At 36.1% G+C, this 227139-nt stretch carries 163 protein-coding genes and 1 tRNA gene (1 of these 164 cut by a window edge); 112 read left to right on the forward strand and 52 right to left on the reverse strand.

All coding sequences use genetic code 11. From position 1 onward, the window contains the following. Both mutS and ACFSAH_RS00205 read left to right on the forward strand, forming a co-directional pair. Nucleotides 1-914, forward strand: partial view of a DNA mismatch repair protein MutS gene (gene mutS / locus ACFSAH_RS00200; RefSeq protein ID WP_379660821.1) — the final stretch only. The gene continues 1660 nt to the left of window position 1, outside the view; 914 of the gene's 2574 nt are visible here — the last part of the coding sequence; the start codon falls outside the window, past its left edge; the stop codon is at nt 912-914. A 27-nt stretch (nt 915-941) separates the two neighbouring features. Continuing rightward, entirely contained in the window at nt 942-1994 is a 1053-nt protein-coding gene (locus ACFSAH_RS00205; RefSeq protein WP_379660660.1) for a Gfo/Idh/MocA family protein, read from the forward strand. A gap of 3 nt (nt 1995-1997) precedes the next feature. Here ACFSAH_RS00205 and ACFSAH_RS00210 read toward each other — a convergent pair whose 3' ends face one another. Next, entirely contained in the window at nt 1998-2396 is a 399-nt protein-coding gene (locus tag ACFSAH_RS00210; RefSeq protein ID WP_379660661.1) for a winged helix-turn-helix transcriptional regulator, read from the reverse strand. 192 nt (nt 2397-2588) lie between these two features. Between ACFSAH_RS00210 and ACFSAH_RS00215 the strand changes: the two genes are divergently transcribed. Continuing rightward, the gene (locus ACFSAH_RS00215; RefSeq protein WP_379660662.1) at nt 2589-3386 is read left to right on the forward strand and encodes a DNA alkylation repair protein; all 798 of its coding nucleotides are present in this window, start codon (nt 2589-2591) and stop codon (nt 3384-3386) included. A gap of 412 nt (nt 3387-3798) precedes the next feature. Beyond that, a complete protein-coding gene (locus tag ACFSAH_RS00220) occupies nt 3799-5484 on the forward strand; it encodes an RluA family pseudouridine synthase (protein ID WP_379660663.1) in 1686 nt (561 codons plus the stop codon). Here ACFSAH_RS00220 and ACFSAH_RS00225 read toward each other — a convergent pair. Beyond that, complete coding sequence (locus ACFSAH_RS00225) at nt 5481-9935, reverse strand: translocation/assembly module TamB domain-containing protein (protein ID WP_379660664.1); 4455 nt, start codon at nt 9933-9935, stop codon at nt 5481-5483. The genes ACFSAH_RS00220 and ACFSAH_RS00225 overlap by 4 nt on opposite strands. Before the next feature lie 55 nt (nt 9936-9990). Between ACFSAH_RS00225 and tsaD the strand changes: the two genes are divergently transcribed. Continuing rightward, a complete protein-coding gene (tsaD, locus tag ACFSAH_RS00230) occupies nt 9991-11013 on the forward strand; it encodes a tRNA (adenosine(37)-N6)-threonylcarbamoyltransferase complex transferase subunit TsaD (protein WP_379660665.1) in 1023 nt (340 codons plus the stop codon). A gap of 166 nt (nt 11014-11179) precedes the next feature. Further along, nucleotides 11180-11755, forward strand: coding sequence for an aminoacyl-tRNA hydrolase (gene pth / locus ACFSAH_RS00235; protein ID WP_379660822.1), 576 nt, complete (start codon nt 11180-11182; stop codon nt 11753-11755). Between the two features lie 105 nt (nt 11756-11860). Here pth and hemN read toward each other — a convergent pair whose 3' ends face one another. The 4 genes from hemN to ACFSAH_RS00255 form a co-directional block, all read right to left on the reverse strand. Beyond that, a complete protein-coding gene (gene hemN / locus ACFSAH_RS00240; RefSeq protein WP_379660666.1) occupies nt 11861-13225 on the reverse strand; it encodes an oxygen-independent coproporphyrinogen III oxidase in 1365 nt (454 codons plus the stop codon). Between the two features lie 5 nt (nt 13226-13230). After that, nucleotides 13231-14235 carry a 2-hydroxyacid dehydrogenase gene (locus ACFSAH_RS00245; RefSeq protein WP_379660667.1) on the reverse strand — a complete coding sequence of 335 codons (1005 nt, stop codon included), beginning with the start codon at nt 14233-14235 and terminating at the stop codon, nt 13231-13233. Nucleotides 14236-14345: 110 nt separating this feature from the next. Beyond that, the gene (locus ACFSAH_RS00250; RefSeq protein WP_379660668.1) at nt 14346-15395 is read right to left on the reverse strand and encodes a response regulator; all 1050 of its coding nucleotides are present in this window, start codon (nt 15393-15395) and stop codon (nt 14346-14348) included. Next, nucleotides 15392-16588: a PAS domain-containing sensor histidine kinase gene (locus ACFSAH_RS00255; protein WP_379660669.1), complete on the reverse strand. Its 1197-nt coding sequence runs from the start codon at nt 16586-16588 to the stop codon at nt 15392-15394. The genes ACFSAH_RS00250 and ACFSAH_RS00255 overlap by 4 nt, the downstream gene beginning before the upstream one ends. Nucleotides 16589-16714: 126 nt before the next feature. On the opposite strand from ACFSAH_RS00255, the gene ACFSAH_RS00260 reads away from it, so the two are divergent. Then, on the forward strand, nt 16715-18490 hold the full coding sequence (locus tag ACFSAH_RS00260) for a hypothetical protein (RefSeq protein ID WP_379660670.1): 1776 nt from the start codon (nt 16715-16717) through the stop codon (nt 18488-18490). 118 nt (nt 18491-18608) lie between these two features. On the opposite strand, the gene ACFSAH_RS00265 is transcribed toward ACFSAH_RS00260, so the two are convergent. Together ACFSAH_RS00265 and ACFSAH_RS00270 are read right to left on the reverse strand one after the other, a co-directional pair. After that, the gene (locus ACFSAH_RS00265; protein ID WP_379660671.1) at nt 18609-19217 is read right to left on the reverse strand and encodes an alpha-ketoglutarate-dependent dioxygenase AlkB family protein; all 609 of its coding nucleotides are present in this window, start codon (nt 19215-19217) and stop codon (nt 18609-18611) included. Next, nucleotides 19214-20062 carry a methylated-DNA--[protein]-cysteine S-methyltransferase gene (locus tag ACFSAH_RS00270; protein WP_379660672.1) on the reverse strand — a complete coding sequence of 283 codons (849 nt, stop codon included), beginning with the start codon at nt 20060-20062 and terminating at the stop codon, nt 19214-19216. The genes ACFSAH_RS00265 and ACFSAH_RS00270 overlap by 4 nt, the downstream gene beginning before the upstream one ends. 279 nt (nt 20063-20341) lie before the next feature. On the opposite strand from ACFSAH_RS00270, the gene ACFSAH_RS00275 reads away from it, so the two are divergent. Beyond that, nucleotides 20342-22075 carry a thiamine pyrophosphate-dependent enzyme gene (locus ACFSAH_RS00275; protein ID WP_379660673.1) on the forward strand — a complete coding sequence of 578 codons (1734 nt, stop codon included), beginning with the start codon at nt 20342-20344 and terminating at the stop codon, nt 22073-22075. 112 nt (nt 22076-22187) lie between these two features. Here the strand turns inward: ACFSAH_RS00275 and ACFSAH_RS00280 are convergent, their stop codons facing one another. Beyond that, nucleotides 22188-24581, reverse strand: a complete 2394-nt coding sequence (locus ACFSAH_RS00280; RefSeq protein WP_379660674.1) for a TonB-dependent siderophore receptor — start codon at nt 24579-24581, stop codon at nt 22188-22190. A 146-nt stretch (nt 24582-24727) separates the two neighbouring features. Between ACFSAH_RS00280 and ACFSAH_RS00285 the strand changes: the two genes are divergently transcribed. From ACFSAH_RS00285 to ACFSAH_RS00300, 4 genes are all read left to right on the forward strand, one after another. After that, a complete protein-coding gene (locus ACFSAH_RS00285; protein WP_379660675.1) occupies nt 24728-25612 on the forward strand; it encodes a helix-turn-helix transcriptional regulator in 885 nt (294 codons plus the stop codon). Between the two features lie 220 nt (nt 25613-25832). Then, complete coding sequence (locus ACFSAH_RS00290) at nt 25833-26597, forward strand: hypothetical protein (RefSeq protein WP_379660676.1); 765 nt, start codon at nt 25833-25835, stop codon at nt 26595-26597. Nucleotides 26598-26661: 64 nt separating this feature from the next. Next, the gene (gene lgt, locus ACFSAH_RS00295) at nt 26662-27498 is read left to right on the forward strand and encodes a prolipoprotein diacylglyceryl transferase (protein WP_379660677.1); all 837 of its coding nucleotides are present in this window, start codon (nt 26662-26664) and stop codon (nt 27496-27498) included. A 907-nt stretch (nt 27499-28405) separates the two neighbouring features. Further along, the gene (locus tag ACFSAH_RS00300) at nt 28406-29227 is read left to right on the forward strand and encodes a hypothetical protein (protein ID WP_379660678.1); all 822 of its coding nucleotides are present in this window, start codon (nt 28406-28408) and stop codon (nt 29225-29227) included. Between the two features lie 528 nt (nt 29228-29755). On the opposite strand, the gene ACFSAH_RS00305 is transcribed toward ACFSAH_RS00300, so the two are convergent. Next, nucleotides 29756-30793: an LLM class flavin-dependent oxidoreductase gene (locus ACFSAH_RS00305; protein WP_379660679.1), complete on the reverse strand. Its 1038-nt coding sequence runs from the start codon at nt 30791-30793 to the stop codon at nt 29756-29758. A 662-nt stretch (nt 30794-31455) separates the two neighbouring features. Here ACFSAH_RS00305 and ACFSAH_RS00310 point away from each other — a divergent pair. Beyond that, a complete protein-coding gene (locus ACFSAH_RS00310; protein ID WP_379660680.1) occupies nt 31456-31764 on the forward strand; it encodes a hypothetical protein in 309 nt (102 codons plus the stop codon). A 181-nt stretch (nt 31765-31945) separates the two neighbouring features. Here the strand turns inward: ACFSAH_RS00310 and ACFSAH_RS00315 are convergent, their stop codons facing one another. Together ACFSAH_RS00315 and ACFSAH_RS00320 are read right to left on the reverse strand one after the other, a co-directional pair. Further along, nucleotides 31946-32407, reverse strand: coding sequence for a c-type cytochrome (locus ACFSAH_RS00315; RefSeq protein ID WP_379660681.1), 462 nt, complete (start codon nt 32405-32407; stop codon nt 31946-31948). Then, a complete protein-coding gene (locus ACFSAH_RS00320; protein ID WP_379660682.1) occupies nt 32397-33668 on the reverse strand; it encodes a PQQ-dependent sugar dehydrogenase in 1272 nt (423 codons plus the stop codon). Before ACFSAH_RS00320 ends, ACFSAH_RS00315 begins: the two co-directional genes overlap by 11 nt. 354 nt (nt 33669-34022) lie before the next feature. Here ACFSAH_RS00320 and ACFSAH_RS00325 point away from each other — a divergent pair, with 354 nt between their 5' ends. The 54 genes from ACFSAH_RS00325 to ACFSAH_RS00590 all read left to right on the forward strand — a co-directional run bounded on the left by ACFSAH_RS00325 (nt 34023) and on the right by ACFSAH_RS00590 (nt 120411). Beyond that, nucleotides 34023-34994, forward strand: coding sequence for a heparin lyase I family protein (locus ACFSAH_RS00325; RefSeq protein WP_379660683.1), 972 nt, complete (start codon nt 34023-34025; stop codon nt 34992-34994). A gap of 268 nt (nt 34995-35262) precedes the next feature. Beyond that, a complete protein-coding gene (locus tag ACFSAH_RS00330) occupies nt 35263-37728 on the forward strand; it encodes a glycoside hydrolase family 95 protein (protein ID WP_379660684.1) in 2466 nt (821 codons plus the stop codon). Between the two features lie 297 nt (nt 37729-38025). After that, complete coding sequence (locus tag ACFSAH_RS00335) at nt 38026-40638, forward strand: glycoside hydrolase family 95 protein (protein ID WP_379660685.1); 2613 nt, start codon at nt 38026-38028, stop codon at nt 40636-40638. A 598-nt stretch (nt 40639-41236) separates the two neighbouring features. After that, on the forward strand, nt 41237-42259 hold the full coding sequence (locus ACFSAH_RS00340; RefSeq protein WP_379660686.1) for a methionine ABC transporter ATP-binding protein: 1023 nt from the start codon (nt 41237-41239) through the stop codon (nt 42257-42259). Then, entirely contained in the window at nt 42252-42908 is a 657-nt protein-coding gene (gene metI, locus ACFSAH_RS00345) for a methionine ABC transporter permease MetI (protein WP_379660687.1), read from the forward strand. The genes ACFSAH_RS00340 and metI overlap by 8 nt, the downstream gene beginning before the upstream one ends. A gap of 133 nt (nt 42909-43041) precedes the next feature. Continuing rightward, a complete protein-coding gene (metQ, locus tag ACFSAH_RS00350; protein WP_379660688.1) occupies nt 43042-43854 on the forward strand; it encodes a methionine ABC transporter substrate-binding lipoprotein MetQ in 813 nt (270 codons plus the stop codon). 139 nt (nt 43855-43993) lie between these two features. After that, a complete protein-coding gene (locus tag ACFSAH_RS00355; protein ID WP_379660689.1) occupies nt 43994-45010 on the forward strand; it encodes a phosphatase PAP2 family protein in 1017 nt (338 codons plus the stop codon). Nucleotides 45011-45204: 194 nt separating this feature from the next. Further along, entirely contained in the window at nt 45205-45861 is a 657-nt protein-coding gene (locus tag ACFSAH_RS00360) for a formylglycine-generating enzyme family protein (RefSeq protein ID WP_379660690.1), read from the forward strand. A 69-nt stretch (nt 45862-45930) separates the two neighbouring features. Continuing rightward, on the forward strand, nt 45931-46320 hold the full coding sequence (locus ACFSAH_RS00365) for a RidA family protein (protein WP_379660691.1): 390 nt from the start codon (nt 45931-45933) through the stop codon (nt 46318-46320). A 251-nt stretch (nt 46321-46571) separates the two neighbouring features. Then, nucleotides 46572-47693, forward strand: a complete 1122-nt coding sequence (locus ACFSAH_RS00370) for a glycoside hydrolase family 88/105 protein (protein WP_379660692.1) — start codon at nt 46572-46574, stop codon at nt 47691-47693. An 85-nt stretch (nt 47694-47778) separates the two neighbouring features. Continuing rightward, nucleotides 47779-49809: a glucosidase family protein gene (locus ACFSAH_RS00375; RefSeq protein ID WP_379660693.1), complete on the forward strand. Its 2031-nt coding sequence runs from the start codon at nt 47779-47781 to the stop codon at nt 49807-49809. Nucleotides 49810-49833: 24 nt separating this feature from the next. After that, nucleotides 49834-51987, forward strand: coding sequence for an alpha-galactosidase (locus tag ACFSAH_RS00380; protein WP_379660694.1), 2154 nt, complete (start codon nt 49834-49836; stop codon nt 51985-51987). Between the two features lie 426 nt (nt 51988-52413). After that, nucleotides 52414-53001: an RNA polymerase sigma factor gene (locus ACFSAH_RS00385; protein WP_379660695.1), complete on the forward strand. Its 588-nt coding sequence runs from the start codon at nt 52414-52416 to the stop codon at nt 52999-53001. Nucleotides 53002-53178: 177 nt separating this feature from the next. Beyond that, nucleotides 53179-54375 (forward strand): FecR family protein, encoded by a 1197-nt coding sequence (locus ACFSAH_RS00390; RefSeq protein WP_379660696.1) that lies wholly within the window; start codon nt 53179-53181, stop codon nt 54373-54375. A gap of 205 nt (nt 54376-54580) precedes the next feature. Beyond that, nucleotides 54581-57973 (forward strand): TonB-dependent receptor, encoded by a 3393-nt coding sequence (locus ACFSAH_RS00395; protein WP_379660697.1) that lies wholly within the window; start codon nt 54581-54583, stop codon nt 57971-57973. Between the two features lie 18 nt (nt 57974-57991). Continuing rightward, complete coding sequence (locus ACFSAH_RS00400) at nt 57992-59833, forward strand: RagB/SusD family nutrient uptake outer membrane protein (protein WP_379660698.1); 1842 nt, start codon at nt 57992-57994, stop codon at nt 59831-59833. 50 nt (nt 59834-59883) lie between these two features. Further along, a complete protein-coding gene (locus ACFSAH_RS00405; RefSeq protein ID WP_379660699.1) occupies nt 59884-61926 on the forward strand; it encodes a hypothetical protein in 2043 nt (680 codons plus the stop codon). A 31-nt stretch (nt 61927-61957) separates the two neighbouring features. Further along, nucleotides 61958-64009: an SBBP repeat-containing protein gene (locus ACFSAH_RS00410; protein WP_379660700.1), complete on the forward strand. Its 2052-nt coding sequence runs from the start codon at nt 61958-61960 to the stop codon at nt 64007-64009. A gap of 137 nt (nt 64010-64146) precedes the next feature. After that, nucleotides 64147-66153, forward strand: coding sequence for an SBBP repeat-containing protein (locus ACFSAH_RS00415; protein ID WP_379660701.1), 2007 nt, complete (start codon nt 64147-64149; stop codon nt 66151-66153). Nucleotides 66154-66169: 16 nt separating this feature from the next. Beyond that, a complete protein-coding gene (locus ACFSAH_RS00420; RefSeq protein ID WP_379660702.1) occupies nt 66170-66502 on the forward strand; it encodes a hypothetical protein in 333 nt (110 codons plus the stop codon). A gap of 66 nt (nt 66503-66568) precedes the next feature. Continuing rightward, nucleotides 66569-67489: a GDSL-type esterase/lipase family protein gene (locus tag ACFSAH_RS00425; RefSeq protein ID WP_379660703.1), complete on the forward strand. Its 921-nt coding sequence runs from the start codon at nt 66569-66571 to the stop codon at nt 67487-67489. 100 nt (nt 67490-67589) lie between these two features. Beyond that, nucleotides 67590-68549, forward strand: a complete 960-nt coding sequence (locus ACFSAH_RS00430; protein ID WP_379660704.1) for a GDSL-type esterase/lipase family protein — start codon at nt 67590-67592, stop codon at nt 68547-68549. Between the two features lie 125 nt (nt 68550-68674). Then, the gene (locus ACFSAH_RS00435; RefSeq protein ID WP_379660705.1) at nt 68675-69925 is read left to right on the forward strand and encodes an acetylxylan esterase; all 1251 of its coding nucleotides are present in this window, start codon (nt 68675-68677) and stop codon (nt 69923-69925) included. 1 nt (nt 69926) lies between these two features. After that, the gene (locus tag ACFSAH_RS00440; protein ID WP_379660706.1) at nt 69927-72191 is read left to right on the forward strand and encodes a heparinase II/III domain-containing protein; all 2265 of its coding nucleotides are present in this window, start codon (nt 69927-69929) and stop codon (nt 72189-72191) included. 2 nt (nt 72192-72193) lie between these two features. Next, on the forward strand, nt 72194-73351 hold the full coding sequence (locus ACFSAH_RS00445) for an alpha/beta hydrolase family protein (RefSeq protein ID WP_379660707.1): 1158 nt from the start codon (nt 72194-72196) through the stop codon (nt 73349-73351). A 130-nt stretch (nt 73352-73481) separates the two neighbouring features. Beyond that, complete coding sequence (locus tag ACFSAH_RS00450) at nt 73482-74846, forward strand: acetylxylan esterase (RefSeq protein ID WP_379660708.1); 1365 nt, start codon at nt 73482-73484, stop codon at nt 74844-74846. 142 nt (nt 74847-74988) lie between these two features. Next, entirely contained in the window at nt 74989-76470 is a 1482-nt protein-coding gene (locus ACFSAH_RS00455) for a PQQ-dependent sugar dehydrogenase (RefSeq protein WP_379660709.1), read from the forward strand. A 2-nt stretch (nt 76471-76472) separates the two neighbouring features. Next, nucleotides 76473-77681, forward strand: coding sequence for an Nramp family divalent metal transporter (locus tag ACFSAH_RS00460; RefSeq protein WP_379660710.1), 1209 nt, complete (start codon nt 76473-76475; stop codon nt 77679-77681). 16 nt (nt 77682-77697) lie between these two features. Beyond that, nucleotides 77698-78714, forward strand: coding sequence for an NAD-dependent epimerase/dehydratase family protein (locus ACFSAH_RS00465; RefSeq protein WP_379660711.1), 1017 nt, complete (start codon nt 77698-77700; stop codon nt 78712-78714). After that, the gene (locus ACFSAH_RS00470; protein ID WP_379660712.1) at nt 78714-79772 is read left to right on the forward strand and encodes a dihydrodipicolinate synthase family protein; all 1059 of its coding nucleotides are present in this window, start codon (nt 78714-78716) and stop codon (nt 79770-79772) included. Before ACFSAH_RS00465 ends, ACFSAH_RS00470 begins: the two co-directional genes overlap by 1 nt. A gap of 276 nt (nt 79773-80048) precedes the next feature. Beyond that, the gene (locus ACFSAH_RS00475) at nt 80049-80612 is read left to right on the forward strand and encodes an RNA polymerase sigma-70 factor (protein WP_379660713.1); all 564 of its coding nucleotides are present in this window, start codon (nt 80049-80051) and stop codon (nt 80610-80612) included. 810 nt (nt 80613-81422) lie between these two features. Beyond that, nucleotides 81423-82613 (forward strand): FecR family protein, encoded by a 1191-nt coding sequence (locus ACFSAH_RS00480; protein ID WP_379660714.1) that lies wholly within the window; start codon nt 81423-81425, stop codon nt 82611-82613. A gap of 228 nt (nt 82614-82841) precedes the next feature. Continuing rightward, nucleotides 82842-86258 (forward strand): SusC/RagA family TonB-linked outer membrane protein, encoded by a 3417-nt coding sequence (locus tag ACFSAH_RS00485; protein ID WP_379660715.1) that lies wholly within the window; start codon nt 82842-82844, stop codon nt 86256-86258. 11 nt (nt 86259-86269) lie between these two features. Next, nucleotides 86270-87874, forward strand: coding sequence for a RagB/SusD family nutrient uptake outer membrane protein (locus tag ACFSAH_RS00490; RefSeq protein WP_379660716.1), 1605 nt, complete (start codon nt 86270-86272; stop codon nt 87872-87874). Nucleotides 87875-87890: 16 nt separating this feature from the next. Continuing rightward, nucleotides 87891-88826 (forward strand): DUF5017 domain-containing protein, encoded by a 936-nt coding sequence (locus tag ACFSAH_RS00495; RefSeq protein ID WP_379660717.1) that lies wholly within the window; start codon nt 87891-87893, stop codon nt 88824-88826. Nucleotides 88827-88836: 10 nt separating this feature from the next. Then, the gene (locus ACFSAH_RS00500; RefSeq protein WP_379660718.1) at nt 88837-90339 is read left to right on the forward strand and encodes a T9SS type A sorting domain-containing protein; all 1503 of its coding nucleotides are present in this window, start codon (nt 88837-88839) and stop codon (nt 90337-90339) included. Between the two features lie 63 nt (nt 90340-90402). Next, on the forward strand, nt 90403-93048 hold the full coding sequence (locus ACFSAH_RS00505; RefSeq protein ID WP_379660719.1) for a hypothetical protein: 2646 nt from the start codon (nt 90403-90405) through the stop codon (nt 93046-93048). A 30-nt stretch (nt 93049-93078) separates the two neighbouring features. Next, on the forward strand, nt 93079-93639 hold the full coding sequence (locus tag ACFSAH_RS00510) for a DUF5017 domain-containing protein (protein WP_379660720.1): 561 nt from the start codon (nt 93079-93081) through the stop codon (nt 93637-93639). Between the two features lie 13 nt (nt 93640-93652). After that, nucleotides 93653-95326 carry a DUF5017 domain-containing protein gene (locus ACFSAH_RS00515; protein WP_379660721.1) on the forward strand — a complete coding sequence of 558 codons (1674 nt, stop codon included), beginning with the start codon at nt 93653-93655 and terminating at the stop codon, nt 95324-95326. A 79-nt stretch (nt 95327-95405) separates the two neighbouring features. Then, the gene (locus ACFSAH_RS00520) at nt 95406-98027 is read left to right on the forward strand and encodes a T9SS type A sorting domain-containing protein (RefSeq protein WP_379660722.1); all 2622 of its coding nucleotides are present in this window, start codon (nt 95406-95408) and stop codon (nt 98025-98027) included. Between the two features lie 16 nt (nt 98028-98043). Continuing rightward, nucleotides 98044-98853 carry a sialate O-acetylesterase gene (locus ACFSAH_RS00525; protein WP_379660723.1) on the forward strand — a complete coding sequence of 270 codons (810 nt, stop codon included), beginning with the start codon at nt 98044-98046 and terminating at the stop codon, nt 98851-98853. Nucleotides 98854-99076: 223 nt separating this feature from the next. Next, nucleotides 99077-99670 carry an RNA polymerase sigma factor gene (locus tag ACFSAH_RS00530; RefSeq protein ID WP_379660724.1) on the forward strand — a complete coding sequence of 198 codons (594 nt, stop codon included), beginning with the start codon at nt 99077-99079 and terminating at the stop codon, nt 99668-99670. A 66-nt stretch (nt 99671-99736) separates the two neighbouring features. Further along, nucleotides 99737-100879, forward strand: a complete 1143-nt coding sequence (locus ACFSAH_RS00535) for a FecR family protein (RefSeq protein ID WP_379660725.1) — start codon at nt 99737-99739, stop codon at nt 100877-100879. A 132-nt stretch (nt 100880-101011) separates the two neighbouring features. Beyond that, complete coding sequence (locus ACFSAH_RS00540; protein ID WP_379660726.1) at nt 101012-104458, forward strand: TonB-dependent receptor; 3447 nt, start codon at nt 101012-101014, stop codon at nt 104456-104458. A 41-nt stretch (nt 104459-104499) separates the two neighbouring features. Then, on the forward strand, nt 104500-106374 hold the full coding sequence (locus ACFSAH_RS00545) for a RagB/SusD family nutrient uptake outer membrane protein (RefSeq protein WP_379660727.1): 1875 nt from the start codon (nt 104500-104502) through the stop codon (nt 106372-106374). Between the two features lie 23 nt (nt 106375-106397). After that, nucleotides 106398-107348 carry a DUF5017 domain-containing protein gene (locus ACFSAH_RS00550; RefSeq protein ID WP_379660728.1) on the forward strand — a complete coding sequence of 317 codons (951 nt, stop codon included), beginning with the start codon at nt 106398-106400 and terminating at the stop codon, nt 107346-107348. Nucleotides 107349-107476: 128 nt separating this feature from the next. Further along, entirely contained in the window at nt 107477-109852 is a 2376-nt protein-coding gene (locus ACFSAH_RS00555; protein WP_379660729.1) for a beta propeller repeat protein, read from the forward strand. An 11-nt stretch (nt 109853-109863) separates the two neighbouring features. Continuing rightward, complete coding sequence (locus ACFSAH_RS00560; RefSeq protein WP_379660730.1) at nt 109864-110535, forward strand: hypothetical protein; 672 nt, start codon at nt 109864-109866, stop codon at nt 110533-110535. 22 nt (nt 110536-110557) lie between these two features. Then, on the forward strand, nt 110558-111793 hold the full coding sequence (locus tag ACFSAH_RS00565; RefSeq protein WP_379660731.1) for a hypothetical protein: 1236 nt from the start codon (nt 110558-110560) through the stop codon (nt 111791-111793). Nucleotides 111794-111914: 121 nt separating this feature from the next. After that, nucleotides 111915-112958 carry a hypothetical protein gene (locus ACFSAH_RS00570; RefSeq protein ID WP_379660732.1) on the forward strand — a complete coding sequence of 348 codons (1044 nt, stop codon included), beginning with the start codon at nt 111915-111917 and terminating at the stop codon, nt 112956-112958. Between the two features lie 20 nt (nt 112959-112978). Beyond that, nucleotides 112979-114886: an FAD-dependent oxidoreductase gene (locus tag ACFSAH_RS00575; protein ID WP_379660733.1), complete on the forward strand. Its 1908-nt coding sequence runs from the start codon at nt 112979-112981 to the stop codon at nt 114884-114886. Nucleotides 114887-114964: 78 nt separating this feature from the next. Then, entirely contained in the window at nt 114965-117358 is a 2394-nt protein-coding gene (locus tag ACFSAH_RS00580) for a stalk domain-containing protein (RefSeq protein WP_379660734.1), read from the forward strand. Between the two features lie 34 nt (nt 117359-117392). Continuing rightward, a complete protein-coding gene (locus ACFSAH_RS00585) occupies nt 117393-118556 on the forward strand; it encodes a sialidase family protein (protein ID WP_379660735.1) in 1164 nt (387 codons plus the stop codon). A 7-nt stretch (nt 118557-118563) separates the two neighbouring features. Continuing rightward, nucleotides 118564-120411 carry a beta-N-acetylhexosaminidase gene (locus ACFSAH_RS00590; RefSeq protein ID WP_379660736.1) on the forward strand — a complete coding sequence of 616 codons (1848 nt, stop codon included), beginning with the start codon at nt 118564-118566 and terminating at the stop codon, nt 120409-120411. Between the two features lie 110 nt (nt 120412-120521). Here the strand turns inward: ACFSAH_RS00590 and ACFSAH_RS00595 are convergent, their stop codons facing one another. The 5 genes from ACFSAH_RS00595 to ACFSAH_RS00615 form a co-directional block, all read right to left on the reverse strand. Beyond that, the gene (locus tag ACFSAH_RS00595) at nt 120522-121703 is read right to left on the reverse strand and encodes an ATP-binding protein (protein ID WP_379660737.1); all 1182 of its coding nucleotides are present in this window, start codon (nt 121701-121703) and stop codon (nt 120522-120524) included. Nucleotides 121704-121958: 255 nt separating this feature from the next. Next, the gene (aroC, locus tag ACFSAH_RS00600; protein ID WP_379660738.1) at nt 121959-123047 is read right to left on the reverse strand and encodes a chorismate synthase; all 1089 of its coding nucleotides are present in this window, start codon (nt 123045-123047) and stop codon (nt 121959-121961) included. A 68-nt stretch (nt 123048-123115) separates the two neighbouring features. After that, a complete protein-coding gene (locus ACFSAH_RS00605; protein ID WP_379660739.1) occupies nt 123116-124354 on the reverse strand; it encodes a 3-phosphoshikimate 1-carboxyvinyltransferase in 1239 nt (412 codons plus the stop codon). After that, nucleotides 124354-125460 (reverse strand): chorismate mutase, encoded by a 1107-nt coding sequence (locus ACFSAH_RS00610; protein ID WP_379660740.1) that lies wholly within the window; start codon nt 125458-125460, stop codon nt 124354-124356. Before ACFSAH_RS00610 ends, ACFSAH_RS00605 begins: the two co-directional genes overlap by 1 nt. A gap of 88 nt (nt 125461-125548) precedes the next feature. After that, the gene (locus tag ACFSAH_RS00615; protein ID WP_379660741.1) at nt 125549-126379 is read right to left on the reverse strand and encodes a prephenate dehydratase; all 831 of its coding nucleotides are present in this window, start codon (nt 126377-126379) and stop codon (nt 125549-125551) included. Between the two features lie 498 nt (nt 126380-126877). On the opposite strand from ACFSAH_RS00615, the gene ACFSAH_RS00620 reads away from it, so the two are divergent. From ACFSAH_RS00620 to ACFSAH_RS00635, 4 genes are all read left to right on the forward strand, one after another. Then, entirely contained in the window at nt 126878-127729 is an 852-nt protein-coding gene (locus tag ACFSAH_RS00620; protein WP_379660742.1) for a sugar phosphate isomerase/epimerase family protein, read from the forward strand. A gap of 307 nt (nt 127730-128036) precedes the next feature. Further along, entirely contained in the window at nt 128037-129392 is a 1356-nt protein-coding gene (locus ACFSAH_RS00625; protein ID WP_379660743.1) for a 3-keto-disaccharide hydrolase, read from the forward strand. A gap of 18 nt (nt 129393-129410) precedes the next feature. Continuing rightward, nucleotides 129411-130769 (forward strand): Gfo/Idh/MocA family protein, encoded by a 1359-nt coding sequence (locus ACFSAH_RS00630; RefSeq protein WP_379660744.1) that lies wholly within the window; start codon nt 129411-129413, stop codon nt 130767-130769. Between the two features lie 153 nt (nt 130770-130922). After that, nucleotides 130923-132116, forward strand: a complete 1194-nt coding sequence (locus ACFSAH_RS00635; protein WP_379660745.1) for a Gfo/Idh/MocA family protein — start codon at nt 130923-130925, stop codon at nt 132114-132116. 122 nt (nt 132117-132238) lie between these two features. Here the strand turns inward: ACFSAH_RS00635 and ACFSAH_RS00640 are convergent, their stop codons facing one another. The 7 genes from ACFSAH_RS00640 to rpmB form a co-directional block, all read right to left on the reverse strand. Continuing rightward, nucleotides 132239-133321 (reverse strand): Ldh family oxidoreductase, encoded by a 1083-nt coding sequence (locus ACFSAH_RS00640; protein WP_379660746.1) that lies wholly within the window; start codon nt 133319-133321, stop codon nt 132239-132241. Next, nucleotides 133321-134901 carry a bacillithiol biosynthesis cysteine-adding enzyme BshC gene (bshC, locus tag ACFSAH_RS00645; protein WP_379660747.1) on the reverse strand — a complete coding sequence of 527 codons (1581 nt, stop codon included), beginning with the start codon at nt 134899-134901 and terminating at the stop codon, nt 133321-133323. The genes ACFSAH_RS00640 and bshC overlap by 1 nt, the downstream gene beginning before the upstream one ends. A 49-nt stretch (nt 134902-134950) precedes the next feature. Beyond that, nucleotides 134951-136285: a 30S ribosomal protein S12 methylthiotransferase RimO gene (rimO, locus tag ACFSAH_RS00650; protein ID WP_379660748.1), complete on the reverse strand. Its 1335-nt coding sequence runs from the start codon at nt 136283-136285 to the stop codon at nt 134951-134953. 344 nt (nt 136286-136629) lie between these two features. Then, the gene (ftsY, locus tag ACFSAH_RS00655) at nt 136630-137598 is read right to left on the reverse strand and encodes a signal recognition particle-docking protein FtsY (RefSeq protein ID WP_379660749.1); all 969 of its coding nucleotides are present in this window, start codon (nt 137596-137598) and stop codon (nt 136630-136632) included. 69 nt (nt 137599-137667) lie between these two features. Beyond that, nucleotides 137668-137838, reverse strand: coding sequence for a DUF4295 domain-containing protein (locus ACFSAH_RS00660; protein WP_379660750.1), 171 nt, complete (start codon nt 137836-137838; stop codon nt 137668-137670). A 37-nt stretch (nt 137839-137875) separates the two neighbouring features. Further along, nucleotides 137876-138064, reverse strand: coding sequence for a 50S ribosomal protein L33 (gene rpmG / locus ACFSAH_RS00665; RefSeq protein WP_379660751.1), 189 nt, complete (start codon nt 138062-138064; stop codon nt 137876-137878). Nucleotides 138065-138091: 27 nt separating this feature from the next. Then, nucleotides 138092-138325, reverse strand: a complete 234-nt coding sequence (gene rpmB / locus ACFSAH_RS00670; RefSeq protein WP_379660752.1) for a 50S ribosomal protein L28 — start codon at nt 138323-138325, stop codon at nt 138092-138094. 737 nt (nt 138326-139062) lie between these two features. Between rpmB and ACFSAH_RS00675 the strand changes: the two genes are divergently transcribed. The 16 genes from ACFSAH_RS00675 (at nt 139063) to ACFSAH_RS00750 (ending at nt 161901) form a co-directional block, all read left to right on the forward strand. Continuing rightward, a complete protein-coding gene (locus ACFSAH_RS00675; RefSeq protein ID WP_379660753.1) occupies nt 139063-140904 on the forward strand; it encodes a carbon starvation CstA family protein in 1842 nt (613 codons plus the stop codon). 200 nt (nt 140905-141104) lie between these two features. Continuing rightward, nucleotides 141105-141533, forward strand: coding sequence for an IS1/IS1595 family N-terminal zinc-binding domain-containing protein (locus ACFSAH_RS00680; protein WP_379660754.1), 429 nt, complete (start codon nt 141105-141107; stop codon nt 141531-141533). A 127-nt stretch (nt 141534-141660) separates the two neighbouring features. Beyond that, the gene (locus ACFSAH_RS00685) at nt 141661-143220 is read left to right on the forward strand and encodes an MFS transporter (protein WP_379660755.1); all 1560 of its coding nucleotides are present in this window, start codon (nt 141661-141663) and stop codon (nt 143218-143220) included. Nucleotides 143221-143248: 28 nt separating this feature from the next. Beyond that, a complete protein-coding gene (locus tag ACFSAH_RS00690) occupies nt 143249-143467 on the forward strand; it encodes a DUF6814 family protein (protein ID WP_379660756.1) in 219 nt (72 codons plus the stop codon). A gap of 203 nt (nt 143468-143670) precedes the next feature. Further along, nucleotides 143671-146373 carry an ATP-binding protein gene (locus ACFSAH_RS00695; protein ID WP_379660757.1) on the forward strand — a complete coding sequence of 901 codons (2703 nt, stop codon included), beginning with the start codon at nt 143671-143673 and terminating at the stop codon, nt 146371-146373. A gap of 1 nt (nt 146374) precedes the next feature. Further along, nucleotides 146375-146761, forward strand: coding sequence for a response regulator (locus ACFSAH_RS00700; protein WP_379660758.1), 387 nt, complete (start codon nt 146375-146377; stop codon nt 146759-146761). Between the two features lie 24 nt (nt 146762-146785). Continuing rightward, complete coding sequence (gene acs, locus ACFSAH_RS00705; protein WP_379660759.1) at nt 146786-148693, forward strand: acetate--CoA ligase; 1908 nt, start codon at nt 146786-146788, stop codon at nt 148691-148693. A 260-nt stretch (nt 148694-148953) separates the two neighbouring features. Continuing rightward, complete coding sequence (gene surE, locus ACFSAH_RS00710) at nt 148954-149727, forward strand: 5'/3'-nucleotidase SurE (protein WP_379660760.1); 774 nt, start codon at nt 148954-148956, stop codon at nt 149725-149727. Then, entirely contained in the window at nt 149720-149983 is a 264-nt protein-coding gene (locus ACFSAH_RS00715; protein ID WP_379660761.1) for a stationary phase survival protein SurE, read from the forward strand. Before surE ends, ACFSAH_RS00715 begins: the two co-directional genes overlap by 8 nt. A gap of 9 nt (nt 149984-149992) precedes the next feature. Continuing rightward, a complete protein-coding gene (gene lpxB / locus ACFSAH_RS00720; RefSeq protein WP_379660762.1) occupies nt 149993-151099 on the forward strand; it encodes a lipid-A-disaccharide synthase in 1107 nt (368 codons plus the stop codon). Between the two features lie 52 nt (nt 151100-151151). Further along, nucleotides 151152-151225, forward strand: a tRNA-Ala gene (locus ACFSAH_RS00725). Nucleotides 151226-151865: 640 nt separating this feature from the next. Continuing rightward, nucleotides 151866-155063, forward strand: coding sequence for a SusC/RagA family TonB-linked outer membrane protein (locus ACFSAH_RS00730; protein ID WP_379660763.1), 3198 nt, complete (start codon nt 151866-151868; stop codon nt 155061-155063). 11 nt (nt 155064-155074) lie between these two features. Continuing rightward, nucleotides 155075-156667, forward strand: a complete 1593-nt coding sequence (locus tag ACFSAH_RS00735; protein WP_379660764.1) for a RagB/SusD family nutrient uptake outer membrane protein — start codon at nt 155075-155077, stop codon at nt 156665-156667. 31 nt (nt 156668-156698) lie between these two features. Next, entirely contained in the window at nt 156699-158024 is a 1326-nt protein-coding gene (locus ACFSAH_RS00740) for a hypothetical protein (protein WP_379660765.1), read from the forward strand. Nucleotides 158025-158202: 178 nt separating this feature from the next. Next, a complete protein-coding gene (locus ACFSAH_RS00745; RefSeq protein ID WP_379660766.1) occupies nt 158203-160533 on the forward strand; it encodes a chondroitinase-B domain-containing protein in 2331 nt (776 codons plus the stop codon). A 12-nt stretch (nt 160534-160545) separates the two neighbouring features. Next, nucleotides 160546-161901, forward strand: coding sequence for a polysaccharide lyase 6 family protein (locus ACFSAH_RS00750; protein WP_379660767.1), 1356 nt, complete (start codon nt 160546-160548; stop codon nt 161899-161901). 852 nt (nt 161902-162753) lie between these two features. Here the strand turns inward: ACFSAH_RS00750 and ACFSAH_RS00755 are convergent. After that, the gene (locus ACFSAH_RS00755; RefSeq protein ID WP_379660768.1) at nt 162754-163257 is read right to left on the reverse strand and encodes a DinB family protein; all 504 of its coding nucleotides are present in this window, start codon (nt 163255-163257) and stop codon (nt 162754-162756) included. A 247-nt stretch (nt 163258-163504) separates the two neighbouring features. Here ACFSAH_RS00755 and ggt point away from each other — a divergent pair, with 247 nt between their 5' ends. Then, nucleotides 163505-165160: a gamma-glutamyltransferase gene (ggt, locus tag ACFSAH_RS00760; RefSeq protein ID WP_379660769.1), complete on the forward strand. Its 1656-nt coding sequence runs from the start codon at nt 163505-163507 to the stop codon at nt 165158-165160. 147 nt (nt 165161-165307) lie between these two features. Continuing rightward, nucleotides 165308-166489, forward strand: coding sequence for a CynX/NimT family MFS transporter (locus tag ACFSAH_RS00765; protein WP_379660770.1), 1182 nt, complete (start codon nt 165308-165310; stop codon nt 166487-166489). Nucleotides 166490-166545: 56 nt separating this feature from the next. Here ACFSAH_RS00765 and ACFSAH_RS00770 read toward each other — a convergent pair whose 3' ends face one another. After that, nucleotides 166546-167148 (reverse strand): ankyrin repeat domain-containing protein, encoded by a 603-nt coding sequence (locus tag ACFSAH_RS00770; RefSeq protein WP_379660771.1) that lies wholly within the window; start codon nt 167146-167148, stop codon nt 166546-166548. 167 nt (nt 167149-167315) lie between these two features. On the opposite strand from ACFSAH_RS00770, the gene ACFSAH_RS00775 reads away from it, so the two are divergent. Further along, on the forward strand, nt 167316-169184 hold the full coding sequence (locus tag ACFSAH_RS00775) for a CocE/NonD family hydrolase (RefSeq protein WP_379660772.1): 1869 nt from the start codon (nt 167316-167318) through the stop codon (nt 169182-169184). Between the two features lie 100 nt (nt 169185-169284). Here the strand turns inward: ACFSAH_RS00775 and ACFSAH_RS00780 are convergent, their stop codons facing one another. The 4 genes from ACFSAH_RS00780 to ACFSAH_RS00795 form a co-directional block, all read right to left on the reverse strand. Continuing rightward, nucleotides 169285-169803 carry a hypothetical protein gene (locus tag ACFSAH_RS00780; RefSeq protein WP_379660773.1) on the reverse strand — a complete coding sequence of 173 codons (519 nt, stop codon included), beginning with the start codon at nt 169801-169803 and terminating at the stop codon, nt 169285-169287. A 101-nt stretch (nt 169804-169904) separates the two neighbouring features. Next, complete coding sequence (locus ACFSAH_RS00785) at nt 169905-170639, reverse strand: SDR family NAD(P)-dependent oxidoreductase (RefSeq protein ID WP_379660774.1); 735 nt, start codon at nt 170637-170639, stop codon at nt 169905-169907. A 79-nt stretch (nt 170640-170718) separates the two neighbouring features. Then, nucleotides 170719-171801, reverse strand: coding sequence for a putative type IX sorting system protein PorV2 (locus tag ACFSAH_RS00790; RefSeq protein WP_379660775.1), 1083 nt, complete (start codon nt 171799-171801; stop codon nt 170719-170721). Further along, complete coding sequence (locus ACFSAH_RS00795) at nt 171794-172474, reverse strand: hypothetical protein (protein WP_379660776.1); 681 nt, start codon at nt 172472-172474, stop codon at nt 171794-171796. Before ACFSAH_RS00795 ends, ACFSAH_RS00790 begins: the two co-directional genes overlap by 8 nt. Before the next feature lie 85 nt (nt 172475-172559). Here ACFSAH_RS00795 and tyrS point away from each other — a divergent pair, with 85 nt between their 5' ends. The 3 genes from tyrS (at nt 172560) to ACFSAH_RS00810 (ending at nt 174968) form a co-directional block, all read left to right on the forward strand. Next, complete coding sequence (gene tyrS / locus ACFSAH_RS00800; protein ID WP_379660777.1) at nt 172560-173843, forward strand: tyrosine--tRNA ligase; 1284 nt, start codon at nt 172560-172562, stop codon at nt 173841-173843. Between the two features lie 183 nt (nt 173844-174026). Further along, the gene (gene parS / locus ACFSAH_RS00805; RefSeq protein WP_379660778.1) at nt 174027-174506 is read left to right on the forward strand and encodes a type II RES/Xre toxin-antitoxin system antitoxin; all 480 of its coding nucleotides are present in this window, start codon (nt 174027-174029) and stop codon (nt 174504-174506) included. A gap of 6 nt (nt 174507-174512) precedes the next feature. Beyond that, entirely contained in the window at nt 174513-174968 is a 456-nt protein-coding gene (locus ACFSAH_RS00810; protein ID WP_379660779.1) for an RES family NAD+ phosphorylase, read from the forward strand. 26 nt (nt 174969-174994) lie between these two features. On the opposite strand, the gene ACFSAH_RS00815 is transcribed toward ACFSAH_RS00810, so the two are convergent. From ACFSAH_RS00815 to dnaE, 3 genes are all read right to left on the reverse strand, one after another. Further along, on the reverse strand, nt 174995-175972 hold the full coding sequence (locus ACFSAH_RS00815; protein ID WP_379660780.1) for a LuxE/PaaK family acyltransferase: 978 nt from the start codon (nt 175970-175972) through the stop codon (nt 174995-174997). 210 nt (nt 175973-176182) lie between these two features. Continuing rightward, nucleotides 176183-177178 carry an aldo/keto reductase gene (locus tag ACFSAH_RS00820; protein ID WP_379660781.1) on the reverse strand — a complete coding sequence of 332 codons (996 nt, stop codon included), beginning with the start codon at nt 177176-177178 and terminating at the stop codon, nt 176183-176185. Between the two features lie 3 nt (nt 177179-177181). Further along, the gene (gene dnaE, locus ACFSAH_RS00825) at nt 177182-181546 is read right to left on the reverse strand and encodes a DNA polymerase III subunit alpha (RefSeq protein ID WP_379660782.1); all 4365 of its coding nucleotides are present in this window, start codon (nt 181544-181546) and stop codon (nt 177182-177184) included. 272 nt (nt 181547-181818) lie between these two features. Between dnaE and mdh the strand changes: the two genes are divergently transcribed. The 3 genes from mdh to ACFSAH_RS00840 all read left to right on the forward strand — a co-directional run bounded on the left by mdh (nt 181819) and on the right by ACFSAH_RS00840 (nt 183674). Beyond that, a complete protein-coding gene (gene mdh / locus ACFSAH_RS00830; RefSeq protein ID WP_379660783.1) occupies nt 181819-182757 on the forward strand; it encodes a malate dehydrogenase in 939 nt (312 codons plus the stop codon). Continuing rightward, complete coding sequence (locus ACFSAH_RS00835; RefSeq protein ID WP_379660784.1) at nt 182757-183191, forward strand: aspartyl protease family protein; 435 nt, start codon at nt 182757-182759, stop codon at nt 183189-183191. The genes mdh and ACFSAH_RS00835 overlap by 1 nt, the downstream gene beginning before the upstream one ends. A 69-nt stretch (nt 183192-183260) precedes the next feature. Continuing rightward, nucleotides 183261-183674, forward strand: a complete 414-nt coding sequence (locus tag ACFSAH_RS00840; RefSeq protein WP_379660785.1) for a group III truncated hemoglobin — start codon at nt 183261-183263, stop codon at nt 183672-183674. Nucleotides 183675-183719: 45 nt separating this feature from the next. On the opposite strand, the gene ACFSAH_RS00845 is transcribed toward ACFSAH_RS00840, so the two are convergent. The 7 genes from ACFSAH_RS00845 to fucP all read right to left on the reverse strand — a co-directional run bounded on the left by ACFSAH_RS00845 (nt 183720) and on the right by fucP (nt 191261). Beyond that, entirely contained in the window at nt 183720-184730 is a 1011-nt protein-coding gene (locus tag ACFSAH_RS00845; protein ID WP_379660786.1) for a zinc-binding alcohol dehydrogenase family protein, read from the reverse strand. A gap of 4 nt (nt 184731-184734) precedes the next feature. Beyond that, the gene (locus tag ACFSAH_RS00850) at nt 184735-185745 is read right to left on the reverse strand and encodes an aldo/keto reductase (protein WP_379660787.1); all 1011 of its coding nucleotides are present in this window, start codon (nt 185743-185745) and stop codon (nt 184735-184737) included. A 17-nt stretch (nt 185746-185762) separates the two neighbouring features. Further along, nucleotides 185763-186587, reverse strand: a complete 825-nt coding sequence (locus ACFSAH_RS00855) for an amidohydrolase family protein (protein ID WP_379660788.1) — start codon at nt 186585-186587, stop codon at nt 185763-185765. 80 nt (nt 186588-186667) lie between these two features. Then, a complete protein-coding gene (locus ACFSAH_RS00860; protein ID WP_379660789.1) occupies nt 186668-187525 on the reverse strand; it encodes a fumarylacetoacetate hydrolase family protein in 858 nt (285 codons plus the stop codon). A gap of 18 nt (nt 187526-187543) precedes the next feature. Further along, nucleotides 187544-188308 (reverse strand): SDR family NAD(P)-dependent oxidoreductase, encoded by a 765-nt coding sequence (locus ACFSAH_RS00865; protein ID WP_379660790.1) that lies wholly within the window; start codon nt 188306-188308, stop codon nt 187544-187546. A 31-nt stretch (nt 188309-188339) separates the two neighbouring features. After that, entirely contained in the window at nt 188340-189992 is a 1653-nt protein-coding gene (locus ACFSAH_RS00870; protein ID WP_379660791.1) for a UxaA family hydrolase, read from the reverse strand. A gap of 18 nt (nt 189993-190010) precedes the next feature. After that, nucleotides 190011-191261, reverse strand: a complete 1251-nt coding sequence (gene fucP / locus ACFSAH_RS00875) for an L-fucose:H+ symporter permease (RefSeq protein ID WP_379660792.1) — start codon at nt 191259-191261, stop codon at nt 190011-190013. A 122-nt stretch (nt 191262-191383) separates the two neighbouring features. Here fucP and ACFSAH_RS00880 point away from each other — a divergent pair, with 122 nt between their 5' ends. From ACFSAH_RS00880 to ACFSAH_RS00895, 4 genes are all read left to right on the forward strand, one after another. Next, entirely contained in the window at nt 191384-192112 is a 729-nt protein-coding gene (locus tag ACFSAH_RS00880) for an IclR family transcriptional regulator (RefSeq protein WP_379660793.1), read from the forward strand. Nucleotides 192113-192281: 169 nt separating this feature from the next. Beyond that, entirely contained in the window at nt 192282-193157 is an 876-nt protein-coding gene (locus ACFSAH_RS00885; RefSeq protein WP_379660794.1) for a mechanosensitive ion channel family protein, read from the forward strand. A 51-nt stretch (nt 193158-193208) separates the two neighbouring features. Then, nucleotides 193209-194288: a lipase family protein gene (locus ACFSAH_RS00890; RefSeq protein ID WP_379660795.1), complete on the forward strand. Its 1080-nt coding sequence runs from the start codon at nt 193209-193211 to the stop codon at nt 194286-194288. 55 nt (nt 194289-194343) lie between these two features. Continuing rightward, nucleotides 194344-194805 (forward strand): DUF4268 domain-containing protein, encoded by a 462-nt coding sequence (locus ACFSAH_RS00895; RefSeq protein WP_379660796.1) that lies wholly within the window; start codon nt 194344-194346, stop codon nt 194803-194805. A 55-nt stretch (nt 194806-194860) separates the two neighbouring features. On the opposite strand, the gene ACFSAH_RS00900 is transcribed toward ACFSAH_RS00895, so the two are convergent. Both ACFSAH_RS00900 and ACFSAH_RS00905 read right to left on the reverse strand, forming a co-directional pair. Further along, entirely contained in the window at nt 194861-195178 is a 318-nt protein-coding gene (locus tag ACFSAH_RS00900; protein WP_379660797.1) for an ArsR/SmtB family transcription factor, read from the reverse strand. Between the two features lie 7 nt (nt 195179-195185). Then, nucleotides 195186-195617 (reverse strand): SRPBCC family protein, encoded by a 432-nt coding sequence (locus ACFSAH_RS00905; RefSeq protein ID WP_379660798.1) that lies wholly within the window; start codon nt 195615-195617, stop codon nt 195186-195188. 139 nt (nt 195618-195756) lie between these two features. On the opposite strand from ACFSAH_RS00905, the gene ACFSAH_RS00910 reads away from it, so the two are divergent. Further along, nucleotides 195757-196350, forward strand: coding sequence for a NanQ anomerase/TabA/YiaL family protein (locus ACFSAH_RS00910; RefSeq protein ID WP_379660799.1), 594 nt, complete (start codon nt 195757-195759; stop codon nt 196348-196350). Between the two features lie 186 nt (nt 196351-196536). Here ACFSAH_RS00910 and rluF read toward each other — a convergent pair whose 3' ends face one another. Next, nucleotides 196537-197400 carry a 23S rRNA pseudouridine(2604) synthase RluF gene (gene rluF / locus ACFSAH_RS00915; protein ID WP_379660800.1) on the reverse strand — a complete coding sequence of 288 codons (864 nt, stop codon included), beginning with the start codon at nt 197398-197400 and terminating at the stop codon, nt 196537-196539. A gap of 143 nt (nt 197401-197543) precedes the next feature. Between rluF and ACFSAH_RS00920 the strand changes: the two genes are divergently transcribed. Then, nucleotides 197544-198026 (forward strand): DUF2147 domain-containing protein, encoded by a 483-nt coding sequence (locus tag ACFSAH_RS00920; protein WP_379660801.1) that lies wholly within the window; start codon nt 197544-197546, stop codon nt 198024-198026. On the opposite strand, the gene ACFSAH_RS00925 is transcribed toward ACFSAH_RS00920, so the two are convergent. Further along, nucleotides 198023-198877, reverse strand: coding sequence for a DMT family transporter (locus ACFSAH_RS00925; protein WP_379660802.1), 855 nt, complete (start codon nt 198875-198877; stop codon nt 198023-198025). The genes ACFSAH_RS00920 and ACFSAH_RS00925 overlap by 4 nt on opposite strands. Nucleotides 198878-198979: 102 nt before the next feature. On the opposite strand from ACFSAH_RS00925, the gene ACFSAH_RS00930 reads away from it, so the two are divergent. From ACFSAH_RS00930 to ACFSAH_RS00940, 3 genes are all read left to right on the forward strand, one after another. Then, the gene (locus ACFSAH_RS00930) at nt 198980-199936 is read left to right on the forward strand and encodes a Smr/MutS family protein (protein ID WP_379660803.1); all 957 of its coding nucleotides are present in this window, start codon (nt 198980-198982) and stop codon (nt 199934-199936) included. Between the two features lie 41 nt (nt 199937-199977). Then, entirely contained in the window at nt 199978-201405 is a 1428-nt protein-coding gene (locus ACFSAH_RS00935; protein ID WP_379660804.1) for an L-serine ammonia-lyase, read from the forward strand. A gap of 197 nt (nt 201406-201602) precedes the next feature. Further along, nucleotides 201603-202166 carry a Maf family protein gene (locus tag ACFSAH_RS00940; protein ID WP_379660805.1) on the forward strand — a complete coding sequence of 188 codons (564 nt, stop codon included), beginning with the start codon at nt 201603-201605 and terminating at the stop codon, nt 202164-202166. A gap of 283 nt (nt 202167-202449) precedes the next feature. Here the strand turns inward: ACFSAH_RS00940 and ACFSAH_RS00945 are convergent, their stop codons facing one another. From ACFSAH_RS00945 to ACFSAH_RS00980, 8 genes are all read right to left on the reverse strand, one after another. Further along, a complete protein-coding gene (locus ACFSAH_RS00945) occupies nt 202450-203004 on the reverse strand; it encodes a DUF3347 domain-containing protein (protein ID WP_379660806.1) in 555 nt (184 codons plus the stop codon). A 20-nt stretch (nt 203005-203024) separates the two neighbouring features. Beyond that, nucleotides 203025-204218 carry an efflux RND transporter periplasmic adaptor subunit gene (locus ACFSAH_RS00950; protein ID WP_379660807.1) on the reverse strand — a complete coding sequence of 398 codons (1194 nt, stop codon included), beginning with the start codon at nt 204216-204218 and terminating at the stop codon, nt 203025-203027. Nucleotides 204219-204286: 68 nt separating this feature from the next. Next, entirely contained in the window at nt 204287-205468 is a 1182-nt protein-coding gene (locus ACFSAH_RS00955) for a heavy metal-binding domain-containing protein (protein WP_379660808.1), read from the reverse strand. Then, the gene (locus ACFSAH_RS00960; protein WP_379660809.1) at nt 205446-206672 is read right to left on the reverse strand and encodes a TolC family protein; all 1227 of its coding nucleotides are present in this window, start codon (nt 206670-206672) and stop codon (nt 205446-205448) included. The genes ACFSAH_RS00955 and ACFSAH_RS00960 overlap by 23 nt, the downstream gene beginning before the upstream one ends. A 28-nt stretch (nt 206673-206700) precedes the next feature. Next, nucleotides 206701-208644, reverse strand: coding sequence for an efflux RND transporter permease subunit (locus tag ACFSAH_RS00965; protein ID WP_379660810.1), 1944 nt, complete (start codon nt 208642-208644; stop codon nt 206701-206703). A gap of 11 nt (nt 208645-208655) precedes the next feature. Beyond that, nucleotides 208656-209954, reverse strand: a complete 1299-nt coding sequence (locus ACFSAH_RS00970; protein WP_379660811.1) for an efflux RND transporter permease subunit — start codon at nt 209952-209954, stop codon at nt 208656-208658. 131 nt (nt 209955-210085) lie between these two features. Then, entirely contained in the window at nt 210086-210544 is a 459-nt protein-coding gene (locus ACFSAH_RS00975) for an HYC_CC_PP family protein (RefSeq protein WP_379660812.1), read from the reverse strand. Nucleotides 210545-210692: 148 nt separating this feature from the next. After that, complete coding sequence (locus tag ACFSAH_RS00980; RefSeq protein WP_379660813.1) at nt 210693-213407, reverse strand: carboxypeptidase regulatory-like domain-containing protein; 2715 nt, start codon at nt 213405-213407, stop codon at nt 210693-210695. Nucleotides 213408-213687: 280 nt separating this feature from the next. Here ACFSAH_RS00980 and ACFSAH_RS00985 point away from each other — a divergent pair, with 280 nt between their 5' ends. The 7 genes from ACFSAH_RS00985 (at nt 213688) to ACFSAH_RS01015 (ending at nt 226744) form a co-directional block, all read left to right on the forward strand. Next, complete coding sequence (locus ACFSAH_RS00985) at nt 213688-214263, forward strand: RNA polymerase sigma factor (protein WP_379660814.1); 576 nt, start codon at nt 213688-213690, stop codon at nt 214261-214263. A gap of 59 nt (nt 214264-214322) precedes the next feature. Then, complete coding sequence (locus ACFSAH_RS00990) at nt 214323-215420, forward strand: FecR family protein (protein ID WP_379660815.1); 1098 nt, start codon at nt 214323-214325, stop codon at nt 215418-215420. 116 nt (nt 215421-215536) lie between these two features. Next, complete coding sequence (locus ACFSAH_RS00995) at nt 215537-218983, forward strand: TonB-dependent receptor (RefSeq protein ID WP_379660816.1); 3447 nt, start codon at nt 215537-215539, stop codon at nt 218981-218983. A gap of 11 nt (nt 218984-218994) precedes the next feature. Next, nucleotides 218995-220563, forward strand: a complete 1569-nt coding sequence (locus ACFSAH_RS01000) for a RagB/SusD family nutrient uptake outer membrane protein (RefSeq protein WP_379660817.1) — start codon at nt 218995-218997, stop codon at nt 220561-220563. An 11-nt stretch (nt 220564-220574) separates the two neighbouring features. Then, complete coding sequence (locus tag ACFSAH_RS01005; protein WP_379660818.1) at nt 220575-221468, forward strand: DUF5017 domain-containing protein; 894 nt, start codon at nt 220575-220577, stop codon at nt 221466-221468. Nucleotides 221469-221631: 163 nt separating this feature from the next. Continuing rightward, nucleotides 221632-225111, forward strand: a complete 3480-nt coding sequence (locus ACFSAH_RS01010; RefSeq protein WP_379660819.1) for a carbohydrate binding domain-containing protein — start codon at nt 221632-221634, stop codon at nt 225109-225111. A 40-nt stretch (nt 225112-225151) separates the two neighbouring features. Then, the gene (locus ACFSAH_RS01015; RefSeq protein ID WP_379660820.1) at nt 225152-226744 is read left to right on the forward strand and encodes a beta-N-acetylhexosaminidase; all 1593 of its coding nucleotides are present in this window, start codon (nt 225152-225154) and stop codon (nt 226742-226744) included. Nucleotides 226745-227139 lie beyond the last annotated feature (395 nt).

The raw sequence follows: 227139 nt of genomic DNA on the forward strand, positions 1-227139 counted from the left end.
AAAACTATTATGTACGTCCGGTAATAAGCGATGATAAAGTATTGGATATTAAAGGAGGCCGCCATCCGGTGATAGAAAAGCATCTTCCTTTGGGAGAAGAGTATATTACCAATAGTGTTTACCTGGATGATGAGACGCAGCAAATTATTATCATTACCGGTCCAAATATGGCGGGTAAGTCGGCCTTGTTAAGACAAACCGGACTTATAGTGCTAATGGCTCAAATGGGCTGTTTTGTGCCTGCTAAAGAAGTGCAGGTAGGTATTGTAGATAAGATTTTTACCCGTGTGGGTGCTTCGGATAACCTGTCTTCAGGTGAGTCTACTTTTATGGTGGAGATGAATGAGACCGCCAGCATTTTGAACAATCTGTCTGACAGAAGTCTGATTCTATTAGACGAAATTGGCCGGGGAACATCAACTTATGACGGTATTTCCATAGCCTGGGCAATTGTAGAATACCTGCATAATAACTCTAAAGCTAAAACGTTGTTTGCAACGCATTATCATGAGCTTAACGAGCTGTCTAATTCTTTTCCACGTATCAAAAACTTTAATGTCACAGTTAAGGAAGTGGGGAATAAAGTTATTTTCCTGAGAAAGTTAGTACCCGGAGGCAGTGAACATAGTTTTGGTATACACGTAGCTAAAATGGCCGGTATGCCTCCTAAAGTACTTAACAGGGCCAACGAAATATTAAAGCGTCTGGAAAACGAACGTACAGGTGGTGAGCATGTTAAGGCCAGCTTAATGAAAATGCAAAAACAGGCTGTACAGCTACAGATGTTTTCTTTGGAAGATCCTGTTCTGATAAAAATCAGGGATGTACTGAATAATTTGGATGTTAATACTTTAACCCCTGTAGATGCGTTGATGAAATTGGACGAAATACAAAGGGTGCTTAAAAATTCATAGATTATACCAAACTTTAATGAGCAGTTTATGAACACGAATAAGATTTATGGTTTTGGAATTTTAGGAGCAGGAGCTATTGCGGATATACATGCGGATGCTATTTCGAAGATTGCTAATGCCAAACTGATTGGTGTTTATAACCGTAATTTTGATAAAGCGCAATCTTTTTCCGAAAGACAGGCCTGTGAAGCCTTTGAAGAGCTCGACGCTCTGTTAGAAAGAGAAGATCTTGATATTATTTGTGTTTGCACTCCGTCTGGTTTGCATGAAGAGCTCGCACTAAAAGCCATCCAAAAAGGAAAACATTGTTTGATAGAAAAGCCTCTGGAAATTAATACGCAACGTTGCGATCGGTTAATTGCAGAAGCCAACAAACAGGGAGTACAATTAGGTGTGATTTTCCAAAGCAGGTTTTATCCGGAAAGTAAACTGATTAAGCAAGCTATAGACAAGCAATGGTTTGGTAAGCTGGCCATAGGCAGTGCCTATGTGAAATGGAGTAGAAGTGAGGCTTACTACCAACAGAATGCATGGCGTGGCACCTGGGCTTTTGATGGAGGAGGAGTTTTAATGAATCAGGGAATTCATGCAGTGGATGTGTTGCAATGGTATATGGGAGAGGTAGAAAGTGTGCAGGCTATGACAGGCAATTTCAGACATCAGCAAATAGAAGTAGAAGATACAGTGGTAGCTATACTTCGTTTTAAAAGTGGGGCATTAGGTACTATCGAGTGTTCTACGGCGCTGCATCCCGGTTTTTTAAAACGTATTGAAATCACAGGAACGGAAGGTTCTGTAATTATGGAAGATGCCGATATTACTCATTGGGAGTTTTCCAATATAGAAGCAAATACTTCTTATATCGTTAAAACCAAAGACGAGGCTAAAGGGGCAAACGGAGGAGTTTCTAATCCAATGGCAATAAGCTCTCTAGGGCACCAATTGCAAATGGAGGATTTTATACAGGCATTAATTACTTCAGGACAACCATTTATTGATGGCGAAGAAGGCAAGAAATCTGTGAAGATTATTGAAGCAATTTATGAGAGTGCCAAGACTGGAAAAGCAGTTGAATTGTAGCTTTTAAGTCTTAGGAGAAATATCGTTAGCATTCTTATTACTTTCAAGCAGGAGTTTGCCCCAATCGTTCAGTTGCCATAAAACTTTAACCAATTCTTTGCCAAGAGACGTTAACGAATATTCTACCCGTGGCGGAAGTTCAGGAAAAGAAATCTTGGTTAAAATACCACTTTGTTCCATTTCCTTTAATTGTTGATTGAGTACCCGTCTATCCACTTTGCCAATACCTTTCAGAAACTCGCTCGGACGTTTTTTACCTTCGTTTATTTGCCAGACTATAGGGATTTTCCATTTGCCGCTAATGGTATTTACAGCAAACTCCAATGGGCAAACTTTTTCTTCAATTTTTGCTTCTTTTGTTGTTAGTTGTGATTCGCTCATTATTTTTAGTGGATTTTTCATCGCTGAATGTCTCATTTAATAAAGTTGACTTTTTTATCCCATAGGGATAAAATTATGCGGTATTGTCTATTTCAAAAACGTTATAAATATTTGTGTAAAATTAAGCAAAATTAATATGGTGAATTTAGCAGAGCAAACAGAAGGAAGGCTAGACCTAATAATTTTGATAATAAACTTATGAAATAGCTGTAAATGACAAAAAGAAAAGGAGCACGCTCCACTAAAGATATCCCGAAAAGTATTTTAGAACAACTTAATTCAGGGGAAATTGAGACTGCAAATCTTGTAGAATGGCTGGCTGTAGATCAAAGGCTTTTGTTGGGAAATTTGCTTGAACAAAATGGACGAACTGATTATTTAAAACCTGTTCTGGCAAAAATAGACGAGCTTAAGAAGCAAACTGTAAACACGATAAATGAAGCTATTGGGACTGGGATTTTTGAATTAATTACACAACATAGCGATGAAGGTTTTTTGATTATCATGTCAAAGCATAGTGCAGATCTTGTTCGTTGTTGGGTAACTTATACTATAGGGAAAAACGAAAGTTTGAATATAACGGAAACATTAGAGAATATTAAACCCTTTTCTGCAGATAAACACTTTGGAGTAAGAGAAATTTGTTGGATGGCTGTAAGGCCAAAGATTGTACAAAACCTTACAAAAAGTATTGAAATCCTTTCTGCGTGGACTACAAATGAAGACGAAAACATCCGAAGATTTGTAACCGAAGCTACAAGACCACGAGGAGTTTGGTGTGAACATATTGAAGAATTAAAACGTAATCCCCAATTGGCTTTACCCATTTTAGAACCTTTAAAATCAGATCAATCTAAATATGTGCAGGATAGCGTGGGGAATTGGCTGAATGATGCGAGTAAAACTCAACCCGGATTTGTAAGAGAACTTTGTAAACGATGGGAAATTGAAAGCAATACGAAAGAAACAAAATACATTATCAAAAAAGCTTTAAGAACGCTCAATAAATAAATTCTTGATAGTTATTATTTGAGATGTAAAATTTGATAGAGAGCTTAGTTTGGGCTAAATATATATTGAATTTTATTTATTGGTCTTAAAAAAATGTTTAAGCTCCAAACGGGGAGAATGGAGCCTAAACTAACCAATTATAAACCTGACTCAAAGGTAAGGCGAAAAGGTGAATAAGCCAAGCCTGTTAACATTATTTAACAGAATGATAACATAGATAGCGATTATCTAGCAAAGGTTTTTTAGCTACGACAGTTAAACCAACCTTTGAATCAGTTGTTTATTGAAAAGAGTTGTCTTTTAGTTGTTGATATAGTCATGTTATGGTCTATAAAAGAAAGAGGGGCTGAACAAAGGAGGAGATTAACTATATAAAAAATATTAAATTTGCCATCGTTTTTGTATAGTGTATATGCCCTTATTACCTTCTTGTTTTACCAGATTTTTGACGCCGATAGATACTATTGCGTTGCCCGAAAAGTTTAATTACCCATTCTATTACGAGCCTCATCCTTTATGTATTGTAGCGGCTAAAGAATTACAAGAGTATCTTCAAACACAACAGGATTGGATTCATAATTTTGGTTTGGATAATACCCAAACAGGGTTGGTTATAGGTAAAATGTTTGGGGTGTTGGTTGTACAGCATCAATCGGGAGAATTGGGGTATCTGGCTGCTTTCTCCGGTAAATTAGCAGGTAGCAATCATCATAAAGGATTTGTTCCGCCTGTTTTTGACGTACTGGAAGAAGGAGGATTTTTCCTGGAAGGGGAAAAAGAATTAAATCAGATAAACCGGACTATAGAACAGCTAGAGCAGGACGAGTCATTTCAACAACTGCAAAAAAATACGGAGATTAAACTGGCCGAAATAATCCATCAAATAGAAGAAGAAAAACGGAAGCTCAGAGAAGGGAAAAAAGACCGTAAAATAAGGCGGGAAACAGCTAAAGAAGAATTGAGCGAAGGGGAATATCTGGAACTATGTGAATTGTTGAAAGAGGAAAGCTTAAAGCAGCAATATTTTGCCAAAAAAGATTTGCAGGTTTTACAAACCAAGCAGGAAGAGCTCTCCGGGGAGTTAGAAACCTATACCAATCGCATTCATCATTTAAAAGAATCCAGAAAAGGAAAATCATCAGCTTTACAGCAGCGTATTTTTGAGCAGTATGCTTTTCTGAATTATAATGCAGAAAGTAAAAACCTGGCAGATATATTTAATTATGAGCTGAAAATAGCGCCCCCGGCAGGAGCGGGTGAGTGTGCAGCTCCAAAGCTATTGCAATATGCTTTTCAGCATCATCTGAAACCCATTTCTATAGCAGAGTTTTGGTGGGGGCAATCTCCGGCATCTGAAATCAGAAAACATAAAGATTTTTACCCGGCCTGCAGAGGAAAGTGCGAACCTATACTAAAGCATATGCTTAAGGGACTGGAAGTTGACGAAAATCCTATGCTGGTAAATCCTGCCGAAGGTAAAAGTGTGAGTATGGTGTATGAAGATGATTTTATGTGCGTGATTAATAAACCTGCCGAATTTCTTTCTGTAGCAGGAATACATATTAAAGATTCTGTTTACGAAAGAATGCGGGCAAAATTTCCGGATGCTACAGGTCCTTTGGTGGTGCATCGTTTAGATATGTCAACTTCGGGGTTAATGCTGATTGCTAAAAACGAAGAGATTTATAAGAAATTACAAAGCCAGTTTATAAAACGTACGGTAGAAAAACGTTATGTGGCTTTACTTGACGGAGAGATAGTTGACGATGAAGGAATGATAGATTTACCGTTAAGGGTAGATTTAGATGACAGGCCCCGGCAGTTGGTATGTTATGAATACGGAAAGCCTGCGCGAACGAAATGGAGAGTAATTACTAGAAAAGAAGGGAAAACCAAAGTTAATTTCTGGCCTATAACTGGCAGAACACATCAGTTAAGGGTGCATGCAGCACATGTTCTGGGATTAGGAACCCCTATTGTAGGTGACGATATTTACGGAACTAAGTCTCAGCGACTTCATTTACATGCCGAATGGATTAAATTTAAACACCCTGTCTCTGGAAAAGAAATTAGTTTTTGTGTAGAAGCAGATTTCTAATCATCGTCTTCTGTACGGATAGGGGTGGCAGCAGGACGAGTATTTTGCTTTTTCTCTTTGTTTTGATTTGGGATAGTAGCAGCAGCGCGTCTTCTTGCAAAGATATTTCTTATAAACTCGGTAAAAGTGTCGTATTCCTGTGTAAATACCAAACCCATACCGTTAATATAAATATCAGTATTGAGGTTGAAGAAATCTCTGTTGCTGGGGCGCTGGAATACCTTGGCAACAAAACTACCATCTTTGTTGATGTTGTAGGTCATTTCCAGATCGCGGGTTAAATCGGTAAAACTACTGTTCAGGATATTGTTGTCCAGCATGTTTTCCATATTGTATTTATTATTTACAAAGTTTCCACTAATCTTCAATCGGTTATCCAGAAAACTATAGCTACCCCCAATTTCGTTCTGAGACCTTACATTAATATCCAGGTTCTTAATGTTTAACGATTGCGAAATGATGGTGTTAATTTTGCTAAAAGCAAGTTCCAGACCAGACCCAATTAAATCACTGTTAGAAAAACCTAATCCAGAACCAGAGCTTCCATTGAAATTATTTCTTACCACTAAGTTAACCACTTGCTGTGCCTCGTTATCCTGATTGTCCAGATAGCCTTGCAATTCGGTTTTGATACCCGAATTATTAGGGAATTGCAAAGCGAAATTAATATTAGGATTCATTAGTGGACCGTTTAACATCATGGCAGCTTCAGCTAAAACCCTTTCTGTTTTTCGGTCATCGGGTAAAGTCCTTCCGGCAGCCTGATAAAGCGGTAATAAACTTGTTCTGGTAGAGTAAACCGCATTCAGGTTAATATTGGCATCTACGGGGTTACCTGTCCATCGAATGGTTCCGCCTTTCTTAATCTCGAAGGTTTTGTTGATGACGTTATTTGCGGTAAAATCAAATTTTCCATCTTCGATAATATAATCACCATACATCTCAAAATCACCCAAAGAGGTTATTTTTAGTCTCAAAAGTCCATCTCCACGGCCATAAATATTACCTACCTCAGTTATCAGGTTAGCAATAGAAGCATGGTCTACCGTTAACTCAAAATCCATGGTTAAACCTTTAAAGAAACTTTCTTTTTCGGTAACCTGGGCAGTTGTATCTTTAGCTACGTAAGTAATAAAATCATTTTCGCCAATAGTAGAAGCCGCATTAAACGGAATGGTAAATACGGTGCCTTCTTCTGTTTTTGCTTTTATACTAATGTTCATGGCATCTGTAGGCCCCACAAAGGTGAAGTTTCCGGTAGCAAAGGCACTTCCATAATACAAAGAGTTGTCTTTAGCTGTGGTATTTAAAGCCAGAAACCTGGAAGCTTTTACACTTACCCGGATGTCCGGGTTGGATGGGTTTTTAAAATCAACCGTACCATTGGCTACCGCAGTATTATTGTATTTATCGGATACAATAAGATTGGTAAGTTTTACCATACTGTTTTCAATCTCTACATTATCGTTAATAATATAAGGCGTTTTGAGGTAGTTTACGGTAAATCCGGCATTAATCAGTTGAACGGTACCATTGATCTGCGGATTGTTAAATTTACCATTTACCGTTAGGTCAGAAGATATGTTTCCTTTCAGATCCGAAACAAGTTCATCTATAAAAGGGGCAAATATTATTGACTCAGCTTTGTCCAGCTTAACAATCAGATTCAGGTTTTCTGCATCTTTTTTAAAGTCTACCACACCGGCTATATCCGCTGTTTTTTTGCCTCGTTTAAATATGGTTGATTTTACATCGATATTGTTCTCTTTGTTATCAAACTCGGAATTGACTACCAATTTCCCTATTTCTGTTTTGTTGTAATGTAAAGAATCTATGACGAGGTCCGAGTGAATATCCGGTTCGCCCAATATCGCCGATAAATGTGCCGATCCATTAAGAATACCATTTACATCTATGCCCATGCCCTGGGTAAGCTGACTTAGTGATGAAAGCCTGAAGTTTTCGGCAACAACTTCCAATAAATCGTTTTTGGAAGAAGATATAGCCCCATTTATAGCCAATACTTGATTTTTGTTGGAAAGTTCAAAATTGTCTATGATAGTCCTTTTTTCCTCAAACCTGAATTTTACCTTGTCTTTTATTTTCCAGACATCGTTTTCTATGACCAGATCAGAAGGAAGTAAACTCAGTTTGGCAATGGTATCTGTGCCAAATTCGACCAAACCGTATAAATCCAGCTGATTCACCGCATCTTTATCCGATAACTTGACGTTGAACGAAAGACTATCCTGTTTTAGCGTGTTTTGTAATACAATATTTTTAACAAACATGCTGTTATTGGCAATCTCGATCTTGTCCAGTGTAATAATGGCTTCAAAAGTCTTATCGTTGGTGTTTTGGTCTATAATGAGATTGCTAAATATTACATTCTTATATTTTACCGTTTTGGCGTAAGCATTGAGGCTTACTAAATTTTTTTCTGAATCAAACTTACCGTTGAAAACACCCCGTTCGGGAACTTTAAGTTCCGGAAAGAAAATGCTGGATAAATAATCAAAATTCTTGAGGTCTATTCTAAAATCAAAGTTCTGCTCTTTAGGAGGTACTATTTTCATCCTCAGCTTGGGAACGTAGCGTTTAATTACAGTTTTAAAAGCAGAAGGAAGTGTCGCTAAATCGTACTGTCCTTTGATGCTGGCATCGCCAATATCAGAAGTTAAAGCTAATAGCTTGTCTTTGCCAACACCTTCAGCCTTCAGGTAAATAGAATCGACTACAAATGAGGTGTCTGGAGTAGTTGCTGTAATGTCTTTAAGCAGCAGGTTCCCCTGAACCTTATCCAAGGTATAACCAGTAAGGTTACTTTCTAAAGTAGCATCTATAATAAGAGAATCTCTAGTAATATTTAGTTTTCTTAAATCTGCAGATTGGATGTCTGCATTGAAATTGAAAACAGGTAACTCTGGGTTAAAGTCAGCAATACCTTTAAAGTCCATTTTCAGGTTCTTATCATTTACTTTGATAATACCATTAAAAAGAAGCTTGTTTAAATCACCTTTAACATCAATATTAGAATATTTGTAACCGTTAAAATCAAAATATTTTACTTTGGCCGTAAAGTCTTCCGCCAGTTTTTCCGTCTCAAAATTTTTGCCTTTGATGTTTGCAGTAAAGGAAGTTCTTTTAATACTTTCCTCTTCTATCAGCTCACCAATGTTAAAATCGTAACCCTCAATCTTTCCGGTATAACTAGCCTCGCCATTAGTGGCTATTTTCATGTTTACGTCGGATTTTACCAGTCCCAGTTTAGTTTTAAACTCACCAAAAGCAATAAAGTCGTTATGGAATCCAGAATATTGTCCCTTGAAATTAATATTACCAAACTTTTCTATTATCTCCGGTAAGTTTTTGATTTCGTTAAAGCTTAGCTTACGTAAAATAATTTCGGCATCCTGTTTATTAGTCGCAATCTGGTCAAAGCGTAAATCCATAAAAGTATTGCGCCAGTCAGGTAAACCTTTGATGTCAAAATCTCCTTTAATATAGGTAGACTTTCCGGCTTTTATTACCAGGTTTTTAGCTTTAAGGTTATTGACTATTCCTTTTACCAAACCATCTGCCTCTATATAAGCGTTCATGCCTTTAATATCCGGGGCAAAAAAAGCAATGTCTTCAGACCAGATCCTGGTGTCTTTGAAATGTCCTTCGACCTGAATTTTTTTAGTGAAATGTTTAAAATCTCTGAAGCTTTTAAACTTCATGCTGTAAAAATCCCTTAAAAGGGTATTAGGCGTTTCCAGCAATAGGTTGGTAAGTGTAATGTGGTTGGTATCCACTACCAGATCTCCAGTCAGGTTTTTTAAATAAAAACCGCTCTTCTCTCTAAAAGTCAGGTTTTTTAGCTTTGCCGCAATTAAACTTGTTTTGGTATTTAGTCCGCTTATTTTAGCACTGAAATTCCTCAGATGAACATTGTCGTAATTAACGCCACCATTATAAACATCTTTAGAATAATAGTTGATGTATTTTAAATCCAGATTTTCCAGATCTATCCTGTCAAAATTAAGATCAAAAGGCTTTCCCGGTTCTTTTTTTACAGTATCTGTTACGCCAGAACTAAAATAATCAATAATAAAATCAACGTTATTTGTAGAGTCCGTGTATTCTTTAAAAAACAGTTTTCCGTTTGTAAGAGAAATAAAATCAATATCTATCTTCCGTTTAGCAATGGGAGAGAAGTAACTGATATTGGCCATTAAGGAAGGTGCCTGAAACAGAGTGTCTTTTTCCAGGTCTTCAATTAATAATCCTTCAATAATTAATGATTTGAACGGACGCAGGTATAAAGATTCTATTTCTACTCTGGTGTGCAATTCTTCCGAAAGGTAATTAGCTGCTTTTTTTGCCAGCCAGCTTTGTACGGGTTTAAATTGTAAGGAAAATAGGGCTGCACCTGTCAGTATAATGACAGTAATTAGTAGATACAGCAATATTTTGAATACTTTTTTAATAGCTTTGTGCTTTGTTTTATTTAAACTTTTAAAAGTGGCAATTGTTCTGGGTATTGAATCTTCTTGTGACGAAACTTCAGCATCTGTATGTATAGACGGTGAAATCGTATCAAATATTATAGCCAACCAAACAATTCATGAACAATATGGTGGCGTAGTTCCGGAATTGGCTTCCAGAGTACATCAACAAAATATTATTCCTGCGGTGCACCAGGCAATTGCGCAGGCAAAAATAAATAAAAAAGACATAGATGCAGTAGCTTTTACACGCGGACCTGGTTTATTAGGATCTTTATTGGTTGGAACCTCTTTTGCTAAGGCTTTTGCATTGGCTAATGAGATCCCTTTAATAGAGGTAAATCACATGCAGGCGCATATTCTGGCGCATTTTATTCCTAATCAGCATGAAGGAAATCCCAATAAAAAACCAGAATTTCCGTTCCTGTGTTTAACAGTTTCCGGTGGACATACGCAAATAGTTCTGGTCAAAGACTATTTTGATATGGAAGTGGTAGGCGAAACATTGGATGATGCTGCCGGAGAAGCTTTTGATAAAACTGCGAAAATATTAAATCTTCCTTACCCGGGTGGGCCTTTGATAGATAAATATGCCAGAGAGGGAAATCCTGATAAATATAAATTTCCTGAACCTCAGATTTCCGATTTGAATTTTAGTTTCAGTGGTTTAAAAACATCTATTCTTTATTTTATTCGTGACCACGTAAAAGAAAATCCCAATTTTGTTGAAGAGAATATGGCCGATATATGCGCTTCCATTCAACAACGTATTGTTTCTATACTGCTCAACAAATTTAAAAAAGCAGCCAAGCTATATAACGTAAAAGATGTGGCTATTGCAGGAGGAGTGTCTGCTAACAGTGGTTTAAGAAACGCTTTGACCGAGCTTGCCCAAAAACAGGGATGGAATGTGTTTATTCCAAAGTTTGAGTTTTGTACAGATAATGCCGGCATGATAGCTATTGCCGGATACCATAAATATTTAAAACAGGATTTTGTTGGACAGGATGTAGCGCCGCTTGCCCGGATGGGAATGTAGTTTTTTAATGTTGAATTGTAAATGTTGAATTATTAATAAACTTCAATTTGCAACTTATAATCCATAACTAATAACTTACAAATTATAACCGCAGATGTTTAGCTTTTTTAGAAAGATTTTTGGAACTGATAAATTGTCATCTGCGGAAGACAATAGTAATAACGAAATGAAATATTTAATTGTTGGATTGGGAAATATTGGTCCTGAATATGCTGACAATCGTCATAATATAGGTTTTATGATTGTAGATGAGCTGGCAAAACAAGAAGGCGTAAAATTCTCTATGTCCAGACATGCCTATCATACAGAGTTTTCTCATAGAGGGAGAAATATTCATTTAATTAAACCTACCACTTTTATGAACCTGAGTGGTAAAGCTTTAGCTCATTGGATGCGCGAACTAAAAGTTCCGGTAGAAAATGTATTGGTATTGGTTGATGATCTGGCTATCCCGTTTGGGTCTGTTAAGATAAAACCTAAAGGCAGCGCTGCCGGCCATAACGGACTTAAGCATATAGAGCAATCTTTGGGACATAATAATTATGCCCGTCTGCGTTTTGGCGTAAGCGATAATTTTCCGAAAGGCAGGCAGGTTGATTATGTGCTTAGTGGCTTTGATGGCGATGAGCTTCCTTATTTACCTGAACTGATTGATAGATCAATTGCCATGATTAAATCTTTCTGTACCATTGGGGTTGAGCTAACCATGACAAAGTTTAACAATCTAAAGGTGGATCAATAATATCCTGTTTTGAAATAAAAAGATACAAAAACTTAGCGCTACTTTGTAAAGTATTTAAAGCCCTTCATGGTTTTTCAATTCAAAACAAAGCAGTGCTAGGTTTTACTAACCCATACTAAACAATTGCCTGTCAGGCTGGTTTCTCCATAACCTGATGTCAAAAGCAGCACATATATTTCTAAGGAATCTGGTACCTTCCGGAGTTACTTTAAGGTAGTTGTCGCCACGTACAATTAAACCGTCATTTAATACCTCGTTAATATTGTCTAAAGCAATTCTGAAACTTTCATCTGCAAGGTCCTCCGATGTCCATGAAGTTTCGCCATTGCACATAATAGCTAGTATATGTTTACGCATTAAAAGATCTTCTTCAGTTAAGATATGACCTTTAAATACCGGGATTTCATTTTGGTTAACAACGTTGAGATATTCTTCAACTGTTTTTACGTTTTGTGCAAAAGCATTCCATGTATCGCTGATAGAAGACACGCCCAAACCCACCATTAATCTGGTATATTGATGCGTGTATCCCATAAAATTACGGTGCAGGTGTTTTTCCTTTTGTGCAATATACAGGCTGTCCTCTTTTAATGAAAAATGATCCATTCCAACTTCTTCATAACCAGCTTCTAAAAGCATATTACGTCCCGTTTCGTAAAGCTGTTGTTTGGCTTCTCTATCCGGTAAATCAAGTTCCGTAAACTTTCTTTGTCCCGGTTTTATCCAGGGAACATGGGCGTAACTGTAAAAAGCAATCCTGTCTGGTCTTAATGTTTTAACCTTTTCTATGGTGTCTGTTAAGCCGGGGAGTGTTTGCAGCGGTAACCCGTAAATAAGATCGTAATTGATAGACGTATAACCTATTTCTCTAGCTTTATCTGTAACCAGTGCAACCTGCTCATAGCTTTGCATTCGGTTAATTATTTTTTGTACCTGAATATCAAAATCCTGAATACCTAAGCTTAATCTTTTAAAACCCAGGTTGTATAAAGTTTGTAAATGTTCTGCGGTGGTATTGGCAGGATGCGCTTCAAAACTAAATTCTGCATCGGGATGTAATATTGCTTTATCCGTAATAGCGCTGATGAGTAGCTCTAAATTTTCAGGAGCAAAAAATGTTGGTGTACCACCCCCTAAATGCAACTCTTTAATTTGCGGTTTGCTGTCAAATAATTCCAGATAAAGATTCCATTCTTTAATAACAGCATGTATATAAGGGATTTCTACAGCGTGGTTTTTTGTAATTCGGGTATTGCAACCGCAGTAAGTACATAAACTTTCGCAATAAGGTAAATGGATATACAAGCTAATCCCCTCAGTCTGGTTACTGAGAGAAAAAGACTTCCTTACAGCCAATTTCCATTGTGCTGTATCAAAAGAATTGATGTCCCAATAAGGTACCGTTGGGTAACTTGTGTACCGGGGAACAGGAACATTGTATTTTTTTACAAGGTCTGTAGTAATATCCATGTAGTTTAGTGTTTTGTTGCACAGTCGTTGGCACAGGCACAAGCCTTGCCAACACATTTACCAGCCTGCCAGTTGTCGAGATTTTTGATGGTTTGCCGGGCAATCTCTTCCAAAGACTCTTTTGTTAGCGAAGCCAGATGTGGCGTAATAATTACGTTTGGAAGTTGTAGTAATTCTTGTAAAATGGGATCGCGGAAAGAGCTACCAGGATCGTTTTCGAAAAGCAAACCCGACTCGTTTTCATAAACGTCTGCGCCCAAATAGCCCAATTTCCCGCTTTTTAAAGCTTCTAAAACAGAAGACGTATCTAACAAACCGCCCCGACTGGTATTGATTAGCATAACGCCGTTTTTCATTTTAGAGATGCTCTCCCTGTTGATTATGTAGTTAATGTTATTTTTGAAAGGAAGATGTAATGATATAATATCCGACTCCTGGTACAAAGTATCCAGATCTACTAATTGAGCACCCTGGGGGTCAGCTTTAAGAGATTCATCCGTAACCAATACCCGACAACCCAGATTGTTAAATATTTTTGCCGTATACTCTCCCACACAGTCATAGCCAATTAAACCTATAGTTTTACCATGCAGGTTAAAACCGGTAAGCCCATCCAGGTTAAAATCAAAATCTGATGATCTTTTTACTGCCTTTACCAATTTTCTGTTCAAGGCTAAAACTAAGGTGAGTACATGTTCTGCAACGGCTTCAGGAGAGGAGGGGACACGGGCAATTTTCATCCCGTATTTAGCAGCAGCTCTTCTGTTAATATTCTCTACATAAGCGCCGCGGGTAGAAATGTATTTTATTCCGTATTTGGCTAAGCGATCTATAACCGGAGCCGATAAATCGTCGTTTGAAAGCACAACAACAGCATCTTTTCCTTCGGCATAAGAAACAGTCTGGATATTTAACGGATTTGAAATTAACGTAATATCGTGTTTCTTAAGGTTGGCTTTTGCCAGAAGCTCTTTTTCGAAGGTTTTTGTGCTATAAACGATTGCTTTCATTCTCTTTACTTAGTACTCATACAAAGCTATTTATGAAAGCACTCTGTTTTAATGAGAGCAGTCAGTACGAAAAGTGATAAATATCAAAAAAATAATAAAATAACCTGTTGTTAATTTTTCAGGTTCTTCATTTTTTCAATATTTATAAGGTGGATTTCCGAACCCTTTTTCTCAATCATCTTTTCTTCTTTGAAATCACTCAATGTACGGCTTACCGTTTCAGTAGCCATACCCGCCATACCCGCTAAATCGTCACGAGATATTTTGAAAACGTTTTTATACTGGTGTATTTCGTTAATCCTCAGTAAAGTATCGGCTAGTCTTTTTCTGACAGAATGATAGGCTAGTTGCACCAGTTGGATGTCTTTTTGCTTAATGTCGGCAGAAAGGATGTTAATAAACTGCATAGCCATAGAAGGGTATTTATTAATCATCTCATTCACCTGATCTTTGTTTAACAAGCAGATAGAGCAATTTTCCAGAGCCTCTGCTGTTTCAGAATGGTTTGCTCCGGTTAGTGCGTCATAAATACCAAAATACTCATCAGTATGGTGTATAGCCGTTAATAGCTCTCTACCATCTTTGCTTAATTTTACAATTTTAACACTGCCTTCTAAAATCAGGTAAATCCCCTGAGAAGGATCCCCTTCGTAATAGATAATCTGCCCTTTTTTGATGTTTCTGATTTTCTTATGCGTAATCAGGTCTTTAAGTTCACCTGGCTGGTTAGGTTTGCTGGCAAAATCTTCTAATTTTTGCAGGCCCTTGCTATAAAAATGCTCCTGTTGTTTTTTTTTGTTCAACCGGCTTTCAATAGCGTTTAACAATTCAATATCATCAAAAGGTTTGGTCAGGTAATCATCTGCGCCCATATCCATTCCTTTTCTAAGATCAGATCTTTCTGCTTTTGCCGTAAGAAAAATAAAAGGTATAGCTGCAGTTTCCGGTTTTTTACCCAAAAGATAAAGTACACCATAACCGTCCAGTTCGGGCATCATAATGTCGCAGATAATCAAACTAGGGAGGTGGTTTTGCGCAATTTCTACCCCTGCTTTACCATTGTCAGCAGTCAACACTTCGTAGCCTGCAAGCTCAAGAATTTCTGCAGTTCCCTCTCTAATGTCTAAATTGTCCTCAATAATCAATATCTTATTTTTCATGTCTGATGCTGGTTTAAGCTAATAGAAAATGTTGTACCCTTGTTTTCTGCACTTTCAAAAATAATATTTCCTTTCATTAACTTCACATATCTGTCTACGATATTTAATCCTAAACCTGTGCCCGGTATGCTACCTGTGTTGTGCGCTCTAAAAAAAGGCTCAAATAAGTGCTTTTGTTCGTTAACCGGAATGCCAATACCATTATCCTTAACAGTAATTATACATCTGTTATTGGATATCTCGGTGTTAAACTCTATGAAAGTATTTTCGCCCGAATATTTAATAGCATTGGCAACTAAATTGATGATACAGTTTTTAAGCAAATTGGCATCAGTAGATATCTTACTCTCGGTACCCGTATGCTGATAAATGATGTTCTGGTTTTGCTTGGCAACTATCTGTATTTCCTCAATAATTTCTTCCGAAAATTTGACAATATCAAAAGTGGAAAGCTGCATTTCTACATGACCAGCTTCCAGTCTTTCCAAAGAAAGAAAATCGTTAAGGATATTGGTAAGGTTACCTACAGCTGATTTAATTTTGCTAACATGCTTGGTAATGCTACCATTGGCATACTGCACATTGTATTTCTCAATTAACGAAGCCGATAACTGTATAGAGCTAAGCGGAGTTCTGAATTCGTGAGAAGCCATAGACACAAACCTGCTCTTAAGCTGGTTAAGCTCTTTCTCCTTTTCCAGAGAGTGGCTTACCTCTTCCTTTGCACTTTCCAATTGCTTAATTAAAGACAGTAAAGTAATGGTTCTTTCCTCTACCAGATATTCCAGTTTATTGGTATACGTTTTTAACTGTTCTTCCGCATGTTTTTCGCGGGTAAGGTCATGTATAAAACCAGTATAAATAATCCGTCCGTCCAACTGCACCTCGCTAACCGCCAATCTGAACGGGAATTTTGAACCGTTCTTTTTTAAGCCCTTTACTTCGCGACCGACTCCAATAATATGTGCTTCGCCTGTTTTTTGGTAACGCTCAATATAGCCATCATGTCGTCCACGATCAGGTTCGGGCATAAGCATGCTAATATTATTGCCTACCACTTCTTCTGGCAGATAGCCAAACAAGCTACACGCAGATGGATTAATGGATTCAACGATTCCTTTATTGTCAATGGTAATTATTCCGTCTATGGCAGTATCTATGATTGCATTTAACAAAGAAACCTGGTCTGTCATATTGTTTTAATGTAAGTGAAAGTGGTGCAAATATCCTGAATATTTACCAATATTACATAGTTATGTGATCTGCATCATATTTTATTAGCTATAAGATGGGGTAATTTTGTGGCATAAAACTAAACTATGATCCATTCATTCCATATCCCGGTATTGGGATTGTCTTTTTCTGTAGATACACCCTTAAAGGTAGCTTGCTATGGTATTTCGTCTGTGGCATCCATAGTGGATGATATTTTATTAGAACGTATGCGCAAATTTCATTTAGAGAAGTTAGGTAAGACATACATTGAGATACCCGAAAGTGAATCCGACTCAAGATCTAAAAGAATAGCAGCCTATTTGAATATGATGGATGATCTTGTGGATGAAAAATTCCAACATATAAAAAATGAGGATTTTGAGACAGGAAAAGAAATCAATAAATATTTTAGATTACTGCCCGATACATCTCCATTAAAACAGCTATATGCAGATATGCTGGAAGAGAAAGATCTCGTGTTAAAGTTTAGAATGCAGGTTAGCCTGAAAGAGCAAATGCAGAAAGGAGCCATAGATGTAAATATTATGGCCAAAGTTGATAAGCTTAATTTCAATAAAGAGGGAGAGGAAATTACTTCTGATGCTTTAGAAGCTTTACGTGGTTTTGCCATGAGCAAGCTGGATTCTTCTGTGGTTATTTCTGCAGGAATGAACCAAAGGCTCTATGCTTTTATGGAAAACTTTAAAGATTTTTACCCGAATGAGGCAGGAGAGCTTCAGAAGAAAATTATTTTAAAAGTAAGCGATTACCGGTCTGCGCTGGTACAGGGGAAAATGCTGGCTAAAAAAGGATTGTGGGTTTCAGAATTCAGGATAGAATCAGGACTTAACTGCGGAGGCCATGCTTTTGCTACAGAAGGATACCTGCTGGGGCCTATTTTGGAAGAGTTTAAACAAAAAAGAGAGGTAATGATTGAGGAGCTGAAAGCAATATACAGTAAATCAATCACCGATAAAGGTTTGGAAGTAGCTCAATACCCTCAAACAAAAATTAGTGTACAGGGCGGCATAGGCACTACCCAGGAAGATAGTTTCTTGTTAGACTATTATCAGTTAGATGCTACAGGATGGGGAAGTCCGTTTTTGTTAGTTCCAGAAGCCACTAATGTAGACAACAATACATTAGATGATTTAATAAAAGCAGATAAACAGGATTTTTATATCAGCAACTCCTCTCCATTAGGAGTTCCGTTCAATAACTTTAGGTTTAGCTCTATGGAGAAATTACGTTTAGAGCGACTAGAAAAGGGAAGACCGGGAAGTCCATGTACCAAAAAATACCTGGTTTCTAATACAGAATTTACGAAAGAACCTATCTGTACAGCATCAAGAAAATACCAGAATCTTAAGTTGAAGGCACTAAAAGCCGAAAACTTATCAGAAACAGAATATGAGGCAGAAAAAGGGAAAATAACAGAAAAAGTTTGTCTTTGCGAAGGATTGGTTACCTCAGCATATATTAAAAACGGGATGTTGAAACCCAAAGAATCAACAGCGGTAGCTATATGTCCGGGACCCAATATCGCTTATTTCTCAGGTGAGTTTACACTGGAAGAAATGATTGGACATATTTATGGGAAAATAGACTTGTTGAAAGGTAAAGAGCGGTCTAACGTATTTATTAACGAATTAAGGTTATACCTGGAGTACCTGAAAAAAGATATAGGAAACAGTCTTAAAGACCTTAATGATAAAAAACTTAAATATTTCTCTAAATTTCAGCAACAACTGCAAAATGGAGTAGAATATTATAAGAATTTAATCCCGATGATTAATAATCAAACAGAAATGTATCGTCAAAAAATGATGGATGAACTGTTAGAACTTGAATCAAAAATCAGAGGGTTAAACTTTACCTGATTACCTTAAAAATATCATTCACTACAGCTTTTGATGTGTTTTGCTGTATAAATAAACTAGACTAATATTTAGTATGGTATTTTAGATGGCGCTTTCTAAGGAGAGCGCCATTATTATTTTACTGATGATCTATAAATCTGAAAGTCAAATTTACCCTTGCCGTGTATACCCGTTTTGTAGGTGGCAATCTGTGCAACCAGTGTGTTTGCGTAGTACCTTTCATAACCAATAAACTACCATGTTCCAGCATTACAGAAACCGTATCTTTATTAACCTTATGTTTGAAGGAAAACTTTCTGACCGCCCCAAAACTCAAAGAAGCAATAGCACCATTTTTTTTGAGGTCTTTTTCCGCATCACTATGCCAGGCCATACCCTCATTACCGTCATGATAAAGATTTAATAAACAAGAGTTATAAACCTCTCCGGTTTTTTCTTCCACTATCTTTTTTAAAAGAAGTAGCTCAGGAGTCCAAAGCAGGGCAGTTTTAGTAATATTAGAATAAGTGTAACTGAAAGAAGTATCACCGTACCAGGCTACTTTTCTTTTAGTAGTAACCAGTTTTCCAAAAATAATTGCTTCATCATTTCTCCATTCAATAGCAGATAATAACCTTTCCAGATAATAACTAGCCTGTTCCTTAGAAAAAATAGTACCATAATAAATTACAACACCATCATAAGGCAATACATTAACTTCCGTATCTAACAAATCAAATAAACTCATATAGCATCTATCTGTGCACTTTCCCAACCAATAATAGCCGTTTTTCTGGTGTTGCCCCACATGTAACCACCAAACAAACCTGTATTCTGGATTACACGATGACATGGAATTAAAAAAGCAATAGGATTTTTACCAATAGCACTACCAACAGCTCTGGAAGCTTTAGGGCTTCCAATCATATCTGCAATATGTCCATAAGTCACCAATTTACCCATAGGAATTTTTAATAGCGTTTCCCATACCTTTAGCTGGAAATCAGTTCCCTTCAAATGCAGTTTAATCTGCTGAAGCTGAGACCAGTCATTTTTAAAAATAGCCAGAGACTGCTCCTGTAAATCACTCTGTGAAGCAACAAAACGGGCATTAGGAAACCTGCTCTTCAAAGCCAGTACAGATGATTCTTCGTCAGCATCAGCAAAAGCCATATAACAAATTCCCTTATGGGTAGATGCCGTAAGAATACGTCCAAATACACTATTGCCAAAACTATAACCAATTTCCAGATCCCGACATCCATTTTTATACTCTGCAGGAGTCATCCCTTCTATAGAAACAAAAAGATCATGTAGTCGACTGGTGCCGGATAAACCAATTTCATGGGCAACATCAAACAAAGTAGGGTTATTATCAGAAAGTAGTCTCTTAGCATGTTCAACACTAATAAACTGCAAAAACTTTTTAGGAGTGGTGCCCGCCCATTCGGTAAACAAACGTTGAAAATGATAAGGACTCAAATGGCTGACCTCAGCTATTTCATCTAAGCTGGGTTGTTCTTTGAAATTCTCTTTAATATAATCGATAGCTCTGGCAATCCTATTATAATTGATAATGTCCTGTTCTTTCATGACTATAATTTCTTTTACTGAAACAAATATCAACAGTTTGAGCGAGACATAAAATCCGAAAATTGCTAAATACTAAACGCCGCCATGTTCTTGTTTTTTTTATAACCGACAGTTTGCAATGTAATAACCTTTGGATATAAAGAAATCAAAATCCTGATTAGAGTGCTCTTAAATTAGCTTTGTCATAAAAATGTTAAAAAATAATGTTTCGTTAAGAAACAAAAAATTGAAGCTACTGTTTATGTTGTAATCTGTCAATAACTTATTAGAGAACTAATTATGGCTAAAAATGTAGCAGAACAACTAGTAGACATGCTTGTGGAGATTGGTGTGAAGCGAGTATATGCGGTTACAGGCGATAGTTTAAACTTTTTCAATGATGCAGTAAGAAGAAACGGTAAAATCCAATGGATTCATGTCAGGCATGAAGAAGTAGGAGCCTATGCTGCAGCTGCAGAGGCAGAATTAGATGGTATAGCCTGTTGTGCCGGAAGCTGCGGGCCAGGGCATGTACATTTAATCAATGGATTATACGATGCCAACAAATCTCATGTACCTGTAATAGCCATAGCATCTACCATTAATACCAATGAAATGGGGATGGACTATTTTCAGGAAACCAACACTTTTAAGTTATTTGATGATTGTAGTGTTTACAACCAGTTAGTAACCACAGCCGAACAGTTTCCCCGTATTTTTATAACAGCGGTACAACATGCTATTTCTAAAAAAGGAGTCTCTGTTATTGGTTTACCCGGAGATGTCAGTCAGCAGGAAGCTGTAGAATCAGACGTATCTAATCAGATTTTTAGATGTAAACCCATTATAAGGCCATCAGATGCAGAACTTAACAAACTAGCCAGCTATATTAACGAAGCAGAAAAAATAACCATTTACTGTGGAGTAGGAGCAGTAGATGCCCATCCCGAGATCTTACAATTGGCAGCAACCATAAAAGCACCGATAGGGTATTCTTTCAGAGGGAAAATGGGGATACAACATAACAATCCCTACGAGATTGGGATGACAGGCCTTTTGGGCCAACCCTCTGCATATTACAGTATGCATGAATCTGATTTGGTATTGCTGTTAGGTACAGACTTTCCTTATCAGAAGTTTATGCCGGCGAATAATAAAATTATCCAGATAGATGAAACAGCAGAAAGATTAGGAAGAAGAGCAAAATTAGAATTAGGCTTATGTGGAGATGTTAAAGAAACCCTGAAAGCACTATTGCCATTATTGAAATCACGTACAGATGACCATTTTCTAAATGCCCAGCTTAAATTCTACGAAAAGGTAAAAGAAAACATGAAAACCTATGTAGAAGAAAGAGGAGAAAAAAACAGTATACAGCCCGAGTTTCTGGCTCATATTATAGATCAACAAGCAGATAACGATGCCATATTTACCGTTGACACGGGAATGACCTGTGTATGGGGAGCCCGGTTTATTAACGGAACGGGAACCCGAAAAATGCTGGGGTCTTTTAACCATGGCTCTATGGCCAATGCCATGCCCATGGCAATAGGAGCAGCGTTGGCACATCCAGAACGTCAGGTGATAGCCATGTGCGGCGATGGAGGTATTTCTATGCTGTTAGGTGATTTGGCAACCATTAAGCAATACAATTTACCCGTTAAGATTATTGTATTCAATAATAGAGCGTTAGGTATGGTAAAGTTAGAAATGGAAGTAGCCGGTTTACCCGATAATGAAACCAATATGGAAAACCCTGATTTTGCTATGGTAGCAAAAGCAATGGGAATAGTAGGTGTAAATGTAGATCACCCAGATCAAGTAGAAGCTGCCATTCAACAAGCATTTACTTATGACGGCCCCTATTTACTAAATGTTTTTACCAATCCAAATGCCCTGGCAATGCCCCCTAAAATCGAATGGGAGCAAATTAAGGGAATGACCAAGTCTATGACCAAACTTATGTTAGGTGGTAAAATGGATGAAGTATGGGATACCATCAAAAGTAACTTTAAACATCTTAAAGAAATATAAAAGCAACTATCGTGTTTTAGTCTTGTAATCAGGAAATACCATGTATAAAAAAAGGCTTGCACCGATGATATCGGGCAAGCCTAATTCAACTAATATTAACTTATTATAAGGATTAAAATCTATAAGAAACAGATGCAGAGAAATTTCTTGGATCTATCTGATTGATATAACCACCTCTGTAGTAAGAATTATAACCAATAGCATCTGCAATATTGTTCAAATAAAAACGAGCAGTATATTGTTTTATCTTATAACCCACTTGTGCATTTAAAGTAGTGTAAGCAGGCATATCAAAAGGCTTTACACCTGTTGGTGTTCCGTGTCCGTCAGGAGATAAACTGAATTCGTTTACAGGTCTTTCACCTACATAATAAACTCCAAAACCTAAAGAAAGACCATTTAAAGTAGCATCGTTAAAAGCATAGTTAATCCAGCCATTAGCAGTGTGTTTTGGTGCGTTCATAGGCGCAGAACCATTTACATAAGAAGGGCTGTTTTGATATTGCGCATCAAGATAAGCGTAGCCCAACATTACCTGAAGGTTTTCCAGAATACGGCCATTCAATTCAGCCTCAATACCTTTACGTTTTAAATCACCAGCTTTGAAATAAAATCCTGTTGTAAGGTCAGAATTTGGTTGATATTCTGTATTAGACAGGTTTTTAGTGATAATATCAAAGTAAGTAAAGTTAAATCTTAATCTGTTATTTAACCAGTCAGATTTAATTCCCACTTCAACCTGATCTGTAGTTGATGGACCAATCTCATCACCATTGCTCATTAAGTTGGCAGCAGAACGAAGACTGGTACTGTTGGTAAAAGATCCAAATACATTGATATTGCTGATAGGAGTAACCATAACACCCACACTTGGGTTCCACGCATGTCTGCTTGGAGTAGTTACACCAGTCAGTGTCTTTGTTCCCGTAATCTCAGAATATCTTAAACCAACAATAGCTTTTACGTACCTGTTAAAAGTAACTACATCCTGAGCCATTAAACCATAAGTATTGTAAGCCGATAATACTTCCGGTTGAGCTGCAAAAACTACTTTTTTATCAGTAGAATTAGGGATATCCGTAAATACATCTATTACATCTATAGCTACAGAACCTAAATTTGTAGTAGAGGCATCAGCACCTCTGAAGTCAAAACCAGCCTGAAAAGTGTGATTTATACTTCCTGTTTTAACATTTTCGCCCACAAGGTCTAATTGAAAAGTGCTGTTTTTATCATTTCTCAAATTTCTACCCTGTGTTCTTTGTCTTTTATTCCATTCAACATTGGTTTTAGTTAAAGTACTTAATGACGTAGAAGTATTATCTACATTGTATTTAGACGTCATGTAAGCTGCTCTCAAGCTCAATTTATCAGTCAGTTTTCTATTTAATCTGGCAGAGAAAGAAGATGTAATCGTATTGTTTACATCCGTATTTAAACCTAAGAATTTATTATGCGGAAGATTATATAATTTGTTCTCATCAATATTCCCCAGGTTTATAGTACTGTTTACAGGAGTCCTTTTATCATTCATATAATCCCCTTCAATAGTAATGGTAGTTTTATCAGTAGGTCTCCACTCCAAAGAAGGATTAATATAAACACGGTTAGAGTTAACAACAGGCCTGTAATTATCAGCCCTTTCAAAAGAACCATTTAATCTAACAGCTAAAGTTCTGTTTTTATCCAAAACATTTTGCACATCAAAAGCAGGTCTTAATTGTCCCCAGCTTCCGGCGCGTAAGCTAACCTCACCAGAATTAGTGAATTGAGGTGTTTTAGTTACTATGTTAACCACACCACCAGCATTTCCAATATCAGTAATAACACCTTGCGTAATAGCCGCAGAACCCTTTAAAACCTGAATAGACTCAACACCCTGCATATCCGTAGCAATAGATGCTGTTTGGAATTGAGAATCCATACGTACACCATTTTTTAATACCGGTATACCACGAAAACCTCTTGAAGACAAACTCTCTTTTACACCACCATAAGAACCAAACAGGGTAACACCCGGAACGTTTCTTACCGCATCAGTAATAGTTAAAGCCCCTTGCTCTTCAATTACAACATTAGAAATTATAGAAATACTTTGAATCTGATCAGAAGGTTTAATAGGCATTCTGGTAATAGCCTCTAATCCCTTAGGAGCTACATAGCGTTCGCCAAAAACCTCAACCTGTGCTAACTCTTTATCCAAAGATTTTAAGGAAATGCTGTTAATATTAGCCTCACCATGTTTAAAAGAGATGCTAACTCTCTCAGTAGAATGGCCAACTAAGCTGTACAAAATATTGTATTTACCAGGTAAAATACCTTTTAAGATATATTCCCCGTTTTCATCTGTTTTGCCGGCAATATTAGCCTCCTCTACATAAATAGAAACAGACGGAAGAGCGTTGCCATTAGTATCATTTACCCTACCTTTTAAGATTGCCCTGTGTTGTGCAAAGGCTTGAGTAGTAAGGGTTACAAGTAAAAATAAAATAAATCTTTTAACCATTTTATTTGGATTAAGTCTAAATAATTATATTTGCGGCAAATCTAAGAACTTTGTTTATTTAAAAACGACGAAAAAGGAAAGAAAAACGACGGAAAAGGTAATATTCTTATAAAAAGGATATAGAGAAGGAGCTAAAAAATATTAAAATGATGGATAAAATAACTTTAGCAGAACTTTTAGGCAACAAATGTTTACAGTGGCAAACACCGTTTGTTGATTATTGCTATGCCGATTTTGTATTAAACAAAGAGTTGAAGTTTTATCTGGATAACCCTAATCAAAAAAATATTTACGTATTATATCTGTTAAGAGGCCATAAAATACAGATAGATACAGACCCAAGCAACAGCTTACAGCTTAATCAAAAGCAATTTGCTTTAATTTATTGTACTAAAAACCAATCTCAGATAAACTTAACCTGTTTGCCGTCAGAACGAATAGAATTGCTGGTTATAGGCGTATCAGCAGCATGGTTTCAGGAATTAGAAACTTTGAGAGAAGTTTTTGAACAAGAAAAAATAATTCCGGCAAACAAAACACTAAATAAAGTAGTCAATATGTCTGTAGAATTGGCAGACTGTATTTCCGGTACCAACCATTTAGACCGCTTTGCAGGAAAAATAAAAGATTGTTATCTGGAATTAAAAGTACAGGAGATATTGCTGCTATCTGTAGAAGCCTATAAGAATAGTCTGAAAGAACACGAAGAAATAGATACAGGAGCCTTAGAAAAAATGACCTTAATACATGATTTGTTAACCAATAATCCAGATAAAGAGCATAGTCTTAAAAACCTGGCAGAAACTATTTGTAGTAACACCACGTTTGTAAAACTAAACTTTAAAAAGATTTATGGAAAAACAGTATTTGAGTATTTGCAACAAATACGCATGGAAAAATCATTACAATTATTAAAACAAAAAACACACTCTGTTACAGAAATTGCCAGTCAGGTAGGCTATAAACACGCTACACACTTTACTGCGGCATTTAAAAAATATTATGGGGTTTCTCCTAAAAAAATTAAGTAATTAAACTAAAAATAATTAATATTTGTTTTAGAGAACATCACAAAAATTAAAAAAGCACAAGAACAAACCCTCTGAAAAAGAATAAAAAACCATTCCAGATTATAAAAAACAAAGCCTGTTTGAATAGGTAATTTCCAATTTATCCTAAATTTTATTGTTAAAACCGTATCCAGACTCTATCTTCGCTGCATATTCTTTAAAAGAGAAAAAACTCAGGCTAATGAATAATGAAATCGAACGGCTAATAGCAAAGCATTATCCCAATGCAAAAAAAGGAGAAGAAATAACAGATACCTATTTAAGCTTTCTGAGAGACGAATATCAATCAGACCTTAGTAAAATGTTATTTGCAACCTCCTTATGCTCAGACGATATAAATGTTTCCACAAACTTTCGTAAAGTATTAACCAGACCCTTTACTTTAGGCGGAATGGGCGGATTACCCTATGCCGGTCTGACCGGAATGATAGCTTTTGCCCATCATGTACCTGATGGTGGAGACGCATTTATATTCTATGGCCCCCATATTGGAATTACAGATGAAGGTGAGTTGGGTAAAATGAGAAGGCCGGGACAAAAGCACCTTACCAATAGCTGCGGAGCATTAATGCTGGCTTTAGAACGTATAAAAAGGATAGAAGATGTCTATATTCCCGTAAATATGGAAATAGACTATCAGCAAACTTTGCTAGAAAGAAGTGTAATGCCTTTTAAGCAAAGGATTTTAGAAGCAGAACAGCCCGAAAAAGAAATTACAGAAGTTACCTATAATAACATTAATTACAGAGTACACGAACTTGTAAAAATATGCAAAACAGAATTTAATTGTGAAAGGGTGTTTCTGCTGGGCGGAGTAATAATCAATACCAGTCCCGAATTCTCGGACTATGTAGACGTAAGAACTTTTGAAGTTTTAGATTTGAAAAACATTGAACAGCAAGATCTGATCTCTATTTTACAAAGCGATGCTTTTAAAAATTTGTAGACATACAATGGTATTGAAGTAAAAATATTATACATTTAAATAATCAATCGCTGAAATAAAGAATATGCTTTTAAACTATATTACCTGGAATCCGTCAGAAAGCCTTATAGATTTAGGCTTTATCTCAATAAAATTCTATTCGTTATGTTTTCTGCTGGCTTTTTTGTTCAGTTACATTGTAGTGAAGAAACAATTCGAGAAAAAAAATATAAGCATAGAAGTACTGGATAAACTGACCATTTATGTTTTTTTAGGAACATTAATAGGTGCCAGATTAGGGCATTGTTTGTTTTACGATTTTGCTTATTACTCTAAACATCCATTAGAAATTATCTTACCATTTACCTTTAATCCGTTTAGGTTTACCGGTTTTCAGGGTTTGGCAAGTCATGGAGGAGGAATAGGAATTCTGGTAAGTTTGTACCTGTTTTCCAGAAAATATAAAATGAACCTTTGGTATTTAGTAGATACCGTAGCTATGGTTGTACCTTTGGCCGGTGGTTTTATCCGTTTAGGAAACCTGATGAACTCAGAAATTATAGGAAAAGTAACAGATGTAAGCTGGGCATTTATTTTTGTAAAAGAAGATATGCAACCCAGACATCCGGCACAATTATACGAAGCTATATGTTACTTCTTGTTGTTCTTTTTACTTTATAGAATAAATAAAGAACGCAAGAAAGCCGTAGGATTTAATTTCGGGTTTGTAATTACAGGAATCTTTATTGTAAGGTTTTTAGTAGAATTTATTAAAGAAAACCAGTCAGCATTTGAGAATGGAATGTTCTTAAATATGGGGCAAATACTAAGTATACCATTTATACTGTTGGGCTTATATCTCTTGTTTATTAAAAAGAAACAGCCCGAGACAGTTGCCTCTGCCCAAAGAAATAAGAAATAGCTTAATCCGGTTCCGGGATAATAAAACATTTAGACAAGCCAAGCCCCGATGGGGGCACATTGAGCTTGTCTAAATGTTTTGCGTGGGGTTAATTAAAGATTGAATATAATGAACGGAGTTCCCAGTGTCAGAACCACGGATTCAAAAGATTAAAGGATTACACTGATGGAGTTGTATTATGCAAATCAAATCCGTGATATCCAATAATCCTGTATAACGATTTCTGGATAATAAAATTGATAGACAAGCCAAGTCCCAACGGGGTCACATTGAGCTTGTCTAAATGTATTGCGTGGGGTTAATAAAGTCCGAATTTGATGAACGGAGTTCCCAGTGTCAGAACCACGGATTCAAAAGATTAAAGGATTACACTGATGGAGTTGTATTATGCAAATCAAATCCGTGACAACCAATAATCCTGTATAATCCGTGATTCAAACTAACAGAAAGAAACAATGAAAAGCAAAGTCTAATAGTCGATAGTGCGTCATTAAGGATAGTTTTTTTGCTGAACTTTTGTACGTATAGTATTCCTTTCTGGATATCAGAGCAAATTCCCGTTAGGTTTTTCATTTTTACAGGCTACCTACAAGCCAATTACCAGCAACCTACCTAATAAAGGTATAGTATACCCTTTTATTAGGTGTTGTTTACACTTTATTAACCTTTTTACCCAGCAATAACAAAGCCCATAGCCTATAAAAAGTATACAAATGGTATAGTAAAGGTATAGCAATAGTATAGTAAGTGTATAGTAATTATATTGTAAGTATATAGTAAATAGGGATTAGAGTGGGACTTAAGTGGGAGTTATATGGGACTAGAGTGGGACTTATAAACTGAGAAATGCTTGGTTTTAACCTTTTATTTGGTTATTTTAGAGTATACCTAATATAAGCAAAATATTATGGCAGAACAAGAACATTCTTTGCCTTATTCTGGAAAAACGGGTAATAGAGTAGGCTACCGAAGAGGTAAAAAATACTTTGAACGACAGCAAACCAAATCGTACCAACCCCCTGCAGAAAGTCTTAAAAGTGCCAATGAATTTGGTACAGCCAGCAAAGCCTCGGTTTTATTAAGAAATGCATTTAAAGAGGTATTGTTAAGTTCTTTTAAAACCGATTTACATAGCAGGTTATCTAAGCGTTTTGGAGAAGTATTACGTAGCGGACCAATTGAAAAGAAAGGAACCAGAAACGTATTTGATGGCGATCCTGAGGTTTTGAGAGGTTTTGAATTTAATAAAGACCGGAGTTTTGATGGTTTAACGCTGCTTAGGTTAACTGTAAATGTGCATGATAAAGAAGTATGGGTACAACTACCTTCGTTTAAAAGAGAAATTTATACAAGTATGCCTCCAAAGGCCGAGAGATTATGGGTTGAAGTATCCTATGCATGGATTGATTTTACCAATGCTGTACATTTTACTTCTAAGGCACCTCCGGTAGTATTCAATGGGGCTGAAGATTTTAAAGGAGGAAGGTTTAAAATAGCTATTCGTGAAGAAAAACAATGGGCTTTGGTAGTGATGATTACAATATGTTTTGATTATAATTCATCCGGACCTTTGGGGATTATAGGCAATAAAATGTATCAGGCGGGACGTATAGAGAAGGTATTGTATTTCTCGGATGGTAAATTGTTGCAGTACCAAAATAATCAGGTCAAAAGCAGAAAAGAGCCCGAAAAAGTTGCTGGTCCTGACGTTTTTTGGGAAGAACTTTAGCTGTGTAACTGTTTATAAAGAAAGCAGATGTTGTGGTGAGGTTAAGAGGCTGTTTAAATTTCATTCAATAATTATTATAGTTGTTGAGATTGCTTCATTCCGTTAGCAATGACAAAAATAGGAGCGTCACTGCGAGGAACGAAGCAGTCTCTTTTACCCCTGTATTTTATTTATCTCATTTTTAAACAGGTTTTATTTAATCGATTGGAACTAAACTTGCTTCATCATCATCTTGCGAATTAAAAGGTTAAGAGCTTGTTTAAATTTCATTCAATAATTATTATAGTTGTTGAGATTGCTTCACTCCGTTCGCAATGACAAAAACAGGAGCGTCTTCCGAATTTACTTCGAAACTAAAACATGAAATAATGTCCAAATCACTCAAAAACAATGAAATATTAATCGAACTTAGGTTTATAAGTTTTAGGCCACAGCATTAATATTCTATGGAAAAAAAGAACACGCATCATTTCCAAAGAGATGATGCGTATAAAATAGTATAGGATGCTAAAAAGATAAAACCCTGATTTATCCTTTAGGTAATGCTTTTCTAATTTCAGGGGCTACTTTTGTACCAAATAGCTCTATAGCTTTCATTACATCTTTATGTTCGGGACCGCCAACATCAATATGGGCAATAAATCTCGTCAGTCCAAAAAGTTCATGCATATACAATATTTTATCGGTAACCTCGGCAGCATCGCCAATAAATAAAGCTCCTTGTTTTTGTCTGCCGGCTTCAAATTGTTCTTTTCTAAAAGGTGGCCAACCACGTTCTTTTCCTATTCTGTCCATCTGATCGGCATAATAAGGAAAGTAATTGTCAGCAGTTTCCTGCCCGTTATTACCTAAAAATGTATGCGAATGTATGGCAATCTGCATTTTAGATACATCATGACCATGTTTTGCGTATTCTTCTTTGTATAGTTTTACCAGAGGCTGAAACTGGTACGGATAGCCACCTATAATTGCTATAATTAAAGGAAGCCCTAGTTTGGCTGCCCTAAGGACTGATTCTGGTGTTCCGCCTACGGCAATCCATATAGGTATTTGGGGATTAAGTGCTCTGGGGTAAATACGCTGATTGGTTAAAGGGGCTCTTACAGTTCCCTTCCAGTTAATCACCTGGTTTTTATTAATGTTAAGCAGTAAATCCAGTTTCTCTTCAAAAAGAATATTGTAATCACTTAAATGATAGCCATACAAGGGGAAAGATTCAATAAAACTACCTCTGCCTACCATAATTTCGGCCCGGCCACCGGATAGTAAATCCAGCATGGCAAAATCTTCGTAAACTTTTACGGGATCTGAAGAGCTTAAAACGGTTACTGCACTGGCCAATTTAATATTTGTAGTTACTGTTGCTGCTGCGGCTAAAATCATTTCTGGGCTAGAAACGGCATAATCTTCTCTATGGTGCTCGCCCATGCCAAAGACATCCAGTCCAACTTCATCTGCCAGTTTAATTTCTTTGATGATTTCCTGTATTCTTTGATGTGCAGAAATCTGTTTTCCGATGGCTGGATTCTGAGCTACATCTCCAAACATTCCAATTCCTAATTCCATATATTAATTCTCCTTATAATTTACTCCTAAATCAAATATAAATATAAGCGTCTGGTAAAAACTCATCTAATAATTTTTTTACCATTCTTTTTGATTATGATTTTGTTGTGTTTTTTGAGGTAGAAATCTAACTTGCTCTTCAAAAACAGGACTTGGCCCACTCAAAATAGCCCATGAAAAAAATCACAATATAAATTTAAACAGGCTTTAATGCCAATTTTGAAAAGACATGAAATAACAATTGATAGTACCGGAAAATCTACAGTTGATTTAATTAGTGACCTAGAAAAAAAAACGTAATTAAATCATGAAAAATTCCGTAGTAACCTGAGTTCGACTATAAAAAGGCTATGAGAGTAATGCCAAAAGAGATTGCTTCACTCCGTTCGCAATGACAAAAATAGGAGTGTCACTGCGAGGAACGAAGCAGTCTCTTTTACTTCTGTATTTTATTTATCTCATTTTTAAACAGGCTGTAACAATCATACTTCTTCATTTTTAACAAAACTTATCATTATATATGGCCTGTCAATAATTTACCTTTTTGAGGAAAAAGGAAAAACTATAGGTTGTACATCAATTGAATACAAAATGGTTAATTTACCTACTTTTAGGTTAAAGTAACACTTTTACATCAATTGCTTAATTGTCATATTTAAAATATGAATGAAAACTATTTTAGAAAAGGGTTCTCGCAACCTATTATTTCATCAAACGGGATAATGACATTTACATTGCTGTTTGAAACAGATATCAACGGATCAATTAATGCATATGATTCTAGTTTAAAGGTAAGTATTAATAGTATTTGGAATCTTTCTAACGATGAAGCAGGCAATACAATTATAACTATTCCTAATTTCAAAATAAGAAAAGGTACCTGGATTAGTTTAGGAGTTTGTTGTAATATAATCCATTTGGAAGATAACTTAAAGAGCTTTGATTCTGCTTATGATATTGTTGGAGAGTAACTAAAGACATAAAGTTCATAACTTAGGTAAGTTTGTAAATATGTTATATGTAATTTCAAATGGACTTCATGGGAGTTTTTACAGTGTTTTTACCGGTAAATTAACCTGAAGGATTTCTTGTTTGCTTATCCTATGAATACTACTAGTTTGGAATAGTTGTTTTTCAGAGGTTTGTCTCTGTCTATTTTTTCTGAGCTCTTACATTTTTTACTTCTGCACTGGTTATCATCCCAGATTTATTCTCAAAAGAATTACGGATATAGGTTAGTATGTCTGCAATCTGTTGGTCGTTTAGCTGATTAAATGGCGGCATAGGGTTGGAATAATATTCGCCATTAATTTCTATTTCTTCATCTAAACCTTTAAGCAGGATATTAATAAGTCTTGTTTTATCTCCGTTTACGTAAGTGGTTTTTCTTATCGGTGGATTTAGATTAGGCACCCCGTTTCCGTCCGCCTGATGGCAAACCATGCATTGCTGTGTATAGAGTGCACTCCCTCTGTCGTAAGATTTTTTGAAGTCTGCATTAACCATGTTGCTGGATGGGGCTGCTTTTTTTACTGTGTTTTTTTGTTGAGCATAGCCTGCCAACCCCATAACCATGCATAATCCTAATGCGGCATAAAATTTATTATTTACCATTATAGCTAATCTTAAAGATAGTTCCTTTTTTATCGTCTGTAACATAAATAGATCCGTCTGGTCCCTGGGCTAACCCGCATGGCCTGTATACGGCTTGAGAGGCTGATGTTATGTTGTCAGATCCAGCAAATCCGTTAGCAAAAATTTCCCATTCACCAGCAGGTTTACCGTCTTTAAATGGTACAAAAGCTACATAAAAACCTTCTTGTTTTTCAGGAGTTCTGTTCCACGAGCCATGAAATGCTATAAATGCACCGTTTTTGTATTTGGCAGGAAACTGATTACCTGTATAGAATAACAATCCGTTGGGGGCAAGGTGAGCCGGAAAAGCTACTGTAGGGTTAATAAATGCTGTGCTTGCCGGTTTTTTTCCATCTCCACCATATTCAGGAGCTTGTATGTTCTTTTTTTGAAAGGGATCGTAATAAGCAAATGGCCAACCTGCATTATCTCCTTTTTTTAATTCATATAAACATTCGGCAGGAAGTTCTGCGTTTGCTTTTGCATCGTATAGTTCCGGAAATAAGGTGTTTAATTGATCGCGTCCGTGTTGCATCACAAATAAGCTGTTTGTAATATGGTTCCAGTCTAAGCCAACTACGTTTCTTAAACCTGTGGCATAACGAACACCCTGACCGTAGGTTTGGTTTAGTTTAGTTGTTTTAAACTGCCAGATACCGCCTGCAGAGTCTAATAATGGACAGCCGGGTATGCCTTTAGACCCTGTTTTTCTATCTTGTTCCTGACAGGAGTTTGAATAAGCACCTACGTTTACGTAAATGTTATCATTATTGTCTATCACAATGGATTTGGTTTCGTGCTGTCGTCCCATCTTCAAGCCGGTAACAATGGTTTCCGGGCTTTGGGTATCTATCACTTCGTTTTTATTGTTCAGTTTATACCTGAATACTTCCTGATTGGATGACGCGTATAAATAACCATTTTTTATGAAAATACCTGTACCACCATAATTTCCAAAGCCATTAACTACTTTGTATTTGCCATTGGACTCTTTCAGGTAAAGGACTCCCTTACCATCTACCGGTCTGGCTAATTTTACATACATACTTCCATCGTTATTGATACTCAGGTGTCTGGGTTTACCCAGGTTTTCGGCAACAATATTTGTGGTAAAACCTTTCGGCAAAGTTATCTTTACACCATCGGCAACGGTAATATTTGTTTCGCCCTGAGCAAATGTGTAGGAGGTCATAGTTAGTCCGGCTATGGCGAGACCACCTATCAATAATACTTTTTTCATCTTAGTTTGGTTGGTATAAATCAAAGTTATTATGCAATATACGTATTCCGATTGGCAATATCTTCTGTTGAAATCTCAGCCTGTTTTGTCTTACAAATTCAATGTTAGTTTATTTTTACAGGCTGATTGTGCTTTTTCGACTGAAGATAACCAGATCATTTATTTTTCAAAAATACAGGGTTGCCTGTTTTTTTATTGAGCTGATTTGGCAAAATATAATGTTTAATTGGCTTCTTTCGCCAAGATAACTTACAAAAATGCCAAAAAGAAAGGTTTTTTAAAGAGAAACTATGAGATATTTGAATGTAGCTTTTAGTGTACTGAATTTATTTTAAAAACCAATTTTAACTGGATATGAACAAATTGACTTTATTAAGCAATAAATATGTGCTGGCTTTAAGTTTGTCTTTGGCTATTTTGTTGGCTTGTACATCTTCAAAAGAAGAAACAACAATAAAAAAAGAGGAAGAAACTGTTGGTCCGATAACAGGGCCTGATAATGATAAAGATGATCCCTCGAAAGAAGAACCGCCTGCGGGTAACCCCAATGCGGGAAATCCTGTTGTAAATGGAGCTGTTACTTTAAGTGCAACGGCTAGCTCTGGGAGTGCTTATCCTCTTTTTACTGGGGCTTTTGCCCATGAAAATCCAGATTGTGTACATAGTCCATTTGGGCCACATGTTACACAGGCGTTTGATTCGGATTTAAATAAAAATGTATTTGTTTTCCATAGTCATATCATTGATGATAATGACAGATGTACCAATTTTGACAGGGTAAGAATGGAAATTAAGGGAAGTAATAGTAAAACGGAACATAAGGAAAATGAAATGGGATATTACAGATGGAAGTTTAAATTACCTGCTGATTTTGTAGGGTCTAATACTTTTTGCCATATTTTCCAGATTAAAGCAAAAAGTGGAGATGCCGGTGCTCCATTGATTACTATCACGCCAAGAGCTTCTGTGCTGGAAGTTATTCATGATGCGGGAGCGAGCAGTGCAAATAGTTTAGGTAAAGTTGTTTCGGTACCATTAGCTCCGTTTAAAGGAACGTGGGTAGAGGCTTATGTGAAGTATAAAAGTAGTGATAATGGCTCGTTTGAAATTGTATTAACAAGGGTAAGCGATGGTGTTACTTTGCTTAGTTATAATAAAACAAGTGGTATAGATATGTGGCGTACGGGCGACAATCAGGTGAATCGGGGGAAATGGGGCGTGTATAGATCTAAAGGCGATGGGAAAACTGCGTTAAAGGATGAACAGGTGAGATTTGCTGATTTTTGCGTATCGGAGACAAGTGAGGCGGAGTGTCCGGGCGGGTAAGTAGTAGATGATAAGTTGTATGTGGTAAGTTGTGTAGTAGCAGATATTGAAGTAATCTGTTAGAAGGTTTTGCCAATACGGTTTATGAATAGGCCAATTAGTTTGATTGGTTTGATGGATAAAATGTGCTAATTGCGCATTTGATTTTCCTGTTTTTTAGAATATTGATATTGTCAGCTGTCTGAATATAGCTTGGGTGTAAAATGCCATTTCCTATTCAGGCAGTTTCTTTTTGAATAGGATGTATATTAGATAGTATTACCCAGATATGCGAAAACTTTATTTTTTAGCTCTAAGCTCTTTTTTAGCTGTTGCAAATGCCGATGCTCAGCAGTACGATAAAACTTTAAAATTGTGGTACGATGCACCGTCCAGAAACTGGAATGAGGCTTTGCCTATTGGTAATGGTCGTTTAGGGGCTATGGTGTTTGGCAATCCCGACAGGGAGAAAATCCAGTTAAACGAGGAAACTGTTTGGTCTGGTGGTCCTAATACCAATATTACTTCAGAATCGGGGGCTGCTATTCCGAAGCTGAGACAGCTGATTTTTGAGGAGAAGTTTTTGGAAGCACAGGCTTTGGCTGATGTAGATATGTTTCCGAAGAAAAACAGCGGGATGATCTATCAGCCTGTAGGTGATTTATTAATTAACTTTCCGGGACATGCACAGGTTGAAAAATATTATAGGGACCTTAATATTGAAAAAGCAGTAACGACCGTTAGCTATCGTTTAAATGGTGTTAATTATAAAAGGGAGACTTTCGCTTCTTTCCCAGATCAGGTTATTATTGTTCGTTTAACTGCTGATAAGCCAAATAAAATAACTTTTAATGCTTCTTTAACTTCGCCGCAGAATAGTGCACAGAAGATAGAAAACGGTAGATTGATTTTAACAGGGCTAACTGCGGATCATGAAGGAGAGAAGGGGCAGATCAAATTTGAGACTCAGGTTAAAACCAAAGTAAAAGGAGGAAAGGCGGAGCTGACAGGTAATTTATGGAAGGTTACAAATGCCAATGAGGCGATTATTTATATTTCTATGGCTACCAATTTTGTCAAGTACAATGATATTTCCGGTAACCAACATGTAAAGGCGTCAAATTATTTAGATAAAGCATTTGTTAAGAATTATGACGATGCTCTAAAACAACATATTGCATTCTATCAGCAATTTTTTAACCGGGTAAAGTTTGATGTGGGCGTCAATGCTTCGGTGAATAAACCTACTGACAGAAGGATTTATGAATTCGCAAAAAGCTTTGATCCACATTTAGCAGCTTTATATTTTCAGTTTGGAAGGTATCTTTTGATTTGTAGCTCGCAACCGGGTAACCAACCGCCAACTTTACAGGGAATTTGGAATGATAGAATGGATGCGCCATGGGATAGTAAGTACACGATCAATATCAATACGGAAATGAACTATTGGCCAGCGGAAGTAACGAATTTATCTGAATTGCATCAACCTTTGTTTAATATGCTGGAAGATCTGGCTGTAACAGGACAAGCCACTGCTCAATCGATGTATGGTGCTAAAGGCTGGGTAACACACCATAATACCGATTTGTGGCGGATTACCGGTCCTGTTGACAGACCTTATGCTGGACTTTGGCCAATGGGAGGGAATTGGCTAAGCCAGCATTTGTGGGATCATTACCAGTTTACCGGTAATAAAGACTTTTTGAAGAAATATTATCCTGTTTTAAAGGGTGCAAGTGATTTTTATCTGGATATTTTACAGGAGGAACCTAAGCACAAATGGTTAGTGGTTTCTCCATCAAATTCCCCTGAAAACACTTATGTAGAAGGTAAGAGAGTATCTATTGCCGCAGGAACAACGATGGACAATCAGTTGCTTTTTGATCTGTTTAGTAAAACTGCCAAAGCTGCTGAGATTTTAGGTATAGATAAAGATTACAGTACGCTATTGAAACAAAAGATCAACAGGCTTGCACCTATGCAAATTGGTAAATACAGCCAGTTACAGGAATGGATGTACGATTGGGACAGACCGGATGACAAACACCGCCATGTTTCTCACCTATATGGCTTATATCCCAGCAATCAAATATCTCCATATAGTACTCCTGAGCTGTTTGATGCAGCCAGAACTTCGTTGATTTACAGAGGTGATCCGGCTACTGGTTGGTCTATGGGATGGAAAGTCAATTTATGGGCCCGTTTTCTGGATGGAAATCATGCCTATAAATTAATTACCGATCAATTGAAGTTGGTTGGCGGAAGTATAGATAGTGTGAACGTAAAAGGCGGTGGAACTTATCCGAATATGTTTGACGCTCATCCTCCTTTTCAAATTGATGGAAACTTTGGTTGTACTGCAGGAATAGCGGAGATGATTTTGCAATCACATGACGGTGCTATCCATATTTTACCTGCTTTGCCTGATATCTGGCCAACCGGTAAAATGACAGGTTTGGTAGCCAGAGGTGGTTTTGTGGTAGATGTTGTTTGGGAGAAATCTAAATTAAAGGAGCTGAAAGTTACTTCTCGTTTGGGAGGAAATTGCAGGTTGAGAATTAATGAGGATTTATTAGCTTCTACAGCTAATCTTAAAGCTGCATCGGGAAACAATGCTAATGCTTTTTATGAGGTTCCTACGGTTAAGAAGCCAATAATTTCTCCTGAAGCTAAGTTAAAACCGGTAGGTATTAAAGCCAGTAAGGAGTTTGATCTTTCTACCGAAGCCGGAAAGGAGTATGTTTTTAAGTTTTAGGTAGTTGGGGGCGAGTGAAGAAGATCCGAGGTATTGAAATATACTGTTGATATGAAATTGCTTCGATTTCTCGCAATGAGGTTCCTAATTTTTGTAATTGCGATGAGGAACGACGAAGCAATCTTATTCAGGACTATGCAAATCACGAAATAATAATTGAACTCCGATTTATAAGGAGGATTCGAAACTTATATGATGAGATGCTGAAACGAGTTCAGCATGACAGTATAGGGGAGAATCCGCTTTGATCAATATTTTAGTACAAAATAGAGCTATTATTTAAGAGCCTAACTTTTAATGATGATGAATAGATATATATACTTGTTGACACTTTTTGTGATAGCAAATCTTGCAGGATTTGCGCAAAGCAAATCAGATCCTAATTTAGTTTTATGGTATAAGGAACCTTCTAAGATTTGGGAAGAGGCTTTACCTATAGGTAATGGTTTTCAAGGAGCCATGGTCTTTGGTGGCGTTGGCAAAGAACGTTTTCAACTGAATAACGGAACTTTATGGTCTGGATTCCCTAATCCGGGAAATAATCCAAAAGGTCCAGCGGCTTTGCCTCAGGTAAGAAAAGCCATTGACGATGGGGATTATGCTAAAGCCGCTGAAATCTGGAAGAAGAATAATCAAGGGCCTTATTCTGCTAGATATTTAACCATGGCTGATCTTTATCTTGATTTTAATCATAAAGATAGCGATGTACAGGCTTATAAAAGATCTTTAGATTTAAATAGTGCTGTACACACGGTAACTTACAAAGTAGGCGGAGTAACTTATAAAAGGGAAACTTTAATGAGTAACCCAGACAAGGTGATGGCTATTAGGCTAACTGCCGATAAGAAAAATGCCTTAAGTTTTACTACAGATTTAATCAGTAAGCTGAAATACAAAACCAATGCTGTAGGGCAAAATGCACTGATTTTGAAAGGAAAAGCTCCTAAACATGTGGCACATAGACCAACAGAGCCAGAGCAAATTATTTACGATGAGAACGGAGAAGGGATGACTTTTGAAGTTCATTTAAAAGTTTTGAACGAAGGTGGAACTGTTAAAACATTAGGAAATAAAATTACTGTGCAAAACGCCAATGCAGTAACCATTTATTTATCCAGTGGAACAAGTTTTAACGGTTTTGACAAATCGCCAACTATTGCAGGTAAAAATCCGTCAATTGAGGCTTCGGCTAATCTGACTGCTGCAGTTGGAAAAAAATATGATGTAATGAAGCAAGCCCATATTGCTGATTATAGTAAACTGTTTAACAGGGTGGTTTTGAAGTTAGGAAATCGTCCTGATTTGGCTAATCTTCCAACCAATATCCGTTTGTCCAGACAGGGACAGAAAGGAAATGATCAGGGATTGCAGGTGTTGTATTTTCAGTTTGGTCGTTATTTAATGATATCCAGTTCAAGACCGGGTTCTCAGGCAACAAACTTACAGGGTTTGTGGAATGATCATGTGCAACCACCTTGGGGCAGTAATTATACCGTAAATATCAATACGGAAATGAACTATTGGTTGGCGGAGAATACTAATTTGTCTGAACTGCATTATCCATTATTTGATTTTCTGGAAAGGCTTGCCGTGAATGGAAAGGAAACAGCGAAAATCAACTATAATATTAACAAGGGATGGGTATTGCATCATAATACCGATATCTGGGCAAAAACTTCACCAACGGGTGGTTATGACTGGGATCCGAAAGGTTCACCACGCTGGTCGGCATGGCCAATGGGCGGTGCCTGGTTAAGTACGCATTTGTACGATCATTACCTGTTTACGGGGGATAAAAAATTCCTAAAAGAGAAAGCATATCCTTTGATGAAGGGTGCGGCCGAGTTTTTATTGGCTTGGTTGATACCCGATCAGAGCGGATATCTGATTACCAATCCGTCAACTTCTCCGGAAAATACTTTTACCATCAATAAGAAACAATATGAGATCAGTAAGGGTACAACTATGGATTTGGGGATTATGCTGGAGTTGTTTAATGCTTGTATTCAATCTGCTAAGGCTTTAGATACTGATGCTAATTTTGTAAAACAGTTGGAAGCTGCTAAGGCCAAGCTGTACCCATATCAAATCGGCAAATACGGACAATTGCAGGAGTGGTTTTTTGATTTGGATGATCCAAAGGACACACATAGACATATCTCGCATTTGTATGGTTTATACCCGGGAAACCAAATTACGTTGGAGACCACACCAGAACTGGCTGCCGCTGCTAAGCAATCCCTTATTCATAGGGGTGATGTAAGTACAGGTTGGTCTATGGCCTGGAAAATCAATTGGTGGGCGAGGTTGCAAGATGGAAACCATGCTTTAAAGATCTTAAAAGATGGCCTGACATTGATTGACCCTGCTAAAACAGCAGAAGGCGATGGTAAACATTCGGCAGGAGTAAACCAGCAACTGACTAATGTACAAATGAGTGGCGGCGGTACCTACCCGAATTTATTGGATGCCCATCCACCTTTCCAAATTGACGGAAATTTTGGTGCTACGGCAGGGATCATAGAAATGTTGTTGCAAAGCCATAATGGTTCATTGCATTTGCTTCCTGCTCTTCCTGATGAGTGGAGAGAGGGAATTGTGAAAGGTATTAAGGGGAGAGGTAATTTTACTGTTGATATGGAATGGAAGCAGAACAAACTGGTGAAGTCTGTCATTCTTGCCAACCAGGGTGGTGTTTGTCGCGTGAAATCTTTTCAGCCTATTCAGGTAGTTGGAGTTAGTGATCCAGAGCGGAAAGGGGAAGGTATTAATCCATTATTGCCTCGTGTACAGGAATTAAAGTTTACTAATGTAACAAACGTTAAGCTTTTGGATTTGAAAGTGGATAAAACCTATGAAATAGAATTTATGACGGAAAAGGGTAAGACTTATACAGTTGTTCCGCTATAAGATTTTTCTCAATAATTTGGTTTGAACCTTAGTGTGTGGTGGGCTGTATCAAAAGTAAAAAAGTTGTCATTTCGATGAGTGCAGCGAAGAGAAATCTCTTCCCTAAGTACTTCTGAAAGAGATCCCTCGACTGCGATCGGGATGATAAGGTACTTTTGATACAACCCCTTTTTGTTTATAAAGACAGGTTGGTATATCTGCAGATGTTTTTTGGGGATGTCTTTTCGTACCGGCTTAATACCAGCTATACATAAGGAACACACCAGGTGATACTAGAATAGTTAAACACGCCAACTAAAATTCATGAAAATGGGTTTAAACCTGTTTTGGAGAAGGGACTGTCTCTTTTAAAAGTTTAAACAGGACACAAAAGTGTCAATTTGTAACTGACTATTGTTTTGTGTAATAATTTTTGTAGTGAATTTTTGATTGAAGCGTAATGTTGTTTTTGAAAAAGGTGTTGTGAGGGGTGAGTTTTAATGGTATAGGAGAGCTCCCGGAATGTAAAAAACTACTATCCTTATAGACTATTTGTGTATAAAAGCATTATTTTCGTGAACAAAAATCTTGAAAAAAGAAAAATAACAAAAATAATACGATGATTGAGCTGAAACAGGTATCAAAGACTTTTCGTCAGGGCAGGCAGTCATTTAAAGCTTTGGATAATATTAACCTTAGGGTTGAACAAGGTGATATTTTAGGGATAATAGGTTTTTCGGGGGCGGGAAAAAGTACATTAATCAGATGTGTAAACCTGCTGGAACGACCTGATACGGGAGCGGTAATTGTTAATGGTAAGGATTTAATGCCTCTGAAGGTTGCTGAACTGGCGGCTGAACGGAAGAAAATAGGCATGATTTTTCAGCACTTTAACTTGTTGTCGTCCAGAACAGTATTTGGTAATGTGGCTTTGCCTTTGGAATTGGATGGTATGGATAAAGCGGTTATCAAAGAAAAAGTAAACAGGTTGTTGCAAATTGTTGGCTTAGCGGATAAGGCTCATGATTATCCTAAAAATCTTTCGGGGGGACAAAAACAAAGGGTAGCTATAGCAAGGGCTTTAGCCAATGATCCGCATTTGCTGTTATGTGATGAGGCTACGAGTGCGCTGGACCCTTTGACTACACGGTCTATTCTGCAGTTATTAAAGGATATTAACAGAGAACTAAGGATTACCATTTTATTGATTACTCATGAGATGGAAGTGGTAAAAGCTATCTGCAATCATGTAGCTGTTATAGATCATGGTCAGTTATTGGTAAAGGGGACATTGAATCAGCTTTTTGAAGAAAAAAATCACCCTATAGTTGAACAATTAATTATGGGTAAGGAGCTGGAAGTGCCTCAGACATTGAAAGATACTTTACAGGATGCACCTGGAAATGGACTATGCCCTTTACTGGAAATTGAGTTGAATGAAACAACTTCAACGGAACAATTGCTGGATTTTATCCATGATAAAAAACTAGGGTATAAATTATATGCTGTTGAAACTCCGCAATACGGATTTAACTATGGCAGGTTGCAGGTTTATCTGAAAGATAGTGAGGCTAATCAGGTAGTGTTTCTGGATTATCTGAAGGGGCAAAAAGTTCAATATTTAATAAGAGGGTATGCTTGATAGTATGACAATGGCATTATTGCTAAAAGGATTATGGGAAACTGTTTTTATGACCTTTGTGGCTGGTTTCTTTGGTTTTGTACTGGGGCTGCCTACAGGTGTATTACTGTTTCTTACCAAGGAAGGCCAATTGTTGGAAAACAGCTTTTACAATCGTATCCTTTCGTTTTTTGTAAATGTATTCCGTTCTATCCCTTTTATTATTCTTATTGTGTGGATGATTCCATTTACCCGAACGCTTATAGGTACATCTATTGGGGTAAATGCAGCATTGGTTCCTCTAAGTATCGGAGCAGCGCCTTTTATAGCTCGTTTGGTTGAGAATAGCTTGTTGGAAGTTCCGGCAGGTCTTATTGAAACTGCGAGGGCATTGGGTGCAAGTACCATGCAAATTATTAGAAAAGTATTATTGCCGGAAGCTCTTCCTTCTTTAATCAATAATGTATCTATTACTTTGATTACTTTGGTTGGTTACTCTGCTATGGGGGGAGCTGTGGGAGCCGGGGGATTGGGACAGATAGGTTATCAGTACGGGTATATCGGGTATGATGGTGTAATTATGAATACTGTACTTGTGTTATTGGTAGCATTGGTGTTTATAATACAGTTTGTGGGGGATAGGTTATCTAAAAGGTTTGATCATAGGTAGGGAGTAAGTTGTAAGTATTAAGTTATAGGTTGTAAGTGTTAGGTGTTAAGTTGTATGTATTAAGTTATAGGTGTTAGGTATAAAATATAAGTGGGCTTGGATAATTTTTAGATTAAATAAAATTCAGAATAAGATGAAGTCAATCAATAGATTATTTATAATTGTTGCAGCGGCATTTTTGATGCAGGCTTGTGGTGGAGCGTCTAAAACAGATAATCCTAATTTTATAAAAGTGGGTGTTACATCAGGGCCCGAACGGGAATTGGCAGAAGCAGCTAAAAAGGTGGCTGCAGAAAAATATAACCTGGATGTTGAACTGATTATATTTAATGATTATGTGGTGCCAAATGAGGCTTTGAGCAATGGGGATATAGATGTTAATATATTTCAGCATGAACCTTATTTAAATGAGCAGTCGTCTAAAAGGGGGTATAAGCTGGCGGTAGTAGGTAAAACATTTGTGTTTCCTATTATTGGATATTCTAAAAAAATAAAAAATATCAATGAGCTTGGGGATGGAAATACAGTGGCTATTCCTAATGATCCTACCAATGGAGGACGTTCTTTGTTATTACTTCAAAGATATGGTTTGTTGAAGTTAAAATCGGGCATAGGTCTTTTGCCTCGTGTTACAGACATTATAGAGAATCCTAAAAATCTTAAAATACTGGAAATAGAAGCTCCGCAATTGAGTAGGGTATTGGATGATAAGGAGGTTACCATGGCTATTATCAACAATAATTTTGCTGTTCAGGCAGGATTAGATGCGAATGAATATGGCATTATGAAAGAAGATAAGGAGTCTCCTTATGTGAATGTTATTGTTAGCAGAGAAGATAATAAAGAACAGGAAAAAGTGAAAAACTTTGTAAAGGCTTATCAATCTGAAGAGGTTCTTCGGGCAGCAGAGAAAGCTTTTAAAGGAGGAGCGGTGCAGGGGTGGTAAATGTTTAACTATGAATGATGAATGATGAACGATGAGCTATGAACTATGAATGATGAACTATGAATGTTGAACTTTTTAGTTATAAATTATAAACTATGAATTGGGTGGTAGCCGTTACTGATTTTTTGATTTCTTAAAAATGAAAATAAGAAGCGTATTATTAGCTGTTTTTTTGCTGTTAGGACGAGGAGGTATAGCTCAGGAAATAGAAAAAACAGATCAGCAGCTTAGTCAGGTTGCAGTAGCAGACAGTTGTAACAGGGAGATAGAACAACGCTACAAAATAAACGAAAATGAAACATATATTTATGATCGTCCGCGTTTACAGGATTTGGTAAATAAAATCCCTAAAAATATAATTAACTCGGCAAAGGATATTGTGTCTGCGCCGTATTATCCTTATTCTATAGCGGCTGTGGGAGCGACAGCTGCTTTAATACCGGCTGATCCCTGGGTTATAAAGCAAAGTCGTAATATAGGTGAGGAGTTGGGGCTGTCAGAAGATCATTACTACAAAAAGCTGGGCTTTTTGAAAATAATTCCGGGCAATGTAAATTCTGCATTTTATTTTCTGGGTAACGGAACTACAGTTATTTTGATTGGTGGCGGACTTGCTACTTATGGGTTGCTTAATAATGATTACAGGTCTTTGAGTACCTCTTTACAGCTAATGGAGAGTTTAGTGGTTACAGGTTTGTTTGTACAGCCTCTGAAACGACTTAGTGGAAGAGAGAGTCCTTTTGTAACTGAAGCTGAAGGGAGAGCGCATAGTCACTGGACTTTTGCTCCGAGCTTTAAAGAATACGGACAAAATACATCAAGATATGATGCTATGCCGTCTGGACACCTTACCACCGCAATGTCTGCATTGGTGGTTATTGCAGAAAACTATCCCGAAAAAGTATGGATAAAACCAGTAGGATATAGTCTTTTAGGGCTACTCACCTTTGAAATGATGCAAAGTAAAGTACATTGGGTTTCGGATTATCCCATAGCATTGCTATTGGGATATGTGACAGGTAAGAATATTGCAAAACAAAGAATTATAAAGGAGGGGAATGGTTTAGCAAAAAAGAAAAATATTCTTGATAGGGTACAGTTTACAGCTTCTTCTGTTTATGACGTACAGACTATTGGAATGAAACTAAAACTATAAAATAATAGAGATGCTTTGAATTAGTGTCATTCGGTGGGTTTTGTTTTAACTGTTTTTTGATGTTTTATCTTTAGGTATACTTTTGGTTTGTTTATGGTTAATAAATAAACCTGATGATACCTTTACGAAGAACTTTTTTTTGTTTTGTTTATCTGTTTGTAATCATAACGCAAGTTTTTGCTTATAAACCACGAATGGTTTATGTAGAAGGTGGGGATTTTTTTGTGGGGAGTATTGGGAAGCAAAATTCTCAGACTGTGAAAATAAATAACTACTTTATTTCTGCTTTTGAGGTTACAGTCAGTGAATATCAGTTGTTTGTGAAAGAAACAGATCGTTCCATGCCACCTGAACCTAAATGGGGATGGAAAAAAGATCATCCGATTGTGAATGTTACTTATGAGGAAGCGTTAGCTTATTGTGAATGGTTAAGCAAAAAAAATAATTCGACATTTAGGCTACCTACCGAGGTAGAGTGGGAGTATGCAGCGCGGGGTGGTAAAAAAAGTAAAAACTATAAATTTAGTGGTTCTAATAATCCCAGCAGGGTTGCATGGTTTAGGGTGAACAGTGGAAACAAAACTTATGCGGTGGGTAAGAAAAAGGCAAATGAATTGGGGTTGTACGACATGAGTGGCAACGCATGGGAATGGTGCATGGATTGGTATAAGGAATATACTGCTGATAAAGGTGATGAAATAATAGATCTGGAAAAAGCATCGGGTAAAATTGTTAGAGGAGGTGCGGCAAACAGATTATCTCCTTATTGTAAACTAACTAAACGTTTAGCTAGTTATTCGGACTGTCGAAGTGCGTTTAATGGATTTAGGGTGGTCGAGATTTCAGAATAAATTTTATCAATTACAGCTTCGTACAAATTTATATTTTTGTTTATCTCTATTAGAAAGAGATATCATGATATGAATACAAGAAAAAACTTCACAACTGGTTCTCCCTGGGAGGACATTATTGGATATTGTAGAGCGGTAAAAGTGGGAAATACAATAGAAATATCCGGAACCACCGCTGCAAAAGATGAAAATGGCAATGCTATAGAGGGATTGTATAATCAGACTAAGGCAATTATAGAGAAACTTTCGGGAGTTTTAAATGAAGCAGGAGCTTCTGTACAGGACGTTGTCAGAACCCGGATGTTTTTAACAGATATAGCACAATGGGAGGAGGCAGCAAAAGCACATGGAGAAGTTTTTAGAGATATTAAACCTGTAACTACCATAGTAGAAGTGTCTAAACTGATAGATCCGGAAATATTGATAGAGATAGAAGTTACTGCTATACTGAGTCATTAGTAAAGAGGCTTAATGTACTACTTTCCCATAAAACAACTTGTGCTTATGGGAAATGTAAAAACAGGTGTCGTTTTTATTTTCTGTGTACTTTTTGTCAAGGTGATAAGGAGATCCTATTGTCTTCCTTTAAAAAGGGGTAAGACTTTGATAAAATGTTAATTTAGTTTAATCAGAAGCCAATAAGGTTGAATAAGTAATCGTGATATTTTACGTACTTGCGAAAACAAAATATTCGCTAACCAATTGGGAAAATGAACAGGTACACATCTTTGATATTAGGTTTCCTATTAACCGGAAGTCATATTTATGCACAGTCCTCAGATTTAAAAAACTGGCCTAAAGGGGCTTCTCCAAAAGAAGTAGGACTTAAAATTGCAGAGAAATTTGTAGTTACACCACATACAAACTTTAACAGACCCACACCTCCAAGAGTCATTTCATATCCTGAAACATGTACATGGTACGGTGCTTTAACCTTTGCCCGTGTAACTGGAAATAAAGATTTAACCAAAAAACTGGCAAATAGATTTGAACCACTTTTCCACGAAGAAGCGAAGATGATTCCAGTTCCGGACCATGTGGATTACAGCGTTTTTGGATCGGTACCTTTGGAGCTATATAAACAAACCAAGGAACAAAAATATTATGATTTAGGTATGGGGATAGCAGATAAACAATGGGGGCCACCAGAAGGACCTCGTGTTGTGCCTGCATCTCATATATATTACGCACAAGGCTTGACCTGGCAAACCCGTATGTGGATTGATGATATGTATATGATTAATGCTTTGCAAACCCAAGCATACAGAGTAACAAAAGACCCTAAATATATTGACAGAGCAGCTAAAGAGATGGTGGTTTATCTGGATTCTTTACAAAAAGATAACGGTTTATTTTATCATGCGCCAGATGTTCCTTATTTCTGGGGTAGGGGAAACGGGTGGATGGCTGCCGGAATGACAGAGATTTTAAGTTCTTTGCCAGAAAATAACCCTAACAGACCGAGAATATTAGAAGGTTATCATAAAATGATGGCTTCTTTATTAAAATATCAGGCATCATCTGGGGCATGGCGTCAATTAATAGATGAACCTTCTTCGTGGGAAGAAAGTTCAGGAACCGGAATGTTTGCCTATGCTATGGTAACTGGAGTGAAAAAAGGATGGTTAGATAAATCTAAGTATGCTCCGGCCGCCAGAAAAGCCTGGTTAGCACTGGTGAATTTTATAGATGAGAATAATAATGTTCGTGAAGTTTGTGAAGGGACGAATAAAAAGAATAGTAAGCAGTATTATTTCGATCGGCAGCGTATTACAGGTGATTTACATGGCCAAGCTCCGGTTCTTTGGACAGCCGCCGCACTTTTAGAATAGTTTTATAGCAGTTTTTCGTTAAAAAGTGGATTTAGGTCCACTTTTTTGTTGTTTAAGATAATATCTGTAAACCAAACCAATAATCATGATAAAAAAATATTTGTTAATAGGCTTTATGGCATTAGCGGTATATACAGCAGAAGCATTTAGTCAGAACAGATGGGATATCCAGAGTGATGGTAGTATTGTGTGGAAAACAAACGGGGTGTTACCTCATAAAGATCATATAGAAATGAGTGGCGAGAAGATTTCATTATGGGTAGAATATGGATTAGATGAAAACCATAGAGCGAAGTTTACTCGTACAATGGTTTTTCCAACGTTTAGAGTGCTGCCGGATAATACCAGGAGTCATATTTCTCATACTTTTCAGGATACGGATTTACCGCGCATCTACATCAATAATAGAATGATCGATTATAATACTATAAAAGCAGGTCGGTCAGGTAATATCAATTATGATGTTAATGAAATTACCCATAGAGGGATTATGCGGGTAAATGCAACGGTATCTTCGCCGGTACTGGTTAATATGAAAAGAACATTTTTTCCTTCAATAGATAAACCTTTAGCTATTGAAAAGTTCGACATCACCAACACCAGCAGTCAGGAAGTGACTGTTGCCTGCGAGTATGTGAAAAAAGAAATAAGGACCAATGCAGAGCGTAGTAAGGTAGCTCCACATTCTATTTTAATGGGAACTGTTGGAGATGGTTATAAAATATTGAAACCGGGGGAAACTACTTCTTTTTCTGTTTATTATTTAGCTACAGATACTCCTCAACATGTTTTTGCGATCAATCCGGAGCAAGAGGAAAGAAACAGAGAGGACAGGGTAAAAGAAATTACTTCAAAATTGGTTTTAGAAACTCCTGATAAAACTTTGAATACCGCTTTTGATTTTGCAAAAATAAGAGGTACAGAAAGTATTTATTTAACCAAAGGAGGTTACATGCATGGTCCGGGCGGTTTGTCTTACTATGCTGCACTTTGGGCTAATGATCAGGCAGAATATATCAATCCATTCTTTGCGTTTTTGGGAGACAGAATAGGAAATAAATCAGCAATGAATTCCTACCGGTGGTTTGCTAAATTTATGAATCCGGAATATAAACCTATTCCAAGTTCGATAGTTGCCGAAGGAGATGGTGTTTGGAAAGGTGCAGGCGATAGAGGAGATGGAGCCATGATTGCTTATGGAGCGTCCAGGTATGCTTTAGCTTATGGAAATATAGACTCTGCAAGGGTGCTATGGCCATTAATAGAATGGACATTAGAATACTGTAACAAAAAAATGAATGCAGATGGCGTAGTAACGTCTGATAGTGATGAATTAGAAAATAGATTTCCGGCCGGAAAAGCCAATCTGTCAACCAATAGTTTGTATTATGATGCCTTGAAATCTTCTGTTTATCTCGCTAAATTATTAGGGAAATCTAAAGCTGAGGTAGATAAATATCAAAAACAAGCTGATGCTTTAAAAGTCAATATTGAAAAATATTTTGGAGGTAAAGTGGAAGGTTTTGATACCTATAAATATTACGAAACAAATGATATTTTAAGAGCATGGATATGTTTGCCTTTAACTGTTGGTATTTACGATAGAAAAGAAGGAACTATTAACGCTTTGTTTTCTCCGCGTTTGTGGACTCCGGATGGCTTAGCTACACAGGCGGGAAAAGAAACTTTTTGGGATAGATCTACTTTGTATGCTTTACGAGGTGTTTTTGAAGCAGGTGAAACTGAAAAAGCGATGAATTATCTGAAATACTATTCTAACCGGAGACTATTAGGAGAACACGTACCTTATCCGGTAGAAGCTTATCCGGAGGGAAATCAGCGGCATCTTTCTGCGGAAAGCGGTTTGTATTGTAGAATTTATACCGAAGGTGTTTTCGGAATGAGACCTGTTGGATTTAGCAGTTTCAATTGTACACCCAGAATACCTAAAGAATGGAATAAAATGGCGTTAAAGAATATCCACTCTTTCGGGAAAGTGTTTGATCTGACTATTGAGAGAGCTGGAGGAAATAAATTGAATATCAGTGTAAGAGAAGGAACGAATACTAAAAAGTATACCATTAAAGATGGTGCTACACAATTAATTAATTTATAAAATCAGTGAAAGTGAATCAATAAAATGAAGAAGATATTTATTGCATTTCTAAGTTTTACTGCAACTCTGGTGGTTCATGCACAAAACAAAGAGATTGTTTTAGAAACCAAGAATTCGGCATTAGTTTATGTCATGAAAGATAATCAAAAAGTTTATCAGGCTTATTTAGGTCAAAAGCTTAATCAAAGCTCGGAATATTTAAAAGCAGGAGGACCACAGAAAGAAGCGTATATCGGCGCAGGAATGGAAGATTTCTTCGAACCTGCAATCAGAGTGGTTCATGCAGACGGAAATCCATCTTTGGATCTTAGAGTATCAGATCAGAAAATTAATAAAGAAGGTAATATAACAACGGCAAGTATTACGCTGAAAGATCCTCAATATCCTACACAGGTTGTGTTACATTTTAAAAGTTTCTTTAATGAAGATGTAATTAAAACCTGGACAGAGATCAGGAACGGAGAAAAGGGAACTATTACCTTATATAATTATGCTTCTTCTATGTTGCATTTTAGTGCGCCAAATTATTGGTTAAGCCAATTTGATGGTGATTATATGACCGAGATGCGAATGAAAGAATCTAAACTAACTACAGGAATTAAAACACTGGATAGTAAGTTGGGCTCCAGAGCACATATGTATCGTACGCCAGTTTTCTATCTGTCTTTAGGAAATTTATCTACAGAAAAAAACGGAGAGCTGATTGCAGGTACTTTAGGGTGGTCGGGCAATTTTCAATCTTCTTTTGAGATTGACCAATCTAATAATCTTAGGGTAATCAATGGGGTTAATCCTTACGCTTCTGACTATAAACTGGCTGCGGGACAAACTTTTGTAACGCCAGAATTTATTTTCACCCATACTTTAAATGGTAAGGGACAGGCTACCAGAAATTTGCATGACTGGGCAAGAAATTACGGTGTGTTGGATGGAATGAAGCCACGAATGACTTTATTGAATAACTGGGAAGCTACCCATATGGATTTTAACCAGGATATTCTGGTGGAACTGTTTGATGGGGCTAAGAAATTGGGTGTAGATTTGTTTTTGTTGGATGACGGTTGGTTTGGAAACAAATATCCAAGAGATGCAGACAAAACCGCTTTAGGCGATTGGCAAACGGATCAGAAGAAATTACCAAGCGGAATTGGTTATCTGGTAAAACAAGCTGAAACTAAAGGACTAAAGTTTGGGATCTGGTTAGAACCAGAAATGATTAGCCCTAAAAGCGAGCTTTATGAAAAGCATCCGGACTGGATATTAAAACTACCTAATAGAGACGAAAGCTTGTCCAGACATCAATTAGTCTTGGATCTGGTAAATCCTAAAGTGCAGGATTTTGTATTTAAAGTTGTAGATGATTTGATGAAAGAAAATCCGAACATTGCTTTTATAAAATGGGATTGCAACAGACCAATGACCAATACTTACTCTCCATATTTAAAAGCCAATCAGTCTAATACTTACGTAGATTATACCAGAAGTTTATATAAAGTATTGGAAAGACTAAGAGCAAAATACCCGCATTTGCCGATTATGCTTTGTGCTGGTGGTGGAGGAAGAACAGACTATGGAGCGTTAAAATATTTTACTGAATTTTGGCCAAGTGATAATACCGATGGTTTCGAACGTGTTTTTATCCAATGGGGATATCTGAATTTCTTTCCGGCTTTAACAGTGTCCAGTCATATCACATCAATGGGGAAACAGTCTATAAAGTTTAGAACAGATGTTGCCATGATGGGTAAAATGGGCTATGATATCAAGGTAAATAAAATGACCAACGAGGAGATTGAATTCAGTAATCAGGCGGTTAAAACCTATAAAAAATTAAGTGACGTTATCTGGTTTGGAGATTTGTACCGTTTGATTTCGCCGTATGAAGAACCAAGAGCAGTATTAATGTATGCCGATAAAAATAAAAACAGAGCTGTAGTATTTAACTATATTCTGAACTACCGAAGAAAAGAATATTTAGGTAAGGTGAAGTTAGATGGGTTAGATGCGAATAAACAATATAAAATTGAAGAAGTAAACTTAATGCCGGGAACCAAATCTGCATTAGCAGAAAATGGAAAAGTTTACAGCGGAGATTTCCTGATGAAAGTTGGTTTAAATCTGGCTCCGGGAAAAGTACAGGCAGTATCTAGTTCTGTTATAGAACTAATTGCTCAATAAAGTACTAGCAGGATAGAAAAGTCCTGCTGGTATTTTTAGTATCTAAATCAGTTTTTTTGATGAAGATCTGTATCAAAAAAGCTTTGTCGTTTCCAAATAATCTGAGCAAGCTCTGAAGCGAGTTCGGAATGATAAATTCATCGCTTTTAACACAACTCCTTGGCTTCAATTTCTATTCCGAAAGTTGAATAATTGATTGTTCCTTATTTCCTTCATTGATTTTCTAACTCTCACTTCACCTCTTCTTCATATTGTGCAATGCTGCTTTTGTTTGAAAATATTTTCTGATAATAGTTGGTAATTAAAAAAGAATTGTAACTTGGATTGCTAAGAGGGGTATTTTTTATAAAACCTGGAGATATTTGTAGATTATAACCAGTAGTTTTATATTTAGGGCCTCGTATCTCTTTTATTTATAACACCGAATTGCAAACTGTTACTAATTTTATATCTATAGAGAATCTCCGTAAGGGAGATCAGCAGGCATTTGAGCATGTGTACAAGAACTATGGTGCACAGGTCTATCGTTTGGCTTTCAGATTTTTGAAAGATAAGGCTCAAAGTGAGGAAATAGTACAGGAGACTTTTATTAAGCTCTGGTTAAACAGAGAGAAGTTGGATATAAACGGAAATCTATGGCTGTATCTTTATGTTATCGCTAAAAGGCTATCTTTAAATGAGCTTCGCAAAATCAGTCAATCAGAAGAGTTATCCGCTCAGTTATTACTGAATATTACGGATGCTCATAATGGAACCGAAGAAGAGGTTCTTGCTGCTGATATGGAAAAGTTTACCGAATCTGTCCTTAATAAACTACCTAACCAGCAACAAACAATTTTCAGATTAAGTCGGGTAGAGGGCTTAACACATCAGCAAATTGCAGAGAAGTTGGGAATTTCTCCTAATACGGTGAAAAATCATATGGTGGAAGCACTAAAGAATATTAAAAACCAACTTAAAGATACCGAATTGGTTTATTTTATTACTCTACTTTTTCTTTTTGACCAGTTGTAAATTCAATAAACACATCTTTTTATTACTCTTTAATAATGTTTTTTTAAAATAAATTGTCTGATTATCAGTTTGTTGTTTTGTTTTTAAAGAAAAGATGAAAAACTGACTAGTCCTACCAGTCGTTTGTGGTGTTCTCTATTTATAAACCGTTCCTAAAAGGGAACAAAAAAATTAAACGTGTCCGAAGAAAGATTATATCAATTACTAAAAGAATACTTCAATAACACTATATCGTCTGAGGATTGTATAGGATTGCTGAAATTTCTTGCTGATGCTAAAGACGAGCAAACTTTATTGTTAATTGATGAGGTGCTGAGTGAGTTTAAAAAAGGAGTGGTATTTTCTCCGAAACAATCGGAAGAAGTTTACAAGCGTATTTTAGAAGATGTAAGGTTTAAGCAAATGCGTAAAGCTAAATTTACATTTACCATTAATTATCAATGGTTGAGGTATGCAGCAATCTTTTTAATATTTATGGCTGCGGGTATCTATTTTATTAACAGTTATAGGTTAAAGCTAGCTGTTGAGCAGGATGAAAATATAGCGGTTATTAAATTGCCCATAGCAGATACTAGTAATGTGAGGTTAACAACTAGTGATGGTGCTTCCATTATGCTGGATAGTGTAAGTGTAGGTAATTCTTTAAAAGATCTTAATGGAGGTGCGGAGGTGAATAAAACGGGCGAAAAAATGCTTGCCTATGAAGAGAGAGGGAAAAACTGGATAGTAAAAACACCTGTATTGCACACCTTGTCTGTTCCAAGAGGAATAACCTATCGGGTTCAATTACCAGACGGAACCAATGTTTGGTTAAATGCGGCTTCGTCATTAACCTATCCTTCTGAATTTTTAGGTAAACAACGTAAAGTAGTATTGTCTGGCGAAGCTTATTTTGAAGTGGCAAAAGATAAAAATAAACCATTTATAGTTGAGTCTAATGGCAATAGTGTGGAAGTATTGGGTACTCATTTTAATGTTTTGGCTTATAAAGATGATAACCTGATAAAAACCACTCTGTTAGAGGGATCTGTAAAGATGTTTAATCAGAGCTCTTCTGTTGTCCTTGTTCCGGGTAAACAGGCGGTGGTTAAGAAAAACGAATCTGCTATAGAGGTGAAAGCAGCGAAGATAGAAGAGGTGATGGCATGGAAAAATGGATACTTTGTATTTGAAGATGCAGATATCGAGTCTATTATGAAGGAGTTGGCAAGATGGTATAATATAGATGTGGAATATAAAGGAATAAATGTAAAACAGCGTTTTGGAGGTACTTTTTCCAAAAATAAAAACCTGAAAGACTTATTAGAATACCTGGAAACTTTGGGAGATGTGCAATTTGTACAAGAGGGAAGGAGGGTAATTGTTATGCGGTAACGAATACAACAACATAATGATTATCAAAAAAACTAAGAGCGTTGGCCCGCTCTCAGTTTCCGGCCTTGAGAAAGCCGATCCGGATAATCAAATTTAATTGCAGAGAACAATCATAATTAATTAAACCAGACAAAATCAAATGTATAAAAAAATTACTGCATTAGTATGCACTAAATGTAGCTATATCCCTATTAGATTTTTGCTCATGATGAAACTTGTTTTTATAATGTTACTCTCGACATTTATGCAGGTGAGCGCATCAAGTTTTGCGCAGAAAGTAAGTATTTCGGTAAGAAATGCTCATTTAAAAGACGTATTTAGTTTATTAAGAAAACAAACAGGTTACGATTTTTTATATAATTCTGCGGATCTGAACAATAGTTCAAAAGTAAGCATTACGGCAAGTAACGAGGACTTAAAAGATGTATTGGATAAATGTTTGAACGACCAGTCTTTGACTTATACTATTAATAAATCTACAGTGCTTGTTAAAAGGAAAGTCTTAACTACTTCGGCTTTACAGTTAAATAGTATTACGGGGAAAGTAACGGACGAAAAAGATGAGCCCTTACCAGGGGTAAGTGTACGTGTAAAGGGAGTACAAAGTAGTACAGTTACAGATGCAAATGGTAATTATAAGATTAATGTTCAAAAAGGGCTTAATGTCGTATTAATATTTAGCTATTTAGGATTTGCTACACAGGAAGTTGATTTGGGGAATAAACTTACTGCTAATATTAAATTAAAATCGAGTAATGTTAATCTTGATGAAACTGTGGTTGTTGCTTATGGGACGGTAAATAGGTCAGATTTAACAGGGTCTGTGACTGCAGTAAATATGGAGGATATATCAAAGGCTCCTGTTCAGAATTATACTGAAGCATTAGCAGGGAGGATAGCTGGCGTACAAATTACTTCTGTAGAAGGACAACCTGGGAAAGAACAAAGTATTGTGATTCGAGGACCAGGGACCTTGACTCAGGATGCTACTCCTTTATATGTAATTGACGGATATCCAATGGAAAACTATGATGCTTCTGCAATTAATACAAACGATATAGAGAGTATTAGTGTTTTGAAAGATGCTTCTGCTACGGCTTTATATGGAGCCAGAGCTGCTAATGGAGTAATTGTAATTGAAACTAAAAAAGGAAAAGCGGGTAAATCAGAAGTGACCTTCTCTTCTACGAATGGGTTCAATAAGATTAGAAAGAATATAGAGGTAATGAATCCTTATGAATTTGTAAAATATCAGGATGAGTTTAATCATGCAGTAGCTAAAGTTAGATATTTTAATGGAAAAGATCTTTCTAGTTATGAGAGCATTGCTGGAGTGAATTGGCAGGATAGGTTATTTGTTGCTGCTCCTTTAAATATTTATAATCTTTCGATTAGAGGAGGTAATTTGGATACTAGATATTCTATATCGGGAGCTATCAACCAATCAGAAGGTATAATTTTAAATACAGGAGCTAAGAGATATCAGGGAAGGGTATCAATAGATCATAATCTTTCTAAAAATATTAAAGTAGGTGTAAATAGTAGCTATACTAATAACAATATATACGGTGTTCAGGCATCAGCTGCAGCTTCAAACTCGGCAACTAGTTATTTGTTTTACAGTACCTGGGGATATAGACCTGTTTCAGGAAGAGACGATATAGACTTGAATGATATGGATTTGGATGATACTCCAAATGAAAACGATCAGAACACAAGAAGGGTGAATCCGTATCAAACAGCTATAAATACTTATAATAATTCTGTGGCAAAGTCTTTGTATACAAATGCTTACATTAGTTTAAGTCTTACAAAGGAATTAATTTTTAAGTCAACGGGTAATATTAGTTCAATACAAAGAAATGTTGATAATTTTTATAATTCCAGAACGGCAAGGGGGCTCCCTATACCCCAAAATACAATGGGAGTTCAGGCAAGTACTTTGTCTTTGGAAACTAATGGGTGGTCTAATGAAAATACACTTTCTTATTCAAAAAGACTAAATAAGTTTCATAGATTAAATGCTCTAATTGGTTTCTCATCCCAGTCCGGAAACAGTCAGTCAAGAGGGGTTAGCATTCGAAATATACCTAATGAGGAACTAGGAATGTCAGGTTATAATGAAGGTACTCCATATGAAACTATTTCTAAGAGTGATGGGTTTAAAATGGCTTCTTTTTTTGGAAGAGTAAATTATAATTATGATTCTAAATATTTGTTTACTGCAACTTTCAGAGCTGACGGAAGCTCTAAGTTTCCAAAGCATAATATGTGGGGGTATTTTCCATCGGCGGCATTTGCATGGAATATGTCCCGAGAGGATTTTTTGAAATACAATTCAGTCATTTCTAACTCGAAAATTAGATTAAGTTATGGGGAGACTGGTAACAATAGAGTAACAGCTCAGGTTTTTCGTCCTCGTTTGGCTTTCCCGGCAAATAGTTCCTATTCATTTAACAATCAAGAACCGGATAAAGCTGCAATTCAGGAAGGTATAGGAAATCAAAAGTTGAAATGGGAGGTGACTCGACAATTTGATATAGGGTATGATTTGGGATTGTTTAAAAACCGGATAGAGTTGGTGGTTGACTTATATAGAAAAACTACTTCTGATCTTTTACTCAATGCACAGTTACCTTTATCTACAGGTTATTCTACGGTATATCAAAATATAGGTAAAGTAAAGAATGAAGGGCTTGAGATTGCTGTGAACAGTGTAAACTATAATAAAAAATTATTTAAGTGGTCGTCAAGTTTCAATATAGCTTTTAATAGAAATAAGATATTGGCATTAGTTCGTGATCAAAATGAAATGCTTAAAAATAATTCTTTTCATTTTAATTATTCATCAGCATTTAATATTTCTCGAGTAGGTGAATCGGCAGGACAATTTTACGGATATGAATGGATAGGAAATTATCAATACGAAGATTTTGATGAAGTTTCCCCAGGAGTTTATAAACTGAAAGCACATATTTCTGATAATGGAGATGATAGAGATAAAATTCAACCAGGTGATATCAAGTATAGAGATATTAATGAGGATGGAAAGATAACAGAATCAGATAAAGTAATTATTGGAAGAGCTTTACCTAAACATGTAGGTGGTATTGGTAATAATATAAGTTATAAGCAGTTTGATTTAAATGTATTTTTTCAATGGGTTTATGGAAACGATATTTATAATGCTAATAGGCTTGTTTTTGAAGGGAATAGTTTGAAATTAACTGATTTAAATCAATATGCTTCATATCAGAATCGTTGGACCCCAGAAAACCAAAACAACGAATATTTTAGGACAGGAGGTAGCGGTCCTACAGGTATGCACTCATCAAGAGTTGTGGAGGATGGTTCGTTCTTGAGATTGAAGACTCTTGCTTTGGGATATACATTGGCTCAGAATATATCTAAGAAAATCTATTTAAAGAACCTCCGATTCAATGTTTCGGCTCAAAACTTATTTACCTGGACCAAATATACAGGATTAGATCCCGAAGTTTCAGTCAGAAACTCTGTGCTAACTCCAGGATTAGATTATTCTGCTTACCCTCAAACGAGAACATTTGTTTTTGGAATTAGTGCCACTTTAAATAATTAAATCTAAAAAGAGATTCAAATGAAACGCATCTTAGTATTTGCTTTATGTACCATGGTAATGACTTCATGTGAAAAATTCTTAGAAGTAGAACCAACAGATTTTTTAGCACCATCTACATATTATAGAACTCCTCAACATTTAGAATATGCGCTAAATGGTGTTTATGACATGTTGGGGTCAACAAAACTATATGGAGCTCAGCTTCACTCCAGACATAATATGCAGGCAGAAGAAGGATTTTATTACTCTACAGCCACAGCTAACATGACAGAAACATATGATTTTGAGGCTACAAATGGAGAGGTAGAAAAACTGTGGGAATATCTTTATATAGGTGTTTCAAGAGCCAATATTGTATTAGCTAATGTTGATAATAATAAAGCTATAGATGAAGATATAAGGAAAAGAATTAAGGGAGAAGCATTGTTTTTAAGAGCCTATTACTATTTTCTATTGGTTCAAACCTATGGACCAGTGCCATTAAGGTTGGAGCCTACCAATAGTCCGGATGATGTTGATATGGCAGCAAGTAGTGAGCAAGATATTTACGAACAAATAATTGCTGATATGGAAGAGGCAGAAGGATTGGTACTACCAATTTCTCAAATAGGGTTTGGAGGGAGAGTAAGTAAATCTGCAGTTAGAGGAATATTAGCCAGAGTTTGTCTTAATATGGCAGGTCATCCTGTTCAAGATCAATCTAAGTACCAAAAGGCAAACTATTGGTTGGAAAAAATAATTCTGGATGTTGATAATGTTCATACTCTGAACCCTTCTTATAGTGATGTTTTTATAAAATATGCTGCAGATGAGTACGATATAAAAGAAAGTATTTGGGAAGTAGAATTTTTTGGTAATTCCTCGGGGGCAATACAGGAATCTGGTTATGTTGGCTCTTGGATTGGTGTCAGAAATACGGCTACATCTAATGATATTGGTTATTCATTCGGACGAATAAGAGCTACAGCTAAACATTATAAGCTATACGAAGATGGTGATGTAAGAAGGGACTGGAATATTGCTCCCTTTACTTATGCGGCAAATGGTTCAAAAACTGCTCTTAACTTATCTCAACCTGCACATTACTATGTTAGGTATGCCGGAAAATACAGAAGAGAATTTGAAAAAGTTTTTCCTAAATCAACCCAGTTAACGCCAATAAATTTTCCGCTGCTTCGCTATTCAGATGTTTTGCTAATGTATGCCGAGGTTCAGAATGAACTTTATGGACAGCCTACATCGGAAGCTATAGATGCAATAACTGCAGTAAGAAAAAGGGCTTGGTCTTCTGGTATTAAGTCTGTTAGTATTACAAATGGCGGAACAGGTTATACGACAACAAATTTACCTACTGTAGAATTTGTTGGAGGAGGAGGAAGTGGCGCTGTAGCTAAGGTAACTGTAGCAAGCGGAAAAATATCTGCCATTACCTTTGATAGAGATAGCGAAACATTTTTATTGAAGAATGGAAAAAATTATAGCGCTATACCAGTAATTACTATTAGTGGTGGAAGCGGAAGTGGGGCAACTGCTACCGCCCAGATTTATAACACTAGCGATTATGAATTAACTCCTTTACAAAAAACAAATACGAAGGAATTCAGAAAGTTGATTATAGATGAAAGAACTAGAGAGTTATGTTTTGAAGCACTAAGAAGACCAGATTTAATAAGGTGGGGGATTTTTTATACAACAATGAAAGATAACCTGGCAATAATGGAGACCGATTTAGGTTCTGCTACTACGATTTGGGAAACGTCTACATATAGAAATGTATTGCCAAAACATGTGATATACCCAATACCTAGTAAGGAATTAGAAGTAAATAGGAAACTAGTTCAACATTATTTGTGGAGATAAGCCGATAAACAAAATATCATTTTTTTAAAATAATTCAAATTCATCATCCAATGAATAAGAGACTTTTTTATTCTTTTTTTAAGATATTGGCCTGTACTTTATTAGTAATAAAGGGTGCAACGTATAGCTACGCTAGGGAGTTTTTACCTTCAGTAGTTAAGGAGAACCAAACTACAGTAAACCTTAGTTCTGGCTCGTTAAATAACCTGGGCCCACAAGTAGTAGAAAGATCTATTAATGGCAGCGCTTTTGTAAAAGAGCAAAATGGCAACCAGTGGCTGTATACCGTAGAGAGAGGCTCACCAGCAAGATTGTTAGGTTATCGTTTAAACGCAACTACTCCCGAGATTAATTTACCATTAGCAGGGGCAAGCGGTTCTTGGTCTATTGTGGCATCAAGCGATGGGATATTATATGTTTCCTCGGATGCGAACGCTTTGTTATATAGCCATATTCCTGGCAGCCAGCAAATAAAAAACTTGGGTTTAGTTTTGCCAGGAGAAAGCTATTTATGGGAGTTAACTCCGGGCAAAAATGGAGAGATTTTTGGAGCAACTTATCCAGGAGCGAAAGTTTTTCATTATCATCCAGCAACAGGATTTAAGGAAGTTAGTAATGGAGCGGTAAAATCGGGAGAAAACTATGCCCGCAGTATTGTTTATCATCCAGCAACAGATAAATTATATGTAGGAGTTGGCTCTCATACCAGTTTAATTAAGCTTGACCCGAGAACGGGACAAAAAACAGAGCTTTTGCCACCAATGTATCAGGGACATTCGGGCTTTGTTTATTATATGGGAGTGGTAGAAGGGATAAGTTCTGGAGATAAGCTTTTAGTAACCATCACAGGAACCACCAGTCATAATAAAACTTTAGTTTATAATATAAACACGGGGGCTTTCGAAAATGAAATGGGAGTATTTGTATCTAAAACAGTTATAAAATCTCCTGTAAATCAGAAAATATATTATACCAATGCTTCTGCATTATATAGCATTGATTTTGGAGAAGAATGTGCTAAACAGGTTCTTCTTCACAGAAATAGCAGCGCTTTGGCTACAACATGGTTAAATAATAATGAATTATGTTATTTAACAGGGCAAGGCAAAGTGGTTGTGTATAATGTTTTAAAAAAGCAGGCATCAGAAATACAATTAGAAATACCGCCAGAGCCAATAACCATTAATACACTTGCTTATGGCCCTGATGGCAGAATTTGGATGAGTGGTTACCCTGTGGGTAGTAATGCGGCATATAATCCGCAAACTCAAAAAACAGAAATGTATTATGGCCTTTCTCAGAGCGAAAGTATTAGTGTATTTGGTAATGATTTGTATTTCGGAGTTTATGCAGGTGCCAAGTTTTATAAATATACAACAGGCAAACCCTGGTTATTAAATATAAACCCTAAGTATTTAGGAAGTGCAGCGGGGCAGGATAGACCTTTTGCTTATGCAGCAATACCTTCTTTAAATAAAATGTTTTTTGGTACTGTTCCAGGTTACGGCAGGTTAGGTGGAGCTATTGTTGAATACGATGTGCAGGAAGATAAATTAAACAGCACTGCGGATATTATTGCGAGTCAATCTATTGTATCTCTATTATATAGTGGGACAGAGTTGTATGGCGGTACTTCGGTTTGGGGAGGTCTTGGTATAGAGCCTACAACTACTGAAGCCAAATTGTTTCTGTTAGATCCTCTTACAAAGACGAAAGTATTTGACATGGTGCCAGTAGCAGGTGCTAAAGCAATTACTTGCCTAATAGATGGACCCGATGGTAATTTATGGGGCATGGCCGATGGTACTTTATTTGTCTTTAATAAACAAAACAAAACTGTGGTATCAAGACATGTTTTGTTCACTGTTTCTGAAGATACTAAATCTAAGCATGTTTGGAAGAATGCAGCATTGGTATTGCACCCTAGTGGAAGAATTTTTGGGGTTTGTTATGGCGATTTTTTTGAGTTAAATCCGCAAACAAAGGTGAAAACTACTATTAGTACCGATGCTTCTCATTCCTTAACAATGGATAAAAATACAGGCTATTTATATTATCAGAAGGTATTAAACCTATGGCAATATATACCTTAAATCAATATAAACCATAATTAAAAGAAGTAATATGAAACAAACGCTACAAAAAATGAAATTATCTTTTTTTCTGATAATTTGGCTATTGGCTCCTGTGTTTATAAATGCACAGACCAATCAATTTGGATGGGTTCAGCAATTAGGCTCTACAGGGGCAGAAACTGTGGCTGGTATAGCCCATGATGCTGATGGGAATGTTTACGTTACAGGCTCTATTTCGGCAGATGTAACAGTAACTTTAGTAGATAATACCATTGTTAATTTGGTAAATAACGGAAGCACAGATATTTTTATTGCAAAAATAAATTCCAGTGGAAAATATGTTTGGATAAAAAATATTGGTGGTACAGGAGCTGATGTAGGACAAAAAATTAAAGTGGATTTTGAGGGAAATTTGATCATATCTGGCCAGTTTACAGGTTCAAATATTAATTTTAATCCAGAAGGTCCTGCCCAGCAAGTAAGTTCAGCAGGTAGTGTAGATGCTTTTATTCTTAAATTAAAGAGTAACGGAGAGTTTATTTGGGTTAAAAGAATTGGCTCTACCGGTGCAGATTATGCTTATGCACTGGATGTAGATGCTAATGGAAATGTTTATACCGGAGGCCGGTTTCAATATACCGTAGATTTTGATCCGGGGTCTGGTGAATATAAATTAATTGCCAATTCAGAGGTGGCATCAACTGCGTTTGATGCTTATGTATTAAAATTAGATAAGAACGGAGATTTTATTTGGGCCAAAAGTTTTGGAGGTAAGGGTTGGGATGTAGTAAATGGCTTAGCAGTAGATATAGCACAAAATGTTTATTTAACAGGAAGGTTTGAGCAAGAAGCTAATTTTAACCCCGATCCACTAGCTGTAGCCCATAAAGTAACTGCGGTATATCAGGACGCATTTATTTTAAAATTGGATATGAATGGGGCCTTTGTTTGGAACAGGACCATATTTAGTAATACTGCAACAAACGATGTATGGGGGAATGATCTAACTGTTGATAAAAAAGGCAATGTTTTAGCAACCGGTTTTTTTACAGGAACAGCAAAGTTTAGTTCTGCAACAACAGAGCTTGTGTCAAAAGGGAATAGAGATATTTATGTGGTAAAAGTTAGTCCACTTGGAGATTTAACCTGGTTTAAAGGAATTGGAGGTACTTCTGATGATAGAGGGGAAGGTATTTTTACCGATGCTAATGGAGAGGTGTACTTTACAGGTAGATTTGCTCAGAATAATGTTGATTTTGGTAATGGGGTAGAGCTTTCTGCAGGCGGTCAATTTGATGTTTTTGTAATAAAAATTAACACAGATGGGACAGCACAATGGGCAGAAAGATTTGGCGGAACAGTTGCCGAACTAGGTGGAACAGGAAATGTTGCCGGAACAGATATTGGTTATGCAATTAGTGTAGATCTTAGTGGTAATGTATATACCGCAGGAGTTTTCGCAGGTTCGGCAATTTTTGATTTCCCTGCTAAGACGGCCAAACTTACAACTTTGGGTGGTAATGATGTGTTTATCAGTAAAATTGCTCAGGTTGGTTTTGTGCTGCCGGTTAGTTTTATTAAGTTTTATCTAGAAGAGAGCCCTGCAGGTAATAAACTGCTTTGGCAAACCGCCACTGAAACAACTAATAGCCATTTTGATTTAGAAAGAAGCTCAGATGGATTAACATTTCATGCCATAAAAACAATAGCAGGTAATGGAACAAGTCAGTCTATTAATTATTATCATTATTTAGATCGGGATATTAATCTAAATGAAAACTACTATTATAGGTTAAAACAAGTAGACTTTAATGGTAATATCAGCTATTCTACTTTGGTAAGTTCTAAAAAAGGCAAAGCACAAGGTTTTGAATTAAGCGTGTATCCTAATCCAGTTATCGAAAATTTAACTATTGGGTCTAACCAAAGCTTAATTGGCGCTAAGCTTATAATCATCAATAGTTTAGGTGAAACTGTTTATACAAAGACAAATCTTAATGGAAAACAAGTGCAGGTAGATATGTCTAGTTTTCCTCATGGTATTTATGTTTTGCAGTTGCAACATAATGATGAGTTTGTGAGCTATAAGATTGTAAAGTAAACCGGTATAATCAATAAAATTAAAGCTATAGACCCAAAGGAACTAAGTTAGGAGATTTTGGGTCTATAATCTCTTAGGTAATTAAGTGCTAAGTTTTAGCATCAGCTTAAGGCTTAGCCTGTTAAAGCCATTAAGGTATGTACAATTTCTATAAAAAATATTTTAGGCAATATATTTATAGCTTAATACTGTGTTTAGCTACTTTGGGAACTGCTTATGCACAGGATATAAGCTGGGTAAATAGATATGGAGCAGCTGGAGAAGATATTATTTATGCCTCTGCTGTAGATTTTGAAAACAATATTTATACAACAGGTACATTTAATGGAAGTATAGATTTTAATGAGGGCAAGGGAGCTGCGGTTCAATTAAGTTCGCAAGGCGGGGTAGATATTTTTATTACCAAAACAGCTGTAGATGGGGTATTATTATGGGCAAAAAGAGTTGGTGGTACAGGTGGGGATTATGCCTTGGCATTAGCTGTTGATGATAAAGGAGCAATATATATTACTGGTCGTTTTACAGGAACTGTAGACTTTGACCCTGGTTCTGGCGTATTTAATTTGGCGGCAACATCTGGTAGCTACGATGTGTTTGTCTTAAAATTAAATGCTTCTGGAGATTTTGTATGGGCAAAGAAAATGGGCGGAGCAGGATGGGATGTTGCCAATGCCATTGCAGTAGATAAAGACAAAAATGTTGTGGTTACAGGTCGTTTTGATGGAACAGCAAATTTTAATAGCAATGGTTCGGCATCCGCTATCAACCTAACGGCAATAGGACAAGATATATTTGTTGTTAAGCTAAATTCAGAAGGGAATACACTTTGGGCAAAAAGATATGGTGGAAGTCAAGATGATTGGGGCCAAGGAGTAGATGTTGATGCTAATGGATCAATATATGTAACTGGTTTTTTTAGAGACGAAGTACTTTTTGGCGGTCTTGCTGATCAAAAATTAATTTCTACTGGTGCTACAAGAGATGTTTTTATTCTGAAAATAGAAAGCCAGGGAGAGCTTAGCTGGGTTAAGAAAATAGGAGGCACTTCTGATGATAGAGGCGAGGCGCTGAAGGTAGATTTAGAAGGCAATATTTTAATAACAGGAAGAATAGCAGGTACAAATATTCTTTTTGGAGACGATTTTTCTTTATCACCAGGTGGTAATTTCGATGCTTTTATCGCTAAGCTAAATCAAGATGGAGATTATATCTGGGTAAAAAGTTTAGAAGGCAGTGGCGATTCTTTTGGATTGGGGCTAGCTACCGATAATTATCATTCGGTTTATATAGCCGGGTATTTTAAAGGTATTATTGATTTAAACCCCGGTTCCTGTGATTTAGAATTTGTTTCCGCAGGAGATGCAGATGTTTTTATTGTGAAGTTAGATGCAGATGGTTATTTTGTTTGGGGAAGGCAAATGGGAGGCATTAATGAGGACCGAGGAAATACCATTTCTGTAGATCAAAATGCGAATGTTTATACGGCGGGGTATTTTACCGGAGAAGCTAATTTTAATGCCAATCTTGGTGCACATTATATTGTTTCCAAAGGAGATAAAGATGCTTTTTTACATAAAATTGCTGAAAAAGCAGAATCCGATGAAGATAATGAGCCTTTGCCGCTTTATATTGTGAATTTGACAGGGAATGTTGATGAAAATTTTAACAGCTTAAAATGGACACTACTTAACCAAAAAACTAACCTGTCTTTTGATATAGAACGATCTAACGGAACAGATGCTTTTAGCGCTATTTCAAGCCTAAAAAGTGCTAATCAAACTCATTTTTTTTATATCGATAATTCACCTTTTGATGAGCATAATTATTACCGAATAAAACAAATAGATGAAAGTGGGGAGGTTTTTTATTCGGAAACTCTTTTACTTAAGCGGGTAAAATTTGCAAAAAATCCATTGCATGTTTATCCCAATCCCATCTTAAATAATCTATTAACAATAAGCAGAACCGATGGGAGGATTTTAGGGAATATTATAATTAACGATTCCTTAGGAAGGCTTGTTTTTTCTGCCAAAGAAATACTTGTAGATAAGCTTAGTATTAATACAACAGGTTGGTTAAAGGGGCTTTATTTGATTAAAGTTCAAGATAAAACGGGATCAAATCATTTTAAAATAATTAAATAAAATAAATAATAAAATCATGAAAAAACTATCATTATTAACATTGCTAGTGGGCTTATTCTTTTTTGCGAATGCTCAAAATAAACCATCATTCAGCTATTATTCTTTAGAAACGTTAGAAGCTATAGGAACAAGTAAAGAACAGCAAACGCAAATTTTTGAAATTAGAAAAAATTCAGAAGAACGTGTAAGAGCGGTAAAAAAAGATGCTTCACTTAACGAAGAGGAGAAAAAAGCTAAATATAAAGAAATTTATGGTGAAGGTGGAGCGCTTTATAAAAAGGTGTTAACATCTGAGCAGAATGAGAAATTAAAAATATTGTTTAAAGAATTTCAGGAGAATAATAAATAATTAAGTTAAGAGATGCATTGGAGATTTTTAAGAGAGTTAATTTGTTTTTTTTGCTTGTTTTTTTGTGTGCTAAAAACCAAGGGACAAACTAGCGAAGCTTTTAGTTATTATTCAGAAAAAACCTTAAGTGCTATTGAGGCAAGTGCAGAGCAAAGAGCGCAAATTTTGGCTATTAGAGAATTTACCAATGAGCAGGTTAAGCTTATTAAAGCCAATGAGAAATTAACCGAACAGCAGAAGAAGGATAGTTATAAAGAGGTCTATAGCAAGAGTAGTAAAGATTATTATTCGGTAATATCAGATAAACAGAAGGCAATTATTAAACAATTGTTAAAGGATATACAAGATCAAAAACAAAGAGATGGAGTTATCCCTGTTACTGATAGTTCAAGTTATTATAATCAATACTATCAACAAAGAATGAGTCTTTTTAATTCTTTTCCTCTTGTTAAAAATACGGTTATGTTTTTAGGAAGTAGCAGTGCTGAACGGGGTGCTTGGAGCGAACTTTTTCCTAATTCGATTATCTCTAATAGAGGGATTGGCGGCGATAATACTTTAGGGGTATTAGCTAGGTTAGATCAGGCTATTGCTATGCAACCTTCAAAGGTATTTCTATTCATAGGAACTAATGATTTGGGTAGTAGAGCTTGGCCAGTAAATTTTGTATATGATAAATATGTGCAAATAGTAGATAGGCTTAAAGAAGGATCTCCGAAAACTAAAATATATATCGTATCGCTACCTATTAACGAGCAGGTAGTTACAATAGAAAGGTTTAAAGGTAAGTCTGTTTATTTTAAACAATTTAATGAAAAATTAGGCGCCTTAGCGAAAGAGAAAAATCTTGTTTTTGTAAACTTCTTTAATCAAGTTCTTGGGAAAAATGGCGAGCTGATTTCAGACTATACTACCGATGGTATTCATTTAACTCCGCAGGGGTATAAATTAATGGCCGAATATTTTAGAAAGCATAAATTTTTATAGTTGTTTTTTTTAATGGTGATTTTAATTAGGACTCATTGAAATCACCATTATTTAGGTGTTAAATAAATAATATTCAGAAGGATTAAATTTGAAATATAATATGATCAGAATAATTTTTACCGCATTGCTATTGATACACTGTAGCTGGGCTTCATTATCAGCACAAGTTCGTAAATCTCTAAGTTATTATTCAGAGGAGACGCTAGATTTAATTGAGGCAACAGCAGCACAAAAAGCGAAAATTAAGCAAATAAAGAGCAATACAGACGAAAAGTTAAAGCAGGCTAAAAATGATGCTAATTTGGTTGAGAGCGAAAAACAATTAAAATACAAGGAAATATATGCTGAAGGAACTAAGCTTTATAATGAAGTGATTAGTGAACAGCAAAAAGAGGTTTTAAAGCAGCTGCATAAGAAAATTCAGGATGAAAATACGAAAATAGGATTTGCACCAATCATAGACAGTACTTTTAAAAGCAAGCATTTTGATCAAAGGATGGAATTGTTTGCCTCTTTTCCAATAGCGAATAAAGCCATCGTTTTTTTAGGTAATAGCATTACCGAGCGTGGCGTATGGAATGAGCTAATTCCAGGCAAACTGATCTCTAACCGAGGAATTGGGGGAGATAATACTTTTGGTGTTTTAGCAAGGTTAGATGGTGTTTTAACAGCTAAGCCAGAAAAAATATTTTTAATGATTGGAGTAAACGATTTAGCTGGTAGAGGCTGGCCGCTGGAACTGGTTTTAAAGAATTATACCAGAATTGTTAATCAGATTTTAAAGCAAAGCCCTAAAACCAAATTGTATATTCAATCGGTTTTGCCAATAGATGAGGATATGATACCTAGATTTAAAGGGAAATCAATTGTTATCAGCAAATTTAATGAAGAATTAAAAGTTTTAGCTGCTAATAAAAAAACTGTTTATGTTAATCTTCACGACCAATTTAAAGACGAGCAAGGTAAAATTAAACCAGAGCTTACCAATGATGGCATCCATTTAACACCATTAGCCTATAGTCAGTGGGTTAATTATTTAAAAGCTAGCGGTTTCTTGTAGTTCTCTACTTAGGTTTTTGGAAAAATAAGTAGAATAATTTTTAGATAAGAAAACACTTGAAAAAAATATCAAGAATATATTTATTGAAAAAAACAGGCTTAAGGTTGTTTTTAACCTTATTATTAATGGCTGTTTTTTTAGCTTCCAAAGCGGCTGAAATTAGCATCAAAATACATGCTAATAAAGAAAGTCGGGTTTATAATATTGGAGAAGAGGTTTCTTTTGCTGTTGTAGTAGAAAAGGATGGAAACTTAATCGATGGGTTAAAAGTTGAATATTTATTAGGCCGGGAAGGCATTAATCATTACCAAAAGGGGGAAAGAAAACTGGTAAACGGCAAAACGCTAATTGTTGCAAAGCCCTTAACCATACCTGGTTTTTTAAAATGTGAGCTTAATATAGAATATGAAGGGAAAATATATAGAGAGATAGCTGTAGTTGGGTTTTCTCCGGATAAAATTCTTAGCACCAGTGTAGAGCCTAAAGATTTTATGGCTTTTTGGAAAAAGGAATTGAATGGTTTGGAGAAAATACCGCTTAATCCGAAATTAGAATTATTAAAAGACCGGAGTACTGCAAGTGTTAATGTCTACCATGTTAATTTTCAGAATGAGGCCATGGGTTCTAAAATCTATGGTATTTTATGCCTACCAAAAAAGGAAGGGAAATATCCTGCGGTAGTTCGTTTTCCGGGAGCAGGAATTAGGCCTCACTGGGGTAATATTGAGCTGGCAGAAAAGGGAGTAATAACATTGGCTATCGGTATTCATGGTATTCCGGTAAATATGGATAGCGTGGTGTATAGTGATTTATATAAAGGAGCTCTACGTAAATATCCCGAGTTTAAACTGGAAAGCAAAGACGATTATTATTTTAAACGCGTATACCTGGGGAGTAAAAGAGCTTTAGATTTTATATATACCTTAGCCCAGTTTGATGGCCATACTTTGGCGGTAACTGGTGTTAGCCAAGGAGGTGCTTTATCAATAGTTACAGCAGCTTTAGATCCTAGGGTTAAGTTTGTTTTGGCTTATTGCCCTGCACTAGCAGAACTTACTGGTTTTATTCATAACCGGGCAGCAGGCTGGCCTCATTTATTTAATCATGCTAATCAGCATTTAGCTGCTAGTAAAGATTATATTAAAACGGCAGCTTATTATGATGTGGTAAATTTTGCCAAATACGTTCGGGCTTCGGGTTATTATTCTTGGGGTTTTAATGATGAAATAACTCCGGCTACTTCTATTTATTCTATGTATAATATTATTCAGGGACCTAAAAAAATATTCATAGACCCCGAAGTTTCGCATACCGTAAGTGCTTTACAGGCAAAAAACGGAAATACCTGGTTAGAAGAAATGTTAAAAATTAGATAGTATGTATACAATGAAGATATTTTATAAAAAGATGCTTAAAACAGTGCCTTTGTTTTGTTTACTTATATTAAGTGCTTTGACTTTGCCGGCTCAGCAGTTTGATTTGCTGGGAAACGGAGCATGGCTTTCCAAAATAAGTAAGGAGCATCCACGAATTTTTATTAATAAGAAAACATTAATCGATATCAAGGCCAAGGTAAAGCAAGATTTATGTTCGGAATATGAAAAACTTAAAAAAGAAGTTGATGAACTTCCTTTTGATGCACCCATTGTGATGAATACCGATTTGTATATACAAAATGCAGATGGAAGTATTAAAACTCATAAAGTTGCAGAGCAAGGTCAAAAACTTTTTAAATACAATGGCGGCGACCAGGCGGTTAAAATTGCATTGGTTTATTTAATTAGTGAAGATCCTAAGCTGGCAGCAAAGGCGGTTAATTATATTAAACTGGCTAATTATGTTTTCCAGTGGACGGCCAGTAAAAATATTTGGGTCGATTTAACAGGTAATGTACGTATTAATGCCCTTACTGCTTATGATTGGGTATGTTCAACATTAAGCACAGCACAGCGAAAAGATTTGCTGATGCCCATGCTGAATTATATTGAAAAATCGCAACCTGAAGGAGAATACACCTTTAGAAGAACAATAGGAGGAGCTATTGATGGAAATTATGGAGAGACAGCACTTCAATGGTTTGCTGGCCTTGCCGGATATGGAGATGGTGTAGACGATGTCCGTTCAGAAAAAATGTTAAAAGCAGGAGGGGAATTATTTGTCGATATGATGAACCATAGAGAGCGGATATCTGCAGGTTCGGGCTTGCTATCTTCCTCTACAGTTTCTTATTCTTTTTTTAATTATCCTTATTCTTCTTTCAATTTTTTCCATACTTGGAATTCTGCTTTTGGAGAGGACTTAACCGATAAATGGAAGCAAATGCTTGATTTTCCAAATTGGTTTGATTGGGCAGCCATTAAGTTGTCTAGTACAGGCAGGATGTTGTTTCATGGAATTGGAGATATTGGACATTCAGACAATCAGCTTAGAATGGATGATTTATATACCCACATGGCGCAGGTAGCCCATTTTTATGGGGCAAAATATCCAGATAAAATTGGTAAAGCTTATTCTTTACAGGCTAATTTACCTGCCGATAAAAGAAAGGTATTGGATAATTTATTTCCTTTTTTACCTTTTATTCTTACCGATTTTAATAGCAATAAAGTGAGAAAAATGGATGCCTTAGATTATGGCAGGTATTTCTATAACTCTAGTTTTGGTCTTTTGCTTATGCGTTCCGGAAAAGGCGATAAAGATACTTATGCCAGTTTTAGATTTGGAGCAGATCAAATCAATCATCAGCACTATGATGATCTTAGTTTTGTTATTTATAAAGAGAATTTTTTGGCTTTAGATGCAGGTAGCAGAACAGAAACCGATCACCACCATAATTTTGCACCTCAAAGCGTGGCTCATAATACCATTCTCATTCATGAACCTCATGAGCCAATGCCCGATTTTTGGAAAGCATGGAGTTATGTGCCTGATGGGAAAACTTATTATAACCACGGGGGGCAAAATTATAAGGATAAATCGCTGCCTTTAGCATTGCAAAGTACCGAAGATTTTATTTATGCTGCTGCTGATGCTACAAAAAATTATGCTGCCCTTAAAAGTAGGGAGGTGGTGCGTCAATTTGTGTTTTTAAAACCCAATGTATTTGTTATTTATGACCGGGTAGCTTCGGTTAAGCAATCTCAGAAAAAAGAGTTTTTACTGCATTTTCAAGAAAAACCGGTTGTTATTAGTACTAATCAATGGAAGGCTAGCCATGGAGGGAATTTATGGGTAACTACCCTGCTTCCAGAAGTCCCAAATTACAATCTTGTAGGCGGCCCAGGTAGAGAGTTTGAAGCCTCTGGTAGAAACTGGGAGTTAGCTGGCGGTGCAGATTGGGATAAAACAATGAAGCTTACGGGGAAATGGCGGTTAGAAATTAGCGATGCTAAGGAAGCAGATAGAAGTGTTTTTTTACATGTATTACAAGCCTCAGCAGCTAACGATAGCCAACAAATAAGTCAGTCGGTTAGAAAAAGTGGCGATTTAGATATTGTATCAATTAGCGATGAGCAGGGAAATAAATGGGAATTATCCTTTAATAGGACGGCTTCTGTGGGGCTTCATCTTAAAATGACCGATAAATTGGGTAAGCTGAAATACAATAAAACTTTAGAAAATGTAATTGAAAAAAATAATTAATCATGAAACATTATAGAACAATCATGAAATCACATTTTGGTTTTTGGGCTATTATTTTTGGGCTGTTTTTTATTTTTCATACAAGAGGATATGCTCAAGATTATAAATCCTTAATCTCGGTAGACGATGAAAAAAAGCGATTAGATAGCTATGAATTGGAGCTAGAGGCCTATTTAAAACATTACCTTATTGATGAATACCCAGCCAGAGCGCAGCAATTATGGAATAGAGATTATTCCAGTATTCCGGCTTATATAAGAAGTGTGCAGCCTAATGTATTGCGATGGAAGGATGTGGTAATTAAACCCCCGATGTTAAGAAAATCTGGCGAAATTAAGCGTACAGCATATAATTTTGAAGGATTAGCTGGAGAATGGATAGAACTTCCCTTAGGAAATATATCGGCCAAAGGAATATTGGTTATGCCTAAAAATGCATCAAAAAACAAACCTGTGCCATTAGTTATCGTACAGCATGGTGCTGGCAGTAGCCCCGAACGCCCTTTTACTGCCGACGGGAAGAGTTATTATGCTTATGCTAAAACATTGGTAGAGGCTGGTTTTGCGGTACTATCTCCCCTAAATTTAAGAGATATTTCTAAAAGGAATAATATAGAGCGTTATACCCGCTTGGCTAATATTTCTTTACCCGGAATAGAATTTTCTCGAACCCAAAATTTATTGGATGAAGTGCTTAAAGATGATAGAATAGATGGAGAGAGAATAGGCATGTGGGGCGTTTCATTGGGAGGAATGGCAACAATGTTTTGGATGTCTTTAGATAGTAGAATTAAAGCTGGAGTTGTTTCTGCTTGGTTTAATAATCGAATAAATAAGATGGCTATTGAGGATGATAAGTGGAGTAATTTTGCAAAATATGGAGAAGAATATGCTTATTTAACTGGTTGGTTAACTGAGTTTTCGGAGAATGATCTGGTTTCTATGGTTTGTCCAAGACCCATGCAAATTCAGCATGGTAAAAAAGACAATATTGCTTATTGGCCAGATATTATAAAAGAGTTTAAAGCTTCTAAAGTTCATTACGATAAGTTAGGGCTAGCCAATGGGATGGAACTTGTATTACACGAGGGAGGCCATGAAGCCAAAGTAGCAGAAGGGCTTAGTTTTTTAAAAAAACATTTAGGCAAGAGTTCTAATTAATTTTTTACTAAAAAATAGGAATATGAGCTGTTTTAAAGCTTAATAATTTATTTAGTTAAACCCAGTATAATTTATAGCGACGCACTTAGAAATTCTAGGATATAGAAATTCTAATTATCGATTTTCAAGCATGAAATATATAAAAATTTTATTTGTGATAGGGATAAGTATGCTTACTTCTTCCATCAAAGCGCAATATAGCACAGCGGGTATAGATATAGAAGAACCTAAGTCTGGGCAAGTAAGTAGCCTGCAGTTTTCTATCGCATTAGATAAGCAAGATTGGCTTTATAAACTTGGCGAACAGCCTCGTTTTAGGTTGAAATTAGTAGAGAATAATATTCCTTTAGATAATGTAGAAATCAGCTATGCTATTGGACCTGAAAAAATGAAAGCCACGCAAAGAGCTAAGCTTAAAGTAAGCCAAGGTTATGCCGAGCTTATAGGAGAAAGCATGACCGAGCCGGGTTTTTTACGTTGCGATGCGCAAGTTGTTATCGGAGGAAAAAGCTATCGAGCTACAGCTACTGCAGGCTTTGAGCCCGAAAAAATAAAACCAACAACGGCCAGGCCAAAGGATTTTGATGCATACTGGTCTAAAGCGATTAAGCAAGCTAAAAGTATTCCGCTTAATACTAAACTAACTTCCATTCAGAATAAGAGTCATGAGGATGTTTCGGTCTATCAGGTTGAATACGAGTTTTATAATGATGGTGTAAAAAAGTTTTATGGGGTGTTAAGCATGCCTAAAAAGGAAGGTAAATATCCTGCTATTATACGCTTTCCTGGTGCTGGTTGGTTGCCTTTAAGCGGCGATCAGCAAACTGCAAGCAAAGGGTTTGTCACCTTAGACCTTTATATACATGGACATCCTGTGACGTATGAAAAATCCTATTATGTTAATCTTCAGCAAAATGAACTGAAAGCCTATCAATATAAAGGAATAGAAGATAAGGATTCTTTTTATTTCAAAAATGTTATTCTGGGCTGTGTAAGATCAGTAGATTTAATATATTCTCTACCTCAGTTTGATGGTAAAAGCATTGGAAGTTGGGGATCCAGTCAGGGGGGAGCTCTCTCTACCATTACATCAGCGTTGGAAAGTAGAATTAATTATATGGTGGCTTTATGCCCAGCCATGTGTGATTTTACTGGTTATATTAATAATAGAGCTGGCGGATGGCCACATTTGTTTACCAAACCTGAGCTGTATGAGGATAAAAAAGAGCAGGTTATTAAAACATTAGCTTATTACGATGTTGTAAACTTTGTTAAAAAGCTAAAAATTCCGAGCTTTTTCTCCTGGGGATTTAATGATACGGTTACTCCACCAACTTCTATATATGCCGCTTATAATGTAATTGAATCTCCAAAAGAGCTGTATTTGATACCAGAAGGAGTGCATAAAATTTATCCAGAGCAAAGAGAAAAAACTTACGATTGGTTATTGAAAAATGTATTAGTTATCGGAAAAAATAAGCTGTTGTTTAAGTAAAATAGGAAGCTAATTAAATCGAAGGTATTGGCCAGTATATATGATTATTTACTCGAAAATATCTTTTTTATAAACCTATTAGGATATAATATAGATGTTAAATACGATTTATTTTTTTAAGATTAATTATTTATTTTTTTGTTTGACTTTGCTGTTAGTAAGCTGTTTTGGAGATAAGTCTAAGACTGTTTTTAGCCCTAAAGTAGAGGATTATGTGGCATTATCTAAAACGATACTGTCAGTATCTGTTATAGCCGATAGTTTAGATGTTCCTTGGGATGTTCAGTATAACCATTACGATAGCAGTTTGTATTTTACCGAAATTAAGGGAGCTATCTCTCGATTAGATTTAGCTACGGGAAAGCGTAAGCAATTATTTGTTATACCAGAAGTTTACCATCATCGTACTTTGGGCTTGTTGGGTATGGCATTGCATCCCGATTTTAAGGCTTATCCTTATGTTTATGTAAGCTATACAACTAAGTATCAAGATTCGATTTATTCAAGGTTAGAGCGATTTACCTACAAAAAAGATACATTGACCAATCCCAAAGTACTGCTGGAGATCGAAGGGAGTACAGGGCATAACGGAGCCCGTCTGGCTTTTTCCAAGAACGGGAAACTGTTATGGGCGACGGGGGATGTAGACAGCCCGACCCATGCCCAGGACAGTACTACGCTGAACGGCAAGATCCTCCGCATAGAATGGGACGGTTCCGTCCCCATAGACAATCCGATCCAAGGGAGCTATGTTTATGCCTGGGGTTTTAGGAACATGCAGGGGCTTACCGTTTCCGATCGGGGCTACGTGTACACCTCCGAACATGGTGATGCCATAGAAGATGAAGTAAATATTATCGAGCCCTTAAGGAACTATGGCTGGCCGGTAATAGAAGGGAAGCATGATTTGCCGGCCGAAATTGCTTATGCCAAACAAAAAAACACAAAAGAGCCGATGCGTTCCTGGACCCCCGTAATAGCCCCGGCCGGGCTGGCTTATTATAACTCCGATCAAATACCCGAATGGAAAAACGCTTTGCTGCTTACGACCTTAAAAAGCCAGAGCCTAAGGGTGTTAAAGCTAGATGAATCCGGGAAGAAGATAATATCTGAAGAGATTTTTTTTGAAAATCATTACGGCAGGCTGCGTACGCTTACTGTTTCTCCCTCTGGCGATATTTACCTGGCGACCAGCAATAGGGATTGGAATCCGCAAGCGGGTTTTCCTAAAACAGGAGACGATAAAATATTAAGAATCAACAGGGTTGCTAAAGCGCTAAAAACGCCCTTGAAAGGCAGGCTTGTTACAGGTACTAAAGAAGCTGTTAAAACAGGTACAGCATTATATAATGCCTATTGTGTTTCTTGCCATAAGGGAGATGGGGCAGGCTTGGGGCAGGTGTTTCCGGCATTAAAAAATTCAACCAAGGTCAACGGAGATAAAGCAGGTCTTATCAATCTGTTTTTAAATGGCTCGGTTAAGCCCGGCAAGACGGAGCAGATGCCCGCATTCAATTTTTTAAGCGATGAAGATGCCGCCTCGATCTTAAGCTATATTAGAAAATCATGGGGAAATCATTCATTAGCAATAACACCAGCAGACATTAAAAAATATAGAAAATAGTCATGAAGGAGCAATCAAAACCAATTACAAATTTTTTCAAATCCTTAATACCGGGCATTATATTGGCAGCGGTGGTATTTGGCCCCAGCAAGATGACAATCACCACCAAATTGGGGGCAGAATACGGTTATGCACTAGAATGGATAGTGCTTGTTGCGGTGTTCTTTATGGCCATATTTACGGGCATGGGGAGCAGAATTGGCTCATCAAGCACCAAATCTTTATTAAGCTTAATTAAAGAGAAGTTTGGCAAATTTTTTTCGGTTACTATAGGTGTAGGGATATTTTTAGTTGCAGCATCCTTTCAGGCGGGTAATTCTATTGGCGTGGGCATATCTATTGCAGAATCTACCGGTACCAGTCCCAAATTATGGGTTATTGTATTTACCCTGCTGGGGATTTTATTACTTTCCTTCCGCTCCTTTTATAAAACTTTAGAAAAACTGATGCTAATACTGGTAGGGCTTATGCTTTTGTCCTTTGTGGCTACTTTTTTTCTAGCCAGGCCAGATTTTAACCAGATTATCGGCGGCTTTAAACCAAGTTTACCTGTCGGCTCAACAGGATTGGTTATAGCTTTTATGGCTTCGTGTTTTTCAATAGTGGGGGCATTTTATCAATCCTATCTGGTAAGAGAGCGGGCAAAAATTAACGGCAGTAATAGTAAAGACAATAGCTTAACAGGAGTGATGCTACTAGGTGTTATGAGTTTGGTGGTTATGATTTGTGGAGCTGCAATATTAAAACCTAAAGGTATCGAAGTGAAAAGTGCATTAGATATGGCAGGAGCCTTGGAGCCACTTTTTGGTAGCTATGCTTCGGTTATGTTTTTAACAGGACTTTTTGGAGCTTCCTTTTCATCTGTGGTGGGTAATGCAACCCTCGGCGGCACATTATTAGGCGACGGTTTAGGTTATGGTAGCGATTTAAGCAGCAAAACCATCAGAATATTTATTGCTTTGGTCATGGTTATTGGAGCAATTGTAGCCATTGTTTTTGGAAAACTTCCCTTGGAGCTGATCGTGATGGCGCAAAGCGTAACCATTTTTTTAGTGCCTTTTATAGGCTTTGCCATGTATGCGATTGCAAACGATGAAAAAATTATGGGCAATAAGAAAAACAGCCCTTTTGTTAAAATAAGTGGCGGTATTGGACTTATCCTTGTTGTTTTTTTAGCAATCAGTAATGCATACGATATTTTTATAAAATAAGAACATAATAATTTAAATGAAAGAATTAAGAGCGTTAGAAGATCAGCTTACACAGCCATCATCAGTATTGATTGCAGACATCCAAAAGATAGAAGGCGATATCATGCTTCTAGGTATAGGGGGCAAGATGGGAGTCAGCATGGGTAAGCTGGCCGTCGCAGCTATAAAAGCAGCAGGTATTCATAAAAGAGTAATCGGTGTTTCCCGTTTTTCGGATGCCAGGGCAAGGCAGGAATTGGAAGATTCAGGAATTGAAACCATATCCTGTGATTTATTAGAAGATGATCAGTTGCAACAACTTCCTGATGTAAAAAATATTATTTATTTGGCAGGTTTTAAATTTGGTTCGGTAGGCAATGAAGGCTTTACCTGGGCGATGAATGCTTATTTACCAGGTAGGGTTGCCGATAAATTCAAGAACTCCAATATCGTAGCTTTCTCATCAGGTAACGTATTGCCCTTTGTCAAAGTTACTTCAGGCGGGGTTTCCGAAGAAACCACACCTGAGCCAATTGGTGAATATGCACAATCTACCTTAGGCAGAGAAAGAATATTCGAATATTTTGCCAAAAAGAATAATACGCCAACCTTAATTTACCGTTTAAATTATGCAGTAGATTTCCGTTATGGAGTCATGATGGAAATCGCCAAGAGTGTATTACAAGAAAAAGAGATTGATCTTAGAACAGAAAACGTAAACGTAATTTGGCAGGGCGACGCCAATGAAGTAGCCATCAGGTCTTTATTGCATTGCCAATCCCCTGCAAAAATGTTAAACGTTACAGGCCCGGAAACATTATCTATCAAATGGATAGCAGCGCAATTTGGAGAAAAGTTTAATAAATCCCCTAAGTTTATTTATGAAGCAGAAGGTACAGCCTTATTAAACAATGCATCAGAATGCCATCGCTTATTCGGTTATCCAAGGGTAACCGTAAGAGAAATTATAGACATTACAGCTACCTGGTTAATGCAAGGTGGCGAAGAATTCGGAAAAGAGACACACTTTCAGGAAAGAAGAGGTAAATTCTAATGAAAAGACTAAGCAAAGAACTCAAGCAACTATTAGAATCAGGGACCGTATTGCCGGCCCACCCCCTGGCGTTAAATTCAGCCAGGGAACTAGATGAAGCAAGGCAGCGACAGTTGACACGGTATTATATGGCCAGTGGAGCAGGCGGCGTGGCCGTAGGCGTACATTCCACGCAGTTTGAGATCAGGGATCCCGAAGTGAACCTGTTCGAGAAAGTATTGGCACTGGCCTCCGAAGAAATAGAAAAAGCTAATTTAAATAGACCGTTTTTAAAGATAGCAGGAATATGCGGTCCAACAGGACAAGCAGTATCCGAGGCCGAAATAGCATTAAAATACGGATACGATATTGGCCTGTTAAGCATGGGCGGTTTGCAGGGCTGGAGCGAAGATGCGATTTTAGATCGGGTAAGGGCAGTAGCTGCAGTTATGCCTGTATTTGGTTTTTACCTGCAACCTTCGGTAGGAGGAAGAATATTCAGCTATGCTTTTTGGCAGCAATTTGCAGAGATAGACAATGTTGAGGCTATTAAATGTGCTTCTTTTAACCGTTATCAGACATTGGACGTGATGCGTGCGGTAGCAAGCTCCAGCCGACGTGAAAAAATATCGATGTATACAGGTAACGATGACAACATTATGGCCGACTTATTAACAACCTTTAAATTTAATATTAAAGGTGAAGAAGTAGCAGTAGGTTTCAAGGGAGGTTTATTGGGGCACTGGGCTGTTTGGACAAACAATGTGGTGCAGCTGATGGAAAGGGTACAAGCTTATCGGAAAAACAAAAGGGTTGAAGAATTGGAAGCTTTATTGGCATTGGGTGTCCAAATTACGGACGTTAATGCAGCCTTGTTTGATCCGGCGAATGCTTTCCACGGCTGTATTCCGGGTATCCACGAAGTATTGAGAAGACAAGGACTATTAGAAGGAAGATGGTGCCTTAACCCGGAGGAAGAACTATCGGAAGGTCAGATGGAGGAGATAGACAGGGTGTATGCTGCTTACCCGGATCTGAATGATGATGGATTTGTGAGAATGTTTTTGGGAGGAAAATAAGGAAACCAGATGATGTTGTTCACGAAGATGAATCTCAAGATATAAGTACAGAAGTTTATAAATATGCGAATGCTCATTTAAAGATTATGAAAAAACTGTAAGAGCCGAGTATTAATAAATCCATCAGTAATAAATACTCTTATAAGTAAACACCCGTAAAGTAAAAGTACGATAGCGTTATTTTTACTTTACGGGTGTTTTTTATTGACCAATATCGTTTTTTATTATTTAGGATTGCATGATGNTTTTTAGAAATAACCTATTAAACGCTCTTTTTTGCATAAAATAAATACAGATAACGAATTGTTAAACCTGTTAAAGTCAGGTCATAAATCTGCTTTAGATGAAATCTACAACAGATATTATGCTATTCTGTATAGTCATGCTTATAGCAAGTTGCCAGATAGAGAAGAAGTAAGGGATATAGTACAAGAGGTGTTTGTTTCCCTTTGGAACAATAGAGAAAAAATAGTTATAACCTCTAGTTTATCTGCTTATTTGTATACATCTACAAGAAGCAGAGTATTAGATATATATCGTCGTCAAAAGGTAAGAAATGCTTACACACAGTCTTTACAAGCTTTTATAGATTCGGGAGAGAATATTACAGAAGAAAAGTTTAGAGAAAAAGAACTGATTAGGTTAGTAGAAAAAGAAGTAGCTTCTCTTCCTGCACAAATGCGACGTATATTCGAAATGAGTCGTTTTAAAGATATGACTCATCAGCAAATTGCAGATGAACTTCAAATAAGTCCGCAAACTGTTCGTACTCAAGTAAAAAATGCACTCAGGGTACTAAGAGTGAAATTGGGTGCTCATATTTTTACAATCTTTTTTTAGAGAAAAATAAGATCCAGTTCTTAGAAAATATTATCCAGTTATTTTTTTAGTTGTTGTTAGTTACATAATGTAAAGTATCTTCTTGTGATTGATATGACCTGAAAAGAAGGAATTTGTTAGCATTTCCAATCTCTTTTTGAGATTGCTTTAGAGTAAAATAATATCCCTGTTTATATATTATGAGAGTAGTTTTTCTCAAATCGTTCATCATGTTCTGCAGGGTATGGCGAACTGATAAATAAAGCAGATTCTCATAAAAATATAAAGTCTTATCGAGCTATTGCCATTTTAGGATGTACCCTTTTAAACAGATGATTAAACTTCCTATTTAATATACATGACTTGCTTAAACCTGGCATATATTAAGGAAAACAGAATGTTAGTCATTCCAAACTCTTTTATGACTTTTACACTATTCTCCGGTAATACATGGGAAGCAACTGTTTGTTGAATATGTTTACTCTCCCTTTTTATATCAGTAAAATTTTAGCTAAATTGGTTGTTCTAATAAAGATAGTCCTATTTCTTTATAGCCTTCTTTAGACAATCTCATCAAAAGTCTACAAAACTCAACTAAAGTCCACAAAACCCCACTACTGTTGTGCTATAGGTTCGGCTTTGTTCCTACTACGGTATACTCACGCTGTATCCAATATTTAATAAAAAGTAATCTTATTCAGGGCTATGCAAATCACGAAATAATAATCGAAATCAGGTTGAAATATAAAATTTTTCAATTCGTTCTACCCCCTGTACAAATCTTATACGTCTTATAGTAAAAGGACCACAACTTAAATTAATTTCAAGCAAATGAAAAAAGCAGATGAGCTGTTAGATAGATACCATTCAGGTGAAGCAACGCCAGAAGAAAAGGCTATTGTGGAGAGCTGGTATCTGAAATCTAAAAAGGGAGCGTCAGATCTGAAACATGAAGTTCTGCTTGAAGATTATGAAAAAGGTCGTAAACGGTTGCATCAGCAAATTGGATATCAGGAAAAAAGAATTATAAAATTATGGCCTCGTGTAGCGATAGCCGCTTCTTTGTTGATGGGTTTAACAATAGGTTTCTATTTCTTTAATTCAAAGTCGAACACAGAGCCTGCTCAGGAGTTTGTGTCAGGTACGTCTGTAAAAGAAAGCAGTGAAGTGATTCTTACTCTGGCGAATGGAAAAAGGATTAACCTGAATGATGATAATGTTGGACAGGTGGCCGAAGAGGAGGGGTTAAATATTAAACAGACTTCAGATGGACAGTTGATATATACTGTGATTGATGGTGGTAAGGGGGATAATCAAAGTAATTATAATATTATTGAAACTCCAGTAGGTATGCAATACACTGTTATATTGCCAGATGGTAGTAAGATATGGTTAAGCTCTGCATCTAAATTACGTTATCCGACACATTTTTCAGGAAAAGAACGAAAAGTCGAACTTTCTGGTGAAGCCTATTTTGAAGTGAAATCTGTATATGCATCTGCCGGAAAAAATGCTTCCACTAAAAAGGTTCCTTTTATTGTAACGTCGGGTAATCAAACAGTAGAAGTTTTGGGGACCCAATTTAATATTAGCGCCTATAAGGACGATGCAGTAATAAAGACAGCACTTTTGGAGGGGGCAGTAAAAGTATCTTTAAAAGATAAGAAAAATATCAGTTCGGAAGTGTTCTTAAAACCAGGACAAATGGCTTTAAATAAACTCAATAATTCTGCATTAGAAATTAATAACGTAGATGTAGAGGATGTATTAGCTTGGCGAGAAGGATATTTTATTTTCAACAACGAGAACATCAGGGATATTATGAAAAAAGTTTCCAGATGGTACGGGTTTGAGGTAGAATATCAGGGAGATATGTCTGATGTAGAGTTTCAAGGGAATTATTTAAGAACTAGAAACTTATCAAACCTTTTGGAAATGTTAGAAATGACCAATAAAGTTAAATTTAAAATACTACAGAAAAACAGCTTGGAAAGGAGGGTACTTGTAATAAGAAAAAATTAACCAAACAACAAGATCCTAAAAACAGGAGTGTTACCAGCACTCCCGTTTAAATAAAGCATAATGTTTAGGCTTTATTTAGGATAATTAGTAACTGATCATAATAGTCAAAAATTAAACCTAAATCAAATGTATAAAAACTCCATCGCATTGCGATGTGGCATACCTTATTGTTTTTCGAAATACCTCATTATCATGAAGCTTAGTTTTGTTTTCATAATAATAGCCTGTATGCAGGTTAGTGCGACCACATTTGCTCAGAAAGTGAACGTAAAAGTTGTGAATGCCCCCATAAAGCAAGTTTTTTATCAGCTGACTAAACAAACTGGTTTTAATTTCATGGCCGATGCTAATCTGACCAAGAAGATAAGGCCCATAACTTTCGATTTAAAGAATGCCAGTATGGAAGAAGTACTGAATAAATGTTTTGGCGGGGTGGATATAGATATTGTAGTGAATAACGAATACAAAACGGTATTTATTAAAGAAACTGAGCGAAAAATATCTGCTGTAAAACAAGTTTTGATAATTAGCGGTAACGTCAACGATGAGAATAATGAGCCTTTACCTGGGGTAAGTATAAGATTAAAGAATACTCAAACCAGTACTGTCTCTGATGTTAATGGTAAATTTACTATTAATGTTCCAAACGAAGAAGCTATTTTAATTTTTAGCTTTTTAGGATTTGCTACACAAGAAAAAAAAGTTGGCACTAGTAAAGTATTGAATGTTAGGCTTCTTCCTAAAGTTTCTAAACTTAATGAAGTTGTAATCATAGGTTATGGAGCAACTGTTGCCAGAGAAGATTTAACAGGAGCGGTAGGTACCCCAGATTTGGAAGATATGAGGATTGCTCCAGTAGTTGCTTTTGATCAGGCTTTGGCAGGGCGTATTGCTGGTGTTCAAATACTTTCCAATGATGGGCAACCAGGATCAGAAGGAATTAATATTGCCATTCGCGGACAGAATTCTTTAACTCAGGATAACTCCCCTTTGTTTGTCGTGGACGGCTTCCCTATGGAAGATTTTGATGCTACTTCCCTTTCTATGGATGATATAGAGTCTATTGATGTTCTAAAGGACGCATCAGCATCAGCAATTTATGGTGCCCGAGGAGCTAATGGAGTAATTGTTATCCAAACAAAAAAAGGGAAAATAGGAGAGCCCGTTATCAGTTATTCAGCAACGGTTGGTTTTCAGGAAATAACAAAAAGGATGGAATTGCTGAGTCCTTATGAGTTTGTGAAATATCAAATAGAAAGGAACCCTGCAAATATTGCAAAATATACTCCTGCAGACCTGGCGCCTAGTAATTCTGGTTATGATGCTAATGGAAATACATTAGAGTCTTATAGAAATTATAGAGGGATTGACTGGCAGGATAAGCTTTATAGACTAGGAAATACGCAAATACATAATTTAGCAATAAGAGGTGGAACTCAACAAACTAAATATTCTATATCTGGGTCTGTTTATGATCAGCGTGGAGTAATTTTAAACACGGGGTTGAGCCGTTATCAGGGAAGGCTTTCTTTAGATCAGCAATTAACTAAAAAGCTTAATGCTAGTTTAAGAGTTAATTTTAACCGAAATAACTCTTTTGGTCAGTTGGCATCTGAAGATCCTATTAGTGGACAGGCAACTAGTAATTTACTTTTCGGTGCATGGGGTTATAGACCGGTAACAGGAAGGGAAACAGAAGGGAATGATGTTGATGAAGACTTTATTGACGATTTTAGAGATGAAGAAACAACCTTTATTTATGATTACAGAGTAAACCCTATCATTTCTGCTGAAAACACCTACAGGAAAAGTAAAGTAAATAATGTAAACTTTAATGGAAATATTGATTATAAGATTTTAAAAGATTTAAATCTTAAAGTTACATTAGGCTTTGATAAGAGGCAAACTAATACCGAAAATTTTTATAACTCTCAAACAGCAAGAGGCTCTTCCAAACTTCCAAATAATACGCGAGGTGTTCAAGGAAATATATCTATTTTTGATAGAGAAATCTGGACAAACTCGTCTATACTCAGCTACAGAAAAAGATTCAACAAAAGAAATAGTTTAGATGCGTTATTTGGATACGAGTTACAAGGAATTGACAATTCCCGAATAGGTCTTGCTAATGAACAAATACCCAATGAATTTTTAGGAATAAGTGGTATGGATGAAGGTGTAACCTTACCTAATACTGTTACTTATTCTAATTCTGTTTTAGGGTCATTGATAAGTAGGGTGAATTATAACTATCTTTCTAAATATCTCTTTACAGCAACATTTAGGACTGATGTATCTTCTAAATTTGCACCTGGTAACCGCACCGCATATTTTCCTTCAGGGGCATTTGCCTGGAGAATGGGACAGGAAAAATTTATTAAGCGTAGTCAGTTTATTTACGATGCAAAGCTTAGGGTTAGTTATGGAACAACAGGGAATAATAGGGTAACCGATTTTGCTTATTTATCTCCTATTATAGGAACAGATGTTTCTGAATCATATTCTCAAAATAATGGAGAGCCAAGCCGAGGAATGTTTCCTGGATCTTTAGGTAATAAAGATTTAAAATGGGAAACAACATCTCAGGTAGATTTAGGTTACGATATAGCTTTCCTTAAAAACAAAGTTGCTTTAACTATAGATGCTTACAGAAAAACAACAGATAATTTATTGTTAAATGCTAATGTACCTTATAGTTTCGGATATCAAAGGGCATTTAAAAACATAGGGAAAATAAGAAATGAAGGGTTAGAGTTTTCTGTAAATACGACCAATATTAAAAATAAAAATTTTGATTGGAGAAGTAGTATTAATATTTCGTTCAATAAAAATAAAATCCTGGCTCTGTCAGAAGATGAGCAAAAGATGTTTAGTAAAATCAGTTGGGCAACCAATTATAATGCTACTTTTTTGTATGCTGCCGAAGTTGGAGGACCTGCAGCGATGTTTATTGGGCAGGTGTTTGATGGAGTTTATCAGTATGCCGATTTTGAAGAAGTGTCTCCCGGAAAATATTATCTAAAACCAGGAATCCCATACACCGGTACAGATAGAGATGCTATTAAGCCTGGTGATATTAAATACAAGGATCTGAACGGAGATGGGGTTATAAATGAATATGATATAACCATTATAGGCAATCCTCAGCCAAAACATAGTGGAGGCTTTGTGAACAATTTCAAGTATAAAAACTTTGGTTTAAATGTGTTTTTTCAATGGGTTTATGGAAATGATGTATTTAATGGAAACAGAATATATTTTGAAGGAAATCCATCTAATGTGCCAAACTTAAATCAATATGCTTCTTATGCTGATAGATGGACACCTGAAAATCAAAGCAACACCATGTTTAGATCTGGTGGTTATGGGCCCGCATATTATTCGTCAAGAGTTATTGAAGATGGTTCTTTTTTGAGGTTAAAGACAGTGTCCTTGAGCTATGAAGTCCCTAAGAAGATATTAAGCAAAGTGAAAATATCTAATATGAATTTGTCTTTGGTAGCACAAAATTTATACACCTGGACAAAGTATTCGGGAATGGACCCAGAGGTATCAGCTAGGCATTCAACTTTAACTCCGGGGTTTGATTTTTCGGCTTATCCCAGAGCCAGAACAATTGCATTTTCTTTAAGGACAACTTTTTAAATGTTGATAATATGAGACGTTTTATTAAATATTTTTTAATTATATGTATTCCCATCTCCTTTGCCGGATGTAAAAAGCTTTTTGATACCAATCCACAAGATTTTGTTGATCAGGAACAATTTTATCAGACTGAACAACAATTGAATAGTGCTTTAATGGCTGTTTATAGTCCGTTGGGGAAAGGAGAGTTATATGGAGCAAGAATGATTGGCCGATTAGGTATGGATGCCGATGAAGCTTTCTATAATTCAAGCATTTTTACAGGAGTTTTAAATAATAGCATCCTGCCTACCGATTCGTATATCACTAGTTTTTGGAGAGTATGTTATGAAGCTATTAATAGAGCAAACTTACTTTTGAAATACATTGATCGTCCTAAAATGGACGAAAAGAATAGAAATATAATCAAAGGGGAAGCTTTATTTCTAAGAGGGTATTATTATTTATTACTAACCAGTAATTTTGGAGATGTTCCACTAATTCTTGAACCGAGCTTATCTGCATCTCAATCAACCAAAATTCCTCAGGCAAAAAGTAAAAAGGTTTACGAACAAATTATTGCAGATTTAACAGAAGCTCAGGGTATTGTGCTTACTGCTTCTGAGATAGGTTATGGGGGAAGGGTTAATCGTTCTGCTGTACAGGGTATTTTGGCTAGAGTTTGTTTATACATGGCAGGCAATCCAATAAATGACTTTACTAAATATGAGGTTGCCAGGGCTTGGGCAGATAGTGTAATTACTTCAAAGGAACATACGCTTAACCCCGATTATACGAATGTATTTAAAAATTATGCTGCAGATATTTACGATATTAAAGAAAGTATATTGGAAGTAGAGTTTTACGGAAATTCTCAGGGAGTATATAAGAAAGGTGGAACGGTGGGAAATGCCAATGGAATAAGATATACTGCAAATCCTGCAGATCCTCGTTACGGACGCTCAGATGGTTTTTTGAATATTACTCCAACTCTTTGGAAACTCTATCCAGATGCTGGTAGCTTAACTTCTTCTGATTTAAGGAGAGATTGGTCTATAGCACCTTTTTCTTTATCGGGTAACCCTGCTGTAGAAAAAGCCTGGACAGCTTCACAAGTTATTGATAGATACCCTGGAAAGTTTCGTCGTTTTTATGAAACGGTGTCACCAAAAACTAGTAGTACTCCTCAAAATTTCCCTTTATTAAGGTATTCCGATGTCCTTTTAATGTATGCTGAAGCAGATAATTACATAAATCAGGGACCTACACCTGAAGCATTGGAAAGTATAAATCAAGTGAGAAGAAGAGCGTATGGATTACCTGTAAAACTTGGTTCAAGTGGAATGCCAAGTCCGGTAGATCTAGATATGAGTATCTCTTATAGTGATTTTCTTAAAGAAATAAAAGATGAAAGGTCTAGGGAGCTCAGTTTTGAATGTTTACGCAAAAGAGATCTAGTAAGATGGGGAGATTTTTTGAACAATATGAAAGAGGTATACAATCAAGTAATCAATATAAATCCTAACTCAAGAGCTATACCAGTTTATAAAAATGTGACTAAACGTGATGAATTATGGCCTATACCGGCTTATGAGATGGGAGTGAATTCGGAGTTAGTACAAAATGTGGGATGGTAATCAAAAATGAAAAATTATGAAATGGATTAGAATATTAATAATACCAGTTTTTATTTCTTCATGTAGTAAAGTCGACTTTAAAACGGCAGAATTAGAAGTGTACGTTGAAAATATCGAATACAAAGTAGGTGATCCTATATTTTTTGATATTAAAAGTAATGCGGATAATATCGTTTTTTATCCAGGAGTAGCATATGGCGATACTTTAAGTGAATATAAGTATAAAGATGGCAGGCAGATACCCGTAGAGGATTTGAAAATGTCTTTTAATACCAAGTTGGGTACTGCTGGTACTCAGGTTAACCAGTTACAGGTATTGGTTTCTAATGATTTTAATGGAGTGTATTCTGCTCAAAATGTTGAAAACGCAAATTGGGTAGATATTAGCTCAAAATTCAACTTAGCAACATCAACATCAGTAATTAATAGTGGAGAATATAGTTTAAATCAGTATACAGAACCAGGGAAGCCATTATATATATGCTTTAAATATATTGTAAGACCCAAAATAGCATATAAAACCTCTAGAGATGTAACCATTAGTGAGTTTCTTATAACCAATGAGGGCAGTTTGGGTAAGCATGATGTAACTACTTTTATCCGATCTGGTTTTGCTGCTGAAACTGCTGTATTAAAAGGGAATTTTACTCCTGCTGAAGGACGAAGTGTTTTCTCAAACACATCAATCCAGTTAAGAGGTAATAATGCTGCGGGTACAACAGAAGAATATACCGAAACCTGGGTTATTTCTAAACCTATAAACACAGATTTTCTGGTATTAGGTCCTGATAAATCTATTCCCTTAAAAGGCTATAAAGATTTACGGCAAGAAGCCCTTTATTATACCTACTACAGACCAGGGAGTTATACTGTGACTTTTGTCGCTTTTAACCTGAATGAAGGCAGTGAAAACTCTGTCACCAAACAATTAAATATAACTGTGAAACCTTAAATTTTATATTATGAAAAAGTTAATACTTACAGCTATGATTACCGCAAGTACTATTATGTTGTATGCGCAAAGCTCATGGGAGCTGGAAAATGAGACCGTAAATTACAATATGATGGGTACTGCACAGGGAACTCTGACCCGTACTGGGGCAAATCTAAATTTAATTTCTACTACTACTGATCCGGCTTATTTACCTTGTCCTACAGATGGGATAGTACATGTGTTAACTAGTTCTGCTTATTCTGGCCCCGGCTTTAATCCTCCTTTTCCTGGAAATATATTTACTTTAAATCAAGAGAATGGGACTTTAACTTTTAACGCTACTAATTCATATACTGTATCGAATAGGTTTTCCATGTACGATCTTCAAAATGCTTCTCCGCTGACAAAGCTGTCTTTTAGTCTTTCATTTAATGAAAATACTTCACCCAATTCAATCTGGCAATTTGTAATTGGACGTAAACATGCGGATCCTGATGATGGGATATTTACAAAGACAGCTATTGTTGGCAACGGGGCACTTACTGATGTTTTTAGTGGCTTCAGATGGGTAATAACCAACGATAATGAGGGACGGAAGATTCAATTCCAATACAGAAGAAAAAATTCGCCTACAGCGACAGGTACAAACACAGATATATCTTCAACCTTATTTGAAGCAGGTACAACATATGATGTACAGATAATCTGTAACAATACAAACCAACCTCAGCAGTTTATGCTTGCTGGTAATCAAACAACAATCAATTCAATGCGGACAATGGTTATTGTTGATAACGCTATTGTCGCTATTGCAAATGCAACAGATGGAGCAAGTAATAATCAGGTCCATTCAAACATTATGCCGGTTAATACAACAATTAATAGCTTTGCTTTTTCAGGAAATAGACCTCAAACTGAATCAACTACAGATTCAGAGATTACCCTAAGCAATATCAGCTGGAACTATGTTAAGCCTTCTGTATTACCTGTTAGTTTTATCTCTTTTACAGGTAAGAGTATTAACGAAGGCATTCAATTAAACTGGCAGACAGGCAGTGAGGAAAAAAACTCTCGTTTTGAAATTTATAGATCGGCTGATGGTCAAGCATTTTCTAAAATAGGTTCTCTGTCCGGTAACCTAAATTCTAATCAAATTAATAGTTATTCATTTATAGACGATTCTCCTTTTCTGGGAGATAATTATTATCAGCTTAGACAAATTGACGTAGATGGGAAATCCAGTACATATGATAAAATTATTTTTATAGCAAACGGTTTTGGAAAAGAGGAGTTTAATGCTTTTGTTTCTCAGGATAAGCAGGTTAATATTAAAGTTTTTTTGGCTAAAAGCGAAAGAGTTTTAGTACGACTTACAGATATTACTGGCAGAGTAATTTATCAGTCGGGAACAACTTTAAGGCAAAATGAAAATCACATTCAGCTACCAATAATTCCTCTAGCTTCCGGTATTTACGTTGTTAGTATGGTTAACGAAGATAATAAGGTAAGAACAGCGAAGATAATATTATAGACAATACTTAAATTACAGTTTAAAATGTACGATAAAAAGTTTTTTTTCAAAACCTTTATTTTATTGATAATCTGCTTTTTTATAAAAGAGGTTGTTTATGCCCAAAGTAAAGACAAGGTGCTAATTCTGGGAGATAGTGGTAAACTCTCTGGCCTTGTAAATAAACTGAAGTCAGATTTTGATGTTGCTTTTGTTAATGCAGCAACAGATATAGAGGCTAATAACTTTAAATTGCTTATTCTGGCTTCAGAAAATACAGTTGATGAAGCTTATAGATTTCCTGTACATCAGTTTTTACAGAAAGGTGGAAATGTTATATTTATAGGGAAAGAAACCTTTAATTACGACCCCGATTTTTATAATGGTAGTTTACTAACTGATCTAAAAAAAGATTTTGAAGTTGTATGGCCTAAAAGGGACTTTACAATAGCATCTGTAGATAAACCCGAAATAAAAACTTATGAATGTGCAACTTGTAAGACAATAAGTTTTGAAACCAAAAACAGGGGGATGAGAGATGTTTTGTTAGGGTTGAAAATTAAAAACAAGACATCTAAACTAAAAAATACCTTAAATTTTAGAGCCAAAGGAAGTCATTTTATGGACTTATTAGCTTTGGAAATAAAAGATACAAAAGGGAAAAAATGGTATTCTTTTCTACCTGTAACTCCTGAATGGGAAACATATTCTGTATCGCTGGCAAATTTCATTCCTGAAAACTGGAATAACACCAATCAGGCTTATCCTTTGCTAAATCCTACTACGGCCGACTCTTTATATATAGGCCTCAATTCCTCCACTGTATGGAAAGAAAAAGCTATGGGTTTTACTTTAGGGGATATTAAAATAGGGGAAAACAAGAAAAATATTTATCAGCCATCTTCTTTATTACAAACATTAAGGTATCCTTTTCAGGCAATAGGAATAAAATATCCTGAGTGGATTATCGACCCGTTTTTTAATTCTAAAAAACTGCATCAGGTTAACCTTGTAACAAAAGGAAACTTTATCTCCCCGGTGTCTATTCCAAGTCCATTTACAGAAGTTTATGCATTGCCAGAGTTTTTTTATGAACATCCGGTTTCAACATCTGGTACCGATACTAAAAAAGCTTATGACAATAAAGAAAATAGAGTTTCCAGAAGAGAGCAACTATTGGTAGATAAGACTTCGGGAATGGTAGTGGCAGAGTTTATACAGTTTGCCAATGGCCCGTATAAGTTGGCATCTATCAGTTCTTTAGGTGTGAATATTTCCGATATTCAGGTTAAAGCGGGAATAAGTGATTTAATCGTAAATCTGAGTAAAGAAGTTGTAGGCAAGCCTCGTATTATCAATGTAGCGGTAAATACAACGGAGAAAAAAGATAATAATTCGATTTATCCGTTATTTAAAGTAAATATCCAAAATGTAAAGAACCAAATTGTTAAGGGGAAAATAGAATTATTTATAAACAATCAAGTAACCAATGCTTTGGATGTTGCGCTGGTCCCAAATGTAAATAAACAGTATAGCCTGGAACTAAAATCGTTACCGACGGATTTTTCTTTAAAAACCTTTGTCTGGAAAGTAAGATTTACAACAACCAATAGTGTAGATGAATTAACAGATACTGTTGATGTTGAAAAGGCTATGCTGGCATCGTTTAAATTTCTGACAGATGCTCAGAAATTTTACCCGGATGGCAGGTTCTCTAATCATTATTTCGGAGATGCCTATGGAGTAAGGGCTATGTTTGCTTATCTGGACTACCTTAAACAAAATCCGCAGACAAAATCCAAGTATTCCGATATGTGGACGAATTTTACTGAAAGTGATATAAAAAATAGTGCAGAAAGCTTCTATGATATGTTAGTTAATAGACAAACATCATTTGGAGCCTATCCTATGGGATATTCTGAACACGCTGGTGGGTATAATGTAGCTGATGGCGGTCAAATGGCTTTATCTATGATGCAATCTTCCGGCTATATTTCTGATGTTAATAGAAAAAACAATTATATCAATTCTGTAGTGAAATTTGGTAATTGGGCAGAGGAATATTATATAACTCCTGAATTATCAGCTCAGCTTAAAATATCTCATCCAGAAGAATATAAAAAAGGGCAAACACTAGCCGGGCTTTATGGATTAGGATTAGCAGGGAAAAGAAAACAACAAACTGGTCCATCCTGGGTATTGGCAGATATTATTGCCGCTCAGATATTACTGTCAAAACAGGCAAATACAATAGCCGCTAAAAACACGTTTAAAGTTATTGCCGAAAGAAATTCCCGTTTTTATGTAGAAAGTAATTATGATGCTGTAGGATATTATCAGGCAGAAGCTTTATTCTGGATATACTTAACTACTAAAGAGCAGGACTTAAAAAAAATGATAGCAAATAATTTAAAAGAAACATTTGTACAGCCCCTTTTAAAAGGGGTAGAAAACGATATGTTTTTATTAGGAGGCAGAGCTACATTAAAGGCGCTGCCATTAATGTATTATCAAAGATATATTGAGGATAATGAAGATATAAGAGCTGTATTGTTTAAATATGTTTGGAATTTTGCAGCAGAACACGGTTCAAACTCAATTTTTAATTCTGCAAAATGTTTTCCAAAAGCAGTCCATGGAGAATCTTTAACAGCATCTAAATATGCTGCTTTAAGTAGCTTGTGGGCAATGGAACTTATAAATCCCGGAAGTAGCTTAATCTCATTTTAATCAAATTAAATAGACTATAAAAGAATTATTATGAACAGTTTAATTAAAAAAAATATTTTACTTGTATTCCTGTTGGTTACAATAATTGCGAGTGTAAAAGCACAATTTAAAAAAGGTGACGATGTATTGATTTCTTTTCAGAATAGCGTTTATTATGGTTCCCAAACCAATGATCTGTCAGTTTTACTTTCAACAGATTTTAATGGTAAATCTGATTTTGCATCCTTGAAATCTGCAAAATGGGAAGATCTTACCTCATTGTTTGAGTATACCGATTCGAAAGAAATTAAACATTCTGGAGAAAAGAGTCTTTCTAAATATCTGCAGGAAGGCAAACCCTTATTTATTGCTTTTAAATATACTGGAAAAGAGTCCGCTAAACCATCTCAAAGAATGTGGATTATAAAATCTTTTATGGTAAAAAAAGGAGGGAAAAAATTACAGACATCTGATGTAATGTTTATAAATAATCCTGAGAATGATGAAAATGTGGGATGGGAGCTATGGGGGCAAGGGAGCACCTTTAGGTTTAGGTCCAATATGACAAAGAAAGCTTCTGAAAGCTGGGCTGTTTTAGAAATCAAACCTTAAAATGTTTAAAATAATGATTTTATATAAAAGAGATCCTTTTCTGATCTTAAGACAAGTTTCTAAAAGTTGCCTTACGTTACAGTTAATGCTGTTGTTAATGGGGCAGGCAGTTTTAGCCCAGTTTACGGAGAAGGATAAAATATCTCTGTCTTTTGAAAACTGTGTGTATTATGGCTCTCAGAAAAATGACTTATCTGTACATTTATCAACAGATTATAGTGGAAAAACTGATTTTTTATCCGTCAAGTCTGCAAAATGGGAAGATATTACTTCGCTGTTTGAATATAGCGATTCTAAAGAGTATAAATCTTCTGGGACAAAAGATATTTCAAAGTATATTCAGAAAGGGAAACCTTTGTTTATTGCCTTTAAATACACGGGTAAACCTTCTGCAAATTCGTCTCAAAGAATGTGGATTATAAGAAACCTGTTGACTAAACGCTCAGGAACGAATCTGGAAACATCAGATTTGATATTTGTAAACAATCCTGATAATGACCAGAATGTAAGTTGGGAAATGTTTGGAAAAGCATTCAGGTATCGTAGCCAGTTAACTAAAAAAGCTGCGGAAAGTTGGGCAATAATAGAAGTTTTTCCAGATAAAAAAACGGCAGAAGCTAAGAAAGCAAATAATTCTGGAGATACAGTAAGTGCGGTAACAGAAAAGACAGTATCTAACCTAGTTTCTCAAGAAGAAATCAGGATTGCAATGGAAAGTTTGTATCTGGGAAAAGGACCAGATTTCACAAAATATGCCCATCCAAAAATAGAGATTACCAAGAAGTTTAAGGAAACTGGACATGAGCGATGGCATATAAAATATTTGGTAGATGAAAATGAATATGCTTATGCCTATATTCTAATTCCTGCAGGCATTACTAAAGGGCAAAAATTACCTGCAGTATTGGCTCCGCACCCAACTGCTAACACGGGAAAAGATAGAGTAGTAGGAATATATCCTGAACCACCTAAAAACGAGAAAGACCAGGTAGAAAGAGAGAACAGAAGATATGCCACCGATTTAGTAGAAAGAGGCTTTGTCGTTTTTGCTCCAGACAGAGCAGCATATGGTGAAAGAAGGTTAGAAAATGGTACTTATAAAACAGAAATGCCCGCTTTTCAAAAATATTTAAGCGCAAAACACCCTGGTTTTTCCTTAGTGGGTAAGAATGTGTATGATTTGAGAATAGCGTTAAATGTTTTAATAGGTCTAGATTTCGTTGATGCTGAAAATATAGGCGTGATTGGACACTCTTTAGGTGCATGGGATGCGATTATGCTTGTTGCATTTGAACCACGTATTAAAGCTGCCGTGGTAAATTCGGGCGGTATGGTTGCTTTTGATTCTAAGTTGTGGGATCCCAATTCCGAAGATTTAAAGGAATATTTGAAAAATCCTAAAAAGAGCGACCTGGGGAAAAATACCAATCTTTTTATCATGATGGCAGCTCCAAGAGCAATATTGTATCAGTATTCTTTATTTGATTCATTTAATAAAGGTAATCCTAATATTTTGGAGGCCCATAGACACATTACTGAGTATTATCAATCAATACTCAAAAAGAAGCGAGTCGATTTTAACTTTTATATGCATAACGCAGGACATGATTTTACAAGAGAATCAAGAATGCTTTCATATGCGTGGTTAGAGGCCAGACTTAAAAAGAGGAGTGATATAATCAATTAGCAGGTTTTTATCTAGATATGATTCTCTCAGCCATAAGAGAATGGGCGTACATACCTGTTTTTACTATTAAATCCCAGATATGATGATTAGAAATTTACTTTTGATTTTTGTATTATTTATAAATGTTCGTGTTTTCTCTCAGGTTACACGGTTTGTAGGCCCAGAAAGTGTCGGTTCCGGAGATGGAATGACAGCAGCAAATGCAGCAGATTTTTTAAATACTAATTTTTGGACAGACATTCAGCTATTACTGCAAACGCAACCTGTAACGGTAAAATTTATCGCCGGTATTTATTCCAGGGCATATACCGAAAAACGTCTGTATTTAAACCAAAAAGGACATGCTAAAAATCAGTTGGTATTAGAAGGAGATTTAAATAATACAATTTTCACAGCGCCTACTGGTTACCAGGAATCTGCCATTATGATATGGATTTATAATTCCAGAAATATTATAATAAAGAATTTTAGTTTTACTGGGAATGGTAAAGTTAATTATGTGTTGAGAATGACTTCTGGTCAAGGAGGTGTAACCAAGGATATCTTAGTAGAAAATTGCCATTGGTATGATATGAAAGGAGTTGAATATGGAGCCACTGGTGTAGGACAGCCTACAACCTCTTACGTTACCTATAAAAATTGTAGTTTTAAAAGAATAGGTTCTGGTAGTGGAGCACATATGATATATAATGCTTATGGTTCACACCATATAAGTATTATTGATTCTCATTTTGAAGATTGTACAGGAGATTATGTGAGGTTTAGGGATAATTTGGATTATGGAACTGTTAGCGGTTCAACTTTTATAAGAACTTCGGGATACTCTAATCGTCCTTTTATCTCCGTACCTTTATTTAATGATATTGATCCTGGAGATGAAGTTTTTGCTACAAACTATTCTTTTACCAATAATGTTTTTACCAATGCAACGGAAGCTATAAAATTTTATAGTAGTGGTTATGATCCTATAGGAAGAAATCATTTATTAACAGCTTCAGAGGGGGGGATCTTAAGTGGAGGTACTGCTCAGCAAAAGAAAAATTTATTACTAAATAATTTTAATATTAATACCGATTTAATAAGGCTAGATGATAACACTTTCAATATCATAACCAGAGAGGTAACCATGGAAAGTGTAACCAATTATGGATCTCAGTCAAGAGGTTGGACTGGGGCAGTAGATATTTCGGAGTTATTTACTAATACTGCTAATTTGCTGCCGTGGGAAGAAAACTATTATAATCTTCGGGCTGGTGTATGGAATAATGAAAGTAGAACACTTTATTATAATTTGGGTGCAGGTACTGGTGGTGAAGATAAAATATTTACAGGCATACAGCCTGTTAAAGTTGGTGGTAGTTCTATATCAACAGAAAGTATACCGGGTTTTTTGCCCTATATTCCTGAAACAGATGGAGGAGGTTTTGCCAGAGTAGCTTATCCTAGCTCTAATGCAGCTTTTACTTTACAGGATATGAGTTCAGACGAGTCAACTTTGAAAATAAGTTCTTCGGGAAGTGGTTATCCGGCAAAATTTTCGTTATATAATATTCTAAAGACATCCCCTGTATCAAGTTTGTTTTTTACAATATCTTTTAAGGATAGTACCTATACACAAGTTCTATGGACATGTTCAATGGGAAATCATACTGGTATAGATAATCTTTTTTCAGACGGATCTTTTTTGTCCGCAAGTTCTGCAACATCAAATCCAGAGGTATTTAATGCTTTTAGGTGGCGTATAGCCAGGACTAACCCTAATGTTATAGATTTTCAATATAGAAATAAGACTTTAGAATCAGAAAATGCATCCTACACCACTGTTAATATACCCTATTTTTACAGAGGAGGTGAATTTGCCATTGAAGTATATGCCAATAATGATGAAGATCCTAAAAGTTATACGCGTGGAGGAATCATATACGAAATACCGTCTAGGGCCTATCATATATGGAGCAATGGAGAGCGTATTTTAAAAGAAATCGACAATTATGCTTTTCCTGCAAATCAGCTTGCCGTAGGTTTGCCTATAAACTCTTTTATGATACATGGGACAAATAGCTCGTCTACACCAAATCCGGATGTTATTGTTGGTGATAATTCCGCGGAACTAACGATAGGGAAAATCAGGATGGATTTTGCCAGCATCGTTACGCTGCCGGTAACATTAACTTCTTTTGATGTGAAGCAACAACAGGGGAATGTATTGTTAAATTGGGCAACAAACTCAGAAGTTGATAATGCTTACTTTGAGATCTTGCGCTCTACGGATGGTAAAGGATTTAGTGAGATAGGTAATGTAAAAGGAACCGGAAATTCGAGGTCGGTCAATAGCTATACCTTTACGGACAAATATCCTCTCGAAGGATTGAATTATTACAGGTTGAGACAGGTAGATTATGATGGAGTAGGTAAATACTCAGAAGTTAAAACCGTCAATATTGGCTTTATTGAATCGGAAACTTTAAAAGTTTTAATCCCAGCAAATATAAAGGAGATACATTTCTCGTATACTTCGCAAGATACTGGAGAGTCTGTGCTACAAGTTCTTGATGTACAAGGCAGGAAATACACGGAGGAAAAAATACAATTGAAAAAAGGCGAGAATTACTTTTTTATTGAATCCAGTTTGCCCTCCGGCGTGTACATAGCGCTGTTAAGGTTAAAAGATCAGGCTATAATTGCAAAATTTATTAAATAAACAAATTAAATTAGATATGAAATCAATTACTTATAAATTTCTACAGTTAAGGAAACAAATTATTCAGATACCTTTTCTGGCATTATTGGTAATGTTATTATTACTTACAGGATGTCTTTCAAAAAAGAATTCTCAAACAAATAAATCAGGTTATGATTTATATTTACTGGTAGGACAGTCAAATATGGTAGGTGTTGGAAAGATAGAGGCTGAAGATACATCAGAACATCCAAGAGTATTCGTTTTAGATGAAACAGATGAATTCGTGTTAGCTAAAGATCCTTTACCTTTTAAAAGAAAGACTAAGGGAGTAGGGCCAGGGTTAACATTTGGGAAAATAATGGCTGAGGCGAATCCTAAAGTTAAAATAGGTCTTATACCAGGGGCTGTAGGAGGTACAAAAATATCTTATTGGACACCGGATAATCCAAGAGGCCTATATCAGGAAGCAATACGTAAGGCAAAAGTAGCTATGCAAAAGGGAGAATTAAAAGGAATTATATGGCAACAGGGGGAATCTGATTCGAATATGAAAGACGCTCCTTTATATAAAGAACGTTTGCTTAAATTGTTAACTACTTTCCGCAAAGATTTGGGTGATGATAAGCTTCCTATTGTTATAGGTGGTGTAGGTGATTTTTTAAAATCATCTCAATATAAAGTGGTTAATAAAGCTATGCAAGAGGTGGCTGATGAAATAGGGAATGCCCGGTTTTCTGAAGCTAGTACCCTCGGAGATATTGGAGATAAATTACATTTTAATTCAGCAGCCCAAAGAGAAAACGGAAAGAATATGGCAACAGCTATGCTGAAAATAAAAAAATAATAACTAAAGTATTTTGACTTTTTAAAGATAACAATTAAGACATACTGAAATTATATCTTAAAAAGATCCAATAAAACTTCAAGTCTATTTAATAGAACTATATTGTATAATTTCAATTATACAATATAGTTCTACCTCATATTTGCTTTTTAGAGAAGAATAATAGCATACCCTTTGCATTTCTGATATTTATATCAATATATTTGTTAGGTAAACCTGGCAAATGATATCGTATATCAAATATACTGACGAAGAACTTACTGATCTGTTGCGTACAGGAGATGAATTGGCTTACCAAGAGCTATACAACCGCTATTGGGATGTTTTGTTGGATACCGCTTTTAAAAGAATAAGTTCTATAGAACTTGCCGAGGAAATTGTCCAGGATATTTTTGTAAATCTGTTTATCAGGAGGGAGAGTCTAACCATTAAATCTTCTTTTGAAGGCTATCTGAAAAATGCACTTAAATATAAAGTGTTTGATGTTTTCCGGTCTCAGACTACTCATGATAAATATATCAATGAAGTTCTTAAAAACGTAAATAATCGTAGTATCACTCCGGAAGAAGCTTTGCAAGTAAAAGAATTGAAAGAAAAAATAGACAGGACGACACAAAAAATGCCCGAAAAATGCAGAGAGGTATTTATCCTGAGTAGAGTAGAGAACTTATCTAATAAGCTTATTGCAGAAAGAATGGGGATTTCTGTTAGTACTGTAGAAAAACATATCAGCAAAGCTATGAATATTATTAAAGCAGATTTTCGGGAATATCATCTTGAAGTTATGCTGTTAATTACAGTTCTTTTAAAAAAATAAAAAAAAATACTTTTTCGAATAGCGGTTTTTCTTTTGTTGTGCGACTTATAGATAATTACACAGGTAATGGAGAAAAACCGATTATTATATCTAATTGAACGTTCACAAAAAGGAACTGCAACCCCGGCCGAAATATTGGAGTTGGAAGATTTTTATGAGCGATTTGAAAATAAACCGGGCTATCTGGTAAAATTAGATGATACACAAAAAAAAGCTTATAAAGAGCTAATTTTTAGTCGTATACAAGCTAAAACACATAAGCAGCCATTAAAGCTTTATAAGAACAGATTATTGAAAGGGCTTCGTATGGCTGCATCTGTATTTATTGTTTGCGGTATTGCCTATTATACCTATCAATTAAATAAAAATATAAGTACCAATGAGAAAACATTAATTGTTAAACAAGATTCATCGGCCAGGAATAAAGCTATTTTAACTTTAGCAAATGGACAAAAGATAGTTCTTACTGATGCGAAAATTGGTGTATTGTCTGATGAGGCGGGGGTAGCTATTAGTAAGACTTCTGAAGGTGAGATAGTTTATACTTATAAAAATAGTGCCGACCAGCAATATGCTGTTAACAAGATAGAGACACCAAGAGGAGAAAAATATCAAATACGATTACCAGACGGTACAAAGGTGTGGTTAAATGCAGCTTCTTCACTTCGTTATCCGTCTGCTTTTACAGGAAAAGAAAGAAAAGTGAAGTTAAGCGGAGAAGCTTACTTCGAAGTGGCGGTGAATAAGACTAAACCCTTTAAGGTAGAAACCACTAACCAAACTATAGAGGTATTAGGTACACATTTTAACATCAATAGCTATTCTGACGAAAGCTGGACGAAAACGACCTTGCTGGAAGGTAGTGTAAAAGTAAGTCGTAACGAAAGATCGGTTACTCTAAAACCGGGACAACAAGCATTTACAGATGCCAATACAGTAGATATTCAGACATCTGTAGTTGATACGGAAGAAATACTGGCCTGGAAAAATGGATACTTTTTATTCGAAAATGCGGACATCAGATATATTATGAAAAACCTTTCAAGATGGTACAATATTGAAGTCCAATACGAAGGAGATATTACAAAACAAAAATTTGGGGGGGCATTTCAGCAATCCGCTTCTTTGGAAGAATTGTTGAAATATCTGGAGTCTTACGGAGACGTACATTTCAAAGTACAGGGAAGGAGGGTGACGGTTATGAAATAAATTTGTGACGTTACCAAAAAACCGGAAGCGTTTGCGGCGCCCCCGGGGAGCGTATCGGCTTGACAGAGCCAATACAAGGTAATAAATCAATACAGTCAGTTCAATAACTAATTCATTTAAAACCTAATTCAAATGTATAAAAAAATTACTGCATTTGCATGCAGTGCCGTACCTTATACTTCATTAAAATTTCTGTTAAAGATGAAGATAATTGTAGCCTTATTGGTTTTGTGTTTCCAACTGCAGGTAAGGGCAAGTGCACAATCTGTTACCCTTAACTTAGAAAATACAAGTTTGAAGGAAGTCTTCAGACAGTTGCGAAAACAAACCGGATATGGCTTTCTATATAAAGAATCAGATTTAATAGGAACAAAACCTGTGAGTGTCTCACTTACCAATAAGGCATTGAAAGAAGCTCTGGATAAATGTTTCGCTAATCAGCCTTTAACCTATAATATCGAAAAGAATTTTGTCATTATAAAAAGAAAGAGTGTCGAAATTAATGCCTCAGTTAAACAGGTCATAAACGTTACAGGTAAAGTTACCGATGAAAAAAATGAACCTTTGGTAGGCGTAAGTATAAGGGTTAAAAATGCGCAATCCAGCACAATATCTGATGTAAATGGTAATTATAAGATAAATGTTCCCGGAAAGGAATCGGTATTGATTTTTACCTATCTGGGGTTTGCAACACAGGAAAGGAAGCTTGGAGAAAACAAAGTAATTAATGTAAAGCTAATTCAGGAAGCATCAAAACTAGATGAAATTGTAGTGGTAGGTTATGGAGAAGTAAAGCGTGGAGATTTAACCGGAGCAGTAGGGGAGGTGAAGATGGAAGATATGCAAAAAGCTCCTGTTGCTACGATTGAACATGCTTTGGCGGGAAGAATAGCTGGTGTTCAGGTAAGTTCTAATGATGGGCAGCCGGGAGAAAGTTTAAATATTGTTATTCGTGGGGGAAATTCTTTGACGCAAAGCAGTTCTCCCTTATATGTAATCGATGGGTTTCCAGTAGAAGAGGCTATTAGTGCCATATTAAATCCCAAAGACATAGAATCGATTACGGTTTTAAAAGATGCTTCTGCAACAGCAATTTATGGTTCCCGGGGTGCAAACGGGGTTATCGTAGTTGAAACAAAAAAAGGAAAAATAGGAACTCCGGTATTAACTTATGATGGATCTTTAGGTTTTCAGACTGTAACAAAAAAAATGGACTTGTTAAGTTCTTATGAATTTGTTAAGTACCAGTTAGAAATTAACGAAGCCATAGCTACATCATCTTATCTTACGGCTCCCGGAAGATCATTAGACGATTATAAATCGATAGATCCTATAGACTGGCAAGGTAAAATGTTCGAGACAGCTCCTTTACATATCCATAATCTTTCATTAAATGGTGGTACCGCTCAAACAAAGTATTCCGTGTCGGGATCTGTATTTGATCAAACCGGAGTAATTGTAAATTCTGGATATAGTCGTTATCAGGGAAGATTGCTGTTAGATCAAAAGATCAATAATCAATTGAAACTTTTTGCTAATGTGAATGCAAGTAAAGAGATGAGTTTTGGACAGCCGGTATCCTCATCCCGATCAACAAGTGGACAGGCCTATTCAACATATCTGATGTACCAGGTTTGGGGATATAGTCCTATAGAAAGAGAAGGAATAAATCTGGAAGAAGATCCAATAGATGATATGGCAACAGATTCACGTTTCAATCCTTATCTGTCTGCAAAAAACGAACTCAACAAAAGAACAACAAGCACCCTTTTTGCTAATGCCAGATTAAACTATACGTTTGCTAAACATTTTGATCTTGCCATTAGAGGAGGAGTTAATAATAGGACCATATTACAAGAATCATTTTATAATGAGCTTACCTCAAGGGGCTATCCCTTTCCGGATAATACCAGAGGAATTAATGGTTCACTATATAATACCTATTTAAATACATGGGTGAACGAGAATTTGTTAACCTATAGAAATCAGATAAACAAAGACAATAATATTAATGTAATTGCAGGAGCCACCTTTCAGTCTAATGAGATGAAACGGAATGGTTACGCTGCGCAACGTGTGCCAAACCCAGAACTGGCAGTAAGTGGATTAGACCAGGGCGAATTGTCTTCACTGGCATCCTCTATTTCGAGGAATACCTTGGTTTCCTTTCTATCCAGAGTAAATTATAATTATAAGTCTAAGTATTTGTTTACGGCATCTTTCAGAGCTGATGCTTCTTCGAAATTTGCTAAAGGAAATAAATGGGGTTATTTCCCGTCTGCAGCCATTGCCTGGAGCATGGGGAAAGAAAATTTTATAAAACAGCTGAATTATGTTTCTGATGCTAAACTCAGAATAAGTTATGGACATACGGGAAATAATCGCGTAAGTGATTTTCCTTATTTGTCTTCTCTGACAATGCCCTACAGCTACTACTATTCTTACAATAATCAAATTCCTTCAAATGGAATTTATCCGAGCACTTATGGTAATGAAGATTTGAAATGGGAAACAACAGAACAAATAGATATAGGTTATGATCTTTCCTTATTTAAAGAAAGAATAAACTTAACTGTAGATCTGTATCGTAAGAACACCCGTGATCTCTTGCTGAATGCTGTAGTTCCCTACAGTACCGGATATGCTAACATATTTAAAAATATCGGAAAAGTAAGAAACGAAGGTATAGAGATAGCGTTAAGCACTGTTAATTATAAAAACCGGAATTTTGAATGGTCTACTGATTTTAACATTGCGTTTAACCGCAATAAAATACTGGCGCTGGCAGAAGGACAGGAAAAATTGATATCTACAGTTTCTTTCCCTGCAACTTATACGCAGGCCCAGCTCTATCTGGCAAAAGTGGGACAACCGGCAGCAACGTTTTTCGGATATCAATGGTTAGGAAATTATCAGATCGAGGATTTTGATATACAGCCGGACGGGAGTTATAAACTGAAAACCAATGTGCCTACTAACGGTGGTACCAATATACAGCCGGGTGATATAAAATATAAGGATTTTAACGGTGATGGAATCGTAAATGATAAAGACCGTGTTTATATAGGCAGAGCTATCCCTATTCATGTGGGCGGCTTTAATAACAACTTTGCTTATAAGAACTTTTCTTTAAATGTATTTTTTCAATGGTCTTATGGAAACGATGTTTTTAATGCCAACAGAGATATGTTTGAAGGGAATCTGTACAGCAGAAGCAACCTGAATCAGTATGCAACTTATGCAAACAGGTGGACACCGGAGAATCCGAACAATGAATACTTCAGATCGGGAGGGCAGGGACCAACAGGAATGTTTTCTTCGAGAGTGATAGAAGACGGTTCTTATTTGCGTCTGAAAACAGTAGCGTTCTCCTACAGACTGTCAGATAATATATGTAAGAGGCTGAAAGTTAAAAGTATAGATGTTTATACTTCTGCTCAGAATCTTTATACATGGACAAATTATTCAGGTATGGACCCTGAAGTATCGGTGCAGAATTCGATTCTGACGCCGGGTTTTGATTATTCAGCCTATCCGAGAGAGAAAGCCATCACTGTCGGACTAAAAGTATCATTATAAAGACTAAGAGTAATAAGGTATTTACTAAAAAGATATTTAATATGAAAATAAGATATTTTATAACTTCTTTGTTTCTGGCTATAGGGATGTTATTAAGTTCTTGTGAGAAATTTTTAGACACTACTCCAGAAGATTTTCTGACTCCCAAGAATTATTACGAAACAGAAACACAGTTACAATATGCCCTCAATGGCGTTTATGCCACTTTAAAAAGTTCAAGTCTATACGGTAATTACATGTTGGGGAGAATGGGGTTAGAAGCAGATGAAGGATTCAGCTCTTTTCCTAATGAACTGGCCACGGTTGGTGGTTATAATGTATCAACCAACGACATTAAAGTAGAGGCTTTCTGGAAAGAACTTTATATAGGTATTAATAAGGCGAACTTGTTATTAGAGAATATTGGTAAGCCAACCATGGACGATACTAAAAGAAAGATCATAGAAGGTCAGGCACTATTTCTAAGAGCATATTTCTACTTTATGCTGGTCAGGAATTTTGGGGATGTTCCATTAGTTTTAAAAACTCCGGTTTCGGCATCAATAGAAAGTATCCATTTACCGAGAACTCCCGCAAAAGAAGTATATGAGCAAATATTGCTGGATATGGAAAAAGCTGCCGATATGGTAGAAGATATTCAAACCATAGGACATGGCGGTAAGATTAGCAAATCTGCAGTTTGGGGAATCATGGCCAGGGTATGTTTGCATATGGCAGGCAGTCCGGTTAATGAAACTTCAAAATATGCCGATGCAAAAAAATGGGCAGAAAAAGTAATCAGCCTGGGGGTGCATCAGCTGAATATATCTTATGAAGATGTATTTATCAATTATATACAGGATAAGTATGATTATAAAGAAAGCATTTGGGAGGTAGAATTCTGGGGTAATAATAGCTCAGGCGCATATACCAGTGGTGGTATGGTTGGAAGAGGTAACGGTATAAGATATGGCTCGGGTTTAGACCCTGCGATAGGTTATGCCGTTGGGTACACGCATCCAAGTATTTATTTGTACAATCTATACGATTCATCAGACAAACTCTACTCTTATGATCAGCGAAGAGACTGGGCAATAGCACCATTTAAATACAATAATGTTAATCCGGCAACAAAAACCTATCATACAACTACAGAAATTAGCCAGAGGAACGTAGGCAAATTCAGAAGAGAGTATGAAATTTTAACACCTAAAGTTGATGGTTATACACCAATTAATTTCCCTCTGTTAAGATATTCTGATGTATTGTTAATGTATGCGGAGGCTGATGTAATGGCTAATCCCGGAGTAGAACCCGGTACACTGGCAAAAGAATATATAAATGAGGTGAGAAGAAGAGGATATGGGAAATACCTGAATGGTGTAGGAAATATTTCAGAAAGTGTAAAAGCAATTCAGATTACAAGTGGGGGAACAGGTTATACAGGCACTCCAACTGTGGCCATAACCGGCGGTGGCGGTTCTGGTGCAACAGCTGTCGCAGTGGTTTCTGGTGGAGCAATTACGGCAATTAATATTACAAATCCCGGAATAAAATTTACATCTGCACCTGTAATTACTATAACAGGAGGCGGGGGGACAGGAGCATCAGCTACGGCTGTGCTGACGACACTCACCGATGCTGATGCTCCGGCAAATGACATGATTGATGACAGGGCTTTTATGGATTTGATTCAGAAAGAACGAGCCAGAGAATTATCATTTGAGTTATTAAGAAAAGGGGATTTGGTAAGATGGGGAATTTTTGTAGATCAGATGAGCTACTGTAAAATTCTGACATTGGCTGCTCCAGCCTATTCCGATAGGAACAACGCGTTAACTTATTACACAAATGCCAGTGCAAGAGATGTAGTATGGCCTATACCTGCCAACGATATGGGAGTTAACCCAAAACTTGAACAAAATACAGGATGGTAGAACATTGCTAAATTAAAAAGAAGATGAAAAAGATTTATTTACTTTCTGTGGCATGTTTGATATTCATGTCCTGTCAGAAAGAACAAACTATAGAGTTGCCCGATTTTGAAGTGCAGACAACATCTGCGGAAGTAAAATTAGGCGAAAAGGTTAATTTTAGCTTTTCGGGCAATCCAGATTTTATCAATTTTTATTCAGGGGAGCGAGGAAATGACTACAATTTTAGAGAGGGCCGGATAGAAGAATCAGAGGTGTTCCTATCGTTTGAATCTCAGATAGTTGATAATAGAACGCCTGCAAGTACGCAAGGCAACCAGATTTCGGTACTGATTTCCAATAACTTTAATGGAAACCAAACTATAGCAGATGTTGAACAAGCGGACTGGACTGATATTACCAGTCAGTTCAGGATGGCGCAGCTGTCTGAAAACAATATGAATATACCTTCAGGAAAGGTGAATATTTCTCCATATCTGGAAGAAGGGAAAGCTACTTATATTGCTTTTAAATATACTACCAAACCAAGATCAACTTATGGAGTAGCACCTAACTTTAACAGAATTAGAAGCTTTTTGTTAGAATCGATAAGTAACGGACAAGCGTCTACTTTGGCAACACATGCTACAGCAGGTATCACCTTCCCAAAAGGTTTAATACGGTCAGCCACCTATCAGGCAGGAAGAGGGACTTTAGAATCGACTTATATTAACTTTTATGGAAACGTTTCGCCAAGTCAGGATGATGTTTTAACTACTGCCTGGGTAACTACCAATGCCTTCAATATAGGCAAAAAGGTTGATTTAGGCATAGATAAAGCCGTGTCGATTAAAACGGTGGCAGACGTCATGGTAAAGACCTATTCACATATTTATAAAAATCCAGGGAAATATCGGGTGGTGTTTGTTGCAAAGAATGCCAATGTATATGACGAGAAAACTGTTCTTAAACAAATTGATATTACAGTATTGCCTTAAGTAGAAAATAAATAAACCATACAACTATGGGGGATATCTTGTTTATGATAGCAATATCCCCGATGTACGTGTTCTCACAACGTAAAAAACACGGCAACGGGGGGATTATTTTGCCTTTAAAAAAGCAAATGGTCAGAAAAAAAATGCTGATATGGTACTTGTTGCTATTCTGCTTGCCAGTAAAAGCGCAGTATAATTTTCCCGGGAAAGTTGTATCATCTGCGTCTGAAGGAGAGAGCCTTGGCTCAGCGTCTATAACCATTTTGCCGGATGATACTTATCTGGTTAGTCATAGTTGGTCGGGAAATGTAGCTAAAACAACGCTATTGCAATCGACAGATAAAGGAGAGACCTGGGAGGAAAGGACGAATCTTACCGGGATAAAAGGAGGCACACTTTTCCTTCATCAAAATATGCTTTATATGATGGGAGTGTCTGCCAATGATGGAAATATAATCATCATGCGATCAGCAGATTCTGGCTACAGCTGGACCATTCCTTCAAATGCTGCTAACGGATTGCTGTTTACCGGAGAATATAATACAAATGCTGTTCCCTTCGCTATATATAACGGCAGAATATGGAGAAGTTATGATGCTGTAAATATGGGGATTACCATCATTTCAGCATCTGTAACTTCAGACTTGTTAAATGCATCCAGTTGGGAAAAAAGCAACGAAATTTCTTTTAATCAATCCTGGGTAAATGCGTACAATCCTCTCTGGTCTAACGGAAACGTTCTGGTGAATAAGGAAAATAACCTGATTGTCTTAGCTGGCGTCAGTACTATACAGGGGCAGAGTGATAGTCTTGAGTTTCAAGGAGGAGCTTTAGGAATTCCAAGACATGAGCTTTCGGCCATAATTAATGTATCAAATAACAACACGGAACTTAATTTTGATCCCTGTACCAGTTTCATACATTTTCCGGGAGCTCACGCTAAGTCTACTATACGTTATGACCAGGTAACAGGGAAATATTGGAGTATCGTCAACAAGATAACAGAGATATATTCAGAAACAAATTTCGATTATTCTCCCATTCATCAGCGTAATGTACTCATGCTGGTCTCTTCTCATGATCTGATTCACTGGACAGAAAAGGCAGTTATTGTAAGTTGGAACAGAGGAGAGCGGTTAACATCGCAGGACAGATTTGCATTTCAGGATGTCGACTGGCAGTTTGATGGTAATGATATAATAGCAGTGAGCCGTACGGCATGGTATAGCAGTACCAGTTACAAAGATGCTAATTACATTACATTTCATAGGATAAAAGATTATGGTAGTAAGGAAATGTATCCCCTGCCAGAAGATCTGGCAATTTCAGAAATAGATGAGAGTATGTTTTCGGAATCAGCGATGCTACTTGGCTGGTCTATGAATGCACCTGACACACAGGGGAATGAAACAGAACTCGGTGCGAAAATAGTTGATACGAATATTCAACCATCTATATTGATAAGAGGAGATGGGCTAAATCCGGATAATTTTACCAGAAGTTTCTTTTCCAGATTTAAGTATATAGGTAGCTCTGTAAATACAAAAGAGTATGCTTTAAATAACAATTCCTATTTCCAGTTTACAGTAAACGCTAAAGAAAATGTAATTGCAGCACTCGATACCTTGAAATTTAAACTACGTAGCGGAAGTAATGGTCCGTATTTCTATCGGTGGTTTTACAGTGTAAATAATGGTTTTACGTTTAAGGAGTTAGGTACAGCAGATGGTAATATTAATTACGCGGCAGCATTGCCTGGTGGAATTGTACAGCAGCCACTGGTTCTTACGGGAGAAAATAAACTAAAATACGTTCCTTACGGAATTCCGGTTATTTTCAGGCTGTATGTATGGGGAGCAACCAACCAGAATACAAGCACTATTAGTATCGGTCGGTCTGATGCAGGGACAACACCTTCTGTTGTACTTTCACTTATAGGGCGTACACAAGTACAAACTACTTTACCTGTCAATAATGTTATTTCTTTTAAGGGAGAGAAAGCTTTATCGGGGGTGAAATTGATCTGGCAGACATCATCTGCAAAAGCAGATACCAGATTTGAAGTCTTCCATTCTATAGATAATGGAAAATATAATCTGATAACTTCAGTAAGCAACGGTATAAGCTCAACCTATCATTATACAGATCAAAATGCAGTTTCAGGTATTAACTATTACAAATTAAGTCAGATAGATATTAGTGGCAGAGCCATAGAGTATGGCCCGGTGATTATACCGTTCAATATTCGTGATGAATTTTTAATGAGTGCATATTCATCTGCAACAAATGAAGGAATATCCCTGGCTATTTATTCACCATTCGTAGAAATCGGCAGGCTTACAATTTCAGATATAACAGGCCGAATACTTTTTAATCAGGCTTTAAAAACCGAGAAGGGATATGCTCAGCTTCAGCTGACGGGGAACTTTAGCAAAGGAAAGCTATATGTAGTATCCTTCAGATCAAACAAGATTTTTAATTCAATAAAATTTATTAACCAATAACGCGAATAAAAATGAGAAAGAGAAATGAATTAAGTTTATTATTAGCAATTGTATTGACATTTGCCGTAAATGTAAGCAACGCCCAAATTTTAGGATGGAACTTTTCAAATCCCGACACAAAAGGGAATGAAGAATCTGTTTCGGCAAAAATTAAAGATCCTAATCTTAAAAGTGCTGAACTTATTAGAGGCGGAGCTCTCATTAATCCTAATTCTTTTACCAGAAGTTTCGTGTCTAAGCTTTCGTTGGTAGGCACTTCAGATAATACCAAAGAAAAAGCATTTTCTAAAGGAGCATATTATCAGTTTACCATACAACCTAATAAAGGTTATGCCGTGTCATTATCTGCTTTAAATGCCAAATTAAGACCTGGTGCTGGTGGACCTTATTATTACAGATGGGCGTACAGCTTAGATGGAAAGAAATTTAAAGAGTTGGGAGATAAAGATATGAGTATCAGTTACGACTATGGAAAGCCAAATGGTTTATTGCAACCGACTTTAGCTTTATCTGATGTGCCTGATTTACAAAAAATAGGAGACAAAAAAGGAGTTGTGTTCCGTTTGTACATATGGGGAGGTACGAACCCGAATACAGCTACATTTTCTATAGGACGGTCTGAAGCAGGAGATAGCAAAGATTATGTTTTATCACTTGATGGAGAAGTGAAATCAGTAAAATAATTATAAACCAAAATAGAACAACATGAGAAAAGTTTATTTTTTTAAAAAGAGAGTATTTGCATTTGTACTGTTAATGTTTGCAGGCAATCTGAATGCTCAGGAACTGTTGGGCTGGTATTTTAATGCGGCTGATGGTAATACAGCTACAACCGGGCAGGAATCTTCTATAGCAGCTCGTATTGTGGACCCGAATATAGTGGCATCAACATTAATCAGAGGAGAAGGATTGAACATCAATGCAACTTCATATTCCAGAAGTTTTATGAGTTTGTTCCCTCAAAATGCCGCTACAACCAGAACAGCATCCATTACAGCAAATACTTATGTGCAGTTTACACTTCAACCTAAAACAGGATATAAGGCCTCTTTAACCACATTGACAAGCAAACTTCGGACAGGATCAACATCTATAAGTTTTGGTTACCAATGGGCATACAGTACAGATGGTTTTGTAACTGCTCCAAAATGGTTGGGAGCAAATTTAATAGTGAAAGAAACCATCGAGTCCGGTAATCTGGGAGTGTTTGTCCCAGATGTAGATCTTTCTACTGTGGCTGATTTGCAGAATATTTCGCCAGATAAAATCATAACATTTAGGTTATATATATGGGGAACTCAAACAGCAGACAGAACCTTTACAATAGGGCAATCTGCCAATATCACTACTCCTGATGTTGTATTATCCGTTTCAGGAGCAACAACAACATTACCTGTTACTATGCTTTCATTTACCGGAGACCATACTCTTCAGGGAAACCAGATAAATTGGGAAACTGCATCAGAAAAGAATAGTGATTATTTTGAAATATTCAGATCTGCAGAAAATAATGCTTTTGTTTCTATAGGGACAAAAAAGGCGCAAGGCAATGCCAGTACAAGGTCTGTATATACTTTTACAGACAGAAATGCACCAGAAAGAACAATCTATTACAAGCTGAAACAGGTTGATATTGATGGCAATTCTGTAGAATATGGCCCTATCGCTATAAACTCAGCTATCCAATCGGGAAAAGATATAACAGTATCTTTTAATGAAGCTACCAACGAGTTGCTTATATCTGTAGCTAACGAAAACCAGAAAGATAATGGTGTATTAATGGTTTCCGATATATATGGCAGAAAGCTGCAAAACCAAAGGATAACATCAGATAATGGTCAATATCAGGCTAAGCTAACATGTAATCTGGATGAGGGGAAAATTTACCTTATCGCTTTAAAAACCGGGAAACATCATTCCTTAATAAAGTTTGCGAGATAGTATTAACAATTAATAATTACTTCTGGTGATTAGGAAAGCAGTCTTCTTATGTATAAGCTTTAATAAACAGAAGAGAAAAATGACAAAATGTGATCAATATAAGAGGATGATTTTTTTAAGGATGATCATTGTATTCCTCCTGTTGTTAACGGATGATATGCTTAATGCGCAGGAAGCAAATCGGTATACCAACTTCAGCAAAGAAGAAGTATTTGATTTTATTTCTGAAAATGAAAGCGTAAAAGTTTATTTACTGACTAATAACGAAGGATTAAAGGAATATTATACGGCTAATCTTACTGGAAATGTTTGTTTAGACGGGTTGTGTAAACCAATTAATATCGATCTCTATTGGGATTTGTTGGGAAACTTTAAAGATTACACAACTACTAAAAGAAACACCTTAACAAAATTCGATCACATTGAATTTACACCAGAAGACCATATCAAATTAAAGGAAATACTGGCAGATACCGGATCCCTGTTAAAAGATTATGGCATGGAAGATTTGGTAGACACTACTGTAAAAGTAGTTTCGCTGATAAAGGTTGATGCGGTCACCAGCGCAACCAATAAAACTTTTGAAGGAGCCATTGTCCCGGGAGCAGTTTACACTGTCTATAAGCTATGGCATTTTGTGAATAGCGATATCAGACAGAAAGTTTTAGCGTATTCGCAAAAAAATCTATTTACAGATGCCGAGGTAAAAAGACTATTGCTTTCCGGAAACAGAGATTATCAATACTTTCTGATTGAAAATATACCAGATTCCAAGGTTGAAATATTTAAAGAACAATTGATTCAATTGTTAGATGACAAAGATGATTTTGTTCCATTGTACGCACTGTCTAAACTACCGGATGGTGTATGGACCGATGGAGAGCTGCAAGCAAAAGTATTTAAACAAATGCCAGATTTTAAAAATCCGGTAAGGATTTATATTCTCGAGAAATTATCACATTCAGCTATATCGGTAAAGAATCTGAGGCTATTGATTGGTGCTATACCGTCTTTATCCGGAAAGCAGTTGGATTTGGCATTCGATATATTGAAAACAAACAAAACGGTTTTGAAAAAACAGTTGCAGAAAGAGCTTAAATCGCTTCTTTCTGGTAAGCAGGAGCGCATAGAGGAATATACACAAGATTTATTAAAACAACTATAAAGAAAGTCAAAACGAGTAATATGAAAGATAACAGGCGTAATTTTTTGAAGACGATTGGTCTAGGGTCAGGAGTGTTCTTTATTAATCCGGCAATGGCTTATAACGGAGATATAGAGCAAAAAAAGCTGGTTGACGTTATAGACAACGAAGCAACTTATGTTAAGCGTAAAATAGAGACAGACGTTATTGTTGCAGGTGGAGGAATGTCTGGAGTTTGTGCAGCCATAGCTGCGGCTCGGAACGGAGCAAAAGTGATACTCATACATAACAGGTCCAGATTAGGAGGAAATGCGAGTAGCGAAGTCCGGATGCATATTTCGGGAGCGAGTGTGCTGCGTCAGGTATGGAGAGAAACAGGATTACTGGAAGAGCTAATGTTGGAAGAAGCAGTAGTTAACCAACAAAAATCTTATGAAATTTTTGATTATGTGCTGTATGACAAAGTAGTTACAGAACCAAATATCACTCTTTTGTTTGACGCAAGCGTGTACGATGCAGAAGTAAAGGGACGAAAAATAACAAATGTAAAAGCTTACTGCTCGCAAACAGAAGAGTTGTATGATGTTAATGCTAAATATTTTATTGATTGTACAGGAGATGGGACCCTGGCTGCATTGGCTGGAGCTGAGTTCATGACCGGGAGAGAGGCAAAATCAAAATGGGGCGAGTCATTAGGACATGAAAAACCTGATGATATCACGATGGGAAACAGCTTGTTATTTATGGCTGAGCAACACGATAAACCAATGCCATTTAAAGCGCCATCATGGGCAAGAAAGTATACTTTAAAAGATTTTCAGCACCGAAAAATTGTGTCATACGAATATGGTTACTGGTGGTTAGAATTAGGAGGTGTAGAAGATATTATTAAAGACGGACAAAAAATAAGACACGATTTAATGGCTGTGCTATTTGGAGTTTGGGATTATATTAAAAACTCGGGTAATCATCCCGATTCAGAAAACTGGGCCCTGTCCTGGTTTGGAGCTATTCCGGGGAAACGTGAAAGCAGGAGAATAACGGGAGATTATATCATGACTCAAAAAGATATTCAGACCCCTGAAAAGCTATATGATGGGGTGGCTTATGGCGGTTGGGCATTAGATGACCATTTACCGCTAGGCATGGACGATACTGCTGCAAAGCCATTTAGAGCAGTACCTTTGAAAGGGCCGTATCCTATACCAATGAGGTCTTTATACAGCAAAAGTTTTGATAATCTATTGATGGCGGGAAGAAATATGAGCGGTTCACATATCGCGCTTTCTTCAACCCGGGTAATGGCCACTTGTGCAGCTATGGGACAGGCAGTAGGTACAGCAGCAAGTTATTGTATCCGTAAAAATATTACCTCGTCCATATTGTGCTCAGATCAAAAAAACATGGCCGGTTTACAACAAATATTGCTTCGTCAGGATCAGCCGATTCTGAATGTAATAAACAGCGATGAAAATGATTTAGCCAGAAAAGCAGTTATAAAAGCATCTTCAGAGACTGCGGAAGGAAAAGCATCTAAAGTAACCGATGGAATTAACCGAGATATTAAAGATGGACAAATACACCAGTGGCAGGCCGAAATAAACGGTTCGGCTCCATGGATTGAGTTAGATTGGAAACAAACCGTTTCGCTGAAACAGATAGAATTTACGTTTGATACGGGGTTACATCGTTTCTTGAGAATATCAGGAGAAAAAGTGGTGTTGAAAGATCAGGTTAGAGGGCCACAGCCAGAAACAGTATCCGATTTTTTGATAGAGGTACTTAATAAAGGGAAATCAGTTTATAAGACCCTGGTAAAGGGTAATTATCAGCGAAAATTTGTTCATCACTTACCAGAGAAAATGACTGCGGATAAGGTACGCATCACTGTGCAAAAAACACATGGCGATAAACTAGCGAGAATATTCGAAATCCGCTGTTATTCCTGAGTAAAAGAATAACAATAAAAAGATGCGCTGGGTTCGGGGAATTTTTGAATCCAGTGCGATAATCCAAATAAAACAAAGATGAAATTAAAACATATAATTGCCGTTTTTTTTGTTGCTGTGCAAATGTTACAAATGTCTTATGCGCAGCAGTCCGTTAATTTACAAGATGGCCTGGTGGGGTATTGGGCTATAAATGAAGGAAGTGGTAACTCAGCTAAAGATAGCACTTCGACGAATGCCGATGGAACTTTGGTAGCTGCTTCATGGGCAGAAGGATATTATGGGCAGGCAGTCAATTTTATATCCGCTTCCAATGGTTATATAGATATGGGGAAGAAGCTTTATAGTAAGCTAAATAATGCCAGTCAGATTACATTGTCCTGTTGGATTAAAAATACAGATCATCCTGATTTACGTTACGATATATTCAATACATTTAACGCTTCAGGCTCTGGATTTTGTGTGTATTTAGCACCAAAAGGAGAATTGAGAATCGGTGGACGAAGCACTGCAACAGAAGTATTTAAATCCAATGGCTTTAACTATACTTTTTCGGGAACCTGGGTACATGTTCTGGCAACTGTTGATTATGCAAACAAAGAGTTTATTCTATATCTGAATGCTACTAAGATACCAGTCAAGGTAGGTGCTTTACCAAATTTTAGCAGCAATAAATATCAGGTGTCAAGCCAGAATGTAAACGATTTTATAGGAGGCTTTAAAGGGCGGAATTATACTTTTAATGGGGGAATTGATGACGTAAGGTTATATAACAGAAAACTAAATGAGGATGAAATTTATGCGTTAGCCCGTCCTGATCTGAATCCGAATTTAGTAAGCGCCCAGGATAAAGAACGTGAAAAAGTTAACGGACTGAGTGCGTTAATGCAAAATAATGTCGCTTTATATGCCGATAAAAATCACGCTATAGTTGGAAATAAAAGATATTTTATCGACGGAAATAACGCTGCTATAATGCCATTTATTGAGTGTGGATATTTATACATCCCCGTATCATTTGTAGCGAAAAAATTTAATGCAAATGTCAATTGGGATAAAGAAAATGGCTTAATGACAATTATTGATGGGACCAGAACGGTAGAAATTAAAAACGGGACTGATTTTATCAAAGTAAATAATCAGAAAGTACAGATAAAAGGCGCTGTACTTGTTAAAAATGAGACTTTATTTGTCCCTTCAGAGACGGTTGCAACAGCACTCAATAAACAGATATACCAAGGTTTGTTGGGGAAACTAGCAGTTTACGGAAATAACATCAACGCTTTTAAAGACGAGGCTTCAAAAGAGATAGTAGCCGTTATGCCCGGATATTTTTTACCAGAAAAATATTCGGCCCCGAAAAGAGATGTGAGAGATACCCGACAGGAATTGCTATATCTGGATCCTGCACAAAAGAAATATGTGGCAAATCCGAGTATAGAGAAATTGCCTGATGGTACGTTTATAGCAAGCTGTACAAATAGCGGTACCGGTTTGGTCACTTATATATTTCGCTCGACAGATGGTGCCAAATCATGGAGCTTAGTGACAACACTTTCAGATATCATGTGGGCAACACTCTTTCACCATAATGGCGCTCTTTATCTGATAGGAACAAAGAATAGCTTGGGGGATATTGTTATACGCAAGAGCATGGATAAAGGGACAACGTGGACAACTGCTACCAACAGTCAGACAGGAGTTTTGTTTAAGGGAGGGACTAACCCATACGATAATCCTCCTAATCACCATACAGCACCTACACCTGTATTAAAAGCAAACGGGAGAATTTACAGAGCCTTTGAGGATAATGATCCTCACGAGTTCCCAAAGATGAAAGCGTTTCTAATTTCCGCCCCGGAAAATAGTGATCTGCTGGACGCGTCAAACTGGACGGCTACTGATAAAACTTCCTACGATTATCAAAATTGGAAAGAGCCGTATAACTTTTTGGCTCCAGGTTGGTTAGAAGGCAATGCCGTTCAGGCTCCTGATGGAAAAGTGTGGAATTTCATAAGGTTTAATTCAAGACCATATGCAGATAAAGCAGCAGTATTACGTCTTTCTTCAGATGGTCAGCAATTACTATTTAATTATCCGCAGGATATCATAGATTTTCCCGGAGGAACTACAAAATTCTCTATTAAATATGATACCAAGACACATAAATATTACTCTCTTGTAAACAATAGCGTAGATACCACTTTTGCAGGACATAGATGTGTGCTTTCTCTCGTAGTATCAGATGATTTGATTAACTGGAAGATAGTTGAAACGGTTCTTTATGATGATAACCTGCATATCTGGGAAGACTCTATGTTATTGGTTGGATATCAATATGTAGACTTTGTATTCGATGGAGATAACATTGTGTTTGCGGTAAGGGAGTCGTGGGGTGGAGCTGCTAACTATCATGATGCAAACAGATTTACTACCTATATACTGAAAGATTATGCGAAATATGTTGAATAAGAGATTTTACAAGATAAAACTTGCTTGTCTGTTGTTGATATCGTTCACTGTATGTCAATCGGGTTACAGTCAGGTAAACAAGTATAAAAAGCCTCCCGGTAGTGTAGTTGATTACAGCCCTGCGTCTAGTGGAAAATACATAGGTTCGCCATCAATATGTATCAGAAGCAATGGAGATTATATTGCTTCACATGATTTCTTTGGCCCAAAAGCAGTAGAAAGAAAGCTTGGTGTAACCACTGTTTTTAAATCTGAAAATAAAGGAAAAACATGGAAACAAATCAGCCTGATACAAGGGCAATTCTGGTCTAATCTTTTTGAACATAAAGGAGAGCTGTATTTATTGGGAACAGATCGGGAATACGGAAATTTTATTATCAGAAAGTCCACGGATGGCGGCTATACATGGTCCGAGCCTAAAGATGAGAATACAGGTCTGTTATTGGCAGGTCAATATCATACAGCACCGATGCCGCTACTTATACACAATGGACGTTTATGGCGGGCTATAGAAGAAATTGACCCACGTGAAAAGGCATGGGGTAAGATGTTTATGAGCAGCATGGTCTCTGCAGATATAAATGGCGGTTTGTTGAAAGCATCAAACTGGAAAAAAGCAAGTAGTCTTCCCTATAACCCAACCTATTTAAACGGGCAATTTGCAGCCTGGTTAGAAGGAAACGCAGTATTAGATAAACAAGATAAAGTTGTGAATGTGCTAAGAGTAAGCACAAGTGTTGAAGGTATAGAGAAAGCGGCAATAGTTAAGGTTGCTGATGATGGTTCGACAGTTACATTTGACGAGAGTAAAGATTTTATAGATTTTCCGGGAGGGTCTAAAAAGTTTACCATTCGATATGACAGCACAACAAACTTATACTGGACACTTTCTAATGTTATAGCTCCTGATCTGATGAAAATAAAAGATACCGGAAAGATCAGGAACACCATTGCGCTATGCTCATCAGACGATCTGCGAAGCTGGAAGATACACAGGTATATCCTTCATCACGAAGATATGAATAAGCATGGTTTTCAATACGTAGACTGGCAATTTGAAGGCAGGAAGAATATAATCTTCGTTTCCCGAACGGCTTTTGACGATGCTTACGGAGGCGTACACAGGCAACACGATGCCAATTACCTAACCTTTCACAGGATAAAGAATTTTAGAAAATATAAAGACCATATTAAATAATCAGATTATGAGGATAGTAACCGCAGTATTTGTACTGCTTGTATTTTTAACGAAAAACGGTGTTTGTAATGTTGACACCCTAAATACGATCATACCTAAACCTTTACATTATACAAGCTTAACAGGCAATTTTGAAATTAATCAACAGACCATAATATATGTAGAGCCAGGGAAAGAGGATTTAAAACAGATAGGAGAACAGTTGTCTGACAAAATTTTTACTCTTATAGGCTTGAAACTTCAGGTGATACAAAAGAATGTAAACGCTAAAAACAATTATATCAGTTTAACCACAAAAAATGCGGTAGATTCTTTAGGAAATGAAGGTTACAAATTAATATCGGGACAACAGGGCGTTGTTATTTCTGGTAAAAATGTCCACGGCGTATTTTATGGAATGCAATCTCTTGTGCAGCTGATTGGTAATAGTCGCGTTAAAGCAAAAATCGCTTCAGTAGAAATTTATGATAAACCTCAGTTTGTGTGGCGAGGTCTTATGCTCGATGTAGGACGATATTTCTATTCGGTAGAGTTCATCAAAAAAACGATAGATAACATGGCCAGGTATAAAATGAATACCTTTCATTGGCACCTAACAGAAGATCAAGGTTGGCGGATAGAAATAAAAAAATATCCTGAATTAACAACGAAAGGAGCATGGCGTTCCGAAACACAAATGTATAGAAGTCCCAGAGGCATAGATAAGAATCCCCATGGTGGATTTTATACGCAGGAACAAGTAAAAGAAGTGGTGAAGTATGCACAATCTAAATTTATAACCGTTGTACCCGAAATAGAAATGCCAGGGCATTCATTAGCTGCGCTATCAGTTTTTCCTGAATTGTCATGTACGGGAGGACCTTTCGAAATTCCAGGTCAATGGCGGGTAGAAAAAGATGTTTATTGTGCTGGAAACGAGAAAACATTTAAATTTCTGGAAGATGTTTTAACAGAAGTAGTAGCATTATTTCCCGGCAATATTATCCATATAGGAGGTGATGAATGTCCTAAAGATCGTTGGAAAGCATGTCCTAAGTGTCAGGCCAGGATTAAAAAAGAAGGCTTAAAAGATGAACACGAACTTCAAAGTTATTTTATAAAAAGAATAGAGCAATTTTTGCTTACAAAAAATAAGAATATAATAGGCTGGGATGAAATTCTGGAAGGTGGATTGGCTCCAAATGCGATGGTTATGTCCTGGAGAGGAACAAAAGGCGGGATAGAAGCAGCCAGGCAAAAGCATGACGTCGTAATGAGCCCCAGCGAATTCATGTATCTTGATTTCTATCAGGGAGAACCTCATTTAGAGCCTTATTCTTACAGCAGTAGAATTCTGCCAATACAAAAGGTATATTCCTATGAGCCTATACCTGACGAATTAAACGCTTCTGAAAGAAAGTATATAAAAGGAGTTCAGTCAAACGTATGGACAGAGCATATTCATTCTGAGGATGCGGTACAATATATGATGTATCCAAGAGTAGCGGCAGTTGCCGAAGTGGCGTGGACATCTCCGCGACTAAAAAACTGGGAAGATTTTTCAAGTAGGGTAGAATATGAGTTTGCCAATTATGAAAAATCGGGAACCAATTATGCAAAGAGTATTTACAATGTTTGGTGCGAAGCTAAAATAGACAGCACTTCAGCTACAGCAAAAATTTCTTTAAAAACCTACGGTTATAAAACTGAGATTCGTTATACATTGGACGGAACGGAGCCTACAGTCAGTTCCAAAAAATATATAGAACCTTTTGATATAAAATTACCACAGAATATAAAAGCAGCAACTTTTAAAAATGGTAAAAGGATAAGTAAAGTGAATATGAGAACGTTTGCAATTATAAGTTCAAAGTAGATTCATGTCACTTTAGGTTATAAGATAGAGGTAGAAGAGTATAGTGTTATTAACTCTTCTGCCTTTTTTGCTTATTGATAAATTTTATTTTTCAAGTCATGATCTCATACCTAAGGTAAGCTTAAAATCATCGAGAGTTCCTTCATCATTTCTTTTAGAGGAATAGCTGTGACTTCTTTTGATAAAGGAAAACGTTCGTAACCGGGATAAACGAAATACCGATGAGTAGCTCTTATATCCTCGCAGCCAATGGTAAAACCTTTGCTTATAGAAGGGGCTAGTGACCGTTTGATTTCTATAGCAATTCTTTTCTTGTTTCCGGCGTCGATGATCAGGTCTATTTCTGCACCTGCAGATGTACGATAGAAATAAGGTAAAGCCCAGGATGGTAAATCTGCAATCAGCATTTCAATAATAAAACCCTCCCAGCTTCCGCCAATGATAGGATTACCTGATAATTCTTCCAGATTTTTAATCCTGAGGAGCGCATGTGTTAACCCGCTGTCCCGAATGTAGACTTTTGGTGATTTAACCAATCTTTTGCCCGCATTGGAAGCCCAGGGTTGCAATTTTCTGATCAGGAATAAATCGTTCAATAGATCGAGATAACGGCTAATCGTGGGAACACTGTTTCCTAACCCTTTGGCAAGTGTGCTTAGGTTTAAGATTCCACCCTGTATATGGGCTAACATAGTCCAAAACTGACGTAATGAAGATGCCGGAATACGAATGCCAAACTGGGGTATGTCCCTTTCCAGGTAAGTAGCGATAAAGTTCTGACGCCAGTTGAAGCTGCTATTATCATCTTTTGCGAGATAACTGTCTGGAAAACCTCCCCGTAGCCATAACCTATTATTGTTGTCATTTTCGAGCTCAGTAGGCTTTAAACCAGATAATGTTTTGTAGGCTATTCTTCCTGCAAGACTTTCAGAAGATTGCTTTAACAATTCCAGTGAAGCAGAACCCAGAATAAGAAACTGGCCGCTTTTTTTTCCTTCACGTTTTCTTTTATCAATGATACTCCTCAAAGGAGCAAATAGTTCGGGTACTCGCTGTATTTCGTCCAAAATAATTACACGATTGCTATGTTCGTTGAAATACAATTCGGGCTCTGTTAATTTGGCAAGATCAGAGGGAGATTCCAAATCCAGATAAATAGGTTCAGGAGAGATGGATTCTGCTATTTGTAATGCCAGGGTGGTTTTACCAATCTGACGTGGTCCAAGGATACCCACAGCCGGGAATTGGTCAAATAATTCCTTTATTTCTGCTTCTGCTTCTCTAAATATCATCCTTACAAAATTAAGTATAATATTTAAATTTGCAAGGTTGTTATGTTGTTAACCTTGCAAATTTAAATATAGACTTTAAATTTGCAAGGTTAATGTTCGGGGATTTTATGTGATTTTAGCCTTTTTATGTTTTTTAGAGACATAAAAATATGGAACGTAATCATATATCCTATAGAAGGAAAGCATACAAAAAAACTCCGTCATTTCTTATGAACGGAGTTTTTATCTTTTTAGTTCTTATGTGTCTCTGAATTATTACAAATAAACTTTATTCCTCAAATAATGATCCAGCACCACTAAAGCAGCCATAGCTTCTACAATAGCAACGGCTCTTGGAACCACACAAGGATCATGGCGGCCCTTACCTTTGATTTCATCAATCTGTCCATCTTTATTGATGGTTTGTTGATTGGTCATAATGGTAGCAACTGGTTTGAAAGCCACTCTGAAATTGATATCCATTCCGTTAGAAATACCGCCTTGGATACCGCCTGAAAAATTAGTTCTGGTAATTACCTTTCCATTGGAATCTACATCAAAGATATCATTATGTTCAGAACCTCTCATGGAAGAACCATCGAAACCTGAACCATAATCAAAACCATGTACAGCATTGATGCTTAGCATTGCTTTGCCTAAATCTGCATGTAATTTATCAAACACAGGCTCACCTAATCCAACGGGGCAATTTTTAATAGTACAGGAAACTTTGCCACCTATGGTATCACCAGCTTTTCTTACCGAATCAATTAAAGTAATCATTTCGTTTGCAGTAGCCGGATCGGCACATCTTGTAATATTACTTTCTCTTAAAGCTTCAAATTCTGAAACTGAAGAAATATCAACATGTGGGGCATCTATTGTTCCAACAGAGGAAACGTGAGCCGCTATTTCGATGCCTAGCTGTTTCAATGCCAGTTTAGCAATAGCTCCGGCGGCGACACGTGCTGCGGTTTCTCTTGCAGAAGAGCGGCCACCACCACGATGGTCTCTTATTCCGTATTTTTGTTGGTAAACGTAATCGGCATGTGAAGGCCTGAAAACGTCTTTATTATGATCGTAATCTTTGGATTTCTGATCTTCGTTAGGAATTACAATTGCAATAGGAGTACCTGTCGTTTTTCCTTCAAAAACACCAGACAAAATCTGACAAGTGTCGGATTCTTTTCTTTGCGTAGTGATTTTTGATTGACCAGGTTTACGTTTATCCAATTCGTTTTGGATAAAATCTTCATCAACAGTAACATTTGGCGGACATCCATCAATAATAACCCCAATAGCTTTACCGTGAGACTCTCCAAAAGTCGTAATTCTAAAAACTTCTCCGAATGAATTTCCTGCCATTTTTTAGTATCTAGTAGTTAGTACTTAGTATCTATTTTTAGGAGCATTAAGCTTTCAGCCTTCGGCTTTTAGCTTAATGTGAACCCTATTTTTCTAACGTCATCCCAATAGTGAGGATAAGACTTGTCTACCACTCTTTCTTCCTCAACCTCAACCTCTTTTACAAATAATGCCAGCGGCGCAAAAGCCATGGCCATTCTGTGGTCTTCGTAGGTGTTGATAAAGATTTTATCAGGAAAATGTAAACCACTACAGTCAAGTGTGTAATTTAAATCTTTCTCTATCAGTTTTACTCCAATTTTAGCCAATTGTTCCTGTAAAGCTTTTACGCGATCAGTTTCTTTAATTTTTAAAGTTTCTAAGCCCGTAAAAGTTGCTTCGTGACCTAATACAGCACTGACAACAATAACTGTTTGTGCTAAATCAGGGCAGTTTTTAAGATCGAAAAATTTACTGTCAAGCAGTGTATTTACTTTTTCTAACACTAATCCTGTTTCTGTAAAAGTAGTTTTTACACCAAAATGAGACATGATTTCTACGATAGCATTATCACCTTGTAGACTGTTTTGTCTTAAATAAGGCAATGTAATTGTAGCCGATTCTGCTAAAGCCGCAAAAGCATACCAATAAGAAGCAGCGCTCCAATCTGGTTCTACAACTAATTTGCTTTCTTTTAATTCTTGATGAGGAATAGCAATTTTATTATCAGTCCAGGTATACTGAATGCCACATTGTTCTAAAAAACCTAAGGTCATTTCTACATACGGACGAGAAGTTAACTCTCCCTCAATCTCTAAAGTTAAACCTTGAGGTAAATAAGCGGCTACCAGTAGGAGAGAAGTGATATACTGAGAAGAAATATCACCTTTGATACTTACGGAATTGTTTTTTTGAACAAAAATCGAAGGTATCTGCAGTGGAGGAAAACCTTCATTCTCTACATAAGTAATATCACCACCTATATGCTTTAAAGCGTCAACCAGAATACCTATTGGTCGTTGCTTCATTCTTTCTGTTCCGGTAAGTATGGTGTTAACCCCTTTTACAGTCAGATAAGAAGCCAGAAAGCGCATAGCGGTACCTGCCGGGCCAACATTTGCTTCAGCAATATTTCCAGCAGCGGCGTTTTTAAGAATATTGTCCAGAGTAACTGTATCGGCGGCAGAAGAAAGGTTCTCTATCTGAACCTTTCCATTGCTTAATGCCTGTATAATTAAAGCTCTGTTGCTCTCGCTTTTAGAACCTGTTAACTCTATTGTTTGGTTAATATTCTTATTGCTATTGCTGATGAGAATATTCTTTCCCATTAGTTTACCTCACTTTTTGAAGTGTTCATGATTTCCGTTTGTTTACGGATAGACTCATTATGGATCATTTCTAAGAATTTTTCTACAAAATCCTTGTCTAATTTTAAAGCATTAGCCAAAGTCATTCTTTTTTCAAGAATCTCTTCCCAACGGTTTACCTGTAAGATGGTAACATCGTTATCTCTTTTGTATTCGCCAATCTTTTGTACCAGAGCCATTCTTTCGCCAATTTTCTGAAGAATCAAATCGTCAACTCTGTCGATGGAATTTCTTAGGTTCGCTAATTTATCTGTGAATTCTGAGTTGTCAGAATCGCTGTGTCTTAAAGTTAAGTTATCAATAATCTCAGCTAATTTAGCCGGAGTAACTTGCTGTTTAGCATCAGTCCAGGCTACAGAAGGATCTCTGTGTGCTTCAATCATTAAGCCTTGCATATCTAAATCGATTGCTGTTTGAGCGATATGAGGGATTAATTCTCTGGCACCACAAATGTGAGAAGGATCGTTGAATATAGGCAGTTCAGGAGCCAAAGTTTTCAATTGGATAGCTAAATCCCACATTGGTTCATTTCTGTATGCAGATTTTTCGAAAGAAGAGAAACCTCTATGAATAGCAGCTAATTTAGTAATTCCTGCTCTGTTAATTCTTTCCAAAGCACCAATCCATAAAGAAAGGTCTGGGTTGATAGGGTTTTTAACCAATACAGGAACATCAACACCTTGTAAAGCGTCAGCAATTTCCTGAACAGTAAAAGGATTTACCGTAGAACGAGCACCAATCCACAAGATATCTACGCCAGCAGCTAAAGCTTCTTCCACGTGTTTTGCAGTAGCAACCTCAACAGCTGTAGGTAGGCCTGTTTCTTTTTTTGCTTTATCTAACCAAACTAATCCTTCTACGCCAATACCTTCAAATTCTCCCGGACGGGTTCTTGGTTTCCAGATACCAGCTCTTAAGATGTTAACTTTGCCCGTTTCTTTTACTAAACGAGCAGTTTCTAATAATTGTTCTTCTGTTTCTGCACTACAAGGTCCAGAGATAATGATAGGCTTTCCGCCATTATCGAACCAGCTTTCTAGTGGTTGTATATTTAAGTTCAGTTTCATATCTTATTTTAGTTATTCGTTGTTTGTTACTAGTTGTTAGTAGTGCCTGGGTATCATTAAAAATCAAACATTCAGCACTAAAAATTATTTAAACTTTGTCGTTCTTTCTGTATTCGCCCATAATGTTGAAATTGTTTGTCAGTCTCAACAATTTTCTGATAGCAGAATCGTAGTTGCCATTAATTTTCCATTCCAGATCAATATAGAAAGTAAACTCATTTCGCTTTCCTATTACAGGCATAGATTGAATCTTGCTCATGTTAATTTCGTGTTCAACTAATACATTTAAGATTCTTGATAGGATTCCCATCTCGTCTTTAACCTGGAAGGATACAGAAGCTTTGTTCGGATTTTTAATTTCTTCCTCGTGATCAGCTAAAATCAAGAAACGAGTGTAATTTTTCTTGTTCGTCTCTATTCTTTTTTCTAAAATCTCTAATCCGTACATTTCTGCTGCTAATGAATTAGCAATAGCAGCCGTATCTTTCAGTTGCTCATCTTTAATTCTTTTAGCACAGGCAGCAGTATCACTACTTTCTGTTACTTTCAATTGTGGATAATCATCTAAAAATTCTCCGCATTGGCGAATAGCGATAGGATGCGAGGTTACATTTTTAATGTCTTCAAATTTAACGCCCGGCAACCCCATCAAATGTAATTGTATATGTAAATAAACCTCCCCGATAACGGGGTAGTTGTATTCCTTTAATAAAGAGTAGTTTGGTAATAAACTACCAGCGATACTGTTTTCTATTGCCATAACAATGTAGTCCGCCTCACCAGCTTTCATTTTCTGAAAGGTTTCTTTAAAGGAATTGCATTCAATAGTTTCGATATCCGTTCCGAAAAATTTAAATGCAGCCTCTTCATGAAATGAAGCTTTGATACCTTGTATAGCAACTCTTTTTTTAGTTTCCATTTTTAAAATTCTTCTTAACAAAAAAGGCCCGGACAATTTTGAACGGGCCTTTTAATATTTTAGATTTTCATTCTTGCATATTATATCCCGCTCTTATTGTGAAAAATAAAAGTAGAAGTAATAATATGTGTTAAATGATTTCATGTATATCTCTTTGTTCAGAACAAATGTATGAATTAATTTTTAATCTCCAAAAATATCTAAAAAAAATATGATTTTGTAAATAAAAACTATAGTTATTATTTGTTTTTTTTATGATGTTTTTTTGTGGTTATTTTGATGATTTTTTGTGATATTATTTTGTAATACTTCTTTTAATGGTGTTTTAATGATGTTTTTTTGTTTTTATATAGATGAAATAGATGTGTTTTTATTGGTGTTTTTTATGTAAAAATTATTGGTTTTTTTGTGTGTTTATATAGGGTTTTAGTGGTGTGAAATGATGTTTGATTTAAATTGTTTTAATATCTATTTTAGGAGTAATCAATATAAAACGATATGAAAGTATATACAATGAATTTGATCGCATTGGTTTTATTAAGTAATGTATATGCTCAAAAAATACCTGAAATTGGAATAGCAACACAGATTAGCAATGACAGTATTGTTTATCAGGCAGGATATAAGTTTATTGGAGAAGGTGTGGCCAGAATGATTTCTCCAAGACTTTCTGAGATCGACTTTCAGAAGAATAAAAAGAAAGTACAGGATGCAAAATGTGGTGTATATATGTGTAATGTGTTTTTTCCTTCAGATATAAAAATAGCAGGAAAAGATGTTGATGAAGCTAAAGTGCTCTCTTATTCTGAAGGAGTTTTTAAAAGAGCTAGTATGTTGGGAGTGGAAGCTGTTGTTTTGGGAAGTGGAGGGGCTAGGAAAATTGAAGAAGACGTGGATAGAGAAAATGCAATAGCTGACTTTATATCTCTGGGAAGGAAAATGGCTGTGTTGGCACAAAAAAACAATGTTAAAATATTTCTGGAAAATCTAAATAGTACAGAGACTAATTTTATGACTACTCTGACTGATGCTGCAGAAGTAGTGAGGGCAATTGATCATCCAAATTTCAGATTGAATGTCGATATATATCACATGTTAAAAGAAAACGAATCTCCAAATAGTATTTTGAATGCAGGAGATGTGATAGCGTATGTGGAAGTGGCAGAAAAAGAAGGACGTACAAGACCGGGTGTTAATAATGAAAATTTTATTCCGTATTTTAAAGCGTTAAAGCAAATCGGCTATCAGGGGAAAATTTTCATAGAAAGTAGATGGACAGATTTAGCAACAGAGGCATCTATAGCGAAAAATTATTTGGAAATACAGTTGAAGAAGGCATACGCCGATTAAGTTTAAAAAAGCGCTAAAGTAATCTCGTAGAAGCTTTTTTTCTTTCTTTAGGCGTAATCGATTACGTAAAAATAAAATGGATAAAAGGCAATTTAAAAGTCAATTTTGACTTAATTAGAGTACATAAAGACCAGAAAATCTAAATAGTTTAAGTAAAAGTAGTGCTTTGTTAAGTGTGATTAGGGGGGAGAGGGAAAAATAACTTGTTTAAGTTTTCTTATGATTTACGAATGATAAGAGGAACACGTTATGAGTTTCTTAGTAAACCTTTAAGAATAGAAATAAAAAGTAACATAAATAAGAATACATGAAAATTCGGACAGTTTTTGGTGCGTTAATGATGTGTACAATCGTTTGTATGGCACAGACCAATAAAGACGGGTGGGAACCTCTTTTTAACGGAAAAGATTTTAAGGGCTTTAAGCAGCTCAATGGTAAAGCTAAATATGAAGCAAAGAACGGAGAAATGGTAGGAACCACCGTCAGCAATGAGCCCAATTCCTTTATGGCTACAGAAAAAACCTATAAAGATTTTATTCTGGAGCTGGAACTTTTTGTAGACCCATCTATGAATTCTGGCGTTCAGATCAGGAGCCTGAGCAAAGCAGATTATCAGAATGGCCGGGTACATGGCTATCAGGTAGAGATCGATCCATCAGAAAGAGCATGGAGCGGCGGGATTTATGATGAAGGAAGAAGAGGCTGGTTGTACACCATGGATGTAAATCCCAAAGGAAAAACAGCCTTTAAGAACAACCAGTGGAATAAATATAGAGTAGAGTGTATAGGCAATACCATTAGGACATGGGTTAATGGAATACCCACAGCAAATGTTGTAGATGATATGACATCCGAAGGGTTTATAGCCTTTCAGGTACACTCCATTCCCAAAAGTGAAACCCCGGGAAAGCAGATCCGTTGGAGAAATATCCGTATCAAGACAACCAATCTGAAACCCTCTCCATTAGATGATATCTATGTAGTCAATCTTATTCCAAACAATCTGTCTGCACAAGAAAAAAAAGAAGGATTCTATATGCTTTGGGACGGTGTATCCACTAAAGGATGGCGGGGCGCCTACAAGCCTGCATTCCCTGCCAAAGGATGGGAGATTAAAGATGGTGTGCTGAGCGTGGTGAAATCAGATGGTGCAGAATCTACCAATGGAGGAGATATTGTAACCGAAAAAGAATATAGCGCTTTTGAACTGAAATTCGATTTCAAACTGACAGAAGGAGCCAATAGTGGCGTAAAATACTTTGTAACGGAGAAAGAAGGAAACAAAGGATCAGCAATAGGGCTGGAATACCAGATCCTGGATGATGAAAGACATCCTGATGCGAAGCTGGGAAGGGACGGCAACAGAACATTGGCCTCATTATACGATCTAAAAACATCTAACAAGCAAGCTCGATTCCTTAAGAAAATAGGAGAGTGGAACCAGGGAATTATCAAAGTATCTCCGGATAATAAAGTAGAGTACTGGTTAAATGGCGTAAAAGTATTAGAATACGTAAGAGGCTCCAAAGAATTCAATGATTTGGTAGCCATCAGCAAATACAAGAACTGGGAAAACTTTGGCATGGCGCCAAAAGGGCGAATCCTGTTGCAGGACCATGGCGACAACGTATCATTCAGAAGCATAAAAATAAGAGAACTGTAAACCACCAGAACCTATAAAATGGAAAATTCAAGAAGAAAATTCATCAAACAATCAGCCATAGCCTCAGCAGGCGTTTATTTAGGCACTATGGGCATGAGTGCCAAAAGTTATGGTAAAATCATAGGAGCAAACGATAGAGTAAGGTTAGGAGTTGTAGGTTTTTCAGACCGTTTCAGAAGTTCGTTGTTCCCTTCATTTCTTAACCATTATAAAGAGCTCAATTTTGAGATCGTAGCAGTCTCCGATCTTTGGAAGCTCAGAAGAGAAGAAGGGAAAGGCTTTTTAGAGCAGAAATTAGGGAGTAAGGTTCAGGCATTCAGAAACAATGACGAGCTGTATGGAATGAAAGACCTGAATGGCGTCATTATCAGTACAGCCGATTTCCAGCATGCGTTGCATACTATCGAAGCCGTGAAAGCAGGATGTGATGCCTATGTAGAAAAGCCATTTGCCGAGACCATGGAAGACGCAAGGGCAGCATTAAAAGCAGTTAGAGCAACAGATAAAATAGTACAGATAGGATCGCAAAGAAGAAGCGGGCTGAACTATAAAGCAGCAGAGAAATTTATCAAAGAAGGTAAATTTGGAGATATAACCATGGTAGAGCTAACCTGGAATGTAAACCAACCAGGCAGGTGGAGAAGACCGGATTTAGTAGCAAAATGTAAAGAAGAAGATACCGATTGGAAACGCTTCCTGATGAACAGGCCTTTCGAAGCGTGGGATCCACGAAAATACCTGGAATATCGTCTTTTTTGGCCCTATTCCTCAGGAATGCCCGGTCAGTGGATGTCTCACCAGATAGATACCGTTCACTGGTTTACGGATTTAAAACATCCAAGAAGCGTGGTTGCCAATGGAGGTATTTATCAATGGAAAGACGGTAGGAGAAACTGGGATACCACAACAGCCGTATTTGACTATGGTCCGGAAAACGACCAGACCAAAGGTTTTCAGGTAACCTTCAATTCCAGGATGCATAATGGAGATGAACGACCATCAGAAATTTATTATGCCAATGGAGGCGAGCTGAACCTGATCACGAATAAAGTATCCCCAAAAGGAGGACTAACAGAAAAAGCAGCTTCAGCAATGGGCATGAAACCCAATCTTTTACCAGAAGTTAACCTAACGGAGAAAGTAGAACGAGTGGCAGCATCAGCCAATACAGGAGCAGATGTACTGACCTCAGCCCATATGAGGAATTGGATGGAATGTATTAGGAGCAGAAAGCAGCCAAACGCTCCGGTAGAAGCGGGCTATTATCATTCTATCGCCAATATTATGACCACTGCGGCATCTCATACAGGATCTAAAGCAACGTTTGATAGCAAAACACAGGAAGTAATGGCGGGGGGAAAGGTCTTTAAATTATAATCTGATTTTTCACTTTCCCGGAAACGTTCTATCAGTAAATTATACTTTATGGAGACGTTTCCGGGAAAGAAATCATAATTTCCTATATTTATATAAAGACTGGCATACCATATCTTTAATCTTTATATAATTGTCTTTTTGATTTTATAATATATGAGCAGAAGAAAGTTTTTAGAACAATCAGGATTACTTGCAGGAGGAATGTTATTAACCAATCCGCTGTTGGCAAACGTTTATCAACCGAAGAAAAAACTGGGAGTAGGCATTATAGGTTTAGGAGATAGGGGAAGAGGAATAAAATCTGTAATGGATACCTTGCCCGAGTGTTATGATGTTGTAGGGGTGTGCGATGTTTTAGATTTCAGATTGGCAGGAGCTAAAAATATCAATGCGAAAACATATAAAGTAAAAGATTACAGGAAGATTTTAGAAGATAAAAAAATAGATGTAGTCGTAATAGCAACCCCTTTAAGCGAACATTACCAGATAGCCAAAGATGCTTTGTCTGCAGGTAAGCATGTTTACCTTGAGAAAACCATGACTTATTCGTCTGAGCAGGCATTAGACTTGGTGAAAATAGCTAAAGGCTTACCTAATCAAGTCTTACAGGTAGGACACCAATATCGCTCATCTCCACTTTATTACAAGGTAAAAGAGATGATAGAAAAAGGATATTTAGGGAAAGTAACCCATATAGATTGTCGTTGGGATAGAAACTGGAACTGGAGAAGAGCAGTCCCTGACCCGTCTTTAGAAAGAAAGGTAAATTGGCGGATGTACAAAGAATATTCCGGAGGTTTGGCAGCCGAACTATTGTCACATCAGATAGATTTTATAAACTGGACTTTTAATACCAATCCGCAAGAGATATTTGCAACCGGAGGTGTAGATTATTATAAAGACGGGAGAGAAACATTTGACAATTTGCAAGCTGTGTTGCGCTATAAAGATGCCGAAATGATAGGAACTTTTGGAGCAACCTGTGCCAATAAAAAAGATGGGTATTTATTTAAGATAAAAGGATCTAAAGGTGCTATATCTTTATTGGTCAATGAAGGGGTGTTTTATCCCGAAAAAGAAACTATGGAAGCCTTACAGACAGTGGATGGGGTTACAGGAGCAACCAAGATTACATGGAACAAAGACGGAGGAATTCCTATTCTGGAAGAACCAACTAAAGATGGAACCTGGTATGCACTTAAAGATTTTTATACCAATGTTGTGGAAAGAAAAATGCCAGATTCTAATGTAGTTACCGGTGCAAAAGTCGCTTTTTGTGTGGAAATGATTAATCAATCGTCTTATACCGATACGCTAAAATACTGGAAACCCGAATTTAATATCTGATAAATAAAAATATTGTATTCGTGTTTTTGAAATAGAAAGTCTGAAAAACCGATTCTTGTCCAAAGTTTATTTCCGGATAGTTATCGGTTTTTAGATGATTTCTATTATAATGTTCTCCCGAATTACAATCTGTCGATACCGAATTTATCAGCAACTTCATTTAAATCCCGTACTACTGCATCAATTAATGGTATTCCAGTAACTTTTCTTTCTATTTCAGCCTCCAGTTCAGGTTCACCGGGAATAATTACTTTTTGCTCTGGCGAAATTGGTGTGGCATTTTTAAAACGCTCAATCCAATTATCCATGTGTAATTTAAACTCTTCTACAGGTCTGAATCCATCAACACGCATAGCGCCTAAAAAATGACCTAAACCTTCTCCTGGTTGATTTGGGAGTGGATCCATGAAAGCTACAAAAGGAGGAGCCCAGGGGCCATAGCTTGCCCCGGATAAAACGGCAGAAAGAATATCTACGGTTGCACTTAATCCAAAGCCTTTATGGCTACCGTGTTCCCTGTCAGAACCCAGCGGAAGTAAAGCGCCCCCTTCTTTTAGTCCATGAGAATTTGTAGTAGAATTTCCATCTTTATCCTGTATCCAGCCTGTAGGTACTTCAGTTCCTTTCCGCTGAGCAATCTCCAGTTTTCCATTGGCGGCAGTAGAAGTAGCCATATCTGTAATAAATGGAGGGTATTTTCCTGTCGGAAAAGCGTAGCAAATAGGATTGGTACCCAACATCCTTTCCTTAGAGAAAGTAGGAGTAACCAACGGACTGGCATTAGTTACAGCAAAACCAATCATATCCTGTTCTACAGCCATTAATGCATGATAGCCAGCAATACCAAAATGATTAGAGTTTTTGATAGCGACCCATCCCGAACCTACGTTTTTTGATTTTTCTATCGCAACTTTCATTGCAAAAGGCGCTACAACCAAACCCAGACCCGCATCACCATCTATAGTTGCGGTAGACGGAGTTTCGTGTACTATTTTGATATTAGGTTTTGCATTTATACGCCCTTTTTCCCATAACCGAACATATCCGGTTAGTCGGGCAACACCATGAGAGTCAATACCTCTCAAATCAGCTTTTAAAAGAACGTCAGCAGCAAGAACAGCATGCTCTTCAGAACATCCCATTTTTTTGAAAACAGATTCCGTAAAGCCTCTTAAAGTGCTTTCTTCAAATTTATGATATTCCATCAGGTAAGTATGGTAAATTTAAAATCTAAAGGATGTAAATGTTTGATAAGATCAGCTATAAATTCCTGACCATATTTTACATAGAACATTCCAAAGTTTTCTTTTCTCTCTTGTAATCCGCCATAAGGAAACAGAGCCTCTTTTATGGTTTTTATGTTATGGATAGCCTCAGCATGATTTTTTTTCTCAGCTTTCAATAGCTTTTTCTCCAGGTTTGACATGGCTTTTTCCAGCCTGACTTTAATCGCTTCTGTACTTGGAGATAACGTAGGATCTATTTTGTGAGCTCTTAGTTTCAGTTTTTCAAAAATACAATCTATTTCCCGCCATTCATCTTCTATTCCCAGTTGATGCTCGCTTGATTTCCGAACCCATTCATCTGTCAAAATCTTTTCAGACTTAAAAACATCTTTATAACACAGTCCTAAACGAGATAACTTCTGTTTAATACGTGAGTTTGCTATCATAGCAGAGTTTCGGAGAATAAGTATCGGAAAATCTATATGGTAAAAATCAAAATTAGATTTTAATTGCAGCCAATAAACCAGTTCTGCTCCGCCACCAATATAAGCAAGATTTGGTAAGATGTATTCCTGATATAAGGGGCGCATAACCACGTTTGGGCTAAATCTGTCCGGATGTTCAGTAATCTCTGTTTTTAGTTGTTCCTGCGTAAACGAAATCGAAGTATTCAAAACCTTATACAGATTATCTTCAAATACAATACGTTCTCTTAGATGATCGGTTAAATAGAAAAAGTTGATTTCACGAGGATTAACCTGAGGGGCTACTCCAACTTCTTCCAGTCTTTTGTTGGTTGCTGTGATATTGTTGTAACTGTTTTGTGAGATAATATCCTGATAGATGATATCCGAAAACTGATCCTTTAAACGTTTGTCATCTGCATCCAGAATAACTAAGCCATATAGTCCAAATAGTTCGTTTACCAAAAAACGAGTAGCATCAGCCAGGGAATTTTGTTGATAAGCCGCACTTATTATTTTAGCCAGTTCCTGCGCATTCTCAGAAAACCCCAAAATACCTGTATATTCATTTAAGGTATTGGTTATATCCTCTGTACTTAGTCTTCCCGTAGCTCCAGAAGCTTCCTTATTCCATGATATTTTTTCGGATTGCACATAGGTGTGATTAATTTCCGCAAAATCATGATCTTCTGATGCCATCCAGTAAACAGGAACAAAGTCTTTTTCGGGAAACTTAATCTTAAGTTCCTTAGCCAGATTAATAGACGATACAATTTTAAACAGAAAATATAAAGGACCGGTAAAAATATTAAGTTGATGCCCCGTAGTTACGGTATAAGTATTTTTGTTTAAAAGATTGTTTATATTGGTTGTAACCGCAGAAGAGACAGCCAGTTTACTGTATTGTTCTTTAAGTATAGCAACCAGAGTTTCTCTGTTACAGGTAACCTTTTTATTTTTCAGAAGTTCCTCAAAGCCATGTAAATTGGCCTTCTGATTATAGAAAGGTTTTAGAGAAGCATCATCTTCCAGATATCTGATTACTGCCGAAGAAAAGGAATGTGTTTCTTTATAATCGATGTATTGTGCTTCCATAAAAAAACTAATGTATAGAAATTACAAATAAACTCACAGATGAGTGAGTTTATTTTACAATTGATCCATAAAGATCAAAATCTTCAGCTCTTTCTATTTTTACGTTGACAAAAGAACCTACAGTAGCATAATCTTTGCTGGCATCCAATAAAACCTCGTTGTCTACTTCAGGAGAATCAAACTCTGTTCTTCCGATAAAATAATCACCCTCTTTTTTATCAATTAATACCTTATAGGTTTTGCCAACTTTCTGTTGGTTAAGGTCGTATGAAATACCCTGTTGAATATCCATAATTTCCTCAACCCTTTGTTCTTTTATCTCGGCCGGGATATTGTCTTCCAGGTCATAAGCTTTTGTTTTTTCCTCATGCGAATAAGTGAAACAGCCCAATCTGTCAAAACGTGTTTCCTCAACCCATTCCTTCATCTCCTCAAAATCTTTTTCCGTTTCTCCCGGATAGCCACAAATTAATGTCGTACGCATAGCTATATTAGGAACTTTATCCCTGATCTGGTTGACAAGGTCTATCGTTTTTTGTTTGGTAGTACCTCTGCGCATAGATTGTAACATATTGTCCGTGATATGCTGCAAAGGCATATCCAGATAATTACAAATATTAGAACGCTCGTTCATTACATCTAATATTTCCATAGGGAAACCAGAAGGGTAGGCGTATTGCAGTCTGATCCATTCTATACCATCAACATCTGAAAGATTTCTTAATAAGTCTGCTAATTTTCTTTCATTATATAAATCCAGCCCGTAATAAGTTAAATCCTGAGCAATAAGAACAAGCTCTTTGGTTCCATTCTTAGCCAGGTTTTTTGCGCTTTTTACCAATTCCTCAATCGGAAAAGACAGGTGCTTGCCCCTCATCAACGGAATAGCACAAAAAGAACAAGGACGATTACAGCCCTCTGCAATTTTAAAATAAGCGAAATGAGAGGGTGTAGTTAGTAAACGTTCGCCTAAAAGCTCGTATTTATAGTTGGCACCTACCGAGTGTAAAAGGTTTTGCAAATCATTTGTTCCAAACCAGGCATCCACGTTTTGAATTTCGGCAGAAAGTTCAGGCGTGTATCTTTGAGATAGACAGCCGGTGACAATAACTTTACCTATTTTTCCCTGTTCTTTAAGATCACTGTATTGGAGGATGGTATCTATAGATTCTTGTTTGGCATTATCTATAAAGCCACAGGTATTGATCACTACGATGTCATTTTCGCGAACGTTGTTGGCTTCGTGAACAACATCGATATGATTACCTTTTAACTGGCCCATTAATATCTCAGAATCATAGGTGTTTTTAGAGCAACCTAGCGTTACCACATTTACCCTTGCAGGTTCTGAACTTTGTTTTGTTAATCTTTCTTTTACTTTCATCTTGTGTGCCGATTAGATTTACGGGAAAAATTTGTAAATCTTTTTTCTATGTAAAGGTAGTATCTAAACAGCATTAACGTTGTTATGCTGAGCTTGTCGAAATGTTCTTGCAATGGATATAAAAGGTTTCGAGAGTCTCAGTCTGTTGTAGGAATTTCTCTTTTTAGACGGAATTTTTTACCTTCTGAATAACCGTTGTTTTTATAACGAATGCAAGTCCGATATCTTCTTTGTCTCATTCTGACAAAATCTCACTTTAGAATTACTATTTTAATAGCTATTGCTTTCAATAGCTTAAGCTTCTCTTTGTTGTATGGATATATTAATGTGCTTTCTGCAATTTGTTAATTAGCCTTGAAAAGGCTGTCCACAAACTCCCTTTTGTTAAAAAGCTGTAGATCCGTCATTTTTTCGCCTACACCAATATATTTAACAGGTATTTTAAATTGATCTGATATTCCTATCACAACACCACCTTTGGCTGTTCCATCAAGCTTAGTGAGTGCAAGGGCATTCACATCCGTAGCTTGCGTAAATTGCTTGCACTGTTCTATGGCGTTTTGTCCGGTCGAAGCATCCAAAACCAATAATATTTCATGAGGAGCTCCGGGAACCACCTTATTCATTACATTTTTAATTTTAGAAAGCTCGTTCATTAAACCAACTTTATTGTGTAGTCGGCCGGCAGTATCAATAATGGCAATATCTTCATTATTGGCTACGGCAGACTGTAGGGTGTCAAACGCAACAGAAGCCGGATCCGCATTCATACCCTGGGAAACCACTCTCACATCAACCCGTTCGCCCCAAAGTTTTATCTGGTCAACAGCAGCAGCTCTAAAAGTGTCAGCAGCACCAAGTACCACCTTATTACCTGCTTCTTTCAGTTGATGGGCCAGTTTTCCTATGGTAGTAGTTTTTCCAACACCGTTAACCCCCACAACCATAATGACATAAGGTTTTTTGCCAGAATAGTTAAACTGCTCAAAGTCCGAAGAATTATTCTCTTCCAATAAAGCCTGGATTTCCTCCTTTAAGATTTGGTTAAGTTCAGAGGCATTAAGGTATTTATCTTTAGCAACCCTGTTCTCTATTCTTTCGATGATTTTAAGGGTAGTACTAACCCCTACGTCAGAAGTAACCAAAATTTCTTCCAGTTCATCAAGTACCTCTTCATCTACTGTAGATTTTCCCAATACAGCCTTTCCAATTTTGGAGAAAAAGCTATCCTTGGTTTTCTCAAGGCCTTTATCCAAAGCCTCTTGTTCTTCAACCGTTTTATCTTTCTTTTTAAAGAAATCAAATAATCCCATAGTGAAACAAAATTAAACAAAAAAAGCCATTCCAAAGGTCGGAACGGCTCTAATATCGGTAATATTTAATTACAATGCACCCTTTTGTGCTTCTGCAATTGTTTCTTTGATGTTATCGTTATGAGCGATTGATTCTTTAAAAGAGTAAGCTCCGGTTTTTTGTGATTTTACCATTGTAATCACTTTAGAGAACTCTTTTCCAGTTCCTTTTTTCAAGGTAGCAACAACTTTCTTTGCCATGTTAATTTATATTTTATTGCTAATAGGTAGCAGTTAATTACTTAATTTCTTTATGTAAAGTTACTTTTCTCAAGACAGCGTTGAATTTTTTCATCTCTAGTCTTTCTGGAGTATTTTTACGGTTTTTAGTAGTGATATATCTGGAAGTTCCAGGCATACCGCTTTCTTTATGTTCAGTACATTCTAAGATAACTTGAACTCTGTTTCCTTTACCTTTCTTAGCCATTTCTATTCGGTGTTAAAAGTCTTAAAATTAAATAGATCCTTTTTTAATGAATCTGTTGATAGCCTCGGTGATACCGATTTTATTAATTGTTTTAATCGCTGAAGTAGAAACTCTTAAAGTAATCCAACGATCCTCTTCAGGAATATAAAATTTCTTTAATTGAAGGTTAGGATAAAACTTGCGGAGCGTTTTCACGTTTGAGTGAGAAACGTGATGACCTTTCATTGCTGCTTTTCCTGTTAAATCACAAATTCTTGACATGACTATAATCGTGTTTTTTCTATTAAAACTCAGTTGCCTCTTTACAAAGAGTCCGCAAATATCGGAAATAAAAAATTAATGAGCAATAGAAGTTTGAAAATATTTTAAAGTATTTTTTCTATAGCTTCAAACCTCAGGATAATAGCTTGTATTACATTAAAATAGCTGTAACAAATATAAAAATAAATGTTTGTTGGTTGCAGTTTTTATTTTTGGTATATAGGTGTAAAAGGAGATCTGCTGTTAAAAAAAATATTCATCTCAGCTTTCTGGTGCTGTACAGAGGTGGTGCAAGTCAGGGGAATTGGTTTATACCAAAGACAGAGCTTGTTCTGCGTTTTATCTGCGTTTTTCTTACTGTTTTCCTACAGGGCGTAAGACAAACGTAAGAGGAACGTAAGCCATACGTAAGAGAAACGTAGGAAAGACGTAAGAGGATCGTAAGACAAACGTAAGAGCAACTAAGGAGATGGTAGGGAAGAGTGTGAGAGTATTAAGGGAAAAACGTAGAAGAGATGTAAGATGATAGTTGTAAATAATGAATTCTTGAAAACTTTAATGGTTTTATTATAGGGCTTTATCGGTAGAGATATCGATGTATTAATTTAAAGTATTTTATTTATATTAGGCATGTTTTTAAAATATTTTAATAATAAGCGGAATTTGCTTTACCTTTATAGGTGGTTAGTTTTAGCTAAGTTGTATTCGAGTTATTGTAAACTATTTTAATTGAAAAAATGGAATTTTTAAACGGGGTTAATGCCCTTACGTTGGTTTTTGTATCACTACTTATTTTTGCTATAGCCTACCGGTTTTATGGGATATTTATCGCGAATAAGGTACTCAGGCTAAATGCCGGAAATGTTACCCCCGCATTGGAATTTGCAGATGGTAAAGATTATGTAGCAACCAATAAAAATGTGCTTTTTGGACATCACTTTGCTGCTATAGCTGCTGCAGGTCCATTAGTAGGTCCAGTGTTAGCGGCTCAATTTGGTTATCTTCCCGGAACCTTGTGGATACTGATAGGTTGTGTGCTTGCCGGAGGTGTACATGATATGGTGGTGTTGTTTGCGTCTGTAAGACATAAAGGTGAAAGTCTTGCTACCATCGCAGGAAAGGAAATAGGTAAGGGGACAGGACTGATAGCCGGTTTTGCTATTCTGTTTATCTTGATTTTAACTCTGGCCGGACTATCGCTGGCTTGTATCAGTGCCATGCATGAAGCATCGTGGTCTCTGTTTACAGTGATTGCGACCATGCCCATTGCCATTATCATGGGACTGATCATGCGCTACCGGAAAGACAGCGTAACCTTAGCCAGTATCCTGGGCGGTATCCTGCTGATCGCAGCCATCATCGGTGGACACGAGCTGATGCAGCTCAAAGAAATTAGCAGCCTGTTCCACTGGCGGATAGAAACCATATCTATAGCTATTACAGTATATGGATTTTTGGCTTCAGTATTGCCAGTATGGTTTCTGTTGGTTCCCAGAGATTATTTGTCGACTTATCTAAAAATTGGAACTATACTGATGCTGGCAATAGGGGTTGTTTTTGTACATCCTACCTTGCAAATGCCGGCAATTACACAATTTGTCAGCGGGGGAGGCCCGATAATAGGAGGCCCTGTTATGCCATTTATTTTTATTGTAATAGCTTGTGGAGCTATTTCGGGTTTCCATGCAGTAATAGCAACCGGAACCACACCTAAAATGCTGACCAACGAAAAGGAAATTCTTTTTGTGGGATACGGAGCCATGTTGGTAGAAGGCTTTGTGGCTTTGATGGCTTTAATTGCAGCCTGTACATTGGTTCCGGGAGATTACTTTGCCATTAATACCCCCAAAGAATTATACGAAACTTTTATAGCCCAGAACCCTGATTTACAAGCAGTGGAGCTTGCTCATTTTAGCGAAAAGATTGGAGTGGACCTTCAGGGTAGGACCGGAGGTGCGGTATCGCTTGCTGTCGGCATGGCTCATATTTTCAATAAAATACCTTTTATGGATGAAGTGATGGCCTATTGGTATAATTTTGCTATTATGTTCGAAGCGGTATTTATCCTGACGGCGATAGATGCAGGAACGCGGGTAGGCAGGTTCTTTTTACAGGAAATGCTGGGCAGTGTAGTTCCAAAGTTTAACGACAAAAACTGGATGCCGGGCATTATTATCAGCAGTTTATTGTTTACTTTTTCGTGGGGATATTTGGTTTATACCGGAAATGTAAGCAGTATATGGCCATTGTTCGGTATCAGTAATCAGTTGCTGGCAGCCTGCGGATTGATCGTTTGTACTACGATGTTGATCCGGATGAACAGGAAGAAATATGCCTTATGCGCAGCTATACCGGGAGTTTTTATGGCTTTGATAACCTTTTGGGCAGGTTACGAACAGGTAGTAAATGTTTATTTTCCTAAAGCACAGTATCTGTTGGCTTCTCTGGCCATATTGGCTATGATCTTAATGCTGGTGGTATTTGTAAATACCTTTAAAAAATGGTATCAATTATTAAATCTTAAAGCAGATAAAGTTGATTATTACGGAGACACTGTTAAAGAGCTGGTGGAGCGGTAGGTATATAACGTTTGTTTGATGGTTGATAAGTTTTTTAAGTTAGTGGTTTTGTAAGGTCTTTATGCTAATTTATTAGTTGTTAAAAGATATCTGACATACTTCTTTACATCATATCTTGTTTAAAGTCAAATATATTGTGTGTAGTAATATTTGTTTATTGCTAAATTAATATATATTTGGTTAAATAATATATATATCATATGAGTTTGTCCAATAAATCAGGTAATTGTCCCAGATGTGCTTCTGAAGAAATTGTTAAAAGTGGATTTGTAAACGATAACCAGCGATTTAAATGTAAAACTTGTAATTACTTTTTTACCGTAGATAAATTAGGTAAAAAAATAGATAACTACTATGTAATTAAGTGTTTGCAATTGTATTTGGAAGGTGTTTCTTATCGGGAAATAGAAAGGATACTAGGTATTAGCCATGTTACGGCAATGAATATTGTTAAAAAGCATATTGTCTGTAAGCCAGAACAGAATAAATATAAACCTACTTACAAAATTCTTAAATATCAGGAACTTTTAGATTATTATGCCCAGGAAGATAATATAAAAGGCAAGGGGATGATAGTGACTGAGTTGGGTGACAAATATATGTTAATAAGCTGGGAACGCTTTAAATAATTTTTTTTGTATATATTGTTAACAGATGTATATACTGTTTTTGCATTTCTGTATACTTATTTTAAAATTTAATAAAATTTAGAATCACCAATTATTCTGAATTTTCAACTAAACCTAAATTTGAGTTATGGAAAAAACACTTTCTAAAGAAAAGGAGAGTAACAGAAACCTTTGGAAAATTATCGGCGTATCCTCCGCAGGAACGTTAATCGAATGGTATGATTTTTACATCTTCGGTAGTTTGGCGGTTATCATCGCTACAAAATTCTTTCCGCAAGACAATCCTACAGCGGCTTTTCTTTCAACATTGGCAACATTTGCCGCAGGCTTTGTAGTGCGTCCGTTTGGCGCCCTATTTTTTGGTCGTTTGGGCGATATCATTGGAAGAAAATACACCTTTATGGTAACGTTGTTATTAATGGGGCTTTCTACTTTTGCTATTGGTTTAATTCCGGGATACGATACCATCGGTTTCGCAGCTCCTATTCTTGTATTAATATTAAGGTTATTACAAGGCTTGGCATTGGGAGGCGAGTACGGAGGGGCAGCAACTTATGTAGCTGAACATTCTGAACCTAATAAAAGAGGGTTACGTACTTCATGGATACAGACAACAGCTACCATTGGTCTTTTTATCTCTCTATTTGTTATTCTGATTACCAGAAACTCTATGGACAAGGCTTCTTTTGAAGATTGGGGATGGCGTGTGCCATTTTTACTGTCTATTGTTATGGTGGTAGTTTCTTATTTTATCAGAAGAAATATGGATGAATCGCCTTTATTTAAAAAGGCTAAAGCTGAAGGAAAAACCGTAGCAAATCCATTGAAAGAATCTTTTGGTAAAAAATATAATTTCAAATTTGTATTGCTTGCCCTTTTTGGTGCGGCTATGGGGCAGGGCGTAATATGGTATACCGGACAGTTTTATGCGTTGTCTTTTTTACAAACCGTATGCCACGTAGAGTTTGATCAAACCAATTATATTATTGCTACGGCATTAATGATGGGAACCGGTTTTTTTGTGTTTTTTGGTTGGTTATCAGATAAGATTGGCAGGAAACCTATTATGCTGGGTGGAATGTTAATTGCTATTATTACGTACCGTCCTATTTATGATAAAATTTACAAAACGGCAGATGTAGCCAATAAAATAGAGTTAAAAGATCAATCCGTTACAGATGTAACATACTCAATGGCTCATGAAAGTACAGACTCTTTGAAAGTGACTACACTTACCAAATATTATGAGGGTGGAACAACTTATCAGGAAATTACTACCGAAAATATGAGTAATAACCATGCGACTTTAAAAAAGGTAACAAATCTTGATCAAGGTTCTTTCTGGGTTATAGTGTTACTGGTTTTTGTACAGGTTATTTATGTAGCCATGGTGTATGGTCCAATTGCAGCATTCCTGGTGGAAATGTTTCCAACGAATATTCGCTATACTTCTATGTCTTTGCCTTATCACATAGGTAATGGTGTTTTTGGAGGTTTGTTACCTGCAATAGCTACTTATTTAGCAACCAAGGCTCAGTCAGCGAATGAGATAGCTGCGGCAGCAGGAAACGAACTGCCATTTGATAGACCATATCTGGAAGGGTTATGGTATCCGATTATTATTGCGGGAATTTCCTTCATTATCGGGTTACTCTACATCAATAACAATCAAAAAGTTAGAGAATAGGTTTTTGAACATATAAAATAAGAAAGACATGAATTCAATTAGAAGAATATTAGGGATAGTTTGGATAATAGTTGGTTTAGTGGCAGGGTATTACCTGTTGGTAAGTCAGGCTTTGCCAAAATTTGCCGCAGGAACGACAGAAGATCTGGTGCCTGCAGTTATTTATACATTTATATTGATGCCAATCATATCCGGAGGAATGTTTGTGTTTGGCTTGTACTGTCTGCAGGGGGAGTACGATTTTTAAAGGAAGTGAAAGAACGGTTGAAGAAAGAACGTATAGTATTACTGACTTTACTTTTTGTAGTATTGATGGGGTATCCTATGCTTTCAATTTTCAACCGTTTAATTTTTATAAAGGACATTCCTTTATTGTATATCTATCTTTTTGGAGGGTGGATATTGATGATTCTGGTTTTGTACATACTTTCTAAACGCAAATTCTGATAGATGGACGCCGGGTTGTTAATTATAGGATCGTTTGCGTATTTGCTATTGCTGTTTTGGGTAGCTTACAGGGCAGAGAAAAATCTTTTCTCTGTAAAACTGCAACCTTATATCTATGCTTTTTCTATTGCGGTTTATTGTTCGGCCTGGGCATTTTATGGTAGTATAGGTAAAGCAAATGATGATGGGTTAGATTTTTTGGCAGTTTACATAGGTCCTACTATTACTGCTCCAATCTGGGTGTTACTCCTCAGGCGTATTATCCGGATATGCAAACAATACAGAATAACTTCCTTAGCTGATTTTATATCTGCCAGATATGGTAAAAGTGCTATACTAGGTACGGTAATTACCATTGTATGCGTATTAGGTTTAGTGCCTTATATTGCATTGCAAATTAAAGCAATAGCCGTAACGTTTGATTACCTGACTCAAAATATAGATTCAGGATATTATACCTCATTAATCCATCAGAATATTTTCAGGAATAGCCCCTTGTGGATAACTGTTATTTTAGCAGTATTTATTATTGTTTTTAGTACCAGAAAAATAGATTCTACAGAAAAACATAAGGGAATGGTTGCCGCAGTGGCTTTGGAATCTATAGTCAAATTGGTGTGTTTTCTTATAGGTGGTGTTTTTATTGTTTATTTCCTTAATAATGGCGTTGCTGATGTTTTTAGAAAAGCTACTGAAAAGGGAATTTATGAAAATTCATTTTTACTGAACGGCGAAACAGGTTATACTGATTGGATAGTGATATGTTTATTGTCGTCTTTGGCTATGTTGCTTTTGCCAAGGCAGTTTCAGGTAGCTGTTGTTGAAAATACAGACGAAAAGCATATTAAAAAAGCAATGTGGATTTTGCCATTGTATATGCTGCTGATTAATTTTTTTGTATTACCTATAGCCTTGTCAGGCAATATGATTTTTACGAAAGGAAGTATAGAAGCAGATTATGCTATTTTGTCGTTACCTTTTAGGGAAGGACAATCTTTATTGTCTTTTTTAGTGTATTTAGGTGGTTTTTCTGCGGCTACTGGGATGATTATAGTAGAAACTATAGCCTTGAGTACCATGTTTAGCAATAACTTGCTGTGGCCAATAATTTTGAGGATAGGTGGTTTGCGCAAAACTTTTTTGCCGCAGGCAGAGCGTTCAATCAAAACCATCAGGCGTTTTTCCATTGTGTTAATCCTGATCCTATCCTATGCGTATTTTACAAAAGTAGCGGAAAGTTATTCCCTGGTATCAACCGGGCTGATATCTTTTGCTGCAATGGCACAATTTGCTCCGGCAGTTTTAGGAGGTGTTTTTTGGGAGTCGGGAAATAAAAAAGGAGCTTTATTGGGTGTTACAGCCGGGGTAGTGGTTTGGTTTTATACATTAATTGTTCCTGCTATCGCAGGAGTGGGTTTTATTCCTGATGCAATTATGCAAGAAGGATTATTTGGGTGGGAGCTTTTAAAACCACAGGCATTGTTTGGTATGACGGCATTATCTCCGCTAAGTCATTCTTTTTTTTGGAGCATGTTCGTTAACGTTTCCTTTTATGTTTTAGGATCGGTTTATTTTAGAACTAAGCAAGTTGAAAAAGTGCAGGCAAAGCTTTTTGTGAATAATTCTAAATACCATACGCCTTACGAAATAGCAGTTAAAAGAAGTGGTCAGGTAAGTTATGGACAAATGCAGGCTTTTTTACAACAGTTTTTGGGCGAAGAGAAGCTAATGCAGATGATTAAGGAGTTTGAAAAAAATTATGGAGTTAATATCCGGTTGGCTGATGATAATATTGACCAACGTTTTTTAAGTTATTCAGAAAAAGTATTATCAGGAGTAATAGGCACCGCTTCTTCTAAATTATTAATAGAATCTATACTGAAAGAAGAGGAAGTGACGCTTAATGAAGTGGTGGAGCTGATTAAAGAATCGCAGCAATTGATAGCGCTGAATAAAGAATTGGAAGAAAAAACGATGGCTTTAAAACAGGCTTCTGAATCTTTAGCTTCCATCAATCAGCAAATGAAAGAGGCGGAAATTCTTAAAGACGAATTTCTGTATACGATTACTCATGAGCTGAGAACTCCATTGACATCTATCAGGGCCTTTTCTGAGATTTTATATGATAATCCGGATATTGATGAGGATCAGAAACAGCATTTTTTAGCTGTAATGATAAAGGAAATAGAGCGGTTAAGCAGATTGATTACCCGTGTCTTGGATTTGGAAAAACTAGAATCGGGAAGTCAGCAATTACAATTTGGACCGGTAGATGTACAACAGGTTATAACCGATGCTATTGAAGCATTTTCTAAGCTGTTAGAAGAACATAAAATTAAATTAGAGGTATCTCTGCTATCGGACAATATGGTTATAAATGCGGATCAGGAATTGCTGACCAGATTGACACAAAACATATTGGCAAATGCTATAAAATATGCCGATAAAGAGGCAGGGCAGATTAAGGTAAGTGTAAAAGATGTGAATGATAAGTTGTTAATTAGTATAAAAGATAACGGAAAAGGTATAGAGGAGAAACATAGACCGCATATTTTTAATAAATTCTACCAGATACATAACTCTAATCAGGGTAGTGGGTTGGGTTTGGCTATATGCAAAAGAATAGTGGAGTTACATCAGGGTGAGATCTGGGTGGAGCAGGAATATACAGAAGGAGCAGGTATTTCTTTTACCTTAAATAAATAGGATGGTGGAGACAGTATTAAAAAATAAAAAGATTTTAATAGTGGATGATGATCCTGCGATAGTGATGTCGCTGGAATTTTTGTTCAGAAAGGCGGAAGCTACGGTATTTATTGCAGTAAATGGGGAGGAGGCTATCGAAAAAATAAAAGCCGAAGAACCGGACGTTGTGTTGCTGGATATTATGATGCCTGGGATAGATGGCTATGGAGTTGCAGATTTTATTAAAAAAAATTGGAATGACCGGGAAGTAAAGGTTATTTTTATATCAGCCAAAAGTCGTGATGAAGATATCAAACTCGCATATTCAAAGGGTGCCGATCTTTTCGTTATTAAGCCTTTTTCTACAAGAAGGCTGATAGAGAAGATCATCAAATTGTTAAACAAATAAACTATATATTATAAAACTAAAAAAATGGATTTAAGGATTAGATCATTTGAAGAGTATCAGAAAGCTTATCAGTACAGTGTAGAGCAACCCGAAGATTTTTGGGGAGACATCGCTGGGAATTTCGTATGGAAGAAGAAATGGGACAAAGTACTGGATTGGAATTTTAAGGAGCCGAAGATCAAATGGTTTGAAGGTGGAAAATTAAACATTACGGAAAATTGTTTGGACAGACATTTAGAAGAAAGAGGCGACGAGCCTGCTATTATATGGGAGTCCAATGATCCTGATGAGCATCATCGTGTATTAACTTATAAAAACCTTCACCAAAAAGTATGTTTGTTTGCCAACGTACTTAAAAATAATGGTGCAAAAAAAGGTGATAGAATATGTATTTATATGCCAATGATTCCAGAGTTGGCTATTGCAGTATTGGCATGTGCCAGAATTGGAGCTATACACTCTGTTATTTTTGGAGGTTTTTCTGCACAATCTATTGCGGACAGAATTCAGGATGCCCAATGTAATATTGTGGTAACCGCAGACGGATCGTTCCGTGGAACTAAGGAAGTTGGACTTAAAAATGTTATGGATGATGCTTTGGTACAATGTCCTTCTGTACAAAAAGTAATTGTTTTAACAAGAAGCCGCACTCCTGTTTCTATGATTAAAGGTCGTGATGTGTGGTGGATTGATGAGATTCATAAAGCGGAAACACTGGGACAGGTAGATTGTCCGGCAGAAGAAATGGATGCCGAAGATCCTTTGTTTATACTATATACTTCCGGGTCTACAGGTAAGCCTAAAGGCGTAGTGCATACTTGTGGTGGTTATATGGTATATACCGGATATACTTTCCAAAATGTGTTCCAGTACAACTCTGGCGATGTTTATTTCTGTACAGCAGATATTGGATGGATTACAGGACACTCTTATATTGTTTATGGACCACTATCTCAGGGAGCCGCAACATTGATGTTTGAAGGTATACCAACCTGGCCGGATGCGGGTAGATTCTGGGATATTGTAGATAAGTTTAAAGTAAATATTCTATACACTGCGCCAACAGCCATCAGATCATTAATGCAGCATGGTCTTAGCTTTGTTGAGGGAAAAGACCTGAGCTCTTTAAGAGTATTGGGATCTGTAGGAGAGCCTATTAATGAGGAAGCATGGCATTGGTTTAATGAGCAAATAGGAAAGAAAAAATGTCCGATAGTGGATACCTGGTGGCAAACAGAGAATGGCGGTATCCTGATTTCTCCGTTGGCAGGTATTACACCTACTAAACCTTGTTATGCTACTTTACCTTTACCGGGTGTACAGCCTGTCTTGGTAGACGAAAAAGGTGAAATATTGGAAGGTAATAATGTAACAGGTAATCTGTGCATCAAATTCCCATGGCCTGGAATGCTGAGAACAACTTACGGAGATCATGAGCGTTGCCGTACAACCTATTTTGCAACTTACGAAAATATGTACTTTACAGGAGATGGTTGTTTAAGAGATGAGGATGGTTATTATAGAATTACGGGAAGGGTAGATGATGTGATTAACGTGTCGGGACACCGGATTGGTACTGCAGAAGTAGAAAACGCCATCAATATGTTTACAGATGTTATCGAATCGGCTGTAGTGGGTTATCCTCATGATATTAAAGGTCAGGGCTTATACGCTTATGTGGTATTGTCTAAAGAGGCGAGAGATGTGGAATTAACGAAAAAAGATATTGCTGCTACGGTAAGCCGTTTGATAGGACCTATTGCAAGGCCAGATAAAATACAATTTGTTTATGGTTTGCCTAAAACAAGATCTGGTAAAATTATGAGAAGGATTTTGAGGAAAATTGCAGAGGGAGAAATCAACAATCTGGGGGATACTTCTACATTATTAGACCCGGCAGTAGTAGATGAAATTAAAAACAATCGTCTTTAATTTTAGATAAACTACATCTATAGCTCATCACTAAGAAAAAGAGTTATTTGCTTTTTAGATAAAAAGGGAGCGGTTTTTTAATCGCTCCCTTTTTTTGGCACAGTACTTGATATATTCTAAACGTAAGATTTTAGACAGTCTTATTCATACGTTTAGGTTTAGGTTTAGTAAAGAAAAAGGAAGCACCCCATGCTTCCTTTTCTTTTTTAGGTTTAATTGTTTGAAACCATATAGCTGTTTTTCTTTTCTATATTTGCTTAATGAAGAAGAACAAGCCTACTATTTTAGTTGTCAATGATGACGGTATTATTGCACCTGGAATTAAAGCCTTAATAGAAGTAGTTAAAGAGATTGGCGATGTGGTTGTGGTGGCTCCGGATAGTCCGCAATCGGGAACAGGACATGCCATTACCATTAGCAAGCCTTTGCGTTTTGATAAGGTGGATATGTATGAGGGTATAGAAATGTACAAATGTTCTGGTACACCGGTAGATTGTGTGAAATTAGCTGTCAATAAAGTATTTAAGGGCAAGAAACCAGATATCTGTGTTTCGGGAGTCAATCACGGATTAAATAGTTCCATCAACGTAATTTATTCAGGAACAATGTCTGCTGCGGTGGAAGGTGCCATTGAAGGTATTCCGTCAGTCGGGTTTTCGTTAGATGATTTCTCATGGAATGCAAATTTTGAACATTGCAAAAAATACGTACATAAACTAGTTCTTCAGATTTTAGAGCATGGTTTACCTCAAGGAGTTCTGTTAAATGTTAATTTTCCATCAGGTGAACATATTAAAGGGCTAAAGATCTGTCGTCAGGCTAATGCTAAATGGAAAGAAGAATTTGATGAAAGAACAGATCCTTATCATAGAAATTATTACTGGTTAACCGGGGTTTTTCAGAATTTGGATAAAGGAGAAGATTCTGATGTTTGGGCATTGGAAAATGGTTATGCATCGGTAGTGCCTGTTCAGTTTGATTTAACAGCACATCATGCTATTTCACTTCTAAATAGCTGGAACCTGGATGTTTAAAAAAGATTCTTTAGTTCTTGGTGTTTTATACGGGTTAGCCTTGCCGTCACTTGCTTTTTTGGTAGTCGACTTTATAATGAGCCATGTAGAAGTATTGAAAAAAGCTGATTTACTTTATATTGGATGTGTGGCTTTAAACTTTTTTAGTTTTAATAAAGCATCAAAAAAGTATCAGGAACAAACGGCCAGAGGTATAATTTTAGCTACGTTTATATGTTCGGCAATCTTTGCATATTATAAGCTTAACCAACATTAATACAATCCCATGAAATATTACATTATAGCAGGAGAGGCATCAGGAGATTTACACGGAGCCAATTTGATGAAGGCCTTAAAAGAAGTAGATGATTCTGCCGAGTTCAGGTTTTTTGGTGGAGATTTAATGCAGGCACAGGGAGGCGATCTGATTAAGCATTATAAAGACATGGCATTTATGGGCTTTGTAGAAGTTGTTTTAAACCTCAGAACGGTGCTTAAAAATATATCTTTTTGTCAGAAAGATGTTTTGCAGCATAAACCAGATGTTCTTATTTTAATAGATTTTCCTGGCTTTAATCTTAAGATTGCAGATTTTGCTAAAAAAAACAATATAAAAGTCTTCTATTATATTTCACCAAAAGTATGGGCGTGGAATCAGAAAAGAGTGCTTAAGATTAAGAAAGTGGTTGATAAGATGTTTTGCATTTTTCCATTTGAAGTAGACTTTTACAAAAAATGGGGAATGGAAGTAGATTACGTTGGAAACCCTTTATTGGATGCCATAGCTGCTTTTGAACCTCATCCTGAATTTAAAGAAGAAAATAAACTATCAGAAAAAGAAATCATAGCATTACTGCCCGGTAGTCGCAGGCAAGAGCTTAGATATTTATTACCTTCTATGGTATCTTTGGTTTCTCATTTTCCAGAATATCAGTTTGTAATAGCTGGAGCGCCGAATTTTACAGTTTCAGACTATCAGGAATATACCGGAGGACATACACTTCCTGTAGTGTTTTCGCAAACTTATGATCTGTTGTCTCATGCAAAAGCCGCAGTTGTAACCTCAGGAACGGCAACTTTAGAGACAGCCTTATTTTGGGTTCCGGAAGTGGTGGTATACAGAGGTAATCCTATTTCTATTGGTATAGCAAAATTATTAGTGAAGATAGGATTCATTTCACTGGTTAATCTGGTGGTAGATAGAGAAATTGTAAAAGAGCTGATTCAGGAAGACTGTAATGAAAATAAGCTGAAACAGGAAGTAGAGAAAATTCTGTCTGTAAATGGAAGGGGTCAAATGATGGAAGATTATAACGAATTGCATAACAGAATGGGAGAGCCCGGTGCATCTAAAAGAGCAGCCACATTGATGTACAACTACTTAAAAAAATGAATATAAATTATTCCCTAATACGGATTTATTTTATCATATTTGCACTGCTTTTGGGGAATTAGCTCATTTGGCTAGAGCGCTTGCCTGGCAGGCAAGAGGCGACCGGTTCGAATCCGGTATTCTCCACTTCTTTAAAGTATGTAAACGGTGTTTTTGAAAAATTACACCGTTTTTTATTTTTCAACACCCTACTTTTTTTGTGAATTAAATAGTCTGTTTTACAGATATGGCAGCATTTAGAATTACTGTATAATAAATAATAGTGTCTTTCTCTTTTGGCATTGATGCCGGTATTACCTGTTGGTTTTTAATAAGCTGTGAATTTCTTTCAAAACCATTTCTCAAGATACCAGAGGAGGTTAGAAGTGTTAAGTGGTAAAAGATATAATTATTATATAGCTCGTCATTCTTTTATGTTTTACTGACCAAGCAACTTTAAATAAATTTGAAAAAGAAGATAATCTTCGCCTACATTTTGATAAAAAAGCTAATAAAGTTTATTAAAATGCTTTTTTGGATGAATATAAATAAGATTTTACACCTATACTTTAAGGAATTCTCCCCTCATAAAGTCAAACCCTACATAATTTCGTTATTACCGATTAGGCGAAATATTAAATAAAAAATCAAAAGAACAGACGTAAAAGATTTTTTATCATCAAATAAATTTATATATTTGGTAAACCAATTTTTGGTAAACCAATTTTTGGAGTGCCAAAAATAACGAAAGGATAAAGATCCAATTAATTAATAACCTATTAAAATTATGAAGTTCAAAATTTACGTGGGCGGTTATTTGTGCTTGTTAGCAAGTTTACTTTTTAGTCAGCTTACCTTAGCACAAACCAAAGTTAAAGTTCAAGGAGTAGTGAAATCCACTACGGGCGAAACCCTTCCCGGAGTTTCGGTAGCCATTAAAGATACCAAACAAGGAACATTGACAGGGCCTAATGGTGAGTATACCATTTCTGTAGAAACCGGAAAAATGTTAGTGTTTAGTTATCTGGGGTTTAAAACGCAGGCAATTGGTGTATCAAAGGCGGGGGTGGTTAATGTGAGTATGGAGGAGATGATTAATGCAATGAACGAAGTAGTGGTGGTGGGTTATGGTAGTCTCAAAAAATCAGCCATTACATCTGCAGTAAGCAAATTGGAGAATAAGAACTTGGATGAAATTCCAACTTCTCGTCTGGACAATGCCCTTATTGGTAAAATTGCAGGAGTTACCGTTCAGAATGTTAGTTCTGAAGTTGGTGCTGAACCTGTTGTACGTGTAAGAGGTTTTAACTCTATCAGTGCAGATTCATCTCCTTTGGTTGTAGTAGATGGTTATCCTGTTCCTGACGGTCTTTCGTTTGTGAATCCACAAGACGTAGAATCTATTGAAGTGTTAAAGGACGCTGCATCAGCCTCTATTTACGGCTCCAGAGCGGCTAATGGCGTTATCTTGATTACCACTAAGTCTGGTACACCAGATAAGCCCAGAATATCTGTAAAAAGCTATTATGGCTTTAAAAACCCATATAAGCTGCATGATATTCTGACGATGACCGAATATGTTAATAAATTATATGCAGAAGCGGCGTTAAGAGAAAATGACCAATCTGTTGCAGCAAATAGAAAAAACCTGATTTTAGATACAGAGAGAGCTGCTTATATCATAGAGAACCAGATTACCGGTTATGCTACAGATTGGCAGGATATGGCATTAAATGATAATGCCGGTATTTACAACGTTCAGCTGGGCGTTTCAGGAGGTAAAAAAGATTTGAAGTACTATGTTTCCGGGAGTATGCAAAAGGATGAGGGGATTATGAAATTTAGTCAAAATGACAGAACCACGTTTAAAGCTAAAATTGATGGTAACCTCACCAAGAAATTAAAATTCAGCTTAAACTTTAACCCTTCATATATCAAAACAACCAAACCTTCTGCAAATTATACAGATTATTACAGATGGTATAGCTTTGTGCCTGATTATCATAATGAGTTTACAGCGGCTTATGTAAGGCAGAATGCACAATGGGCAGGTATTATGCCAGGGGACTATGCGCAAGCCCGTCATTTTAATGGTTTATCTTATGCAGGTTATATGCCTGATGGTTCTTTTTGGCAAAGTACAGGAACTGTAGATCCATGGAATACAGCAAATAATACTCCATTGTCTATTTCAAATAGGGAGTCTATAGCCAGAACATCTTACAGACTTATCTCTTCCGGAGATTTATCTTATGAAATTATTCCTAAACTAATATTCAAAACTTCGTTGGGAGGATATTATACTTCGGAGGAAAGTACCACATTTACTCAAAGTAATGCTAAACAGGATGGTGCTATTAACCAGGCACTACTGGTTGGCAGAACTTATAAAGATTTACTTTGGGAAAATACTTTAAACTACGCTTACTCAAAAAGGAAGCACAACTTTACAGGATTATTAGGTTATACAGTTCAGCAAACCTGGATAGATAATTCCAGTATGGCAGGAATGGGGTTTCCAACAGAAGACTTCCAGACTTTAAACCAGGCGGCCCAAATAGATAAAAGCAGAACGTTTACTTTAAAAGACAGACTGGGTTTAATATCTTATTTAGGTAGGTTAACATATGATTACAATAGTAAATATATGTTAACGGCAAGTTTTAGAACAGATGCGAGTTCTAATTTTGCATCTGGCAGAAGGTATGGCTTTTTCCCATCTGTATCAGCAGGTTGGAATGTTACCAGTGAACCTTTCATGAAAGATGTAACCTGGTTAACAACCATGAAACTGAGAACCAGTTATGGTGCAACAGGAAATAATAAAATAAATAGTTTCTCTTTTGAAAACCTATTGTATCCGGCTCATTATAGCTTTGGTGCAGGCAATGGAGAAATTAATTCTGGTTTAGCTCCAAATTCATCAGTAATAGCCAACCCATTAATTACCTGGGAGCGTACTTTCGAGTCTAATACAGGTTTAGATTTGGCTTTCTTACAAAACAGATTCAATCTTTCGCTGGAGTATTACAGATCCGTTACCGATAAATTATTGTTTAACCAGGCAGCCATGGGCTTTATTGGTTCAGATGAGTTTATCAATAATATCGGAAAAGTAAGAAATAACGGTATTGAGGTTGAGTTTAGTTCAAGCAATTTTAAAAACAAGAATTTTGAGTGGACTTCATCTATCAATTTTGCCAGAAACAAAAATAAGTTGTTAGAGTTAGGCGGAGAGCCTTTCCAGTATAATTATGGCGAAAGAAACGAAATTTACGCCGCAATAGTAGGCCAACCTTCTATCCAGTTTTTTGGATATAAAACGCAAGGAGTATGGAAGTCTGCAGATGAAATTACCGCATCAGGAATCACTTCTGCTATTACCAGCTTTGCTACTCCAGGTGGTTTGAGATATGCAGATACCAATGGAGATAACATTGTAAACACAGATGATAGGGTTGTTTTAGGAACTCCTTTTCCTGACTTTACATGGGGTTTTTCTAATGCATTTAAATACAAAAGCTTCGATTTGAATGTGCTGGTACAAGGTTCGCAGGGAGGAAAGGTCATTAATGGTGATGCTTATTATAACGAAACCAAAAGATTCAATAAAAAATTCAATAGCAATGATCGCTGGTTAAGCGCTATGTACCCAGGTGATGGTAACACACCATATTTTACTACCGGAGCAGATTGGATGGTTTCTGACTATGTTTTAGAAGATGCAAGTTATATATCGCTAAGAAATGTTATTCTGGGGTATACCTTACCCAAAAAATCATTAAAAAAATATGGATTAAATGCTGTTAGGGTTTATGCATCAGCAGATAATCTGGCTTATTTCATGGGTAAAGGTTATAGAGGCATCAACCCGGAAGCAAGGGTAACTTCAAATGCTTATAGTTCTCCTTTAGTAACAGGATACCAGAGAGGTGCTTTCCCTTTAATGCAGACATTTACATTTGGTTTAGACCTTAACTTCTAATTGAAATCAAGATGAAAACGATATTAAAACACAATAAAACTAAGATAGCGGCATTTTTGATGGCAGTAGGTTTAGCCTCTTGTCAAAAATCAATAGATATTCAACCCATATCAAACGTACCTGTAGATAATTATTACAGAAATTATAAAGAGGTTAATAATGCCTTAACAGGATGCTATAACGGTATGCAAGGTCCATTATATTCAGAATGGATGTTTACAGAGTTACGAAGCGATAACTCTAAGCAAGGCGTTCCTAATAGTACCAACGTGGTAAATGCAGAATTAAATGCATTGGATATGTTTACCTTAAACCCTTTTCACGAAAGAGTTTATGATTATTGGTTAGCCACCTATAATAATATCAGGTCTGTTAATTATGTCTTGAGAAGCTTAGGGGTAACTTATGAAAATAAGCAGATTGTAATAGGTAATGGAAGTGCTCAAATGACCCAGGCAGAAGCCAATAAAGTTGTTGGTGAAGCCTTGTTTTTAAGAGCCTATCATAACTTTAATTTAGTGCGCTTGTTTGGAGGAACTTTCCTGATGGATAAGCCATTTACACCACAGGAAGCAAAATTGAAAGACAAAAGTTCGGTACAGGACTTATATGATTTTATTATTGCAGATTTAAAAAAGGCAAACGAAGTATTTCCAAATATAGCTTTTACAGCTACTTCGGTGGCAGACCTGGGAAGAGCCAATATCTGGGCTTCAAAATCATTACTGGCAAAAGTTTACCTGACATTAGGCGGGACATATAAAAGCGATGCGCTTACTTTATTAAACGATGTCATAGATCATAGTGGTTATGGACTGTTAACAAGCTATGCAGATGTTTTCTCTATAACTAACGAAATGAATAAGGAAATTATTTTTGCAGTAAGGTATAAGGCCGGAGGTTTGGGTATAGGTTCTCCTTTTGCTAATTTATTTGCCCCTACAGGAAGCGGTAATGCGGTGGTGAATAATGATGGTAACGGATATAATTTTCCTACAGAGGAAATGAAAACCATTTATAAAGTTGGAGACAAACGAAAAGAGGCAACTATTGCTCAATATACATCAACCAAGCCCTACGTTAAAAAATTCCTTTCTCAGGTTTCTTTAAGATACGATGCGGAGAACGATTTTCCTGTAATCCGTTTTTCAGACGTTCTATTAATGAAGGCAGAAGCCATTGGTTTTGATGGTGTAAATGGAGAGGCAGTGGGTTTAATCAATAAAGTAAGGGAAAGAGCAGGTGCTGCAGACTATGGTTCCAATACAGACTTTACCTCTAAGTTTTATAAATATCCGGCTAGTGGAGCAGCAGCTTTGTCAGATGCAGAATCTTTTAGAAAAGCTTTGCTAAACGAGAGACGTATAGAGCTGGCTTTTGAAAACCAAAGATATTTTGATATTCTACGTCAGCCAGATGCTACCCAAATCATTAAAGACCATTTTGCGCTGGAATTTGCAACACATTATAGTAAAATAACGCCACCCATAACTTTGGTCGCATTACAGGCTAATGTTACTCAGGATAGATTGTTGTTACCTATTCCGCAAAAAGAAATTGATAAAAACGATCAGTTGAAAATTGGTCAAAATGCTGGTTATTAACATGAGTTCAGTAAAAGTAATACTAAAAGATATGAAAAGAATTAATAAAATACTTGTATTTCTTCTGGTGAGCATGGTAGTAATGTCTTGTAAGAAAGAGGATAAAAAAGCAACTGCTAATGTAAGTGTACAAGCAGATGAGTATATTTTTAATATGGGGAATAAGAAATTATCTCCAAATAGTGACGTAGAAGTAAATGTTAAGTCTGATGTAGGTGTACAGTCTATATACAGTTACTTAATCAGAGGCAATAAACCCGATTCCTTACTTGGAATATTTTTTCCGGAAGAAGAAGATAACATAAAAGACTTAAGTATAGTTTTTCCTCAAAATCTTTTTCAAAAACCAGATATGTCGCAAGTAAAAGGTATAAAAATGATGGTTAAAAGCTTAAATAATGCGGCTACAGAAGGCTTTGTAAAAATAGATGCTTATTTTCCTCATTTACCTAAATTATCAGGTTTTCCAACCAACGAAAAGTTAGATGATAATGATCAGATTGTTATTCAGGGAAAAGCCGAATCTGAAAATGGAATCACTAAAATTGAAATTCTTGATGATTCTACAGGGCCTTTTACTTTAGTTCATTCTATTGACAATTTAAACAATGCTAAAAGCTATGATGTAAATTACACTTATACTTATAGACCGGGAGCAAATAATGTTCAAATTGTACTTTATGATAAAGAAGACTTTTCTACAAATCATATTATAAAAATTGGAACAACACCTTACATCCTTAGAGAAGATATAGTTATGAACGCGCAGGGAGATAACGTAGCTAACTCTGTGGCAAGTTGGGTAAATGATTTAACCTGGACAACCTTTGGAAACTGTGATTTGCATGAGTTATCTAAAAACAGCTCAGATCCATTAAAAGACTATCAAAGAGTAGCGTTCCTTTTTTATGGAACAAGCAGCAATGCTACATTTTATCAGCCAGCAAATGCTAAATCTATTGCTAAAAACTTTTATTGTGGTAAAAATGCATGGGGAATACCAGAAAGTGATATTTCTACATTAAAAACCAGCAAGTTTAGGGCAATAATAAAAAATCAGAATGCGGCTACAGAAGCAGTTTATGCAAATATCGAATCCGGGAATATTTCAACTTTAGACGATACTTTTTTTATAGGTATTACTGCCCCTAGCTCAAGTCAGGCTAAATATGTGGAGAATCCGGCAGATGGAAATGCAGCAGACTTTAATGCTACTACGAGAAACCTGATTTGGATTAAAGTTCCCAAAGAAAATGGAGGAGAACTGAATGTAATATTAAAAGTAAAGGAAGTTGATTATGTTACTACTAATAACAAATTTGCTACCATTAAATTTGATATGTACGTCCAAAAATAAGTTTTATTGGCTATGAGGCTGTCTCAGATTAGTGAAATTTGTCATTCTGAACTCGTTTCAGAATCTAAAATATAGTTATTTAGCTCTGTGATAATAGATTTCCTAATATAGAGATAGGATCTGAGATAAACTCAGAATGACGAATTTTTTTGAGACAGCCTTATTTAATTAACCGTAAATGCTGAAACATATTATATTATTATCGATTCCGCTATTATTAGGAAAAGAAACCTTACAAGCCAAAAACATCACCGTTTCTTCTCCTGCCGAGCTTAAGCAAGCAGTTCAGAAAGCAATACCCGGTGATACTGTTTTTCTGGAAAATAAAGAATGGAAGGATGCAAAGTTGGTTGTAGAAGGGAAGGGTACAGCCACAAAACCTATCGTTATTGTACCCAGAAGTATAGGGAAAGTCATCATTACAGGGCAATCCTATTTAAAAATAGCCGGAGAGTATTTAGTCATCAAAGGACTTCATTTTAAAGATGGTTACACGCCGGAAAAGGACTTGATTGTTTTTAGAGTAAACAACGATAGGTTGGCAAACAATTGTCGTTTAACAGAATGTGTGATTGATGAATTTAACAATCCCGAACGCTTTAGAAACGAAAACTGGATAGTTTTATGGGGAAAGAATAATAGAGTAGATCATAACACATTTATTAATAAATTAACCGCAAGTCCGGTTTTAATTGCCGAACTGAATGATGAACGCAGTCAGGATAACAACCATAGCGTAGACCATAATTACTTTAAAGGTCGTCAGCGTTTTGGATCTAACGGAGGAGAAACGATAAGAATAGGTGTTTCCAGATATTCACTAACCCCATCAAGAACCCAGATTGTAGATAATTACTTTGAGCATTGTAATGGCGAGGTAGAGATTGTTTCTATTAAATCAGGAGAAAACAATATCAGTAGAAATACTTTTTTTGAATGCGAAGGGGGCTTGGTTTTAAGACATGGATTGGGTAATGTGGTGAATGGAAACTTGTTTATAGGAAACAACAAACCATTTACAGGTGGAGTAAGGATTGTTAATCCCGGGCATCGGGTAACCAATAACGTCTTTTTGGAGCTAAAAGGAACCGCATTCAGATCCCCGCTTTCTATTATGAACGGTGTACCAAACTCACTAATCAACAGGTATTATCAGGTAGTAGATGCCAAAATAGAAAACAATACATTTGTTAACTGTACTCCGCTTACTTTTGGAGCAGGTAAAGATGCCGAGAGGACCTTATCGCCACAAAGGGTAACATTCCAGAAAAACTTATTTGTAAATGCCAGTGATCCCGTTTATCAGGACGACAACAATGATGGTGGTGTAATTGTATCCAATAATGCCATAGATAAAAGTGCCGTTAGCAGAGAAGGATTTACTCAGGTAAAAATTACCAATACCGTAAAAAACGGAATTACAGTACCACAGGCTAAAAATTATGGAGCAGATCTTAAACAACTTGCGTTTATTACAGTAAATCAGGCAGGAGCCAAATGGTACAATACCAATCAGCAAATAGCTAAAAATAAAAATACCACAACATACATAAAAGCATCGGACACTAAAAAAATTCAGGAATTAATTAATAAAACCCATGCAGGCGATACCATTATCTTAGCAGAAGATGGTTTCTATAAGTTAGAAGAAGGGCTCATCATCAATAAACCTTTAGTTATAATGGCTGCCAAACATCTGAATAAGAAACCAGTGTTTGTAAATGCATCCTTCAAAACCATTCCGGCATTTATTACTATAGAAAACGGAGGATCATTAGAAATAAAAAATATTGCCTTTCAGGGTGCTTTTGAGAGCTATGGAAACGTACAGGCAGGAATCAGGTCAACCGATAAAGCAATGAACAGGCATTACAACCTGACGGTAGATGGCTGTGAGTTTTATGATTATAACGAAAGCTCCTTTGCAGGTATCAAAGCATCAAAAAATACTTTGGCAGATAGTTTGGTTATTAAAAATTCCTTATTCAGAAATATTTCAGGGACGGCGGTAAACGTAGCAGAGGAAAAAGATGATAGAGGAGCCTACGGAGCCGAATACACTATTATTACCAATACCGTTTTTACCAATGTAATGGGGAGTGCAGTAAATGTGTATCGTGGTGGAAACGATGAAAGCACACTGGGGCCTTTTGTAACCATAGACCATTGTACCTTTAATGAAATTGAAAATCGGGAACAAGGAACCGTGGTAAGACTAGTAGGGGTACAGTATGCTGCCATTACAAATAGTAATTTTGCCTATAGTGGACAAGGTGGCCGTGCCATAGAATTTAGAGAATTTAGATGGGACGAAATTCTGGTAGATTATTGTAACTTCTATAATGCAGGCAGGGTAGAATCTTTTTATAACAAAGTTTTGGGTAAAAACATTTATGAAATAGACCCTAAATTTTCTGATGTAACTCAATTAAACTTTAAGCCTCAGAATGAGTCTTTTTTGAAATTAAAATCAGCAGACGGAAAAACAATAGGCGCAACAATCCATTAACAATATATCACCATGAATTATAGACAGCTAACCTTCTCTTTTCTGTTATCTATAGCTCTGGCTTCTACAGCTTGTGCTTCCGGAAAAAATGCAGAAGAAATAAGTATCAATCAAAGTACAAAAAACGAAGGGAATACCTATACTGTGGCTTCAATTGCTGAATTTAATGCACTGAAACTTAATCCTGGAGATAAAGTTATCTTCAAAAAAGGGATATGGAAAGACCAGCAAATTAACATTAAAGCCAACGGAACCCAAGAGAAACCAATAGTTGTAACCGTAGAAAAAGCAGGAGAAACCTTTTTTACGGGACACTCCAATTTAAAAATAGATGGTAACTGGCTAACGGTTGATGGTTTTGTGTTTAAAGAAGGCTATTCAGAAAAAGCGGATGTGATTCTATTTACAAAAAATGCATCGAATAGCAGAATCACCAATTCGGCAATAATAAATTATAACCACCCAGACAAAACCTTTGATTATAAATGGCTATCCCTAAATGGCGAAAATAATAGGGTAGACCATTGTGAATTTACGGGTAAAACGCATCAGGGAACAACGTTGGTGGTTTGGCTGGCAGAGAAACCAAACTATCATCAGATAGATCATAACTACTTTGGTCCGCGACCAGCTTTAGGTGTAAACGGAGGAGAAACCATCAGGATAGGAACCAGTACCTGGTCTATGCATGATTCCTATACGTTGGTAGAAAACAATATTTTTGATAAATGTGATGGCGAAATGGAAATTATCTCCATAAAATCGGGACATAACACCATTAACAATAACCTGTTTTATGAATGCGATGGAACGGTAACTTTCAGACACGGAAATAACAATACCGTTTCTAATAACTACATCTTGGGGAATGGTAAGAAAAATACAGGCGGAATCAGGGTTATTGGTGAGAATCATAAGGTTTTTGGAAATTATTTACAAGGTTTAGATGGTAGTGGACTAAGAGCAGGTATCTCCCTGATGAATGCTTTAGAACAGCCTCAATTACATGAATATTGGCGAGTAATTAATCCCGAAATTACCAATAATATTATTGTAGACTCTAAAGAAGCCATCAATATAGGTTCGGGAAAAAATACTACCAGAGTATTGCCACCTAAGGGAGGCTTTTTACAGCATAATGATATAGTAAATACCCGTACGGTGATAAAAATAGAAGATCAACCAGAGGGAACAATTATAGATAATAACCGGACAGATGCAGCGTCTTTACCTACAGGTTTTGTGAAATTAGGAACTGATCTGGTAAAGTCAGATGGTATCTGGCAAAGGAAAAACGAAGTGAAAACTCCGTTTTGGAAAAAAGAAAAGATAGGACCAGTATGGGATACGGCTAAAAAGGATTTTTAACAGAGCTGGGTTTAAACTCAACTTTATTGTTTAGTAGCACCCTGATTGAAGGGTTAAAAAAACGGCGCTAAAATCATTGGTGAAACAGAGAAAGGACTTTGTTTGGTAAGCGATAATATCAATAAAAAATGGTATTTTTCTTATTAAGGACAGAGTCCTTGGTTTTTAAAAAGAGAGATGGATTTTATAGATAATCTTCTGTTTTTCTTTAACACAATAAGCTTATTTTTAGCCTTTATGCTATTTTGAGATATCAAATAAGAAATAGTAGTTTTTTGCTTTTTAATCTTTCATTTTAGTGTATTATTGGTTAAATTGGTTTTTCTAATCAATCTAAAGAGATTATTTCTCTAAAAAACAACATCTCCTAAAGTCCGCAAAACTCCGTTTATGCTGTATACTTGGCTCGTCCCTGCGCCGTAATTGGTTCGCCCTTGACTCTATACTTGTTCGATAGTTCTTCGAGAAATGCTTCTTAAAATGGCTTTTTTGCCGAAGGTTTCCCGAACAAGACTCGAAGAGTACTCGAAGAAAGATGCTGTAAGTGTTGGAACTGTCTCGGATCTGTCTCCTATCTGTCTTAGTGTTTACCTCTTAGTTGAATGTAGCGGATTTTGAAATCTACTTTTATTGAGAAGTATGGGGGAGAGCCCTTTGAAATATTCCAAACTGCCCTTCATTTTGTTTAAGAGTTTGCTTTTTAGTGGTTTATTTAATCAGCTCATGAAAACAGAGGGCTTTATCAGGTAGGAGGAAGTTTTTGGTTTTTAAGAACTCTGTCTCTTGATATAACTACTTTTATGAGAGCAACCCGTAGAATTAAAAATAAACCCTACGGGTGGTTCCTTTATTTTATAAACTTTTGTTGTTTTCATCTGCAGAAGGGCCATACATTCCTGGAATAGGTACATCCAGTAAACGCAGATAAACTGAAAGCTGACCTCTGTGATGATAAATATGGTTATTTACGATAAATCTATTGGCGGCAACTTTGGGTAAACTTGCTATCACGTGATCTCCGGCAGTCAGATCCCAGTTTTCCATCCATTTGTTGTCATCAAAGTTTTCAAGTGCATGTTTGCACTGAGTCTGGTATTGGTCTAATAAATCCAGTAACTCAGCGGCTGTTGTTGCTGTAAGGGGAGTATAATCTGTATGGAAGTTAAGCTTGTCTTTCCCGGTAATATTTACTGTCCATGCGGTAAGTTCAGTAATATGTTTAGCCAATTCTCCCAGACTCATAGATTTTTCATGAGGTTTCCAATCCCATTTATCATTAGGTATGCAGGCTATTATTCTTTTGGTGCTTGCAATTTCCTTTTCAAATTCTGTTAAAAAGCTTTGTTTAATACCCATATTGTTTTAATCTAGTTTAAAACAAAGATAAGATTCTGATTGATCTTGTGTTGTAAAATATAAGTTGTCAGAAGAAGAGGTATGCTGTCAATAGTATATGGCTCTGATGAAAAATCGTAACATAAAATTAAAAATATATTGTAATTAACTCTTAGTTTAGTGATGAAGTTAGATAGTAAATAGAATCGATTATATTAAATATAACATGCGAAAAACAGTGAAGATATTTCTTAATATATTATTAATTATGGCAATAAGTTGTCAAACATCATTGTATGCACAGTCACCAGACAAAGGGCCTTACTACAAAAATGGTGTAGTGGTATCTGCGCATCCAGAGGCTTCGAAAGTTGGTCTTCAAATATTAAAAAAGGGAGGTAATGCTATGGATGCTGCGGTTGCTGTACAATTTGCTTTGGCTGTGGTTTACCCTAATGCAGGAAATATTGGAGGTGGAGGTTTTTTGGTATACAGAGATAGTAAAGGAAATATAAATGCATTGGATTATAGGGAGAAAGCTCCTTTAGCTGCACATAAAGATATGTATCTGGATGCTTCAGGCAATCCGATAAAAGATAAAAGCTTGTATGGACATTTAGCACCAGGTGTTCCGGGGACGGTAGATGGGATGGTGAAAGCTCATGCAAAATATGGAAAACTGAGTTGGAAGGAACTGGTACAACCTTCTGTTGATCTGGCAAAAAGTGGGTTTCCTATTACGGAACAGCAGGCAGGCGAATTAAACGAATTGAAAGTTTCTCTAAAACAATATAATCCTTTAGGTACAGCTTTGGTGAAGGATGCAATCTGGAAAAGAGGAGATTTACTGATTCAGACAGAGCTGGCTCATACTTTTGAACAAATCAGGGATAAAGGCAGAGCAGGTTTTTACGAAGGGGAAGTTGCAGAACATATTGTGGCAGAGATGAAAAGAGGGAATGGACTGATTACTAAAAAAGATCTTGCTGCATACAAATCGGCATGGAGGGAACCGATTACGGGAATGTACAAAGGGTATAAGATTATAACTATGCCTCCACCATCAAGCGGCGGAATAGCGCTGATGCAGTTGTTCAATTCAGTTGCTCCTTACCCTGTTTCAAAATGGGGACACAATCAGGACTCAACCGTAAGGCTGATTGTAGAAGCGGAGAGAAGGGTTTATGCAGATCGTTCTGAGTATTTGGGCGATCCTGATTTTTATACGGTTCCGAAAAAAGCTTTGTTGGATTATGGATATCAGCAGCAAAGAATGAAAACCTTTTCGTGGAACTATGCTACCGCAAGTTCAGCAGTAAAACCGGGGAAACTAACCGGAAAAGAAAGTGAAGAAACTACCCATTATTCTATAGTGGATAAAGAGGGGAATTCTGTATCTGTAACCACTACTATAAATCTGGCTTACGGTTCAAAAGTAGTTGTAAAAGGGGCCGGTTTTTTATTGAACAACGAAATGGATGATTTTTCTGTTAAGCCCGGTAGTCCTAATGCTTTTGGTGTAACAGGAGGTGCGGCAAATGCTATAGCACCAGGTAAAAGAATGTTAAGTTCTATGACACCAACTATTATAGAGAAAGATAAGGAATTATATATGGTTGTAGGAACGCCCGGTGGTTCAACTATTATTACTTCTGTGTTTCAGACCATATTGAATGTGTTGGAATTTGGGCAGGATATGCAGCAGGCTGTTAGTTCTAAACGTTTCCATCATCAATGGTTACCTGATGAAGTGTTTATGGAAAAACAAGTATTTGATACAGTAACAGAAACTAAATTGAAAGAAAAAGGGTATAAGCTAACACCTCGTGGTGGTATCGGTCGTGTAGATGCTATCTTAAAAACCAAAAAAGGATATCAGGGAGGAGCAGATCCACGTGGAGATGATACTGTAGCTGGATATTAGTAGGTTAATTCTCTCTATTTCATAAGTCTATATCTGTAGCTTTAATGTTAAGCGGTAGTTTTATTTAACCAATCCAATATTACAATACATTAACAAATCAAAGGTTAAATTTGCGTTCACTAAAAAAGGTGTTTAAACATACAAGAAATGCGAAATAGAATAAATTGGGCTGTGGTTGTTGGTGTAATGGGTGTGTTTTTTATTTCGGCAAATTTACGAGCAGCTATAACATCTGTTGGACCAGTTATTTCCGAAATAAGTGCTCAGTTAAACATGAGTAAATTTCAATCGGGTTTGGTGACTACTATACCTTTACTTGCCTTTGGATTTTTGTCTGTTTTAGCTCCTAAACTGGCGTCAAAATTAGGTGTAGGGAAAGTGCTTGGTTTTGCTATGCTGCTTTTAACGGCCGGTTTACTGATAAGAATACAGGGAAGTATTGGTTTTTTATTTTTAGGTGCAGCTTTGATAGGGACAGCTATTGCTATGGGAAATGTGCTGATGCCTGCATTTATAAAAGATAGGTTTGTGGGGAATTTAGGTTTGGTTACGGGAATTTTTACTGTTTCTATGAATCTGGTAGGCGCCCTGGCTGCAGGATATAGTATAAAAATAGGACAGCTTACGGGCTGGGGGTGGAAAGGTTCTATTGGGATCTGGTTTATTTTGTCTTTAATAGCATTTTTGGTTTGGATTCCACAATTCAGCCAAAAAAATAAAACAGTGCAAAAGCTGGAAAATGAATCTAAAGAAACTTTTGGGAGCTTATTGAAATCCCCTTTAGCATGGTGCATTACTTTGTTTATGGGATTACAGTCTTGTCTGTTTTATATGCTGGTAGCGTGGTTGCCAGTTATCTTGCAAGATTGGGGGATGAGCAAAGAGCAGTCGGGCTGGACCTTTTCTTATGTGCAACTAGCTCAATTACCCATTACTTTTATAGGTCCCATTCTGGCAGTAAGGATGAGAAATCAGGCACCTTTGGTGTGGTTAACAGCAATAAGCTTATTGTTGGGTACTATTGGTATTGTATTTTATAAAACAACCTATATTGTTCCGTCTGTATTGGCTATAGGTTTTTCGGGAGGTTTGGCTTTTAGCTTAGTGATGATGTTTTTTGTATTGCGTACAAAGTCATCCATCAGGGCAGCACAGCTTTCGGGAATGGCGCAATCTTTTGGGTATTTAATTGCAGCTTGTTCGCCGCCACTTTTTGGTTTAATTTATGACTTAACTTTAGACTGGACCTATCCGCTTTTATTATACTTCTTGCTCGCTTTTTCCTTATTGGTTTTGGGTCTGATAGCATCTAAAAACAGGTACGTTTAAATCTTATTTTATCATTGTCAATGTTGACGTGATAGCTAAAACGTACGTTTTATAAATTATCTGTTTTTACTTTTTTTTAGTACCTCAGCGATATTTTTATAACCAGCAGATTGTGCATGCTGTAAGGCGGTAACCCCGTTTTTATCCGGAATGTTGATGTCACTACCCGCATCAATCAGTATACGGACAATTTCTACATATTTCTGACTCCCGTCGCCTAAAATAACGGCTTCAAGCAAACCTGTCCATCCTAATCTGTTCACATGATCTATAGGAAAGCCTTTGGTATTAGCTAGTAATCTTACCGTTTCAATATGACCGCGTTCGCATGCAGGAATAAGCGCACTGCCGTTATAGCGGTTAAAAACATCAAACCTGGTACCATGTTGCAGGAATAATTCAAGAAAATTAGTTAAGCCGGCTGCACCAGCATATAAAAAGGGGCTATCCAGTATATTGTCCTGTAAATTGACATCGGCACCGTTTTTAACTAACAATTCTGCCATTTGGTAGTTTTGCTGTTTGGTGGCAATTAACAAAAGAGATTGTTGGTTTTTATCTTGTGTATTAACATTTAGGCCAGCCTTTAATTCTTGCTCTACCTTGTCTATTTGATTTTTTCTTACAGACTCTATAATGTCAGTTTGTTGATGTGTCATAGCTGTCCCTGTTTTATTTTGACAATTATTGAATAGGATGATAAGGTATGCGAATATTATAACTTTCATGGTTTTATTCTCTGATATATCAATTGATAGAATAACTTACACAAACTTTTAAAGTTTTTGAAATGAAATAAAAACAAACAAATATCTTTATTTTATTAATGAGTATTATGAGAAAATTGTTGATAACCGTACTTACGCTTTTGTTTATAGTTGAAATAACTAGTGCGCAAACAGATTCGGCTTATGTTAGAGATAATTACACAAAACTAGAGCAATATATAAGTATGAGGGATGGAGTAAAACTGTTTACTTCAATTTATATTCCTAAAGATAAGTCTAAAAAACATCCTATTTTATTGAACAGGACACCCTATACTGTAGCGCCTTACGGAGCAAATGAATATAAGAAGAGTCTGGGGAATTTTCCTGCTATGATGTATGACGGGTTTATTTTTGTTTACCAGGATGTAAGGGGGAAATGGATGAGTGAAGGGGATTTTGAAGACTTGAGACCGCAGGTACTTCATAAAGGTAAAAAACACATAGATGAAAGTACGGATGCCTATGATACCATTGACTGGTTGGTCAAGAACATCAAAAATAATAATGGAAAGGTGGGAATGTACGGAATTTCGTATCCTGGTTTTTATGCTGTTGCGGGATTGGTTGATTCGCATCCGGCACTAAAAGCAGTTTCGCCACAGGCACCGGCTATAGACTGGTATATTGGCGATGATTTTCATCGAAACGGAGCACTTTTTGTGATGGATGCCTTCAGGTTTATGAGTACTTTTGGTGTAAACAGACCTCAGCCTATTTTGCCTGCTCAAGGCCCTAAAGGATTAAAGCAACCTATAAAAGACAGTTATCAGTTTTATCTAAATAACACAGTAAGAGAATTAAAAGAGAATTATTTTGGAGATAATATCAGGTTTTGGAATAATCTTTTTAAACATCCAAACAGGGATACTTTTTGGCAAGCAAGAGTAATATTACCTTATTTGCAAAAGGTAAAACCTGCTGTTTTAGTGGTAGGTGGCTTTTTTGATGCTGAAGATGTTTATGGAACTTTTGCTACTTATAAAGCTCTTAAGCATCAAAATAAAGGAATGAATAGTTTTCTGGTTGCAGGACCGTGGTATCATGGAGGTTGGGTGCGAACAGAAGGGGATACTTTTGGGGATTTAAGTTTTAACAGTAAAACGGCTTTAGATTATCAGCAAAGATTTGAATTGCCTTTTTTTAAATACTACCTCAAGGGAGAAGGGAAAATGGCGCCGGGCGAAGCTAATATATTCTTTTCGGGAAGTAATAACTGGCATCAGTTTAATACCTGGCCTCCTCAGAATATTCATCAAAGAAAGTTATATCTTGCTGATAATGGAAGGTTGAGTTTTGATGTACCCTCTGTGAAAGAGGGGGTTGATGAGTTTATTGCTGACCCTCGTAAACCTGTACCTTTTCAGGAAGGGATTATAGAAAATAGAAAACGGGAATATATGGTTGCTGATCAGCGATTTGTAGCTAACAGGCCTGATGTGTTGGTTTACCAAACTGATATATTAAAAGAAGATATGACGTTGGCTGGTCCTGTTTTGGCTAATTTAAAAGTGTCTACTACCGGAACGGATGCTGATTTTGTTGTTAAGCTAATAGATGTTTTGCCGGAAAATGAACCCAGGCCATCTCATGTAGCTAAATCTACGGTTATGGGAGGTTATCAGATGTTAATCAGGGGAGATATTTTTAGAGGAAAATATAGAGATGGTTTTGAGTATCCTAAGGCATTTGTACCGGATCAGGTGAGTGAAGTGAAATTTGAATTGGTTGATGTGGGGCATACTTTTAAAAAGGGACACCGGATAATGGTACATATTCAAAGTAGTTGGTTCCCTCTGGCCGACAGCAATCCTCAAAAGTTTATGAATATTTATGATGCAGTTAAAGAGGATTTTAAGAAAGAAACCCACAAATTATTTAGGGAAGGGGAACATCATTCTTATATTGAGTTACCTGTTTTGGAATAAGAGGTATCAGCTGCAAATGATAGAAATTTTAGAGATAGTATGAGTAGCAGAGTTTATCGGTCTGCATTTTTTTTCAAATCTGTGCAGACCGATAAAGTTTTTATCTATTATTTTGGGGCATAGAAAAGTCGAAGCTTGTTCTGGTATAGGGACCGGGAGTGGCGTGGTCTCCTACTGTAAAATCAAAATACACAACATTTACATGAGGAAGTTCTGTTAAAGAGTATGTGCTTTCTGCTAAAAATATTCTGGCTCCTGTAGAACCACTGGATTGTGTCAGATAGTCGGAGTTTTCTATTTTAACATAAGCGGTGTCGTTTTTTAAGCCTTCCCAAACTAATTTGTTTTCCGGATATTTTCTATTGATAGATTCTATGACGTTATCTTTTGTTAATATTTCGGAGCTATATATTGGACTGCGTTTCATAGTATATTTTTCTGAAACGGAATCCATCTCAGCAGTCCAAGGAATATCACTTAAGACATCGATGTTATTTTGTGTGGTGTCTAGGATGGCTTTTACGCTATCAGTACTGTCTGTGGCTTGTTTACGGTCGTTTGTACAAGCTGCGATAAATACGGCGACACAACCAGTAAATAATAGTTTTATAATTTTCATGGATGTGAGATGAAGTTGAATGTAAATAATACTTTATAGCTATAATAACAATAATTATAGAGTATGAGTACTACAAAATTCTTGCCATGTTCGGTTAGGCTCTAGGGCGTAGAAACTGCTACGGGTATTATTTTTCCATTAAAAAACTTATGCCCTGTAAGTGCAAAATCAGCAATATATTTACCCATTTCAAAAGCTTGTACAGGCGATTGATATCCCGGGAAAGCTTTTTCGAGCATTTCGGTTTGTGCTGATCCTAATGCCAGGCAATTTACTTTTATCCCTTCTTCAATCAGTTCCTGTGCCAGGCATTCGGTGAAATTATGTAAAGCCGCTTTGCTTGCTGAATAAGCTACTAAGCCGGGGAATTTAGAACTCCCCATATAACCACCCATTGAACCAATATTTAATATGTGGGAGGGGGTATCTAACAAATGCAATAATTCTTGTGTAATGCGGAAATGACCTAATACATTTGCCTGAAACATTTCTGCCATATCCAACTCGGTAGTTTCTTTAAAGGGCTTGTTTATAAGCGTACCTGCGTTGTTTATCAGTATATTAAATTTTCCCCATCTCTGCTGTATAAATTGAGTAAGTCCTGCATATTCATCGTTGACAATATCAAAAACAATAGGGAAGAATTTGGCTTCAGGATTTAAGCTATGTACTATTTGATGCAAATTAGATAGTTTTTCTTCAGATCTGGCTAAAGCAATAACTTCGTGGCCTTTTATAGCTAATTCAATAGCTGCCTCAAAGCCAATTCCACTGCTTGCACCGGTAATAATTATTTTTTGTAAGGGTTGTTCGTCTGTTAAAGAAGTTGTTTGCATAGTATTATTAAATGTTATTACCTGATAATTACTGGTTTTTTAGAATAATCGGATGAATATCAAACGGAAGTATTATATTCTATTTCTTTTTTTCGAAGTCTAAGCGAACAGAAAAAACATTGCTGTATATAGCATCGCTTTGATTACCTATGTTGGTAAGTGCATAATCAATAGAGAAATTTTTTAATCTGATACCTAATCCCATGTTGGGTTGAAAAGTGTAGCTCTCTTTTCCATCAAAATCTTTAGTTTGCTGAATGTTGCCAATACCGCCTCTTAGGTAGATTACTTTTTTGTAATTAGCCTCTAATCCAACAACAGGGTCAATACTTACCGGATCTGCCGCTACGAGTACATTTCGTCTACCGTCTGTAGTAAAACTGAAATTAGCTTCGGTGGTAACACCAAAATCTTCGCTGACTTTGGCATAATAGGAGGCACCTAAAATAAGGCGTGGTAGGGTAATCTCTGTTGAGTTTTTAGGAATGGTTTGCCCGGTGTATTCATATACTGTTTCAAATTTATCGGGATTGTAGGACCACGCATTAAATGTAGTGGTAATATCCCGACCTACAGCGGAAAAAACGAATCTTTTATATTTATACTGAGCACCTACATCGATTCCAAACCCCCAGGACTTCCCAAACTCTCCAACTTTTCTATGGACAATTTTGATGTTTCCGCCATAATTTAAACCGGAATCTTTTTTGTTTTTGTTTTGATGTTTTCTGGCGTAGCTAAACAGAAATGCATAGTCAGAAGCGGAAAAGGATTTTACCCTGTCGTAATTAATGTTTCCGTCGGCGTCAATTAATTCAGAAGTATCTGGAATATCATCAACACCAAATCTGATAATAGAAGCGCCAATTACCGCAGTATTGTCTTGTACAAAAGTAGCCATGCCTGCATAATCATATTTTGCAATTCCAGAAAAATAAGGTGAATGCATTAAACTGGCTTGGGTAGGAGTTCGCATGTTCATTAAGCCAGCCGGATTCCAATAGCTGGCTGTTACATCGTCTACAGACGAAATTACTGCACCAGACATACCAAAGGACCTTGAGCCTACTCCTAATTGTAAAAATTCATTAGAGTATTTTCTGGCCTGACCAAATGCTAAAGCCGGGCATAAAAACAAAGCAAAGAGAAGAGGTCTAGCCATCAATTAATTGTGAATCTATCTTGTCAAAGATAATCATAAAATTTTCCTCCAATTTAGAAATATAGTTTTTTATTGCAAACGTTAATTCATCTTCTTGGGTGTGTGATATCGTATCAGGCCATATTCTCATGCAAATTCGTTTAATAGAGTAGCTTATACTGCCTAGTTTAATGTAAGTTTTTAAATATTGTTCGGAAATAAAGCTATTGTAATATTTTAGAAACTTAGTGTGATCGTCAATTTTGTTTAAACTTAGAAAGTTGCATAGGATGTTTTTATCTATTTGATTCAGTTGACTATAAAACAGGTTAATATCAATAAGTTGATGTTTTAATAATAAGTGATCTAAGCAAAGTTCCAAACCGACATGACCAATAAAAAAAGGTTTTATAGCTGTTCCATGAAAAACCGGGGCAATCTCTTTTTTGAGCTGATGCTGGTGGTAAAGGAAAAAATCAGCATTGTGAAAAATACGGTCAACTTCTATGTGTTTTTTCCAGCCTTGTTGTATAGATTGTAATTCCCGAGAGTTTAAGTTGGAGGTTGGTATTTTCTCTGGAAAAATTTTCCAGTCTTTATCTGCATTCCTGATCAGATCGGGCAGAACAGACCCCAATATCTGATAAGAATCGTTATTGTTTTTATCAAAGTAATAATGTGAAATAAAGTTCATGCAATGTTTTTAAATCGGCCGAAACAATAATTATAGTATTCTTATATTTGCCGAATTACAATATAATAAATAAACGATTAAAGAGATGAATTTCGTAGAAGATTTACGTTGGAGAGGGCTGATCCAAGATATTATGCCCGGAACAGAAGAAGAACTTTCTAAAGGAATGGTTTCTGGATATATTGGCTTCGACCCAACAGCCGAATCTTTACATGTGGGTAGTCTTTCTCAGATTTTTACATTGGTAAGGTTTCAAAAAGCGGGGCATAAACCTCTGGCTTTGGTAGGAGGGGCAACCGGAATGATCGGTGATCCTACAGGGAAATCACAAGAACGAAACTTACTTTCTGAAGATGAATTAGCTAAAAACCTGAAAGGTATTCAAAAACAATTAGAACAGTTTTTAGATTTCGATTGTGGGGCAAATAGTGCCGAAATAGTTAATAACTACGATTGGTTTAAAACCTATAGTTTTTTAGATTTTATCAGAGATGCAGGGAAGCATATTACGGTAAATTATATGATGGCTAAAGATTCTGTGAAGAAGCGTTTGGAAAGTGAGGTGGGGATGTCTTTTACGGAGTTTACTTACCAGTTAATCCAGGGGTTTGACTTTTACCACCTTTGGAAAGAAAAAAATGTAAAGCTGCAAATGGGCGGTTCTGATCAATGGGGTAATATTGTAACCGGAACAGAATTTATCAGAAGAAAGGCACAAGGGCAAGCTTTTGCATTAACATCTCCTTTAATTAAAAAGGCGGATGGTACTAAGTTTGGTAAAACCGAGGGAGGAAATATCTGGTTGGATCCGAAACGTACAAGTCCTTATCAATTTTACCAATTTTGGTTAAATGCAACTGATGAGGATGTGAAAAACTATATTAAAATATTCACTTTCCTGACAAAAGAAGAAGTAGATGCTTTAATAGACGAACATGATAAAGCACCACATCTACGTGTTTTACAAAAGGCTTTAGCAGAAGATATTACCAGAAGATTGCATGGCGAGAAAGCTTTGCAAACAGCCTTGAAAACAACAGATTTTCTGTTTGGGAATGGTTCGTTGGAGTTTTTAACAACATTATCTGACGAAGAAGTAATTGGTGTGTTTGAAGGTATTGCTCAGTTTAAAGTAGAAAAATCAGCTATTGATTCCGGAGTGGATATAGTAAGTTTATTGGCAGAGCAAACGCAGATTTTCCCGTCTAAAGGCGAAGCTAAGAAAATGATTCAGGGTGGAGGTGTTTCTATTAACAGAGAAAAAGTAGCTGGGGTAGAAACCGTGATTACTACTGAAAACCTGGTGAATAACAAGTTTATTGTAGCGCAAAAAGGTAAAAAGAATTACTTTTTGATTATTGTAGAATAAAAAGTAAACTGACAGCAATAAAAGTAGGCTGTATCAAAAAAAAGATGTTATTTCGGGAACTTTGCCTGGAACGACAAATTACTTTTGATGCGGCCTTTTTTTCTGAAAGTTATTATTGATTTTTTTGGGTAGACTTTGTTATTTAGACAAAAATACATATATTAGTGTATAAATGTCTTGAAAATGGCAAAGCAACAATTAGAAGAACCCCTTGCAGATTATATAGCAGCCATAGATTTAGCTAATAATGCATTTATAGGGATTTTAGGAGGCGTTGGTCTTGGTAGCATAAAATCTGATTTTGATGTGATGGAGCTCACTAGGAAAGGACTTCCTAAAAAAGCTATAATGGCTTTGGCCAAAAAGATATCTTTTCCTATTCAGGAGCTTGCCAGAGTAATGCATATTTCTGAAAGAACTTTTCAACGTTTTGATGAAAAAGAGCTTGTAAAGCCAGAATATTCTGAAAAAGCCATTGAGTTAGCAAGGCTTTATCTAAAAGGTGAAGAAGTTTTTGGTTCTCTGGAGCGTTTTAAAACCTGGATGAAAACCCCATCTGTATTTTTTAGGAATGAAACTCCTGTTTCTCTTTTAGATACTTCTATTGGTTTTAGTTTGGTAAAAGAAGAGCTTGGCCGTATAGAACACGGTATTTTTGCTTAGATAGGTATGCTATTATTTAGATTAACTCGCAAAAGATATGCAGATGATTTAAGTGGTACTGGAGCAAGATTAAACGGAGGGAGATGGAATAGTATTGGAACGCCTATGGTTTATTTAGCCTCATCAAAATCTTTGGCGGTATTAGAAGTATTGGTTCATTTGCCATTTGAATTAATTCCAGAGGATTTTTATATGGCAACATATCATGTGCCTCAGCAAGAAATTCTAGAAACAGAGACGGAAAAGTTACCTGCAAACTGGAAAGATATTCCTCATCAAAATAGTACCAAAAATTTGGGAGATATGTTTATTAAAGATTCTAAATATTTTTTATACAAGGTGCCCTCTATTATCGTAAATGACGAATATAATTTCCTTCTTAACCCTCATCATCCATTAGTGAAAGAAGTAAAACTGGAAAAATTGGAGAGCTTTATATTTGATACAAGATTAAAAGGCTAATTGTATAATAGAGGGATTTGGGTTAGTTACCCCACTAATAAGTTACAACCTCTGATATCACTATTGTCAAACCGTCCTAATACTTCAAATGTATTGTGAGATAATACTTTTCCTAAATCTTGAGTAGCAATAAAAGAACAAGAGTAAATATTTGCTAAATCAATAACATTGATTCCGCCTGTTTTGTTATTAGTAAGTGTTGTTAGGGGATCATTAATATCACGGATGAGAATTTTCATCCAGTTAGGGCTTTTGAATACGCCTTTACCAAATGAATAGGCTTGAGAGAGTAATTCTGTCATTCCATATTCAGAATGGATATTTTCGACGCCAAACCCGTTACATAAAGCTTGGTGCAGTTCTTCTCTAACCATTTCTTTTCTTTTACCTTTCATTCCTCCAGTTTCCATAACAATTAGTTCCGGAAAATTGAGTTGGTGTTTTTCGATAAAATCCAATAAAGCATAAGTAACGCCTACCAAAATGGTTTTCTGCCCTGATTTTTTTAATCTGTTTAGTTTCTCAAAAAGTATATCGTGTTCGTAAAGAAGAAAGCCACTATCAGGATGTTTGCTTTGTTGAATAAGGTCGTCTATCATATAGATTAGAGAAGACCCGTCTCTTTCCAGATAATTGGGTAAAAGAGCAATCATGCAAATGTCTGCTATATCACCATAAAAATGAGCGAAAGCTTTTCTATAGCTTTTTATATACCAATCTACGTTTTGCACAAAGTGCTTACTGGTCTGAGTTCCGGTGGTCCCGGAGCTGCTAAAAATAATATCGGGGTTTGTGGCAGGTTTAATAATCTGATGCGATTTAAAAAACTGTATAGGTAAGAATGGGATTTGGCTATAATGTTTAATTTTGTTGATTTTTAGGTTGTTAACAAAATCACCGTAAACTGGGATATTGTGTTTCTGGAATTCGTAAACCTCAATTGCAACTTTATTAAATTCTTGTTCTGAATTGATGTTAAAAACAGTATTAAAATCTATAGCCATGATTTACAAAAATAGGAGATTTTTAGTTTTAAGCACAAACCGTTAAAAAATCATATAAAGAATGAGAAGTCCAATTAGTAAGAGCAATTAGAGAATAGAGCTGTTTGAAAAAACTATTTTTTAGCCTAATTGATTTAGGGATTTTGTTAGCTTATTTATGATATCCTTTTGGATATCTTCTAATCACAATTTTTATGGATTGAATTGATATTACCTGTTTAAAATTTCCTCGATCAATTGTAATTCTTCCTGACTGAACTCAATGTTCTCGGTACTTTTTAATGAATCTGTTAATTGTTCGGGTGAACTGGCACCTACTAAAACGCTGGATACCCGCTTATCTTTAAGTAGCCATGCTATTGCCATTTGCGCCAGAGATTGTTCTCTTTTTAAAGCAATTTCATTTAGTTTTCTGGCTTTTTCTATTTTCTCTGGTGTGGCATAGGCCTCGGTAAGAAAGCCATGAGGTTTTGCCAATCTTGAGTTTTCGGGAATTCCTTTAAGGTATTTATTGGTTAGTAAACCCTGAGCTAATGGCGAAAAAGGGATACAGCCTACCTGTTCGTTTTCTAAGGTATTTAATAAACTATCTTCTACCCAACGCTCAAACATTGAATATTTGGGTTGATGAATAATACATGGTGTACCTAATTTCTTTAAAATGTTTACTGCCTTTATAAAATCTGGAGTGTCGTAATTACTTAATCCTACATATAAGGCTTTTCCCTGTCTAACAATAAGATCTAATGTAGACATTGTTTCTTCTAAAGGCGTTGCCGGATCTGGTCTGTGGTGGTAAAAAATATCTACATAATCTAGTTGTAATCTTTTTAGGCTTTGGTCTAAACTGCTTACCAGGTATTTTTTTGAACCCCAATCGCCATAGGGACCATCCCACATGGTGTAACCGGCTTTTGATGAAATAAGCATTTCATCTCTGTAACCTGAAAAATCCGCCTTTAGGATTTTACCAAAATTGGTCTCTGCAGATCCCGGAGGTGGACCATAATTATTAGCAAGGTCGAAATGGGTAATACCCGCGTCAAATGCTGTTTGAATAGTTTTTTTGGCTGTTTCGAAATTATCTATATCTCCGAAATTGTGCCATAATCCTAAAGATATTTCAGGAAGCTTTATGCCACTATTTCCACAACGACGATATTTCATCGTATTATATCTGTTTTCCAAGGGATGATAACTATTCATGGTTTAGTTCAGTTTATACTCCAATTCTAAATTGTCTAGTTTAGCAAGTAATTCGTTGCAGATGTTTACTTTTTGCGAACGACTTTTCATATTCAACAGGATTCTTTCCCGCATATCTAATATGGTGAAATTTAACTTTTTTGTTCCTGAATAAGTGTTGAAAATACTTTCTAATTCTTTAGTTAGTTCAGCAGAAAGATGATCTATGTTCAATCGTATGTCTAAACTGTTAGACTGTTTTTCAAGTACGTCTCTTAAATCAGTAAAATCAGAAAAAGAAATTCTTGGTTTTTTGGAACCGTCTGCATTAGTATAATAAGAGACACTACCTTTAATTTGTAAATAATTGTTGGGTACCAAATGGTGTTTATGTTTGAGGTAATCGTCTCTGTAGATAGCAAATTCGTATCCATCATCGTATCCTTCTAGCTTAAAAAATGCCCAACCACGACCATCTTTAGTCACCATGTGTCTTACTGATGAAACAATACCACCTATTCTATACTGGAAATCTAAACCTTTATCAATATCATTGAATATGGATATATTGCCTTGTGAGCAGTATTTGTCGAGTACCAATTTATAATCATCTAAGGGGTGTCCTGAGATATAAATACCCACTACATCTTTTTCTTTGGCTAGTTTCTCCATGGTTCCCCATTCTTCACAAGCAGGAAGTGTTGGTTCCGGAATTTCGACTTCACTACCTCCTCCAAATAAACTTGCCTGTGATGAATTTTCGTTTTCTTTGTGTTTTGCGCCGTATTTGATGGCTTTTTCCATAAGTGTAGAGCCATCACCATCGTCATAAAAGTATTGTCCACGATGTGTACCTTCAAAACAATCGAAACCACCAGCATAAATGAGATTTTCGAAAGCTTTTTTATTGGCTGCTCTTAGATCTATCCGCTTGGCCAGGTCAAAAATAGATTTGTAATTTCCGGTTTTCCGGTTTTCTATAATAGTTTCTACAGCACCGGCTCCAACACCTTTTATAGCTCCCATACCAAAACGAATGGCATATTGGTCGTTTACTGTGAATTTGTAAAAAGATTCGTTTACATCAGGACTTAAAACGCTAAGTCCCATTCTTTTACATTCTTCCATAAAGAAAGATACCTGTTTGATATCATTCATGTTGTTTGAAAGTACCGCTGCCATATATTCGGCAGGGTAGTGGGCTTTCAGGTAAGCGGTTTGGTAAGCAACCCAGGCGTAGCAAGTAGAGTGTGATTTGTTGAATGCATAACTGGCAAATGCCTCCCAGTCTTTCCAGATTTTTTCCAGTGTCTTTTCATCATGTCCATGCTCTGCTGCCTGTTTAATAAACTTAGGCTTCATTTTATCCAGAACGTCTTTTTGCTTTTTACCCATTGCTTTACGTAAAACGTCGGCTTCACCTTTGGTAAAGTTTGCCAGTTTCTGGGATAAAAGCATCACCTGCTCCTGGTATACGGTAATTCCGTAAGTTTCTTGTAGATATTCTTCACAAGCATCTAAGTCGTAGGTAATGGGTTCTTCGCCATTTTTTCTTCGAATAAATGAAGGAATGTATTCCAGAGGTCCCGGACGATAAAGAGCATTCATCGCAATTAAGTCGCCAAATACGGTAGGTTTAAGCTCCTTCATGTATTTCTGCATTCCGGGCGACTCATATTGGAAAATACCAACGGTTTCTCCTCTTTGGAAAAGTTCATAAGTTTTAGGATCGTCTATCGGAAATTTGTCAGGATCCAGTTCGATACCGGTTCTATATCTTACTAATTTTACAGTGTCTTTGATTAGGGTTAACGTTTTTAACCCCAAAAAGTCCATCTTCAGAAGTCCGGCACTTTCAACAACGGAGTTGTCAAATTGGGTAACGTATAAATCGGAGTCTTTGGCAATGGATACCGGAACAAAGTTAGTAATGTCATCAGGAGTAATGATAACTCCACAAGCGTGTATTCCGGTATTTCTAACAGAACCTTCTAATACTTTAGCCTGTTGGATGGTTTCTGCGCTTAAATCACTTCCTAGTGCTAAATCTTTTAATTGCTGAACAGCCTCCATTTCTTCGGAACGTAAGACACTTTTTAATGCCTGATCGTCCATGTTGAAAATCTTGTTCAGCTTTAAGTTAGGGATGAGTTTCGCTATTTTATCGGCTTCAAACAAAGGTAAATCCAATACACGGGCGGTGTCGCGGATAGATGATTTTGCCGCCATGGTACCGTAGGTGATAATTTGCGCTACCTGACTTGAACCGTATTTGTCAATTACGTATTTCATTACATCTCCACGACCTTCATCATCGAAGTCAATATCGATATCGGGCATGGATACACGATCCGGATTTAGGAAACGCTCAAAAAGGAGATCGTAAGCAATGGGATCTAGATTTGTGATTCCTAAGCAATAAGCTACAGCAGAACCTGCTGCAGAACCACGGCCAGGACCCACGGAAACGCCCATGTCTCTGGCTGCCCGGATAAAGTCCTGAACGATTAGAAAGTAACCCGGATATCCTGTACGTTCAATGGTTGCCAGCTCAAAGTCAAGTCGTTCTTCAATGTCGGGCGTGATGACAGGATATCTTCTTTTGGCTCCTTCATAGGTAAGGTATCGTAAATATTTGTTTTCTCCACGTTTTCCACCATCCGTTTCATCTTCGGCAACCTGAAACTCTTCTGGTATATCAAATTTAGGTAGTAAAACGTCTCTGTGAAGTTTGTATACTTCTACTTTATCAACAATTTCCTGTATGTTAACAATAGCTTCAGGTAAATCCTGGAATGCTTTTTTCATTTCGTCCTGCGATTTGAAATAGTATTCCTGGTTAGGCATACCAAACCTAAAACCACGTCCACGTCCAATTGGAGTGTTTATTTTTTCGCCGTCTTTTACACATAATAAAATATCATGGGCATGGGCGTCTTTTTTATTGATATAATAGGTATTGTTGGTGGCAATTAGCTTTACCTGATGTTTTCTGGCCAGTTTAATCAAACTTTGGTTGACACGGTTTTCGTCTTCCTGTCCGTGACGCATTACCTCAACATAGAAGTCATCTTTAAAGGTTTCTTTCCACCATATTAAAGCTTCTTCTGCCTGAGCTTCCCCTATGTTTAATATTTTATTAGGGATTTCTCCGTAAAGGTTTCCTGATAGTACAATAATGTCTTCTTTGTACTGCTCTATAACTTTTTTATCAATCCGAGGTACATAATAGAATCCATTTGTGTAAGCCTTGGAAGACATTTTAGCCAGATTATGATAGCCATTTTTATTTTTAGCAATCAAGACTATCTGGTAACCATTGTCTTTTCTGCTTTTATCAGTATGGTTTTCACAAACAAAAAATTCGCAACCAATAATGGGTTTTATTATTTGTTCTGTAGGAGTTTCTCCTTTTTCTTCAGCTTCAGCATTTTTTGCCTGGGCAGATTTATTATGATTTAAAACATTGTTGACAAAATGGAAAGCTCCCATCATATTGGCATGATCAGTAATTGCTACTGCTGACATTTTGTGTTTTGCAGCGGCTTTTACTAAATCGCCAATAGAAGTGGTAGACTGAAGGATGGAAAACTGTGTGTGATTATGTAGATGTACAAAATCAACATCTGTTAAGTCCTGTAAAACAGTATCACCGCCATATTGTTGTTTTTCTTCATCCTGTATTCTTTTGCGTATGGCATCTGAAGCTTCTTTGAGGTTAACATGTTTCAGGCCTACAGGTTGTATAATTCCTGCATTATGCTCCTGGAATTTCAGGAAATAAGTTGTATCTACCTGAAGTTCCTCAATCGTAAAAACTTCTCTTTTGATTAGTTCCAGAAAACAACGGGTAGTGGCTTCAACATCGGCAGTAGCGTTGTGTGCCTCAGCAAAGGGAACATTAAATAAATACTGGTGAAGTTCGGTTAAGGTAGGGAGTTTGTAACGACCACCTCTACCTCCGGGTAATTGGAGTATATTGGCCGTAACTTCGGTACAGGTATCTAATACGGGCATTTTTGATAAAGGAGAATCTACTCCATACCGATAAAACTCGGCCCCCATAATATTGATATCGAAACCTATATTTTGACCAACTATAAATTTGGCTTTTGATAGCGCATCGTTAAATTTTCCCAGAATATCTGTAAGTAGAACCCCTTGTTCTAGAGCTAAGTCGGTAGATATACCGTGTATTCTTTCTGAATCGTAAGGGATATCAAATCCATCAGGTTTTATAAGATAGTCTTGATGTTCTATCAGATTTCCCAGTTCATCGTGTAGTTGCCAGGCTATTTGTACACAACGCGGCCAGTTATCGGTGTCGGTAATTGGAGCGTCCCAACGTTTGGGCAAACCTGTCGTCTCGGTATCAAAAATCAAATACATAGCAAATAGTTAAGCGGAATCTTAGCCGAAATTTATCAAAAGATATGATCCAAAATTACCCAAAAAAAGTGTCATTTTAATATAAGGATATCAACATTCTGTTGTTGATAAAGAAACAGCTCTAATAATGTGTTGATAAATAACTTGTTGTGTGTAGCCTATGTCATTATTAACATTTTAAGTGTAATAATATGGCTATTTCTTTTGATAAATGTGCAGTTTTACTAACTTCGAATAGTTAAAAAATTAATAGTTCTAATCTATATAAAATCATGAAAATTACTGTAGTTGGAGCAGGCGCTGTTGGTGCAACGTGTGCAGACAATATTGCAAGAAAAGAGCTTGCCGAAGAATTAATCGTATTAGACATTAAAGAAGGTTTTGCTGAAGGTAAGGCTATAGATATCATGCAAACTTCTGGTTTACTAGGCTTTGATACTAAAGTTAAAGGTGTTACTAATGATTATGCAGCAACGGCAGATTCTGAAGTGGTGGTAATTACCTCGGGTTTACCTCGTAAACCAGGAATGACCCGCGAAGAGCTTATTGGTACTAATGCTGGTATTGTTAAGTCTGTTACGGAAAATATCTTAAAGTATTCTCCAAATACAATTATCATTGTGGTTTCTAATCCTATGGATACCATGAATTACCTTACCTTAAAAACTTCCGGATTACCAAAAGAAAGAATTTTAGGTATGGGTGGTGCGTTAGATTCTTCTCGTTTTAAATATTATTTGAGTCAGGAATTAGGTTGTTCTCAAGCCGATTTGAATGCGGTGGTAATTGGAGGTCATGGTGATACAACAATGATTCCATTAATTAAACATGCTACCTGGAATAGTATTCCTGTAACTAATTTCTTAACAGAAGAGCAACAGGAAAAAGTTGTTTCGGCTACTATGGTAGGTGGTGCAACTTTAACTAAACTGATTGGTACTTCTGCTTGGTATGCTCCGGGAGCAGGTACCGCTTCTATGGTGGAGTCTATTGTGCGCGACGAGAAAAAACTGATTTCTTGTGGTGTGGCATTGGATGGAGAATACGGCCAAAAAGATATTTCTTTGGTGGTACCTGTGGTTTTGGGTAAAAACGGATGGGAAAAAATAGTAAACTTTAATTTGAGTGAACAAGAACAAGCTGCTTTTAATAAATCTGCAGATGCTGTTCGTAACATGAATCAGGTTCTTAGAGATTCTAATATTATTTAATGAATGTTTTTGAAATTCCCCTGCAATTGATCAATTTGCAGGGCGACGGCTTCCACCTTTTGGTGGAAGTTGTTGTTTATGGACAAGCCTTTAATCTTGTACTGGATACCGGAGCATCTAAAAGTGCTTTGGATAAGGACACAATTACTGCGTTGATAGATGATGATAGTCAGATATATCATCTGCCTGATAGACATGCTATTGGTGTAGGGACATCGTCCATGGAAAGATATGCTGTTATAGTACCAGAGTTTAAGATTGGAGATCTGATTGTTGAAAATTATGCAGTTCCGGTTTTTGATTTAACAACTGTTAAGTTTGCCTACGAAACCATGCAGCTACCTGCTGTTATTGGTGTGCTGGGAGGCGATATTTTAAAAGGTTATCATGCGGTTATAGATTATCAATCAAATATTTTGAGATTATTTAACTGATAATATGATATAAATCATGGTTTTATCCAATCGGTTACTTCAACTTTGTTATAAAGGAGAGTATATTGCATGAAAAATAAGATTGAAACAATGGACGATATTAAGTTATTGGTGGATACTTTTTATGAGAAAGTTGGAGCAGATAAAATTTTGGGACCAATATTTAATGATATAGCTCATGTAAACTGGGACAATCATTTACCGGTAATGTATAAGTTTTGGGCTTCTACCTTATTAGGAGAAATGGGATACAAGGGGAATCCTATGGATGCTCATTTCAAACTGAATGAAAAACAAAAGCTTTTGGATACAGATTTTAATATCTGGAAGCAACTTTTTATTGAGACCGTTGATGAGCTGTTTGAAGGGGAAATTGCTGATACTGCAAAAAGAAGGGCGGTATCTATTGCTGATTTAATGTTTTTTAAGATTCAAAATTACGAACAATCTGCAGGTATTAATATAGGGAAGATAAGAAAGTAGGAGCTATTACAAATAATAATAGCTTATAATAACTCCTTTTTGTATTTAAAAACTAATCATTGCTTTAATCACTCCATTTTCAGGATTTAACCAGTTTTCGAAATTAGCTTTTACTTCTTCAAATGTAGCTGTATGTGTAATATAGGTTGTTGGTTTTATCAATCCTTTTTTCATACAGTCTATTACATGTTCAAAATCTATACGGTTTGCATTTCTGCTACTCATTAAAGTAGATTCTCTTTTGTGAAATTCGGGATGAATAAAACTGATCTCGCCTTTTTGTAAACCAACCAATACATATCTACCTCCGTGTGCAAGGTACTGGAATGCACCATTAATTGCTTTTTGGTTTCCTGTTGCATCAATAATTACTGTAGGCATATCAGATTGTGTGATTTTTTGCAAACGTTCTATCACATTTTCTTGTAAGGAATTTATAACATATTCGACTCCTAATTTCTCCTGACAAAATTGTAGTCTTTTTTCGTTAATATCTAATGCTATGACTTTGGCTCCGGCTATTCTAGCTAGCTCCATAATACCCAATCCAATAGGCCCAGCTCCTAATACCAGTACAAATTCACCAGTTCTAACATCGGCTCTTCTTACTCCATGGGCACCTATAGCCAAAGGTTCTACTAAAGCTAATTCTTCGTACGACAATCCTTCACCGTGTACAAGCGAATAATCAGGGACGGTAATATATTCTGCCATGGCGCCATCTATATGTACACCACATACATTGATAGACGTACAACAATTTTCTTTGCCATTTCTGCAAGCGATACATTTACCGCAGTAAAAATAGGGGAGAATGGTTACTGCTTCTCCTTCTTTAAACTCCGGATTGTTGGTTGATGTTATCTTTGCTGCGATTTCGTGTCCCAGTCTTCTAGGGTAAGTGAAAAACGGTTGATTTCCACTAAAAGCATGTAAATCTGTTCCGCAAACACCAACCTTTTTTATTTCTAATATACTGTGTCCTTGAGTTAATATTGGTTTTTCAGTTTCCTGATATTCAAAAACTCCCGGAGTGGTACAAACTAACTCTTTCATCGATTTAAATTTGAATTAAGCCTCTTTTTCTCATTTCTTGCCAAAAACCATCGGGAATTTGTTTGGTTACCATGGCTATGTTCTCTTTTACTTTTTCGGGACGGGTTGTACTCAGTGCAATAGACTTTATTCCCGGTATATTGAAACCAAAGTTGAAGCAGGCTTCTGCTGGTTTAATATCAAAGGCTTTACAAACTTCATAAAATTCAGTTCTCCAGTTCAGCAGTTCTTTGCCTTTGTTTGTAGCAGGATCTACTTCTACGTAGTTATAAAAATTACTGCCTATTAAAAAACCGCCATTAAATACTGCTGAATTAATAACGGTAATGCCTTTTTTGTTAAGTTTTTCAATAAAAGCGATCAGTTCTTTTGGATGCGAGTGAATGGTAAGGCTGTTGGCTATCATCACCCAATCCAGTTCAATATCCTGAACTATACGTTCTATTGCTTTCCAGTCTTTAGAACCAATACCAATAGATTTGGCTTTTCCTTGTTTTTTAAGGTCTGAAAGTGCTTTGTAAGCTTCTATAATATCATTATAACGTTTTTTATGATCGCCTTCATTAATTGAAGAAGCTAAGTATTCATCAGGATCGTGAACTGATACCATGTCCGAATTGTATTCCCCCAGTAATTCATTTCCCTGCTCAAAACATTCTAAAATACCCTGATAGCTTATCTTTTGAATAGCATCATTTTTCAACTCTTTCCAGATGCCTTTTTCAAACGTAGGTTCTTCCGTGGTTAATTCTGTTTGATACCAACCTAATTTGTTATTGATAATTACATTGTTTGGAGAGACCCCAAGATCTTTCAGGCATTTTCCTAAAACTTCCAAAGACAGTCCTGCGCCGTATTTACCAGCGCTATCAAATACAGGTGTTCCGGGAGAATGTTTGATGCACTCGTTTACGATTGCTAATTTTCTTTCATAAGGTAATGCTTCGTATATATTACCTAAACCACTGGTTCCAAATATGACAGGTGGCAGAGTATGTGCATTTTCTTGTGACATGGATTTGTGTCAGATGATTATAAATTATAAAATTTTTGTGCATTTAAGCCAAATATCTGGTTTTGTTCTTCTGTGCTGTAATTAGCATAATAGGCAGTGACAATTTCCACGGCTTCCTGATATTTTGCAGCTACTAAACAAACCGGCCAATCTGAACCGTACATCAGTCGGTGTGTACCAAAAGCTTCGGTAACAATATCCAGATAAGGGGTGAAATCATGTCGGTTCCAAAACTGGTAATCTGCTTCGGTTACCATACCACTTATTTTACAGTATACATTAGGATATTTTGCTATTTCTTTGATGTCGACATCCCAACCTTCTACGGTACCTTTTTTAATAAAAGGTTTCGCAATATGGTCTATCACAAACATTTGATCTGGATTGGAGCGTACCAGTTCTGTTGCGGCTTTAATGTGTTGAGGAAATAGAAGGAGGTCGTAGGTGAAGTTATAGTTTTTAAGTTTTGAGATACCATTTTTGAATTCTTGTTGAAACATAAAGGAAGGCGTTTCTCCTTGTAATATATGTCGAAATCCTTTGACGATGTTAAATTGCTTAAAATGGAGGAATCTTTCTTCTATGTTTTTGTCTCTCAGATCAACCCAACCTACAACACCTTTAATGAAATTATTTACAGATGCCAGTTCTATTAAGAAGTTAGTTTCGTCTTCGGTTTGGTCTGCTTGTACAGCAATACAACCATCTATCTGGTTATGTTTTAATAAAGGAGACAGGTCTTCAGGAAAGAAATCCCTACGGATTACTGCCATCTCTTCATCAATCCAGGCATGTTTCTTCGGGTTGTATTTCCAAAAATGTTGATGCGAATCTATTCTCATGGTTTTATAAGTTAATTATAAAGAGCGCAAAGCTCTATGAATATTCTTTGCGCTTTTATTATGCTTATGCGTCCTGTTTTTTATTTACCTGAAAATGCTTTTACAGATTGTTTTGATGTTCCTAATCCATCTATCCCCAATTCCATAACATCTCCTGGTTTTAAATAAACAGGTGGATTAAAGCCTAAGCCCACACCATGTGGAGTTCCTGTAGAAATGACATCGCCAGGTAATAACGTCATGAATTGGCTTACATAGGATAATACAGTAGGAATATCAAAAATGAAATCATCGGTATTTCCATCTTGTAACATTTTATCATTTAATTTTAACCATAAGCGCAGATTGTGTGGATCTGAGATTTCGTCTTTAGTAACCAACCACGGACCAATGGGAGCAAAAGTGTCACAACCTTTTCCTTTATCCCAGGTTCCCCCTCTTTCTAATTGAAATTCTCTTTCGCTGATATCGTTATGTAAACAATATCCAGCGATATAATCCATTGCTTCTTCTTTGTCAATATGACTTGCTTTTTTTCCTATTACGAAAGCGAGTTCTACTTCCCAGTCCGTTTTTACCGAGTTTTTAGGGATGATAACGTCGTCATTTGGACCAACTAATGCGGTGGTTGACTTAAAGAATATAATAGGTTCTTGCGGAATGGCTGCATTGGTTTCTTTTGCATGTTTTGCATAGTTAAGGCCAATACATACTATTTTAGAAGGTCTTGCGATAGGAGAACCTAATCTAACACTATCTGAAACTACCGGAAGTTTACCATTGTTTTCCTTAACAAATTTTTCCAATCTGTTTAACCCGTCATTTTCAAAAAAGGTTTCGTTATAATCTTCTCCAAAAGCCGAAGTGTCGTACTTAATATCGTTAATAATGATACCTGTTTTTTCTTTTCCTGCTTCGCCGAATCTGATAAGTTTCATGTCTCTTAATTTTTATTGTTAACTGTTTAATTTAATAAAACCACCGTCAATAGGATAATCGTTTCCTGTAATAAAGCTAGCTTCATCTGAGCATAGGTACAATGCTAAGTTAGCTATCTCTTCGGTAGTTCCCATGCGCCCAATGGGTTGTGTTTTCGAAAGTTTGTCAAACATTTCTTTTTCTTTTCCCGGATAATTTTTTTGTATAAATCCATCTACAAAAGGTGTATGAACACGGGCAGGGGAGATGGAGTTGCACCTGATATTATTAGATAGATAATCTTTTGCTACGCTGAGGGTCATAGCAAAAACGGCTCCTTTACTCATAGAATAGGCAAACCTGTCACTTAAACCAACCCATGCGGCTATAGAGGCAATATTTAAAATTACACCGTAGTCTTGTTCTATAAATTTAGGTAAAACCTCATGCAGGCAATTATATGTGCCTTTTACGTTTACACGATAAACTCTGTCCAAGTCTTCTTCAGAGGTATTAACAGCATTACCAACATGGGCAATACCAGCACAGTTTACCAGGATGTCTACCTCGTTTATTTTTTTTACTACTGTTTTGATATCTTCCTGTTTGCTTACATCAACAGAGTGAACTACGGATTTGCCACCAAAACCTTCAATAATAGTTTTAGTTGCTTCGGCTTGCTCTAAACTAAGGTCCAGAATATGTACCAGAGCTCCGGCTTTAGCAAAGTTTTCTGCAATGGCTTTTCCTATACCACTTCCAGCACCAGTAATTATTGCAGATTTATTTTTTAATGAAAACATATTTTTTTGTTGATTCTTTACTTTGTGAAATTTAAAGACTTACACCACGTTTCCATGGAATAAAGTCATCTTGATTTAATTGTACTGCTTTTGGTGTAATTTCGCCACTGGCTACTTTAATACAGAACTCTAAAATTTCTTCTCCAACTTCTTCTATCGTTTTCTCGCCTCTTATGATAGTACCTGTGTCTATATCTATAATGTCCGACATCCGAGTTGCCAACTGTGTGTTGGTAGCTACTTTTATAACCGGACAAACCGGATTTCCGGTGGGAGTACCTAATCCTGTAGTAAATAAAATTAAGGTTGCTCCACTGGCAGCTTTTCCGGTAGTTGCTTCTACATCATTACCGGGTGTACAAACCAAGCTTAATCCTGGTTTAGTAGCTGGTTCTGTATAATCTAATACATCAACTACTGGTGAGGTACCTGCTTTTTTAGCAGCCCCGGTACTTTTTATAGCATCTGTAATTAATCCATCTTTGATATTTCCCGGAGAAGGATTCATGAAAAAACCAGACCCCACAGCGTGTGCCTGTGCATCATATGTTTGCATCAGGTGAATGAATTTTTTAGCTATAGTTTCGTTTTCGCAGCGATCAATCATATTTTGTTCGGCGCCGCAAAGTTCTGGGAATTCGGCGAGTAAAACTTTAGCTCCCAATGCAACCAATAAATCGGCAGTGTAACCTACTGCGGGATTGGCAGAAATTCCACTGAACCCATCACTTCCTCCACATTTTACACCTACACACAATTTAGAAATTGGAGCTGGTTTCCGGCTTGTTTGGTTCAATTCTATCAAACCTATAAAAGTTTGTCTGATAGCTTCTGCAATTAAAAACTCTTCACTTTGTGTTTTCTGTTGCTCAAAAACCAGAATAGGTTTATCAAAGTTTTGGTTTTTACTTTTAATGTTTTCAACTAAATCATGCGATTGCAGGTGTTGGCAACCTAAGCTAAGAATAGTAATTCCTCCAACATTTGGATGATTGGCATAAGCGGCAAGCAGATTACTTAAAACTTCAGAATCTTGTCTGGTGCCACCGCAACCTCCTTGATGGTTCAGAAATTTAATGCCATCAATATTTTTAAATACTCTTTTTTCTTTTTGTGGAGTTGGCTGATTAATAGATATGGATAAAGAATGGATGTCTTCTCCGTTTTTATAGGACTCCAGTATATCAGCTGTATATTCTTTGTATTTATCGGTAACAGAATAACCCAGATTGGTGTACAAAGATTCCTTGATAATGTCAAGATTTCTGTTTTCACAGAAAACGGTTGGAATAAACAACCAATAATTGGCAGTACCTACATCGCCATTAGATCTGTGGAAACCATTAAATGTCTTATCTGTAAACTTGCTTACATCGGGTTTATTCCAGTGATAATTAACGTTACGATAGTAATAAGGTTCTGCGGCATGGTGTACATTTTCTGTGTTCATCCAGCTTCCCTTTAAAACTTTATGTTGCGTTTTGCCTACCAATACACCATACATGATGATATCTCCATCTTCATCTATATCATTGATGAAAAACTTATGTTTTGCCGGGATATCGTCTATCAGCGCAAAAGACTCGTTTTTCCAATGGATTGGCTGTCCTTTTTGTAAATCCTGAAGAGCAACAAGAACATTGTCTTTTTCATCTAGTTGTATATACTTCTTTTGAGACTCCATGAAGGTTCTGTTATTTTATTAATATTTGTTTTCTGCGATTTTATGTCCTGATGATCCGTATAAAAACACGATAATGAAACAGATCAGAGGAACAACATAACTGTATTGTATATTAGAAAATAAGTCACTGATGTAACCAAATGCAATAGGTAATATAGCTCCACCTACAATAGACATAATAATTAAGCTACTTCCATATTTTACATTTGGTCCCAGGTTTTTAATGCCCAGAGAGAAGATGGTAGGGAACATAATAGACATGAAAAATGCAATGGCAATAATTGCGTAAATAAGGCTAATTCCACTTCCGAACATAACAAATAAGCTTAATACGATGTTTATGAGAGCGTAGATAGCCAGTAGTTTTGCCGGATCTATAAACTTCATCAGGTAAGTACCTATAAAACGACCAACCATAAATGCAAAACCAACGCCGTAACCAGCATAAGCTGCAGCTTCTTTATTAGACATGTCTAAAACCTCTACCGCAAACAAAATAAAAAAGCTTAATACACAAACCTGGGCGCCTACGTAAAAAAATTGGGTAATTACTGCACCTCTAAGATGTTTTATTTTGAGAATATCTGTTAAAGAAGCGGGTTTATCTGCTGTCTCTTCCTTTATTTCAGGTAATTTAATAAAAGCGAATATTATACCTATAATCACAATAATAGTCCCCAACACAAAATAAGGAAGCTTAACGGTGCTAGCTTCAGCAGCTAAAGCAGCATTTCTGGCACTTTCAGACATTAATTGGAGTTCTGCATCACTATAACCCTCTGCCATAATAATTTTAGCGCCAATAATGGGAGCTAACGTGGCGGCTAATCCGTTGAAAGATTGGGCCATATTCAGGCGTTGTGTTGCTTTTTCAGGATCGCCCAGAAGTGTTGCATAAGGATTAGCTGCGGTCTCTAATATGGTAAGACCGCAGGCTATAATAAATAGTGCAATTAAAAAAAAGATATATAACTGAGTGTTTGCCGCAGGAATAAAAAGGTAAGAACCTATAGCAAACAAAGTTAATCCACATAAAATTCCTGCTTTATAACCATATTTTTTCATGAGTATTCCGGCAGGAAAAGCCATTACAAAATAAGCTATAAATACAGCAGAGTCTACCAGTGAAGCCTGTACGGTAGAAAGACTAAAAGATCTTTTCAGGTGTGGGATTAAAACGGGATCAAGATTATGTACAAACCCCCACATGAAGAAAAGCATAATCACCATGGCAAAGGCGAATTGCTGTGATTTAGAATTTTGTGTCATCTAATTATTTAAGTTTGATTTAGTTTATTAGAAAAATATAATTCAATATTATTGAATTATATTTTTCTATATTGAACAAATTTATTGATTTTTACATCACATCCAAATTTTAATCAAATAATATGATACAAGTTATCAACAGAGCATTAGATATTATTGAGTTACTGGCAAAGGAGCCACAGCAAGCTAAAAGCCTGAGTGAAATAGCCGAATCGGTGAGCGTTCAGCCCAGTACATGTGCTAATATTATTAAAACATTGACCGGAAGAGGCTATATCAGAAAAATGGATAATCAGAAAGGTTATTTAATAGGAGATAAATTGCAACATCTTTTTGAAAATGGATTTCAGGAAAAACTTATTGAAAAGTCAAAAATTGAATTGGAATACCTAACTCAGAAACTAAATGAAAATACTTCTTTGGCAGTTTTGGAGGGTAACACCAGAAAAGTTATCTTAAAGGTAATTTCAGATCAGCAGATACAAGCGCAAACACCGGATATTAAGAATACTTACGATACTTCTACAGGAAGAGTGCTTTTAGCTATGGAAAGCGATGATGTCTTAAAACAATATCTTCAAAAATATGGTTTGCCTGAAAAGGGATTATGGAACGAAATTGTTGACGAGAAGACTTTTTTTGATGAAATTGGAAAGATAAGGGAGCAAGGTTACGCACTCATAGAAGATAGTGTGCAGGTTATAGGTTTTTCTGCTCCTATATATAGCAAAGATAAGTCGGTTGCCGCATTAAGTATTTACATGCCTGCTTTCAGGTATTCGGAATCGTTGAGAAAAACGTTGATTGAACTGGGGTTGAAAACAACAAAGAAAATTAGTGGTTTATTATAGGAAGAAAGTGTTGTTTAAAGTATGTGAATAATAAGTGAAAGAACTATGAATGAAATCTGTATACTATAATCTCCTGAAAAAAATTGTAGAAACTTTACAAGATAAATTTGACAGGATTGAATAAAAAATATGATTTTTAGAAATTACCTAAAAAAACTATATTTCCCCTATGGCGAAGAAAGAAATAGAAAGAAACTCATTTAATGAATTGTTGGTTATTCTGCTCAAGCTGGTATTTTATATCGTATTGATCTATTTTAACAACAACAAACCAATGTTGTACGAGAGTGTGCCTGTATTAGATAAAATAGGTTATTCTTTGATGATTTTTTTCTCGGCAAGTTTAGTCGTATCTATTGTGCGCTTTATTATTATCAGGTTATATATCCGTAGAAATAAGTTGAAAAATAAAGTGAAAGACAACTTTATTATAGGAATTAATCAGATAGAATCTGTACTAAATACCGTTTTTGTGATTATTGCCGTAATGTATTTTCTGGATATAAATCCGATAACGTTTTTAACCAGTATAACCATTGTTGCTGCGGCAATAGCATTGTTAACCAAAGAATACATCGCAAATATGATTAACGGGTTGATTATTATGTTTTCGGACAGATTATCTTTAGGAGATCATATCAGGATTGGTAACGAAGAAGGGAAAATACTGGATCTTACATTAATCAATGTTATTTTGCAAAACGAAGATAATGATATGGTGTTGATACCCAATTCAGTTGTTTTTAACTCTATTATCGTAAACCAATCTAAACAAAATGTAAAAAAGTTAACAGTTGATTTTGAGGTTGATATTAATAGAAAGCTTACCTCAGGGATTTTAGAGGAAGAATTTGAAGCTATAACAAAGGATTTTAAAGAATTTATTGTGGAAGATGGTCTTTCTGTGAAAGTTACTGCAATTAAGAAAGATTTTGTTCATTTTAAAGTGCAGGTTTTATTGCGTTATTACGATAAGTTGAGAGAGAAGCAAATCAGAAGATTATTGCAAGGGAAAATATTAGAACTTTCATCTGCAAAAGAATAGTATTTCTGATTAGAAAGGTGAACTTTTTTGTGGTGTTTTTGTTTTGTTAGTATGAAAAAAATCTACCTATTGTTGGCTCTTTTGGCATTTGTTGCTACACAGAGTTTGGCGTCTTTAAAGCCCTTTTTTGATAAAGAGGAATATCTTGAACTTTTAAGGATAAACAGGTCTTTTGGAGGAACGGAAATGAAAGACTCTACGCCAACCCCAAAATACTCAACTAAAATTTACCGTTCTCCGGAAGTAGGTCTAAAAAATATGTGGGAGTTGTGGGAGTATAATGGTGTGCCGGTAATCAGTATCAGAGGAACAGTAGCATCACCGGTAAGTTGGGGCGAGAATTTTTATGCAGCAATGATTCCTGCACAGGGAACGCTGCATCTTGAAAATGATTTTAGCTTTGATTACAAGTTTGCTGAAAATACCAACGCAAAAGTACATGTAGGTTGGGCTATAGGTACCGCTTATTTACAAAGAGATATTTTACCCAAGATAGATTCATTGGTGCAGGCAGGCAAAAAAGAATTTTATATCACCGGTCATAGTCAGGGAGGAGCATTGTCATATCTTTTACGTTCTTATTTTTACTATTTACAACAAGCAGGGCGTTTAAGTGCCAATCTGAAATTTAAGACGGTAACCAGTGCCGCACCAAAACCGGGGAATTTACCTTATGCTTACGATTATGAAACGATCAATTTTAATGGCTGGTCGTATTCTGTTGTAAATGCTTTAGATTGGGTTCCAGAATCTCCGTTCTCTATACAGACAATTCCCGATTTTACGCCAACAAATCCGTTTTCCAATGCAGATAAAGTGTTGAAAAAGCAAAAATTTCTGGCAAGGGTATATGGGAAATATGTTTATAAAAGTTTAGATAAATCTACCCGGAAAGCACAAAAGATTTTCGAAAAATATTTAGGTAATAAGGTTTACTCTCAATTGAAAAAACAGTTTCCCGAACTTAAAGAACCAGTTTACGAGAAATCTATGGCTTATGTAAGAGTAGGTTATCCCATTGTATTGATGCCAGATGAGAAGTATTTGAGTAAAAAAAAGGAACCATCTTCAAATGCTTTTGAACATCATAGTTATTGGGGATATTATCAACTCACAGAAAGGATGAAATAGTTTTGTAAACTGTTTTAAAAAACTTTTAATTTCGGGACCTTATTCTGGTTAGATAATGTATACTAAAGAGGAAGCAGCTGCATTAAAAAAAGAATTTTGGTCTAAATTAAGAGATGAGCTTGCCGGACAAAGGTCTGCGGATGGCAAAAAAGTGGCTTGGGTGAATTATAAAACAGGTGTACGTGATATTTATTTCAGGATGCATGCCGACAAAAAAGAGGCAGCAATAAGTATAGATATAGCACATGCCGATTTGGGAATCCAGGAACTATTTTACGAACAGTTTTTAGAGTTTAAAACTTATCTCCATAATATTTTAGGAGAAGAGTGGATTTGGGCTCCGCAAATACAGAATGCCTATGGACAATCTATTTCTACAATTTATAAACCGTTAGCAGGCGTTAACGTTTTTAATAAAAAAGATTGGAACAAAATTATAAAGTTCCTAAAACCCCGAATTGTGGCTTTGGATGAGTTTTGGTGTGATGCCATGGATAATTTTGAAGCATTAATGTAAGCCGATATTTTACTTTTAAGAATTGTATTTATATAATGAGGGTAAGTTTTGCAGCTTATTTCATAGTAGTATTATTTAGTAAAGCTTCCAATTTATGAAGTTTTAAGTCCCAGAAATTATCGAAATAATTTATCCATTCACGTAACTCATCAAAACCATCTTGTTTTAAAGAGCAATATCTTTCTCTTCCAATATCTTCTATGGATATAAAACCGGCATTGTGTAGTATTTTGATATGTTTGGATACGGCAGGACGGCTCATGTCAAAATTTTCGGCAAGTGAATTTATAGTCATACTATCTTTAGAAAGTAAGTAAAGAATTTGTCTTCTGCTGGGGTCTGCAATAACCTGAAATGTATCAAAAGGTTGCATAGTCAAATTATTTTTTATTAAACTGTTTAGAGAAACGTTTCCCAATTTTAACCCAACCTTTGTTCATGAAAATATATGCAAGATAATTTTTGATTCCTTTAAATCCTGTGTGTTCCAGAGTTAAAACCGTTCCACCATCCGTAATATCAATAGTCCAGGTTACAATAGAATCCAAAGAAGGAGTCTCTTTAGATGATCCGCCTTTCCACGAATAAATTAACTTTTTGTAAGGAATAACTTCTAGCACCTCGCAATAGATCCTCCCGTCAAATCCTAATTTTAGTTTAGGTTTTGTTCCAAATTGAAATTGATGTCCAACAATAGGCTTAAAATCATTAGGCATCAGCCATTGAGCTAAAAGCTCAGAATTTGTTAAATATTCCCAAACTGTTTCTGCTGATTGGGTAAATGTGAATTGATGTTTTATTGTTTTTTGCATAATATGTAACTTTTGGGTTACTCAAATATACATGTAACTTTTGAGTAACCTATAGGTTTGAGATAATTTTTTAAAAAAATTATACCATTGTTTTTAGGTAAAAAAACTAAATTGATCCCAGTTTTTAAAAACTATAAACATGAATAGAAAGCAATATATATTAAGTGTTTTTTTTATATGGGGCATATTCGGATGTACGTCTAAAAGAATTGACACCCCACCTAATTTTAAGATAGCGCACCATACCATTATCAGTAAATTTAAACCTCAGGTAGACCCGTCTGTAGATATAAAAGTATTGAAAGAACAATATCAGAAATATCCAGAACGCTGGGAAACCGCATTTAAGTTTTTAGCAGAGACTAATCTGGATACTTTAAAATATGGAAGGTATGATCTTAGTAATGATGTATATGTAAATTACAGTAAAGGTAAAACCAAAGATTTGAAAGATTGTAAGTATGAACGTCATCAGCAATGGATAGATCTGCAATATATGGTAGAAGGAGAGGAGTATATGGGAAAAAACGCAGCTTACAATCAGCTAAAAGTAATTCAACCTTATAACGAGAAAAAGGATGTGGCTTTATATGAATATGATGGAAAGCCATTAGCTTTGGCAAATCCTCAGAATTATTTTATCTTTTTTCCTACCGAAGCCCATATACCTACTGTAAAAGTTGGAGAAATTAAAGAAACACGAAAGTTGGTTATAAAAATAAGATATAACTAATTAAATCTTATTTGTACGAAGAGTAATTGGTTAGACAAGAGAGGAGGCTGTGCCATAAATAAAAACAATAACATTTCGACGACTTTAGTAGGAGAAATCTCATTACTAAGTGTTTCTGAAAGAGATTTCTCGACTTTGTTCTGAATGATAAAATGATAAATTACTTTTGATAGAGCCTTTTCCGAATTATTTTCTCTTCTTTTTGGGTACAGCAGTAGCTTTTCCTTTCGCTTGGGTACCGCCACGTTTTTTATAGTCTTTATACGACGAATTTTTTTTAGGATATATTTTTTTGGATTTAGGTGTCTCATTAACAGAAGCATCTTCAGTGTTAGAAGAATCGTTAACCAAAGACATGATATGATCCAGTTCGTCTGCAGTAAGATATCTCCAGGCACCTAAAGGTAGTTTGCCCAAAGAAACATTCATTATCCTGATTCTACGCAGCTTGGTAACATGATATTCCAAATACTCACACATTTTCCTAATCTGTCGGTATAAGCCTTGAGTTAAGATAATCCTGAAAACAAATTCAGATTCTCTGGTAACTACACATTTTTTAGTAATGGTATCTAATACAGGTACTCCATTACTCATTTGTTTAATAAACTCCTGCGTAATAGGTTTGTCAACCGTGACTATATATTCCTTTTCGTGATTATTTCCGGCCCTCAGTATCTTATTAACAATATTGCCATCACTGGTTAAAAATATCAATCCCTCAGAAGGTTTGTCTAAACGTCCTATCGGAAATATTCGTTTAGGAAATTTAATATAATCAATAATATTATCTTTTACCTCAGTTTCAGTAGTACAAACAACACCTCTTGGTTTATTAAAAGCAATATAAACAGGTTTACCTTTTTGTTTGGTTTTCAGTTTAATATCATCAACCCAAACCTCATCTCCCGGATTTATTCTGTCGCCAATTTGGGCCGTATTTCCGTTAATGGTAACTCTACCTTCCTCAATTAACCGGTCAGCTTCCCGTCTAGAACAAATACCGCTATCACTAATCGCTTTGTTTAACCTCAAAGAATCGTCATTCATACAAATCAAATGCAAAATTTATCCAAAAGTATGAAAAGAATACGGTTTTGAGAGAGCAGACTTTCAATATATGTTTTATGTTATAATTTTTGTAGATTGGTATAAAAGTTGATTTCAGAACAAAGGACACAATTACATAACCTATGATTACATTTAAAACTGTTTGTATAAGTACCTTATTTCTGTTGTTTATAGATGTATCAGTTTGTATAGCACAGGATATTCAGGATAAAATTTGTGGGGAATGGATTACAGCTGAAAGAAACTTGGTAGTAAAGGTGTTTAGGAAAGCGGGTGATTTTAAAGCTAAAATTATCTGGTTTAAAAATGATGGCTCTAAGCCAGATATTACTGATTTTAAGGACGAAAGTAATCCGAATCCGAATTTGAGGGGACGGAAAATATTAGGTATGGACATTGTAGAAGGTCTTATTTTTAAACCCGAAACGAAATCATGGGAAAAAGGCAAAATTTATGATCCTTATCACGGCAGGTTCTGGGATTCATCAGCAAGTCTTACAGCAGATGGTAAACTTAAAGTCACCGGATACTGGAAATTTAAATGGATAGGTAAAACTTTAACTTTTGACAGATTGGAGAAAACCGAAATGGTGGGTAAAATCTAAGCTTTTTTCTGACTTATATATAAACCAAAAACAACCAGAAAAGTACCAATAAAAGTATAAAGTGTTATAGGTTCGTCCATTAGCCACCAGGCGTATAAAAAACCAAATAACGGACAAAGAAACAACCATAAAGAAGCTTTTACAGTATCTATTTTGAGCAAATAAAACCAGCAGATAAGTCCAATAACAGAAACTGCTAAACTTAACCACAAAGTGGAATAGATAAATCTATTGTCAAAATGTAACTCTTGCAAATCAGTTGTAAGCAGCGTAAAAGGTAAAAGAAAAATGCCTCCTAACATAACCTGCCAACCATTTATCATGATATTAGGTAAAGTCCATTTTATTTTTGCATAATATACACTGGCAAAAGAAACTGCAATCATACTTAACGATAACAAAATAAGTCCCACTGCAGTAGTCTGATTGTTTTTTAGTAAAGGAATAGTTGCTATATAAATACCCCCGATACCCATTAAAATGCTTATCCATTCCTTTCTGCTTGCTTTTCTGCCAATCATCCAGCTAGATATTAATACAATAAGCAGTGGATTTGATGAAACAGCCAAACTGCCTATGCCGGCAGCAGTATATTTCATGGCATAAACATATAATCCTAAATAAAGTGTTGTATTTAAAAAACCAAAAATGGCCAAATGCTTCCATTCCTCTTTACTGGGTGAAACGTATTGTTTACTGATAAGGGCATACAATAAAAGAACTACTCCGGCAATAAAGAAACGTACGTTCCCCAAAAAAAGTGGCGGAACAGATAAAACTCCGAATTTAGTAGCTACAGATGCAGAGGCCCAAAGCATGGCAAATAGAATGCCGATTGCGATATTTTTCATGAACAGGACAAAAGTAAGCATTGTAATGCTGATTTAATAACGTGTTTTTAGCATAGTTTCTTGAAAAGAAAGGTATCTTTGATTGACTTAGATACGAGGTTTATGAATTTTAAATTAGGAGAGTTTGTTCGTTTTATAGACGAAAACAGAGAAGGGTATATTACAAGAATTATTGACGAACAGATAGTAGGAGTTACAGGAGATGACGATTTTGAGATACCTGTAGCTATAAATAATTTGGCTCGGGTTCACGGGCATAGCACTGGTTTTGAAGATGATGAAGAACTGGCGATAGAAGATAAATTAGTTGCTCTGGAAAATTTTAAGGAAAAAGGTATTCATTTAGCTTTTATTCCGGATACGAATAAGGGTTCTCTGGTTCATTTTTATTTGGTTAATGAAACTTCTTTTGAACTATTCTTTACCTTAAATAGTTTGGCTAAAGAAGTGTATAAAGGAGAGTTTTCTGGTAAAATGGAACCACTTTCTATCACTAAAGTACATACAGCCGCATTATCGGAATTAGATTTATGGCCAAAGTATTTAATACAAGCTATAAGCTACACATCCTTAAATATAAAACCGTTGAAACCAATTATCACTGATTTTAAGTTTAAGGCTAAAGACTTTGCTGATAGTAAGAAAGATATTCCTTTTATAAAACAGCAAGGATGGCTTGTACAATTAGACGAACCGGAGCTGAAAATAGATGTTCAAAAGCTGAAAGAAAGTTTTTTTAATCAACCTAAAACAGAAAAAAAGCAAACGGAGAAACCTCAGAGAGAGGTTGATTTGCATATTGAAAAATTGCGGGCTGACTTTCAGTTTCTGAGTAAAGCAGAAATACTTGAAATCCAGTTAAAAGAGTTTGAAACAAAACTGGACGCAGCCATTTCGCATCAGTTTACAGATATGATTTTTATCCATGGAGTAGGAAATGGTATTTTAAAAAATCATATTCATAAAACACTGGGCAAACATCCGCAAGTAAGAACTTTTAAAGATGCCTATAAAGAGAAATTTGGTTATGGCGCAACAGAAGTTATTTTTAAAACATAAGTAACCAGCAGCATATATAAGCTGATTATATTACCTACAAAATGAACACAGAACAATTATCCGTATTTGATATATTTAAAATAGGAGTGGGACCGTCAAGCTCTCATACTTTGGGGCCATGGCGGGCGGCACAATCTTTTGTACACGAAATTGAAGAAAAATTACATCAAGTAAGCTCTGTAAAAGTACTATTGTATGGCTCTTTGGCAAAAACAGGAGTGGGCCATGGTACAGATATAGCAGCTGTTTTAGGTTTGAGCGGATTTGATCCGGTAACTATGGATGTAGATATTATTACTTCAACTATTAGTGATATCAAAAAACAAAATCTGTTGAATCTGGGAGCTAATCATTCTGTTGCCTTTAATTATGATGAAGATATTGTTTTTCTATTTTCGGAAAGTTTACCGCAACACCCTAACGGTATTGTTTTTAATGCTTTTTATGAAGATGGAACCGGTTTTTCGTCCACTTATTTTTCTATTGGTGGAGGGTTTATAGTTAAAGAAGGGGAAGAGAAAGAATATTCCGAATCTTCTTACGTAGATTATCCTTTCCATATAGAAAATGCCTCGGACTTACTGCATTGGTGTATGAAAACGGGATTGAAGATATCTGAAGTGGTGATGGAGAATGAGTTGGCTATTCGTTCAGAAGAAGAAGTCAGGCGAAAAGTATTGGAAATAGTTAGTGTAATTAAACAATGCGTGTATAGAGGTTGCCATCAGTCCGGCATTTTGCCTGGAGGCTTGGAAGTTGCTCGCAGAGCCGCTAAAATCAATAAAACTTTATTAAAAGGGTTTGATTATTACGATTATGAATCGTGGTTGAGAGCAATCAGAAATACGGGGAACGATTTTCCTAATATATTAAACTGGATTAGTTGTTTTGCTTTGGCAGTTAACGAAGAAAACGCTTCGTTTAGCAGGGTAGTTACGGCACCTACAAACGGATCGGCAGGTGTTATTCCGGCTGTTTTACAGTATTTTATCGTTTTTTGCAATGGTAACAGCGACGATAAAATAATTCAGTTTATGTTAACGGCTTCGGAAATTGGAAGTATTTTCAAAAGAGGAGCAACTATATCTGCTGCCATGGGTGGTTGTCAGGCCGAGATTGGAGTTTCATCAGCCATGGCTGCTGCTGCACTTACAGAATGTTTGGGTGGTTCGCAACGTCAGGTATTAATGGCTGCCGAGATAGCAATGGAACACCATTTGGGGCTTACCTGTGATCCTATTGGAGGCTTGGTACAAGTACCTTGTATTGAAAGAAACAGCATGGGAGCAATAAAAGCCATCACAGCATCGCAACTTGCCTTGCAAACCAATCCGGATAATGCTAAGGTAAGTTTAGATGCAGTGGTTAACACTATGTGGCAGACTGCTTTAGATATGAATTCTAAATATAAAGAAACATCAGAAGGAGGTTTGGCAGTAAATATTCCATTGAGCTTGCCGGAATGTTAATTCTTAGCAAATAAAAAATGCTTTTTGCTAACTGCTTTAAAAACAGTTATTAAAGAGAGAAAGTATTCGATATTGAAAAGTTTATATCAATCAATTTAAAAAAAATAGGCACTTTTGCTTCCTTACTTTATAACTGTAAAGAGTTTCAGGGGTAATATGTTTCTGTGTCCTTTGTGGTTATTTTTTTATTTTAAACTATGCCGAAGATATACCTGGCGTCTAAATCACCAAGGCGACAAGAACTACTTAAACTGATGGGATTAGAATATACACTCTATATCAGAGATATAGATGAAAGCTATCCTGAATCTTTAAAAACTACTGAAGTTGCCGAGTTTATAGCCAATAAAAAAGCAGAAGCTTTTACTGTTGCAGAAGAAGGTGTTATGATAACTGCAGATACTATAGTTGTAGTAGATAACGAAATTTTAGGAAAACCTAATGATGCGGAAGATGCTTTTGCTATGTTAAAAAAACTATCGGGGAGGAAACATCAGGTAATTACCGGAGTATGTGTTGTTGCCAAGGATAAAAAAACATCGTTTAGTGTGACTACTGATGTTTATTTTAAAACTATAACCGATACAGATATAAATTTCTATATAGAAAACTACAAACCATTTGATAAGGCCGGGGCTTACGGTATTCAGGAATGGATTGGAGTGACAGCGATTGAAAAGATTGATGGTTCTTATACAAACGTCGTTGGTTTACCCACCGAACGACTTTACACCGAATTGAAAAATTTTGGTTTTTTATAATTTAAGCTTGCTTTCAATATAGAATAAATTTAATTTCTGTTTTGAAAACACAATTTGGTATAAAATAGGTAAGGTAATAAGGGGCGCAACAACTTATTTATTGTTGATACGCCCCATATATAACTTATAACTTGATGGGTAATCAGTAGTTATTTGTCTTTTTCGGTAAAGATTTCTTTGTTTCCCGTAATTACGTTCCTGTTTTTTTGCATTACGAGGAGAAACGACAAAGTAATCTTGTTCAACATTCCTTAAATAAAGAATAATAGTCGAACTTTCTGTTTTATAGTTTTATTTCTGCCACATTAGATCCGCAGGTAAGCATACTATCTCCATAATAAGGGTTTTGTACTTTTTTACTGGAAGACAACCAGCTACCACCAGCATTATTATTTGCCATTGGGCAATTTTGTTCGTAAATAACACCGGTTTCGGGTTTGTTAGCCGTAAAGTAATTTACCAGTAAATGGCTCAATTTATCAAGAAGATTTCTTTTAGCTTCAAGATCACCAGCATCTTCTATCAGTTTTACTTGTGCACCAATCTCATTTTCGTTTACCTGATTTAAAGCCAAACCAAGATCTGTAGCTGCTTTTTTTGCCATATCATTATCACTAGCCACCAGTGCCGAAGTTAAACTAATATAACTGGTGTAAACCTTCCCAATATTCTCATTAGCGAAACTGATATTGTTTTCTGCTTCCTGCTCATGGTTAGCACTGTCATGTACATGTTGTAGGGTGTCAGTTGTAGCGTTTTGAGTGTTGGTGTTACCGCATGAAGCCAAACCAAGAGTGGCTGCCATGAACGAAAGTTTAAACAAATTGTTGAAATTCATAATGTAATTAATTTATTTTGTTAAAAATTTAATGCTCCTTTTTTTAATTTATATTCACTGTACAATAAATATGCACCACTATAGACTACCTTCTCACCATTTTTTAAGCCTTCTTTGAGTGTAACCACAAATTCATTTTCTTTATCAATGATCACCTTTCTAGGCTCAAAGGTGTGTTGGTCTGTCTGGATCCACACATGTTGGTAATGCTGATCTCTTATGACTGCATTTGTAGGAATGGTAAGTACATCCTGTTCGTTTATTTTATTGATGGTAAGCTTAGCCAGCATTCCTTCCTGGTACTTTAAATCACTATTATTGATTTTAGCTCTAATTGTGATGGTTTGCTGATTATTGTTTAGTTGCGGACTTATAAAATCTACCTGGGTAAAAATAGGTTTATCATTATATCCTGAGACCGAAATTTGTACAGGTGTTCCTGTTTTAATATTTTCAATTTCATAAGGGAAAACAGCGGCTTCTACCCATAAGCTACCCGAGTTTTCTACTCGGAATAAGGGACTTCCGGCATCAATATATGCACCTTCAAAAACGTTAATTTCTTTAACAATACCCGAAGTTTTTGCATAAACCGTAATAGTTGGATTTGTTTTTCCAGATGATTTTAATTGGCCAATTTGTTTTTCGTTAAAACCAAATAGCTTAAGTTTGTGTACAGCAGATTCACCCAGTTTTTTATAAATAGTCTCATTAGGAAATTCTTCGTGTTGTTTTATAGCAAGTAAGTAATCATTCTGTAAAGAAGAAAGTTCCTCGCTATAAATACTGAAAAGAGCTTGACCGTTGTGTATCGGAACACCTATTTCTTTGAGGTACAAATGATCTACACGACCTTTAAATCTCGATGAAACTATTTCTACCTGATTGGCATCTGTAACTAATTTGCCTTCAAGTTCGACTTTGTTTTTGAAGTTTCCCGCACCAACTTGCTGTACTTTAATATTGGCCAGTTTAATTTGTCCTTCGCTTAGCATAAGTACAGGGTTGTCCGTTTTTGTTACAGGAACAAGGTCCATTCCACAAATTGGACAGCTTCCTGGTTTATCACTAATAATTTCTGGATGCATGGGGCAGGTATAACTCTTTGTTTCCTGATGGTGCGAGTGGCTATCATCCTGTTGTTGCTCTGGATTACTTTGACAAGCAAATAAAATTAGTGTTAATGAAAATACAAATATGTTGAACGCTTTCATTCTCTCGTTATTTTTTATTGAAAATCCTATAAACCAATCGTCAGTTTAAAGGTTTAAATATTTTTGTTTTACTGATGAACAATAGTGCCTTCGGAATCTATTAAATAAGATGCATTTTCGGCAATTCTGTCATTTTCAGTTATTCCGGATTTTATACCTATCATATTTTTAGACTTATGACCATCTGGTATAACTTCTTTTGGTCGCAGGTTTTTTCCTTGTTTTACAAATACTACAGAAGAAGTACCTTTGTTAAAAATTGCTTTTTCCGGAATCCATATTCCTTCTTTTGCAGAGGAAATTACAGTTGCTGTTAATAACTTACCAACCTGATAGTTTTCTTTTGAAAGATTGATTTTTATAGTAGCAAAGTTCCCATTCTCTTTAAAATAAGGGATATAGCTAATAATAGGGTAAGCTTTATTATCAAGCAATATTTTATTTTGCTCTTTTACGGTTTTCATATCTTCAGCTGCAACAGAAAATTCACCCCATAAACTGCTGTTGTCATAAATTCTGAAAACAGTTTCTCCGGCATATACGTACATGCCTTGTACCGTTTGTAATGGCAAACTCTCTGAATCCATATCTTTAGCAAGGGGTTTAAAATCTGACAAATAACCATTATACCTACTATAAACAGGAAATGAATACATGATTTGCTTATTGGATAATAATGTATTGATCTGGCTTTGTGTAGCTCCAAGCAATCTGAGTTTTTGTATAGCCTGGTTAAGTAATTCTTTGTCTCCGTTTTTTTGTAGAAACAAAATATCTTGTTGTGCAGATACCAGATCCTGACTATATATATCCATTATTTTTTGTCCTATGCGGATAGGTTGAAAATTGTATTTAACATACAGCTTTTCAATACGACCATTTACAGTAGATGCAATGGCATATTGTTTTCTTGTATCATAGCTTACTTTCCCATTGAGTATAATAGTGTCTGAAAGTGCTGTTTTTCTGGGGTAAATTGTTTTTACGTCAGACACAATTACTTGGTTAACGTTTTCCAATAGCTCTTCTACATCCTTAGCTACTTTCATGTCTGCATTGTTATGCATAGGAACAAGATCCATAAAACAGATAGGACAGGTACCCTGTTCGTTCTTTACAATTTCTGGATGCATAGGACAAGTATATTTAGAAGAAGATGTACTTTTGTTATGTTGGTTACAAGAAGCCAACGTAACTGCTATAATAAGTAACATCAGGGCTTTCCAGTTATTTTTCGATAATTTTTTCATAGTCAATAATCAACTTCGATAATTTCTGTAATTGATTGATATAATCCTGATGGATTTTGTTTAATGTTTCCCAGCCGTCTATCACATTAGATAATTCTTCTTTGTTTTCCTGATAATCTAGCAATAAAGCATTCAAGCTTTTTTTCATATTGGGTAAAACGGATGAATTGTACTTAGCAATAATTTTGTTGGTGTTAATGATGTTTTTTTCTAAACCTTGAGCAGCTCCGATTAATGAATTGATCTGAAAGTCGCGTTCTTTTTGTAATGACTCAATTTCTAATTTATTGGTCTTCAAGCTAGATTTATATGATTTAGAAGACCAGGGAGCTATAGGTATACTTAGCATAGCCATTGCAGAATATTGTTGCGGCATCATGGAAGAGAAAGACGACATGTGGTCAAATTTTAGCGAAATTTCAGGATTAGCCTGTTTCTTGATGAGTTCGCTCTCTAAATGCATACTTTTTATTTCTGTATCGGCCATTTTTATCGCACTGGAGTGCTGGGTTAAAAAAGCTGTATCTATAAGCTGTTTAGGAAGATATTCAGAAATATTGCCGTCTTCAATATCAAAATTTAGATGGTATGCTCTATACATCAGGATATTAATATTAATCTTAGAAACAGCAATTTCATTTTGAATCTCGTCCAGTATATTTTCTGTTTCAGCAATTCTACCCTCTGTTTTATAAATCTGGCTCAGATTTCCTTTGTTATATTGATATCTTATCTCACCCAATTTTTTCATGGTTTTTAAGATGTCTATATTTTCTTTGAGCAAACTGATTTTTTGCTTACTAATAGCAATATTCCAGTAATTCTCTTTAGCAATGGCTTTAAGATCATTTAAAGCCATGTTTTTACGAGCTTCGGTTGTTTCTGATAACGAAGCGTAATATTTCTCTTTTGATTTATTGATACCAAATGTTGGAATGGCTTGTTCCAGCGAAAACATTAAAGAGCCTTTGTCCGCATCATTCATAAGCTTTTGACCAGGATAAGGAGCCATAAAGGTTCCAGCACCAATCATGGGAGCCATCCAGGCTTTAGCACCTTCTGTTTGGGCTTGCTGACTTTCTGCCTTATGCCCCAAGGCTTGTAACTGAAGGTTGTTTTTTGATATCTCAGCAATAATTTGCTCCAATCCAAGCTTTTCCTGAGCAGATACTTTTAAGGAAACTAAGCCTGTCAGAAAAATCATGCAGCATAGAAATTTAATATTGAAATTCTTAATGTTTAACATCTAGTACCTCCAATTTCCCGAACTTTTTCAGTTCGTATTCTTTAGTCATTAAAAATATTAAAGGGGTTACCAATAAGATATGGGTAGAGGAAGTGAGTACTCCTCCAATCATAGGTAATACAATGGGAAGCATTACATCACTTCCAACTCCGGTAGACCAAAGGACTGGCGTAAGTCCGAACAAGGATACGCATACGGTCATTATTTTTGGTCTTAATCTTTTTGCGGCTCCATGTATTACATATTCTTTAATATCTTCAGGGGTAATTGTTTCTGCTGAGTTACCTTTCTTTTGTACCAGTTGTTGCATGGCATCATTAAGGTAAATAACCATAACCACCCCGGTTTCTACTGCAATACCAAATAGAGCTATAAAGCCTACAGCTACTGCTACAGAGAGGTTAACTCCATAGAAATAGACCAGAAATGCTCCACCAATAAGGGCAAAAGGAATAGTAACCAAGCTCAAAAAAGCTTCTCTTATAGATTTAAAAGCAAAGTATAAAGCAAAAAAGATAATCACTAAAACAACAGGGATAATCATTCCTAGTGTTTTTTGACCTTTAATCAGTTGTTCGTATTGTCCGCTCCATTCCAGAAAATAACCGTTAGGAAGCTTTAGTTCTGCATTAATTTTATCTATAGCGTCTTGTACAGTAGTACCAATATCTCTGTCGCGGACATTAAACATAACAGCACCGCGTAAAATAGCATTGTCAGACGTAATCATTGGAGGGCCATCTACAAATTGTATTTCAGCTACATTGGCCAACGGAATAAGTCCTGCATCAGGAGAGTTTAAAGGGATACGCTTTAATCTGTCTATACTGTTTCTGTAATCTTCGGCAAGTCTTAATTGTATACCAAATCTTTGTCGACCTTCTATAGTGTTGGCAATAATAGCACCACCTAAAGCGGTTTCAATGGTCATATTAACATCATCAATACTCAACCCATATCTGGATAGTTGATCGCGTTTAATATCTATTTCAAGATATCTACCTCCGGTTACGGGTTCAACATATAAATCTTTTACACCTTTTACACCCTTTAAAGTTTGTTGAACACGTTCAGAAACCTTTTGTATACTATCCAGTCTTTGTCCGTAAACTTTAATGCCTACATCTGTTCTGATACCAGTTGCCAACATATTAATACGGTTAATGATAGGTTGTGTCCAACCATTTACTACTCCCGGAATTTGCAATTTACTGTCCAGTTCTTCTATGATTTTTTTCTTGGTCATGCCTTCCCGCCATGCGGATTTTGGTTTCAGCATGATAATGGTCTCTATCATACTTAAAGGAGAGTTATCTGTAGCTGTGTTAGCTCGTCCGGCCTTTCCAAGTACCTGTTCAACCTCCGGAACAGATTTTATAATTTTATCCTGTACCTGTAAAATCCTTTTTATTTCTGAATTGGAAACATCGGGAAGTGTTACCGGCATAAATAAGATAGACTGCTCGTCCAATGGTGGAATAAATTCTTTTCCTAAGCTAAACAACATAGGAATACTGATAACTAAAGCCAAAATATTGACTCCTAATGTTGTTTTCCGATGTTTCATACAGGCTCTGATAATGGGTTCGTATATTTTTTCCAGAAACCTGTTTATTGGATTAGATTGCTCGGACTTGAATTTTCCTTTCATGAAGAAAGATATCAGCACTGGTGCAAGCGTCACTACCAGTAAGGCATCCAATATCATGATAAATGTTTTGGTGTAAGCTAAAGGATGAAATAGTTTTCCTTCTTGGCCTTCCAGTAAAAAGACAGGTAAAAATGAGGTGATAATAATTACTGTTGAATAAAATACCCCTCTTGAAACTTGTTTACACGATTTTTCTATAATGGATAATCGTTCTTGATTATCTAGTTCTATATAGTCTTTTTTCTTCTTAGAGAATATATTCTTGAAAAATTTCAGCATTTCTTTAAGTTTTATGATTTATTCTCTGATGTGTTTTTCTCGTTAATTTCCTGATATCTTACAGACAGATGTTTGTAAGCATTTTCTGTCATAATAATGCCGTTGTCTACAATAACACCAATAGCAAGCGCAATTCCTGTTAAAGACATGATGTTTGAGCTGATATCAAATGCATTTAAAAGAATAAAGCTGCTGGCAATAGTTACCGGGATTTGTATGATAATTGAAATTGCGCTTCGCCAATGCATTAAGAACAGGAATACGATAACCGTAACCACAATAATTTCTTCTATTAAAGTGTTTTTGATAGAATTGATAGATTCTTTGATCAGGCCGCTGCGGTCGTATACAATATTGAAAGAGACACCTTCGGGTAAACCTTTGGCCACTTCCGTCATTTTGTTTTTTACATTTTGGATAACCTCGTCTGCATTTTCTCCGTAGCGCATTACTATAATACCTCCCACGGTTTCGCCCTCTCCGTTGAAATCAAAAATCCCTAATCTGTTCTCGCTAGACATCTGCACCGTAGCAATATCATTTACTTTAACCGGAATAGAATTAGTGGTTTTAATGGTAATACCTTTTAACTCTTCTATGTTTTTGATATAACCATTGGTTTTAATAATGTACCCAACATCACTTAGCTCAAATTTTCGACCACCAGCCTCATTGTTATTGGTTCTTACAGCTTTAATCACTTCGTCTAAAGAGATATTGAAATAAGTGAGTTTGTTAGGGTCTATACTGAGCTCGTAAGATTTTACGAAACCACCAAAGGAGGCTACCTCGCTCACGCCGGGAACATTTTGCAAACCAAATTTGACATACCAGTCTTGTATGGCTCTTTGTTCGCCCAAATCTATACTTTTGGCATTTAAGGTATACCATAAAATGTGTCCAACCCCCGTCCCATCTGGACCAAGGGTAGGGGAAACTCCATCAGGTAAAGTACTGCTTACACTGCTTAGTCTTTCTAAGACGCGGGAACGAGCCCAATAAGTATCTACATCATCTTCAAATATGACGTAGATGAAACTCATTCCAAACATGGAGTTTGCTCTTACATACTTTACTTTAGGTAAGCCTTGTAAATTGGTTACCAAAGGATAAGTAACCTGGTCTTCTATAATTTGTGGGCTTCGTCCCATCCATTCGGTAAAAACAATTACCTGATTTTCTGATAAATCTGGGATGGCATCTATTTTACTTTTCTTTACAGAATAAATACCTGCTCCAAAAAGTATACTGCCTATTAATAGTACTAAATAGCGATTTCTTAACGAAAAGCCTATAAGCCTCTCAATCATCTTCCTGAAAATTTTAAATGATTATAAAATTTGTTTAAATAGGGTAAGGTTAACCACAAAGCAACAGGTGAAATCTCTAAACGTATATTAACGATAGATTTTAACCTTTTGTGGTTAAATGCATTGAGATTCTAATTACGGAATTGTCTTAGAAGAATGTATAATCCTTCTTTGAGTAAGGGAAATAACGACTGATTGGGTTTTTCGTCGTCTTCGGAATCATCAGTATTGAAACTTAAAAAGCTAAGTATATAGCTTTTCAGAAAAACCAAAGAACTGGTAAAAGACGATTCCTTTTTAATGTTGGAGTTGTCTACTTTTACTGGGTTTTTAGTGGCTACCTTTGATTCTTTGCAACAAGATTTATCGTGTTTTGTCTTGTTACATGATTTGTCTTTATGACAATCTTTTTTTGAACTCTCTTTTTGTGATTCTTTGTTTTTATCGCAGCAAGAGTGATTGTTTTGTTGTTGCAGACTTACGGTTTTTAGTTCATCTGAACAGAAATGAAGATTCAAGGTCATCCCTGTTGATGCTATAAACACCAGAGCGATTAAAAATAGAGTTAATATTTTGTGACCTAATTTCATTATTGGCAAATCTAAAAATATTTGATCAGAAATGAAATAGCTTGTTATCTGTAATGTTTTTATTACAATAGTTTGATGATATCAGAGATACATATGTAGAATATGCCTTGTCTGATATCAATACTATTTTTAAAAATATATTTACATGCTATTTTACCTGATATCTGTAAATTCCTCTACCGATATTTCCATCAATATCCAGCCCCTCTATAACCACTTTATAAGTGCCTTTTCCATCTGCATTGAAATATTCCAGGGCAGCTTTTCCTTCTTTATTAGTATTTACTACAGGATTCCAATAAACAGTAGTTCTTAAATCTTCTGGTTGTGTAGGTGTTCTTGGTCCTGTATATTTTGGCGTATAGAAATGTCGCTCCACGGAATACCCCTTAGGTTTATATGTTAAAACATTAGCCGGAGGAAAAAGATCTTTTATTTGATCTTTACTTAAAGGTGTTGATTTTATTTCCTTTAAGTTGACAACCAATACACCTAAAGTATTTGATCTTCTGTTGATACCACTTAACCCGTCGTTATTGAAAACCTCGATAGACTCTATTCCGTTAGCATCTAAACTGGTTAGATAGTTTACGTCTACAGGCATACCATTTACATAAACTTCTATAGGAACTCTTGTTCCCTGATTATAGGCTCTTGTAAGATATAGCATGTTATCCACGTAAGTAATTCCCGATCCGGCTAAACAGTTTAAAATGTTTGCACAGCCTTGCAATTGGTCTCCGGTAGTGAGCCTATCAGCCATGAAGTTTAATCCTGATAATGCAGAGTGATCCAGATGACTTGGTTTTTTCTCTGTAACAGCTGCTTTAACCACAACTTCTTTAAGCATAAATGCACTACTATATTGCAACTTGCTGTTTTTTAGATAAGTATTTAAAGTACTGTCTATATTTAGTATTTCGTCAGGTTTATTCGTATTCGAATAAACGGCAGGGTAGGGTTCGCCATCAACCATAATTCGGATATCTTTTGCCGAATTAACGTTGTTTCTGGCATTGATGATAACTTCTGATGAATCTTTGAATACAACATTGGAGAATTTGAATTTTCCGTCTTTGTCAGTCATAGTAGGAGACGAGAAGTGCTTATCTGGTATTTGTAGCAATAATCTTGCTTTTTCCCATGTCATTCCGTTAGCTCTGCGTATGGTACCTGTTATGTCTATTCCCTGTTCAGGTAAATAAGTCACATGAGGGTATTTATTCTGAATGGCATCTTTGAAGGTAAACTTACGGTAACCTTGGGTAAGCATTAGCAAATCTAAGTCGTTTTCCTTTTTTGAATTGGGTTGGTTAAAGTAATAATTAGGTTTTTCTATATAACCCGACAGATCAGAAGTAAGCAATAAGTTACTTAAAATGGTGGTTTCGGTATCTTCATTGGAAGGCACCTTGCTTTCATCTATTACCGCAATAGAGAAGTTTCCTTCTTTTACATCACTATCATTATTGGTAGTAAAATTTAATTTAACTTTTTGCCGTCCTTTATATTCAGTAGCGTCAGATCCTATTTTAATATTCAGTAGATCTTTCCTTTGTATAAAGGTGAGCCTTTCACTTATAGGTGTGCCATTGGAAGATAACAAGGTTACCTGAATAATGCCCGAAGGGAATTTGTCTTTTGGGATATCTGCCGTAAAGCTCTGTGATTTAATAATGCTTTGTGCTGCGTAATATACTATTCCCGCATTTTGCGCTACAATGTAAAAACCCTTGTTTTTATTAGTATCAAAATATTCTTTATTGGCGCTGATTTTTAGAATGACATTGTCTTTATTCTGTGCTACGGCAATATTCATTCCCGACCGTTTTACAGGAGAAAGGGGATAGGTTTTAGAACTTCCATCGTTGAAAGTTACCAGTGCTTTGTATTCGTTACCCGGTTCTGGGGTAAAAGTTATCATGCCCATTCCTAAATGTTGTGAGCTTGATTCTGTTATTGATTTTCCGTTTTTATCACTAATAGCAACTTTTACATTGGTACCCAAACCATCGGATGTAATTGCTTTAAATGCAACTTTAGAGGGAATTTCTCCAATTAAATCTCCGCCTTCGGGAAAAAACTGAATATCATATTCCAAAACGGATTTTTTTAAGGGAAATGTAGATGTTACGTTGCCCGCTGAACTCCCTGTTTCTATAATGGTAATCAATTGTGCTCGGCTGACATCTACTTTGGATGATGCACTGAAGTTAACATTAAGATAACCGGCATTATCCGTGTTGCTTTTTCCTCGAGCAACTCTTTCATAATCTGCAATAACCTCCCAGCTTACTTTTTTGTTCATCAGAGGAATGCCTTTATCATTTTTATATTGTACTCTGGCACTCACTTTAGACCCTTTATCATTTACGGTTCCACTAACGAAATTGATATGGGTATAAACATCTTTATTCAGAGCATCGCCAACATAGATGTTTTTTCTGAAAAAATACGAAGGGTCAAAGTTAAGCATCCATTTAGTGTATGCTCTCAATTGATAATTCTCTTGTTTGAATTTTTGGGTGTATAGGGGAATGTTTCCTGTAGCTATGGAATTAGTGATTGGTATTTTTAAAGATTCTACCAATGAGTCTTTACTGCTGATGACATCAACATAAAGAATTTTACTTAATGGAGAAGGAGACCTTTGCTCTAAAGTCAGATAGGCTTTAAACCATATAGTGTCGCCAATAGCGTAATAAGGTTTGTCAAAATGCAGATGCACTTTTTCTGTAGGATAATCATGAAAAAGTTTGCCCTTCTTCTCTAAGATAGTATTTAAAGGAATACTGTCTGTTTGTGCATATATGTAATTGGATGATAAGAGTACAGCAAATAATAGAAGTTTAATGTATTTCATCTGTTTATTCTGTTTAATTTATAGGTAAACAGCATTTATGTTTACCATTATTGAGCTTCTTCTATGGTACGACCTTCATTTATGCATTATAATGCTTTATACCATTTGAAAGTGTTAAATATATTTAAAATATAGATGCAGAGCTAAGTTTTAACAAATTTTAATGCAAGGGCAAGCGTGAGGGAAGGGGAGGTGGGTTTTGTTTGTTTTGAAAATATGTTTTTTATTTGAAAATATTGTTGTATATTCGGTTACGTACACAGTGTTAAGTTGTAACCAAATGAACCTTTATTCTGACGATGATCTTATTGGCTGCGTTGTGCATGGAGATAAACTGGCTTTTAACGAAATATATAAACGTTATTGGGCTGTTTTATATAGACATGCCAAAAGAATGGTGAAATCTGATGATGAGGCACAGGATATTATTCAGGATATTTTCGAGTACTTATGGAGAAAGAGAGAGTCGCTGGATATAAAGACTTCAGTATCTTCCTATCTATATTCAGCTGTTAGGTATAAAGTGTTTGATTTGATTGATAAGGGCAAGGTTAGAAATAATTATATTGAGGCATTAGGAAGCTTTATTGCTAACGAAACCTATACAATTGATCACCTTATTATAGAAAAAGAGCTTGCTTTCTTGATAGAAAAAGAGGTTAGCTTTTTACCTAAGAAAATGAGAGAAGTATTTGAGTTGAGCAGAAAGGAACATTTAACCCATAAAGAAATAGCAGAAAAGCTTTCATTATCAGATCAGACAGTAAAAAAACAAATTCATAAAGCACTTAAGATTCTGAAACCTAAATTTGGTATATTTATGTGGTGTTACATTATTGTTAAATTTTTTATATAAAAAAGTACCCCCTTCCTTATCGTTAACCTACATATCTAAAAAGCACAGGCTATATAGATATGGAAAACGAAAAAATCAAGAAATTGGTTCATAAATATCTTCGAGGAGAGTGTAGTGATGAAGAAAAGCAAATTTTAGAAACTTGGTATAATCAGCAAGTATCCAAAGAAGCTATTTCAGATGAAATTAATTATCAGTTTTTAGAACAACATATCTGGAATAAATTAGATCTGGAAGAATCAAAAAAGATTCGAAAAATAAAATATATTCCTTTTGTAGCAGCTGCGTTAGCATTGATGGTTTCTTTTTCTGCCATCTATACGTTTGTTGTTAAATATAACTTTAAATCACAAGAAATTGTCATTGTTCCTGGTTCTAGTGCTGCTAAGTTATCTTTTTCAGACGGTACAGAAATTGATCTCAATGAATTAACTAATGGAGAAAGGATAGCTATTGGACATGTCAATCTATATAAAAATAAGGACGGAGAACTGATTTATAAAGCAAAAGAATCAAAAGAAAATCTTTTTAGTGTTCTTGAGACCCCCAAGGGAGGACAATACCAAATTGAGCTGACAGATGGTACCAAAGCATGGCTAAATGCAACCTCATCTATAAAGTTTCCTTCAAATTTCGGGAAAAATGAGCGTTTAGTCGAAATCACGGGCGAGGTTTATTTTGAGGTGGTAAAAGACTCCAGAAGGCCTTTTAAGGTAAAGACTACGGGACAACTGATAGAGGTTTTAGGAACACACTTCAATGTTAATGCTTATCATGATGAGCCTAACCAAGTAACAACGCTACTGGAAGGGGCCGTAAAAATAGATGCTTTCCGTAAAAGCTATTTACTAAAACCTAGTCAGCAGCTAAACCTTCATCCAAATGGAAAAGTATCGGTATCTGATGTATTGGCGGAAGAAGCCATAGCCTGGAAAAATGGTGTTTTTCAATTTAGTGATGAAAACGTTTCCAGTATTATGCGGAAACTTTCACGTTGGTATAATGTGGAGGTAGTTTTTGATGAGAGATTTGTGGATAAAAGATTGGCGGGTTCTATATCCAGATATGAAGATGTTTCTAAGGTGTTAGAAATGTTAGAATTAACTAATACGGTTCATTTTAAAATAGAAGGAAGGAGGATTATTGTTATGCAATGATATAGACTAAAATAATAAGGCCGAAAGTGCTCGCAACACCTCCGGCTTTGTTTGAACGTTATTAATAATTTTTTCGAGAAACTAATTAAAAACTTAAATCCAAACATTTCAAATATATGAAATTAAATGTGTTTACAGGCTTTAGGCTAATTCCTAAAGGACTGTACAAATTCATGTTGGTCATGAAAATAGCATTCTTTATTTTATTAATGAGTTTTCTTTCAGTAAGTGCATCGGTTTATTCGCAAAAAGTGAGTTTAAACGTAAATAATGCAAAAGTGAAAGATGTTTTAAATAGCCTAAAACAGCAAACAGGCTATAGATTTCTTTACTCTACAGAAATTATAGAGAAGTCTTCGCTTGTAAGTCTGGAAGTAAATAATATAGAATTATTAGAGGCTCTTGATAAATGTTTCAAAGGTCAGGCGGTTGATTTTATTGTTAAAGATAAAACAGTCGTCATCAAAGAAAAACCATTACTTGTTATAACTCCGGTTCTTGCACCACCTATAAAAGGAAAAGTTGTTGATGTACAAGGGACACCTTTAGCGGGTGTTTTTGTGAAGACAAAAAATGGAAAGAAAACAGCAGTAACTAGTGCTAGTGGTAACTTCTCCATAGTTTCAGATGGAGATAATATTCTCATGTTTTCTTTTGTAGGTTTTGAAAGTCAGGAGGTAGATATTAATGGAAAAACAAGTTTAAATATCATATTAAAAGAGGCTAGCCAAGCATTAAATCAGGTTGTAGTGGTAGGTTATGGAACCGTGGATAAAAAAGATTTGACTGGGGCAGTTGCTACTGTTGACGTAAAAGAAATGGCAAAAGCGCCGGTAGTTAACTTTGATCAGGCATTGGCAGGTAGAGTTTCGGGAGTTTCCGTTGCTAATAATGATGGACAACCAGGACAAAATGCCAGTATTGTTATTAGAGGAGGAAACTCACTAACACAAAGTAATGAGCCTTTGTATGTAATAGACGGATTTCCAATGGAGGATTTTTCGAGTTCGGCTCTAAGTCCAAATGATATAGCTTCTATTTCTGTTTTAAAAGATGCTTCTGCTACAGCAATATATGGATCCAGAGGAGCAAATGGGGTAATTGTTATTGAAACCAAAAGAGGGGTTGTAGGAAAGCCTGTCATAGAATATAATGTTTCTGTGGGTATTCAGAAAGCAATCAATAAAATGGAATTAATGGGAGCTTACGATTTTGTGAAATATCAAGATGAGATTTATCCTGCTTTGGCTAAGAAATATTATTTGGAAGATAAAGGGAAGAAGCTGGAGGATTATATCGGAGCTCCAACCCTAGATTTACAGAATAGTTTATTCAGGACAGCTCCACTACAAATACATAACTTATCCTTACGGGGAGGTAATGTAAATACTAAATATTCAATTTCGTCCACATTATATAATCAAGAAGGAATTGTTATCAATTCAGGTAACAAAAGATATCAAGGAAGAGCCTCTCTTGATCAGACTATTAACAAAAAACTCAAAACCGGTATTTCTATTGGTTTAGCAAACTCTAATGCGACAGGTACCCCTTTAAATACTGGGCCAACATCTTCAGCAACAAGTTATACATTATATAGAGCATGGGGGTATAGACCGGTAACTGCTTCTAATATAGATTTAGAAGATCTTTTGGTCGATCCCGAAACAGAAGGTTTAAACTTGATGATTAATCCGGTAATAAGCTTGAAAAATGAAATTTATGGAAATAAATATACAGACATTAATCTGAATGCTTATGTTAATTATGAGATTATTAATGGGCTTAATCTTAAAATAACGGGAGGAACAAATAGTCGAAACAATCAGTATAAATATTTTTATAATTCCCAAACCTACAGAGCTACACCTAAAAATTCTAGTAATATAAGAGGTACTTATGGTGGAGTAATAAATAGAAACTATTCAGGGTGGTTAAATGAAAATACCCTTAATTATAAAAAGAGGATAAACAAAGTTCATATTATTGATGTGTTGGCTGGTTTTACCATGCAGGAACGAAGTAGCGAGTCTTTTGGTTTTGAGGCAGACCATATACCCGTAGAAGAGTTAGAGTTCAGTTCTCTTACATCTGGAGATCCATACAGGAATAGTTCATCAGAAAGTTATAATAGATTAGCTTCTTTTTTATCAAGAATTAATTATTCCTATAAAGGGAAGTACTTGTTTACGGCTTCTTTTAGAGCTGATGGGTCTTCTAAATTTTTAGGTAAAAATAGATGGGGATATTTTCCATCAACTTCCTTTGCATGGAAAGTAAAAGAAGAGAGTTTTTTAAAAAATGTATCATCTGTTTCAGAAGCTAAACTGCGGGTAGGGTATGGCGTAACAGGTAACAATAGAGTTGGAGATTTTGATAAATTTCCTGGTTTAATTTATTCTGAATACGATGGTGGATATTCCTTCAATGATGCGGACCCATCTAAAGCTGTTGTAGTAACCAATATAGGGAACTCTTCTTTAAAATGGGAATCAACAGAACAGACTAATCTGGGACTGGATGTGGGTTTTCTTAAAAACAAAATAAATGTTACTGTTGACTTATATCGCAAAGTAACAAAGGACTTATTACTATTAGCTAATCTTCCACGTAGTACGGGGTTTATTAATGCGTATCGAAATATAGGGAGTGTAGAAAATAAAGGATTAGAAATTTCTTTGAATACGGTAAATATTAATACAGGTAAATTTCAATGGGAAAGTAATTTTAATATATCCTTTAACAAAAATAAGATATTGTCTTTAGTAGAGGGAGAAGATAATTTACAAACAAAAATTAGCTGGGAAACCAACTATTCGGGTAGTCCTTATATTGCAAAAGTGGGATATCCCGCAGCATTATACTATGGATATATATGGGACGGAAATTATCAATATACTGATTTTAACGAAATTTATCCTGGAGTATATAAGCTAAAACCCACTGTTACAACAAATGGTAATAATGCTGATGCTATACAACCCGGAGACGTTAAGTACAGGGATATCAATGGGGATTTGGTTGTTAATAGTAACGATTTAACAATTATAGGAAACCCAAGCCCAAAACATATTGGAGGATTTAACAATACTTTTTCCTATGGTAGTTTCTCTGTAAGTGCTTTATTGCAATGGTCTTATGGTAACGATATACTTAATGCCAATAGATTGGTAATGGAAGGTAATGGATTATTCAGGCCTTTATTAAACCAGTTTGCAACTTATGCAAACAGATGGACTCCTGAAAACCAAAATAATACTCTGTATAGATCAGGTGGACATGGCCCTATAGGTGCATATTCTTCCAGAGTTATAGAAGATGGCTCTTTTTTGCGATTAAAAACGGTTTCATTTTTTTATAAGCTTCCTGAAAAAATAGTAAAAAAGGCATCTCTGAGTGATTTAAGGATAAATGTTACAGCTCAAAACCTTCTTACTTGGACAAATTATTCAGGTATGGATCCTGAAGTCTCAACCAGAAATTCGGCATTAACACCGGGTTTTGACTATTCAGCCTATCCAATGGCAAAATCTATAGTTTTTGGTCTTAATGCTAAATTCTAAAATTGTTAGACATGAAAAAAATAATAAATAAATATTTATCAGGGCTGTTGTTTATAGTCTCTTTTTCCTCTTGTGAAAATTTTTTGGATACAAAACCTTTGGATAAGTTATCTCCTCAAACCTTTTTCCAGACCGAGGCTCAGCTTGATGCAGGTCTGACGGCAACATATGATGCATTAAGCAAAGGTGCTACTTATGGTTATAGTTTTGCAACACGTTATGCAACAGAAGCAGATGAAGGTTTTTTCTATAGTACAAGCAGAAAGACAGGACCACAATTTTATGATTTTACTTCATCAGACGCAGAGGTTTTAAGTACATGGACCGCTTTATACAACGGGATCTCCAGAGCTAATTTAGTACTAGAGAATGTGGATAAGCCTGTTATGGATGAAACCACAAGAAAAGAAATAAAAGGTCAGGCATTATTTTTAAGAGCGTATTATTATTTCTTGTTAGTGATGAATTGGGGAGATGTTCCGCTGATATTGAAAACAACAGAATCAGTAGAAGGGAATTCGATTCCACGTAGTTCGAGTGCTCAGGTTTATGAGCAGATTACCAAAGATATGATTGAAGCAGAGGCTTTGGTGCCAAGTGCAGCTAAACTTGGTTTTGGTGGAAGAGTAAGTAAATCTGCTGTAAGAGGCATACTGGCGAGGGTTTATTTATATTGGGCAGGTTATCCGCTTAAAAATAAAGCCAAGTATGAGGATGTTAGATTTTGGGCTAAAAAGGTAATGGATGATATAGAAACCAAACATAAATTAAGTACTTCTTACGAGGATGTATTCATTAAATATGCCAAAGACCAATATGATATAGGAGAAAGCATTTTTGAAGTAGAGTTTTCCTTAAAAGGAACCTGGGAGCATGGACAGATAGGCTCTTGGATTGGAATAAGATCAACCAGTGATAAAATAGGTACTGCCTATGGCTTTATAGGTACTACCGCAAAACTATATAAGTTATATAAGACAGGAGATTTAAGAAGAGACAGAGCTATATCACCGTTTTATTATGATGCTAATGGTAATGAAATATTATTTTCAACTACACAGTTATCTAGACGTTATCCCGGTAAATGGAGGAGAGCAGAAGAAGAGGCTAAACCGAAAAGGTCTCAGAACACCCCTATAAATTTTCCGATTTTGAGGTTTTCTGATGTTTTATTAATGTTTGCAGAAGCAGACAACGAAATTAATAACGGCCCTACTAATGATGCTTATGATGCCATTAATAAAGTTAGAAGAAGAGCTTATGGGTTGGATGTAAATACTATAAGCAATACAGTGGATTTACAAAATATGGATTACACCACATTTTTGTTAGAGTTGAAAGATGAACGTTCCAGAGAACTTTGTTTTGAAGCTCTGCGCAAGTACGATTTGATCAGATGGAATGATATAGAGTTTGTATTAAATGATATGAAAAGAGAGGTTTTGGCTACCGAAAGTGCTACATACAATTACGTAGCATTGAGCTATGCTAATTTTGATAGAAGTAAACATACATTGTTACCTATCCCTTTGAACGATATGTCGCTAAATAAAATGTTGACACAAAATCCAGGATATTAACCCTAAAGAATATGAAAAATATAAGATTTATAATTGCATTATATGCCCTTACTTTAGTTTCATGTTCCAATGAAATTGAAGTAGAAACCCCTGTTTTTGAGATAACCACAGCATCAAATACCTACAAAGCAGGCGAAACAGTAATATTTAATGTTGAAGGTTATGCAGATTACATAACTTTTTACTCGGGGGAAATAGGAGCTAATTATGATTATCGGGAAAGAACACAAATAGAAGGTGCGAAACCGAAGCTTGCCTTTGTTTCAACAGTGAAATATGGTAAACCAGCAGATTCATTACGATTGTTGATTTCTGGCGATTTTAATGGAACGGTAACTAAAGAGGGAATTTATAAAGCAAAATGGATAGATATTACAGACAGAGCGGTAATATCAACAGGAACAGATGTTTCTTCTGGTGTAATAGATCTGAGTGACTTTATAGAGAAACCATTAGTGAATATAGCTTTTAAATATATTGGTGTTGGGAGTCCGACAGCTTCCCAGAAATCTTGTTGGATTAAAGAATTTGAATTAAAAACTTTAGATAGTAAAGGTTTGGAGTATCCTCTCATTCCTACTTTGAATGAGGCAGGGTGGGTTCAATGTAATATTTTAGGAGAAAATCGTAAATGGACTATATCCGGTAGCCAATTATTTATTGGAGCAAATGCAAATGAGGATTCTAATGAAGATTGGGTAATTACCAAATCTATTAGTTTAGCATCATTAAAGCCAGATAAAGGTACACCTATAAAAAGCTTAAGTGGCCCTATAAAAGAATGGTCACATATATACGCAGAACCGGGAATTTATAAAGTGGTATTTAGAGCAGCAAATTCCAATATATACGGTAATAGAGAAGTGTTAAAAGAAATAACTTTAAATATCGTACCCGAAAACTAATGAAGCATCCATCGTGGTATTTCATTATAATAAAAGCTTAATTCTATTTAAAAAGTATAAAAGAACTTTCATTCTGATTTTTAGAAATGAAAGTTCTTTCTAGAAAGTGTATGTCAAAAAATCAAGAATAACTTGATGGTGCAAAAAACTATTAATTGCAACTATGATGAATTTTAATAAATACAATATAAAATATTCGGTATTCACTTTGTTACTGATGTTGATGTGTAATATAGCCAATGCTATTCAAAGTGACTTATTCCAAAATATAAATTTGAGAGAAAACCTACTATTGAACTCCGATTTTGAAGAAGGGACAGATAAATGGATAATTCCAGCAGCTTATGCACAAGTTTCTACTCAAAATGTATATCAGGGAACAAAGAGTATCTATTTTAAAAATACAAATAATCAGGTAAACCCCACAAGAGTAACCCAATCATTAATTGTTGGCCCAGGCGAAACTATTTATTTTGGGATAAAAGTAAAAGGACAAGCCTTAGATGCGAGTGCCGCAGCTAAAGATAATTATGGAGCCAGGGTGTATATCCAAAGCTATGATGTTGACGGCAATTTTATCAATGGGATCTATCCAGCTTCTAGTGGATCAGGTACATTTGATTGGAAAGAAATAGGAGGGATATATACAGTACCAATTAATGCTGTTTCTGTTTCAATTGGATTTGGGCTTATGCCTAATGTAGTAGGCGAAGCTTGGTTCGATTCTGCATTTATTGCTAAAGAAGAAAATCCTTTATTTCAATCATTTCTAGTTACACCCAATTATAGAGGAATGATGGTAAAAGGAGACCAATCGCCAATTATTACTAATTGCAGAATGACACCTACACCCAATGAAATAGGGAAAACAGGAGAGGTTAAATTCAGTTTGCTCAACAATCAAAGAAGTACTCTTCATTCCGAGAATAAACAATTTAATATAGAAACTAAAGAGGTTTCTTTGCCTTTTGATATTAGTAGTTTGGGATTAAATACAGGTGATTATATTTTTAAAATAGAGTATAAATCTGATAATCAGTCGTTAAGTTATTCGGACGAATATGCAATTGAGGTAGTAACCTCAATGCCGAAAGTTTATATCGATAAGGAAGGTTTTACTGTAAAAGATGGTGTGAGAATATTTCCTTTAGGGCTATATATAGGAGAGCCTGATCAGGAACATTTGGAAAGGATAAAAAATGCAGGATTTAATACCGTTCTTTCTTATGGGTACGGAAATAATACAAAGGCAGAAACTTTTCTGGATCGGGCATACAGCAATAATCTGAATGTAGTGTATTCTCTAAAAGATATGTATGAAGGAACTAGTTTAAATATCCCTAATCCAAGACAAACAGCTGTGCAATTTATTAATAAGTTGAAAAATAAACCAGCTCTTTTGTCATGGTATACTGTAGATGAATTATTGCCGGAATGGCTACCTAAAATCAAAAATATGTATGATGATATTAAGGATAATGATAAAGATCATCCAGCATTTCAGGTTCATTATTATGAGTCAGCAAACATGTTTGAAAAATACTATAACACAACTGATGTTTTTGCTGCAGACCCCTATCCCATTGGTAGAGCAAATTTAACACTGAGTACTGTTAGAAATAATGCAAGCGTTAAAGCTTCCCATCAGTCAAAAGGAGTGTGGTCAGTACCACAAATAATGGATTGGGCTATCTATGAAAAGGATAGAGCGCAAAGACCGCCTACATTGGCAGAAATGAGAAATCAATCTTATCAAGCACTAATTGCTGGGGCAAAAGGATTGGTTTACTATACTTATTACGATCTTTTTTACACCAAATGGCCAAGAGGGACAGAAACCTATAGTATTGATAGTTTTAATGCCAGATGGGCTGATGTTTCAAAAATGTCAAAAGAAATCGATTCCTTAGTGCCAGCAATACTTTATGGGGTAGATAAGCAAGTCATCCTTTCGTCAAGTTCAGATGTTACAATCAAATGTATAGAGTATAATAACGAATTGTTGTTGCTGGTAGCAAATCCCTATTATGCTACAAAAAGTATAGATATAGTTTTGCCCACAGGGTGGAATCCCTCTAAAAGCAGACAAGGAGATATAGAGGGGAATGTTAATAATGGTGTATTGCGCCTACAGCTTCCTGATGTCGCTTCGGGAGTGTATCGTTTAAGTTCTGGAGAAGAACCAGAACAGCAAGGTATTTGGAAAAATAAAGTTGATAAAAATTGGGTTTATAATCTAGAAGGTGCTAAAAATACAGATATTAACTATTATGGAGGAAGAAGTGACTTATTAAATTCAGGAACCTCTACTGCTTATAGTAAATCGATAACAAGCCAAACATCTTTGGGTTTTATGCCTAGGGCACAATCAGGAAATGTATTAGTACAAGCAGGCGGGCAAATACAAACAGGTACCTTTTCGATAGAAACTGAAAACGATAAAAAGAAGCTCATATTCCCAATCGCTCAGTCCGGAATTCCGGTGAATAAATTGTCTTTCTATGGAATAGATGAAGCAACTTCTGTACTAGCGACAAAATATCGCTTAACATTAAATAAAACACCTGATGCAGGGACAATTGCAGGTGGTATTTTCTTTATTATTGGAAATCATACAACGGGAACTACTGTTTTTACAAATAATGGAGGGATTTCGGGGACAGCCACACCAACAGTATTTGGAGCATTTCAATGGTTATTTAAAGCAGATGGTCAAATTCACCTACGAGTAAGACAAAATGGAGGAAGCGATTATAAAGTAATTTCTACTACAGATTTTCAAAATGGAGGAGATTATGTTATAGAGGTATATGCAAATAATTCTGATTTAGCACAGGAATACATCAGAAATGAAATGAAGTATAATATTAGTGCTGGTAAAATACATTTTTGGGTAGCTAACAAAAGATTAACCCTTGATGGCTCGCCCGAACTGCCCAATAGTGGTGACAATATGCCGGTAAATACCACTTTAAATTCTTTTACTCTTATTCCTGCTAAACAAAATAATACACAATACGATAATGAGAAAATTTCTTTAGGGGAACTGCATTTGATATATGCAGATAACGTGGCATCAATGCCTGTTCAATTTCTAGATTTTTATGCGAAACAGGAAACAGACAATGGAGTTATTTTAAAATGGTCAACTGTTAATGAAATCAATAATAAAAGCTTTTATATATATCGTTCCTCAGGAATAAGTGGATTTTATAAAGTAGCAGAAATACCAGTGAACAATAATACAAAAAAGGATGTAAATACTTATTCTTTTAGAGACTCTAAACCTCAAGAGGGAATTAATTATTATAAACTTTTACAAGTTGATATAGATGGGAGTATTACTGAATATCCTAAAGTACTTTCAGTATATATAGATAAAAAACACACCACTTCAAAATTACTATCGTCTGTATCAAAAGGAAAATTGTCAGTGATTTACTCTAATACAGCAGGAGTGGGAAAAGGAACTATAAAATTAAGAAATTTGGAAGGCAAAATTTTATTAAATCAAAAAGTACATATTTCAGAAGGGAAAAATGAATTTACGTTTCACCTAGTGAATAATATACAAGGAAATCTTTATGTATTGGAATTGGATCGCGAACAGGAAACTATTGTAAGTAAATCTGTTAGTCAATAAAATTATTATATATCCATAAATTATAGAAATTCCATTACTCATGAAAATAACAAGTATAATAGCTTTATTTCTTTTGTTTAACCTCAATATTTTTGCAAAATTAATTTGTCCGGTAATACCCTTACCTAATCAGGTAGAAAAAAACAATAATGTCTTTACTTTAAATTATAATACGGTTTTAACCGTAAATAATGAAAGCTTAGAGCAATTGGCTAATTATTTGCAAAAAGAAATACATGTACGTTATAATAAAAGTATTCCTATTACGAAAAAGGAAAGGTACTACAATATCAACCTACGACTCAATAAACATAAAAAGAAAGATGTACCTATTATAGGAGCTTATAATTTAAGTGTTACAGAAAAAGAGATTGTTATTGAAAGTAACAATAGCGAAGGTATTTTTAATGGTATACAAACATTGTTGCAACTCATAAATTCAGGTAAGAAAACTGGAAATATAGTAGAGATAGAAGGTTGGGAAATAGTAGATACCCCTCTATACCAATGGAGAGGTTTTATGTTGGATGAATCCAGACATTTTTTTGGAACCAAAAAAGTTAAACAAATACTGGATTGGATGGCTTACTATAAGTTAAACAAATTTCATTGGCATTTAACAGATCAGCATGGATGGAGAATTGATATTAAAAACTATCCAAAACTTTCCCGAATAGGAGGGATAGGTAATTATCACGATGAATTAGCCAAAGCAAAATACTATACACAGCAAGAAATTTTGGAAATTGTAAATTATGCAAAAGATAGGTTTATTGAGATTATACCGGAAATAGATATGCCTGGACATGCTTCTGCTGCTAATAAAGCATATCCCGAATATAGTGGAGGGGGAAGTAAAAGTCACCCAGAGTATACTTTCAATCCAGGGAAAGATTCTGTTTATACTTATTTGACCAATATTTTAAGAGAAGTGGATGTGTTATTTCCATCTCAGAAAATACATATTGGAGGAGATGAGGTACATTATGGTAATGAACGTTGGAGTGACTTGGTTGATGTAAAGCAGTTAATGAAACGTGAGAAATTGAAAGATTTAAAAGAAGTAGAAAACTATTTTTTCAAACGGATTGCAGATTCATTATTACGTTTAGATAATAAGATTTTAGCCTGGGATGAAGTTGCTAATGCAGATGTTCCCGCTAATGAGACCATTTTGTTTTGGTGGAGACACAATAGACCAGAGCAGTTAAAAATAGCTTTGGCTAGAGGAATGGCAATAGTGATGTGTCCTAGGTATCCCATGTATTTTGATTATATGCAAGACAGTCTTCAGGTCTATGGTCCGGATTACAAAAAGTTTACGTTGAACTCTGTGGAAAATGTATATAAATTTTCTCAGGATAATTATGGAATAGAGATTCCCAAAATAAATAATATATTGGGGATACAGGCTAATTTGTGGACAGAAAGAATAAGAACAGAGAATCGGTTAGATTACATGTTGTTTCCTAGGTTGGCAGCATTAGCCGAAAGTGCCTGGACAGCAAAAAACAATAAAGACTTTATTAGTTTTAGTGATCGGATAAAAAAAGATTTTATTCTTTATGAAAAGAATGGAATTTATTATTTTAATTACCAAGATAGAAAAAAGACAGGGGAGCCTAAGTATTAGGCTAGTTTTGTTTAGAAACTAGTGGTCATAGTAATAAAAAAATAAAATAATTTTGGTATTAATAAAAAAAGCTGTACATTTCGGTAACGTTACCGAAATGTACAGCTTTTTTTATGGCTTTTTGGTAGCGAATTATTAACCTTTATAAAAAACCAATTATGAAAAAAAAGAAATTTATTTATCGCAATATGTTCATTTAGATGTGATTATTTAAAATAAAAAAAGTTTTTGTTTTAACGGTTACGTAAACGTTTTGTCTTGTTGTATTTATTTAAATATTATAAATTATGTTGGAGTTGTTTAAACTTTTGGCTGTTAAAAAATGATTCCCAATAAATTTCCAGTTTTGTGTTGCTAAATCATAAAACGCGGAGTCAAGTTGGGAATCATCGATA

This window comes from Pseudopedobacter beijingensis (genome assembly GCF_042678145.1).
Taxonomy (GTDB): Bacteria; Bacteroidota; Bacteroidia; order Sphingobacteriales; family Sphingobacteriaceae; genus Pseudopedobacter; species Pseudopedobacter beijingensis.

Bases quoted from the DNA above. Each gene is read 5' to 3' on its own strand.
- ACFSAH_RS00205 (WP_379660660.1), top strand. From the start codon at position 942: ATGAACACGAATAAGATTTATGGTTTTGGAATTTTAGGAGCAGGAGCT.
- ACFSAH_RS00210 (WP_379660661.1), bottom strand. From the start codon at position 2,396: ATGAAAAATCCACTAAAAATAATGAGCGAATCACAACTAACAACAAAA.
- ACFSAH_RS00215 (WP_379660662.1), top strand. From the start codon at position 2,589: ATGACAAAAAGAAAAGGAGCACGCTCCACTAAAGATATCCCGAAAAGT.
- ACFSAH_RS00220 (WP_379660663.1), top strand. From the start codon at position 3,799: ATGCCCTTATTACCTTCTTGTTTTACCAGATTTTTGACGCCGATAGAT.
- pth (WP_379660822.1), top strand. From the start codon at position 11,180: ATGAAATATTTAATTGTTGGATTGGGAAATATTGGTCCTGAATATGCT.
- hemN (WP_379660666.1), bottom strand. From the start codon at position 13,225: ATGGATATTACTACAGACCTTGTAAAAAAATACAATGTTCCTGTTCCC.
- ACFSAH_RS00245 (WP_379660667.1), bottom strand. From the start codon at position 14,235: ATGAAAGCAATCGTTTATAGCACAAAAACCTTCGAAAAAGAGCTTCTG.
- ACFSAH_RS00250 (WP_379660668.1), bottom strand. From the start codon at position 15,395: ATGAAAAATAAGATATTGATTATTGAGGACAATTTAGACATTAGAGAG.
- ACFSAH_RS00255 (WP_379660669.1), bottom strand. From the start codon at position 16,588: ATGACAGACCAGGTTTCTTTGTTAAATGCAATCATAGATACTGCCATA.
- ACFSAH_RS00260 (WP_379660670.1), top strand. From the start codon at position 16,715: ATGATCCATTCATTCCATATCCCGGTATTGGGATTGTCTTTTTCTGTA.
- ACFSAH_RS00265 (WP_379660671.1), bottom strand. From the start codon at position 19,217: ATGAGTTTATTTGATTTGTTAGATACGGAAGTTAATGTATTGCCTTAT.
- ACFSAH_RS00270 (WP_379660672.1), bottom strand. From the start codon at position 20,062: ATGAAAGAACAGGACATTATCAATTATAATAGGATTGCCAGAGCTATC.
- ACFSAH_RS00275 (WP_379660673.1), top strand. From the start codon at position 20,342: ATGGCTAAAAATGTAGCAGAACAACTAGTAGACATGCTTGTGGAGATT.
- ACFSAH_RS00280 (WP_379660674.1), bottom strand. From the start codon at position 24,581: ATGGTTAAAAGATTTATTTTATTTTTACTTGTAACCCTTACTACTCAA.
- ACFSAH_RS00285 (WP_379660675.1), top strand. From the start codon at position 24,728: ATGATGGATAAAATAACTTTAGCAGAACTTTTAGGCAACAAATGTTTA.
- ACFSAH_RS00290 (WP_379660676.1), top strand. From the start codon at position 25,833: ATGAATAATGAAATCGAACGGCTAATAGCAAAGCATTATCCCAATGCA.
- lgt (WP_379660677.1), top strand. From the start codon at position 26,662: ATGCTTTTAAACTATATTACCTGGAATCCGTCAGAAAGCCTTATAGAT.
- ACFSAH_RS00300 (WP_379660678.1), top strand. From the start codon at position 28,406: ATGGCAGAACAAGAACATTCTTTGCCTTATTCTGGAAAAACGGGTAAT.
- ACFSAH_RS00305 (WP_379660679.1), bottom strand. From the start codon at position 30,793: ATGGAATTAGGAATTGGAATGTTTGGAGATGTAGCTCAGAATCCAGCC.
- ACFSAH_RS00310 (WP_379660680.1), top strand. From the start codon at position 31,456: ATGAATGAAAACTATTTTAGAAAAGGGTTCTCGCAACCTATTATTTCA.
- ACFSAH_RS00315 (WP_379660681.1), bottom strand. From the start codon at position 32,407: ATGGTAAATAATAAATTTTATGCCGCATTAGGATTATGCATGGTTATG.
- ACFSAH_RS00320 (WP_379660682.1), bottom strand. From the start codon at position 33,668: ATGAAAAAAGTATTATTGATAGGTGGTCTCGCCATAGCCGGACTAACT.
- ACFSAH_RS00325 (WP_379660683.1), top strand. From the start codon at position 34,023: ATGAACAAATTGACTTTATTAAGCAATAAATATGTGCTGGCTTTAAGT.
- ACFSAH_RS00330 (WP_379660684.1), top strand. From the start codon at position 35,263: ATGCGAAAACTTTATTTTTTAGCTCTAAGCTCTTTTTTAGCTGTTGCA.
- ACFSAH_RS00335 (WP_379660685.1), top strand. From the start codon at position 38,026: ATGATGATGAATAGATATATATACTTGTTGACACTTTTTGTGATAGCA.
- ACFSAH_RS00340 (WP_379660686.1), top strand. From the start codon at position 41,237: ATGATTGAGCTGAAACAGGTATCAAAGACTTTTCGTCAGGGCAGGCAG.
- metI (WP_379660687.1), top strand. From the start codon at position 42,252: ATGCTTGATAGTATGACAATGGCATTATTGCTAAAAGGATTATGGGAA.
- metQ (WP_379660688.1), top strand. From the start codon at position 43,042: ATGAAGTCAATCAATAGATTATTTATAATTGTTGCAGCGGCATTTTTG.
- ACFSAH_RS00355 (WP_379660689.1), top strand. From the start codon at position 43,994: ATGAAAATAAGAAGCGTATTATTAGCTGTTTTTTTGCTGTTAGGACGA.
- ACFSAH_RS00360 (WP_379660690.1), top strand. From the start codon at position 45,205: ATGGTTTATGTAGAAGGTGGGGATTTTTTTGTGGGGAGTATTGGGAAG.
- ACFSAH_RS00365 (WP_379660691.1), top strand. From the start codon at position 45,931: ATGAATACAAGAAAAAACTTCACAACTGGTTCTCCCTGGGAGGACATT.
- ACFSAH_RS00370 (WP_379660692.1), top strand. From the start codon at position 46,572: ATGAACAGGTACACATCTTTGATATTAGGTTTCCTATTAACCGGAAGT.
- ACFSAH_RS00375 (WP_379660693.1), top strand. From the start codon at position 47,779: ATGATAAAAAAATATTTGTTAATAGGCTTTATGGCATTAGCGGTATAT.
- ACFSAH_RS00380 (WP_379660694.1), top strand. From the start codon at position 49,834: ATGAAGAAGATATTTATTGCATTTCTAAGTTTTACTGCAACTCTGGTG.
- ACFSAH_RS00395 (WP_379660697.1), top strand. From the start codon at position 54,581: ATGATGAAACTTGTTTTTATAATGTTACTCTCGACATTTATGCAGGTG.
- ACFSAH_RS00400 (WP_379660698.1), top strand. From the start codon at position 57,992: ATGAAACGCATCTTAGTATTTGCTTTATGTACCATGGTAATGACTTCA.
- ACFSAH_RS00405 (WP_379660699.1), top strand. From the start codon at position 59,884: ATGAATAAGAGACTTTTTTATTCTTTTTTTAAGATATTGGCCTGTACT.
- ACFSAH_RS00410 (WP_379660700.1), top strand. From the start codon at position 61,958: ATGAAACAAACGCTACAAAAAATGAAATTATCTTTTTTTCTGATAATT.
- ACFSAH_RS00415 (WP_379660701.1), top strand. From the start codon at position 64,147: ATGTACAATTTCTATAAAAAATATTTTAGGCAATATATTTATAGCTTA.
- ACFSAH_RS00420 (WP_379660702.1), top strand. From the start codon at position 66,170: ATGAAAAAACTATCATTATTAACATTGCTAGTGGGCTTATTCTTTTTT.
- ACFSAH_RS00430 (WP_379660704.1), top strand. From the start codon at position 67,590: ATGATCAGAATAATTTTTACCGCATTGCTATTGATACACTGTAGCTGG.
- ACFSAH_RS00435 (WP_379660705.1), top strand. From the start codon at position 68,675: ATGGCTGTTTTTTTAGCTTCCAAAGCGGCTGAAATTAGCATCAAAATA.
- ACFSAH_RS00440 (WP_379660706.1), top strand. From the start codon at position 69,927: ATGTATACAATGAAGATATTTTATAAAAAGATGCTTAAAACAGTGCCT.
- ACFSAH_RS00445 (WP_379660707.1), top strand. From the start codon at position 72,194: ATGAAACATTATAGAACAATCATGAAATCACATTTTGGTTTTTGGGCT.
- ACFSAH_RS00450 (WP_379660708.1), top strand. From the start codon at position 73,482: ATGAAATATATAAAAATTTTATTTGTGATAGGGATAAGTATGCTTACT.
- ACFSAH_RS00460 (WP_379660710.1), top strand. From the start codon at position 76,473: ATGAAGGAGCAATCAAAACCAATTACAAATTTTTTCAAATCCTTAATA.
- ACFSAH_RS00465 (WP_379660711.1), top strand. From the start codon at position 77,698: ATGAAAGAATTAAGAGCGTTAGAAGATCAGCTTACACAGCCATCATCA.
- ACFSAH_RS00470 (WP_379660712.1), top strand. From the start codon at position 78,714: ATGAAAAGACTAAGCAAAGAACTCAAGCAACTATTAGAATCAGGGACC.
- ACFSAH_RS00480 (WP_379660714.1), top strand. From the start codon at position 81,423: ATGAAAAAAGCAGATGAGCTGTTAGATAGATACCATTCAGGTGAAGCA.
- ACFSAH_RS00485 (WP_379660715.1), top strand. From the start codon at position 82,842: ATGCAGGTTAGTGCGACCACATTTGCTCAGAAAGTGAACGTAAAAGTT.
- ACFSAH_RS00490 (WP_379660716.1), top strand. From the start codon at position 86,270: ATGAGACGTTTTATTAAATATTTTTTAATTATATGTATTCCCATCTCC.
- ACFSAH_RS00495 (WP_379660717.1), top strand. From the start codon at position 87,891: ATGAAATGGATTAGAATATTAATAATACCAGTTTTTATTTCTTCATGT.
- ACFSAH_RS00500 (WP_379660718.1), top strand. From the start codon at position 88,837: ATGAAAAAGTTAATACTTACAGCTATGATTACCGCAAGTACTATTATG.
- ACFSAH_RS00510 (WP_379660720.1), top strand. From the start codon at position 93,079: ATGAACAGTTTAATTAAAAAAAATATTTTACTTGTATTCCTGTTGGTT.
- ACFSAH_RS00515 (WP_379660721.1), top strand. From the start codon at position 93,653: ATGATTTTATATAAAAGAGATCCTTTTCTGATCTTAAGACAAGTTTCT.
- ACFSAH_RS00520 (WP_379660722.1), top strand. From the start codon at position 95,406: ATGATGATTAGAAATTTACTTTTGATTTTTGTATTATTTATAAATGTT.
- ACFSAH_RS00525 (WP_379660723.1), top strand. From the start codon at position 98,044: ATGAAATCAATTACTTATAAATTTCTACAGTTAAGGAAACAAATTATT.
- ACFSAH_RS00530 (WP_379660724.1), top strand. From the start codon at position 99,077: ATGATATCGTATATCAAATATACTGACGAAGAACTTACTGATCTGTTG.
- ACFSAH_RS00535 (WP_379660725.1), top strand. From the start codon at position 99,737: ATGGAGAAAAACCGATTATTATATCTAATTGAACGTTCACAAAAAGGA.
- ACFSAH_RS00540 (WP_379660726.1), top strand. From the start codon at position 101,012: ATGTATAAAAAAATTACTGCATTTGCATGCAGTGCCGTACCTTATACT.
- ACFSAH_RS00545 (WP_379660727.1), top strand. From the start codon at position 104,500: ATGAAAATAAGATATTTTATAACTTCTTTGTTTCTGGCTATAGGGATG.
- ACFSAH_RS00550 (WP_379660728.1), top strand. From the start codon at position 106,398: ATGAAAAAGATTTATTTACTTTCTGTGGCATGTTTGATATTCATGTCC.
- ACFSAH_RS00555 (WP_379660729.1), top strand. From the start codon at position 107,477: ATGGTCAGAAAAAAAATGCTGATATGGTACTTGTTGCTATTCTGCTTG.
- ACFSAH_RS00560 (WP_379660730.1), top strand. From the start codon at position 109,864: ATGAGAAAGAGAAATGAATTAAGTTTATTATTAGCAATTGTATTGACA.
- ACFSAH_RS00565 (WP_379660731.1), top strand. From the start codon at position 110,558: ATGAGAAAAGTTTATTTTTTTAAAAAGAGAGTATTTGCATTTGTACTG.
- ACFSAH_RS00570 (WP_379660732.1), top strand. From the start codon at position 111,915: ATGATCATTGTATTCCTCCTGTTGTTAACGGATGATATGCTTAATGCG.
- ACFSAH_RS00575 (WP_379660733.1), top strand. From the start codon at position 112,979: ATGAAAGATAACAGGCGTAATTTTTTGAAGACGATTGGTCTAGGGTCA.
- ACFSAH_RS00580 (WP_379660734.1), top strand. From the start codon at position 114,965: ATGAAATTAAAACATATAATTGCCGTTTTTTTTGTTGCTGTGCAAATG.
- ACFSAH_RS00590 (WP_379660736.1), top strand. From the start codon at position 118,564: ATGAGGATAGTAACCGCAGTATTTGTACTGCTTGTATTTTTAACGAAA.
- ACFSAH_RS00595 (WP_379660737.1), bottom strand. From the start codon at position 121,703: ATGATATTTAGAGAAGCAGAAGCAGAAATAAAGGAATTATTTGACCAA.
- aroC (WP_379660738.1), bottom strand. From the start codon at position 123,047: ATGGCAGGAAATTCATTCGGAGAAGTTTTTAGAATTACGACTTTTGGA.
- ACFSAH_RS00605 (WP_379660739.1), bottom strand. From the start codon at position 124,354: ATGGGAAAGAATATTCTCATCAGCAATAGCAATAAGAATATTAACCAA.
- ACFSAH_RS00610 (WP_379660740.1), bottom strand. From the start codon at position 125,460: ATGAAACTGAACTTAAATATACAACCACTAGAAAGCTGGTTCGATAAT.
- ACFSAH_RS00615 (WP_379660741.1), bottom strand. From the start codon at position 126,379: ATGGAAACTAAAAAAAGAGTTGCTATACAAGGTATCAAAGCTTCATTT.
- ACFSAH_RS00620 (WP_379660742.1), top strand. From the start codon at position 126,878: ATGAAAGTATATACAATGAATTTGATCGCATTGGTTTTATTAAGTAAT.
- ACFSAH_RS00625 (WP_379660743.1), top strand. From the start codon at position 128,037: ATGAAAATTCGGACAGTTTTTGGTGCGTTAATGATGTGTACAATCGTT.
- ACFSAH_RS00630 (WP_379660744.1), top strand. From the start codon at position 129,411: ATGGAAAATTCAAGAAGAAAATTCATCAAACAATCAGCCATAGCCTCA.
- ACFSAH_RS00635 (WP_379660745.1), top strand. From the start codon at position 130,923: ATGAGCAGAAGAAAGTTTTTAGAACAATCAGGATTACTTGCAGGAGGA.
- ACFSAH_RS00640 (WP_379660746.1), bottom strand. From the start codon at position 133,321: ATGGAATATCATAAATTTGAAGAAAGCACTTTAAGAGGCTTTACGGAA.
- bshC (WP_379660747.1), bottom strand. From the start codon at position 134,901: ATGGAAGCACAATACATCGATTATAAAGAAACACATTCCTTTTCTTCG.
- rimO (WP_379660748.1), bottom strand. From the start codon at position 136,285: ATGAAAGTAAAAGAAAGATTAACAAAACAAAGTTCAGAACCTGCAAGG.
- ftsY (WP_379660749.1), bottom strand. From the start codon at position 137,598: ATGGGATTATTTGATTTCTTTAAAAAGAAAGATAAAACGGTTGAAGAA.
- ACFSAH_RS00660 (WP_379660750.1), bottom strand. From the start codon at position 137,838: ATGGCAAAGAAAGTTGTTGCTACCTTGAAAAAAGGAACTGGAAAAGAG.
- rpmG (WP_379660751.1), bottom strand. From the start codon at position 138,064: ATGGCTAAGAAAGGTAAAGGAAACAGAGTTCAAGTTATCTTAGAATGT.
- rpmB (WP_379660752.1), bottom strand. From the start codon at position 138,325: ATGTCAAGAATTTGTGATTTAACAGGAAAAGCAGCAATGAAAGGTCAT.
- ACFSAH_RS00675 (WP_379660753.1), top strand. From the start codon at position 139,063: ATGGAATTTTTAAACGGGGTTAATGCCCTTACGTTGGTTTTTGTATCA.
- ACFSAH_RS00680 (WP_379660754.1), top strand. From the start codon at position 141,105: ATGAGTTTGTCCAATAAATCAGGTAATTGTCCCAGATGTGCTTCTGAA.
- ACFSAH_RS00685 (WP_379660755.1), top strand. From the start codon at position 141,661: ATGGAAAAAACACTTTCTAAAGAAAAGGAGAGTAACAGAAACCTTTGG.
- ACFSAH_RS00690 (WP_379660756.1), top strand. From the start codon at position 143,249: ATGAATTCAATTAGAAGAATATTAGGGATAGTTTGGATAATAGTTGGT.
- ACFSAH_RS00695 (WP_379660757.1), top strand. From the start codon at position 143,671: ATGGACGCCGGGTTGTTAATTATAGGATCGTTTGCGTATTTGCTATTG.
- ACFSAH_RS00700 (WP_379660758.1), top strand. From the start codon at position 146,375: ATGGTGGAGACAGTATTAAAAAATAAAAAGATTTTAATAGTGGATGAT.
- acs (WP_379660759.1), top strand. From the start codon at position 146,786: ATGGATTTAAGGATTAGATCATTTGAAGAGTATCAGAAAGCTTATCAG.
- surE (WP_379660760.1), top strand. From the start codon at position 148,954: ATGAAGAAGAACAAGCCTACTATTTTAGTTGTCAATGATGACGGTATT.
- ACFSAH_RS00715 (WP_379660761.1), top strand. From the start codon at position 149,720: ATGTTTAAAAAAGATTCTTTAGTTCTTGGTGTTTTATACGGGTTAGCC.
- lpxB (WP_379660762.1), top strand. From the start codon at position 149,993: ATGAAATATTACATTATAGCAGGAGAGGCATCAGGAGATTTACACGGA.
- ACFSAH_RS00730 (WP_379660763.1), top strand. From the start codon at position 151,866: ATGAAGTTCAAAATTTACGTGGGCGGTTATTTGTGCTTGTTAGCAAGT.
- ACFSAH_RS00735 (WP_379660764.1), top strand. From the start codon at position 155,075: ATGAAAACGATATTAAAACACAATAAAACTAAGATAGCGGCATTTTTG.
- ACFSAH_RS00740 (WP_379660765.1), top strand. From the start codon at position 156,699: ATGAAAAGAATTAATAAAATACTTGTATTTCTTCTGGTGAGCATGGTA.
- ACFSAH_RS00745 (WP_379660766.1), top strand. From the start codon at position 158,203: ATGCTGAAACATATTATATTATTATCGATTCCGCTATTATTAGGAAAA.
- ACFSAH_RS00750 (WP_379660767.1), top strand. From the start codon at position 160,546: ATGAATTATAGACAGCTAACCTTCTCTTTTCTGTTATCTATAGCTCTG.
- ACFSAH_RS00755 (WP_379660768.1), bottom strand. From the start codon at position 163,257: ATGGGTATTAAACAAAGCTTTTTAACAGAATTTGAAAAGGAAATTGCA.
- ggt (WP_379660769.1), top strand. From the start codon at position 163,505: ATGGCAATAAGTTGTCAAACATCATTGTATGCACAGTCACCAGACAAA.
- ACFSAH_RS00765 (WP_379660770.1), top strand. From the start codon at position 165,308: ATGCGAAATAGAATAAATTGGGCTGTGGTTGTTGGTGTAATGGGTGTG.
- ACFSAH_RS00770 (WP_379660771.1), bottom strand. From the start codon at position 167,148: ATGACACATCAACAAACTGACATTATAGAGTCTGTAAGAAAAAATCAA.
- ACFSAH_RS00775 (WP_379660772.1), top strand. From the start codon at position 167,316: ATGAGTATTATGAGAAAATTGTTGATAACCGTACTTACGCTTTTGTTT.
- ACFSAH_RS00780 (WP_379660773.1), bottom strand. From the start codon at position 169,803: ATGAAAATTATAAAACTATTATTTACTGGTTGTGTCGCCGTATTTATC.
- ACFSAH_RS00785 (WP_379660774.1), bottom strand. From the start codon at position 170,639: ATGCAAACAACTTCTTTAACAGACGAACAACCCTTACAAAAAATAATT.
- ACFSAH_RS00790 (WP_379660775.1), bottom strand. From the start codon at position 171,801: ATGGCTAGACCTCTTCTCTTTGCTTTGTTTTTATGCCCGGCTTTAGCA.
- ACFSAH_RS00795 (WP_379660776.1), bottom strand. From the start codon at position 172,474: ATGAACTTTATTTCACATTATTACTTTGATAAAAACAATAACGATTCT.
- tyrS (WP_379660777.1), top strand. From the start codon at position 172,560: ATGAATTTCGTAGAAGATTTACGTTGGAGAGGGCTGATCCAAGATATT.
- parS (WP_379660778.1), top strand. From the start codon at position 174,027: ATGGCAAAGCAACAATTAGAAGAACCCCTTGCAGATTATATAGCAGCC.
- ACFSAH_RS00810 (WP_379660779.1), top strand. From the start codon at position 174,513: ATGCTATTATTTAGATTAACTCGCAAAAGATATGCAGATGATTTAAGT.
- ACFSAH_RS00815 (WP_379660780.1), bottom strand. From the start codon at position 175,972: ATGGCTATAGATTTTAATACTGTTTTTAACATCAATTCAGAACAAGAA.
- ACFSAH_RS00820 (WP_379660781.1), bottom strand. From the start codon at position 177,178: ATGAATAGTTATCATCCCTTGGAAAACAGATATAATACGATGAAATAT.
- dnaE (WP_379660782.1), bottom strand. From the start codon at position 181,546: ATGTATTTGATTTTTGATACCGAGACGACAGGTTTGCCCAAACGTTGG.
- mdh (WP_379660783.1), top strand. From the start codon at position 181,819: ATGAAAATTACTGTAGTTGGAGCAGGCGCTGTTGGTGCAACGTGTGCA.
- ACFSAH_RS00835 (WP_379660784.1), top strand. From the start codon at position 182,757: ATGAATGTTTTTGAAATTCCCCTGCAATTGATCAATTTGCAGGGCGAC.
- ACFSAH_RS00840 (WP_379660785.1), top strand. From the start codon at position 183,261: ATGAAAAATAAGATTGAAACAATGGACGATATTAAGTTATTGGTGGAT.
- ACFSAH_RS00845 (WP_379660786.1), bottom strand. From the start codon at position 184,730: ATGAAAGAGTTAGTTTGTACCACTCCGGGAGTTTTTGAATATCAGGAA.
- ACFSAH_RS00850 (WP_379660787.1), bottom strand. From the start codon at position 185,745: ATGTCACAAGAAAATGCACATACTCTGCCACCTGTCATATTTGGAACC.
- ACFSAH_RS00855 (WP_379660788.1), bottom strand. From the start codon at position 186,587: ATGAGAATAGATTCGCATCAACATTTTTGGAAATACAACCCGAAGAAA.
- ACFSAH_RS00860 (WP_379660789.1), bottom strand. From the start codon at position 187,525: ATGAAACTTATCAGATTCGGCGAAGCAGGAAAAGAAAAAACAGGTATC.
- ACFSAH_RS00865 (WP_379660790.1), bottom strand. From the start codon at position 188,308: ATGTTTTCATTAAAAAATAAATCTGCAATAATTACTGGTGCTGGAAGT.
- ACFSAH_RS00870 (WP_379660791.1), bottom strand. From the start codon at position 189,992: ATGGAGTCTCAAAAGAAGTATATACAACTAGATGAAAAAGACAATGTT.
- fucP (WP_379660792.1), bottom strand. From the start codon at position 191,261: ATGACACAAAATTCTAAATCACAGCAATTCGCCTTTGCCATGGTGATT.
- ACFSAH_RS00880 (WP_379660793.1), top strand. From the start codon at position 191,384: ATGATACAAGTTATCAACAGAGCATTAGATATTATTGAGTTACTGGCA.
- ACFSAH_RS00885 (WP_379660794.1), top strand. From the start codon at position 192,282: ATGGCGAAGAAAGAAATAGAAAGAAACTCATTTAATGAATTGTTGGTT.
- ACFSAH_RS00890 (WP_379660795.1), top strand. From the start codon at position 193,209: ATGAAAAAAATCTACCTATTGTTGGCTCTTTTGGCATTTGTTGCTACA.
- ACFSAH_RS00895 (WP_379660796.1), top strand. From the start codon at position 194,344: ATGTATACTAAAGAGGAAGCAGCTGCATTAAAAAAAGAATTTTGGTCT.
- ACFSAH_RS00900 (WP_379660797.1), bottom strand. From the start codon at position 195,178: ATGCAACCTTTTGATACATTTCAGGTTATTGCAGACCCCAGCAGAAGA.
- ACFSAH_RS00905 (WP_379660798.1), bottom strand. From the start codon at position 195,617: ATGCAAAAAACAATAAAACATCAATTCACATTTACCCAATCAGCAGAA.
- ACFSAH_RS00910 (WP_379660799.1), top strand. From the start codon at position 195,757: ATGAATAGAAAGCAATATATATTAAGTGTTTTTTTTATATGGGGCATA.
- rluF (WP_379660800.1), bottom strand. From the start codon at position 197,400: ATGAATGACGATTCTTTGAGGTTAAACAAAGCGATTAGTGATAGCGGT.
- ACFSAH_RS00920 (WP_379660801.1), top strand. From the start codon at position 197,544: ATGATTACATTTAAAACTGTTTGTATAAGTACCTTATTTCTGTTGTTT.
- ACFSAH_RS00925 (WP_379660802.1), bottom strand. From the start codon at position 198,877: ATGAAAAATATCGCAATCGGCATTCTATTTGCCATGCTTTGGGCCTCT.
- ACFSAH_RS00930 (WP_379660803.1), top strand. From the start codon at position 198,980: ATGAATTTTAAATTAGGAGAGTTTGTTCGTTTTATAGACGAAAACAGA.
- ACFSAH_RS00935 (WP_379660804.1), top strand. From the start codon at position 199,978: ATGAACACAGAACAATTATCCGTATTTGATATATTTAAAATAGGAGTG.
- ACFSAH_RS00940 (WP_379660805.1), top strand. From the start codon at position 201,603: ATGCCGAAGATATACCTGGCGTCTAAATCACCAAGGCGACAAGAACTA.
- ACFSAH_RS00945 (WP_379660806.1), bottom strand. From the start codon at position 203,004: ATGAATTTCAACAATTTGTTTAAACTTTCGTTCATGGCAGCCACTCTT.
- ACFSAH_RS00950 (WP_379660807.1), bottom strand. From the start codon at position 204,218: ATGAAAGCGTTCAACATATTTGTATTTTCATTAACACTAATTTTATTT.
- ACFSAH_RS00955 (WP_379660808.1), bottom strand. From the start codon at position 205,468: ATGAAAAAATTATCGAAAAATAACTGGAAAGCCCTGATGTTACTTATT.
- ACFSAH_RS00960 (WP_379660809.1), bottom strand. From the start codon at position 206,672: ATGATTTTTCTGACAGGCTTAGTTTCCTTAAAAGTATCTGCTCAGGAA.
- ACFSAH_RS00965 (WP_379660810.1), bottom strand. From the start codon at position 208,644: ATGCTGAAATTTTTCAAGAATATATTCTCTAAGAAGAAAAAAGACTAT.
- ACFSAH_RS00970 (WP_379660811.1), bottom strand. From the start codon at position 209,954: ATGATTGAGAGGCTTATAGGCTTTTCGTTAAGAAATCGCTATTTAGTA.
- ACFSAH_RS00975 (WP_379660812.1), bottom strand. From the start codon at position 210,544: ATGAAATTAGGTCACAAAATATTAACTCTATTTTTAATCGCTCTGGTG.
- ACFSAH_RS00980 (WP_379660813.1), bottom strand. From the start codon at position 213,407: ATGAAATACATTAAACTTCTATTATTTGCTGTACTCTTATCATCCAAT.
- ACFSAH_RS00985 (WP_379660814.1), top strand. From the start codon at position 213,688: ATGAACCTTTATTCTGACGATGATCTTATTGGCTGCGTTGTGCATGGA.
- ACFSAH_RS00990 (WP_379660815.1), top strand. From the start codon at position 214,323: ATGGAAAACGAAAAAATCAAGAAATTGGTTCATAAATATCTTCGAGGA.
- ACFSAH_RS00995 (WP_379660816.1), top strand. From the start codon at position 215,537: ATGAAATTAAATGTGTTTACAGGCTTTAGGCTAATTCCTAAAGGACTG.
- ACFSAH_RS01000 (WP_379660817.1), top strand. From the start codon at position 218,995: ATGAAAAAAATAATAAATAAATATTTATCAGGGCTGTTGTTTATAGTC.
- ACFSAH_RS01005 (WP_379660818.1), top strand. From the start codon at position 220,575: ATGAAAAATATAAGATTTATAATTGCATTATATGCCCTTACTTTAGTT.
- ACFSAH_RS01010 (WP_379660819.1), top strand. From the start codon at position 221,632: ATGATGAATTTTAATAAATACAATATAAAATATTCGGTATTCACTTTG.
- ACFSAH_RS01015 (WP_379660820.1), top strand. From the start codon at position 225,152: ATGAAAATAACAAGTATAATAGCTTTATTTCTTTTGTTTAACCTCAAT.